This is a genomic window from Bacillus sp. 1021, assembly GCF_014534735.1.
GTDB lineage: Bacteria > Bacillota > Bacilli > Bacillales > Bacillaceae > Bacillus > Bacillus siamensis.
Genome location: NZ_JACVSR010000001.1, coordinates 1,194,828 through 1,379,303, shown reverse-complemented (window position 1 = coordinate 1,379,303; position 184,476 = coordinate 1,194,828). Strand labels below are relative to the sequence as shown.

Here is a 184,476-nt window from a genome sequence, read left to right as displayed (position 1 = left end):
GAAGGCGGTATGCGCGTGGACAAAGAGACCGAACGGCTGATGTATGAACAGACTGGAATGAAAGCCATGCGATCGGCTTCAGGCATCCAAGCGCTTTATGCCGCTTTTGCCTCCGGAGAACACCAGGTCATGGTGGCGGAGGGCGACGAAAAACAGATTCGCAGCCATATTTTCGATCTGGACGAAGAACAAAGCGCCGCCGGACAAGCTGCGGCAGAGACAGATGCAAGAGATCTGAAAGATCGGGTTCAAGAGAAACTAAAGCGGCATGTATCAGATCTTTTAAAGGTAAGCATTAAAGATATTGAGGCTGACAGCGAACTGACGGAATACGGATTTGATTCGATCATTTTCACTGAATTTACAAATCTATTAAATCGGTCTTACCAGCTTGAGCTCAGTCCGACTATCTTCTTTGAATTTCCGACATTGCGCAAACTGAGCGGCCATTTGATATCTGAATGGAAAGAAGCATTCAGCGGTTTAGAAAGAGAGAGTTTAAAAACCGCCCCAAAAACCGGAAAAAGAAAAGCTGAAGCTCCGGCGGCCGTTCATGTCAAGCGGGAAACGCCTGTATCCGTAAAAGGAAAATCAGAAGAAAAAACCGAACCGATAGCCATTATCGGAATCAGCGGTATTTTTCCGCAAGCGAAAGACATAGATGAATTCTGGACACGTTTATCAAAAGGAGAGCATTGCATCACAGAAATTCCCCGAGATCGCTGGGATTGGCGTGAATATGACGGCGATCCGGCAGCGGATGCAAATAAAACGTCAATTAAATGGGGCGGTTTTATAGATGGAATCGCCGGGTTTGACCCGTTGTTTTTCGGGATATCTCCGAAAGAAGCTGAAATGATGGATCCTCAGCAGCGTCTATTAATGATGTATGTGTGGAAAGCCATTGAAGACGCGGGGTACTCAGCAAAACGGATTGCCGGAACAAAAACCGGCATTTTCACCGGCACATTGGGAAGCGGATATCAAACCTTAATCAATAAGGCGGGTCTTCCTGTCGAGGGGTATACGATGACCGGAATCGTGCCGTCCGTCGGGCCGAACCGGATGAGTTATTTTCTTGATATTCACGGGCCGAGCGAGCCGGTAGAAACCGCTTGTTCAAGCTCTTTAGTCGCCATTCACCGCGCGGTAAAAGCCATTGAAACGGGAGATTGTGATATGGCGGTCGCAGGGGGCGTCAACACGATCATCACGCCTGAAGGGCATATCGGTTTTCAAAAAGCAGGCATGCTCAGTGAAGACGGGCGCTGCAAAACATTTTCTGATCAGGCTGACGGTTATGTCAGAGGAGAGGGTGCCGGCATGATTGTCTTGAAAAAGCTTTCAGAGGCTGAGCATGACAGGGATCACATCTACGGCCTCATCCGCGGTACAGCGGAAAATCACGGCGGACGCTCAGCGTCACTTACCGCGCCGAACCCGCAGGCTCAGACGGATGTGCTGAAAAGCGCTTATCAAAAAGCCGGTATTCACCCGTCAACGATCACTTATATAGAAGCGCACGGAACCGGAACGGCACTCGGAGATCCGATTGAAATCAATGCATTGAAAAAAGCTTTCCAAACAGACGGGGCTCCAGGCGGATATTGCGGGATAGGCTCAGTGAAGACAAATATCGGACATTTGGAGCTCGCAGCAGGCATTGCGGGCGTTATCAAAGTATTGATGCAGCTGAAACATCGGACGCTCGCTAAAAGTCTGCATTGCGAGAACATCAATCCCCATATCAAATTGAAGGACAGCCCGTTTTACGTTGTGACAGAAACAAAGGAATGGGAAGCGCTGCGTGATGAAAACGGCCGGGTCCTGCCCCGCCGGGCGGGTGTAAGCTCATTCGGTTTCGGAGGTGTCAATGCGCATATCGTTATTGAAGAATACATGGGCAAAAGTGAAACGGAACAGCCGGAAACCCGTGAGAAAGCGTCATCTCTTTTTGTTTTGTCGGCTAAAAATGAAGAGCGGCTGAAAGAAAGAGCGCGTCTCCTTCGCGATTTTATCAAAAACGGATCATCCCGCCATATCGATCTTGCAGATGCCGCATACACACTGCAGACCGGACGGGACGCGATGGAATCGAGGCTGGGAATCATTGCAGACTCCGCAGAGGAACTGACTGAAAAACTGAACGCATTTCTGATGGGAAAAAACAGCGAAGATATCATCAGCGGCCGTAAAAAACGCGAGAATAACACGATCTCCATGTTCTCAGACGATGAAGACGCTGCTGACCTCGTCAGCGCCTGGATTGAGAAAAAGAAATACAAGAAAGTGCTGCGGCTCTGGGCAAACGGATTTGACACGGATTGGGAGCAGCTGTATACGGACAGTAAGCCGCGCCGCATCAGCCTGCCCTCCTATCCGTTCAGAGCAGACCGTTATTGGGTGCCGAAACAGGAGCGGCTGCCGCTTTCGAATCAAAAAACAGTATTATTGCAGAAAACATGGGAGCCTTGCGAGGCAGTGTCTTCATCCGAGCCGTTCAGCAAATTAGCGCTCATCGTCTCTGAGGATACAAAAGACTTTGCCGCCGAGGTGAAAAAACAGCTGAATGATGCTGACATTGTGCAGGAAAATCAGCTCATCTCTTTCTTACAGGATCCGAATGCGGCCATCTATTCCGGGTTTATTGACTTCACCGGCTGCGGCTCCCGACAAAAGCGTCAGGACGTCAGCTGGGCGGCATCGCTGCAGCAGCTGATTGAATACGGCCGCGGACAAGAAAACATGAAAATGCTTTATCTTACAAAAGGGCTTGAATCTTTCAAAAATAAGGCTGCCGCTATGCATGGTATTGAAAAAGCGGGGCTTTATCGCATGCTGCGGCATGAATACAGCCATATTCTCACCTGTCACGCCGATATTGATCCTGAAGAGCCGCTGGAGCAGACAGCCGCTTTTATTAAAAAAGAAATTGAATCAGATTTAACGGAGTCTGCTGTTTGCTACAGGAACGGCATGCGCTTCAGCTATGTTCTTCGGCAGACTGATCAGATTGAACCAGGAGCCGTGCAAACAGACCGGACTGTGTTTCCAAAAGACGCCGTCCTGATGATAACCGGAGGAACGCGCGGACTCGGCGCTTTATGCGCCAAGCATTTCGTTTCCGCATACGGTGTGAAGAAACTGCTTCTGACAGGCAGAAAGGAGCTGCCGCCGAAAACCGAGTGGGATCTTGAGCAAACAGACCCTGTTGTTTCGGAAAAAATACAGCTTATCCGGCAGCTGGAATCACAAGGCGTAAAAGTGTGCGTCTCAGCAGTTGATCTGACGGATAAGCAGGCCGTCGGACGGCTTATAAAAGAGGTAACCTCAACGCTCGGACCTATCGGAGGCATTCTGCATTGCGCGGGAATTGCGGACCGTGAAAACCCTGCTTTTCTCCGCAAATCCAAAGACAGTATCGCGCGGGTGCTCGCCCCGAAAGCAGACGGCCTCCACGGTCTGTATGAGAGTGTAAAGGATGATGCGCCGGCATTTTTCGTCTTGTTTTCATCTGTCTCGGCAGCCGTCCCGATTCTTGCGGCGGGTCAGAGCGATTATGCGATGGCAAATTCTTATATGGACTATTTTGCAGAAAACAATGAGAGCGGCATTATTAGCATACAATGGCCGGCATGGGATGAGACGGGCATGAGCAGGGATACAAAAAGCGGGATGTATCAGCAAACGGGATTGCTGCGGCACTCTGACGCGGAAGGTCTCAAGATGCTTGATTACATTTTAAGAGAAAGACCCGGAGCTGTCGTGCTGCCGGCACAAGTGAAACATGATTGGGACATCAAAGTGCTGGAAAACGCCAAGTCAGCCGCCCATAAAGGAATGAGAACAGCTGCCAAACCTCCTGAAACAAAAAAACGGGAACATAACCGGATTGACATTCAATCTTGGCTGAAGTCGCTTTTGGCAAAAGAGCTGAGTATCGATGAAACGCATATGGATATCGATGTGCCTTTTCAGGAATACGGAATGGATTCTATCTTTCTGGCGCAAGTGCTGACAAAGATTGATCAAAAACTGCCGTCTGTTTCAATTGATCCGACTGTCCTTCTGGAACACCCTACTATAGAACAGCTCGCGGATTATTTAGCCGCACATTGTCCGGAAGCTTTTTCGGCAGATGCAGCGGTTCCCGCGGAGAAGTTCCCTTTGCAGAAGACGCCGAAACGGAGCAAAAAAACGGCAGATAAGCCCGGGAAACGGGGAAAGGTTGCGATCATCGGCATGGCCTGTCATTTTCCGAAAGCGGGGGATATAAAAGAATTTTGGAAGAATCTCCGCAGCGGAACGGATGCCGTCACTGAAGTTCCGCCGGACAGATGGAACGCCGGGGAACACTATCAGCCGGGTGAATATCAAGAAGGAAAAAGCATCAGTAAATGGGGCGGTTTTATTCACGATATTGATCAATTTGACCCGGGGTATTTTAATATTTCAGAAACGCTGGCACCGATGATAGACCCGCTGCAAAGGCAGTGGCTCGAAGTGAGCGCGGAAGCTTTGGCTGATGCCGGTTATAAAAAAGAGGATCTCTGGGGCCGCCGTATCGGCGTTTTTGCCGGTGCAAGGGCAGGTGCGTTTCATCAGAAATTTCAATATTTGCAAAAAGACGCGATTATTGGGGCGGGGCAAAATTTTATTACCGCACATATGGCGCACATTTATAACTTTACAGGGCCCAACCTGGTCGTAGATACGGCCTGCTCCAGTTCGCTCACGGCAATTCATTTGGCCGTGCAGGCTATTCAAAATGGAGAAGCGGAGGCGGCCTTTGCGGGCGGAGTTGACATTTTGCTTGATGAAAAACCTTTTCTCACCATGAGCGCGGCGAGAATCTTATCGCCAAATGGCCGTTCAAAATCTTTCGATGCCGATGCGGACGGAACAGGAATCGGAGAGGGCTGCGGTGTGCTGATGCTGAAGCCGCTCGAAAAAGCGATAGAAGACGAAGATAAAATATACGGCGTTATTGACGGCTCTGCGATAAATAATGACGGCAGCACAATGGGCGTGACGACGCCGAATCCCCGGGCACAGCAGGACTTGATTGAGCAGGCGGTTCAATCGGCGGAAATCGATCCGGACACCATGACATACGTAGAGACGCACGGAACCGGTACGTTGATCGGCGACCCGATTGAATTAAAAGGATTAACCAATGTCTTGTCTGCTTATTCCGATGAAAAACAATTTTGCGGTGTAGGAAGCGTCAAAAGCAATATCGGCCACTTGCTGAGTGCGGCGGGCGCGGCGGGAATCATCAAAGTTTTGCTGGCGATTGCCAATGAAGAACTGCCGCCGACTTTGCATTGCCATAAACCGAACCCCCGCTTTCAATTTAATGATTCGCCGCTTTATCCTGTGCTTGAGCTGAAGCGGTGGAACGGAAAAAAAGAGATACTCAGGGCCGGGGTCAGCGCGTTCGGTTTGGGCGGGAATAACGCTCATATTATTGTTAGCAATGAAGGAATTCCGAAAGAACGAAAAGCGGCCATGGAACCGAAAGGCGGCCAGACAGTATACCGAAAACAGCGGTATTGGCCTGAAAAAGCACAGTTGCCTGAAGCGGAAGAAAATGAGGCGGGCACAGAAGCAATGTTTGAAATAAGCGAGGTGTGATAGATTGGCAGTTGCTACCGATCAAGTCAAAACGTTCCTGCAGAAAATCAGCCATACGAATTATATCGTCCGGGATCATCGCGTTCATCAAATCCGCGTCCTCCCGGGCGTGACTTTAATAGATATGCTGTATCGGCTCGCCGCCGGGTATCTCGGTGAACGGCCTATAGAATTAAGACAGATTATTTTTAAGCAGCCTGTTGTAACATCTGAAGAGTTTGATAAACACCTGTATGTCACCTTTACGCCGGCGCGTGACAGCTGGAAAGTTGAGATCACAAGCGAAAAAGCAAAAAACGGCACACCGCTTGGCGGAAAACGGGATGAGAATATGGAATGTCAGCTTTATTTGCAAAAAAACACGCCCCGGGCAAAAGAGCTGAATATTGAAGCATTCATGAAAAACGCAAGCCGAAAATGGGACATGCATGACATTTACGGAATTGCAAGAAGAAGCCATATTGAACATGGCGAGTTTATGAAAAATGAAGGGGCCGTTTATCAGCTTCAGGATAAAGAAGAATTAATGGAGCTCAGTCTGAGTGATTTGGCTGAAGGATTCCGGGAGAAATTTAAGGCGCATCCGGCTTTTTTAGATGCGTCCACCCTTGCCGGCTCTTCCTTTGCATTGTCGGCCCAAAAACAGAATGACACACCTTATATTCCTTTTATGATCAATCGTTTTTGCATATATCAGCCGTTTCCGAAAACGGTTTACACTTATTCTGCGAAAAACAGCCGCACTGAAAGCGGCGCATCAGATAGCGAACCTGATTTTTATTCGGCCGACTTCACGATTTACGACAGGGCAGGGAACGTATTGGCCGAATGTGAGAAACTGACAGTAAAAAGGGTCAGACAAGCGAATATGATTACCCATCTGATAGACAAAGAGAAGCCGCCTCAGCAGAACAGAAGCGGCCGTGGCGAGCCCGAAAATCATGTGGCCGCAGAAGACGTGTCTGAACAACAAACGCCGGAACAAAACATGGTGACTTACATAAAGTCGGAAATCGCCAGGTTGATCAATCGTCCGGCACAGGATATTGATGTGCGGAAAGGCTTTTATGATATGGGGCTTGACTCGGCGCATTTGCTGAAGCTTGTAAAGATATTAGAGCAGACTTTTCAGCAGCAGTTTTATCCGACACTGCTTTTTGAATATTCATCTGTCCGCCGCCTTGCGGATTACCTTATCAATGAAGCGGGCTGTGTGCTGAAAGATTCGGCCGAAGAACGGCATACATCAGAAGCTGACATTGCTGATGAGGTTCTGTTTTTTGAACCCGCCTGGAAAGATCAGCCGCTGGAAACGGCAGTGCAGAACGGGCAAAAACACACCCGTCATCTCATTATCGCTGCCGATGCAGGACCCCGTCTCACCGATGAACTCGGCACATATTGCCCGGAAGCGGAAGTGATAGAACTAAAAAAGGAGCATGAGGCTGCAGATGAGCAGTTTGAAGCAGATGCCGAGCGCATATTTCGTATGCTCAAACGGGAACTGACAGACCATCCGAAAGAACATACATTGATTCAGCTTGTATGTGCCGCTGAGGATGGAGCGGCATTGTCTTCCGCTCTCGGGGCTATGCTGAAAACGGCACATCTTGAAAATCCGGCTTTTCGCACTCAGGTGATCACCTTCTGTAACAAGAATGAGAGATTGCCAAGTGAGACGGCTGCAATCATTAGAACAGAAGCAGACTGCTCTTATGCGGGCTGCACAGACATTCGGTATAAAGACAATATGCGGCAGATCAGATTGTTCGAACGTATTGAGAAACCGGACGGGCAGACACAGTCTCCTTGGAAACAAAACGGCGTATATGTCATTACAGGAGGCCTCGGCGGTCTTGGATTTCTGCTTGCCCGTCACCTTGCAGAAAAAGAAAAGGTGAAGCTCGCACTCATCGGCCGTTCGCCGGAACAGTCTGAGAAGATCAGCAGACTGAAAGCATTGGGCGCAGAAGTTCTTTACGTTCAAGCGGACATCGGCAGCAAAGCCGAAACAGAGCGGGCATTTGCTCAGATTACAGAAACTTTCGGCCGGCTGACGGGCATTTTTCATTGCGCCGGTGTTTTAAAAGATCAATTTATCATCCAAAAAGACAGTTCTGACTTGAAGCGGGTGTTCCTGCCGAAAATCAGCGGCCTGATTCATGCGGACGAAGCTTCACGGCATGAACCGCTTGAATTTTTCGCCGTATTTTCCTCATTCTCGGCGTTGGCCGGAAATGCGGGCCAGACAGATTATGCCGCAGCGAACGCTTTTATGGATGAATATATGAAATATCGCGATTGCAAAGCGGAAAAAGGCGAACGGACCGGGGCTTCTATGACGATCAACTGGCCGCTTTGGGAAGATGGCGGCATGCAGGTTGACAGCTTAATGAAAGAGATCATGAATGATGCAACCGGCACCAGCCCGATTCCGGCCGGGGAAGGGATGGCTTCACTTGAATATATGCTGCGTCTCGGCAAGCTGCAATCCGTTATTTTATACGGGAAGGAGCCGGCTGTAACTGAAAACATGGCCCGATTGGTTCCGATGGCAGACAAGAACCGCTCTTCATTATCCCATGCAGCTGTCAAGAGAAGGAACCAAAAACAAGAGAGACACACAGAAGAGCACGATATTGCGGTAATCGGATTGGCAGGAAGATACCCGCAGGCGGGAAGCATCGATGAATTTTACCAGAATCTGCGCTCAGGTAAAGACTGCATCACAACAATACCGAAAGACAGATGGAAAGGTTATCCTTTCTCCTATGAAGCAGATCAGTTCTATCGTTACGGAGGATTTTTAGATCGCATAGACTGCTTTGATCCGCTGTTTTTCAATCTGACTCCGCGCCAGGCTGAAATGATGGACCCGCAGGCGCGGCTTTTTTTAGAGACGGCTTGGGAAGCTTGTGAAGATGCCGGTTTTTATCAGGACAGAACGGCGCGCGGGCCATCTTCACAAAAGAGAAAACGTGTCGGGGTATTCGCAGGTGTGTTTTGGAGCCATTATGAGCTGTTCGGCGCTGAAATCACACAGCGGGGCACACCGCTGTCTATGGGCGTGACGCCTGCCTCTGTTCCGAATATCGTGTCTCACTGCCTGAACTTTACAGGGCCGTCAATGGCTGTTGATACGATGTGCTCTTCTTCGCTCACATCCATACATTTGGCATGTGAAAGCATTAAAAGGGGAGAGTGCGAATTCGCCATTGCCGGCGGTGTTAATGCGGTCACACATCCGCATAAATATGCGTTTTTGGCGAATGCCGGATTTCTGTCTTCAGAAGGCGTCTGCAAAAGCTTCGCCGCCGGCGGTGACGGCTATGTGCCGGGAGAAGGCGTCGGCGCGGTGTTGCTGACAACCGTTCAAGAAGCGGAAAGAATGGGCTGTCCGATATATGGCGTCATAAAAGGCTCCGCTTTAAACCATGTCGGAAAAACATCCGGTTTGACAGTGCCTGATCCGGCATCACAGGCGGAAGTCATTACAGATTCTTTTCAGAGTGCCGGCGTTGATCCGGAGACACTGAGCTATATTGAAGCCCACGGAACAGGCACGTCTCTGGGTGATCCGATTGAAATTGAAGGGCTGAGCCGCGCATTCCGCAAATGGACAAACAAGAAGCGGTTTTGCGCCATCGGCTCTGCCAAATCAAATATCGGCCATTTAGAAGGAGCCGCCGGAATCGCCGGATTAACAAAGGTGCTTTTGCAGCTGAAGCATGGAGAAATCTTTCCGTCATTGCACGCGGACACGCTGAATCCCCATATTCCATTTTCGGACACGCCGTTTTATGTGGCGGATCGGCTGGTAGAATGGGAACGGCCGTTACATCCTGACCAGCCGAGAAGAGCGGGTTTAAGTTCTTTTGGCGCCAGCGGGAGCAATGCCCATTTTGTCATAGAAGAATATCTGCCGAAGCAGGATGAAAAGAAATCGGTGAGTATACGGGAAGACGAGCCGGTTCTGTTTCTGCTTTCGGCAAAAAATGAAGAACGCCTATTAGAATATGTAAAACGGTATGACCGCTTTTTACGGGAAAAAGAAGTCAACCTTAAAGACCTGGCCTACACGCTTCAAGCTGGCAGAGAAGCGATGCCTGAACGGCTGGCATTTATCGTTACATCCGTTTGCGGCCTGCAAGCAAAACTGAAGGATGTGCTTGAACGGAAAACAGAAATTGAAGGGTGTTTCCGCGGACGTGCTCACGACGATATGTCATCAAGTGGAATGGCCGAGTTTTTGAAAAACAAGCAATATTCCAGATTGCTCACTGAGTGGACAAAAGGAGCCGCCGTTGACTGGAGCCGGTTATACGAAGGAGAGAAGCCGAAACGGGTCAGCCTTCCTGTATATCCGTTCGCGAAGGAGCGGTATTGGGTGCCTGTGCCTGCGGATATCCGGAAACAGACAGACGAACCGGCGGAAAACCAAAAGATCATTCTTCAAAAAGAATGGAAGCAGCAAGATCCGGCGGAATCTGAAGCATTATCAGGAACAGTAATGATACTTGCAACTGATAAGACGAGGCGATTGGCCGATGCTCTTTTTAAAGGAAACGGCCATATTGAAACGATCTGCTTCATTCATCAGGCAAAAGACGGCGCCGATTATTATGCCGCCGCATCGGGGCGAAACCTTTACGGCAGAGTGCGGGAGTCTCTTAAAAACAAACAGATACTCGGGGTCATTGACATAACCGCATATGATGCGGAATATGAACGGCAGGAAGAGATAGAACACGGAAAGCTTGCCTTTTTACAGCAGGCTCTTGAATCATTCCGTCATAGCGGCGCTGTGTTCAGCCAAGTGACACACCGCCTCCATCCTTTCAAGGAAAGTAAACCTCTGATGCAAGGGGCGAAAACGGCGGGACTGTATCGGATGCTGGGCGCTGAGTATACCAACATTCATTCTTTTACGATAGATAGCGATTGTGCGATTGAGCACACAGAAGAATTAAGCAGACAGATTGAGACTGAATTTTTACAGCCGCGGGCCAAAAGCGGCAGTGAATGCTGCTACAGGCTGAATCGCCGTTATGTGCCGTTTCTGAAGCAGGGTATGAATGTTTCGGCTGCGCCTGAGCTTTCCTATTCGTCTGATGATGTGCTGTTAATAACGGGCGGATCGCGCGGGATCGGCGCAATTGCGGCGGAGCATGCCGTTTCACGCGGATGCAGGAAACTGGTCATCATGGGGCGGGAGCCGCTTCCCGATTCCTCAAAGTGGGCAGACATGAAAAACGACGGCATTCTCCCGGAAAAGGCCGAGCGGATGCAGAGGTTAGCCGAGCGGGGCGCGGAGATCCGTTATTACAGCGTTTCTCTTACGGATCAAAAGGGCCTCCGGAAAATGACAGACAGCATCCGCGGCACGATGGGACCGATTACCGGCATTTTTCATTGCGCGGGTGCAATGGGAGAACACCCCGCTTTTTATAACAAAACCGAAACGGAAATCGAAAGCGTTTGCACGCCGAAAGTAACAGGGCTTCGCGGTCTCTATGAAGCCGTTCAGAATGAGCCGCTGTCGTTTTTTATTTTGTTCTCATCCGTTTCGGGTCAGATCCCTTCGCTTGCCGCGGGGCAAAGTGACTACGCGATGGCTAATTCATTTATGGACTCTTTTGCAAATCATCAAGCAGGTAAAGGGAACGTGTTTGTTAAAGCCGTTCAATGGCCCGTCTGGAAAGAAACCGGTATGGCTGAAGGCCTGCCGGAAACACCTGCTTATCAAAAATCAGGACTTTCCAGACTGTCTCCCGAAGACGGACTGAAATTTTTAGATTACATCATATTAAACGGACAAAGCTGCGGAATTCCTTGTGTTCCCGAAGACAGTGAGGCTGATTTTGGTGATCTTCTGAAGGTGAAGAAATCTGAAGCTCCCGTGAAAAAAAGCATTTCCAGTGACCAAAAGGTGAAGGATACGATTCGTCAATGGGTGCGCACCGTTTTCAGCGAAGAACTGAAAATGACGGATGAGCAGATAAAAGATGATATGCCGTTTGATGAATACGGGATTGACTCAATACTCTTTGCGGAATTGGTTCAATCATTGCAAAAACGGATCAGCATAAAGCTAACACCGTCCTTAATGCTTCAATATCAAACGATTACAGAAATGGTTGACTATTTCGCAGTGCATCATAAAGCCGATTTTGTGACAAAAGAAAATGGTTTCGTTCAAGACAGGGATCTCCAGCCTGATTTAACCGCCGCCGCTGAAGAGAGAACATCCATGAAGCCGAAAGCGGATACCGAAGACGATATTGCCGTCGTCGGCATGTCCTGCCGTTTTCCGGGGGCGGGCGGAACGGATGCTTTTTGGGAGCTGCTGATGAAAGGGAACACCGCCATCCGGCCTGTCCCCGCATCGCGCTGGCATGCAACAGCGCATACAAAGGATTATGCGGGATGGACTGATGATATCGACATGTTTGATGCGGGCTTTTTCGGCATCTCTGAAAAAGACGCGGCAATTATGGACCCGCAGGCGCGGATCATATTAGAAGAAGCAGTTCATTCCGTTTATGATGCCGGGTACGGCCAAAAGGATTTGTCGGGCCGGAAAGTCGGCGTGTACATCGGCGGCAGGGCGCAGCCTTCAGCCGGTATGGAGCATATCCTGCAGGCGCCTAACCCGATTTTGGGGGCGGGGCAAAACTATTTCGCGGCCAACATTTCACGATTTTTGAATGTCACAGGGCCGAGCCTTGTCGTGGATACAGCATGTTCCTCAGGGCTGATCGGGCTGTCCTTTGCAAAAGACGCCCTTTTGGCCGGAAGGATTGACGCGGCTTTAGTCGGTTCGGTGAGTCTGCTCTTATCTCCGTCCGCGCACCGGTTATTCGGAGCGCGCCATATTTTAAATGAGAACGGCGTGTTTCATATATTCGACCGTGAATCAGCGGGAGAAGTGCTCGGAGAAGGAGCGGGGGCCGTTTTTATCAAGCGATTGAGCGATGCGGTGCGGGACGGAGACCGTATTTACGGCGTCATAAAAGCCGTCTCGGTAAACAATGACGGCCGGACGCTCGGTCCCGGTTCACCGAATATAAGGGCGCAGAGAGACGTCATTCAAACTGCGCTTAATATGGCGGAAAAGTCGCCCGAAGACATTGGATATATAGAAGTGAATGGAGGCGGTTCCCCAATCGTTGATTCGGTGGAAATCAAGGCGCTCTCAGATGTCTATCAGCTGAACCGGAAAACGCTTCTGCCCTGCCGGATCGGATCGGTGAAACCGAATGTAGGGCATTTGCTTCTGTCTTCAGGACTTGCGGGCTTCATCCGATGTGTGCTGAGCGTCTATCATAAGCGGATTCCCCCTTTCTTATCAGCGCGTGAGCCATTTGAACATTATGACTTTGAAGCGTCACGTATTCATTTTAATCGTGAACCCGTTGATTGGCATTCAGAGAAGAAACCCCGCGTCGCAGCTCAGAGTTCATTTCCTGACGGCGGGACAAATGCTCATATCCTCGTTGAAGAATACAGAGGTGAAAGGCAGCGGGAACATCACCGGACGCCCCAGCCGCCGGAATTCAGAAAAAAACACTACCCGCTTTTGGGCGGCTGGAACAGCACGGAGAATGAAGCGGAAAAAACAAGTAATGAAAAAACGGACATTGCGGATCTTTTAAAGAAATATGAGAAAAAAGCAGAGACAAGCACTGCACCTGCAGACTCGTTTTGGCAGGTGACAACGTGACGTTTTTAAAAGGGGACTAACCATGAAAAAAACAGTGAATCTGCGCCTGACGGCAGAACATCCCATTATGAAAAACCATCTTGTTCACGGAGAATCTGTCATGCCCGGTCTGGCCTATATTGATATGCTGTATCAGCTGGCAAAGCAATGCCTTGATCTTTCATTCCGTTCCATCTGTCTGAAACGGGTGACCATTTATCATCCTTTATCAGTGAAACGGTCAGAGCAGCTTGATGTGAGTGTCATATTCAGTAAAGAAAAGGAGTTCTGGACAGCCTCGATTTGCGGGGCGGATTCCGGGACGGTTTTCTTATCAGCAGAGGTGCATGAAGGAGTCTTCTCATCAGATAGACGCCTTGACGCAGGGGAGAAAAAACAACAAGCCGCACTTCCGTCAGTCTCTTTGCATACAGTTTACGAAGCCGCGAGGAGCCGCGGACTGTCGCATGACGGGCTGATGAAGCCGGAGGGAGAGATCTATGCAAATGAAGAGGAATGTTTCCTTGATATTCGGCAGTCTGATTCATGCCGGGAAAATCTCCCCGGCGCTCTCTTTCACCCCGCGCTGATGGACGGTGCCGCCATGGCCTCCGGCGTATTGCAGACAGCTGCAGGCGCCGGTTTGTTTTTACCGATTTATTATGAGTCGTTTATTGCCGCTGAGACCGTTACGGAGCGCTGTTACGCGGTGATTTCGAAAAAATCCGGCACACCTTCAGAAATGGTGAAAATGGATATTGATTTTTACAACCCCAGCGGTGCGCATATTGCTTCACTGCTCGGCCTGACAGCCAAAAAGGTGCGGACAGACCGGCAGCTGATACCAGGCGTTCAGCAGATGGAGGAAACCTTATACCGCATTTTCTCGACACACGCAGGCCGTCCTGTCACAAGAAATGATGCGCACACCGTGTTTTTTGAATTAGGGCTTGAATCGTCCCAGCTTCTGGCCATTATTAAAGACATCGAAGTAGCGTTTGATCTGCGGCTGAATCCGACTCTTTTATTTGAGTGCAGCAGCATATCCGAACTGCTTGAAGACATAAAAACAAAAGGAACAGATGAATCTTCCGGCCTTGTCGCGGATGCAGCACCGGTCTCTGAAACACAATCGGGCAGTCAGACATTTACTTTCTATGAACATGAAGCATTCCTTCAGGATCATCTGGTTTTCGGCAAACCGGCACTGATGGGTGTAGTGTATCCGTGTCTGGTGCTTGAAGCATCCGGAGCGTCTCATTCCGGCACGTATTCCGCCGAGCTGAAAGATATCCGTTTTACGGGCGGGCCCGTCACGCTGGAGCCGGGAGAGGCCGCGCAGATTGACATTTCATTTACGGCAGAAAAGAGTGCCGAACGCTTTACCGCAAGCTGCACTGTCTCCGGTAAAGAAAGCCGGAAGACATGTGCCGAAGGAGAAATAAGCAGATATACAGAGGCACCCATAAAAAAATCATATGACGTTGAACAAATGAAGTCGCATGCACAAAAGGTGGCGCCGGATGTCATTTCCCGTCTGTACGATTCGGTTGCCGACTTCACGATAGGCCCGATGCTGAAAATGGTAACGGCGGGATACAAAATGAGTGAGAGCTCCTTTTTATTGCAGCTGGACTTATCAGGAAAAAAAGAAAAAGGCGATCTCCATCACTTTGCATTTGACCCGCTTATATTGAATTCTTGTTATATGTCGCTCGGTGAAGAAGAGTTGCAGCTGAAAAAGCGGATTCACGTCCCGCTCATGATTGAGAGGCTGACGCTTTACGGACCTGTCATGTCTGATACCGTCTATGTGGTGAATACAATCAAACATAAAAAAGACGGGTTTCTCTCATTTGATGCCGCAGTCCTCAATCATACCGGGGAACAGCTGGCGGAATTGAAAAATGCGTCTGTGAAAGAAGTGCTTCAGCCAAATCGGCTTGAAAATGCGTCTTTTGCCCCGTCCGGGAATCAAAGCCGTCAGAAAACGAAAGGAAACCCGCTGGATATTGCCATTGTCGGAATTTCCGGCAAGTATCCGCAGGCAGATGATATCGACGCGTTTTGGGATAATCTCAAACAAGGAAAGGATTGTATTACCGAGATTCCGAAAGACCGCTGGAAATGGGAACATTACTTTTCCGAGGATCGGACAGCGCCGGGAGCGATCTACAGCAAATGGGGCGGATTCATTGACGGGATCGCCGATTTTGATCCTGAGTTCTTTAAGATTTCCCCACGTGAAGCGGAACACCTTGATCCTCAGGAACGGCTGTTTTTAATGCATGCGTGGATGGCCATGGAGGATGCGGGATATACGAGGACATCACCTGAACTGGGCCGTCAGGTAGGTGTGTATGCCAGTGTCATGTATCAGGAATACCCGCTATTCGCGGCTGAAGCGGGAGTGAAAGGACGGCATATCGGGCTCCCAGGCGGGATTTCATCCATTGCAAATCGTGTCTCCTATTTTTGTGATTTCCAAGGGCCGAGCATTTCGGTCGATACGATGTGTTCGGGTTCGCTGACTTCATTGTACATGGCGTGCCGGGATCTGCGGGATCATCGGATTCGCGCGGCGCTTGCCGGCGGAGTGAATCTCACCGTTCATCCTAACAAGTACTTCATGCTGAGCCAAGGGCAGTTCATCTCATCTAAAGGACACTGCGGGAGTTTCGGCGCCGGGGGTGACGGCTATATTCCGGCAGAAGGGGTCGGGGTGCTGCTTCTTAAACGTTTAGAAGACGCCGTACAAGACGGAGATCGGATTTACGGCGTCATTAAAGGAGCTGCCATTAATCATGGCGGGAGAGCGAGCGGTTACACCGTACCGAACCCCAAGGCGCAAAGCGAAGTCATTTCTCAAGCTTTACAGGAAGCGGGGGTATCCCCGAGCCAGATCAGCTATGTGGAAGCGCACGGAACAGGGACGAAATTAGGCGATCCGATTGAAATCCGGGCTTTAACCGATGCATTCGGTGATGTTCCTGAAACATGTCTCATCGGGTCTGTCAAATCAAATATCGGACATGGGGAATCGGCTGCAGGCATCGCTGCTGTCACAAAAGTGCTGCTGCAGATGAAGCACAAACAAATCGTCCCATCTTTGCATGCAGATATTTTAAATCCGAATATCCAATTTGATGAAGGGCCGTTTTCCGTCTGCCGTGAATTAACAGATTGGAAACGGATTTCAGCAGACGGAGAAGAACAGCCGCTCAGAGCGGGGATCAGCAGCTTTGGTGCGGGCGGTTCTAACGCGCATATCATTATTGAAGAATATGAGGCTCCTGTAAAACAAGCAATCAGCAGCCAAGGGCCGGCTGTCATTCTGCTGTCTGCAAAAAATGGGGAGCGTCTGACAGAATATGCGGAGCGCCTTCTTGCTTTTCTTCAAAAGAAGCATACGGATAAGCCGGACTTATTTGATGTCGCATATACTTTACAAGCGGGGCGGGAAGCGATGGATGAGCGGCTGGCTCTCATTGCGGACTCCCTTAAGGAGCTGGAGGACAAGCTCAGATCGTACTTGGAAAATGAAAACGCACCGCATCTTTACAGGGGGCGGGCGAAGCGAAATCATGAGACAGTGGCTGTGTTTGAATCTGATGAAGATTTGCAGGAAGCCATGGTCAAATGGCTGAAAAAGAGAAAGTACGATCATTTGCTGAAAATGTGGGTGCAGGGAGTCGAGGTGGACTGGAACTTGTTATATTCGGGACAAAAACCCCGGAGAATCAGTCTTCCCGCTTATCCGTTTGCAAAGATCAGATGCTGGATTCAAGATGAAGCCGAGGCGGTTCCAAAAAGGGATGACGGCAAAACGGTGATCCATCCGCTGCTTCATGAAAACACATCCGATCTTTGGGAGCTGAAATTCACCTCTGTTTTTACCGGACGGGAATTCTTTTTCACTGATCACACAGTCAATGGGCAGAAGGTGCTCCCGGGAGCCGCCGTGATCGAAATGGCCAGGGCGGCCGTTGAGCGTGCCGCATACGCTGTGCCGGACGGACGTAAAGGAATGTATTTGAAAGATCTCATATGGATGAGGCCTGTCGTTCACAAGGGGACGGATGTAGAAGTCCATATCAGCCTTATTCTTAAGGAAAATGAAGACATTGAATTTACGATTTACAGCCTATCGGAAAAACCTGGGGGAGAACGGATTTTATACAGTAAAGGCACCGCGGTATCAGGAGAGATAGCAGCGGTTCCGTCAGTTCACTTAGAGGGCTGGCTGTCCGGCTGCAGCCAATCGGTTATGACGTCTGATGAGGTTTATCAGGCTTTCCGGCATGCGGGTATGATATACGGGCCGAGCCATCAAGGAATTGACCAGCTGATGATCGGAGAGAGGGGTGCTGCAGCCCGGCTGTCGCTGCCAGAAACGGCAGACAGTACCGCCGATCAGTTTGTCATCCATCCGAGCCTTCTAGATGCCGCGTTTCAGGCGTCACTGGGTGCCGGTTCAGATACTGCCGGAGACACTCCGATGCTGCCGTTTTCCCTGCGGCAGGCAGAAATATTTCAGCCGACTCAGAAAACGATGTGGGCGCTTGTCCGCAAACAGAGCGATCGGTCAGATAACGGAGCGCTGACGCTGGACATTGATTTATGTGATGAAAACGGCGCTGTTTGTATGAGATTGACAGGTTTCTCCTGCCGGGCTGTCCGGCAGACAAACCAAACCGAAAGCAAACGGCAGGAAGTTCAGACGGCGATGCTTGCCCCTGTTTGGGACAAAACTTTCTTTTCTCTGGAAGAAAATCGAGCGGTTGATCAGGAACAATTGCTGATCATCGGGAAGCCGGGAAATACCATAAAGGCTGCGGCAAAAATGTGGCCCCGCGCCCATCTGGAAGAGACGCCGGATCATTCAAGCGAGCAAACATTACGTGAATTGACAGCCGGGTATCGGGATATCCGCCATTTCTTATGGATTGCGCCGGATCGTTTCGCACCCGCATCCGTCAGTCAGGAAATGCTTGATGAGCAGGAGAATGGGGTGATTCAATGTTTCCGTTTCATCAAAGCGCTGCTGTCACTCGGGTATGGAAACCGAGACATCAGCTTTACGGCGGTCACCCGGCAGACACAGTCCGTGTATCTGGGTGATCTGCCGCAGCCTGAGCATGCAGGCGTACACGGTTTGATCGGTTCATTGGCAAAAGAATATCCGAACTGGGACATCAGGCTGATTGATGCAGAAGAAGGCAGTGATTCGTCTGAGATGAAAAACATCTGGAGCCTTCCTCCAGATCCGGACGGAAATGCTGCCGCGTACCGTAACGGAGCTTGGCACAAGCAAAAAACAGTCCGGGTGCTGACAAGTTCCGCTCCGCGTATGTCGTACAGAGAAGGCGGCGTTTATGCTGTCATTGGCGGAGCGGGCGGCATCGGAGAAGCATGGAGCAAATACATGATCACCCGTTACAAGGCACGGATTATATGGATCGGCAGGCGGCCGAAGGATCAGGAGATTCAGAGCAAAATAGACAGGCTGGCGCTATCAGGCCCCGCCCCGCATTATATACAGGCTGATGCTCAAGATGCCGCAGCGCTTAAAGCGGCCGTCCGTTCCGTAAGAGAGCAATACGGCAATATAACGGGAGTCATCCATTCCGCGATAACGCTTGCCGACAAAAGTATGGCGAATATGGATGAAGCTTCTTTCAGAAACGCTTTTTCAGCTAAGGTGAATACGAGCGTCCGAATGATCGAAGCTTTTAAGGGAGAACCGCTTGATTTTGTGCTGTTTTTCTCATCCGTTAATTCTTTCACAAAAAATGCCGGGCAAAGCAACTATGCGGCAGGATGTACATTTCAAGACGCCTTTGCCCGCCACATCACTTCCTTGCTTGATTGTGAAGTGAAAGTCATGAATTGGGGATATTGGGGAAGTCTGGGCGTTGTATCAGACCCGTCTTACAGAAAACGGATGGAGGCGTCAGGGATCGGTTCTATTGAACCCGATGAAGCAATGGAGGCGCTGGAAGTCTTACTATCAGAACCGTTCAGCCAAGCGGCATTCATCAAAGCTGCTCCGCACGGCTTAGCCGCATTGACGGATCAAGATGCAATATCGGTTGTATCCGGCCCGGAGCCTTCTTTTATGGAAAGCGTCAAGCGGCAAAATCCGGATCGGAATGAACGGCTTGAGACTTTAAAACGAGAAATGGAGTTGCGCATATGAACAGCCTTCTTTGCAAACTGCTATTTTACCAATTACAATCACTCGGTTTTTTCAGCGAGCCTGTCACCACAGCTGCAGCATCCATGCGGAACGCCGGCGTGATCGGCACATACGGCAAATGGCTGGAAGAAAGCCTGAATCTATTAAAAGAAAACGGATATATCGCGTATGACGGATACACGGTCACTCTTCTCACGGATCAGCGCCCGGACGGCCGCACAGTCTGGAATGAGTGGAATGCCCATAAACGCCTGCTTCCAAATGGGGAGCTTGCGCAAGCTGAATTGGCCGAGGCGACGATAAAAGCGATGCCTTCAATTTTAAAAGGGGAACGTCCGGCTACGGATATCGTATTTCCTGATTCATCAATGCGGCTCGTTGAAGGTGTTTATAAGCATAATCCCGTTGCGGATTATTTTAATGAAGTGTTAGCAGATTCCGCGGCCGCTTACCTGAAAGCCTATCTTACAGAACATCCCGATGCCGGCATCAGGCTGATAGAAGTAGGGGCCGGGACGGGCGGAACGAGCGCCATGCTGTTTGCAAAACTGCAACCATTTGCAAAACAGATCGCGGAATATTGTTATACGGACGTTTCTAAAGCTTTTTTAATGCATGCCGAACAGGAATACGGACCTGATGTGCCGTATTTGACAACAGCCTTGTTTAATGCGGAGGAGCCTTGCGAATCACAAAATATCAAAACGGGTGTTTACGATATTGTCATCGCCGCCAATGTGCTTCACGCCACAAAAAATATTGGTTTGACACTGCGCCGTCTGAAAGCGCTCCTGAAATACAACGGGATGATTCTGATAAACGAAATCAGCGATCGTTCTGTTTTTACCCATTTAACCTTCGGGCTGCTTGACGGCTGGTGGTCCTATGAGGATGATGAGCTTCGGATTCCGGGAAGTCCCGGCTTATATCCAAAATCGTGGGAGCGTGTGCTGCATTCGGAAGGATACAGAGCGGTTTGTTTCCCTGCTGAAACAGCTCATGATTTAGGTCAGCAGATTATCGCAGCTGAGAGTGACGGACTCATCCGGATGCAAGGGATCAGAGACGGCAGAAAGCCATACGCCGCCCCGGCCGAAGTTTTCCGAAAGCCCGCACAGCCTGTTTCACGCAGCCGCGCGCCAGAGGAGCATCAAGCTGTTAAGGCTGATGGGGAATCGGTCGCTTCCCATGTCCGCTCTGTCATCAAAACAAGTATTGCCGATGTATTAAAAATGAAAGAAGAGGATATTCAGGAAGAACTGAATTTCTCTGAATACGGCATTGATTCCATTTTAGCCGTCAATGTGATTAACGAGATGAATAAGCGATTGAATCTTACACTGCAGACAACGATTTTATTTGATTACTATCATGTGAAACTGCTGACCGGTTATATCTCGGCAGAATATGAAACCACCATAGCCTCATCTTTGGAGACCGAAAGAGCGAAAATCCGTCCGGCGCTTCAGGAAGAACGGCCTGCTGAAAAACCTTTGCAGCCGGAAAGAAAGGAAAACGGTTATCAGAAACCGAAACAAGAACATATGCCGCCTTCTTTCGCAAAGTCCGATGACTCGGGAATGTTCCGGGTTGTGATTGACCGTCCGGGCGGCATTGAAGATCTGACGATTGCCCGCAGTGAAGTGCCCGAGACAAAAGATGACGAAGTTCAAATAGCCGTCCGCGCCTTTTCTTTAAACTTCGGAGACTTACTTTGTGTCAGAGGGCTGTACCCGACGATGCCGCCTTATCCATTCACTCCCGGATTTGAAGCAAGCGGCGTCGTGATCAAGACAGGGAGGCATGTAACATCCGTCATTCCAGGTGATGAAGTGATTGTCGGCATGGGAGAGGAATTTGGATCACAGGCGAATCTCATCACATGTAAAGAACATCAAGTCTATCATAAACCGGCCCGGCTGACCTTTGAAGAAGCATGCGCTCTTCCCACCGTGGCGGTGACAATGATAGACGCCTTCCGGAAAGCCAGACTTAAAAAAGGCGAAAAAATATTAATTCAGACCGCGACGGGAGGAACGGGGCTGATCGCGGTGCAAATGGCCCGGCATATCGGCGCGGAAATATATGCCACGGCCGGATCACAGAAAAAAATTGAGTATTTGCATTCGCTCGGGATCCGCAATACCATTTGCTATTTAGAAGAAGACTTTGAAACGGAAATCATGCGAATGACCGGCGGCCGCGGGGTGGATGTAGTCATTAATACCCTGGCCGGTGATGCCATGCAAAAAGGAATGAATTGCCTGGCGCCGGGCGGAAGATATATCGAAATTGCCATGACTGCGCTGAAATCCGCTAAGTCAGTCGACTTGTCCGTCCTTCATAACAATCAATCGTTTCACAGCGTGGATTTGCGGAAGCTGTCCCTTCAAAATCCGGAACAGGTCAAGGACTATCAATTGGAACTGCAGCGGCTGGCGGAAGAGGGAGTCATTCAGCCTGTCATCTCAAAAATCTTTTCCTTTGAAGACATAAAAGAAGCGTATCACTGTCTGGATGACCGCGGAAATATCGGGAAAATCGTCATCAGCGTTTCTGAGCCGTATCAAAGGACGTACCGCCCCGAACAAAAGGGTCCGGCCGATACAGTCAAATCAGCAGCTGTGTTACCTGAAAAAGAACCGATCGCGATTATCGGGATGAGCGGGCGGTTTGCTGAATCGGAGAATGTCCATGAGTTTTGGGAAAACTTAGCCGCCGGACGGGATCTGATTAAAAAAGCAGACAGATGGGATCTCTCTGACAGCCAATGCCAGTATGGCAGTTTTATAGAGGACATTGAATGTTTTGACCCCGTTTTCTTTAATATATCGGGACGTGAAGCGACCTATATGGACCCTCAGCAGAGGCTGTTTTTGGAAGAAACATGGAAAGCGCTTGAAGATGCGGGATATGCGGGAGACTCGGTAAGAGGCCGGGAATGCGGCGTGTATGCCGGCTCCTGCGGCGGAGATTACCAGGCCATTTTTAAACAGCAGGGGCCCGCGCAGGCTTTTTGGGGCAATCATAATTCCGTCACTCCGGCAAGGATCGCCTATCACCTTAATTTACAAGGTCCGGCGATCACTGTTGATACAGCATGTTCCAGTTCGCTGACAGCCATTCATTTGGCATGTCAGGGGCTCTGGACGAAAGAAACGGAAATGGCGGTGGCGGGCGGGGTTTTCATTCAATCCACTCCCGCTTTTTATCAGTCGTCAAATAAGGCGAATATGCTGTCACCGACCGGGCGCTGCCATACGTTTGATCAAAGCGCGGACGGCTTCGTGCCGGGTGAAGGCGTGGGAGCCGTGGTGCTGAAACGTCTTAGCGACGCCGTTAGTGACGGAGATCATGTGTACGGCGTCATAAAAGGCTCTGCAATGAATCAGGACGGCACTACAAACGGAATAACCGCTCCAAGCGCGCTTTCTCAAGAACGATTGGAACGGCATGTCTATGATACTTTTCACATTGATCCGGAAACCATTCAAATGGTGGAAGCTCACGGAACGGGCACTGCACTGGGCGACCCGATCGAATTCGGCGCCTTAACGCGCGCTTTCCGCCGCTATACGGATAAAAAAGGATATTGCGCCATCGGCTCTGTGAAAACCAATCTCGGACATGCCGCTGCGGCCGCGGGGATGGCCGGACTGTTTAAAATCCTGCTGTCGCTGAAGCATCGGCAGATTCCGGCTTCCCTGCATTTTCTTCAAGCCAATCAACATATTCAAATTGCGGACAGTCCGTTTTTTGTTAATGAAAAGCTGATACCGTGGGAACGGAATCCGGATGCACCGCGCAGAGCCGCCATCAGTTCATTCGGATTCAGCGGAACAAATGCCCATCTTGTTATTGAAGAGGCGCCGCAAACCGTGCGTCGGTCACCGGCAAAACCGGCCTGCCTCATTCCTTTATCTGCGCGGACGGAGCGTCAGCTGGAAATTCAGGCAGAACGCCTGTTGGATATACTCAGCAAGAACAAAGATAGCGATCTGGGAAATATAAGTTATACGCTCCTCCTCGGCAGAAAGCATCTGCATCACCGGTTTGCCTGTATCGTAAGCAGTGCGGACGAACTGAAGCGGGTATTATCGGAGTGGCTAGTAAAAAGAGAGCTTCCGGGTGTGTTTGTGTCCAATTTGAAGGAGCAGAAGCCGGCAGAAGAAGCCGGAATGAAAACATTCGGAATGGAGTGCATTGAACAGTGCCGCTCGGCGGCTTCGCCCGCACAGTACAGAGAAAGCCTGGCACATATCGCTGATCTTTTTTGCAGAGGATATGATCTTCCTTTTACACGGCTTTTTGACGGAGGGCAATATTATAAAACGCCGCTGCCTGCCTACCCGTTTTTAAAAGAAAGGTATTGGGCGGCTGATGTAAACAGTTCTTTATCAGGTCAAGCCATGAAAAGGTCTGAAACGCAAACCGTTCTCCCGTCTTCGCCACAGCCTGAACATGAAGGGCTGATTTCTCTGAGTCCTTTAACTGAGATCGAAATGACAGCGTTTGAACCGGAGACATTGCAAAAACCGATCGTGTTACAGCCTTTGGATTGTACTGGTTCTGTCCAGCAGCCAGAAAAAGCCGTTTCCGAAGACAATAGAACATTGCTTGAAGAATTGAGGATAAGCCTGGCAGATATTTTATTTTTGTCACCGGAAGATATTGATGCTGATGAGCCTTTCATCGATATGGGGCTTGACTCCATTATCGGGGTTGAATGGATACAAACAGTAAATAAAACGTACCACACTGAGATTACTGCCAATAAGGTGTATGAACACCCGACGCTTGAGGAGCTTGCGGAATATATAGCAGGGCAAATAAAGAAACCCGAGTATGCTGAAGCGGAGGAAACAGCGGTACGTCGGCAAATCCCGGAAGCAGAAACCCTCCTTGCCGGCATCTCTGACGGCACTTTGCGCAAAGAGCTCAAAGAAAGCCTTGCGGACATCCTGTTTCTGAAGCCGGAAGATATTGATGAGCATGAGGCATTCATTGATCTGGGGCTGGATTCTATTATCGGTGTGGAATGGGTTCAGTCCATTAATAAAACCTATCAAGCGTCTATTACGGCAAATCTTGTCTATGAATATCCGACAATCGCGAAATTAGCCGGGTATCTGACCGGTTCTGGCCAAAAAGACACTGAGGAAGTACATGGGGAACATACGAAACAAAACGATATATCAGAAGAGACAGATGATCAAGAGCCGCCCGAGCTGATCTGTCTTAACCCGGGAGGAGAGGGAAGACCGATTTTCTGGTTTCATTCCGCGCTGGGGGCAGTGGAGCTGTACCAGCCTGTTGCCGAACGGACCGGGCGTCCTTTTTACGGAATTCAGGCAAGAGGATGGATGACAGACCGGGAACCGATCCGCGGCATTAAACACATGGCGGAATATTACGTTAAGCTCATACGTACCGTACAGCCCCGGGGTCCTTACGATGTAGGCGGCTATTCATTAGGGGGCATGCTCGCTTATGAAGTCACCCGGCAATTGCAGCTGGCTGGAGAAACTGTTGAGTCAATCGTCATGCTCGACTCCTTTGACTCAGCGGGTGCGCGGGAAATAAACATTCCTGATGAATTATTTGATAAAAATATGATGCTGCAGACGGTGAACATGGCTTTATTTGCACCAATTTATCAACATCCGGAACGCATTTCTGAAACCTTGATTCACCGTGATGAACTAGATGCCGATCTTCATGAAGAGATATTTTTAGAGCAATTAATAGCAAAAGCCAAACAGCGGGGGTTAACGAAGACGGACGCGTTGGTGAAAAATCTGATCAGGCAGAATATAAACGTTCAGGACGCTTACGAAATCACTGATTACGAACTCCTGCCGCTTCCGGATCCGAACGGGGTGACATGCTATTATTTCCGAAATAAAAACGGTATTTTCTTGGGCGAGCTTGATCCGTATTTTACGATCAGGGCCGATATTTTATCAGCTGATTTCGTCAACTACTGGAGCCAGTGGGAAGAGCATATGGCAAATATCGCCATCATGGATGTGGCAGTATCCAACCATATGACGTTATTGGCTGAAGAGAGCGCAGCCGAAACGATTTCTGAATTTTGCGGCGTTTTATATTCGGCAGACGGAATGACAGAACACAGCTTCCTGCAGCTGCAGGAAAAGATCATGAACGTGCATGGTGAGATGCTGAAGCAGCCCGCCAAAACAAGACTGTAAATTCACATATCTGCCCGCCGGGTTTACTTGTAAACTTTGGCGGGCCTTTTCAAATCTTGATCACATCTTGGAGGAATGAAAATGACCAGTTTAACAAAAATCAGACAGCAGCAGCCGTACAAGTGGTACCAAACGATGAGAGAAACCTCTCCCGTTCATTACAATGAAAAGGAAGATTGCTGGGAAATCTTCACCTATGATGAAGTGAAGCGGGTGATTTCTGACTACAGTCATTTTTCTTCCGATCATAAATACTTAAGTGCGGACAAGCAGGAAAAAATGATCCGGCATATTAACAAAGACAGCCTTTTGAAAATGGACCCGCCTGAACACACCGTCTTCAGAAAATTGGTCAATCAGCCGTTCATGCCGAAATCGGTTGAGACTCTTACACCGCGTATAGCCGCTATCGCTGATGACCTGCTTCAGGCCGTCCGTTCAAAAGGCAGGATGGACATTATTGAAGATTACGCATTTCCGCTTCCGATTATCGTGATCGCAGAGCTTTTAGGATTTCCTCCGAAAGACAGGGATATCTTTAAAAGCTGGGTCGACCAAAGCCAGAATGTAAAAGATGAAAAGAAAATGAATGAAGTGCAAAAGCAGATGATCGGATACTTCATGCAGTTTATTTTACAGCGGAGAAAACAGCCGGAAAATGATTTAATCAGCCATTTAATTTCAGCTGATTTAGACGGAGAGCCGCTGTCAGACAAGCAATTAATCGGTTTTTGCGGCTTGTTGATCGTCGCGGGGCACGTAACGACGGAAAATGTGATCGGAAATTCATTTCTCAGTCTCAAGGAGTTTCCGCATATTCTGCCCCGGCTGCTTGAAAATAAGGCGCTTCTCCCTGACTTTATTGAGGAAGTCATCCGCCTCAGACCTTCCATTCAGCGGGTAACCCGCTACACCGCGGTTGAGAGCGAGATTGGCGGAAAAACGATTCCGGCCGGAGAAAAAGTGTATGCGTGGATTGGATCGGCGAACAGAGATGAAAAGAAGTTTGAAAATGCCAATCAAATTGATTTGGGACGAAAGCCGAATCAGCATTTGTCATTCGGTCAGGGCAGCCATTATTGTTTAGGAGCGCCGCTTGCCCGGCTTGAAGCGAAAATCGCGCTTTCCCACTTTTTTGAACAGATGCCCGCATGGCGTTTTACTGAGGATCAAGAACCGAATCTGGTTCCGAGCCCTGTATTTCACGGCGTTGACAGGCTGCTTGTCGAGTTTTGAACGAAAAAATAAAAGAGGCTTCACGGGAAGCCTCTTTACTCTGGGGGCTTGGAGAAATGAATGTAGGAATCGAAGCAATGAACGTGTTTGGCGGAACCGCGTATGTAGACGTCATGGAGCTTGCGGAACATCGGAATCTGGATAAAAAAAGGTTTGAGAACCTGCTGATGAAAGAAAAAGTGGTGGCGCTTCCGTTTGAAGATCCGATTACGTTCGCCGTAAATGCCGCAAAACCGATTATCGACTCTCTGTCAGAAGAGGAACGGAATCAGATTGAAATGGTGATCACCTGTACGGAATCTGGGATTGATTTTGGCAAATCCATCAGTACATACGTCCATGATTATTTGCAGCTGAAGCGGAATTGCCGGTTATTTGAGGTGAAACAGGCTTGCTATTCTTTAACGGCCGGGTTTCAAATGGGCGTGAATTTCATCTTATCGCAAACATCACCGGGAGCGAAAGCGCTCATCATCGGAACGGATATTTCCCGCTTTTTAGTGGCTGAAGGCGGTGACGCGTTGACGGAGGAATGGTCCTATGCCGAACCGAGTGCGGGGGCGGGAGCTGTGGCGCTTTTAGTCAGCAGCACCCCTCATGTCTTTTTGCTTGATCAAGGCGCAAGCGGGTATTACGGGTATGAAGTCATGGATACCTGCCGCCCGATTCCGGATAGTGAAGCGGGGGATGCTGATCTGTCGCTCATGTCTTATTTGGACTGCTGTGAAAAATCATTTCAGGAATACCGAAAGCGTGTGAGCGGGGCGGATTATAAGAGCTCATTTCAATACCTTTCTTTTCACACTCCGTTTGGCGGAATGGTAAAAGGAGCGCATCGGACGATGATGAGAAAATTAGCAAAGGCTAAGCCGCAAGACATTGAAGCAGATTTTCAGCAACGCGTGCTGCCTGGGATTCAATACTGTCAGCGCGTCGGCAACATCATGGGGGCTACCGTATTTTTATCTCTTGCCAGCACGATTGATAACGGCTCTTTTGAAACGCCGAAACGCGTCGGCTGTTTTTCATACGGTTCGGGCTGCTGCTCTGAATTTTACAGCGGTGTCGTTATGCCGCAAAGCCGGACGCGGCAGAATCAATTTCAGATCAGCCGGCATTTGGATGAACGCGTCCGTTTATCGATGGCTGATTATGATCGGCTGCTCCAAGACAGCGGCATCGTAAAATTCGGCACAAGAAATGCCGCGCCCGCAGCAGACATCCCGAATGCGCATCAAGGAAAAACGCGATTGGTGCTGACTGAAATAAAAGAGTTTCACAGAAAGTATGAATGGATGACCTAATATCAGAAACACTCAGAGCCGGAAAGGCTTGAATATTTTTAAAGAAGCGGAGAATAAACATGAATCCAATGATTGATGTACAGGAAACAGAACCGGGCATTGTGCAGGTCACAATGCAGGATACGGCCGGGAAGAACGGGCTGTCAGAAGAGTTTGTAAGAGAGCTGCACCGGGTATTCCAAGACATCAATGCCCATCCGTCCTATAAAACCGTCCTTCTGACGGGTTACGGAAATTATTTCTGCACGGGAGGAACGCAGGAGGGGCTTTTGAGCATTCAGAGCGGAAAGCTCCAATTTACAGATTTAAAGCTTCACAGTCTTTTATTGGATTGCAGGATTCCCGTGATTTCCGTCATGCAGGGGCATGCGATCGGAGCCGGCTTTACGATCGGTCTGAGCTCGGATTTCGTGATTTTAAGCAGAGAGAGTTTTTATTCTTGTAATTATATGAAGTACGGATTTACACCGGGAATGGGCGCGACGTATATTGTGCCTGAAAAACTGGGGATTGTCCTCGGGGAAGAAATGCTGTTTACGGCCGCGAATTTCAGCGGCGCCGCTCTGGAAAAAAGGGGAGTTCCGTTTGAAGTGCTGCCCAAAAAAGACGTCCTTCAAAGAGGCCGCGAATTGGCCCGGCTGCTGGCGGATAAACCGAGAGCCTCACTGGTTGCGCTGAAAACCAATGTGACCGCACGGATCAAAAGAGAGCTGACAAAAGCGGTTGAGGAAGAGGTGAACATGCATGAAGCCACATTCCATCTTCCTGAAGTAAAAGAGAGAATCAGCCGCTTATACGGCAGTTAAACAGAATGAAAAAAGCATGGGAAGCCCCCATGCTTTATGATTTGTCCGTCTTTTGCAGCACGGAGCCTGCGAATTGTTCTTTAATTTCGGCGCTCCGGGCTGCGGTTTCTGTAATGCAGTGAATGATGGCTTCTTCAAAGCGGCGCTCGTTTAACGCGCGAAGGCCTGCCTCAGTTGTGCCGCCAGGGCTTGTGATTTCCTTGCGCAGGCGCTCAGGTCGTTTGCTGCTTTTTTTGAGCATTTCCGTCGCCCCGGCCATGGTTTGTAAAATCAGCTCTTTTGCCTTTTCTTCCGGCAGACCGACTTGAAGGGCGGCTTTTTCCATCGCTTCGACATACCGGTACACATAGGCGGGGCCGCTCCCGGCGATGGCTGTGACGGCATCAAGGTGTTTTTCTTCAAAGAGCGTCGCTTCTCCGATTGTTTCGAGCAGCTCTTTTGCCGTCCGGATTTCTGCCTCACTCGCCTCAGAGCTTGCGGAAAAACCGGTCGCCGATTGCTGAATGGCCGCTGATGTATTCGGCATCGCGCGGATGATGGTGAGCTTTCTGCCGAAATATTGCTGAATGGTGTGAATCGTCAGCCCTGCGATGACAGAAATCACAAGCTGATCTTTCACGTATTCGCGAATGTTTTCAATACTTTCTGCCGCATCTTTCGGTTTAAAGGCGAGAACGATAATGTCGGTCTTGCTGAAAAACTCTTCTTTATCCCGGCACGGTTTCACTCCGTACGTTTTATGGAGTTCTTCAAGCCGGCTGTCATTTGACCGGTTTGTCATATATATATGCCCGGGGGCCGTCAGTCCGCTTTGCAGCAGTCCGTTCACCATTGCTTCCGCCATTGATCCGGCTCCGATAAAACCGATTTTCTTCATATAAATCCTCCTTCTTTCCAAAACACAAAAAAACCTTCCCGTCAAAAAGGACGAAAAGGTTTCGCGGTACCACCTTACATTAGCACGAATCAGCCGTGCTCAGCTCAAATCCCGTAACGAGGGATACGTTTAGGTTTTCCTAACCGCTCTGAGGGCAGGTTCTGTAAACAAGAGGGCCGCAATGTCTTTCAGCCGGGGACATTGCTCTCTGCTGCCGTTGTTTATATACTAGTTCCTCGTCATCGCGTTCCGTTTTTTCTAGTTTGTTGTTCATTATGCTATGCGGCAGAGCGGGATGTCAATCTTTTTTTCTGATATACGGCAATAATGACACAGGGAAGAGAAAAGGCTAAAATATGAGTATTCAGGAATGAAAAGAACGAAGGAGCGTAAATATGGCAGCGAGAAAGATCATTCCGATACGTGTACCGACTCCGTTTGCAGTCGGCGACGTTATCGTTTATTTAGTAAAAGATGAAGCCTTAACCCTCATTGATTGCGGCCCGAATACAAAGGAAGCGGCTGAATCGCTCTTCATGCAGCTTAAAGAACACGGTGTTTCTGCAGCAGATATAGATCAGGTAGTGCTCACTCATCATCACGCAGATCATTCAGGTTTGCTGCACCTTTTTTCCGATGATACGGAAGTAATCGGGCATCCGCTGAATGACAGGTACATTACTCAGAACCAGTCGTATATCGCCCGGCAGGAGGATTTTTTTCTGTCGCTTATGACAGAAATGGGCGTTCCTCTGACATATGAAGACATACATAAAACAGTTAAGCTGTCATACTTATTTTCTGCAAACCGTCCATTAACGAAAACAGTGGGAGAAGGCGGAAAAATTGACGGGCTGGATGGCTGGACGGTGCTCGAAATCCCGGGGCATGCCGCTTCCCACATTGCGCTTTACCATGAAAAAAACGGTGAAATGTTCAGCGGCGATCTGCTTTTGTCCAACAGCTCCACAAATCCGATTTTGGAAGCTCCGGAAAAGGGGAGCGTGCGCACGTCTCCGATGTTGGACTATTTGAAATCAATGAAGCGGCTGTATGATATCAACCCGTCCCTTTTATATCCGGGACATGGCGAGCTGCTGAAAGACGTAAGGTCTGCTGCTGACAGGCGGCTCGAAAAACAGCGAAACCGGGCGGAATATGTGCTGCACCTGCTGTCAGAGGAATCGCTGACGGCTTTCCAAGTATGCCGGCGGCTGTTTCCGGCTGTGTACGAAAATGAATTATTTTTAACGATGTCAGAAACGATCGGTCATCTTGACGTGCTGGCTGCAAAAGGGAAGGCCGAATCCTTTCAGTCGGAAAATACTCTGATGTTTAAAGCTGTGAAGGGGTGAAGGAAATGGGCAGATTAACGGATAAGCGGATTTGGATCACCGGGGCATCCGGCGGACTCGGAGAACGGCTTGCATATTCCTGTGCGGCAGAAGGGGCTCATGTTTTTTTATCCGCAAGGCGGGAGGACCGCTTGCAGGAAGTGAAAAAAACGATTACCGCGCGGGGCGGACAGTGTGATGTCATTCCGTTTGACGTCCGGCATGCAGAAGAGGCTGAAAACGTAAGGCGTTTGATCGGTCATGTTGATGTATTAATCAATAACGCCGGGTTCGGCATTTTTGAAACTGCCGCTGATGCATCTTTGGATGATATGAAGGCGATGTTTGAAGTCAATGTATTCGGATTAATTGCCTGTACGAAAGCCTGTCTTCCGGTGATGCTTCACGCCAAAAGCGGCCATATTATCAATATCGCTTCACAGGCCGGCAAACTGGCGACACCGAAATCAAGCCTTTATTCCGCTACGAAACACGCCGTTTTAGGGTATTCCAATGCGCTGCGGCTCGAGCTGGCCGGTTCGGGTGTAGCTGTGACAACGGTTAATCCCGGCCCGATCAAAACAGACTTCTTTACAATTGCAGATAAAGAGGGCGGTTATGTGAAAAGCGTCGGCAGATGGATGCTTGATGCCGACCATGTGGCAGAGCGCATTACGTCCGTGATTTTGACGGATAAACGGGAAATGAATCTTCCGCGATGGATGAGTTTCGGGACGAAGCTGTATCAGCTTTTCCCATCGTTTACAGAAAAACTGGCCGGCCGCGCATTAAAGAAAAAGTAACAAGGGGGAGACAGTAAATGTCCGATCGGGATATACGCACGGCATTGATGGAAGAGCCTTTAGTCAGACAAATGGCGGAGGCGCGGGAAGTATTTTGGATCAACCCGCATAAAACCGATGATCCAGTAAAACATGGCGCTGAATGGAAAAAGGAGATTGCCGAAGCGGAAGAAAGGCTGCGCCGGTTTGCGCCTTATATCGCGGCGGCTTTCCCGGAGACGGAAGAGGCGGGGGGCCTCATTGAATCTCCGCTTGTCTTGATTAATGAAATGAAGAAGCGTCTGGAACACAGCGCTGCTCAGGCTTTCCCCGGGCGCCTGCTTTTGAAGTGCGACCATGAACTTCCGATTTCCGGTTCCATTAAAGCGCGCGGCGGGATTTACGAAGTGCTGAAGCATGCCGAAGATCTCGCGGTAAAAGCGGGAATGCTCTCAGCAGACGACGATTACAGCATATTGACTGAGGAACGGTTTACCGCTTTTTTCTCGAAATATTCTATAGCCGTCGGTTCTACGGGTAATTTAGGTTTGAGTATCGGCATAATCGGCGCGAAGCTCGGTTTTTGTGTGACCGTGCATATGTCCAGTGACGCCAAGCAGTGGAAAAAAGAGCTGCTCCGGGAAAAAGGGGTTCGGGTCATCGAATACGAAGCAGACTACAGTCTGGCTGTCAAAGAAGGGCGCATTCAGGCGGAGCAGGACCCTTATTGTTATTTTATTGATGATGAGCATTCCCGGGATCTGTTTTTGGGGTATGCAGTTGCGGGAAGCCGTGTAAAAAAGCAGCTGGATCAAATGAACATTAAGCCTGCTGCAGATGAGCCGCTTTTCGTCTATCTGCCGTGCGGGGTCGGAGGAGGACCGGGCGGCGTCGCGCTCGCGCTAAAGCTGATCTATGGCGAACATGTCCATATTTTTTTCGGTGAGCCGACGCATTCACCGTGTATGCTGTTGGGTCTGTTTTCCGGCTTGCATGACGGAATCAGCGTGCAGGATATCGGTCTTGATAATCAAACGGCCGCCGACGGACTTGCGGTGGGAAGGCCGTCCGGACTGGCCGGCCCCCTGATGGAACCTATACTCAGCGGCTGTTATACCGCCGATGACGGCACGCTTTTTTCGCTGCTCTATCAATTAAGAACGGCTGAGAATAAGAGCCTTGAGCCTTCTGCCCTCGCCGGCATGGCAGGAGCTGTCAAGTTCGTTCAGACTGAAGCGGGAAACCGTTACATAAAAGAGCGGGGGATTGAGATGGAAAATGCCGTGCACCTTGTGTGGAGCACCGGCGGGAGCATGGTTCCGGAGAAGGAAATGGAAGAGTACAGCAAGCTCGGTTCCTCATTTGCGAAAAAAATGGGCAGACAGTGAAGCGGTTTTCCGTTACAATCTTTGTAAGCGTTTGTTTTTTTACCGGAAAGCCATACAGAGAGATTGGTGTGAATTGTGAAAAGTAAAGAATTGAACTTACATACATTGTACACGCAGCACAGCCGCGAGTCTTGGGCCGGATTCGGCGGTCATCTTTCCATTGCCGTTTCAGAAGAAGAAGCCAAGGCCGTAGAGGGGCTGAATGACTACCTATCGGTGGAAGAAGTAGAAACGATTTATATTCCGCTTGTGCGACTGCTCCATCTTCATGTCACGTCTGCCGCAAAACGTAATCAGCATGTCAACGTGTTTTTGAAGCATCCGCATTCAGCCAAAATCCCGTTTATCATCGGAATCGCGGGCAGCGTCGCCGTCGGCAAAAGCACCACCGCAAGAATTTTGCAAAAGCTTCTTTCCCGTCTGCCCGACAGGCCGAAGGTGAGCCTGGTGACAACTGACGGTTTCTTGTATCCGACGGCGGAATTAAAAAGGAAAAACCTTCTGTCCAGAAAGGGATTCCCGGAAAGTTACGACGTGAAAGCGCTGCTTGAGTTTCTGAATGATATAAAATCAGGGAAAGAGAGAGTGGAGGCGCCCGTATATTCCCATCTTACTTATGACAGGGAAGAGGGCGCCGTCGAAGTGGTCGAAGGTGCGGATATCGTTATTATCGAAGGAATCAACGTCCTGCAGTCGCCGACCTTAGAGGACGACAGGGAAGATCCGCGGATTTTTGTATCGGATTTCTTTGATTTTTCGATTTATGTGGATGCCGAAGAAAGCCGGATTTTCACGTGGTATTTGGAGCGTTTCCGTCTTTTGAGGGAAACCGCTTTTCAGGATCCGGCCTCTTATTTTCATAAATTTAAGGATTTATCTGATGCAGAAGCGGATACCATGGCCGCCTCCATTTGGGAGAGCGTCAACCGTCCGAATCTGTATGAGAATATTCTGCCGACAAAATTCAGGTCGGATTTGATTTTGAGAAAAGGTGACGGCCATAAAGTTGAAGAGGTGCTGGTAAGGCGTGTGTGATGTAAGGAGGAAGCCAATATTATGATGCATCATATTGAATTGTATGTATCTGACTTGAAAGCCTCCGCCCGGTTTTGGGGATGGTTTTTAGGTGAGCTCGGTTATAGGGAATTTCAAAATTGGGACTCCGGCATCAGCTGGAAAAACGCAGGATTTTATGTTGTGCTTGTCCAGACAAAGGAGCGTTTTTTAACACCGGAGTACCACAGATGCCGGGTCGGGCTGAACCATCTGGCTTTTCATGCTTCATCAAGAGAGCAGGTTGACGAGATGACAGAAAAGCTGCTTGCCAGAGGATGCCCCGTGCTTTACAGGGACCGCCATCCATATGCAGGCGGAAGCACGCATTACGCCGTATACACGGAGGACCCGGATCGGATAAAGGTGGAGCTGGCTGCTCCTGCCTCTGATTCTGAATGAACTATACCTTTTCGTTTTTTTCTTCGCGCAGCGCGTCGAGTTTCTTTTCGATTCTGTCCAATTGTATGCGGCGCTTGTTCAAGCTTCTGAATACATATATCACGGCAAACAGGAAAACCGCGGCTGCGGCGAATGAAATCAATTGAAAAATGACATCACCGATGTTCATCTTTTTACCTCCGTGTGCGGCGGGCGCTTCTCTGAGCCCGCCATTTTTCATTTTAGTGTCTCTCTAGCCTTGTTTTTTTCTGAGTATGAACAGTTTCTGCATGTGGCTTATGATCACCTTTGCGGCCGCATATCCCGGAATGGCCAGCAGCATCCCGGCAATACCCGAGAATTTGCCGGCGGCCAGCAGAAGAAAAATGATGGTCAGCGGGTGAATGTCCAGCTTCCGGCCCATAATTTGCGGGGAAATCAGTTGGCTTTCAAGCTGCTGGACAATGACGACAACCGTAATCACAAGCACCGCCTCGGTCGGTGAATCCAACAATCCGACAATGACTCCGGGAAATGTGCCGATCCAAGGTCCGATAAACGGAATCAGGTTTGTCACCATGGCGAACGCGCCCAGAACGAGCGGATAATCGAGCCCGATGATGAAATAGCCGATCGTGACGAGCACGCCGACACAGAAACTGACGAGCAGCTGTCCTTGTATGTATGAACTGAGAGCCTCATCCATGTCCCGGAGGATTTGTTTTCCTTCCTTTTGATGTTTTTCCGGAAGAAGCCGGAGCAGCCGCCGGGGCGCTTTATTTCCTTCTTTTAACATGTAATACAGCGCAAACGGAATAATGGCGGCGGTGATGGCGGCATTGGCAGCCGCACCGGCCAGGCTGCTGAGAGAATCAGCGATTGAACCGGAATAATTTGCAGCTTTGTCTGCTAATTTTTTGAAGGAATCCTCATGCTGAAGCCGGGAAAACCATTTACTGTCCTGGAGATGCCCGATCCAATTTTCAGCTTTTGCGGAAAGCTCGGGAATGTGATCTGTGAAGGCTGTAAACTGTTTTTGAACGGCAGGGCCCGCCGTGTAAAGGAAGAGGACAAAAAGGCCGGCTGTTCCCGCATAAATCGCTAAAATTGCGATTCCTTCAGGCAGCTTTAATTTCGCATGCAGCACTGTGACGAGCGGGCGGCACAAATAGTAAAGGACGCCCGATAACACAATGGGCGGAAACAAGGTTTTAACCGTAATCACAACAGGCTGGAACAAAAAGTCTATTAATGTTCCGAGATAAATGATGAGAAATAACAGAAGAACGGCATAGCCGATCTTGAAATAAGGCCCGACAGGCATATTCTGCACCACGCAATCTTTAAGGGTTTACTCTCGGACGTTTCCCTTATCGCCCGGCGCATAAACGTCCGTGTCAGGAGAACTGCCCCTGATTGGTGACATAATCGTAGATAATATCTTCTACATGGGCATGGAGGTCCTCATCGGGTTCTTCGTTCCTTCTTTCTTCTAAAGCTTTTTTCAAACTCTGTTTTTCATAGGGGCTCAGCGGATCTGTCGATACATTCCGTCCATACTGGCGGAGGGCCTGTCCCAGCATTTTTTCTACAAATTGATCCATCGTATATTCTCCTATTCTTATCATTCATCCTTATTCTACTAAATATCATGTGATCCTCCCACTCTTCTATCATATTTTCTGTCAGGCCGCTTTAGGTTCTTTTATTCCAGTTCAGCTGAGAGAATAAGATGAAACGGCAGGGTTAACGCATCTTCATCGTTTATGATTTTTAAACGTTTTTCGTCATGCTTCACTTGTTTTACCCATCCCCAAAACCGGCGGGGGCCGTGTGCGGAAGCGTAGGTGACTGAGATGGCCCTGTCTTCTTCAATCGCCGCCGCAATGATGCGGTTCATGTCGTTCATTTGCTCTTCGCTCAGTTCCGGCGGCCGGAATTCCCGTTCTTTTCGTTTCTTTGCAAGCAGCTGCTCCCGGTGTTCGGGGAGCATCATCCGGCTTGACTCCCACATGACATTATATCCGGGTGTTAATTTGTTCGGATTCATGTATATCACCTCAATTATTTGTAATGCCCGCCGATTTTTTCAGCCCGGTGAAAGGCTTGGCCGGCCTCTGTCAGCGACACGGCATGGAGCAGCGACGCAGGGCCGTACCGCTCATGGATATCATCCAATACTTTGCCGAGACTGATCTTTTTTTCCTGGGCATCGAACAGGCTCAGCTGAACATAATCACAGGGCTCCAGCTGGGAAAGGGCGACGCCGGCGCTGCGGACGGGCTCCCCGTTCCAGTGCTCTTTGAAGAGCTTGACCGCCGTTTTAAAAATATCCATTCCGAAATTGGTCGGAGAGACGAGCTTTTTCTGTCTGTGAAAACCTGAAGGGAAATCAAAATCGGCGCCCCTGATGCTGACTGAAACCGTATGGCCGATGTATTGTTTAAAACGGGCGCGGCGGGCCACTTCTTCGCTTAACTCCAGCAATACGACTTTGATATCCTCAAAGCGGCTGTAGTCTCTCGGAAGAGTCATGTTATGGCCGATCGCTTTTTGCCGGCTGTGCGTGTTGACGGTGACCGGAGAGGGATCGATGCCGCGGGCTGTCCGCTGAAGCAATTCGCCGTTAATGCCCCAGCGCTTTTTCAGCAGTTCGGGAGGATGCGCGGCAAGCCCGCCGATCGTGCTGATGCCCATCCGCCTTAAATGATGCTCCATCCGTTTTCCGATGCCGAATAATTTTCCGACCGGCAGCGGCCACAGATCCTGCCTGATATTTGACATATCCAATCTGTGGATGCCGGATGCGTTTTTTTTGGCAAAATGGTCGCAAGCCATTTTCGCGAGCGCCTTATTCGGCCCGATGCCGACACGGGCATAAATTCCGAATTCACGCATAATCGCTTGTTGAATGTTTTTGGCGATTGTAAAAGGATCACCGAACAGCCGCCTGCTCCCGGTCACGTCGAGAAACTGCTCATCGATGGAGTAGGGTTCTACAAGATCGGTATACCGCTCGAACAGCTCGGTAATCATAACGGAGACATCAATATACCGCTGCATCCGCGGCCGGACGATAACGGCGTCTGGACATTTGGCCTGCGCTTCCCCCAGCCGTTCAGCATTTTTTACGCCGTATCGTTTGGCGAGCGGACAAGCCGCAAGCACGACGCCGCTGCGTCTTTCGGGATCTCCCGAGACAATGACGGGCCGGTTTTTAAGATGAGGCGCTTCCGCTTTTTCCACAGACGCATAAAACGATTGCATATCAACAAGAAGAATATCAGCCATAAAAAAACCTCCGGGAACATTTGTTCTGTTTTTCATTTTACCCGAACAATGACCATGTTTATACTGGTAAATCATTCCCCGGTTGGAAGACGGGCTGATTCGTCCGCTTGAAAAGAAATCATTTACAATTGCAAACAACCCACATATAATTTTTTATATTCCAATGAGAAGAGCTGACATTCATTTTGCCGGACGAAAAGGAGAGTCAATCGATAATGGATATTCGAACAATTACCTCTGAAGACTATGAAATGGTTACGTCTGTTTTGAATGAATGGTGGGGCGGCAGGCAGATGAAAGACAAACTGCCGCGCTTGTTTTTTGAACATTTTCAGGACACAAGCTTTATTACGTTCGGGCCGGAGGGAATGACCGGTTTTTTAATCGGGTTTCAGTCACAATCAGACCCTGAGACGGCATACATACATTTTTCCGGTGTGCATCCGGATTTCAGAAAAATGCAAATTGGAAAACAGCTTTATGACCGATTTATGGAGACGGTGAAAGAAAGGGGCTGCACAAAAGTCAATTGCGTGACGGCGCCTGTCAATAAAGTATCAATCGCTTATCATACAAAATTAGGCTTTGAAGTTGAAAAAGGAACCAAAACCGTAAACGGAATCCCTGTTTTTGCGAATTATGACGGTCCGGGAGAAGACCGGATTCTGTTTGTGAAATACATATAGAGGAGGCTGAAAATGGGCTTTTTAGCTGACACGCCCAAACCGCCTTATAATGCGGTCATTTTTTCATCAATCAAGAGAGAATATGATGAGGAATATGAACAAACGGCAGAGCGCATCACGGTTCCCTGCTGGGACAGCCTGGAGGCGATTAAAAGGTGGAAAGACCATACTGACCACCGGGCGGCAAAACAAAAAGGAAGAAGCGCCTGGTATGAAGCGTATGCAGTCCGCATGACAAGGACGGAGCCGCAGCGGATGTTTGCGTCAAAAGGAGCGGAAGATTGATTGCATTTTTACAGCATACACAAGAACAGACGGCGCGGGAAATTGCGGCGGTTCAGCGCTGCTCTTATCAAAAAGAAGCCGAGCTGATCGGCTTTTTCGGTATTCCCGGTCTGCATGAAACAGCCGAAGACATACAGCGGTCACAGGAGACGTTTGCCGGTTTCAGAGTAAAAGATCAGCTCGCAGGCGTCATTTCGTATGAAAAAAAGGGATATGACCTTGTCATATGCAGGCTGACGGTGCACCCATCCGGCTTTCGGAAAGGAATCGGACGGGCGCTTATTCAATTTGTGATAGACCAAAACCGGGATGCCCAAAAAATAGAGGCGGCTACCGCCAGTCAAAACGTTCCGGCAGTCTCTCTCTATTTAAAAGCAGGGTTCACGGAAGCCGGACAGACTAAGACGCCGGAAGGGCTGACCCTCTCATTTTTTCATCTTTATCCGAAGAGAAAAGCGGAAGTTATACCGCACCAGCCGGAATGGAAAGAGATGTTTGAAAGAGAGAAAGCGAATTTGCTCCGAATCTTCGGCCGCGCACTCCATTCGGTCAGCCACATCGGCAGCACCTCCATCCCCGGGATGGCCGCAAAACCCGTCATTGATATACTGGCGGAGGTTAAAGATATTTCGGACGCTGACCGACTCAGTCCGCAGCTGGAAGCACTCGGCTATGAGGCGAAAGGGGAAAACGGGATAGAGGGCCGGCGTTTCTTTCAAAAAGGCGGCAGCAAGCGCACACACCACATCCACATATACGAAACAGGCCATCCGGACGTGGGGCGTCATCTGCTGTTCCGGGATTACCTCACCGCAAAGCCTGAAAAAGCGGCTCGCTGAGACATACCCGTACGATATGGCAAAGTATATTGAAGGGAAAAAGGACTGGATCAAGGCGGCTGAACAAGAGGCAAAGGACTGGGAGAGCGGGCTGCTGTAAAAAAAGCAGAAACAATGCATACAGCGGCTCGGTATGCTACAATGGCGAAAATGAAACACGGAGGATCACCTATGCAAATACATGTGACAGATGCCGCGAAACACACGCTTTTGCAGGTAATGGACGCCAACCCGGAGAAAAAAGCGCAGCTCCGCTATGACGCAGAAGGCTGCGGGTGCGCGGTCAGCGGCGTGCCGGCCATCTGGCTGGCGGACGAATTAACGGGACAATGCGAACGCATTGAAACCAACGGACTTCCGCTTTACATCCAGACTTCTCAAAAAGTGTTTTTTGACGAGGAAATGACAATCGATTACAATGAAAAGGCAAAAACGCTCGTCTTAAAAAGCCCGGCAGAAATGCTGAGCCCGAGAATGAGCATATTAGTAAAGCAGGGAGAAACTGAAAGTGAATCAAAAGCTGAAAGCCATTAAACAGACGGCACAGCATAAAACGTGGGTATCCTTTTTGAACAACAACCATCCGTACAGTCTGCTGCACTGGTCCATCGGAGGCGCTGAATCCGTACAAAAGGATGTCTGGCTGCTTCAGGATGAGATGACCTTCAAAGCGCAGGAGTTTACGACAATCGACCTCGCCATTGACTGGATCGGAGAAAATATGGACGGGATTACCGACGTTTTATGACGGGAAAGCGAAAGAACCAGTATACGTTCTTTCGCTTTTTTACGTTTGCGTTATGGTATCTAAAAAGGTTTGCACGGCTTGACGGTAGCTCTCCGGATTTTTGGTGTACGACATGGCATGCCCGCCCGATTCGGCCAGATACAGCATCTTCGGGCCGCGTTTTCTGCGGTGCAGCATTTCGGAGGAAGCGGGAGGTATATAATCATCCTCCTTACTGTGGATAAACAGAACGGGCTGCCGGATGCGGCTGATAACCGATAAAGGCGAGACGTCACGGATGCGGTATCCTTCTCTCACCAGCAAAAAGAAATCAGCCAAAGGCAGCAGCGGCCACCGAGGCAGCCGGAATTCCCGCTTCAGCCTGTAGGCTAACTGATCGTGAAAACTTGCGAACGGACAGTCCGCAATATAAAAATCAGCGCCGTCTCCATCCTGATGATCTCCCGCGTATAATAAGGCCGACACAGCTCCCATTGATTCGCCGTGGATACCGATTTGACCGCCGTCCCCGATTTTGTTTCTCACCCAATTCACGGCTTCTTCCAAATCATCTTTTTCAAAATAACCGTAGCTCGTTGTTCGGCCGCCGCTTTTTCCGTGCCGGCGGTGGTCATACACGAGCACACTCCAGCCTAAATCCAGAAACAAATCCATGTATTTCAATGAATTAAACAAATTGACGGTAACACCGTGACAAATAATCATCGTGTTTGCCGTACGATGCGGGGCGATGTAAAAGCCTTTGATCTCATACCCGTGGCGTGACAAGATGACGGCCTCTTCTTTTTCCATGGCCTGAAAGGAATCAAATACCCCACGCCAGTCTGCCCTTTCTCTTTTTATGATGTCTTCATCCGTCTTTTTCTTCATAAACATGATCAGATTCGTAAAAGCAAATCCGGCGGCCAAAAAGACCGCACAAGCAGAACCGAACACCGCCAGCCATTTTTTCACGCAGGCACCCTCCTTTAATATGAAAAATCCTTCCCTATGAACGTTGCCGGCCTCCGGCGCTCCATGGTACACTTGCTTCACCATTATTCAGATACGGGGGTATAATGATGAAAAAGCAGCTGTCTAAAGAAAAACACAGCTTAAAAGACAATCTGGAGGAAGATCTGAAGGCCAGGCTTTTGCAAATGAAAAGTGAGCTGAAGGAAGAAGACGAGAAAAAACAGGCGCAGCAAAAGGCGGAACAAATCAGAAAACGAAAAGAAAAAGAAAAAAATAAAAGCTTTGAAGAGCTGCTGAATGAAAGCAGTCTCGATTGGCACAAATATAAATAAACCGGCATCTGACAAGGTGCCGGTTTTATTGTTTAAGAACGATGGGCTTCGTATACGTCCTGTTTTGTATGGTATTGCAGGGCTTTGATTTCCTGACTGCTTAAACGCCGGGCTTCTGCAGCCGAACAGTTTTCTCTCAGCTGTTCAGGCGAGCTTGCTCCGGTGATGACAGAAGCGACGGCCGGCTGTGAAAGCAAGTATTGAAGAGAAAGCTCCGTCATGCTCAGATCAGGCACAGCAGCGTTAATCGCTTTTTTGGTTTCTGCCAGTTCTTCAAAAGAATATGTTAAATAGCCGTTCTCTTTTACGCTTGCGGCCGCTTGATCGAGCGGTTTTTCCGTAAGAAGCCCTTTAGCGACAGGCCCTCTGGCGACGACGCTGATTCCGTTCTCCTCTAAAAGGGGAAGCCACTCCTCGGGACGCCGATCCAGCAGGCTGTATTGCATCATAATACTTGTGATATTTGATTTTTTCACATATTCTTTAATGACATTCGGACGAATCGAGGAAATGCCGTAATACCGGATGACACCTTCCTGTTTTAAGTCCTCGAACGCTTCGATCGTTTCATCAATCTGATCCTCCATTGTGCCGCCATGCAGCTGATAAAGGTCGATATAGTCCGTTTTCAGCCGGCGCAGACTGTTTTTGACCGCTTCTTTTATGTATCCTTTGGAAGCGTCCCAATGCCAGCCGTCTTTCTCATCATTCCAGCGGTTTCCGGCTTTCGTGGCTAAAATGATGTCGTGTCTGCGGTTTTTGACGGCCTCCCCGACGATTTCCTCATTTCTGCCGAAATCATAAAGATCAGCGGTATCTAAATAATTGATTCCAAGCTCGATCGCTTCATCCAAAATAGACAGCGCCTTAGCTTTATCCGTGCCGAGCGACATACAGCCGAGCCCGATTTCGCTTATTTCTAAATCAGAACGTCCCAATTTGCGTTTTCTCATCATTTTGCTCCTTTTTATGGTCTTTTATTGACCGTAATATAAAGGCGCGAAGTTTTCAACTGTTAAGGCCCGGTGATCCAATCTCCGACATAGCGGAATGTCCGTCCGTACTCTTTCAATTTAGCCCGCACTTCCCAAGCCTTTCCGACCAATACGATGCTCTTATCCTTCCGGTACACCTTCAATCGAAAAGCACCTCCCTCTTATGCATGTATGATAAAATATATGAGGCATAATAGAGAGACAGAACGGGAGATGACATGATGAAACATTTAGAAGAAAAAACACTTGCGAAAAAAAAGCTGTATGACGGGAAAGTCATAGATCTTTACTTAGAGGATGTAGAGCTCCCGAACGGAAAAACAAGCAAGCGGGAAATCGTCAAACATCCGGGAGCGGTGGCCGTACTTGCGATAACCGAAGAAGGAAAAATCATTTTGGTGAACCAGTTCAGAAAGCCGCTGGAACGGACAATCGTTGAAATTCCGGCCGGCAAGCTGGAAAAAGGAGAAGAGCCCGAACATACCGCATTAAGAGAGCTAGAAGAAGAAACGGGATATACGGCGGAAACCTTGACGAAAATCACCGCTTTTTATACATCACCCGGATTTGCTGATGAAATCGTGCACCTCTTTCTTGCTGAAGGGCTTTCATTGCTTGAAGAAAAGCGCGAACTGGATGAGGATGAATTTGTCGAAGTGATGCAGGTCACGCTTGAAGAGGCCGTGAAGCTGGTTGAATCCCGCCGGGTGTATGACGCTAAAACGGCATACGCGATTCAGTATCTCCAGCTGAAAGAAGCGCTGAAGGAAAAATGATGAAAACCGTTTATGCGGATCTGCATATTCATATCGGGCGCACCTATACGGGAAGACCGGTCAAAATCACCGGGGCTAAAACGTTGACGCTGCAGCGGATTTTGGAAGAAGCAAGCGAGGGGAAGGGAATTGAACTATTGGGCATCATCGACTGCCATTCCCCGGAAGTCTTGGAAGAAATCGAGCTCGGAATTGATGAAGGCAGATACCGTGAGCTGAAAGAAGGCGGCATCCGCTATCGGAATACGACGCTTCTGTTGGGCAGTGAGCTTGAAATTTATGATCACACATGCCGCGGACCGATTCACGTTCTCGTCTTTATGCCGGCTCTTGCCGAAATGAAGATGTTTTCTGAGTGGCTCGCAAAAAGGCTTAAAAATATCCATCTCAGTTCCCAGCGTATTTACGAGACCGGTTTGAATCTTCAAAAGAAAACAAAGGAATTGGGCGGGCTGTTTATTCCCGCCCATATGTTCACCCCGCATAAAAGCCTGTACGGAAAAGGGGTCAGATCTTCTTTGACAGAAGTTTTCGACCCGGCGCTTATTGACGCGGCGGAACTCGGATTAAGCTGCGACACTGACATGGCTTCACGATTAACGGAACTTGATCCGTATACATTTTTAACAAATTCTGATGCGCATTCCTTAGGAAAAATCGGCAGAGAATATAATGAAATGCTTCTGAAGAAAGCGAACTTTACGGAATTTTCGCTGGCTCTAAAAGGGAAGGGCGGAAGAAGAATCACGGCGAATTACGGACTGAACCCGAAGCTCGGGAAGTATTACAGGACGGCTTGCGACCGCTGCGGCAGCCCGGCTGAAAAAGGAGCTTTAAAATGTACGGAATGCGGCGGGAAAACAATGACAAAAGGGGTCAGTGAACGGCTGGAGGAACTGAGCGGACCGAAAAAAAGCCGCGTGCCGCGGCCTCCGTATATTCATCAAATCCCTCTGCAGTTCATTCCCGGAGTCGGGCCGAAAACATTGGAAAAACTAAAGCGGACTTTCGGGACGGAAATGGCGATTCTTCATCAGGCAGAAGAAGAGGACCTGGCACGCATCGTGCAGCCCAAAATAGCGGCTGTCATTCATAAAGCGCGCACCGGGCAGCTCGCCCTTGAGGCGGGAGGCGGAGGAACATACGGCCGGATCAAGCCGTAAAGCCGGTTTTTAGCGAAGCTCCTCCTGTACCTTTTTTTTCGTGCGGACAAACGCAATCAATTCGATGATTTCATCCTGATTAAGCGGCTCCCCGTCAACGGTCAGTGTGCCGCGGCCTTGTGCGGCTTTTGTTAATTCGATGGTCTGGGCAAACGGCTCCGCCTTTTTTTCAGTGCGCCCCAGTAAATCGTCGCACGTCGTGTCAAACAGATCGGCAAGCGTGCCCAGCGCTTCGAATGACGGGCGCCGGTAGCCTGACTCATACCCGGCGTATGTGCTTTTTGCGATGCCGAGCCGGTCAGCTGTATATTGAAGAGACCAATTTTTCTTTTTTCTCAGTTCAGTTAAACGATCTAAATTCATATTCAAAACCGCTCCTTTTCACTTGAGCAAAATTATATCATATCGATGTGTAAAAGTGTACGCGAATTGAATAATAATCACTTGATTAATTTCATTCGTCTGTCTATAATTTGATTAAAAGTATGCGAAAAGCGAATGCTTAAACATCTTGAGAAATGATGAAGAGGTGCAGGGTATGAAAAAATTATTGCTGTTAACAACCGGAGGAACAATCGCCTCAGTCGAAGGAGAAAACGGGCTTGCACCCGGGGTGAAAGCAGACGAATTGTTAACCTACGTATCAAAACTTGATAACGATTACACGATGGAAACCCATTCGTTAATGAACATCGACAGCACCAATATGCAGCCTGAATATTGGGTCCAAATAGCTGATGCTGTCAAAGAAAAATATGACGCGTATGACGGGTTCGTCATCACGCACGGCACAGACACAATGGCATATACATCAGCGGCGCTGTCTTATATGCTTCAGCATGCCGATAAACCGATCGTCATTACGGGTTCGCAAATCCCGATTACATTTCAAAAAACCGATGCCAAAAAAAATATCACGGACGCGATCCGCTTCGCATGTGAAGGGGTGGGCGGCGTATACGTCGTATTTGACGGCAGAGTCATTCAAGGCACCCGCGCCATTAAATTAAGAACGAAAAGCTATGATGCATTTGAGAGCATTAACTACCCGTATATCGCGTTTATTACCGAAAACGGAATTGAATACAACAAACACGTGCACATGCCAAAAGACGACGCCTTTACGGTCAATACGTCACTTTGCACGGACGTGTGCCTGCTCAAGCTTCATCCGGGTCTTAAACCGGAAATGTTTGACGCGTTAAAGGGTATGTACAAAGGAATCGTCATTGAAAGCTACGGCAGCGGCGGCGTGCCGTTTGAAGGAAGAGACATTCTCGCCAAAGTCAATGAAATGATTGAAAGCGGCATTGTCGTTGTCATTACGACACAATGTCTTGAAGAAGGAGAAGACATGAGTGTCTATGAAGTCGGACGGAGAGTCAATCAAGATCTCATCATCCGTTCAAGAAATATGAACACAGAAGCCATTGTGCCGAAATTAATGTGGGCGCTCGGCCAGTCTCACAATTTGGCCGAAGTCAAAAACATAATGGAGACACCGATCGCAGACGACGTTGTACTGTAAAAAAGACCACCATCAAAGAGAAAGTAGGGTTTTAGCATGACAAACGCGCAAAAAGAATATCGTCAGGAAAAAGATTTCCTCGGAGAAAAACAAATTGAAGCTGATGTGTATTACGGAATCCAAACGCTGCGCGCGAAAGAAAACTTTCCGATTACCGGCTACCGCATCCATGAAGAAATGATTAATGCGCTCGCCATCGTCAAAAAAGCGGCGGCGCTTGCCAATATGGATGTAAAGCGCCTCTATGAAGGAATCGGCAACGCGATTGTCCAGGCCGCAGACGAGATTCTTGAGGGTAAATGGCATGACCAATTCATCGTCGATCCGATCCAAGGGGGAGCCGGAACGTCCATGAACATGAATGCCAACGAAGTAATCGGCAACAGAGCGCTTGAAATCATGGGACATAAAAAAGGTGAATACATTCATCTCAGCCCGAACACACACGTCAATATGTCACAATCGACAAACGACGTGTTCCCGACGGCGATTCATATTTCTACCTTAAAACTTCTGGATAAGCTCCTTGATACAATGGCGCATATGCTGAGTGTCTTTAAAGATAAAGCGAAACAATTTGATTCTGTCATTAAAATGGGACGCACACACCTTCAGGACGCTGTGCCGATCCGTCTCGGACAGGAATTTGAAGCGTACAGCCGCGTGCTTGAGCGTGATATAAAGCGAATTAAACAATCCCGCCAGCATCTGTATGAAGTAAACATGGGGGCAACGGCTGTAGGTACGGGACTTAACGCTGATCCGCGCTACATAGAACAGGTTGTAAAGCACCTGGCTGACATCAGCGGACTGCCTCTTGTCGGCGCCGGCCATTTGGTTGATGCCACACAAAACACTGATGCTTATACGGAAGTTTCAGCCGCGTTGAAGGTATGCATGATGAATATGTCTAAAATCGCCAACGATCTGCGCTTAATGGCCTCAGGTCCGCGCGCGGGACTTGCGGAAATTTCACTGCCCGCCCGTCAGCCGGGATCATCCATTATGCCGGGGAAAGTCAACCCTGTCATGGCAGAGCTGATCAACCAAATCGCCTTCCAGGTCATCGGGAATGACAATACGATCTGCCTCGCTTCAGAAGCGGGCCAGCTGGAGCTTAACGTGATGGAGCCGGTGCTCGTATTTAACCTGCTTCAATCCATCAGTATTATGAACAACGGTTTCCGATCATTTACCGATCATTGCCTGGCGGGGATTGAAGCCAACGAAAAACGCCTGAAGCAATACGTGGAAAAAAGCGTCGGCGTTATTACAGCGGTCAACCCGCACCTTGGATATGAGGCGGCTGCGCGAATTGCCCGTGAAGCAATCATGACGGGGCAATCTGTAAGAGATCTCTGTCTCCAAAACGATGTACTGACAGAAGAAGAATTGGATATCATTTTGAATCCGTATGAAATGACAAAACCGGGGATTGCCGGAAAAGATCTTTTAGAAAAATAAATTTTGAAGCAACAACAGCCGCCTTTTCACGTTTTTCAGTGAATAGGCGGTTGCCATACAAAGGGATGAGGAAGTATAGTATAATTTGTTATATCATTTTATGAAAGCGTTTTAGCTTTTTCTTCTAGGGGGATTTTTTTGTGAAAGAGATCAGATTGCCAAATTTATTGGAAATTATTATCTTATTATTCGGGTTTTTAGCGCTTGTTTTGTCATTCACAGTGTTTTTAGACCTGCCGATCCAGCTTGCTCTCTTTATATCCTGGTTTATCGCTATTATTCTCGGAATCAGGCTGGGACATTCATATAAAGACTTGCAGTCATCCATTGTCACCGGGATATCAAACGGTCTTGAAGCCGTTCTGATCCTAGTTTCAGTCGGTGCCCTTATCGGGACATGGATTGCCGGCGGCGTTGTGCCGACTTTAATTTATTATGGTTTAGAGTTTATTAATCCTCATGTGTTCCTGCTTGCTACATTGGTTATTTGTTCGGTTATGTCCGTTGCGACCGGGACGTCCTGGGGAACCGTGGGGACGGCGGGAATCGCCATGATTGCCATCGGAGAGGGAATGGGCATACCGCTTCCGATCGTAGCGGGGGCCGTTTTGTCCGGCGCTTACTTCGGGGACAAGCTTTCACCGCTGTCTGACAGTACGGTGCTTGCCTCCACGCTTTCTAAGGTGGATGTGCTGTCACACGTCAGAGCGATGATGTATCTGTCCATTCCGTCCTATATCATTACGGCCATTCTTTTTACCGTAACGGGATTTATATACGGCGGAAAAAATATTGATCTTGATAAAGTGGAATTTTTAAAGTCTGCATTGCAGAAAACGTTTGATATTCATATATGGATGCTTATCCCGGCGGTTGTCGTCGTCGTCCTGCTGATTTTGAAAAAGCCGTCTATGCCCGTTATCGTCATCGGCGCCTTGCTTGGCGCCATCTGGGCTTCTGTTTTTCAGGGAATGAATTTTGCCAGTGCCATCGCGACTGCTTACAATGGTTTTTCTATTAAAACGGATGTCGAATTTTTAAATGGCCTGTTAAACCGCGGAGGCATCACCGGCATGCTGGATACGTTGGTCGTTATCCTTTTCGGTCTCGGGTTTGGAGGAATTCTTGAGAAGCTCGGCGTATTAAAAGTGATTGTCTCAACTTTTGAGAAAAAACTGACCACACCGGGAAATGTAACGCTTTCGACGCTGATCGTCGCCCTTTTAGCAAACATTTTCGGCTGTGCGATGTATGTGTCATTGATACTGACGCCGAAAATTATGGAGAACAGTTATGATAAACTGAAACTTGACAGAAGAATTTTATCCCGGAATGCCGAGGTGGGCGGCACGCTTACTTCAGGGATGGTGCCATGGTCTGACAACGGCATCTATATGGCCGGCATTCTCGGCGTATCCACGTTTTCTTATCTGCCGTTCATGTGGCTCAGTTTTGTATCTATCGGACTGGCCATATTGTACGGATACACGGGTAAATTCATTTGGTACACGAAAGAAAAATCCTTGCAATCTCAAAAACTGGGTTAGGGAGGTATTTTATGATTACAAAGCATATGATTCGGACGTTAATGATAGAAACGCCGACTGTGCCCGGAAATCTGGGAAAAGTGGCAACAGCCATCGGAGTGATGGGCGGAGATATCGGGGAAGTTGAAACCGTTAAAGTCGGCCCGAACTACACCATGCGCAACATTACGGTGCAGGCCGAAAATGATGAGCAGCTGCAGGAAATCATTCAAGCCATTGAAGCTCTCGGTGAAGGCATCCGGCTTCATACCGTCTCAGATGAAGTGCTCTCTGCTCATGAAGGCGGAAAAATTCAGATGAAAAGCAAAATGCCGATCCGGACACTGGCTGAGCTTGGCCGTGTTTATACGCCGGGCGTGGCCGATGTGTGCAGACTGATCGAAAGCGAGCCTGAAAAAGCATCCATCTATACGACCATCAGCAATTCTGTCGCCATTGTCACCGACGGAACGGCGATTCTCGGTCTCGGCAACATCGGCTCTGTCGCCGGAATGCCCGTAATGGAAGGGAAGGCAGCGCTTTTTGACCAGCTGGCAGGCATCAGCGGTATTCCGATTTTGCTCGACACCTCTGATCCGGAAGAAATCATCCGCACGGTAAAACATATTTCTCCGGGATTCAGCGGAATTCTGCTTGAAGATATCGGTTCGCCTCACTGCTTTGACATTGAAGACCGCCTGAAGGAAGAATTGGACATTCCGGTTATGCACGACGACCAGCACGGCACGGCGGTCGTCACTCTCGCCGCCGCCATTTCCGCTTGTAAAAGCGCAGGTCTTGATTTAAAAGAAGCGAAAGTCGGACAGATCGGTCTCGGCGCGGCGGGCGTCGCCATCTGCCGTATGTTTATGGCATACGGAGTCAAAGCAGTCTGCGGAACGGACAAGTCAGAAGAAGCAATGAACCGCCTCGCTCAATACGGAGGTCAGCCGCTTGAAAGCATTAAAGATTTAATGGACACGTGTGACATTGTGATCAGCACGACAGGAGTTCCGGGGCTCATTAAAAAAGAGGATGTCAGAAAAGGACAAGTCATTCTGGCCTTATCTAATCCGAAGCCGGAGATTGAACCGGAAGAGGCGCTGCAGGCCGGAGCCGCTTATGCAGCCGACGGCCGTTCAGTCAATAATGTTCTCGGCTTCCCGGGTATTTTCCGCGGCGCGCTGAACGCGAAAAGCAAGAAAATTGATCATGAAATGCTTGTGGCGGCCGCTGAAGCCATCGCTTCTTGTACGAAACACGGTGATCTCGTGCCTCAGCCTTTGGACGCGGACGTGCATCACGCCGTATCGGCAGCTGTAGAGCGGGCCGCGGCGGGAAAATAAATAACGCTCAAAGCACCGGATATGTATCCGGTGCTTTTTTATCATGAATAGAAAGCGGAATTCTTTGGCAGGCTAACAGAAGCAAAAGACGGAATAAAGAGGTGTCAATGTGGATTATTTTCCGCTGATCCATACAAATATTTGGGATGCTGTGATCGGTGTGCCGGTCGTCTTATGCGTCACACAGCTGATCAAAGTGTTCTGCAGGGTTCCCGGCATATTCGTTCCCACGATTGCCCTTGTTGTCGGAAATATTGTGTCTATCGTTTTCGGTCACCACGAACACGTGTATGAGGGGAGTTTTATGGGATTCTTTTACGGATACGCCGCAATGGGGAGTTTTTCATCTGCCAAAACATCTCTGCGCGCCTACCGGAAGAAACATGAGCCCTATTCATGAACACACCTGGATTTTTTTGTTATGATAGAGAAAAGGCAAAAAGGAGCGATCTGCACATGGCGAAAAGCAAAGCGAAAAAAATGCGGGAGCATCTCAGAAGAAACGGGTTGCGTGACGCAGTCTTATCAAGAGGGGCGGCGCCGTCCTTCAGCACGCATGAAAGAGTGACAAAAACCAAAAAAGACAGGCTGGAAAGAATAAAGCATAAAAAAAGGAATCCCCATGATCACAAGAGTGATGGCGGGGATTCTTTTTTTTGCCGGAATCTCGGAGCCTTTCTATGATTTCTCTGTCATGTTTTCTCTTTTCTTTCATACAATCTACTAAATCAAGTCAATAGATTAGCGGGAGGAAAGCGGTATGAGGAAACAATCGTACAAAGAACTGTTTTTTCGCCATATGAAGGATCATCTGTCACTTTATATATTTGTGTCTGTCTTGTTTTTAATGGGTGTCATTTTCGGCGCGATCATTGTCAACAGCATGACAATCACGCAGAAAGAAGATTTGTATTACTATTTAAGCAAATTCTTCGGACAGCTGTCTGACGGAAAACATGCCGGCGCCTCAGACATGTTTTGGCAGGCCGTCTTTCATGATGTAAAATATTTGGGGCTGATGTGGATTCTGGGTATTTCCGTAATCGGTCTCCCGGTGATTTTCATCATGGTGTTCTTGAAAGGAATCGTCGTCGGTTTTACGGTCGGATTTCTAGTGAATCAAATGGGGATGAACGGATTTTTCCTGTCTTTCATCTCGGTGCTGCCGCAAAACATCGTTCTCATTCCGGCATACCTTATCATGGGGACATGCTCTATCGCTTTTTCGCTGAAACTGATCCGGCAGCTGTTTGTCAAACGCAGCCTCCACGACACGCCGATCCAATGGTTCGGACGCTACGCCTTCGTGCTGATTCTCATCATTTTCTTCTCGGTCATCGCTTCACTGCTGGAAGCGTATGTGTCTCCGTTGTTTATGGAAAAGCTTTCATCACGGATCTTTTAGAATGATTATCACAAAATAATACTTTTATTTATCAGTTTATAATAATTATAGTTGGAACTCTGCGCGTATTTTGTTATAATGAGTCATGGAATGCGGCGTAGGAGGGAAAGACATGGAAAACCGTATTGATCGAATTAAAAAGCAGCTGCACTCATCAAGCTACAAGCTTACGCCACAGCGTGAAGCAACGGTAAGGGTGCTGCTTGAAAATGAAGAAGACCATTTAAGCGCAGAAGATGTATACCTCCTCGTAAAAGAGAAATCTCCTGAAATTGGTCTCGCTACAGTATACCGTACATTAGAATTATTAACAGAATTAAAAGTCGTTGATAAAATTAACTTCGGGGACGGCGTATCCCGCTACGACCTTCGCAAAGAGGGCGCGGCCCACTTCCATCATCATCTGGTGTGCATGGAGTGCGGAGCCGTCGATGAAATTGAAGAAGATCTGCTTGAAGACGTTGAAGAAGTGATTGAACGTGATTGGAAATTTAAAATTAAAGATCATAGATTGACTTTTCACGGAATCTGCCACCGCTGCGGCGGGAATGAAACAGAATAAAAGCCTATGAACCTTTTCTGCCAGGAAAGGGTTTTTTGCTGTTTTTATGTATAAAAGCCTTTGAAATTGGCATAAGGTGTACTAACAGCCGCCAAAGAAAGGATCGATCGAAAGATGGGCAGATTCCTAAAAACAGCAGCGGATACGATCAAAGTGTTTATTCTGTTCACAGGTTTTACCGCGCTGTTCTATTATGCTATGATATGGGTGAATTCAGAGTATGAAAACTATCATCGGTACGATAAACCGGAAGGCTCCGCCGTCAAAGTGGCCAAAACGGAACATGAGGAGAAGGACGGCTGGTTCGGCCGGTTGATCTTTTTTTACCAAAACGGGGAGTAGATCAAGAGTGAAGGATCAAATTAAGGATTTCATCCATTATGTGAGGGTTGAAAGAGGGCTGTCCCAAAATACGATGATGTCCTATGAGCGTGATCTGAAAAGTTATTCTCTCTTCTTAACTGAAACCCTTCAGATCACTTCTTGGAATGATGTGACCCGTCTTCATATTATTCAATATTTAAAGCATTTGAAGGATTCGGGGAAATCAGGGAAGACGTCTGCCAGGCATTTGGCGTCAATCCGGTCTTTTCATCAATTTCTGTTAAGGGAGAAAGCCGCGGATAAAGATCCTTCGGTACATATTGAAACACAAAAAACAGAGCGGGCCCTCCCAAAAGTGCTGGCGCTGAACGAAGTAGAGCGGTTATTGGACACGCCTAAGCTTGACAGCCCGTTCGGTCTCAGGGATAAAGCCATGCTCGAATTGCTGTATGCAACCGGCATCAGGGTCAGCGAGATGATTGAGCTGAAATTATCCGACGTTCATTTGACGATGGGATTTGTCCGCTGCTTCGGAAAAGGCCGGAAAGAGCGGATTGTGCCGATCGGTGAAGCCGCCTCTCATGCGATCGAAGCATATATCGAAAAAGCCAGAGGGAAATTATTAAAGAAAAATGTGACCGAAGCGCTTTTTCTGAATCATCACGGCAGGCAGATCAGCCGTCAGGGATTTTGGAAAAACCTGAAGAAAATCGCCCTTGAGGCAGGCATTAAAAAAGAACTGACACCGCACACGCTCCGGCACTCTTTTGCAACGCACCTGCTTGAAAACGGGGCGGACCTGCGCGCCGTGCAGGAGATGCTTGGACATGCTGATATTTCCACGACGCAAATTTACACGCATGTGACGAAAACAAGGCTGAAGGACGTGTACAAGCAGTATCATCCGCGCGCCTAGGAGCCGCTGGCAAGGTGCCGCGGCTTTTTTCTGTCGGATTGGCGGAATACAGAGAAGGTTCTTATTATTTGAATAGGCATTGTCAATAAGAATGTAAACGGTTTATACTTGAGTTGTCTGACCTCTGTAAGCTAAAATGGACAGATGGAAGAAAAGGAGGCTTTTATGATGTCTGAATACAAATATAAACGTGTGTTTTTGATCGTAATGGATTCGGTCGGAATCGGTGAAGCGCCGGACGCCGCCGATTTTAATGATATAGGCGCAAATACGCTCGGACATATCGCGGAGCACATGAACGGTTTACATATGCCCCATATGGCACAGCTCGGTCTCGGACTGATCGGGGATATTAAGGGTGTGGAAAAAACGGAGCAGCCTCTGGCGTACTACGGTAAAATGCAGGAGGCGTCAAACGGAAAAGATACGATGACGGGGCACTGGGAGATTATGGGTCTCTACATTGAAAAACCGTTTAAAGTGTTCCCGGAAGGATTTCCGGATGAGCTTCTTCAGGAGCTTGAAAAGCGTTCCGGACGCAAAATCATCGGGAATAAGCCGGCTTCAGGGACGGCGATTCTGGACGAGCTCGGAAAAGAACATATGGAAACGGGTGCGCTGATCGTTTATACATCAGCCGATTCCGTTTTGCAGATTGCGGCTCACGAAGATGTCGTTCCGCTTGACGAGCTGTACAGCATCTGTGAAACAGCCAGAGAACTGACGCTTGATCCGAAATACATGGTCGGCCGGATTATCGCAAGACCGTTCATCGGAGAACCTGGCAGCTTTAAACGCACGCCGAACCGCCATGATTATGCGCTCAAACCGTTCGGCCGCACGGTAATGAACGGAATGAAAGACAGCGGTTTAGACGTCATTTCCATCGGTAAAATTTCTGATATTTACGATGGAGAAGGCATCACATCATCCCGCCGCACGGTATCTAACATGGACGGCATGGACAAAGTGATTGAAACGCTCGGTGAAGATTTTACGGGCCTGAGCTTTGCCAACCTCGTTGATTTTGATGCGCTGTACGGACACCGCCGTGATCCGGAAGGGTACGGAAAAGCGCTTGAGGAATTCGACGCAAGGCTTCCGGAAGTGTTTGAAAAAATGAAAGAGGACGATCTGCTCATCATCACGGCGGATCACGGCAATGATCCTGTCCATCACGGGACGGACCACACGCGGGAGTATGTGCCGCTTCTTGTCTACAGCAAAAAGCATAAACACACTGAACAGCTGCCGCTTGCGGATACATTTGCCGATATCGGCGCAACCATTGCGGATAATTTCAAAACGGAAAAGCCGGAATACGGAAAAAGCTTTTTATCAAGATTACAGTAGGGGGACTTTTTTTGAAACAAAAGATCGAACGTGCTGCTGCATTTATTAAAGAACACGTGAAAGAAACACCGAAGATCGGTCTGATTTTAGGTTCAGGGCTCGGCGTATTGGCCGATGAAATTGAAGGAGCCGTCAAGCTTACATATGAAACGATCCCTGATTTTCCGGTCTCAACGGTAGAAGGCCATGCCGGCCAGCTTGTGATGGGAACGCTTGAAGGTGTGCAGGTCATCGCGATGCAGGGCCGCTTTCATTATTATGAAGGCTACTCAATGGATCAGGTAACGTTTCCGGTCCGCGTGATGAAGGCGCTCGGCGTTGAATCTCTCATCGTGACGAACGCAGCGGGCGGTATCAACACTGACTTCCGCGCCGGTGATCTGATGATTATTACCGACCATATCAACTTTACGGGCACCAACCCGTTAATCGGTCCGAACGAAGCGGAATTCGGAGCCAGATTCCCGGACATGTCAGAAGCCTATGACAAAGAGCTGTCAGGCTTGGCTGAAAAAACGGCGGCTGAGCTTGGCATCCCTGTTCAAAAAGGTGTGTACACGGCTGTTACGGGGCCATCTTACGAAACGCCGGCTGAAGTCCGGTTTTTAAGAACGATGGGGTCTGACGCTGTCGGAATGTCGACCGTGCCGGAAGTCATCGTCGCCAACCACGCGGGAATGCGTGTGCTTGGCATCTCGTGCATTTCCAACGCGGCAGCCGGCATTCTTGACCAGCCGTTATCCCATGATGAAGTAATGGAAATGACGGAAAAAGTAAAAGGCGGCTTTTTGAAGCTTGTAAAAGCCGTAGTTGCACGATCTCAAAACTAAATCAGCATAGATCAGCTGTTTCTTCGGAAGCAGCTGTTTTTTTATGTCCTCAAAACGAAACATTTTCCAGATGAGGCGTATAAAACCACCGGGCTTGGAAAAAATAAAAAGGATTATGAAATGGAGGGCTTTGGAGATGAAACGTCTTATATCCACTTTGTTGATTGGCATTTTAATAACCGCATCAGCACCGTCCGCTTTTGCAAAGCCGGACGGAAAACATACATCGGAGCTCGCTCATGAAGCCAAAAGCGCCGTGCTGATTGAACGCGATACGGGAAACATTCTTTACAACAAGAACAGCCGGGAGCGTCTGGCGCCGGCGAGCATGACAAAAATCATGACCATGCTTTTAATTATGGAAGCGCTTGACAAAGGTAACATTAAGATGAGCGATAAAGTCAGGACGAGTGAGCATGCCGCGTCCATGGGCGGATCGCAGATTTTCCTCGAACCCGGTGAGGAAATGACGGTAAAAGAAATGCTCAAAGGAATTGCGATAGCTTCCGGAAATGACGCATCCGTCGCGATGGCAGAGTATATCGCCGGTTCGGAAGAGGATTTCGTCAATCAGATGAACAAAAAAGCAAAAGAATTGGGATTGAAAGATACCTCCTTCAAAAACCCGACGGGATTGCCTGAAAAAGGCCACTACAGCTCTGCTTATGACATGGCGAAAATGGCGAAGGAATTATTGAAGTATGATAAAATCACTCAATTTACGGGAACGTATGAAGATTATTTAAGAGAAAACACAGACAAAAAGTTCTGGCTCGTCAATACAAACCGGCTGATCAAATTTTATCCGGGTGTTGACGGTGTGAAAACGGGTTTTACAGGTGAAGCAAAGTATTGTTTAACCGCCACCGCTAAAAAAGGAAATATGAGGGTCATCGCAGTTGTTTTCGGAGCCAGCACTCCGAAAGAAAGAAATGCCCAAGTGACAAAAATGCTTGATTATGCTTTCAGCCAGTTCAAAACACACCCGCTGTATAAACGGAATCAAATCATCGGAACGGTAAAAGTGAAAAAAGGAAAACAGAAACTGATCAAGCTGACCACATCTGAACCGATCTCCCTCCTGGCCAAAAAGGGAGAGAACATGGACAAAGTAAAAAAAGAAGTGAAAATCAACAGCAATATAACGGCCCCGGTTAAAAAAGGGGAGGTGCTCGGCAGCCTCGTGCTGAAAAAAGACGGAAAAGTGCTCGTTGAAAGCCCGGTCACGGCAAAAGACGACATGGAAAAAGCGGGTTTTCTCACTTTTCTGAAGCGGACGATGGGAGATTGGACAAAATTTAAATAATCGTGGCGAACGGGCACTAGTTTTGTCATGGTGAAGGAATTGCATTCCTGAAAATCGAAACACTCATTATCCGATCATATCAAGGAGGAATGAGCATGAGCCTTGGAATTGACTTGCATGTCAAAGAATCCGTGCTTTGTATTCGATTAACTGGTGAACTCGACCACCATACGGCAGAATCATTAAAACAAAAGGTTGCTGAATCGCTGGAGGCTGACGGCATCCGTCACATCGTGCTGAACCTTGAAGATCTTTCCTTCATGGACAGCTCCGGCCTCGGCGTGATTTTAGGGCGTTATAAACAAATTAAACAGCTCGGCGGAGAAATGGTCGTGTGCGCGATTTCGCCTGCGGTGAGACGTCTGTTTGACATGTCGGGCCTGTTTAAAATCATCAGGTTCGAACAATCAGAACAAAAAGCGCTTTTAACGCTGGGGGTGGCATCATGAAAAACGAGATGCATCTTGAATTTTCAGCCCTCAGTCAGAATGAATCGTTTGCGCGTGTAACGGTTGCTTCTTTTATCGCACAGCTCGACCCGACGATGGACGAGCTGACGGAAATCAAAACCGTCGTATCAGAAGCGGTAACAAACGCAATCATCCACGGCTATGAAGAAAATTGCGACGGAAAGGTGTACATCTCCGTTACCCTGGAGGATCATGTCGTCTATCTGACCATACGTGACGAAGGCCTCGGGATCACGGATCTTGAGGAAGCGCGCCAGCCGCTCTTTACGACAAAACCCGAGCTTGAGCGCTCCGGAATGGGCTTTACCATTATGGAAAACTTCATGGATGATGTCTCGATTGATTCCTCGCCGGAGATGGGGACGACGATACGCTTAACAAAACACCTATCAAAAAGCAAAGCGCTTTGTAATTAAGGAGATTTGTTATGGATGTGGAGGTTAAGAAAAACAGCAAAAACGCGCAGCTCAAGGACCATGAAGTCAAAGAATTGATCAAAAAGAGCCAAGAGGGCGACCAGCAGGCAAGAGACCTCCTCATAGAAAAAAACATGCGTCTTGTATGGTCCGTCGTGCAAAGGTTCTTAAACAGAGGCTATGAGCCGGACGATCTGTTTCAGATCGGCTGTATCGGGTTGTTAAAATCCGTTGATAAATTCGATTTGTCCTATGATGTCCGTTTTTCAACTTATGCCGTGCCGATGATTATCGGAGAAATCCAGCGCTTCATCCGGGATGACGGAACCGTCAAAGTATCAAGATCTTTAAAAGAGCTCGGCAATAAAATCCGCCGGGCGAAAGATGAACTGTCAAAAACATACGGAAGAGTGCCGACAGTCCAGGAAATCGCTGACCACCTGGAAATTGACGCGGAGGACGTGGTGCTTGCGCAGGAAGCGGTGCGGGCGCCTTCGTCCATTCATGAAACGGTGTATGAAAATGACGGAGACCCGATCACCCTGCTCGATCAGATCGCCGATCATTCAGAAGAGAAGTGGTTTGACAAAATCGCTCTCAAGGAAGCGATCAGTGATTTGGAAGAACGGGAAAAGCTCATTGTCTATCTGAGGTATTACAAGGATCAGACGCAGTCGGAAGTAGCCGAACGGCTCGGGATTTCACAAGTGCAGGTATCGAGGCTGGAGAAAAAAATATTAAAGCAGATTAAAGTGCAGATGGATCATACGGAAAGCTGACCTTTTACAGGCCGGCTTTTTTTATTTGTGCCCGAATGGTAATTTATGGTCTTTTGCCGCTGATGAATGAGAACAAAAGTGAACCACATACTACATATATAACCACCCGAAAGATGGTGATGCAAGATGGAAAGACGAATATTTCTCAGACTTCGCCACCGCGTGAAGGCTCATACCGGAGATATCATCACAGTCGGTGACGCCGCCCAGATCGCAGGACAGCAAAAGCTGAAAAAAAAACTGTCGGCACTGCCGCTGTATCAGATCACGAAAAAAGACAAAAATATCGTCGTGCTGGACATCATAAAAGTGCTGAAGGCCATTCATACCGCTTTTCCCGCTCTTGATGTGCAGACCGTCGGCGGCGCTGAAACGATAGTGGAAATCCATTACCAGAAAAAGCAGCTGTCAGCCGTTTTGTTTGTCGGTGTCTGGCTGCTGCTTTTTATCGGTTCATGTCTCGCCATTATGAATTTTCATGAAGATGTCAGCATGAGAGAAGTTCATATCGCCTTATATGAAATCATAACGGGCAGGCGCAATGAGTATCCGTACCTGCTTCAGATTCCGTACAGCATCGGCCTCGGTCTCGGGATGATCGTCTTTTTTAATCACATCTTTAAAAAACGCCTGAATGAAGAGCCAAGCCCGCTGGAGGTCGAGATGTTTAATTATCAGCTTGATCTCGATCATTATGTCGCAATACACGAAAACGAAGAGACGATGAAAGATCTGCATGATCGTTAGCATTCTTTTCGTTATGTTTGTCGGGCTTGGCGGCGGGCTGACCGTGGGAGCGGGCTTTGTGGCTTTTTTAACCGTTATGGGAATCATCCCCCGCCTTATGCAGCTGACAAAAACCATGCGCTTTGTACAGGCCTACGAAGGGGCTGTTATTTCCGGGGCGGTGTTCGGCGGCTGGGAAACCTTAAATATGAATCATTTTTTTTTATCTGAATGGCTTGCCGTTCCGGTCGGGCTTCTGGCCGGCATGTTTGTCGGCATGCTGGCCGCGGCGCTTACAGAAGTGCTGAACGTGCTTCCCATTCTTGCCAAACGGATCGGTTTCGGGAGCAAAATCATCATTTTGCTGATGGCCATCGTGTTCGGCAAAATAGCCGGCTCATTATTTCATTGGCTGTATTTTATCCATCATTCATAAGGAGGAACAGACGTGACAAACTTAAAAGAAAATTACAAAACAAAAGTGAAAGACTATCAGCCGAAACCGCCATACGTCTGGAATTGTGTCAAAGCCTTTCTGATCGGCGGTTTGATTTGTCTGATCGGGCAGGCTCTTCAAGACTTTTACATCCATTTTTTTAATTTTAATGAGAAAACAGCGGGAAACCCGACGTCCGCCACTCTTATTTTAATTTCCGCCCTCTTGACCGGATTCGGCATTTATGACAGGCTCGGTCAGTTTGCCGGAGCGGGTTCAGCCGTGCCGGTGACGGGGTTTGCAAACAGTATGACAAGCGCGGCTCTGGAACACAGAAGTGAAGGTCTTGTGCTCGGTGTAGCGACAAACATGTTTAAACTGGCGGGAAACGTCATTGTATTCGGCGTCGTGGCAGCCTATATCGTAGGCCTGATACGGTTTGCTTGTGAAAAACTGTTTTCATAGGAGGAGAAAAAAATGAAATTGACCGGAAAGCAAACCTGGGTGTTTGAAAACCCGTTATTTATAAATGCGGCGGGAACGGCAGCCGGACCGAAAGAAAAAGACGGCCCGCTCGGCTCGCTGTTTGATAAAACATACGATGAAATGCATTGCAATCAGAAAAACTGGGAAATGGCGGAACGTCAATTAATGGAAGATGCCATCAACTCCGCTTTGCAAAAACAGAATTTGAAAAAGAGCGACATCGATTTGTTACTCGCTGGCGATCTTTTAAATCAAAATGTGACGGCCAATTACGTCGCAAGACATCTGAAAATTCCGTTCCTCTGCCTGTTCGGCGCCTGCTCGACGTCAATGGAAACGGTCGCCGTCGCATCCGCGCTTATTGACGGCGGTTTTGCGAACCGGGCGATTGCAGCGACGAGCAGCCATAATGCGACGGCTGAAAGACAATTCCGTAATCCGACGGAGTATGGCGGGCAAAAGCCGGATACCGCCACTTCAACGGTCACGGGGGGCGGAGCGGTCATCATCAGCCAAAACCCTTCTGATATCCGGATTACAAGCGCGACAGTGGGAAAAGTAAGCGACCTCGGAATTACAGACCCGTTTGATATGGGCTCAGCCATGGCGCCCGCTGCCGCCGATACAATCAAACAGCACCTGAAGGATTTGAACCGCACGGCGGATGATTACGATCTGATTTTAACGGGAGACCTTTCAGGCGTAGGCTCGCCGATCTTAAAAGATTTGCTTAAGGAAGAAGGCTATCCCGCGGGAACGAAACACGATGACTGCGGTCTTCTCATCTATACGCCGGATCAGCAGGTGTTTGCGGGCGGAAGCGGCTGCGCCTGCTCCGCGCTCGTTACGTACACACATATCTTTAATCAACTGAAATCGGGCTCTCTTAACAGGGTTCTCGTTGTCGCGACAGGAGCGCTTTTAAGTCCGACAATGATTCAGCAGAAGGAAACCATTCCGACCATCGCCCACGGTGTGGTATTTGAGCGAGCGGGAGGTGCATCATAAATGGAATATCTGTGGGCTTTTGTTTGCGGAGGAATCATATGCATTATCGGTCAGCTGCTGCTTGACATTTTTAAACTGACACCCGCCCATGTGATGACAACTTTTGTCGTCATCGGCGCCTTGTTGGATGGGTTCGGAATATATGACAAATTTATCGAATTCGCAGGTGCGGGCGCGACGGTTCCCATCGTCAGCTTCGGTCACAGCTTATTGCACGGCGCCATGCATCAGGCTCACGAGCATGGATTTATCGGGATCGCCATGGGGATTTTTGAACTGACCTCCGCCGGTATATCTTCAGCGATTTTATTTGCATTTCTTGTTGCCGTTATTTTTAAACCGAAAGGATAATGTCTGATGACGAAACGGAAGGTCATCCTTGTGACAGACGGAGACGTATACGCCGCTAAAACGATTGAATATGCCGCGGAAAAAGCAGGCGGACGATGTATTTCCCAATCAAAAGGCAATCCGTCAACCAGAACCGGTCCGGAACTCGTTCAGCTGATTAAAGCCGCGCCGCATGACCCGGTGTTTGTCATGTTTGACGATTCCGGCCTGCAAGGGGAAGGGCCGGGCGAAACGGCGCTGAAATATGTCGCCTCACATCAAGACATTGAAGTGCTTGGGGTGATTGCCGTCGCTTCTAAAACCCATCAGGCTGAATGGACAAAAGTCGATGTCTCCATTGACCGTGATGGAGAAGTGACGGAGTTTGGCGTCGATAAAACCGGAATGAGAGAAATGGACGAGCACAGAATGAACGGAGATACGGTGTATTGTCTTGACAAACTGGACGTTCCCCTCGTTGTGGGCATCGGCGATATAGGAAAAATGGGAAGAAAAGATGACATATCCAAAGGCTCGCCGATCACGATGAAGGCTGTCGAATTCATTTTAGAAAGGAGCGAATATCATGCCGGAAAAACCGGAAAACATGATAAAAGTATACCGGGATCCTAGAAAAAATGAACAATTTTTTAAAGACCGCGTCGGTATGGGGACGAGCTACGATATCGGAGTCCGCAAAGTTCAAGTATTAGACCGGGAAGTCCAGATTTACTTTGTCAATGGGTTAACCGATACATTGTTTATCATTCATTTAATAGAACAGCTCGTCGATGTCAATAATTATGACGAGAACGCGGATGATGCGCTTGATGTTGTTGAAAACAGGCTTGTGAACCAGCAGGTCCAAAAAGTCAAAACGCTCGACGAAGCGACGGATCAAGTGCTTTCCGGACTTGTGGCCGTTATCGTAGAAGACGCCGGTTTCGCCTTCGTCGTTGATGTCAGAAATTACCCCGGACGCACACCCGAAGAGCCGGATACAGAGAAGGTCGTTCGCGGGGCAAGAGACGGATTTATCGAAAGTATCGTCATTAATACAGCGTTAATCAGAAGAAGGATCAGAGACGAAAGGCTCCGCGTCAAAATTACGAAAGTCGGCGAGCGTTCTAAAACGGATCTTGCCATTGTGTATATAGAGGACATCGCAGATCCGGACCTTGTCAGCATCGTCGAAAACGAAGTGAATGCGATTGATATTGACGGACTGACGATGGCGGATAAAACGGTGGAAGAATTTATCGTCAAACAAGGCTACAACCCGTTTCCGATGGTCAGATACACGGAGCGTCCTGATGTGGCCGCCAATCATATATTAGAAGGGCACGTCATTATCGTCGTCGATACGTCACCGAGCGTGATCATAACGCCCACAACGATTTTTCACCACGTTCAGCATGCGGAAGAATACAGACAGGCGCCTTCTGTCGGAACATTTTTAAGATGGATCAGGTTTTTCGGTATTATCGCTTCAACTGTTCTGCTTCCGATCTGGTTCCTCTTTGTTCTCGACCCGTCACTTTTGCCTGAAAGATTGGATTTTATCGGCTTAAATAAAAATACGCACATTCCGATCATTCTGCAGATCTTTCTGGCTGATTTGGGGATTGAGTTTCTCAGGATGGCCGCGATCCATACGCCGACCGCCTTATCGACTGCCATGGGCCTGATAGCGGCAGTGCTGATCGGACAAATTGCCATAGCGGTGGGGCTGTTTTCCGCCGAAGTCATTCTGTACGTATCGATCGCCGCCATCGGATCATTTACCACGCCGAGCTATGAACTCAGCCTCGCTAATAAAATGATACGTCTCATCTTAATGGTGCTCGTGGCCATTTTTAAAGTAAAAGGTTTTGTTATCGGCTTTACATTGCTGCTGATTTTAATGGCGGGTATCCGCTCGTTTCATACACCGTATTTATGGCCGTTTTTACCGTTTAACGGAAAGGCGCTGTGGCAGGTGCTCGTCAGGACGACAGTGCCGGGAGCGAAAGTCAGACCGAGCATTGTTCACCCGAAAGACCGTCAAAGACAGCCAAGCGGTTCATAATCGCATTGAAACCGACAGAAGATTATGATATTGTATGTCTTAACTTATGCGGGACTTGTATAAGGACAGCTCAAAAAAGCTGTCCTTTTCACCCATATGCGGATCAGAAAGAGGGAATGAGCATTGTTCTTACATGGCACAAGCAGACAAAACAAACTAGGTCATCTGGAAATCGGAGGTGTGGATGCCCTGTATTTAGCGGAGCATTACGGCACGCCTCTTTATGTTTATGACGTGGCTTTAATACGTGAGCGCGCTAAAAGTTTTAAACAGGCATTCATTGACGCGGATTTAAAAGCGCAGGTCGCATACGCGAGCAAGGCGTTTTCCTCCGTTGCAATGATACAGCTTGCTGAGCAGGAGGGGCTCTCACTGGACGTTGTATCCGGCGGAGAGCTGTTTACGGCGGTTTCGGCTGGTTTTCCGGCTGACCGGATTCATTTTCACGGCAATAACAAAAGCAGAGAAGAATTGAAAATGGCGCTCGATCATCAAATCGGCTGCATCGTCGTTGATAATTTTTATGAAATATCCTTACTCGCGGAACTGTGCAGCAAATCAGGGCGCACCATGGATGTGCTTCTGCGCATCACCCCGGGGGTAGAGGCGCATACGCATGATTATATTACGACCGGACAGGAAGATTCCAAATTCGGCTTTGATCTGCATAACGGGCAAATAGAAAAGGCGATTGAGCAAGTGCTGCAGTCAGACCATATCCATCTTCTCGGTGTTCACTGCCACATCGGATCACAAATTTTTGATACGGCGGGCTTTGTGCTGGCCGCAGAAAAAATCTTCGCAAAACTGAGTGAATGGAGAGAATCTTTCGGTTTCGTCTCTGAAGTGCTGAATTTAGGGGGCGGCTTCGGCATCCGTTACACGGAAGAGGATGAACCTCTTCATCCTGCCGTCTACGTTGAAAAAATAATCGAAGCGGTAAAAGAAAACGCAGCGCTGCATGCTTTTGACATTCCGGAAATTTGGATTGAACCGGGACGCTCGCTCGTCGGCGACGCCGGAACGACGCTTTATACCATCGGCTCGCAAAAAGAAGTTCCCGGCACCCGTAAATATGCAGCGGTTGACGGAGGCATGAGCGACAATATCCGTCCTGCGCTTTATCAGGCCAAATATGAAGCCGTTTCGGCAAACAGAATCGGAGAACACCACGACACGACGGTGTCCATCGCGGGTAAGTGCTGTGAAAGCGGGGATATGCTCATATGGGATATAGATCTTCCGGAAGTGAAAGAAGGCGATCTTCTCGCCGTCTTCTGCACGGGGGCATACGGGTACAGCATGGCTAACAACTACAACCGTATTCCGCGGCCTGCCGTCGTATTTGTGGAAGACGGCGAAGCGCATCTTGTCATTAAAAGGGAAACTTATGAAGACATCGTAAAGCTGGATCTGCCGTTTAAGACGGGGGTCAAACAATAAATAAAAAAAGAGACCGGGACAATGGAGTCCGGTCTCTTTTTTGTCTCAGCTGTTTGAAGAAGTTGATCCGCTGTCTCCTGTAAATACAGACACGATCGCATTCCAAATTGAAGCGAAGAAATCAATGACTTTTTGGATAAAGCTTTTGCCTTCATCGGATTGAATGAATTTTGTGATTTTGTCTTTTGCCTTATCGAGCTGATTGCCGACTTGGCCCCAATCAATCTTGGCATTTTTCATTTTATTAAACAATGAAACTAACTGGTCTTTTTGAGCGTCAGTCAGTGTAATGTTAAGGTTTGATGCCGCATCATCGACTTTTTTCTCGATTCCTTCTTTTGTATCGGGCACACCGTTTTTCGCGAAATCGTCTTTAATGTTTGCGATAAGCGCGGAGGCGTTTTTATCTCCGATTTTTTCCCCGAGATTTGAAGTTGTGACAAGCTCTTGGTTGGCGACCTGTTTTACGTCTTCTGAAATCGCTTTGTCTGATGACACTTCATACGCCTTAATGATTCCTGTCAATGCGGCGGTTCCTGATACCTCAAACGGCGCCGTCACGTATACTTTTGCATCTTTCACGCCTGCTGTCATCAGGGCGTTTAAGTACATCTCATCCGTAATGGAATCAATATTATGGGTTTGGACGTCAAGTCCGGACCCTTTCTTTTCCACCGTGATGGATGATGAAGAAATGGCTCTTGTGCCGATTTGGGCATTCGATATATATTTTCCCAGATATTCATGTTCTTCTTTATTCGTGACTGTCACCTTTGTCGCGTTATCAGGGACATTTAATTCGTCAAGCACTTTCTGACGGTCTGCGTTTGACAGATCTGCCCCCAGTGTGACGATAACATCTCCGACTGCGGCATCGGCCAGGCTGATTTTCGGTATTGTGCACAATACTGCGGCCGCCGCCAGCAATCCAATCCACATTTTTTTCAAAGCGGTTAACCTCCTTCTTTTCACAAATGCCGTTTTGAAGCGGTTTGTGAGGGACTGCGTGAAGCAGTTCCGTTACATAGACGGCTGTGAAGCTGTTCTGGTTTCATTTTCTTTCTTTGGAAGCGGGGAGATTCGTTTTCCGGCTGAAGGTGTGGTATAATAGCCGCGAAAAGAAGAGCAGACGCATCTTCCTTCAAAAGAATATCAAAAAGAAAGCCGGCTTACAATTGAAATTCATATTGAAGAAGGCTTTGACAAAAAACATATGGAAGTAGGAATGAGAATGAAAACTGGTTACATCGAAATGGAGAACGGCAGCAGAATCGAATTTGAACTTTATCCGAATGAAGCGCCTAATACAGTCGCTAACTTTGAAAACCTGGCGAATACAGGCTTCTACGACGGCGTTATTTTCCACCGTGTGATTCCGGGCTTTGTCAGCCAAGGCGGAGATCCGACTGGGACAGGCATGGGCGGAAGCGGAAAAACGATCAAATGTGAAACAGAAGGCAATCCGCATAAGCACGAAGCCGGTTCTTTATCAATGGCGCATGCCGGTAAAGACACGGGTTCAAGCCAATTCTTCATCGTACATGAGCCGCAGCCGCATTTAAACGGCGTTCATACTGTATTCGGAAAAGTGACAAGCGGTTTAGAGCACGCGAAAAACATGTCTAACGGAGACAAAATGAAAGAAGTCCGTGTAGAAGGTTAATGACGGAAAAACCCGCCTTTTGGAGGCGGGTTTTTTTATGTATATGAAAATTCTCATGTGTAAATCATGAAAAAATACATATATGAACTTCGGCAGTCACTCTGGTATAGTGTAAAAGACCGATTACAAGAATGAAAAGAGGTAAAAACGTTGGTTCAATTGGCAACCGTTTTATTTGTCATTATCATTATCGCACTTATTTTTTGGTTCAGGCTGAAAAAAGGAAACAGGCCGATTAAAGGCGGCGGCTTCGGCATCATTCTCCCGCTTTTGATTATCGCCGTCATTTTTTCATTGAGCATCAGCCAGCTCATGAATATCCCCGGAAAGCCGTTTCATCTTCCCGCTGTTTGGGAGCTCGCCATCGCCGGGCTGTTAGGCGCAGTATTTGGCTTCATCATGCTGTCGCAAACCGCATATGAAATCCGGGAAGACGGCTTTGTGTACTCTAAGCGGAATAAAAACTTTAAATATGTCATTATCGCGATTATTGCGATCCGTATCGTACTCAGTCAATATTTCAAAAACATTGACGCGACGGAATTTGCCGTTTTAACAATGGAGCTTGCTTTTGTGTATTTGTGCATTTGGCGGATCGGAAGCTTCGTAAAATACCGTAAAATCAGCAGATCCGGCTTATAAAATGAAAAAAATGGATGAGGTGCGGGGCTTATTTGCCCTCTGTGCAGGGATTCATGGTAAAATAAAAACGACCATGGCTAATGGGAGGAAATCACTTGAAATCAGAAAAAGAAAAAACTTCTAAAAAAAGCGCCGTACTTGATTGGGCGAAAGCCATTATCATCGCTGTCGTTCTCGCATTGCTCATCCGCAACTTTTTATTTGCTCCTTATCTTGTTGACGGAAGATCAATGGAACCGACGCTGCATGACCGCGAGAGAATCTTTGTCAATATGACGGTCAAATACATAAGCGACTTCAAACGCGGCCAGATCGTCGTTCTGAACGGAGAAAATGAACACTATGTCAAACGGATTATCGGACTTCCCGGCGACACGGTGCAAATGAAAAACGACCAGCTGTACATCAACGGCAAAAAAGTGTCCGAACCGTATTTAGCGGCAAACAAGAAAAAAGCGAAGCAAGACGGCTATGACCGGCTGACGGAAGACTTCGGCCCGGTGAAAGTGCCGGACGACAAATATTTCGTCATGGGTGATAACCGCAGAGAATCTATGGACAGCCGCAACGGCCTCGGTCTTTTTACGAAAAAACAAATCGCGGGCACATCAAAATTCGTCTTCTTCCCGTTTAACGAAATCCGCAAGACGAAATAAACCGTACGGCAGTTTTCTTTATGAGAAAACTGCTTTTTTTATATAAATTAATCTCCCCACCCACAAAAACAGAACATAAATTCGTATATCTATTTAATAGATAGAAAGTTTTACAGATACATGAAACATCTTCCCTTGACGAAACGTTATATGAATAACTCACGCAGGGAAGAACGGTTTTCTATTCATGAAAAAAAGGAATATGACATAGTAATGAATAGATTGATACGGCTGGAGGTAGAAAAATGGGAAGAATTAAAACAAAAGCAGCCATTTTACTTGTACTGCTGCTGTTATTGGCGGGCGGTTTTATGGTCATAAACGATATTGAGCTGAAAGACGTGCCGACGGCTATCGGACAAACCCTGTCTCAGGAAAAAGAAGAATATACAGTGAAAACATATAAAATTACGAAAATAGAAGGAACCGAATACCACGGCACGGCAGCAAACGGCACAAAAATCATTTTTAACGGCGACAAGCTGAAGCAGGATCTCTCCGATGTGAAAAAAGGAGATAAGATTAAAGCGTATTTCAGCAAATCAAACCGGATTGACGGCTTATTGAAGGTTGTTAAAGTAAACGAATAAGTAAAGGCGCCTTTTTTGGGAAAAGGGCGCTTTTTATTTTTTCTGAAAAAGCGGGTGCAAATTCATTGCGCCTGCCGCAAAGGATGTTATAATAGCGGATAAGGACAAAAAAATATTGATTGTATCCTTCGGGGCTGGGTGAAAATCCCGACCGGCGGTAATAAGGCGTTTTGCGCTTTACAGCCCGTGACCCGTATGCATCTGTATACGGTGGATTCAGTGAAAAGCTGAAGCCGACAGTGAAAGTCTGGATGGGAGAAGGATGAGAGAAGCTATGCAAAAAATAATCATACTGTATAGTCTTATTTCCTATGGATTAAAACTGGCAAAGCCCCGAACTGTGTAAACATTCGGGGCTTTTTTGACGCCAAATTGCGTGGAAGAAGGGAGGGATAACGATGGAAGAATATTATATGAATACGGCAATAGAGCTTGCCAGACGCGGTGAAGGGCAGACGCAGTCTAATCCCCTTGTCGGTGCTGTCGTCGTCAAAAACGGCCAGATCGTCGGAATGGGCGCCCATTTACAATACGGAGAAGCCCATGCGGAAGTGCACGCGATCAATATGGCAGGCAGTCACGCAAAAGACGCAGATATGTATGTGACGCTGGAGCCTTGCAGCCATTACGGAAAAACACCGCCATGCGCCGAACTGATGATAAAGTCGGGGATAAAAAGGGTATTTGTTGCTATGACGGATCCAAATCCGCTAGTCGCCGGAAAAGGCATCAGAATGCTGGAAGCAGCGGGCATCGAAGTGAAAACGGGAATTCTCAGGCAGCAGGCAGAAGAGCTGAATAAAATGTTTCTTCACTTCATGAGGACCGGACTTCCGTATGTCACCTTGAAAGCGGCCGCAAGCCTTGACGGGAAAACAGCGACTGAAACCGGTGACAGCAAATGGATTACTTCAGAGGCGGCAAGGCTTGATGCCCAGCAATACAGGAAATCGCATCAAAGCATTCTTGTCGGAGCAGGCACAGTCAAAGCCGATAATCCGAGTCTGACTTGCAGGCTCCCCGATGCGGTCAAGCAGCCGGTCAGAGTCATTCTCGATACAAAGCTGACCATTCCGGAAACGGCAAATGTGGTCACTGACGGCGCCGCGCCGACATGGATATTTACGGCCAAAGACGTTGACGTGCAAAAGAAAGAGCGGCTGACCGCACTCGGAATAAAAGTCTTTTCGCTTGAAACAGACCGCATTCACATTCCTGAGGTGCTCAGCATTCTCGCTGAAAACGGCATAATGTCCGTTTATGTGGAAGGCGGCGCATCCGTACACGGAAGTTTTGTCAAGGAAGGCTGTTTCGAGGAGCTTCATTTCTATTTCGCCCCTAAATTAATCGGAGGAACGCTTGCTCCCAGCTTGATCTCCGGTGAAGGTTTTCAATCAATGAAAGATGTCCCCCATTTACAATTCACACAAATCACCCAAATCGGGCCGGATATAAAATTGACGGCCATACCTAAAGACGGAAAGGATGGTGACGATGTTTACAGGAATCGTTGAAGAAACAGGCACGATCCAAGCAATCAAAAAGACAGGCCTTTCCATGGCATTAACCATTGCCGCTTCAAAAGTGACAAGCGATGTGAAACTTGGCGACAGCATCGCGGTAAACGGCATCTGCCTGACCGTAACCGGATTTTCTGATAATCAATTTACGGTTGATGTCATGCCGGAAACCGTAAAAGCCACTTCGCTGAACGGCTTGTCAAAAGGCAGCAAAGTCAATCTGGAAAGAGCGATGTCCGCCAACGGACGCTTCGGCGGCCACTTTGTATCCGGGCATGTGGACGGAACGGCGGAAATTACCCGGATCGAGAAAAAAAGCAACGCGGTTTATTACGATCTGAAACTTTCGCCTGAATTGACGAAAACGCTCGTCTTGAAAGGTTCGATTACGGTAGACGGCGTGAGCCTGACGATTTTCGGTTTATCAGATGAAAGCGTGACAGTATCCGTTATTCCGCATACCATCTCAGAAACGATTTTTCAGACGAAAACAGTCGGTTCGACCGTGAATATTGAGTGTGACATGATCGGCAAATACTTATACCGCTTTTTGCACAAAACAGAACAAACGAAAAGCAATCAAACGATCACAGAAGCTTTTTTAAGCGAGAACGGCTTTTAGAAAGGAAGATCAATATGTTTCATCCAATAGAAGAGGCGTTAGAGGCGCTGAAAAAAGGTGAAGTCATCATCGTTGTCGATGATGAAGACAGAGAAAATGAAGGAGATTTCGTAGCGCTCGCTGAGCATGCCACACCTGAAGTGGTCAATTTTATGGCGACCCATGGGAGGGGCCTGATCTGCACGCCGCTTTCTGAAGATATTGCCGCCCGGCTGGATCTTCACCCGATGGTCGATCATAATACGGACTCACACGAAACCGCGTTTACGGTCAGCATTGACCACAGACTGACAAAAACAGGCATCAGCGCTCAAGAACGTTCTTTTACGATTCAGGCGCTGTTGAACGAGGAATCTGTGTCTGACGATTTTCAGCGTCCGGGCCACATTTTTCCCTTAATCGCAAAAAAAGGAGGCGTCCTGAAGCGGGCGGGCCACACGGAAGCAGCCGTTGACCTTGCAAAAGCATGCGGCTCTCAAGGAGCGGGCGTCATTTGTGAAATTATGAATGAAGACGGCACAATGGCCAGAGTGCCGGAGTTATCAGAAATCGCCAAACGCCACCGGCTGAAAATGATTACGATAAAAGACTTAATAGAATACCGTTACAACATTACGACACTTGTGAACCGAGAAGTTGACATTACGCTGCCGACTGACTTCGGCACGTTTCGGGTTTACGGATATACAAACGAGGTTGACGGAAAAGAACACCTCGCCTTTGTTATGGGTGATGTCCCGTTTAGCAGCGAACCCGTTCTTGTCAGAGTGCACTCAGAATGCCTGACGGGCGATGTGTTTGCATCCCACCGCTGTGATTGCGGGCCTCAGCTTCATGCCGCGCTTGCGCAAATTGCCGAAGAAGGCCGAGGCGTCTTATTGTATTTGCGTCAGGAAGGAAGAGGAATCGGTTTAATCAATAAGCTGAAAGCGTATCGATTGCAGGAAGAGGGGTATGACACGGTTGAAGCGAACGAAGCGCTCGGCTTTCTGCCTGACCTGCGCAACTACGGGATCGGCGCCCAGATTCTCCGCGATTTGGGGGTTCAGCATATGAAACTTTTAACCAATAACCCCCGGAAAATCGCCGGCCTTGAAGGATACGGACTGAGCATTTCAGAACGGGTGCCGCTTCAAATGGAGGCGGGTGAGCATAACAGGAATTATTTACAAACCAAAATGAACAAACTCGGACACTTGCTTCATTTCTAAAAACAAATCTCACAAAAAAGGATGGATAACATATGAATATCATACAAGGTAACTTAGTAGGAACAGGACTTAAAATCGGAATCGTCGTCGGCAGATTTAATGAATTTATTACGAGCAAGCTGTTAAGCGGAGCGGAAGATACATTGCTTCGCCACGGTGTAGAATCAAATGACATTGACGTTGCTTGGGTGCCGGGAGCGTTTGAAATCCCGTTTGCGGCAAAAAAAATGGCGGAAACGAAAAAATACGATGCCGTTATTACACTCGGCACGGTGATCAGAGGAGCGACAACGCATTATGACTATGTCTGCAACGAAGCGGCAAAAGGCATCGCTCAAGCGGGCACGGCGACGGGCGTCCCGGTTATCTTCGGTATCGTAACGACTGAAACCATTGAGCAGGCGATCGAACGCGCAGGAACAAAAGCCGGAAATAAGGGAGCGGATTGCGCAGTATCCGCCATTGAAATGGCGAATCTAAACCGTTCATTTGAATAATTTGTTGAAAAGCGTTTAAAACAGCGGCGAAAATGATATAATGTGAGGAAACGGATCGCCTTTATTCATCCGTTTGCTAGGACATGAATGGACATTTTGGATATAGAGGGGTTTTTATGTTAATTCGTTATAAAAAATCGTTTGAAAAGATTGCAATGGGTCTTCTGTCATTTATGCCGAATGAAAAAGATCTCAAGCAGCTTCAGCAGACAATAAAGGACTATGAAACGGATACTGGCCGCCAGCTCTTTCTTTGGAAAGAGGATGAAGATATCGTCGGAGCGATCGGAGTTGAAAAAAAAGACTCAGAGGTTGAAATCCGCCATATCAGCGTGAATCCTTCTCACCGCCATCAAGGAATCGGAAAGCAAATGATGGACGCCTTAAAACGTCTGTTCAAAACGGAGGCACTCGTTCCGAATGAATTAACGCAAAGCTTTTTTGAACGCTGTCAACATCAAAAAGATCAGGATATTTCATATAATAACTGACAAATGCTCCCGGAATCTTCACGGTTTCGGGAGCTGTTTTTATGCAGAAAAAGCAGGGCTGTCCGTCAGCCTCTGCTTTTTTTTCTTCTCTCCATTTCCCGTTCGCGTTCCTTAATGACATCCGTCCTGTCCCGCAGGCGGTGTTTATGAATAAGAAAGGTATCTGATACGCCGGCCTGCCCCCATGTATAGCCTTTGCGGCGGCATTCGGCAAGACACGCTTCTTTCAGAGTGTCATCTGTAATCGGCAGCATAACACTTTTGTACGGCCGGCCGGCTTTTATATCGTCTGACAGCGATTCTATCAGCTCTATCAGCTTTGGATGGCTGAGGCCGAGAGAGCTGACAGCCTGTTTTTCAGCCCTCAGAATGCGTAAGCTGTTGGCGATCAGCCGTTTCGCCCCGGCTTCATTTCCCCTCCGCTGGTGATACAGAGCGACGGCTAGCTGAATCAGGCCGACCCAATGAATGCTCCGCTCCTCAGGCGGGCTTTCTTTCCAATATTCTTCTAACAGTTCATGACACTCAAAATAATCTCTTGATGCGTGAAATTCGGCCAAAAAGCCGATATAAGCTTTTGGATACAAGCCGCTTCCTCCTTTTGCTAAAACCAGTGTACCACAGCGTTATGAAAAGGAAAAAAAGAGCGGCTTGGTGTCTGAAACGTGAAGAACTAGCAGATATAAGATGCCCCTACGACAATAAGCAAAATAAACAGAACGACAATTAATGCAAAACCTCCGCCGAAACAAGCTCCGCCCATCTGAAATCAGCCTCCCTTTGTTTCATGTTTACACGGCTATCATATGTGCATCCGCCTTTAAAGGTATAGGCGTATACCTTCTTTTTCAGTATTTTCTAAATAACGGAGCACAATTAGAAAAGTATTGGACGAGAGCTTTTCGGTGGATTATACTAAAGGGTAGCCAGTTTTTCCGGCAATGAGAGTGATATTGAAAATGGTGAGATAATGGTAGAATATCAAGTGAAAATTGATACGTTTGAAGGCCCATTGGACCTGCTGCTTCATCTGATTAACCGTCTTGAAATCGACATATACGACATACCCGTGGCAACCATTACTGAACAATATTTATTATATGTACATACAATGCAAGTGCTTGAACTTGATGTCGCCAGTGAATATCTGGTCATGGCGGCGACGCTTCTCAGCATTAAAAGCAGAATGCTGCTTCCAAAACAAGAGGAAGAGCTGTTTGAAGATGAAATGCTTGAAGAGGAAGACCCTCGGGACGAACTGATTGAAAAGCTGATTGAGTATAGAAAATATAAAACCGCTGCGAAGGATTTAAAAGAGCGGGAAGAAGAAAGACAAAAGTCATTTACAAAGCCGCCGAGTGATTTAAGTGAGTATGCAAAAGAAATCAAACAGACGGAGCAGAGGCTGTCGGTGACCGTTTATGACATGATCGGTGCGTTTCAAAAGGTGCTTCAGCGTAAAAAAATCTCGCGGCCGAAAGAAACCACCATTACAAGACAGGAAATACCGATTGAAGACAGAATGAACGAAATCGTAAAAAGCTTAAAGACGGCGGGAAGAAGAATCAACTTTACGGAGCTTTTTCCTTCTCGGCAAAAAGACCATCTCGTCGTGACGTTTTTAGCCGTTCTGGAGCTGATGAAGAATCAGCAGATTATCATCGAACAGGAAGAAAACTTTTCAGATATATACATTACGGGGAGTGAATCCATTCATGGCGCTTGATATCGTGAATTGGAAAGCGATTGTGGAGGCCCTGCTGTACGCGGCGGGTGATGAAGGGCTGACCAAAAAGCAATTGGTGACGGTGCTTGAAATAGAAGAAGCGGAACTGGCCGGAATCATGGAAGAAGTGGCCGCCCAGTACAAGGAAGACGGCAGGGGCATTGAGCTGACCGAATATGCGGATACGTATATGCTTGCAACGAAAAAAGAATTCGTGCCTTATTTGAAAAAATTAATCGAGGTGCCGTCAAAGGGACTGTCACAGGCTTCTTTAGAAGTGCTGGCGATCGTTTCATACAAGCAGCCGATTACACGGGCGGAAATTGAAGATATCCGGGGCGTGAAGTCTGAGCGGATTCTGCACAGTCTCGTGTCAAAAGCGCTGCTGTGTGAGGTGGGACGCGCCGACGGTCCCGGCCGGGCGATTTTATACGGCACGACCCCGGTATTTCTTGAACAATTCGGCTTAAAAACTCTGGACGAGCTTCCGCCTCTTCCTGAAAATGCGGAAGAAGACGTTCTCCAGGAGGAAGCCGACTTATTCTTTGAAAACTTCAACCAAACTTTTGAGGATATTAAATAATAACGGTTTTTCATCATACGATAATAGGGAAAGGCCATTGATGAATAACGCAAATTGACGAAGTACAAGAGAGGAAGGAAACGGACGGAAATGGGAAATTCGATTGTGAGGGCCCATACTGAAGAAACTGGTGAATTTTTAGCCGAGGTTGTCACGATGGTCAACAGTTATTTAAATCATACGACATTACCGGAAATGCAGGCTTCTGGAAAGGCGGATGAGGCATACTGCCGCGACGTGCTCAGTGTGCTGAGAAGGATGACGGTCTTTTGCGAAGGCGCCCAGGAAGCCTGCCGCCGGCTCTTAATGCAGGAGCCGTTTCATGAGGCGAGAGCGGAAAAAACGCTGTATAAAGTGTATCATCAGTGCGTGGAAGAATTTTTCATGCCGAAAAAGGATACGTGGTACGAAAACAGCCGCGCCGCTTATACAGGCCAAAGTGCGATTGAATTTTATCAGCATGTGCCCGATTCGCTGCGGAGCCTTCTGCTTTCACTGAGCAGTGAGTTTCTGCGCATGCGTGAAGAATTGGCGCAATATGAAGCATCAGGCTCGAATATGGTATCATCCAGATAAAAAACTCTCCCAAAAGGGAGAGTTTTTTTACGTAAAAGAGATGCAATTGGTATTCATAAGTCATGGACATGCGCATAAACTTGTACAAACCCACAACAAGGACGTGAGCATTCATGCGCTTTCTCAAAAAAGCTGCCGTATTTCTTTTGACTTTTGTTATTTTGTTTTCCATTACAGACGGAAATACGGCACATGCCCAAATACATGTCAGCGCAAAAAGCGCAATTATTATCGACGGTGCATCAGGCAGGGTGTTGTTTGCTAAGGACGAACACCATAAGCGGCGGATCGCGAGCATTACGAAAATCATGACGGCGGTGCTGGCGATTGAATCAGGGAAGATGGAAGAGATGGTGACGGTTTCGCCGAATGCCGTAAAAACGGAAGGCTCAGCCATTTATCTTCAGCCGGGACAAAAAGTGAAACTGAAAGATCTCGTTTACGGGCTTATGCTGAGGTCGGGAAATGACGCCGCTGCGGCCATTGCTGAATATGTCGGCGGAAGTCTTGACGGTTTTGTATTTATGATGAACCAAAAAGCCGAGCAAATCGGAATGAAAAATACAAAATTTCAAAACCCCCACGGGCTGGACGACCATGAAAATTTATATTCAACGGCGTATGATATGGCCCTTTTGACTAAATACGCGATGAAGATCAAGGAATACCGGACTGTTTCGGGCACCAAAGTGTATAAAGCGGAAACGATGGACCGGGTATGGAAAAATAAAAACAAGCTTCTGACAGGGCTTTATCGTTACAGCACAGGCGGAAAAACGGGTTACACAAAAATCGCGAAACGGACACTCGTTTCGACGGCTTCAAAAGACGGAACGGATCTTATCGCAGTCACCATAAATGATCCGGATGACTGGGATGACCATATGAATATGTTTAATTATGTCTTTGAGCACTATAAAACCTATATCGTCGCCAAAAAAGGCGGCATCCCGAAGCTGAAAAAGACGTTTTACGGAAAACACGCTTTTATTTCCCGGGATGTCAAGTATTTGTTAAAAGAGGATGAGATCGATGATGTGAAAATCAGCACAACCTTAATAAAACCGAAAAAAGCCTGGAAAAAGGATGCTTCTCTCATTCCCGATGTCGTCGGCCGGATGACTGTTATGCATGATGGGAAAGTGATCGCCAAGGTCCCCGTCTATTATGAAAACGAGCACCTTAAAAAACCGAAAAAGCATTTCATTGAAACGTTTACGAGCCTGTTTATGAGCGCGGCGGGCGGTTCAGCATGGTCAATTTAATCTGGGTCTGTCTGACGGTAATCGGACTGGTCTTTGCGATGTTTAACGGAACCTTGCAGGATGTGAATGAAGCGGTTTTTAAAGGAGCGAAAGAAGCGGTTACGATCTCGTTCGGATTAATGAGCGTCCTCGTGTTCTGGCTCGGCCTGATGAAAATAGCCGAGCAGTCCGGCCTTTTGGATATATTCAGCAGAATGTGCCGTCCGTTTATTTCTAAGCTGTTTCCTGATATCCCCCCTGATCATCCGGCAATGGGATACATCTTATCAAATCTCATGGCAAACTTTTTCGGGTTGGGAAACGCGGCGACGCCCCTCGGCATTAAAGCCATGGAGCAGATGAAAAAGCTGAACGGAGGCAAGTCTGAGGCCAGCCGTTCCATGATTACCTTTTTGGCGGTAAATACTTCGAGCATTACATTGATACCGACAACCGTCATTGCCGTCCGCATGGCTTATTCGGCGAAATCACCGACCGATATCGTCGGACCGACCATCTTAGCGACTTTAATTTCGGGTATCGGCGCGATTTTCATTGACCGCTACTTCTGGTACCGCCGCAAAAGAAAAGGGAGGTAAGCGAATGGAAATGGTGAATTGGCTGTCTTTAGCCATGATTCCGATTATTATCGCCGGTATATTGATATACGGCACGATCAAAAAAGTGCCGACTTATGAATCATTCGTTGAAGGCGGAAAAGAAGGAATTGAGATTGCGTTTTCCATCATTCCGTATTTGGTCGGGATGCTTGTGGCGATAACCGTATTCCGGGCCTCGGGCGCGCTTGATTTTGTCATGGGGCTCTGCAAGCCTTTCTTTACGGCGCTCGGCATTCCCGCAGAGGTCGTACCGCTTGCTCTGATCCGTCCGATTTCGGGTACGGCGGCGCTCGGCATGACGACGGATTTGATCGCCGTGTACGGGCCTGATTCATTTATCGGCAGACTGGCCTCGGTCATGCAGGGATCGACTGACACGACGCTGTATGTCCTGACTGTGTATTTCGGGGCGGTCGGCATCAAAAAAATGGGGGATGCTTTAAAGGTTGGTCTTCTTGCTGATTTGATCGGGGTGGTTGCATCAATCATCATAGTTACGTTATTATTTGGAAGCGCCTGATTGAGGCGCTTTTTATATATCAGAATAATGCTCCTTGAAAAAGCTTGTTTGTTCAAGGGGAAAAAAGTAAGATTATACTTGAGGTGAACGACATGGAAAGACTGCAAAAAGTTATTGCTCATGCCGGCGTGGCATCACGCAGAAAGGCAGAAGAGCTGATAAAAGAAGGAAAAGTAAAGGTGAATGGAAAAGTAATAACAGAGCTCGGCGTAAAAGTAACCGGTTCTGATCAGATTGAAGTAAACGGATTAAAGGTGGAGCGGGAAGAACCCGTGTACTTCCTGCTTTATAAACCGAGAGGAGTGATCTCAGCTTCTGATGACGATAAAGGGCGGAAAGTGGTAACCGATTTTTTCAAAGAAGTGCCGCAGCGTATTTATCCGATCGGAAGACTTGATTATGATACGAGCGGTCTTTTATTACTGACAAATGACGGCGAGTTTGCCAACAAACTCATGCACCCGAAATACGAAATTGATAAGACGTACGTCGCCAAAGTGAAGGGGATTCCTTCCAAGGAACTTCTGCGGAAGCTTGAGCGCGGCATTCAGCTTGAAGAAGGCAAGACAGCGCCGGCCAGAGCGAAAATGCTTTCTCTGGACAAAAGAAAGCAGACGAGCATTATTCAGCTGACAATTCATGAAGGACGGAACAGACAGGTCCGCCGCATGTTTGAGGCGATCGGTCATGACGTGCTGAAGCTCAAACGTGAAGAATACGCCTTTTTAGATTTAAGAGGCCTTCACACAGGAGACGCAAGAGAATTGACGCCGCATGAGGTGAAAAGGCTGCGGGCTTTAGCTGAACACGGTAAAAACGCTTTCTAATTTTCACATAACCTTCAAAAATTACAAAACGCGAAGATGATATAATTGAATGGATTTGCAGGCAGGGGAGGGGAGCAGTGTACAATGAACAAAAAACGGCGGCGTTTATTCATTCGGACCGGCATCCTTCTCATCTTACTCTGCGCGCTCGGATATACCGTCTATAATGCTGTTTACTCAAACGGCGAGCGTATATCTGAGGGGTCCAAAGCCCCGAATTTCGCGCTGAAAGATACAGAGGGCAGACTCATAGAACTGAGTCAGTTAAAAGGAAAAGGTGTTTTTCTGAATTTCTGGGGAACGTGGTGCGAGCCGTGCAAGCAGGAATTTCCCTATATGGAGAATCAATACAAGCATTTTAAAGACCTCGGTGTCGAGGTGATTGCGGTAAATGTCGGCGAATCAAAAATTGCAGTACATAATTTTATGAAAACATACGGCGTCAATTTCCCTGTTGCGCTTGATACTGACCGGCAAGTGCTGGACGCGTACGGCGTTTCGCCTATCCCGACGACATTTTTGATCAATCCCGACGGAAAAGTCGTGAAAGTGGTGACCGGCACGATGACAGAACGCATGGTTCATGACTATATGAATTTAATTAAGCCGGAGGCGTCTTCATGAAAAAGGCTAAATGTGAATGCGGACACGTGAATCCAGCCGGGACGGTATTGTGCGAGTCATGCGGAAAGCCGCTTGATGATCAACAGTCGCCGCTTGCCGATATGCGGTACGACGGCAGCGCAAGACGTTCGCAAACATATAACAAAACAATTGTAGATAAGGTATGGAATTTCTTTTCTTCCGTTAAAGTCGGAATATGGCTGATTGTCATTACTCTGGCGGCGTCGGCATTCGGCACGGTTTTTCCGCAAGAAGCTTATCTGCCGCCGGGCGCTCAGCCGGATACATATTATGAACAGCAGTACGGCACAATCGGCCAATTGTATTATCTGCTGGGGTTTCATCACCTGTACGGTTCATGGTGGTATATGCTCTTGATCGCATCAATCGGCGTATCACTTGTCATCTGCAGCCTGGATCGGGTGATTCCGTTGTACAGGGCGCTGAAAAACCAAGGCGTTCAGCGGAATCCGGTCTTTTTAAGACGGCAGCGTCTATACAGCCGGACAGAAACTGAGCTGAGCGGAGATACGGCTGATGGCATCAGAACACGATTGAAAAAAAAGCATTATAGAGTGCGGGAACAAGAGGGAAGTATTCTCGCAGAAAAGGGCCGTTTTTCAAGGTGGGGCCCCTACGTTAATCATATCGGCCTGATCATTTTTCTGATCGGAGCCATGCTGAGATTTGTACCCGGTATGTACGTCGATGAAACACTCTGGGTCCGTGAAGGCGAAACCGCCCAGATTCCCGGCACCGACGGCCAATATTACTTAAAAAACAACCGGTTCACCATGGAGACGTATAATAAAAACACTGAGAAAAAAGTATTCGCCGATGCCATTGACAGAGCCGGAAACGGCAAAGTCGCAAAATCCTTCACAACGGATGCGGTTTTGTACAAGAGGGAGGGCGACATCGTATTCGGTGAAAAGCCAAAGCTTAAAAGAGTCAAAGAAAACGATATCCGCGTCAATGAACCGCTGCGGTTTGACTCCTATTCTGTGTATCAGGTGGACTATAAAGAAAACCAGCTCGATCAGATGGTATTCCAGCTGATCGACCAAAAAACAAAACGGTCATTCGGCAAACTGAAGATCAATCTTCTTGATCCTGACACGGACTATGATCTTGGTAACGGTTACAAAGTGCAGATCGCCAGTTATCTTCCCGATTTTTATTTTAATAAGGACGGAGAACCGAGCACGAAAACAAAGGTCCCAAACAATCCGGCTTTCGTCTTTAAAGTCACGGCTCCTGACAAGCCGAAAGGGGAGAAAAGCTTTGTTGCGATTCAGCAGACTGTTGAAGGTTCCGCAAATAACAAGTACAAATTAAAATTCGACCATGTGGAAACGAAAAACATTACAGGTCTCACCGTCAGAAAAGATTTAACCTTATGGGTGCTTGCCGTCGGGGGCGCGATCTTTATGATCGGTGTCATTCAAGGGATGTACTGGCAGCACAGAAGGATCTGGATCAAAACCGGTGACAGCGAAGTGCTTGTGGCAGGACATACGAACAAAAACTGGTTCGGTTTGAAAAAGGATATCGGATATGTTCTTAGCGGGACGGAGATTAAAGAACCGGCCGATCAAAAAGAACTGGTCAAAAATCAGGCCTAATGAAAAAGGAGTGGTGTCATGGCGGAGCTGAGCGCAAATTTTCTTTATGCTGCCTTTTTGATTTATTTAATCGCCGTCCCGGTTTTCGGCGGCGCCATCCGGGGAACAAAAGGCGCAAAGGACGGTAAGGGCCGCTGGTCGGCTATCGGAATCACGTTAACCATTGTCGGATTTCTATGCCATCTCGCCTACTTCATTGCGAGATGGTCGGCAAGCGGACATGCGCCTGTCAGCAATATGTTTGAATTTACAACGTCATTCGGCATGATGCTTGTACTCGCTTTTATTATTATTTACTTTATTTACAGACTGCCGTCTTTAGGCATGTTCACATTGTCTGTCGCGCTTTTGCTGATCGCGTACGCAAGCATGTTTCCCGCCGATATTACGCCGCTTATTCCGTCATTGCAGAGCAATTGGCTGTACATTCACGTCACGACGGCGGCGCTCGGGCAGGCGATTCTTGCGATCAGCTTTGTAGCCGGCGTCATTTTCCTGTTAAAGCATGTCGACCAGTCCAGACCGGGCAAAAAAACGTTCTGGCTCGAGTTCATCATGTTTATTATCGTGACGACCGTGGCATTTATCGCCGTCACGTCTGCATTCCGGCTGGCGGACTACAAAGCCGAATTTAATTGGGTGGATAAAAAAGACGCCAAAAGCGTCATGATATATGATATGCCTGCGCTTGTCGGCCCGCATGAGGGAGAACTGCTTACAGAAGGCGCGATGAAGCCGTTTATTGAGCTTCCGGCTATTTTTTCAGGCAGAAAGGTCAATACGGTGATCTGGTCGTTTGGCGCGGGTCTCGTCTTATACGGCTCCCTCAGACTGATATTCAGAAAGAGAATCAGCGCTCTTTTAAGCCCGCTCGTCAAAAATGTGAATCTGGACTTGGTAGATGAAGTCGGCTACCGCGCCGTTTCTATCGGCTTTCCGGTATTTACGCTCGGCGCGCTTGTGTTTGCGATGATCTGGGCGCAGCTTGCATGGACGCGTTTTTGGGGCTGGGACCCGAAAGAAGTATGGGCGCTGATCACCTTTTTATTTTACGCAGCGTACTTGCACTTGCGGCTGTCGAGAGGCTGGCATGGCGAAAAGTCCGCGTGGCTTGCCGTCATCGGTTTCGCCATTATTATGTTTAACTTAATTTTTGTGAATCTCGTGCTTGCCGGACTTCATTCGTACGCATAGAGCCGAAAGCCGATACAGTTCTCAAGCAGCCGTACAGTTTGTTAAAATGATAGTAACAGAAGGAAAGCAGGGGGAAAACGATGGATCAAACAAATGAAACTAAAATATTAGTAGTAGATGATGAAGCCAGAATTCGACGCCTTTTAAGAATGTACCTTGAACGGGAAAACTATGTGATTGAAGAAGCGGAAAACGGTGATGAGGCCATTAAAATGGGGTTGGCATCAGATTATGATCTGGTGCTTTTGGATTTAATGATGCCGGGAACGGACGGAATAGAAGTATGCCGGCAGCTCAGAGAAAAAAAAGCGACGCCGATTATCATGCTGACGGCAAAAGGGGAAGAAGCCAACCGCGTCCAGGGGTTTGAAGCTGGCACGGACGATTATATCGTGAAGCCTTTCAGCCCGAGAGAAGTGGTGCTCCGGGTAAAGGCGCTCTTAAGAAGAGCTTCCCAAACATCCTATCTGACAGCCAATACGCCGACAAAAAATGTGCTCGTCTTTTCACATCTTTCCATCGATCACGATGCTCACAGAGTGACCGCGGACGGCACAGAGGTGAGCCTGACGCCGAAGGAATATGAACTGCTGTACTTTCTGGCAAAAACACCGGACAAAGTGTATGACAGAGAAAAACTTTTAAAAGAAGTGTGGCAGTATGAATTCTTCGGTGATCTCAGAACGGTTGACACTCATGTCAAACGGCTCCGTGAAAAATTAAACAAAGTATCCCCGGGAGCGGCGAAAAAAATTGTCACCGTCTGGGGAGTCGGATACAAATTTGAGGTAGGCGCTGAATGAAGTTTTGGAAAAGCGTAGTAGGAAAGCTTTGGTTTACCATTCTTTCACTCGTATTAATTGTTTTATTTATTTTAACGGTGCTGCTTCTGGAGTTTATAGAAAATTACCACGTAGAAGAAGCGGAAAAAGATTTAACGCAGCTTGCCGATAAAATTGCGGTCATTATAGAAAATCATGAAGACCAGCCGCTTGCCAGATCCATCACGTGGGAGCTGGCGGACAATTTAACGAGCATCGCGATCATTCAGGACGATAAGCATGTCTGGTATTCGCCCAATGACGATAATCATTTATCCTCTATTACATTGGAACAGATCAAACACGACCGGGATCTGCACAAGGCGCTGACAGACCGCAAAAAAGTAAGCAAACGCGCGGTGCCCAACAATGCCGGTTCGGATAACGAACGGCTGATCGTCGGAGTGCCGTATGAAAAAGACGGCAAAAAAGGCATGGTCTTTTTATCTCAGTCGCTGCTTGCCGTCAAAGATACGACGAAACATACGACACGCTATATTTTTCTTGCGGCGGGCATCGCCATTGTCTTGACAACGTTTTTCGCCTTCTTCTTGTCCAGCAGGGTGACATACCCGCTTCGGAAAATGCGGGAAGGCGCCCAGGACTTGGCGAAAGGAAAGTTTGATACAAAGATTCCGATTCTTACTCAAGATGAAATCGGGGAGCTTGCCATCGCCTTTAATCAGATGGGCCGGCAGCTCAATTTTCATATCAACGCGCTGAATCAGGAAAAAGAACAGCTGTCCAATATTTTAAGCAGTATGGCAGACGGAGTTATCACCATCAATATCGACGGCACCATTTTGGTGACTAACCCGCCAGCTGAACGCTTTCTGCAGGCCTGGTATTATGAGCAGAATATGAATATTAAAGAAGGAGACAACCTTCCGCCTGAGGCGAAAGAGCTTTTCCAAAATGCCGTGAGCACAGAAAAAGAGCAAATGATTGAGATGACGCTTCAAGGAAGGTCATGGGTTTTATTAATGTCGCCTCTTTATGCGGAATCACACGTCCGCGGCGCCGTAGCCGTGCTCCGTGATATGACCGAAGAGCGCAGGCTTGATAAGCTGCGTGAAGATTTCATTGCCAATGTCAGTCATGAACTCAGGACTCCGATTTCTATGCTGCAGGGATACAGCGAAGCAATAGTGGACGACATTGCAAGCACCGAAGAGGAGAAAAAAGAAATCGCGCAGATCATTTATGATGAATCCCTTCGCATGGGCCGGCTCGTCAATGATTTGCTGGATTTGGCCAGAATGGAATCCGGACATACGGGCCTGCATTATGAGACGGTGAATCTGCATGAATTTCTGGAGAAGATCTCCCGGAAATTCTCCGGTGTAGCGAAAGAAAAAGAGGTTTCGCTTACAGAAGACATTGCCGTGTCTCAGCCGGAGTGTGTTTTTGACGAAGACAAAATGGAGCAGGTGTTTACCAACCTTATAGATAATGCGCTGCGTCACACAGAGTCAGGCGGAAACGTTCATATCGCGGTTCAGACCGTGAAAGACGGTTTGAAAATCGATATTAAAGATTCCGGCTCGGGAATACCTGAAGAGGACCTGCCTTTTATTTTTGAACGTTTTTATAAAGCGGACAAGGCGAGAACAAGGGGCAGGGCAGGAACCGGACTCGGACTTGCCATCGTAAAAAATATTGTGGAAGCCCACGGCGGCTCAATTGCGGTGCACAGCAGCATTGACAAAGGAACGACATTTACATTTTATATTCCGACAAAAGTGCAGGATGGCGTCTGAAATTGACGAACAATCTTGTTCCATACGAAACACCCGCAGAACATGCGGGTGTTTTTGTTTATTTCTTCTTTAAAAAATTTAAGAATATGTTAATATAAATTCCCTTCCAAATTCCAGTTTCTCGTAATATAGTTGTAATGTAACTTTTCAACGCATTTTTACGACAAAAAAGTGAACGGAGGGGCTTCCCATGGAAGAAACCTTTCAGATATTATATGATTCATATCATCAAGATTTATACCAATTTTTATTTTATATGGTGAAAGATAAGACACAGGCTGAGGATCTGGCGCAGGAAGTGTATATCCGCGTCTTAAATTCTTATCATACTTTTGAAGGAAGAAGCAGTGAAAAAACATGGCTGTTGTCCATCGCGCGCCATGTGGCGATTGACTGGTTCCGCAAGCAGCAGACGATCAGACAGCGTATTATGGGTACGTTTGATTGGGATACACAAGATGTCAGAGATCAGCATTTGCTTCCGGACGAACTCGCCGTACAGCATGAAAATGTCCGGGAAATTTATACCGCGCTTGATCATTGCACTATAGATCAAAGAGCTGTTATTATCCTGAGATTTATTCAGGGATATTCCATTCAGGAAACAGCCGCCGCTCTTGGCTTCTCGGAAAGCAAAGTCAAAACGACCCAACACAGAGGGCTCAAAATACTTCGGAAACAGATGGAGCTTTTGAGGGAGGAGCTAATGGATGATGAAGTCATATTGGAACGAAGAAAGGGTAGAGGAGTTGTTAAGACAACTTCCGGCGGTTAGAGATCATCGTTCACCAGAGGCCATTTACCGGAATGTTGAAACGGGTAGACAGTACAGGAAAAAACCGGCCCGAAGCTGGGTTGGCCCCGCCGCCGCCGGCATCTGCGCATTGTGCATCGCTCTTATTATATCTCCTCACCTGATGACAAAAAACGAATCTGCCGGTGATCTTACAGCTGACAGCGGTCAAGCCGAAAAAGCCAGTCAGTCAGCTGCCGTTAAGCCGGATCAGAGGACTTTTGTCGTTTCTAACGAAAACAAAAACAATTACATTACTTTGGCGTTTGCCGATTCAGATACATCCGCCGTCATTCCGGTCAGTTTTGAAAAAAAGAAGCCTGATGAATCGGTTTCAGAGGCATTCTCTGATGCAGAAAACTTAGAAGTGCCCGAATCTTTCCTCTCTGTTCCTCAGCTTTTGGACGGTGTGCAAGTAACCGCGGTTAAGAAAGATTTGCTTGTGCAGGTAAACGGGCGGTTTTCAATAGAATCAGCTGCCGAAGCTGATTTATTGAAAAAGATGCTGAAAGAGACTTTGACCTGGAGTCCTTACGACCGAATAAAATTGACAAAGATTCAAAACGGAGACGGTCAGGATTTTTTAAAAGCTTCCGGCCTTTCGGCTGAGATGTCCGTATATAAGCAGGCCAACCGGGCGTATTTTTCTTACCGCGACAGTCTGGGACAAGAGTATCTCATCCCGTCTGCACAAACCTATCATTCAGTTTATCAGGCCATTGACGGGATGAAAAGAACAGACGGAGACTCACAGACCGCGAGCGTCATAGAAGCAGATGCGATTGCATCGGTATCGGAAAGGGAATACGGCGAGCAGCTGCGGATCCAATTGTCCGAAAAACATAAAATTGAAGATTCGTTGGAAGGCATTTTAATGATTGAAGGGCTTCTGTTAACTGCGAAGGAATTCGGTTATTCTGAGGTGCTGTTCACACATGCGCATACAAAGAAAATCGGCAATTATGATGTGACAAAACCGATCGCTGTGCCTGCCGCGCCTAATCCCCTTCCAAACCATTAAATGTAAAAAACCCAAAACATATGAATGTTTTGGGTTTTTTGTTTGTTACGGAAGGTCAATCAATTTAACTGAGACAATATCCTGAATGGAAGTCAGCTCATCGACGACTTTGTCATCTAAATGTTTATCAAAAGAAAGCATCATAATGGCTTCTCCGCCTTTTTCTTTACGGCCTACCTGCATGGTAGCGATATTGATATCGTTATCGCCGAGGATGCGTCCGACGCGTCCGATTACACCGGTCGTATCCTGATGCTGGATATAAACGAGGTGGCCGGCAGGATTTAAGTCAATATTAAAGCCGTTCAGTTCAACGATTCGTTCACCGAAGTGAGGGATATACGTAGCTGTTAACGTAAAGGTGCTCCGGTCTCCGGTCACTTTTACGCTGATGCAGTTATCATATCCTGTTTCATTGGAGGAAATCTTTTCGCTGAAGCTGATTCCGCGTTCTTTTGCTACACCGCCGGCGTTCACTTCATTGACAGTTGAGTCTACACGCGGTTTTAAGAAGCCGGACAGCAGGCTTTTTGTAATAAATGATGTTTCAAGTTTCGCGATGGTGCCTTCATATTGAATGGCAACATCCTTGACGGGTTCCTTCATACATTGTGACACGAGACTTCCGATTTTATCGGCAATTTGGTGATAAGGCTGAATTTTTTTGAATTCATCCTTCGTCATCGCAGGCAGATTGATCGCCGACATGACAGGCAGACCTTTAGCAAACTGCAGCACTTCTTCAGAAACCTGCGCCGCGACATTCAGCTGTGCTTCTTTCGTTGATGCGCCTAAGTGAGGTGTGGCGATCACTAACGGATGATCTGGGAGTTTTGACTCAACAGGAGGCTCCACTTCAAACACATCAAGCGCAGCGCCTGCGACATGCCCGCTTTCCAGCGCTTCCAAAAGCGCAGCTTCATCAATAATTCCGCCTCTTGCACAGTTGACCAGGCGGACGCCTTTTTTTGTTTTGGCAATGGTTTCTCTGTTAAGCAGACCTTTTGTTTCCTTTGTTAAAGGCGTGTGAACGGTAATGATATCCGCGCTTTCAAGCACTTCTTCGAATGTCCGGCTGTTCACGCCGATTTTGCCGGCTCTCTCCTCGGTTAAGAACGGATCGAATACATGGACAGTCATACCGAATGCTCTGGCGCGCTGGGCGATTTCGCTTCCGATCCGGCCCAGACCGATAATACCTAAAGTCTTTCCGTAAAGTTCCGCTCCGACAAAAGCCGTCCGGTTCCATTCCCTTGATTTGACTGAAATATTAGCTTGGGGAATGTGTCTCATTAATGAAGAAATCATCGCGAATGTATGCTCTGCCGTTGAAATCGTGTTTCCGTTCGGCGCATTTATCACGATAACTCCATGTTTTGTGGCCTCGTCAATGTCGATGTTGTCTACGCCGACACCGGCTCTGCCGACGATTTTTAAAGAAGTCATCTTTTTAAACAATTCTTCGGTTACTTTTGTGGCACTGCGGACTAACAGGGCATCAAAGGTATGTAATTCATCTTCTGCATCCGCGACGTTTTTTTGAACAATTTCTATAAAGTCTGATTCCATCAGCGGCTTTAAGCCGTCATTGCTCATCTTATCTGAGACCAAAACTCGAAACATTGTTAGATTTCCTCCTAGTTTAGCTGACTAAATATCTGATAATTTATCATATTCTTAATTGAGTGTCAATGTGTATTGACGCAGTAAAGGAGAAAAGGAAGCCGATAATTCAGTTAAAATGGGCTTTATCAATATTTTATATAAAATTGAGCAGTTCTCTATACAATTACAATTTGATCATATATAATGTGAATAAATTCATAAGATCAATCTTCGGGGCAGGGTGAAATTCCCTACCGGCGGTGATGAGTGTCATGCTCTAAGCCCGCGAGCTGCTTCGGCGGCAGGATCCGGTGAGATTCCGGAGCCGACAGTATAGTCTGGATGGGAGAAGATGGAGGTTCAGCAGACGTTTTGATCTTATATCTAACGTTTCTTTGCCAAGCCTTAGTAAGCTCCCGCTTTTTATTAAAAGCGGTTTTTTTATTGAGGTGCAAAAGAACCTTTCCTCTTTTCGAGAGATTTGATCGAAAAGGAGAGAGCATTGTGAAAGTAAAAAAATTAGTTGTCATCAGTATGCTTAGCAGCATTGCGTTTGTGCTTATGCTGTTAAATTTCCCGTTTCCGGGTCTGCCGGATTACTTGAAAATTGATTTCAGTGACGTTCCTGCAATTATTGCCATTTTGGTTTACGGGCCTGCGGCGGGGATTGCGGTTGAAGCGATTAAAAATATTCTGCAGTATATCATTCAAGGAAGCATGGCCGGCGTGCCTGTCGGGCAGGCAGCCAATTTTATCGCGGGGACGCTGTTTATTCTGCCGACGGCGTTTATGTTTAAAAAGCTCAAATCTGCTAAAGGACTTGCAGTGAGCCTGCTGGCCGGAACCGCAGCAATGACCGTGCTGATGAGTATTTTGAACTATATTCTCATCCTGCCAGCGTATACTTGGTTTTTACATTCGCCGGCATTGTCAAACAGCCAACTAAAAACGGCGGTTGTGGCAGGAATTCTGCCGTTTAACATTGTAAAAGGCGTTATCATCACCATCGTCTTTACGTTCATCTTTACGAAGCTTAAACCTTGGATTGAACAAAAACGCAGCATCCAGACACAATAACCGCTCCAAAGCGTCCGCTCTGTAAAATACAGGCCGGGCGCTTTTTTGATTGTTTGATCACGCAAAAAAATAAGACTCCGGCCGATAACAGCCGGAGTCTTATTCAAGAACTAAAAGCTCCTCTCACGGGGAGGGCTTTTTATTCGTATTTCAGCGGGTCGCCTTCGAACGGCTCATCCGCAACTTTGATTGAATCAGTAGGGCATCCTTCAAATGCGTCAATCATATCTTCTTCCAGCACTTCCGGAACTTCGACGACACCTTTATTTTCGTCAAGTGTAACGAATGCAATGCCTTCATCATCATAATCATAAATGTCTGGTGCCGCAGCTCCGCAGGCGCCGCATGCAATACACGTATCTTTATCTACGATTGTGTACTTTGCCATGAAAAAAAACCTCCCAGATTGTTCGTGTTGGAACAAATGGTTTACCTTATATATTTTTTAAATATAACACCTATTCCTCTTACTTATTGTAATGATGTTAGTGTCAAATTTCAACAGAAAAATGATTGAGAATGCTTATCACATAAGGGATTCTCTTTAGCACTTCCCCCCAAAAGATGACTTTAAACGTCAAATTTATATGAAAATCTGTTAAAATAAAAAGAACCAAAAAACGAAACTTGTCACAGAAGAAATGTAGGTGTGTTTAGATTGGCGATAAACTACTTTGATACCGTGGTTCTCGACTGTCTGGACAAAATAGACGGCGAACGGACTCCGAGTGCTGTGTTTCATTTATTAAAAGGAAAAAAGTCGTCTCAAACCATTCAGGATGCCGGCTTATTTCAGATTGCTAAATATTTCGGCATGGCTTCTCAGTGTGAACGCGGCGACATTGCGGATTCTATGCATAAACTCGCCGGGGACTCATACATTACAGCCGGAAAAGAAGAGGGAACGTGTAAAGTGACTGCACGCGGCGTTCAAAAGCTTGAACGGGCATTTGCCGAGCGGCCTTGGCCGAAGCACTGTCACGGCGCGAATTATCAAACGCCGGCCGTTACCTTGTGGAAGCGGCTTTCCCTGCTCATTCAAGTCCTGTCAAACAAAGAGCGCCAATGCAGTCAATATATCCCGGTTACAAACGATGTGCAGGCGCTGAGATGGGTCAAACGGTTCATGCGCAAAAACAGAGACGCCAAAGAGCTCTCCGTTCAAATGCATGACGCGCTGTTTCAGCTTCTGCAAGGCGTAAGTGAACGGCAGGCCCTTATTTTTGTCTATTCTTTAACATCTTTCGACAGAATCGGCAAAACGAATAAGCAGCTCGCTTCTCAGCTGAACGAAGACGAATGGTATGTGTCCGTCCAGTTTTGGGGAGCGGTACATTATGTTATTCAATCCCTTCCGCAATGTGCACATCCGGCTCTAGGCGAGCTGTTGTCCGATTTGCGGGCGGAAAGCGCGCTGACACAGTCTGCCAGAAAAACCTTGGAGCTTTTGGAAAAAGGGTTTCCGATTGAAAGAATCGCTGCGGTCAGAAATTTAAAAACCGCCACCATCGAAGATCATATTGTAGAAATATCACTGCATCAGCCTGCATTTTTTATAGAACAGTACATTTCTGAAGAGGACCAGCGTATGATAACGGCATTTGCAAAACAGCATCAAACGAATAAAATTAAACGGATTCGCGAAGGAATGCAGATGCGCTTCAGCTATTTTCAGATCAGGCTGGCGCTGGCAAAGACGGTGAAACAGCATGACTGAGCTCCATAAAGCTTTGTACCGGCACTTTGGTTTGCGTTCGTTTAAAAAAGGGCAGGAAGAGATTATGACTAGCGTGCTCCAAAAAAAGGATACGATCGCCATGCTTCCGACCGGCGGCGGAAAATCATTATGCTATCAGCTTCCGGGTTACATAATGGACGGGCTCGTGCTGATTATTTCGCCGCTCCTTTCATTAATGGAAGATCAGGTGCAGCAGCTGAAAGCGAAAGGAGAAAAACGGGTTGCGGCATTAAACAGCATGCTGAATGCTGACGAGCGGCATTTTATTCTCAGCAACATCAGCAGGTACAAATTTCTTTATATGTCCCCTGAAGCCCTCTCGTCACCTTATGTGCTGAACCGTTTGAAAAACGTCCCGGTCAGTTTGTTTGTCATTGATGAGGCTCATTGCATATCAGAATGGGGACATGATTTCAGGCCTGATTATTCAAAGCTCGGCCCCTTCAGGCAAGCACTCGGCAAGCCGCCTGTATTGGCGCTGACCGCAACAGCGACAAAAGAAACGCTCAGTGATGTGACGGACGTGCTCGGACTTGAGCATGCAGTGCGCCATCTATATTCTGTCAACCGGCCGAATATTCTTTTGACGGTTGAACATTTGGCTGATAATGCCGAAAAAATAAGCAGGATCACGGATCTCGTCAAAAAGCTTGAAGGCCCGGGCATCGTGTATTGTCCGACCAGAAAGTGGGCGGAAGAGCTTGCGGCTGAGCTGAACGAAAAAACGGGAAAGCGGACGGATTATTATCATGGAGGGATGGACACAGGCGACAGAATTTTAATCCAGCAGCAATTTATCCATAACCAGCTTGATTGCATTTGCTGTACTAATGCGTTCGGCATGGGTGTGGACAAGTCTGATATCCGCTTTGTCATTCACTTTTATCCTCCGCAAACGGCTGAGGCCTTTATGCAGGAAATCGGCAGAGCGGGACGCGACGGCAGCCCGAGTGTCAGTATTTTGCTGAGAGCTCCTGGCGATACAGAGCTTCAGCAGCAGATTATTCAGACAGAAAGCTTGTCTGATTATGATCTGGAAGGCATTCTGGCCATCATCCGGGACGCCGGTACGAGCGATGAGCGAAAGCTTCGGGACGTTCTTATAAGTAAGGGCGTTCAGGAAACGCAGGCGCGAACGGCCATCCACCTGTATCTGCAGGGAAAAACCACAAAAGAGCAGCTGCAGGAAGAACTGACATACCGCGTGGAAAAGAAGCTGCATAAAATGAACCGCTTTTCGGCGTTATTGGAGCGGAAAGAATGTATAAGAAAAGCGCTGTTGGCATACTTTGATGAATCGTATGAGCCTGAAGATCAAACAGGACAATGCTGCAGCAGCTGCGGAGTTGATCTGGCCCCATACGAGCAAAAAGGAGAACAGAAAAACATGGAGCGGTTTGAAGATTGGAAGATGGAATTAGGCCGGATTTTCGGTTTAGAGTCTGCGGGTGAGTTGAGCTGAGACGGCAAAGCGAATTGATCCATCAGCTCTCAGACCGTGAGATTGTCATACAGCTTTATGTTACCCAATTGCTCATATTGGCGGCTTCAGCGGTTATTGGCTTTTTCTTTTTCACCGATATTCACGATTTTTTAAAGCTTTGGCATATACGTGACGATAAAATCATATGGTACGGTGTAACTCTTGCCGTCCTTGTCATTTTTGCCGATCTCGCGGTGATGAAATGGTGTCCTTCGCATTTATATGATGACGGCGGTATTAATACACTGCTTTTTAAGAACAGGCCGGTTTTGCACATTTTGTTTTTGACGCTTCTCATTTCGTTCAGCGAAGAGATTTTATTCAGAGGCGTCCTGCAGACACATATCGGTTTATGGGCCGCCAGCTTGATTTTCACCGTGCTTCATTTCAGATACTTGGCGAAGTGGCTTCTGTTTATTATGGTTGCGGGCATCAGTCTTTTGCTGGGACTTATTTATGAATGGACCGGCAATTTATTCGTTCCGGTTACAGCGCATTTTATTATTGATGCGGTATTTGCCTGTCAAATCCGTTTTCAATATGTGAGGAGGGGTTTGCATGACGGAAATGTCAAGAGTTGAAAGAAGAAAAGCTCAGCTGCGTGCCGAGCAGCAGGTTGCCGCGGCCGCGGATGAACAAATTGAATATCTTGAAGACAGCCTCCCGACAAGACAGTCTGTAAAAGAGGAGCGTAAAAAAAAGGAAGAGCAGGTGAAGGAAAAAACCAAAACAAAAACACCGCTGTTCACCTTCCTGACCGTTCTGTTTATTATTGTGACAATCGGTGTCTTTTTCGGTCTTCTGTATATGACGAACAGCAGCAGATTTGACCCGAAGGATTATGAAGATGTCTTCATAGATCACAGTGAAAGCGCGCCTGCCGTTAGTCCGAAAACGGACGTTCAGAAAGAAACATCCGAAACCGCTCTTTTAAAAGAGCCGGAAAAAAAGTCTGAGGCCAAAGAAAAAAAAGAAACGGCCGCATCTGAAAAAACGAAAGAAAAACCGATTGAAAAAACACCGAAAAAAACGGAAACGGCTTCAGAAAAACAGGTGGTGAAGCCGACAGAAACCGAATATGCGGAGGCCAAACAGCAGTCTCCGCCGGCTGTCCGTGAAAAAGCGGTTCCGGCTGCCGGCAGTGATCAAGCCGGAACCGTCCGGCAAAAAGTGCGGACCGTCCAGCATACTGTACAGCCGAAAGAAACGCTTTACCGCATTTCAATGAAATATTATAAAAGCCGGGAGGGCGAAGAAAAAATCCGCAGCTACAACGGGTTAAATGGAAACGACGTGTATACCGGCCAGGTTCTGAACATTCCGCTGTCCGAATAAATACATATTTTCACCGCGGCTTTCATATAGTGTACCAATGAAAACGGACAAGGTGTGAAGCGCATGGATTCTTTATGGAAGCAATTAGACCGATTTGCTGACGGACCGACAAAACAAATGCTTCAGGCACTGGTGAAAAGGAAATTAAAATACGAAAATTATGCCGCGCAATGCCGAAGATGGCAGTGGGCGTCCCTCGTTTGCTTTTCCCTGATGTGCGTACTGCTGATTTTTAAAAGCTTTAATGCCCCTCAAGCTTCTCCGCAGCTGATTCTGCAGGAAATATTAGGCCATACGGTTTATTTGTGCTGGATTATGGCTTCCGCTTTTGCGTATTGCACTTCTTATTATTTTAAAAAAAAGGAAGAAAAAGCTGAGGGTGAATTTCATAAACTGAGATGTGAAATTATCCAAAAAAGCACGGATTTATGGCCTCAGCCGGAAAAATGGCGGGCGAGAGAATCCGTTTTTCACTTGATGAAACATCGGTATGATATCAATCTTTATTTTGAAAGCAAATAAAAAGAGGCGTTTTCCGGAAAGGATAGAAACGTCTTTTTTTGTTTGTCCGTCTAATGTAAGACAATGACAGAATGGAGAGTGCATTTATGAAGCTTACAGCGGGAATTCTCGGCTCATTGGCGGGAGCGGCTGCAGTTATGGCGGCCGTCATGTACAAAACGGCAAACGGCAGCCATCTGAAAACACATACATTTACGCTTGATAAAATGAAAGGGATGAAGCCGCTCACCATCTTCTTTATATCTGACGTGCACCGCCGTTTAATTGATGAAAAGCTTCTCTGGGAAGCATCGGCTTATAAGCCGGATGCCGTTTTGCTCGGCGGTGATTTGGCGGAGGGCGGAGTTCCTTACGCCAGAATTGAAGAAAACATCAAGCGTCTGACGGCTCTTGCGCCTGTCATTTATGTGTGGGGAAATAATGATTACGAGGTCAGCCAGCAAAAATTGCTCTCTCTTTTAAGGGCATATAAAGTGATTCCGCTGAGAAATGAATCGGTTCAGTTTGCTTATAAAGGGGAAACCGTTACGATCTGCGGCGTGGATGATATCCGGATGATGATGGATGATTACGAATCTGCGGTCAGACATACGGATGCAAACCAAGTAAATCTCCTGCTTTGCCATAACCCGGAAATCCATGAGCAGATGAATGAGTCTGACGGAATTGATGCCGTGTTCAGCGGCCATACGCACGGCGGCCAAATCCGTTTCGGCCGGTTCGGGCCGTATGAATTGGGCGGGACGGGAACGGTAAAGAAAGCGCATTACCTGATCAGCAACGGCTACGGTACGACAAAAGTTCCGCTGAGGCTCGGAGCGAAACCGGAGACGCATATGATTACACTGTGCGGACCTGATGAGCCGTTTTCCTGAAACAAACCCGGCCGTTCCGATAAAAAACGGCATTCTGCTTGTCTTCCCGCTGTACACGGTGTAAACTGATAACAAATTAAGAACCTATGACTCATTTATTCATATACTGTGTTATATGATTTGTGTGCAAGAAGAGGCAGGAGGGAACATTATGCGGCTTGAGCGTCTGAACTACAATAAGATTAAAATCTTTTTAACCCTCGACGATCTCACTGATCGGGGATTGACAAAAGAAGACCTCTGGAAGGACTCGTTTAAAGTCCACCAGTTATTTAAAGATATGATGAATGAAGCAAATACAGAGCTCGGCTTTGAAGCGAATGGTCCGATCGCGGTGGAAGTATATTCTCTTCAGGCACAAGGCATGGTTGTGATTGTAACGAAAAATCATGACGCGGACGCAGAAGATGACGAATATGACGATGATTATATCGAGATGCAGGTCAAACTTGACGAAAGCCCGGATATTATTTATCAATTCCATTCGTTTGAAGATATCATTCAGCTTGCCGGGAGCCTTCATCGCATCGGGATTACCGGCGGAACCGTCTACCATTATGAGAACCAGTACTATGTAAGTCTTGAAGACCTCGGCTCCCGTTCTGCCGAAGGCGTTGTCGCGGTGCTGGCCGAATACGGGCATCCGGCGACGATCACGATTTACAGGCTCCATGAATACGGAAAACTCATCATGGACGGCAATGCTGTAGAGACCATCCAGAAACATTTTTCATAAAAAAGATGAAACGGCCGCTGTTTTCAGCGGCCGTTTTTTTTAGCGAAATAATGGAAAAATCATTGTCTTTCTTCTATGCACGGAGATATTGAAGGTGTATACTAGTCACTGAAAGGGAGCATGAGAGAAACAGAAGATTTTAGGAGGTTAACTCAAATGGCAGCCGATCGATTCACCGGTCATAATGAAGAAGACAAACATGATGTATTAAAATCAACCCAAACCGTAATACATAAAGCTCTGGAAAAATTGGGGTATCCAGAAGAAGTGTATGAACTGCTGAAAGAGCCGCTCAGATTATTAACGGTTAAAATTCCGGTTCGGATGGATGACGGGTCTGTGAAGATATTTACAGGCTATCGTGCGCAGCACAATGATTCCGTAGGTCCGACAAAAGGCGGTATTCGTTTTCACCCGAATGTAACTGAAAAAGAGGTGAAAGCACTTTCCATCTGGATGAGTTTAAAATGCGGCATTATTGATCTTCCTTATGGCGGTGGTAAAGGCGGAATTGTTTGTGATCCGAGAAATATGTCATTCAGAGAGCTTGAAAGACTGAGCAGAGGATACGTCAGAGCAATCAGTCAGATTGTCGGACCGACTAAAGACGTCCCGGCGCCTGACGTATTTACAAACTCGCAGATTATGGCTTGGATGATGGATGAATATTCAAGAATTGATGAATTTAACTCACCCGGCTTTATTACGGGAAAACCGCTTGTACTCGGCGGATCCCACGGCAGGGAATCAGCTACGGCAAAAGGCGTCACCATCTGCATTAAAGAAGCGGCCAAGAAAAAAGGCCTCGATATTCAGAACGCGCGCGTCGTCGTACAAGGTTTCGGAAACGCGGGCAGCTATCTGGCGAAATTTATGCATGATGCCGGCGCGAAAGTTGTCGGAATTTCTGACGCGTACGGAGGTCTTTACGATCCGGACGGTCTTGATATTGATTATTTGCTTGACCGCAGAGACAGCTTCGGAACAGTGACGAAGCTCTTCAATGATACCATTACGAATCAGGAGCTGCTTGAGCTTGACTGTGATATACTGGTCCCGGCAGCGATCGAAAACCAAATTACAGAAGAAAATGCTGACCGCATCAAAGCGAAAATCGTAGTAGAAGCGGCAAACGGACCGACGACACTGGAAGGAACGAAAATCCTGACAGACAAAGGAACGCTTCTGGTTCCCGATGTTCTGGCGAGTGCCGGAGGTGTGACGGTTTCTTATTTCGAATGGGTTCAAAATAACCAGGGCTTCTACTGGAGTGAAGAAGAAGTCGAAGAAAAACTGGAAAATATGATGGTAAAATCGTTTAATAATATTTATGAAATGTCCCAAAACCGCCGGATTGACATGAGGCTTGCGGCTTATATGGTCGGCGTGCGGAAAATGGCGGAGGCTTCGCGTTTCAGAGGCTGGATATAAACCAATCGTTTGCATAAACAAAAAAAATCTCCTATGATAATATAGGAGATTTTTTATATGAGTGGAAACTTATGATGGAAATGCCAAATCGCAGGAGTTGAAGGACATGACAGAAGAAAAAGCAATTATAATAGGCGGAGGTCCTTGCGGATTATCGGCGGCTATACATCTGAAGCAAATTGGCGTAAACGCCCTTGTGATCGAAAAAGGAAATGTCGTAAACAGCATTTATCACTATCCGACACATCAAACTTTTTTCAGTTCAAGTGAAAAACTGGAGATCGGCGATGTCGCCTTTATAACGGAAAACAGAAAACCGGTCAGAATACAGGCTCTCTCGTACTACAGAGAGGTTGTCAGAAGAAAAGAGCTTCGTGTAAATGCCTTTGAAACGGTGGAGCGCGTCACGAAACAAGAAGACGGCCGTTTTCTTGTCGAAACGTCAAAAGGCCGCTATCTCACTCCGTTTTGTATTATTGCGACAGGATATTATGATCATCCGAATTATATGAACATACCGGGTGAAGAGCTTCCTAAGGTATTTCATTACTTTAAGGAAGGCCATCCTTATTTTGATAAAGATGTCGCGGTGATCGGCGGGAAAAACTCAAGTGTAGATGCGGCTTTGGAATTGGTGAAGTCCGGCGCGCGCGTTACGGTGCTCTACAGAGGAAATGAGTACTCCCCGAGCATCAAGCCGTGGATTCTGCCTGAGTTTGAGGCCCTCGTCAGAAACGGAACAATCCGGATGGAATTCGGCGCTTGTCTTGAAGAAGTGACGGAAGATGAGATCATTTTCCGCTCCGGCAGGAATGAGACGGTCAGGCTGAAAAACGATTTCGTATTTGCCATGACAGGATATCATCCCGATCACGGATTTCTTGAAAAAATCGGTGTGCAGATTGATGCAGAATCAGGCCGGCCGTTTTTCCGGGAAGAAACGATGGAAACAAATGTTGATGGTGTTTTTATTGCCGGGGTTATTGCAGCGGGAAATAACGCTAATGAAATTTTTATCGAGAACGGCCGTTTTCACGGCGGCTTGATCGCAAACGAAATTTCAAGACGGCTTGGTGCAGAGAGCATATGATCATTCATATGCTCTTTTTTTAGAAATTGGAAGATGTAAAAATATGAACAACATGGTACGATAGATATAGGAATATAAAGGAAAGAGGTTGCCTGATGTTTGCAATCATCTCTGCAGGAATTGCTCCCGGCATTGCGCTGTTAAGCTATTTTTATTTAAAAGATCAATATGACAATGAACCCGTACATATGGTGCTGAGGTCTTTTTTTCTCGGAGTTGTACTTGTGTTTCCGACCATGTTCATCCAGTATGTTCTTGAAAAAGAGCATGTAGGGGGAGGAAGCTTTTTCGTTTCGTTTTTGTCTTCGGGCTTCTTGGAAGAATCGGTGAAATGGTTTGTTTTGATGATCAGTGTGTACCCGCATGCTCATTTTGATGAGCATTATGACGGAATCGTTTACGGGGCCAGTGTGTCATTAGGCTTTGCGACGCTTGAAAATATCCTTTATTTATTCGGCCACGGTGTTGAGCATGCTTTCATCAGGGCGATTCTGCCAGTCTCCTGCCATGCGCTGATCGGGGTGATCATGGGGTTTTATCTCGGAAAAGCCCGCTTTTCGCAGAAAAAAGTCCGCGTGAAGTGGCTTGTGATTTCACTGGTCGTGCCTTCATGTCTGCATGGTTCTTACGATTTTATTCTTACCGCCCTCAATCATTGGGTATATTATATGCTGCCGTTTATGCTGTTTTTATGGTGGTTCGGGCTGAGGAAGGCAAAAAAAGCACGTTCCGTCAATATAATCCAAGTGTGAAGAAACCGCGCATCGCGTGCGGTTTCTTTTTTATGCCTTGACAGGGGATAAGAAGGAAACGTGCATAAAAATAACCTCGTGACAGACAATACGGATACACTTTAAATTTTGCTGGAGGAGGCTTGAAAAGATGAAGTGTAAAGGAGCGTTTATGGCTTGTCTCATTCTATTTTCATTCGCCGCCGCTATCTTCGATCATGAAACGGCCCATGCGTTTTCAAATCAAGTGATTCAAAGAGGCGCAACGGGTGATGATGTTATAGAATTGCAGGCCCGTCTGCAATATAACGGATTTTATAACGGGAAAATCGATGGTGTTTACGGCTGGACGACATACTGGGCCGTACGGAATTTTCAGGAGAAATTCGGCATGAAGCCGGTTGACGGCCTCGTCGGTGCGAAAACCAAGCAGGTGCTGATTTCAAAATCAAAATACTACCGCGAATATGTAATGGAGCAGATTCAAAAAGGGAATACGTTCACCCATTATGGCAACGTTCCTTTAAAAAACCAAACGAAACCGTCAGCCGGCGCCCAGAAGTCTGCTGGAACGAATAAGCCCGCTCAAAAACCGCAAAACAATACAGGCGGTCAGTCAAATCAAAAGCAAAATACGACAGCGGCCAATATGCCGGGCGGTTTCTCAAACAACGACATCAATCTTCTGGCGCAGGCTGTGTACGGGGAAGCGCGCGGTGAGCCGTTTGAAGGACAGGTTGCCATCGCCGCTGTTATTTTAAACCGTATTAAAAGCCCGTTATTTCCGAATACGGTGGCCGGCGTCATTTTCGAACCGCTCGCGTTTACCGCTGTTGCCGACGGCCAAATATATATGCAGCCGAATGAAAGAGCAAAAGAAGCAGTTCTTGATGCGATTAACGGCTGGGACCCTTCTGAAAACGCGCTTTATTATTTCAATCCTGATACGGCGACAAGCAAATGGATTTGGGGACGTCCGCAGATTAAACAGATCGGAAAACACATTTTCTGTGAGTAAAAGTACGAAAAATGAGGTGTTAACATGATTAGAGGAATCATTATCGCTGTTCTCGGTGTCGCGATCGCCGCAACCGGGTATTGGGGATATAAAGAGCATCAGGAAAAAGATGCGGTCCTTCTGCATGCGGAAAATAATTATCAGAGGGCATTTCATGAACTGACGTACCATGTAGATCAGCTTCACGACAAAATCGGGACGACGCTTGCAATGAACAGTAAAAAATCTTTGTCTCCGGCGCTCATTGATGTATGGAGAATAACATCTGAAGCTCATAACAATGTGAGCCAGCTGCCGCTGACTCTCATGCCTTTTAATAAGACGGAGGAGTTTTTATCCAATATAGGAGATTTCAGCTATAAAACATCGGTCCGGGATTTAGATCAAAAACCGCTTGATAAGAAAGAGTATACAACACTGAACAGCCTGTACAAACAGGCGGAGAACATTCAAAACCAGCTGCGCAGCGTTCAGCATCTCGTCATGAGCAAAAATCTGCGGTGGATGGATGTTGAGATGGCGCTCGCCTCTGACAAAAAACAAAGCGATAATACGATCGTCGACAGCTTTAAAACTGTCGAAAAAAATGTAGGCGCTTTTTCTGAAGACAGCACCAGCCCTACGTTTACAAGCGCAAACACAGAACGAAAAGGTTTTACGCATCTGAAAGGAAAACAAATTACAGAAAAAGAAGCAGTCAAAATCGCGCAAAGGTTTGCGCCTGATCATAATTATTCCATTAAAGTGGTAAAAAGCGGCCGGAAGACGAATCGGGACGTATACAGCATCCGCATGAAAGACGCCGACAGCAAGTCTTTTATCTATATGGATATTACCCAAAAAGGCGGACATCCGGTCTATTTAATTCAAAAGCGGGCCGTGAAGAAACAAAAGATCAGCCTCAATGAAGCATCTAACCGGGCCGTCGCGTTTTTAAAGAAAAACGGTTATGAAACAAAAAATCTCGAAATTGATGAAAGCGCGCAATATAACAACATCGGCGTCTTTTCTTTTATTCCCGTTGAGAAAAACGTCCGTATTTATCCGGAAGCCATCCGGATGAAGGTGGCGCTGGATGACGGTGAAGTCGTCGGCTTCTCCGCGCGTGATTATTTGGCGGCGCACCGCACGAGAACAATTCCGGCTCCGGCTTTATCGGCTGATGAAGCGAAAGCGAAGCTGAATAAAAATGTTGAAGTCCGGGAGACGCGGCAGGCATTGATCACGAATGAACTTGGCCAGGAAGTGCTTTGCTATGAAATGCTCGGGACGATCGGGAAAGACACATATCAAATGTTCATCAATGCGGACGATGGAAAAGAAGAAAAAATAGAAAAATTAAAAAGTGCAGAACCTATATATAAAGACCTATAAAAATAAAGGAGGAAAGGACTAAAAGTCTTTTCCTTTTTTTCATTACATGCTTTAATAAAAGCATAAATAATGAAAGAGTGAAGGCCCATGATAGCTGTCGGAGATTATATTTGGATTGAATACATAGAGAACAATGAGTTCAAAAAAGCGAGGAGTAAAGCAGTCAGTATTGAAAGCGGTGAACTGTACATCTCATATCCCGTCGATCTGGATACGGGACGGACGGTCTTTTTACACAAAGGGTTGGAGATAACAGCTGAATTTATGGGGAACGGCCAAGTGCCTTATCAATTTAAAACCATAATTAAAGGGAAGAAAAAATATCCCATCCCGATGATCGGACTGGATATTCCCCCTAAGGAAGAAATGAAGCGGATTCAAAGACGCCGGTACGTCCGTGCAGACGCTGTATTGGATGTAGCCGTCAAAATGGAAGCGGAAAAAACCGCCTTTCAAACGGTTTCTTCTAATATGAGCGCCGGCGGAATTGCAGTTGTGCTGCCTGAACATATTTCCGCGGAACCGGGTGAAAAGCTGCATGTTTCGTTTTCTCTTTCCGAAAAGGAAAATACAGCGGATATAACGGCCGAGGCTGTTACCCAGCGGGTTTTTTATGATGAAAAGGCGGCGAAACGAAAAATGACGCTTGAATTTACAGACATCGACCCCGTGTCTCAGCAGCATATACTCCGATACTGTATGCGCGCGCAGCTGCAGCAGAGAAGAAACCGTCAGCCGGAATAAACTGCAGCGCACTTTTCCATACTAATCCTAATGGAGGTGCGCGTGTATGAAAACATTTGAACGTCTGCTGGTCAAATTGGTCTGCATTCAGCTCGTTATTTTGGGCGCGGTACAGTTTTTGCTTCATTATCAGCCTATTGAACCTTATATTTCGAAAGCTGTGAAATATGAAGGAGTGGATAAAATGGAGAAAAAAGAATGGATTGAAACGGTAAAGCGGTAAATCGTCTCAATTTTTTCGCCCCTTTTCGGACAGTTCATGATACAATCCATAGAGGAGTATAGAGCAAGGAGAGAGATTATGGACAAGAAATTATCAATTGCAATCGACGGTCCGGCGGCTGCCGGAAAAAGCACCGTTGCTAAAATAGTGGCTGAGAAAAAATCATATGTGTACATTGACACGGGAGCGATGTATCGTGCCATTACATATACAGCGCTCAAGCAAAATGCCGATTTAACGGATGAAGCCGCGCTCACAGAGCTTTTGAAGCGTACGGAAATTGAGCTTGTATCCGCTCCGGAAGGACAAATCGTTCTGGTAAACGGTGAAGATGTAACAGAAGAAATCCGAAAAGACGAAGTCAGCAACCAAGTATCTATCGCCGCCAAGCATAAAGGCGTCAGAGAAGAAATGGTGAAAAGACAGCAGCAGCTCGGAGAAAAAGGCGGCGTCGTTATGGACGGCCGTGATATCGGAACTCACGTGCTGCCTGATGCGGAAGTGAAAATTTTCCTTTTGGCGTCCGTAGAAGAAAGAGCGAAGCGCCGATATGAAGAGAATAAGAAAAAGGGCTATGACGTGAATTACGAGACGCTCATTGAAGAAATTGCAAGACGCGATAAACTCGATTCAGAGAGGGAAGTTTCCCCGCTGCGCAAAGCGGATGACGCGATTGAAATCGATACGACGTCACTGGGCATTCCCGAAGTCGCAGGAAAAATTCTGGAGATCGTTGAACAGAAATCACGTTAACATCGGGCGGAGCTCATTTTAATTTTTTTCAAAAGACAAGATGTTATTGCTTGACAAACCAGTCCTTTTATTAGAAGTTAATACTAATAAAACTTTTTATTGATCATTCAAAATCTTTTTTTGGATGATTCTTTAATACATATTCGGCTGAAAAGCGGACATTCACATGTTTAGCTTTCAAACCGTTTTAATTAAGCTGTGTAGGTTTGGACCAAGGAGGTTATTCAAATGACAGAGGAAATGAATCAAATTGATGTTCAAGTGCCAGAGGTTGGAGATGTAGTAAAAGGGATTGTGACAAAGGTAGAGGACAAGCATGTAGATGTCGAAATTATCAATGTCAAACAATCCGGGATCATTCCAATCAGTGAATTATCAAGTCTTCATGTAGAGAAAGCATCGGATGTCGTAAAAGTTGACGACGAGCTTGACCTGAAAGTAACAAAAGTGGAAGACGATGCTTTGATTTTATCTAAACGTGCCGTTGATGCTGACCGCGCTTGGGAAGACCTTGAAAAAAAATTCGAAACAAAAGAAGTGTTTGAAGCTGAAGTGAAAGATGTGGTGAAAGGCGGTCTCGTCGTTGATATCGGCGTTCGCGGCTTCATTCCCGCATCACTTGTCGAAGCTCATTTCGTCGAGGATTTCACTGACTATAAAGGGAAAACTCTCTCTCTTATCGTCGTTGAACTTGACCGTGATAAAAACCGTGTGATTCTTTCACACCGGGCTGTAGTGGAAAAAGAACAGACAGCCAAAAAGCATGATTTTCTCCAAACGCTTGAAGTTGGAAGCGTGCTTGAAGGAAAAGTGCAGCGCCTGACTGATTTCGGCGCGTTTGTCGACATCGGCGGAATCGACGGACTTGTTCATATTTCGCAGCTGTCTCATTCACACGTCGAAAAACCGTCTGACGTCGTGGAAGAGGGACAGGACGTAAAAGTGAAAGTATTGTCCGTAGACCGCGATAACGAGCGCATTTCTTTATCTATTAAAGAAACACTGCCGGGACCTTGGAGCCAGATCGGCGAAAAGGTGAAGCAGGGAGATGTGCTTGAAGGAAAAGTGCAGCGCCTCGTAAGCTTCGGCGCCTTTGTGGAAATTCTTCCCGGCGTGGAAGGACTTGTGCACATTTCGCAAATTTCCAATAAACATATCGGAACGCCGCATGAAGTGCTTGAAGAAGGACAGACTGTTAAAGTGAAAGTCCTGGACGTTAACGAAAGCGAAGAACGCATCTCCTTAAGCATGCGTGAGCTTGAAGAAGCGCCGAAAGCCGATCAGGAGGACTTCCGTCAATACCAGGCGAAAGAAGAGCCGAGCACAGGCTTCCAGCTTGGCGATTTAATCGGAGACAAGCTTAATAAATTAAAATAAATTGGTGATAAAACGTGACACGAGCAGAACGCAAAAGAGAACATATAAATCATGCGCTGTCTACCGGCCAGAGCCGGGAAACGGGGTTTGATGATATTACGTTTGTTCATGTCAGCCTGCCAGACCTTGCATTGGAAAAAGTGGATATCTCAACGAAAATCGGCGGACTCACAAGCAGTTCGCCGATTTTTATCAATGCGATGACAGGCGGCGGCGGACAGCTTACATACGAAATTAACAGGTCACTGGCAAGAGCCGCGCGCAAAGCCGGCATGCCGCTGGCTGTCGGTTCGCAAATGTCGGCACTGAAAGATCCCGCTGAACGGTATTCCTACGAAATCGTCAGAAAAGAGAATCCGGACGGTTTAATATTTGCGAATTTAGGCAGCGAGGCGGACGCCGAACAGGCGAAAAGGGCAGTTGATATGATTGAAGCAGACGCCCTCCAGATTCATTTGAATGTGATTCAGGAGATCGTCATGCCTGAGGGGGACAGAAGCTTTACGGGCGCTCTCAGCCGCATTGAGCGGATTTCCGATGGAGCGGGAGTGCCCGTTTTTGTCAAAGAAGTCGGCTTCGGCATGAGCAGGGAATCGGCACGGCGGTTATTTGATGCCGGGGCGGCGGCCGTTGATGCCGGCGGATACGGCGGGACAAATTTCTCTAAAATTGAAAATCTGCGCAGAGAGAAGGCGCTTCAATTTTTTAACACGTGGGGAATTTCTACAGCCGCAAGTTTAGCGGAAATCCGTTCGCTTTCCGCTGATCAATCCGTTATCGCATCTGGAGGGCTGCAAAGTGCGCTGGATGTCGCCAAATCGATTGCTCTCGGCGCATGCTGCGCGGGAATGGCGGGCACATTCCTGAAAGCTCTCACCTCAAAAGGAGAAGAGGGTCTTTTTGACGAGATGACGGCGCTTTTACAAGAGCTCAAAATGATTATGACCGTCCTTGGGTGTCAAACGGTCGCCCAATTGCAAAAGGCGCCTTTGGTCATAAAAGGTGACACACATCACTGGCTTTCTGAACGGGGAATTGACACATCCCGTTTCAGCCGACGTTAAAAGGCATGCGGACCCGCATGCCTTTTTTGCTTTACGATTTTCTTTTTCGGAATTCCCCGTTTTGCTCGAGGCTTGTCGCTCCTTTATGGTGAATCGAATCGTCGCGGTCCGATTCCACTCGGCGGGAGGCTTTCAGTTTTTTCTCCTGTCTGTCTTTTCCCATCATCATCCGCTCCTTTCAGGATAATTGGTTTAAAAAATGCGTTCCCGCTCCATACTGATCAAAGGAGGAGCGATTTATGGAACCGTTTTATTATTACTGGTCGATGTGGTTTTTATGGATACTTGCGACTTTTATTTTTGCCAAAACGAAAAGCCGTTTTTACGTATCAGTCTTTATTTTGACTAATATGATGGCAAGCATACATCAGATGACCGCTTATTTTACACTGAACGCGGCATATGTCATGTTTTTTGCTGCCGCATTTGTTTACGCGGGGAGTCTCGGCATGCATAAGCGGCTCCGTAATGTCCTGATTCATCTGACGGCTGCTGCAGCGTACAGCTTTATCTTTCTTTTTGCATTATATGATCCCGTTTGGTTTATCATAAAACCTGAGTGGGCGGCTGTCATACTGCTTACCGTTATTACGGTTTCTGTTGAGGGGCGATTTCCTGAGAGGCTTTGTCTTTTTGTTCTCGGCATGTGCCAGGGAGAGTTATTGTATTCGGCGGTCATTCACAAAATTGCAGGCGCGGCAGCCGTCGGCGGCTATCAATGGCTTTCAGGCTGCTCGGCGGGAGTGATTCTGCTTATCGGGCTGACTACCTATGAACAGCTTGCGGCGCGCATCAGCCAAAAAAGCAAAAAGCAGGGCAAAGGGGCCACCAAAATGTCTTGAAAACGGACGGAGACTGTTGCATGAATGCGAAACATTTCGAAGAATACATTGTGATCTCGGTGAAAACTGATATAATAAATGAGTTAAGCCCTTCTGTTTGAAGGGTTCTTTTCATAGCGAAGATGATTTTAATAACCGGTTGAACAATTTTTGTGAAAATGTAAGCGGCTGGATTGAAAGGAAGGGTACTATGGGTAAACCTGTCGTAGCCATTGTCGGAAGACCGAATGTGGGAAAATCCACAATCTTTAACCGGATTGCGGGTGAAAGAATTTCAATAGTAGAAGATACCCCCGGAGTGACGCGGGACCGGATATACAGTTCGGCGGAATGGCTGAATTATGATTTTAACCTGATTGACACGGGCGGAATTGACATCGGAGACGAACCGTTTCTGACACAGATCCGCCAGCAGGCCGAAATCGCCATGGACGAGGCTGATGTGATCATCTTTATGGTGAACGGCCGCGAAGGTGTAACGTCTGCGGATGAAGAAGTGGCAAAAATATTGTACCGGACGAAAAAACCGGTCGTATTAGCCGTTAATAAATTAGATAATACCGAAATGAGAGCGAACATCTATGACTTTTACGCGCTCGGTTTTGGAGAGCCTTATCCGATTTCCGGTACTCACGGTTTGGGATTGGGAGATTTGCTCGATGCTTGTGCCGAGCATTTTAAAAACATTCCCGAAACGAAGTATAATGATGATGTCGTTCAATTCTGTCTGATCGGCCGTCCGAATGTCGGAAAATCCTCTCTTGTCAATGCGATGCTCGGCGAAGAGCGGGTTATCGTGAGCAACGTGGCGGGAACGACGAGAGACGCTGTAGATACGGCATTCACTTATAACCAGCAGGAATTTGTGATTGTTGACACGGCGGGTATGAGAAAAAAGGGAAAAGTATATGAAACAACAGAAAAATACAGCGTACTTCGGGCATTAAAAGCCATTGACCGCTCAGACGTCGTCGGCGTGGTACTGAACGCTGAAGAAGGCATCCTTGAGCAGGACAAGCGGATCGCCGGATATGCCCATGAAGCAGGTAAAGCCGTCGTCATCGTCGTAAACAAATGGGATGCCGTTGATAAAGACGAACGCACGATGAAAGAATTTGAACAGAATATACGGGAGCATTTCCAATTTCTCGATTATGCGCCGGTACTGTTCATGTCGGCACTGACGACAAAGCGGATTCATACACTCATGCCTGCGATTATTAAAGCGAGTGAAAACCACTCTCTCCGCGTGCAGACAAATGTCTTAAATGACGTCATCATGGATGCGGTCGCCATGAATCCGACTCCGACGCACAATGGCTCCCGTCTGAAAATTTATTATGCGACTCAAGTCGCTGTTAAACCGCCGAGCTTCGTTGTTTTTGTCAACGATCCGGAACTGATGCATTTTTCTTATGAACGCTTTTTAGAAAACCGAATCCGTGATGCTTTCGGATTTGAAGGTACGCCAATTAAAATATTTGCAAGAGCAAGAAAATAAAAAGGTGTGATACAGAGATGAAAAAAGTGGCAATGCTTGGAGCGGGAAGCTGGGGCACTGCACTTTCTTTAGTGCTGGCTGATAACGGACATCAAGTCATGATGTGGGGGCACCGTGCCGAATTGATCGATCAAATCAACGGGCTGCATGAAAACAAAGATTATCTGCCGGGGGTGGAGCTGTCAAGCTCTATCATCGGCACAGCTGATTTAAGCGAGGCTTTAAAAGGAGCTGACTTCATCATTGTGGCGGTTCCGACAAAAGCCATTCGGGAAGTGCTGAAAAAGGCTCTGCCTTACATCCCGAAACAGTCGATTTTTGTTCATGTCAGCAAAGGAATTGAGCCGGATTCGCTTCTCCGCATTTCTGAATTAATGGAAGAGGAGCTGCCTGAGGAGTACAGAAAAGACATTGTCGTGCTTTCAGGGCCTAGCCACGCTGAGGAAGTCGGATTGAGACACCCGACGACTGTTACATCATCTTCAAAAAATATCGAGGCTGCAGAAGCGGTTCAGGATCTATTTATGAACCAGCATTTCCGTGTCTATACCAATCCGGATATGATCGGTGTTGAAATAGGGGGAGCGTTAAAGAACATCATCGCTCTGGCAGCGGGAATTACAGACGGGTTGGGATACGGAGATAACGCAAAAGCGGCCCTGATCACCCGCGGTCTTGCTGAAATCGCCAGACTCGGCACAAAGATGGGCGGAAATCCTCTCACCTTTTCCGGCCTGACTGGCGTAGGCGACTTAATCGTGACGTGTACGAGCGTCCATTCCCGCAATTGGCGCGCCGGCAACCTGCTCGGCAAAGGGTACAAGCTGGAGGCTGTCCTTGACAAGATGGGAATGGTTGTTGAAGGCGTGCGGACGACGAAAGCGGCGTATCAGCTTTCTCAAAAATACCAAGTGAAAATGCCGATTACAGAGGCGCTTCACCAAGTGTTATTTAACGGGCAGAAGGTAGAAACGGCTGTAGAATCTTTAATGGCCAGAGTGAAAACCCATGAGATGGAAGACTTGGTCAACACATTCGAAAACCGGGTGAAGTGACAATAACATGCCGTCTGCATATTCTGAAATGACGAAAGTCCAAAACGCGGAACTCTCCGGCTGAAATCGCTTAAAACATTTGCTGATTTAGGCAGAAGAGGATGCAGACGTACGCATCTACGCATACTATAGCATCGAAGTCCAAGAGAGTGTATCTCAGACGTATAGGTGAATATAGTCAACTTGACTGAAGCAAAGTCCCCCTCTTTGCTTCAGTTTTTTTGTTTTTTCAATAGATGGAAAACCTGTTGATCTTTTCAACATTTGTATATTAAAATGAAATATAACGCTTACAATGATGGGACGGGGGGCACGGACGTGAGTGTGGCATTGATGAAAATGTGGTTTGCGCTTGGTGCTATGGGATTAATGTTTGTTGCGGTGGCCTCTATTTATGTCAGCAGGTACAAAGTGAAAAACAAGCTGATCAAAGCAGCAGTTTCTTCGCTCGCTTATGCCTGTATGGTCATCTCGGGATTGATCGTGTTAATGGTCGTTTTCAGCGGGCCTGTCAATGAATAAGCAAAAAAGGGGGCGCGGAATGCATAAGATGAAAATGGCCGTCATAACGGCATTTGCGGTGCTTCTGCTGTCCGGCTGTCTGTATCCTGAAGCGGAAAAAACTGAAAATAAAGTATCTTACAAGCATCAGCTTCAGCAGGTTCAAGCGGCAGTGGATGAGTTTAAAAAGGCGAACGGCGGACTTCTGCCGATTCAGACAAAAGATATGAAAACACCGATCTATCAAAAATATCCGATAGATTTTAAGCGGCTCGCGCCCAGATATATAGAGGAGCCGCCGGCATCAGCTTTTGAAAGCGGAGGAATGTACCAATACGTGCTTGTCGATGTGGAAAATAAGCCTACCGTGAAGCTGATCGATCTCCAAATGGCTGAGGCAATCCGCGATATGAAGCTGCGTGTTAAAATGTATCAGGAAAAACATACATATCCGCCCTATGAGGATGCCGTTTCAAAAGGGCTGTTCACTTTAAATAAAAAGAAGCTCGGCATGAAAGACACTCCTTCAGTCAAAAGTCCGGTTTCAGGCACGTCTCTTCCGCTTTTAATCGGCGCTGACGGAGAAATCTATGCCGACTATCGCGTCGATCTCGCCCGCTGTCTGAAAGAAAACAAAAAGAAAATCAGACCGGGCGCGGAAATTCAGGATATTTTATGGAAAGAGACGCCTTTCGTCCCGGCCTTTTCAGTCACATACACCGTAAATGAAAAACAGGAACCCGTTTTTTTAGAAAGTAAAACGAAACAGGAATGAACCTTTCTCCCGCGCATACAAATAGGGAGAAAGGTTTTTTTGATTCCGATAGAAAAGATTGCCTGAAAATTTTCTAAAGATGTCATATTGAAATAGGACAACGTCATACACATATAGTGTCCTGTATTTGATTGAAGAATGGTGAATGAAAAATGATAAGGATAGGAAGTCCGGGAGGGGATCACTTGGAAAAGGTCGATATTTTCAAGGATATCGCTGAACGAACAGGAGGCGATATATACTTAGGAGTCGTCGGCGCTGTCCGTACAGGGAAATCTACATTCATTAAAAAATTTATGGAGCTTGTGGTGCTCCCGAATATCAGCAATGAAGCCGACCGAGCGCGGGCGCAGGATGAGCTTCCGCAAAGCGCAGCAGGAAAAACGATAATGACCACAGAACCAAAATTTGTTCCGAATCAAGCCATGTCCGTACATGTGGCGGAAGGGCTTGACGTCAATATCCGTCTTGTGGATTGTGTGGGATACACGGTTCCCGGTGCGAAGGGGTATGAAGATGAAAACGGCCCGAGAATGATTAATACACCATGGTACGAAGAACCGATTCCCTTTCATGAAGCGGCGGAGATCGGTACGAGAAAAGTCATCCAGGAACATTCCACAATCGGGGTCGTCATTACGACGGACGGCTCAATCGGTGATATTGCGCGGGGCGATTACGTAGAAGCGGAAGAAAGAGTCATTGACGAGCTGAAGGAAGTCGGCAAACCGTTTATTATGGTCATCAACTCGGTGAAGCCGTACCACCCGGAAACAGAAGCGCTCAGAGCTGAATTAAGCGCGAAATATGATATCCCCGTTCTCGCCATGAGTGTTGAAAGCATGAGGGAAACAGATGTGTTAAGCGTTCTCAGAGAAGCGCTTTACGAGTTCCCTGTGCTGGAAGTGAATGTCAACCTTCCGAGCTGGGTCATGGTGCTGAAAGAAAATCACTGGCTCAGAGAGAGTTACCAGGAATCAGTGAAAGAAACCGTAAAAGATATCAAACGACTGCGCGACGTCGACCGGGTTGTCGGCCACTTCAGTGAATTTGAGTTTATCGAAAGCGCCGGATTGGCCGGAATTGAACTTGGCCAGGGTGTCGCAGAAATTGATTTATACGCGCCGGATCATTTATACGACCAGATTTTAAAAGAAGTAGTGGGCGTCGAAATCCGCGGGAAAGACCACCTGCTTGAATTAATGCAGGACTTCGCCCACGCGAAAAAGGAATATGATCAGGTTTCAGACGCGCTGAAAATGGTGAAACAGACCGGCTACGGCATTGCAGCCCCGGCCTTAACGGATATGAGCCTTGATGAACCGGAAATCATCAGACAGGGATCAAGATTCGGAGTAAGGCTGAAAGCGGTCGCCCCGTCCATTCATATGATCAAAGTGGATGTGGAAAGTGAATTCGCGCCGATCATCGGGACGGAAAAGCAAAGCGAAGAGCTTGTCCGCTACTTAATGCAGGACTTTGAGGATGATCCGCTTTCGATCTGGAACTCCGATATTTTCGGAAGATCATTGAGCTCGATCGTGAGAGAAGGAATCTCGGCGAAACTGTCGCTTATGCCGGAAAATGCGAGATATAAACTGAAAGAAACGCTTGAAAGAATTATAAACGAAGGCTCAGGCGGCCTGATCGCCATTATTTTGTAAGCTGAAGGACCTCTTCCTGAAACGGGGGGTCTTTTTTTGTCTTTTAGATACTGGAAATCAATCAAGGATTAGGAGGAAAAAAGCAAAAAAAGGAATATTTGTTCGGTAAAACACGCGAAAACCTTGACGAGCAAGGGATTGGGGCTTTAAAATGCTTGATATGGCTTTTTATATGTGTTACTCTACTTACAGAAAATCTTCACTTTGTTGGACAAACATTCCTCAAAGTGTCTGTTTTCTTTTGAAAAGCCGTTTACTTGTCTGTTCTTCCCTGCTTTGATTTTTTATAAGACAGGTTTAGAATCAGGCTGAACTGTGAAGAAATGATAATAAACTGCTGAATTGATACCCTTTTGGGAGGAGGTGAAAGGCATGAACAAGACAGAACTAATCAATGCGGTTGCAGAAGCAAGCGAATTGTCTAAAAAAGACGCTACAAAAGCAGTTGATTCTGTTTTTGATACGATTTTAGATGCACTTAAAAATGGTGATAAAATCCAACTGATCGGTTTTGGTAACTTTGAGGTGCGCGAGCGTTCTGCACGTAAAGGACGTAACCCGCAAACAGGTGAAGAAATCGAAATCCCTGCAAGCAAGGTACCTGCTTTCAAACCAGGTAAAGCTCTTAAAGACGCTGTTGCAGGAAAATAATTGTGAATATAGATCGTGTATGCATCTGATACATACACTTTGTTTCTTCACAGAAAAGCCCCTTGATAAAGGGGCTTTTCATATTTAAGCAGCCTCGGTCTCCGGGCAGGACTTTCGTTTTGCTTTTGGCGCGTCAAATGTGCTAGAATCGAAATTAAATGTATTCAATGGTGGAGGACACAGACAATGAAAGAAGTTAATAAAGAACAGATTGAACAGGCAGTTCGCCAGATTTTAGAGGCGATTGGAGAAGACCCGGACCGGGAAGGTCTTTTAGATACACCGAAACGCGTGGCGAAAATGTACGCGGAAGTATTCTCGGGGTTAAATGAAGACCCGAAAGAGCATTTCAAAACCGTTTTCGGCGAGGACCACGAGGAGCTTGTTCTTGTAAAAGATATCGCGTTTCATTCTATGTGTGAACATCATCTTGTTCCTTTTTACGGAAAAGCGCATATTGCCTACATTCCGCGCGGCGGTAAAGTGACAGGCCTGAGTAAATTGGCGCGTGCAGTGGAAGCCGTTTCAAAACGCCCGCAGCTGCAGGAGCGCATTACTTCAACGATTGCAGAAAGCATCGTAGACACCTTAGATCCCCACGGCGTCATGGTTGTCGTTGAAGCTGAGCATATGTGCATGACGATGAGAGGCGTAAGAAAGCCGGGGGCAAAAACGGTAACTTCCGCTGTAAGAGGTATTTTTAAAGATGACGCTGCGGCGCGTTCCGAAGTGTTAGAACATATTAAACGTGCGGATTAATTATGATAGAGGGTGCAGATATGAATTCAAAGCATTCAAGTGATTTTGTCGTCATTAAAGCGGTCGAGGACGGTGTGAACGTCATCGGTTTAACGAGAGGAACGGATACGAAATTCCACCATTCTGAAAAGCTGGACAAAGGTGAAGTGATTATCGCTCAGTTTACAGAGCATACTTCAGCCATCAAAGTGAGGGGCAACGCCCTCATCCAGACCGCTTACGGAGAAATGAACAGCGAAAAAAAATAAGCCGGCTGTTTCCCGCTTTTGCCAAATGCCCGCAAACGGCGGGAGAATACAGCCAATTTCTTTTTTTTATGCTATAATGATACCTGCGTATAATAATGACGAGTAAATCTCATACATATTAGAATAAATGTGAATTTGGGGACAAGGGTGATATTTTTGCAAGACATCTACGGAACTTTAGCGAATTTAAATACGAAATTAAAACAAAAGCTGTCTCATCCTTATTTAGCGAAACATATTTCTGCGCCGAAAATCGATGAGGATAAGCTTCTTCTTTTTCACGCTTTGTTTGAAGAGGCGGACATTAAGAACAACGACAGAGAAAATTACATAGTAACTGCGATGCTTGTCCAAAGCGCCCTTGATACCCACGATGAAGTGACAACAGCCAGAGCGTTAAAGCGAGACGAAAATAAAAACCGGCAGCTCACCGTACTTGCCGGCGACTATTTCAGCGGATTGTATTATTCGCTTTTATCTGAAATGAAGGATATCTATATGATCCGGACGCTCGCTACGGCAATTAAAGAAATCAATGAGCATAAAATCCGTCTGTACGATCGGTCTGTCAATGACTTGAACCAATTGATCGAAAGCATGGCGATTGTGGAAGCGGCCCTGTTTCACAGAGTGTCAGACCACTTTAATCTTCCGCGCTGGAAAGAGCTGGCGAGTGATTTTTTTGTGTATAAGCGGCTGATGAACGGCAATGCTATATTTCTCGATGTCATCGGCAATATTGTAAAGTCAGGGAAATCAAAGGCTGAAATACTGGAAGAAAGCTTCCGAAAGGCGAAGCAAAGCATTGAAACGCTGCTGCCGCTCAACTCACCAATCCAAAATCTAATGCTGAACCGGCTTAAAGCGATCAGCCAAGACAAAACATATCATCAGAAAGTGGAAGAAGGGTAATCAACATGCAGGAGTCAAAAGAACAGCGCGTACACGGCGTGTTTGAAAAAATCTATAAAAATTATGACCAAATGAACTCTGTCATCAGTTTTCAGCAGCATAAAAAATGGCGCGACAAAACGATGCAGATCATGAATGTGCAAGAAGGCGCAAAAGCGCTTGACGTCTGCTGCGGGACGGCTGACTGGACGATTGCCCTCGCAGAAGCTGCCGGAAAAAGCGGCGAAATCAAAGGGCTGGATTTCAGCAAAAATATGCTGAGCATCGGCGAGAAAAAAGTAAAAGAGGGCGGTTACAGCCAAATTGAGCTTTTGCACGGAAACGCAATGGAGCTTCCTTTCGCTGATGATTCTTTTGATTTTGTCACCATCGGCTTCGGACTCCGGAACGTTCCCGACTATCTGACCGTGCTGAAAGAAATGCGGCGCGTCGTCAAACCGGGCGGACAGGTCGTATGCCTGGAAACATCCCAGCCGGAAATGATCGGTTTCAGACAGGCATATTTTCTTTATTTTAAATACATCATGCCTTTCTTCGGAAAAATGTTTGCGAAGAGCTATAAAGAATATTCTTGGCTTCAAGAATCAGCAAGAGAATTTCCCGGTATGAAAGAGCTTGCGCGTCTGTTTGAAGAAGCGGGCCTGACGAATGTCAAATACCATTCGTTTACCGGCGGAGTGGCCGCTACGCATATCGGCTGGAAATGATGAATATACAGATGTTTGGGTGAATGATATGAAATTTAAAATGGCCTATTCTTTTTTAAATGATGATATTGATGTGATCGAAAGGGAGCTTGAGCAGACGGTACGGTCTGACTATCCCTTGCTGAGTGAAGCCGGGCTCCATCTGCTTCAGGCAGGAGGCAAGCGGATCCGTCCTGTTTTCGTATTGCTTTCCGGCATGTTCGGCGACTATGACATTAATAAAATAAAATATGTTGCGGTGACGCTGGAAATGATTCATATGGCGTCCCTCGTGCATGACGACGTCATTGATGACGCCGAGCTGCGGAGAGGAAAGCCGACCATTAAAGCCAAATGGGACAACCGCATCGCCATGTATACCGGTGATTATATGCTTGCGGGCTCGCTTGAGATGATGACGAGACTGGATGAGCCGAAAGCCCACCGGATCCTGTCCAAAACCATCGTAGAAGTATGCCTCGGAGAAATTGAACAGATCAAAGATAAATATAATATGGAACAAAACCTCAGAACCTATTTACGCCGCATCAAACGGAAAACGGCGCTTCTTATCGCCGTCAGCTGCCAGCTCGGCGCCATCGCTTCAGGAGCTGATGAAAAGATTCATAAAGCATTATATTGGTTCGGCTATTACGTGGGCATGTCCTACCAGATTATTGATGATATCCTTGATTTCACTTCAACGGAAGAGGAGCTGGGAAAACCGGTCGGAGGAGATCTGCTGCAAGGAAACGTCACTCTGCCCGTTTTGTACGCGCTGCGTCAGCCTGAATTGAAAAATCAGCTGAAATTAATTAACAGCGAAACAACACAGGAGCAGCTCGCCCCCATTATTGAAAATATTAAACGCACAGATGCGATTGAAAAATCAATGGCCGTCAGTGACAGATACTTAAAAAAAGCGTTTGAAAAGCTGAATACGCTGCCGAGGGGACGTGCGCGTTCATCATTGGCCGCCATTGCCAAATATATCGGCAAACGGAAATTTTAACTCCTTTTACGAACAAGATGTGAACATTCTCCGCCCTGGATTGATTAATTGTCAGAAAGATGTTACGATTTCGGTGTGCAACTTGAAAGCCTATACATAATGATGGGGTGGAGAATCTTATGGAAAAAACTTTTATCATGGTAAAACCGGACGGCGTACAGCGCCAGCTGATCGGAGAGATTTTATCGAGATTTGAGCGTAAGGGCTTACAATTGGCAGGAGCCAAGCTGATGCAAGTTTCAGAACAGATGGCTGAAAACCATTATGCTGAACATAAAGGGAAACCGTTTTTCGGTGAGCTTGTGGAATTTATTACATCTGGACCCGTATTTGCAATGGTATGGGAAGGGGAAAATGTAGTAGAGATCACAAGACAGCTGATCGGAAAAACAAACCCGAAAGACGCACTGCCAGGCACGATTCGCGGTGACTACGGCATGTTTGTCGGCAAAAATATCATTCACGGTTCAGACTCCTTAGAAAGCGCTGAACGGGAAATTGACATTTTCTTTAAACAGGAAGAGCTTGTACCGTATCAAAAATTAATGGCCGACTGGGTGTACTAAGCCGTCAGCCTTTCTTTTTCTCTTGTTATGAAAAGGTTTACATATTTTAAGAAAGACAGAGGCTTCGCTGCCCTGTCTTTTCATTTCTCACAAATCAGCCTGCGGGCTGATTTTTTTATTGAAATCGTACAAATTAGAAAGAAAACAGGCTATACTAGGACAAAAGACAGCGAGATTGGGAGAGAAGCAATGGAGCCTTACGACATTTTTATCACCAAGTGGAAGAAAATAACCGGTGTTGATTTATCTTTATACAAAGAAGCACAAATGAAAAGGCGGCTGACGTCCCTTTATGAAAAAAAGGGATTCAAAGATTTTCAGGAATTTGCCGCCGCTTTGGAGAAAGACAAGCTTTTATTAAATGAAACATTGGACAGGATGACAATCAATGTTTCTGAATTTTACCGAAATTATAAACGATGGGAAGTTCTTGAAACCTCAATTCTTCCGTTAATAAAGCATAACAAACCGTTAAAAATATGGAGTGCGGCCTGTTCAACGGGGGAGGAACCCTATACCTTGGCCATGATTCTCAATCAGCAGGCGGGTTTGGCCGGCTTTGATATATTGGCGACAGATATTGATGAAAAGGCGCTCGGCAAAGCCAAGCGGGGCATCTATCAGGAGCGGTCTCTGCAAGAGGTGCCGGCTTCTATAAAAAGCCGCTATTTCACCAAGCAGGCTGACAACAGCTATCAAGTAAAACAAGAGATTCAGAAAAACATCCGGTTTAAGCGGCATAACCTGCTTGCCGACAGCTATGAACAGGATTTTGATCTGATCGTCTGCCGCAATGTTTTTATTTATTTTACTGAAAAAGCGAAAGAAGAGCTGTATGTGAAAATGGCGGACAGCCTGAAAAAGAACGGAATTCTGTTTGTCGGAAGCACAGAACAAATTTTCAGCCCGGAAAAATTCGGCCTTGAAAGCACCGATACATTTTTTTATCAAAAAAGATAGAAGACATTTTATGAAAACTTGTGTTATAGTTTTACTTAAAAGCGTTAATGTGATGAAGGGAGAAGAACGAAATGAGATACTTAACAGCCGGAGAATCACACGGTCCGCAGCTGACGACCATTATAGAAGGTGTGCCTGCGGGGCTTTATATAACTGAGGAAGACATTAATTTTGAGCTTGCCAGACGCCAAAAAGGGCACGGGCGCGGACGGCGCATGCAGATTGAAACGGACAGAGCGAAGATTACGAGCGGCGTGCGGCATGCCCGGACACTCGGTTCACCCATTGCGCTCGTTGTAGAAAATAAAGACTGGACCCACTGGACAAAAATTATGGGTGCCGCACCGATTACAGAAGAAGAAGAAAGTGAAATGAAACGCCAGATCTCAAGACCGAGACCGGGGCACGCGGATTTAAACGGCGCCATTAAGTACAATCACCGCGATATGAGAAATGTGTTAGAACGATCTTCCGCGCGTGAGACAACGGTTCGCGTGGCTGCCGGAGCCGTCGCTAAAAAGATTTTAGCGGAGCTTGGCATTACAGTGGCCGGACATGTTTTGCAAATCGGCGGGGTAAAAGCCGAGAAGACCGCCTACACATCCATTGAAGATCTCAAGCGGGTAACGGAAGAATCACCGGTCAGATGCTACGATGAAGAAGCAGGCCGGCAAATGATGGCAGCCATTGATGAAGCGAAGGCAAACGGCGACTCAATCGGCGGAATCGTTGAAGTGATTGTCGAAGGCATGCCGGTCGGTGTCGGAAGCTATGTCCATTATGACCGTAAACTGGACAGCAAGCTCGCCGCTGCCGTTCTGTCGATCAATGCTTTTAAAGGGGTCGAGTTCGGCATCGGTTTTGAAGCGGCCGGCAAAAACGGCAGTGATGTTCATGATGAAATCGTGTGGGATGAAGAGAAAGGCTACACACGCGCCACAAATAGGCTCGGAGGATTAGAAGGCGGTATGTCGACAGGAATGCCGATTGTCGTCCGCGGTGTTATGAAACCGATCCCGACTTTATATAAGCCGCTGAAAAGCGTTGATATTGAAACGAAAGAGCCGTTCTCAGCGAGCATTGAACGTTCAGACAGCTGCGCGGTTCCTGCGGCAAGCGTCGTGGCTGAAGCGGCAGTGGCCTGGGAAATCGCAAATGCCGTCGTAGAACAATTCGGCCTTGACCAGATCGACCGCATTAAAGAAAATGTTGAAAACATGAAGAAACTATCGAGGGAATTCTAATGAAGGAGCTTGAGGTTCGGACGGCTTCCTCCGCATATCCCGTGTATATCGGTGAAGGCATCAGGAAACAGGCCGCTGCACTTTTGACTTCACTGAACAGGCCGCTGACAAAAATCCTGCTCGTCATCGACGCTGAAGTCGACCGGCTTTACGGTGATGAGATGTTCCGGCTTCTAAACGAAACATGGCCCGTAAAAAAAGTGATCGTCCCGAGCGGAGAAGAAGCGAAGTCTCTGAAAGAGTATGAACGGATTCAATCGGAAGCGATCGCTTTCCATATGGACCGCTCTTCATGTATGATCGCCTTCGGAGGCGGTGTGACGGGTGATTTGGCCGGCTTTTGCGCAGCGACTTTTATGCGCGGAATTGATTTCATCCAAATGCCGACGACACTGCTTGCCCATGACAGCGCGGTCGGCGGCAAGGTGGCCGTCAATCATAAACTCGGAAAGAATTTAATCGGAGCGTTCTATCAGCCGAAAGCGGTGATTTATGATACGGAGCTTCTGAAAACCCTGCCGGAACAAGAGCTGAGATCGGGTATGGCTGAGGTGATAAAACATGCGTTTATCGCCGATCACGCTTTTTTAGAAAAGCTTCTCACGCTTGATACGTTAAACGGACTGACAAGCGCTGAGCTGAATGAAATGATTTATAAAGGAATCTCAATCAAATCGGCCGTTGTGCGTGAAGACGAAAAGGAAGAGGGGATAAGAGCTTTTCTGAATTTCGGACATACGCTTGGCCACGCCGTTGAGGCGGAATACGGCTACGGCCGGATTACACATGGAGATGCGGTCGCCCTCGGCATGCAGTTTGCCCTTTACGTGAGTGAACAAGTTGCGGGATGCAAGATGAACAGAAAAGAACTCACGCAATGGCTGATTGGGCTCGGCTACCCGGGAAGCATCAGACAAGATATTGCAACATCGGTTCTCTCCGCCCGGATGATGAATGACAAAAAAACGCGCGGAGGCATGACTCAGTTCATCGTATTGAAGGAATTAGGCGAAGCGCAGGACTGTATGCTTTCAAAAGATGAGCTTGAAAATTTGCTGAACAAATGGCGAATGGAGGAAACAGCATGATGATACGCGGCATTCGCGGAGCAACAACGGTGGAACAAGACACCGAACAAGAAATTTTAGAAAAAACACAGCAGCTGCTTGAAAAAATCATTGAACAAAATGGATGCAAGCCGGAAGACGTCGTGCAGATCCTGTTATCCGCCACGCCTGACATCCATTCCGTATTTCCGGCAAAAGCGGTCCGCCGCCTTTCCGGGTGGCAGTACGTCCCGGTAACATGCATGCAGGAAATGGATGTCGCAGGCGCTTTGAAAAAGTGTATCCGTGTCCTGATGACGGTTCAGACGGATACGCCTCAAGATGAAATCAAGCATGTCTATTTAGAAAAAGCCGTTGTGTTAAGACCGGATTTATCATTGACAAAAAATACTGACATGTAATACGATAAAAAAAGCTTAGAAATACACAAGAGTGTGTATAAAGCTTAGAAGTCAGTTGATGAAACAGTTGAGTTTAGAATAGGGTAGCAGAGAATGAGTTTAGCTGAGCTGAGATAAACACGTTTTTATTCTGCCCAAAAGAAGCCTTTCTTTTGGGTTTATTTCTTATACGCAAGACCCCTCTCACTCCTCATCTCATTCTCCTTACCGTAAGGAGGAGAATCATGAATTTACAATCGGATGTTTCTTTATTTTTAAAGGACAGTCTGACACACCGCACCATTCCAATCGCAGAGACTTTTACGGTCGATACGATCACGCCCATTCAGATGGTTGAAAAACTGGACAGAAACATTACGTATTTGCTGGAAAGCAAGGATGAGTCGTCAAGCTGGTCAAGATACTCTTTTATCGGTCTCGATCCTTTTATCACGATTAAAGAGAGTCATCACACATTCACTGCCGTTGATCCGAAAGGGCTTACGCTGTTTGAAGCCGGAGATTTAAAAGCCGTGCTTGACTGGATGAATGAAAGCTTCCGCATTAAAACGCCAGAGCTTGATATCCCGTTTTCGGGAGGGGCGGTCGGTTATCTGAGCTATGACATGATTCCTTTAATTGAGCCTACCGTGCCAAGCCATGCAAAAGAAACAGATTTAGAAAAATGCATGCTGTTTGTCTGCCGGAAAATCATCGCCTACGACCATGAAACGAAACAAGTGCATTTCATTCAATATGCGGCGCTTAACGGCCGGGAGACGGAAGAAGAAAAACGGGCCGTTTTTAAAGAAAATTGCGCGGAGCTTTGCAAGCTTATCGGTATTTTGACAGAACCGAAGGAAATGAAAGAGCCGTTTTTTTCAAAAGGTACATTTGAAACACCGGGCTTTGCCAATGTGACATCCAATAATACGAAAGAAGAGTTTATGGCCGGCGTTAATAAACTGAAAGAATATATAAAAGCGGGAGATATTTTTCAAGGAGTGCTGTCGCAAAAGTTTGAGATCCCGGTATCCAGACATTCCTTTGAGCTGTACAGGGTGCTCCGCATCGTCAACCCTTCACCTTATATGTACTATATTAAACTGCCGGACAGAGACATTGTCGGGAGCTCGCCTGAACGCTTGATCCGTGTGCATGACAGGCATCTGGAAATACATCCGATCGCGGGAACGAGAAAAAGGGGAGCCGGAAAAGAAGAGGACGAACGCCTGAAAAAAGAGCTGATGAATGACGAAAAAGAAAAAGCTGAACATTACATGCTCGTCGATCTGGCGCGCAATGATATCGGCAGAGTCGCGGAGTATGGTTCCGTAACCGTTCCGGAATTCACGAAGATCGTTTCTTTTTCACATGTGATGCACATCATCTCCGTTGTAACCGGCCGTTTAAAACAGGGCGTCCATCCGGTTGATGCACTGATGTCGGCATTCCCGGCAGGAACACTCTCGGGCGCTCCAAAAATCCGCGCCATGCAGATTTTAAATGAATTAGAACCGACTTCCAGAGAAACTTACGGCGGATGTATCGCTTATATCGGATTTGACGGATCGATTGATTCTTGTATTACCATCCGCACCATGAGTGTCAAAAATGGTACGGCGTCGGTGCAGGCGGGCGCGGGAATAGTCGCTGATTCCGTCCCGGAAGCCGAATATGAAGAGAGCTGCAACAAAGCGGGGGCACTTTTAAAAACGATTCAAATCGCAGAAGACATCTTTTCTGGCGGGGAGGAGAAGACGGATGAACAAATTTCTGCAATCGTGCGTTAATGGCGGCACGCTGAAAACCGGAGAAGCCGAAAAGCTGATGGAAATGATGATGAGCGGAGACATGTCGCAGTCTGAAATCGGCGGAATCTTATCGGTATTAGCCCACCGCGGCGAAACGGCGGAGGAGCTCGCCGGATTTGTAAAAGTGATGCGGGCCCGTGCGCAGACGGCAGATGGCCTGGAGGATGTTGTTGATACGTGCGGAACAGGCGGAGACGGGATTTCTACGTTTAACATATCAACGGCAGCAGCGATTACAGCCTCTGCCGCCGGAGCCAAAGTTGCCAAGCACGGAAATCGTTCCGTGTCGTCTAAGAGCGGCAGCGCGGATGTGCTGGAAAAACTGGGTGTTTCCATTCAAGCCACCCCTGACAGTGTCAAACACAGTATTGAGACGAAGCAAATGGGTTTTTTGTTTGCCCCGCTGTTTCATTCGTCAATGAAGCACCTCGCCGCTGTGAGAAAAGAGCTGGGCTTCCGAACCGTGTTTAACCTGCTTGGCCCGCTCAGCAACCCGATGCAGGCGAAACGGCAGGTGATCGGCGTCTATTCATCTGAAAAAGCGCGCCTGATGGCAAGCGCTTTGGAACAATTTGAAGTCAGGCACGTCATGCTTGTGTCGGCGCGTGACGGGTTAGATGAACTGTCCGTCACAGCACCGACCGATGTCATTGAGCTGAAAAACGGTGAACGTCTGGAATATGCGGTATCACCTGAACAATTCGGTTTTAAAGAAGGTTCGCTGAAAGATATTCAAGTGAGCTCAGCGGAAGAAAGCGCGCATCTCATTCAGAATATTTTTGCAAATGAAGCTCCGTCGTCCGCTCTGCACATTACGGCCTTAAATGCGGGAGCGGCCATTTATACGGCAGGTCTCGCAAACGATCTGAAAGAAGGAGCAAAAATCGCTTTAGAAACGATTCAAAACGGAGATGCCAAAAGGCAGCTCGAACGTCTGAAACAGAAAGAGGAAGAATTATATGCTTGATCAAATCATTCAGCAGAAAAAAGAAGAAATCAAATCCATTGTGCTGCCGGAAACCTGTCAAATTGAACGGAGATCTTTTAAGGAAGCGCTCCTGAATCCGAACCGTTTTATCGGGCTGATTGCTGAAGTGAAAAAAGCTTCGCCGTCTAAAGGACTGATTAAAGAGCATTTTGTTCCGGAAGAGATTGCGGCAGATTATGAAGCAGCCAAAGCCGACGCCCTTTCTGTTCTGACGGATACCCGTTTTTTCCAGGGGAGAAATCACTTTTTGACAGATGTTAAAAAAAGCGTTTCTCTTCCCGTATTAAGAAAGGATTTTATTATTGACTCCCTGCAGGTGGAGGAATCGTACCGGCTCGGTGCTGATGCGATTTTACTGATCGGTGAAGCGCTGGAACCATCAAAGCTTTATGAGCTTTACCTGGAAGCACGTGAGAAGGGCATGGACGTTCTTGTGGAAGTCCATGATGAAACCGTGCTTGAACGAATTTTACAGGTGTTTCAGCCGGACATTCTCGGCATTAACAACCGGGACTTAAAAACGTTCCGTACTTCGGTTTCGCAAACGGAAAAAATAGCGCAGTTTGTGCCGGACGGCTGTCTGCTGGTCAGTGAAAGCGGGATCGGCTCTTTGGCTGACCTGCAATTCGTCAACAAGCACGGGGCGCAGGCTGTATTGATCGGAGAATCCTTAATGAGAGAGGATTCACAGCAAAAGGCGATCCGAGGGCTGTTCGGGGAGTGAGGGTATGAAAAAGCCTGAATTAAAGTACTGCGGAATACGATCGAAGCGTGATTATGAGCTTGCGGCAGCCTCAGAAGCGGATTACCTGGGATTTATTTTTGCCGCAAGCAAACGGAAGGTCACCCCGGCTGATGTCCGGAAATGGAAACAAGAGATCCGGACAGACAAGAAACATGTCGGAGTTTTTGTGAATGAAACGATAGAAAACATCGCGCAAACCGCTTCTGATCTGTCCCTTGACGTTATCCAGCTTCACGGTGATGAATCGCCTGAGGATGCCCGCCGTCTCCGTCCTCTTGTGCGTTCTGAGATATGGAAAGCGCTCCATCACGGAGAAAGCACGCTCCGTCAGATGGCTCAATTTGCATCTGCCGTCGACGGCTATGTCATTGATTCTTCAGTCAAAGGCATGAGGGGCGGCACGGGAATCGCGTTTTCGTGGAAGCGTGTCCCTTTGTACCGGGAGCAGGCTCAAAAAGCAAACAAGCGCTGTTTTATTGCGGGCGGCGTTAATCCTGAAACGATTACCGGCTTACTGAAATCACGCCCGTGCGGTATAGATCTTGCCAGCGGAATTGAAAAAAACGGACAAAAGGATCAAACACTGATCCGGCTTTTAGAAGAAAGGATGAACCATTATGTATCCATATCCAAATGAAATCGGAAGATACGGCGAATTTGGCGGCAAGTTTGTCCCTGAAACATTAATGCGGCCCCTCGAAGAAATCGAAACGGCTTTCAAAGAATTAAAGAATGATCCCGTTTTTCATGCCGAATATCAAAAACTATTGTTTGATTACTCAGGCAGACCGACGGCATTAACGTTTGCAGACAGGGTGTCGGAGTATTTGGGCGGGGCAAAAATCTATCTGAAAAGGGAAGATTTAAACCATACCGGTTCCCATAAAATAAACAACGCGTTAGGCCAGATTCTGCTTGCCAAAAAGATGGGCAAAACGAAAATCATTGCCGAAACCGGTGCGGGACAGCACGGTGTTGCCGCCGCGACAGCCGCCGCAAAATTCGGTTTTGAGTGCACGGTTTTTATGGGTGAAGAGGACGTTGCGCGCCAGTCGCTGAACGTATTCCGCATGAAGCTGCTCGGCGCAAAAGTGGTGCCGGTATCAAGCGGAAACGGCACGCTGAAAGATGCGACGAATGAGGCGATCAGATATTGGGTCCAGCATTGTGAAGATCATTTCTACCTAATCGGTTCTGTTGTAGGCCCGCATCCGTATCCTTACATCGTTCGCGAGTTTCAGAAAATCATCGGCGAGGAAGCGAAAGAACAGCTCCGCAAAGCCGAAGGAACGCTCCCGGATAAGGTTGTTGCATGTGTCGGCGGCGGAAGCAATGCGATGGGCATTTTTCAGGCCTTTTTAGACGAAGATACTGAGCTGATCGGCGCCGAGGCTGCCGGAAAAGGAATTGATACACCGCTGCATGCGGCAACGATCGCAAAAGGGAGGCTCGGGGTGATTCACGGTTCGATGACCTATTTAATACAAGATGCATACGGGCAGATTATCGAACCGTATTCCATTTCAGCAGGCCTTGATTACCCGGGGATCGGGCCGGAGCATGCCTATCTGCATAAAAGCGGCCGTGTAACGTACGAAAGTGTGACAGATGATGAAGCGATCGCCGCGCTGCGTCTGCTTTCTGAAACAGAAGGCATACTTCCGGCTATTGAATCTGCACACGCTTTAGCAAAAGCGTTTGAAATGGCAAAAGACATGGATAAAGATAAAATCATTCTCGTCAGTTTGTCGGGAAGAGGAGATAAAGACGTTCATACGCTGATGAATGTTTTGGAAAACGAGGTGGAGACACATGTTTAATCTGCATGATTCTGAAAAACTATTTATCCCTTTTATTACAGCTGGCGATCCGCTTCCTGACATTTCAGTTGAACTGGCAAAGTCATTGCAGAACGCAGGCGCCTCAGCCCTTGAAATCGGCGTCCCTTACACAGATCCGCTCGCCGACGGCCCGGTTATTCAGCGGGCTTCAAAACGGGCTCTGGAAAACGGAATGAATATCGTTAAAGCCATTGAACTTGGCGGCAAAATGAAAAAAAACGGCGTTCATATTCCAATTATCCTCTTTACGTATTATAATCCTGTGTTACAATTAGAAAAAGAACACTTTTTCGCTTTACTGCGGGAAAACGACATAGACGGTCTGCTTGTTCCGGATCTTCCGTTAGAGGAAAGCGCCCTTTTACAAAAGGCATGCAAAAAGGAGAACATCGCTTATATCTCGCTGGTTGCGCCGACAAGTGAAAACCGACTGAAAATAATTACTGAACAGGCCGGCGGCTTTGTGTACTGCGTATCCTCTTTAGGAGTGACAGGCGTACGCAGAGAATTCGATCCGTCTGTATACTCTTTTATCCGAAAAGTGAAAGAATTCAGCTCCGTTCCGGTTGCGGTCGGTTTTGGCATTTCAAGCCGCAGACAGGTTGAGGAGATGAATGAAATATCAGACGGTGTCGTTGTCGGAAGCGCGCTCGTTAAAAAAGTAGAAGAGCTTGAAACAAAGCTTGTGAACCCCGGCACAAGAGCCGATGCGCTTCTTGAATTTGAAGACTACGCAAAGACGTTCGGACGACTGTACAGTGTAAAATGAGGTGACTGGATTTGCAGATTAAAGAACAGCTGCGGCAGCTGAAACCGTATCAGCCGGGCAAACCAATAGAAGAAGTGAAAATGGAATACGGGCTTGAGAAAGTAGTGAAGCTCGCTTCTAACGAAAATCCGTTCGGCTGTTCACAGGCCGCTAAAGATGCGCTGCATCAGGAGATTGAGCAGCTCGCGCTGTATCCCGACGGTTACAGTGCCGCTTTGAGAACGCGGCTCAGTGAGCATCTGCAGGTCAGTGAATCTTCGATCATTTTCGGCAACGGCTCAGATGAGCTTGTGCAGATTATCTGCCGTTCTTTATTAAATGATCAGACAAACACGATTACCGCCGCTCCGACTTTTCCGCAATACAGACACAATGCGGTGATTGAGGGCGCTGAAGTGCGTGAAGTGCCGCTCCGCAGCGACGGTGCTCATGATTTGGATCGGATGCTGGAAGCAATTGACAGCAAGACGAAAGTCATATGGGTGTGCAATCCGAATAATCCGACGGGGACGTATACTTCGGAACGGGAATTAATTTCCTTTTTAGACAGAGTTCCTGAGGAAATCCTCGTTGTACTTGATGAAGCGTACTATGAGTATGTCACCGCCGAAGATTACCCTGAAAGCATTCCGCTTTTAAAGCAATATCCGAATGTCATGATCCTCCGCACATTTTCTAAAGCGTACGGACTTGCCGCGCTGCGCGTCGGATACGGCATTGCGGACAAAGCGCTGATCCGCCAGATTGAGCCGGCGAGAGAGCCGTTCAATACGAGCAGAATCGGTCAGGCTTCGGCACTGGCTGCGCTTGATGACCAGGCATTTATTAAGGAATGTGTCGAAAAAAATAAAGCCGGTCTTAAGCAGTATTATGATTTTGCCGAAACCCACGGTTTAACATGTTATCCTTCACAAACCAACTTTGTGCTCATTGATTTTAACCGCCCGGCAGATGAACTGTTCCAGGCCCTGCTGGAAAAAGGCTATATCGTCCGCTCGGGGCAGGCGCTCGGATTTCCGACAGCGTTAAGAATTACGGTCGGTACGAAAGAGCAAAATGAGGAAATTCTGACAATTTTAGCTGAAATATTATAAGAGGTGATCAAGCATCACCTCTTTGCTCTATTAAACTAGATGAAAAAGGAAATGAGTGAAATGAAGGATACTATATTGCTTGCGGGGATCGGGCTGATCGGCGGATCGATCGCATTGGCCATCAAAAAGGAGCATCCGCATAAACGGATTATCGGTGTGGATATTTCGGAAGAACAGCTCACTGCCGCGCTGAAGCTCGGGATTATTGACGAGCGGGCCGGCTCATTTACGGAAGGGGCGCAGCAAGCATCAGTTATCATTATCGCCACGCCCGTCGCCCAAACGCTGAAAATGCTTGATATGCTGGCCGCCTCGGGCATCACCCATGAACTCTTGATTACGGATGTGGGCAGCACAAAACAGAAAGTCGTCCGCTACGCCGACAAAGTGCTTCCGGCTCACTATCAATTTGTCGGAGGCCACCCGATGGCGGGGTCTCATAAATCAGGGGCAGCTGCCGCAAAAGAATTCTTATTCGAAAACGCGTTTTACATTTTAACACCGGGAAAATCAACTTCTAAACAGTCAGTAACGCATCTGAAGGAGCTTCTGAAAGCGGCAAACGCCCACTTTGTGGAGATGACGCCTGAGGAGCATGACGGCGTGACGAGCGTCATCAGTCATTTCCCTCATATCGTTGCTGCCAGTCTCGTACATCAGGCTCACCGTTCTGAAGAAGATTACCCGCTTTTGAAGCGTTTCGCGGCCGGCGGTTTCCGGGATATTACAAGAATAGCCTCCAGCAGTCCGGCGATGTGGAGAGACATTCTCCTTCACAACAAAGATAAACTGCTTGACCGCTTCAAAGAGTGGAAACGGGAGATTGACACGATCGAATCTTACGTAGAAAATGAAGATGCGGACAACCTGTTCGGTTACTTTAAAAAAGCGAAGGATTACCGCGACGGCCTGCCGATCCGTCAAAAAGGGGCGATCCCGTCCTTTTATGACCTTTATGTTGATGTACCCGATCATCCGGGGGTCATTTCGGAGGTTACGGCGATATTGGCTGATGAACAAATCAGCATCACCAACATCCGCATTATCGAAACGAGAGAAGATATTAACGGAATTCTGAGAATCAGTTTCCAGACGGATGATGACCGCAAGCGGGCGGAAATCTGCATTCAATCCCGCGCCAAATATGACACATTTTACGCTGACTGAGGTGGAAAACATTGAAAAGAGAAAAAGTGACATCTTTAAACGGTGAAATTCATATTCCGGGGGATAAATCCATCTCCCACCGTTCTGTTATGTTCGGAGCGCTTGCAGAAGGAACGACAACGGTAAAAAACTTTTTGCCGGGAGCCGATTGCCTGAGCACGATTGCCTGCTTCAGAAAAATGGGTGTCTCCATTGAACAGAACGGAAGTGATGTAACGATACACGGGAACGGCATTGACGCACTTTATGAGCCTGACAGCCTTCTTGATGTCGGAAATTCCGGCACGACCATCCGCCTGATGCTCGGCATTTTAGCCGGACGCCCATTTCACAGTACGGTAGCGGGCGATGAAAGTATTGCAAAGCGCCCGATGAAGAGGGTGACGGAGCCTTTAAAACAGATGGGTGCCGTGATTGACGGAAGAGCGGACGGAGAATTTACGCCGTTATCTGTAAGAGGCGGACAATTAAAAGGCATCGATTATGTGTCTCCCGTTGCAAGCGCGCAGATCAAATCTGCCGTGCTGCTTGCCGGATTACAGGCAGAAGGAACGACGACCGTTACCGAGCCTCATAAATCAAGAGATCATACAGAACGGATGCTGAACGCATTTGGCGCTGAGCTTGCGGAAACAGAGACGAGCGCTTCCGTAACTGGCGGTCAGCGGCTTCGGGCAGCTGATATTTTCGTACCTGGGGATATCTCTTCAGCGGCCTTTTTCCTCGCGGCCGGGGCTGCCGTTCCCGGAAGCCGGATTGTGCTGAAAAATGTCGGCCTGAACCCGACGCGCACAGGGATTATTGATGTCTTAAAGCAGATGGGGGCTTCACTCGAAGTCATTCCATCAGAAGCGGACAGCGCGGAGCCGTACGGAGATCTTGTTATCGAAACGTCAGCTCTGAAAGCAGCAGAAATCGGCGGAGAAATCATTCCCCGTTTAATTGACGAGATACCGATTATCGCCCTTTTGGCAACGCAGGCTGAAGGCACAACGGTCATTAAAGACGCGGCGGAGCTGAAAGTGAAGGAAACGAACCGGATCGACACCGTTGTATCAGAGCTCCGGAAAATCGGCGCAGACATTGAAGCGACTGAAGACGGCATGAAAATCCGCGGCAAAAAGACACTCGCGGGCGGCGTCAGTGTATCAAGCCACGGCGACCACCGCATCGGCATGATGCTCGGTATCGCCTCATGTCTGACGGAAGAGCCGATTGACATTCGTGATACAGATGCGATCCACGTCTCCTATCCGACATTCTTTGAGCATTTAGATCAATTAGCCAAAAAAGCCTGAAGACGATTCTTCGGGCTTTTTTCTTCGTGTGTCATAAAGTCTTGAGCTTTGACATAGCTTGTCTTAAACAGGAAAAATAACAGGAAGGGGGGATGCGTTTTCGTTACAGAAACAGCCGGATCACACCGCGCTGTTTGCGTATAAAGATGGCGTCCCCTTTTTTGCCGTTTTCCTCCTCTCCATTTTTTGATAAACTATAATGCCGGGTGAAGCATCTTATTTGCGGGCAGACCCTGTCTGAATTATGATAAGAATAACCCGAATAAACCCTTTTCATTGGTTGATGAGGTATAGGAAAAGAAAGGACCGGTCTGATTTGAATACATTGATTCAAGATGCCATAAAATTAGTTGAAGCAGGTGAAACCGAAAAGGGACTCGAAGCGCTTTCAAAAGCTGAAACGCAGCTTCATGACGAAGACAAAGCCATTGCAGCCCAGCTCTACTATGAATGGGGAAACGCAGAGAAAGCGTTAACGCTGATCAGTGATCTGCATGACCTTTATCCGGATGAGTCTGAGCTGACGAATTTTTACGCCGAATTGTTAATAGATATTGATGAAGAAGAAAAAGCTCTTGAGGTGCTGGAGACGATATCACCAGAAGACCCGTCTTACGCGGAAAGCCTTCTTTTGATGGCTGATCTGTATCAGATGCAGGGCTTATTTGAAGTAAGTGAGCAAAAGCTGTTACAGGCGAAAGCAATGTTAAAAGATGAACCTGTTATTGATTTTGCTCTGGGAGAATTGTACTTTACCCAAGGGTCATACGCAAAAGCCGTTCCCTATTACGAAGAGACGGCAAAAGAGCGGAACGAAATCGGCGGTGTAAATGTTCATCAAAGGCTGGCCGAGTCATTGAGCGCGGCGGGTGAATTTGAAGAAGCGATTTCATGGTATGAAAAAGCGGCAGCAGAACATACAGAACCGAATACGATTTTCGGGTACGGCTTCACAGCCTATCAGGCGGGAATGGTCAAAACCGCCATTAAGCAGCTTTCTGATTTAAAAGGGCTTGATCCTTCTTATTCATCGCTTTATATGCCGCTTGCAAAAAGCTACGAGGCAGAGGGCATGTATGAAGATGCATTAAAAACCGCTAAAGAAGGTATTACTTACGATGAATACAATAAAGAGCTTTTTCTCTATGCGGCGAAAATGGCGTTAAAGCTCGGGAACGAAGACGAAGGCAAAAAGCTTCTTCAGGAAGCGCTGGCGCTCGATCCAGGTTATGTGGAAGCGCTCCATACGCTTTTAGCCGTCTATCATAAAGAAGAAAGCTATGAAGAGATTATTGATCTGATTCAGGAAGTCCGCGGCTACGGCGAAGAAGATCCGAAATACAATTGGTATTTGGCGGGCGCCTATACGGGTCTGGAGCAATATGACGAAGCGAAAAAAAGCTTCGAAGCTGCGTACCTCCATTACCGGGAGGATCGGGATTTCTTATATGAATACGCTCACTTCTTATTGGAAGAGGGTCTCCAGAAAGAAGCGCTGCCGCTTTTAAAACAAGTGCTTTCAATGGATGGAACAAACGAAGAGCTTGAAGAAACAATCTTACGGATAGAGGACGAATTTTTGAAATAAGCAGGATTTTGAACCATGCTTGCTGAATGTATAAGTGATGTCAGATTATACGATCGATAGAGGAGGGAATTACATGCAGACCCCTGTTTCTGTCAATGAAAAAAAGGATTTTATCCGTTGGTTTTTAAATCATTATCAGCTTAAACGCCGGGAGTGCGTCTGGATTTTAAATTATTTAATGAGTCATGATACATTAATGGAGAAAGTCCATTTTGTAGAACAAGCTGAATTTTGTCCGAGAGGCATTATCATGTCTACGCATTGCGTTGATGAGGTGCCGTTTAGGTTTTACAAAGAAAATGTCATGACCACGGACGCAGAAAAATCTTTTCACGACATCCGGCTGAATAAGCAGCAGGATTTATTTATCCAGCTGAATTTCCGTTCGGCTTACAGCTCGCCTGAATATGCTGCTGTTCTTGAATTAAATCCGCATCTGCCGAAAGAACTGTTTGAAAATAAACAGGATCAGGGGATGGCCGAAAAAATATTAGAACATGCCATATCCACTTTCCAGCGGGAAAAGCTGCTTAAAGATATCGACGAGGCGCTGGACCGCCACGACAAAGAAACATTTGAAAAGCTTTCCCGCCAATTGAATCAGCTCACATAAATGACAGCCTTGCAGAATATGCAAGGCTTGTTGCGTAAGGAGGAGGAACCAGACATGAGATGGAGGGCCGCTGATGCCGATGTCTATTTGCAATCTGCGGTTTACATTGATACCGCTGTCATTCCGTTAATTTCCATAACGTCTGCAGGAGGCTTAAAAGAGGCCGTTGAACGGGGGGAGAGCACCCAATTGCTTTCTGAAGAGCTTGAGCGCCAGTTGAAGGGACGGGTATATTTATTCCCCTCTTATACATATGTTGATATAGATCAATCACAGATCGCCCTGCTGCAAAAATTCAAAGAAGAGGTGATGACCAGCTTCCGGCATGCCTTGTTTCTGACGGCAGACGAAAAATGGAAGGACTCTGAAATAGGATCTGATGTCATCTACATACCTGCAGTCCCGTTTGAACATATGAAAGACTCTTTAAAGAGAAAAATAGCGGATGATAAGTGCGGGGAAATTTTGAACGTTTTGTTACAGAAGTGGAACAATTCCTAAAAACTCCAGACATCCCGCAAAACAGCCATTTTGCCTCTGTTGACCTTGCTGAAAGATTCATATATTATGAGGGTGTCAAATCTCAGAATTATTTTCTATTTTAGTTAATTTTTGGTCAATCTTTTAGGGGGGGAAGAGATGGGCGGAAAACAAGATATATCAAGAAGGCAATTTTTAAACTATGCGCTCACCGGCGTGGGGGGATTTATGGCCGCCAGTGCGCTTATGCCTATGGTCCGTTTTGCGCTGGACCCGGTATTAAAACCGACGGGAGATCAAAAAATGGTGCAGGTTGTCAGCGTCGATGAATTGACGAAGGAGCCGAAACGGTTTGACTTTAAAATTCATCAGGTCGACGCCTGGTACGAATCGGAAGAATCCAGGTCAGCCTGGGTCTACAAGCATGGCGATGAAATTATAGCGCTTTCGCCGATCTGCAAGCATTTAGGCTGCACCGTAAACTGGAACAATGATCCTAAAAATCCGAACAAATTCTTTTGTCCCTGCCATTACGGGCTGTATGAAAAAGACGGCACGAACGTTCCGGGCACGCCGCCGCTCGCGCCTCTTGACCGTTATGAGCAAAAAGTAAAGGACGGCTTTTTGTATCTTGGAAAAGCAAAGCCTAGGGGGGAAGGGTGACATGCTGAACAAAATTTATGACTGGGTGGACGAACGTCTCGATATTACGCCGATGTGGCGGGATATCGCCGACCATGAAGTGCCGGAACATGTGAATCCAGCTCACCATTTCTCGGCTTTTGTCTATTGTTTCGGCGGATTGACGTTTTTTGTAACCGTTATCCAAGTGCTGTCCGGGATGTTTTTAACGATGTATTATGTGCCGGATATTAAAAACGCGTGGGAATCTGTGTATTATTTGCAGAATGAAGTCGCTTTCGGACAGATTGTAAGGGGTATGCATCATTGGGGGGCAAGTTTAGTCATCGTGATGATGTTTTTACATACGCTGCGGGTTTTCTTTCAGGGAGCTTATAAAAAGCCTCGGGAATTGAACTGGATCGTCGGTGTTCTGATCTTTTTTGTGATGCTTGGTCTCGGTTTTACAGGGTATCTGCTTCCGTGGGACATGAAGGCGCTGTTTGCGACAAAGGTAGGTCTTCAGATTGCGGAGGCGACGCCGTTGATCGGAGCGCAGGTGAAAACCCTTCTTGCCGGCCACCACGATATTGTCGGCGCCCAAACGCTGACGAGATTCTTTGCGATTCACGTGTTTTTTCTCCCTGCCGCTTTGTTTGCGCTCATGGGCGCCCACTTTGTCATGATTCGCAAGCAGGGAATTTCAGGACCGCTTTAATACAGATCTGATATAAAAGGGAGGGGATGACATGCACCGGGGGAAAGGAATGAAGTTTGTAGGAGATTCAAGGATTCCGGCTGAAAAAAAACCGAATATACCGAAAGACTATTCAGAGTATCCGGGAAAGACAGAGGCGTTCTGGCCGAACTTCCTGCTGAAGGAATGGATGGTCGGAGCCGTTTTCCTCGTCGGATTTCTCGTTTTGACGATAGTGCACGAGCCGCCTTTGGAACGGGTTGCGGACCCGACGGATACGGGATATATACCGCTGCCGGATTGGTATTTTCTATTTTTATACCAGCTTTTAAAATATGAATATGCCGCGGGGAGCTACACCGTTATCGGCGCGATGATTATACCGGGGCTTGCCTTCGGGTCGCTTCTTTTGGCTCCGTTTCTCGACAGGGGATCTGAAAGAAGGCCGTGGAAGCGTCCGGTTGCGGTCGGCATGATGCTTTTGGCGCTTTGCGCTACGGTCTTTTTAACGTGGCAGTCAGTCGCGACGCATGACTGGGCGAAGGCGGAGGAGCAAGGGAAAATCAAAAAAGAAGCCGCCATTGATACCGAATCAGACGGTTATAAAGTATTTAAAGAACAGGGCTGTATTTCCTGTCACGGGGATAATCTTCAAGGCGGAGGCGCCGGTCCGTCCCTGGTCGATAACGGGCTGAGCCCGGAAGAAATTAAAAAGATCGCCGTCAAAGGGAAAGGGCAGATGCCAGCCGGTATTTTTAAAGGGAATGATAAACAGCTTGATCAGCTGGCGAAGTTCATTTCTGAAACGACCTCAAAATAACGTATTGTGAAGCGGACAATAGCAGGATATACTTTTATGAAAAGAGCTGACCGGATGTCAGCTTTTTTTGCATGATACATATTTTTTAAGGACTGAGAGTTGATCGTATGAGGTGGATTTCTTATCTTTTAGGACGGCGCGGCATGCTTCTGCTTGCTCTTGCCGTTAATTTTATCGGTACCGCGTACGGCTATTATTGGTATTTGCCGCAGCTTGCGGACACGCCGTTCCGTTTTCTGATATTTGTGCCTGACAGCCCGACGGCGACGTTTTTCTTCCTGTTCGTGCTTTTGGCATTTCTTATGAGAAGAAACGCGCCGCTGTTTGAAGCGCTTGCGCTTGTAACCCTTGTAAAATACGGGCTGTGGGCGGTCGGAATGAATATCTTTGTGCTGATTAAAATGGGGCAGATGCCTTGGGAAGGGTACATGCTGATTGCTTCACATTTCGCCATGGCGGTTCAAGGTGTTTTATACAGCCCGTATTTTCGGTTCCGGTTATGGCATCTTGCCGTTGCCGCTGTTTGGACGCTTCATAATGACGTCATTGATTATCTTTTCGGCATGATGCCCCGCTATTCAATGCTTAGTGCTTATATGCAAGAGATCGGCTATGCCACATTCTGGCTGAGCCTGTTTTCACTCGGTCTTGCATACGTTTTGGTGATTTCCAAAAGGCGGATAAAGCTTGACTTACACTGATAGAATCTTGGTCTAACCTTGTCCCGCTCTTCATATTCTGTAAAGAGAAGGAGTGGGAGGGACCTCTATGAAACGAAAGCTGACGATCTGTCTTTTGCTTGCTCTTATGTGTTTCATCACAACTGCTAAAGCTGAAGGTGAGGGCGGTCTCAAGGAACTGAACGACCTTTCGGATACCGTTTTCCAGATGACGAGGCATTCGCAGTATGATGAGGCCCTGCAAGTGCTTGGCTACTTTAAGAAAAAAATGACACACGTAAACTCACTGACCGGCGCCGAAGTCAGGCAGGTGACTCTGGGCTGTAATGATTTAGAGCGCGCCTTGAAACAGGCGGATGCCTCAGATTCCGAAAAAATTCGCGCAGCCGCTCAGTTCAGGCTTGTAATGGATGCGATGGAAGACCACTCCGATCCGCTGTGGGGTTCGCTTGAAAGACCGATTATGGCGACATTCAGCGCCTTAAAAGAAGATGTCAGCGGGAACGGAAGTGAGAATTTCAATGAAAAGTGGAATGAATTTATATCATTATATGATTTAATTTATCCCAGCCTGACAATGGATGTGTCGGCCGGCCAGCTTGATACGGTGGCGAAACATATCGAGGTGATTGAGCAGGAAGGGTTTCAGCAGATGACAAAAGGAACAAAGCTTGAGCGTCTGACGCTTCTGCAGCAGGATTTAAAACGTGTATTTGACAAGGTGGAGCGGGATGACGCTGATCCTTCGCTGCTCTGGGTCATTCTGACAACAGGCGGTATCATTATTACTGCGCTGACATATGTCGGCTACCGAAAATACAGAGCGGAAAAAAAGAAAGAGAAAAAGCGTGAATATCCTAAGTCTAAATAAACACAAATTGCTGTAAAGGAGCTAAAGCCAGTGAAAAAACTCATCCAGCAATTGGTTTCAAAACACCTCCCGCAGCCGATCAGAGGCAGAAAAGGGGCGACTGATGAAGGGCCGCGGAACCTCGCGCGTGACTTCCAGAATCCTGATATGCTCGTTCCGCCTTCAACGGATGCGGGAACGGTTCAAAACTTGAAATTCTCTTTTTCTGATACGCATATGAGGCTTGAAGACGGCGGATGGTCGAGAGAAGTGACGGTCAGGGAACTGCCGGTGTCCAAAAACATCGCGGCGGTGAACATGAGACTGAAACCGGGAGCTGTGCGGGAACTTCATTGGCATAAAGAAGCCGAATGGGGATACGTGATAAACGGAGAAGTCCGTTTAACCGCAGTCGACCAAAACGGGCGGAATTTTATTGACAACGTCAGTGAAGGGGATTTGTGGTATTTTCCTTCCGGCATCCCTCATTCCATTCAAGGGATGGAGCAGGGCAGTGAGTTTCTGCTTGTCTTTGATGACGGCTCTTTTTCAGAAAACAGCACCTTTTCTGTAACGGACTGGTTTGCCCACACCCCGCGCAGCGTGCTGGAGGCGAACTTCGGTGTTCCCGGATATGACTTGGCCTACATTCACAAGAAAGAGCGTTACATGTTCCAGCTGGAACCGCCTCCCCCGATTGAACAGGCAGCCGTTTCTTCCCCGGAAGGCACCGTTTTGGAGCCGTTCAGCTACAAGCTCTCCCGGCAGGAGCCTCTTGTTACCAGCGGGGGAAGAGTCAAGATCGTTGATTCAAAAACGTTTAAGGTGTCAAAAACGATTGCCGCCGCTCTCGTGGAAGTCGAACCCGGAGGCATGAGAGAATTACATTGGCATCCGAATACGGACGAGTGGCAGTATTATCTTTCGGGAGAAGCGAAAATGACGGTGTTTGCGGCGGAGGGAAGAGCGCGGACATTTAACTATCAAGCGGGTGACGTGGGATATGTTCCTTTTGCGATGGGGCATTATGTCCAGAATATCGGTGACACCGTGCTTCGCTTTCTGGAAATTTTCAAAAGCGACCGTTTTGAAGACGTCTCCCTAAACCAATGGCTGGCACTGACGCCGCAGCGCTTCGTCGAGCAGACGCTCAATGTCAGTCCGGCATTCGCCCGCCGATTGAAAAAGAAAAAATCACCGGTTGTCAAATGGAAACACGAACAGTAAAGGCGGCAAAAGCCGCCTTTTTATTATCGTCTGATCGGATTTTTATTTTCATCAAGCGTAAATCCTTCTCCGAGTACATCATGGACGTCGCTTACGGCAACAAAGGCGTGCGGGTCAACAGAAGTGATGACGCTTTTCAAAAGCACAATTTCGTTTTTCGGAACGACGCAGTAAAGAACGTCTCTGTCTTCTTTTGTGTATGATCCCTGCCCTTTTAAAACGGTGACGCCGCGGTCCATCTCATCTATGATCTTTTGCTGGATCAAATCGTTTTTCGAAGAAATAATCGTTGCCCCTTTTGCCGCATAGCCGCCTTCCTGTATAAAATCAATCAATCGCGCAGCGACAAAAACGGCTACAAGCGTGTACATCGCTTCCTTGTAAGAAAGATACGTAAACAAAGAAAGCAAAATGACGCAGGCATCAAAGGCAAACATCGTCCGGCCCATCGGGATTCCGAAAAACTTATTGATCAGCCTGGCGATGATATCGACCCCGCCCGTCGTGCCTCCGTATTTAAAAATAATGCCGAGACCCGCGCCGATAAATACACCCGCGAACAAGGCTGCCAGAGCTAAATCATGCGACAGCGGCATATGAATTTCGTAACGCTGAAAAATACTCAGAAAAACGGAAAGAGAGACGGTGCCGATCAGGGTATAGACAAACATCGTCCGGCCGAGCATGCGCCAGCCGATGAAAAAGATAGGAATGTTTAATACCAGGTTGGAAATAGAAGGGCTGATGTGGAATAACGCATATAAGAGCAGCGTAATGCCGGTAAATCCGCCTTCCGCCAAATTGTTCTGCATATTAAAGTGAACCAGTCCGAATGAAAAAACAGCGGCGCCGATTAAAATAAAGCAAATGTTTTTGATTCTGATTTCTCCAAGCATTGCATCAAACCCCTTTTCCTTCCATTAGATTGCGTAAATATTATAGTGGATACAAAAGAAAACAGCAAACTGCCGTTTTTAACATTTGTCAAATGTACTTGAATTAGCTAACATGGAAGAGATGACAGGAGGTATTCGCACAGTGAGTGACAAAACGATGAAAGACTTACAAGCTGAGGTCGATGAATATATCGGCCAATTCAAAGAAGGCTATTTCAGCCCGCTTGCCATGATGGCCCGTCTCACCGAAGAACTGGGCGAACTTGCAAGAGAAGTCAACCATTACTATGGGGAAAAGCCGAAGAAAATGACGGAAAATGAGAAAAGCATGGAAGAGGAAATGGGCGACGTGCTGTTCGTCCTGATCTGCCTCGCCAACTCCCTTGATATTTCATTGGAGGAAGCTCATAACCGCGTGATGCATAAATTTAATACACGGGATAAAGATCGCTGGACGAGAAAAGAAGAAGGAAAGTAGGAGAAACCATGTCAAATGAAACCATTAAAGTCGTAATCGCCGGACCGAGAGGCAGAATGGGCCAAGAGGCCGTAAAACTTGCTGTCCGCACGCCACATTTTGAGCTTGTCGGCGCCATTGACCATACATACGATCAGCAAACATTGCGGGAAGTGATGTCAGCTGATTCAGATGCTCTTATTTATACGGATATCCGCGCATGTTTCCAAGAAACAAAACCGGATGTGCTGATCGATTTAACAACGCCTGAAATCGGCAAAAAACATACGAAAGCCGCTCTTGAACACGGCGTCCGTCCTGTTGTAGGAACGACCGGATTTTCCGAAGCGGATTTAGAGGAGCTTCAAGCCTTGACTGAAGAAAAAGGAATCGGCGCCATTATCGCTCCGAACTTTGCATTGGGCGCGGTGCTGATGATGAAATTCTCACAAATGGCCGCCAACTATTTTGAAGATGTAGAAATCATTGAGCTTCATCATGATCAAAAACTGGACGCACCGAGCGGAACGGCGCTGAAAACAGCGGAAATGATCTCAAGCGTCCGTACAGAAAAGCAGCAGGGTCATCCTGATGAAAAAGAAATCCTGCCGGGCGCCCGCGGTGCTGAATTAAACGGCATCCGCCTTCACAGCGTGCGTCTGCCGGGCCTTATCGCCCATCAGGAAGTCATGTTCGGCATGGACGGCCAAACGCTGAAATTGCGTCATGATTCCTATAACCGGGCTTCCTTTATGTCAGGAGTGAAGCTGTCAGTAGAGCAAGTGATGAAAATCGACCAGCTTGTGTACGGTCTCGAAAATATTATCGACTGAATCGGCAAGGGGGAGAATATCAAATGAAAATCGCTTTGATTGCTCACGATAAAAAAAAGCAGGATATGGTTCAGTTTACGACCGCATATAAAGATATATTGAGCCGCCATGAGTTATACGCGACGGGCACGACAGGCTTGAAAATCCAGGAAGCGACCGGATTGTCCGTTGAACGTTTTCAATCCGGCCCGCTCGGCGGAGATCAGCAAATCGGGGCATTAATTGCGGCGAATGCTCTTGATCTCGTCATTTTTCTGCGGGATCCGTTAACTGCGCAGCCTCACGAACCGGATGTATCGGCGCTGATCCGGCTGTGTGACGTATATGCGATCCCGCTGGCCACAAATATGGGAACAGCGGAGATTCTCGTCCGTACGCTGGACGGCGGGGCGTTTGATTTCCGCAATCTCGTGCGCGGAGGAGAGCCTAATGTCTGAACACGTTGATATTCTTGCGTTCGGCGCCCATAGCGATGATGTCGAGATTGGTATGGGCGGCACAATCGCAAAATTTACGGGGCAAGGAAAAACTGCTGTGATATGCGATCTGACCGAGGCCGAGCTGTCATCTAACGGAACGGTAAGTATAAGAAAAGAAGAAGCGGCGGAGGCCGCCCGAATTCTCGGCGTGAAAGAGAGAATCCAGCTTACGCTTCCTGACCGCGGGCTTTTGAAAAGTGAGGACAGCATCCGCCGGATTGTCAGTGTCATCAGAGCATGCCGGCCGAAAGCCGTTTTCATGCCTTATCCGAAAGACCGCCATCCAGATCACGGCAATGCGGCGGCATTAGTCGAAGAGGCGGTATTCTCAGCGGGAATTCATAAATATAAAGATCACCGGGAACTGCCGGCTCACAAGGCTCAAAAAGTTTACTATTATATGATTAACGGATTTCACCGTCCGGACTTTGTAATCGACATAACGGAAACCATCGATCTGAAAAAAGAAAGCCTGCACGCCTATCAAAGTCAGTTTATTCCTACGGCGCAGTCAGTGAACACACCGCTGACAAACGGTTATATCGAAATGGTGGAAGCGCGGGAAAGACTGTATGGCAAAGAAGCCGGGACGGGGTATGCCGAAGGTTTCTTTTCAAAACAGCTTCCCGTTTTGAATGATGATGTTTTTGGGGGCGGACAATGAGACCATTAAAAATAGGGATTACATGCTACCCGAGTGTCGGAGGCTCGGGTATTATTGCGACGGAACTCGGCAAGCTGCTTGCGGAAAAGGGGCACCAGGTTCATTTTATCACATCAAGCATCCCGTTCAGATTAAATACATATCATCCGAATATTCATTTTCATGAGGTGGAGGTCAACCAATACGCGGTATTTAAACATCCGCCTTACGACCTTTCACTGGCGAGCAAAATCGCCGAGGTTGCCGCAAGGGAAAATCTTGATATCATCCACGCGCACTATGCGCTCCCGCATGCAGTATGCGCTTATCTTGCCAAACAGATGCTAAAGCGCGACATCGGCATTGTTACGACGCTTCACGGTACGGACATTACCGTTTTAGGGTATGATCCGTCATTAAAAGATTTAATCCGGTTTGCCATTGAAGCGTCCGACAGAGTGACCGCTGTATCAACCGCGCTTGCCGGGGAAACTTATGATCTAATCAAGCCGGATAAAAAAATTGAGACCATTTACAACTTTATTGATGAACGTGTTTATCTTAAGAAAAATACAGAGAGTATAAAAGAGAAGCACGGTATTTCGCCGGATGAGAAAGTCGTCATCCATGTTTCCAACTTCAGAAAGGTAAAACGCGTGAAGGATGTGATCCGTGTTTTCCGTAATATCGCAGCCAAAACAAAGGCGAAGCTTCTGCTTGTCGGCGACGGACCGGAAAAGTGCGTCGCTTGGCAGCTTGTCGAGAAATACGGCCTGCAGGACCAAGTGCTGCTCCTCGGAAACCAGGACAGGGTGGAAGAGCTGTATTCCATCAGTGATCTTAAGCTCCTTCTTTCTGAAAAAGAAAGTTTCGGGCTCGTGCTTCTGGAGGCGATGGCCTGCGGCGTGCCGTGCATCGGAACGAATATCGGCGGAATACCGGAAGTGATTAAAGATCAAGTAAGCGGTTTTCTGGTGGAAGTCGGCGATATTCAAGCGGCTTCTGAAAAAGCGCTTGCCGTTTTAGAAGACAAACAGCTCAGCAAACGTTTGACTGACCATGCGCTGAAAATGGTGGAGACCGCCTTTTCTTCGCAACGAATCGTCAGTCAGTACGAACGGATTTATGATGAATTGGCAGGACCGGAGTGATCTTATGGAACAGGAATTTGTCAAAGCCCTCCCCATCCTTCACCATCTGATAAAGGCGGGCCACCAGGCCTACTTTGTCGGGGGAGCCGTCAGAGACAGCTATATGAAACGAAAAATAGGTGATGTGGACATCGCGACAAGCGCTTCGCCGGATGAGGTGGAGCGCCTCTTTGAGCGGACCGTCGATGTCGGCAAAGAGCACGGCACCGTAATCGTCTTATGGGAAGATGAAACATATGAAGTCACCACCTTCCGCGCCGAATCAGAATATAAGGACTACCGGCGCCCTGAAGCCGTCCGGTTCATTACATCTTTAGCAGAAGACTTAAAGCGGAGAGACTTAACGATTAATGCAATGGCGATGTCTGCCGAAGGAGAATTGCTTGATTATTTCGGAGGCGTTCATGATATCGCGCAAAAGCTGATCCGTACGGTGGGGAACCCTGAAGACCGTTTTCGGGAAGACGCTCTGCGGATGATGAGAGCCGTCCGGTTTATGAGCCAGCTCGGCTTTCTGTTAGAGAAAGAAACAAAAGAGGCCGTCATAAAAGACAGGGAGCTTTTGGCGCACGTATCAGTAGAACGAAAGACCGTCGAGTTTGAAAAGCTGCTTGTTGGCGCATCTTCAAAAGAAGCGATTCAAACAATGGTGCAGACAGGTCTGATACAAGAGCTGCCCGGCCTTTCCGGTTATGAGAAGCAAATGCTTGAAGCGAGCGGATATCCGTTTTCCTCCTTAGATGCGCGCGAAGAACGCTGGGCAGCGCTGTTATTATTTCTCGGTCTTTGTCCGAAAAGCGCCGAACCGTTTTTAAAACAATGGAAACTGCCGGGAAAAGTCATAAAAAAAGCGGTGCAGATCATAAGCGTTTATCCGGCGCAGCTTGAAGCCCAGGCGATGTACCGGTCTGGAGATGCGCTGTTTTCAGCCGTTAAAATCGAAATGCTGAAAAAGCATAAGACGGTTGATGAACAAAAGCTGAAAGAGATTCGGAGCCTGTATGAGCAGCTGCCGATCAAAAGCCTTCGTGATCTCGACATTTCAGGCGCTGATCTGATGGAGCTCAGAAACCGCCGTGCGGGTAAATGGATTGCCGAAGAACTTAGCCGGATTGAAGAAGCGGTATTGGCAGGGAAGCTCTCCAACCGAAAACATGACATAAAGGAGTGGCTCGCATCATGGGATCAACATTAAGAACCCGATTAATTGATTTATTTTCTGAGGCGGGTGACGGCTTTATCTCCGGGCAGAAAATAAGTGACGCGCTCGGCTGTTCGAGAACAGCCGTTTGGAAACATATAGAAGAACTCCGCAAAGAGGGCTATGAGGTTGAGGCGGTCAGACGAAAAGGGTACAGGCTCATCAAAAAACCGGGGAAACTCAGTGAATCTGAAATCCGCTTCGGGCTGAAAACAGAGGTTATGGGCAAACAGCTGTATTACCGGGACGTCCTGCCGTCCACCCAAAAAACCGCCCATGAACTGGCCAATGACGGCGCGCCGGAAGGAACACTCGTAGTTGCCGATAAACAAACGGCAGGCAGAGGAAGAATGTCCAGAGTGTGGCATTCTCAGGAAGGAAACGGGATATGGATGAGCCTCATCCTGAGACCGGAAATTCCTTTGCAAAAAACGCCGCAGCTCACCCTGTTATCTGCCGTTGCGGTTGTTCAGGCTATCGAATCCTTTACCGGTGTACAGCCCGCTATTAAGTGGCCGAATGATTTAATGATTCACGGCAAAAAGGCCGTCGGAATCTTAACTGAGCTGCAGGCGGAAGAAGACCGTGTCCGTTCGGTCATTCTCGGCATCGGAATCAACGTGAACCAGCGGGAAACCGATTTTCCCGGCGAGCTTCAGGATATTGCGACAAGCCTCAGCCTGGAAGCCGGCGAAAAAATTGACAGAGCGGGTCTGATACAAGAGATTCTGCTGACTTTTGAAAAACGCTATCAGGATTATCTGAAGCACGGCTTTACACCGATTAAGCTGTTATGGGAAAGCTACGCGGTCGGATTGGCGAGTGAGCTCAGAGCGAGAACGCTGCAAGGGACGTTTTACGGGAAATCGCTCGGCATTGATGATGAGGGGGTCCTTCTTTTGGAAACGAAAGACGGCATAAAGAAGATCTATTCTGCCGATATTGAGCTCAATTAATCTTAGTTGGTACAAGCCTCGTGAATTTGGTATACTTCCTATGGGCAGTATCATAATGAACTGCACCTGATCAGCAGAACAGAGATTACGAAAAGTCTGCCTTGATCCAAAAAAGGACTGGGACAGAGGGATGACATTCGCTGAACGTTAAACAAGTGGGAATCCTTCTTATTTTACAGAAGGCTTTTTTGCTTGCGAAGAATTGGCGGATCATCTCCTCACCGTTTAGAGGAGGAGAATCAGAATGAAAACAAAACTGGATTTCATGAAAATGAAGGAAAACGGAGAGCCGATCGTGATGCTGACCGCTTACGATTATCCGCAGGCAAAACTGGCGGAACAGGCTGGAGTCGACATGATTTTAGTCGGGGATTCGCTCGGAATGGTCGTGCTCGGACTCGATTCAACCGTCGGCGTAACGGTCAGTGACATGATTCACCATACAAAAGCGGTAAAACGCGGGGCGAAAAATACGTTTATCGTAACCGACATGCCGTTTATGTCTTACCACCTTTCAAAAGAAGATACATTGAAAAATGCCGCGGCCATTATTCAGGAAAGCGGAGCGGACGCGTTAAAGCTTGAGGGCGGAGACGGCGTTTTCGAATCCATCCGCGCGCTGACACTCGGCGGAATCCCTGTCGTCAGCCATTTAGGCCTTACACCGCAGTCTGTCGGAGTGTTAGGCGGATATAAAGTGCAGGGAAAAGATGAGCAAAGCGCGAAAAAGCTCATCGAAGACAGCGTGAAATGCGAACAGGCGGGAGCGATGATGCTCGTGCTTGAATGTGTGCCTGCTGAACTGACCGCAAAAATAATAGAAGAAGTATCCATTCCCGTCATCGGAATCGGAGCCGGCTCAAAAGCTGACGGCCAAGTTCTTGTTTATCATGACGTCGTCGGCCACGGCGTGGACAGAACACCGAAGTTCGTGAAGCAATATGCCAAAATCGACGGCGCGATTGAATCTGCGCTCAGCGGTTATGTGCGTGATGTGAAAGAACGGGTTTTCCCGGAAGAAAAGCATTCTTTTCAGATCAACCAAACTGTGCTGCAAGGCTTGTACGGAGGAAAGTAAACGATGAAACAACTGACAGAAACTCAACAGCTGAAAGAACTGATTGCGCAATACCGCTCAGAAGGCCGGACGATCGGGTTCGTCCCGACAATGGGTTTTCTTCATGAAGGACATCTGACGCTGGTTGAAAAAGCAACCAAAGAAAACGATATTGTCGTGATGAGCATCTTTGTCAATCCGACTCAATTCGGACCGGGCGAGGATTACGAAGCATATCCGCGTGATTTAAACCGCGATGCCCGGCTAGCAGAACAGGCGGGGGCAGATGTATTGTTTACGCCGTCTGCAAGTGACATGTATAAAGGCGAGCAAAATGTTGCCGTGCATGTAAAAAGAAGAACTGACGTGTTATGCGGCGCCTCCCGCATCGGTCATTTTGACGGAGTGGCCACTGTGCTGACGAAGTTTTTCAATCTCGTTAAACCGACCCGCGCCTATTTCGGCCTGAAAGATGCCCAGCAGGCAGCAGTTGTGGACGGATTGATTGAGGATTTCTTTATGGATATCGAATTGGTTGCGGTGGATACGGTCAGAGAAGAAGACGGACTTGCCAAAAGCTCTCGCAACGTCTATCTGACTGAGCAGGAACGAAAAGAAGCGCCGATGATCTATAAAGCATTGCAAAAAGGTGCCGAACTGGTCAGAGACGGTGAAAGAAATCCGGAAACCGTCATAAAAACCGTCACCGATATCATCGAAAACACAAGCGGCGTCATTGATTATGCCGAATTGTACGCTTATCCGGAGCTGACTCCGCTTAAAACATTAAACGGCAAGGTCATTCTGGCCTGCGCCGTTCAATTTTCTAAAGCAAGACTGATTGATAATATCATTATTGATATTGATGAATGGGAGAGATCATAATATGTACCGCACTATGATGGCCGGAAAACTGCACCGCGCTACCGTGACGGAAGCCAATTTGAACTATGTCGGCAGCATTACGATTGATGAAGATCTTTTGGATGCCGTCGGAATGCTCGTTAATGAAAAAGTTCAAATCGTCAATAATAACAACGGAGCGAGACTTGAAACGTATATTATTCCCGGTAAGCGGGGGAGCGGCGTGATCTGTTTAAACGGAGCTGCTGCCCGCCTCGTCCAACCAGGAGATAAAGTCATTATTATTTCTTATCAAATGATGTCTGATCAGGAAGCAAAAAGCCATCAGCCGAAGGTGGCGGTTTTGGACGATCAGAATAAAATCGAGCAGATGCTGGACCAGGAGCCGGCGCACACGATTTTGTAAAAGAGCCCCCTTCATGGGGGTTTTCTTTTAAGATTCAGGGGCAAAAGCTGTTTTTCCGCTCCATTTCTCAGCAAAACGTGTTACACTTTTCTCGTATGCAAGAATTGAGGTGTCCATTTTAATGAACAAGCAACGGTTCGTTGTCATAGATGTCGAAACAACAGGAAATTCGCCGAAAAAGGGCGATAAAATCATTCAAATCGCAGCGGTTGTCATTGAAAATGGACAAATAACTGAGCGGTTTTCAAAATATATCAATCCGAATCAGGCCATTCCGCCATTTATTGAACAGCTGACCGGAATTTCATCCGGTATGGTTGAAAATGAACTGCCGTTTGAAGCGGTCGCAGAAGAGATTTTTCATCTGCTTGACGGCGCGTATTTTGTTGCCCACAATATTCATTTCGACCTCGGATTTGTCCGGCATGAACTGAGCGAAGCGGGCTATGAGCTGCCGGATTGTGAAGTGCTTGATACGGTTGAGCTTTCGCGTATTGTTTTTCCGGGGCTTGAAGGGTATAAGCTCGGTGAATTGTGCACGGAGCTGAATATTGTGCATGACCGGCCTCACCGCGCAGACAGTGATGCGGAGGTTACGGGGCTGATCTTTTTAGACATTTTACATAAACTGAAACATTTGCCTTTGCCGACGTTAAAGCAGCTTAGAAGGCTTTCACAGCATTTTATCAGCGATTTGACGCTGCTTTTGGATTCTTTTATACATGAAAGCAGACCGGCGGCAGAAGAAAGCTGCATTCCATACGGGTCTTTTTCAATTAAAGAGCCCGAACAAATTCGGGCTTCCCGTCCGGTGAGTGCTGCCATTGATCTTGAAAAATGGAACGATGAAAAAGAACAGCTCTTATCTGACATCATCCCCCGCTATGAAAAGCGGAAAGGGCAGCTTGCGATGATGGATGAAGTGCTTGGGGCCTTCTGCAACCGGGAGCATGCGCTGATAGAAGCGGCGCCCGGCATCGGAAAAACAATCGGTTATCTCGTTCCGGCTGTCTTATTTGCTAAAGCGGAACAAACTCCCGTCATTATCAGCACGTACTCTACTCTTTTGCAGCAGCAGATCATGTCTAAAGATATTCCGCTTTTGGAGCGTATGTTTCCATGGCCGGTTAAGGCCGCTGTTTTAAAAGGGAAATCGCATTATCTGTGCTTGCGCAAGTTTGAACATATTCTGCATGAGGAAGATGACAACTATGATGCGGTTCTGACGAAAGCACAGCTTCTCGTCTGGCTGACAGAGACTGAAACGGGCGACGCCGCCGAGCTGAATCTTCCTTCGGGCGGCAGATTGCTGTGGGAGCGCATGTCTTACGATGAGGATTCTTTTTTGAAAAAAGGGAAGAACTCCGCCGCCGAATTTTATGAACGGGCAAAAGCAAAAGCGCAGGCCGCAGATCTGATTATCACCAACCATGCTTTGCTGTTTGCAGATCAAAGCAGTGAAACAAAAAAACTGCCCGCAAGCGGAACGGTCATCATTGATGAAGCGCATCATTTCGAACGAGCCGCCAGCGAGCATCTAGGGCGGAGAGCTTCGTACATCGGGCTGCACACAAAGCTCAGCCGAATCGGAATATTAAAAGAACACGGGCTGTTAAAGCGGATGAGAAAACTGTTTTATACGTATGAATTGCCGGCCGAAAGTTTTTTTGACGCCGATGAGTGGATGAAGAATATTCAATCTGAAAGTGACGCATTTTTCAGTTCGGTGCATTCTTTTGTCAAACGAAGAAAACCTAAAGACGATCTGAACCGTCTCGTCTATAGTCTGAATCATAAAAGCCAGGATAAAGGCCTTTACATGATAACGGACGGAGCGGAGCGGCTTTGCGCGATGCTGGATCAGCTGCTCGATGTGTTTTCAGTACAGGAGAAATTGTTGCATCAAAAGCTTGATGAGATGAAGAGCGGAGCGGCTTTTTTAGCGGCCGAGTATGTAAAATGCATCAGAGGGCTGAAAGAATATCGAGATACGTTCAGCAGACTGCTGTTTGAAAATGATGAGAAAGAAGCCGTTTGGATTGAAATTGATGCCAAAGGCGCAAAAAACGCCGTCAGCATCTATGCACAGCCGCTGGAGCCCGGTGAAATGCTGGCAGACCAGTTTTTCGCCCGTAAAAAAAGCGTAGTGCTCACATCAGCGACCTTAATGGTGGAGCAGTCTTTTCAATTTATGATTGAAAGGCTCGGACTGTCGGATTTTTATCCGCGCACCAAAAGCATCCCGTCTCCTTTTTCTTATGATGATCAGATGAACGTCATCATTCCGAAAGAGATGAAATCCCTCAAATATGACGGAGAGCGGGAAGTCATTGAGCATATTGCCAAGTATGCTGAAATCATGTCAAAGGGAAAACAGCCGAAGATCCTTATCCTGTTTACGTCTCATGATATGCTGAAAAAAGTGTATCAGGAATTGAAACTCAGTATGGAGATCTCAGGCATTCAGCTTCTCGGCCAGGGCATCTCGGGCGGAAGTCCCGGTAAATTAATGAAAACCTTTAAAACGGCAAGCCGGGCGATTTTGCTCGGGACGAATCATTTCTGGGAAGGCGTTGATTTTCCGGGGGATGAATTGTCAACCGTCATGATTGCAAGGCTTCCTTTCCGGGCGCCTGATAATCCGCTTCATGCCGCAAAATGTGAATTCGCCAAGAAGCAGGGGAAAAACCCGTTTCAGACGATTTCTCTGCCTGAGGCCGTGTTAACGTTCAGACAGGGAATCGGGCGCCTGCTCCGTACGGCGGGAGACAAAGGAACGATCGTTCTTTTAGATCAGCGTGTAAAGACGGCGGGATACGGACGGCTGTTTCTTGATGCGCTCCCGACTTCATCCCTTTTGGAACTGACGGATGCCGAACTCGGGGATTACGTCAGCCAAACGGAATAAAAGCCGCATAAACGCGGCTTTCGTGGTGTGGGATGAGGAATTGTTTATATGGTAAAAGCGGGTTCATGCCGCCTTGTGATTTTATTATGCCGCGCATGCATCCCGTTATGACTAACAAAATTTGTTCGACCGATGGAGGGTATAAAAATGGAAAGCAAAATTGAGATTCTTTCTACAATTAATGTGGAGCATTCAGATGATTTATATAAAATCGTCGATACATTAAACCGGACTTTGAAAAGAGATAATCTGATGTTCGGACTGGCGCTTGACGAAGAAAATCAAAATGAAGCGGTCTTCACCATTTATCGCACATAGGTGAAAAAGATGAGAAAAAAAGCGTTAATATTTACAGCCGTATTTGGTATTATTTTTTTAGCGGTTCTTTTATTTTCGGCCAGCATTTTTAAATCTGCAATGGCTCAAAAAGAGGAAGGCCACGACACAGCAGCCGCAGCCGCTAAAGAAAAAACGGATCTGACAGATGCTGAGAAAGTGGAAACCTTTGTCGGTAAACAGAAGTATTACGTTGTGTCCGGAACGGATAAACACGGAAAAGACATGTATGTATGGGTCCCGGCCGACAAAAAAGCAAAAATTCTCTCGAAAAAAGCCAGTGACGGCATTTCAAGCAGCAAGGCTGCCAAAATCGTTCAAGACGCAGGGCTTGTTTCAAAGCTGAATGACGTTCACCCGGCGAGAGAAAACGATGTTCCATTATGGGAAGTGACCTACATCAACAAAAACGGGCAGTATAGTTTTAGCTATGTGGACTTTACAAGCGGCAAGATTCTCAAAAACATCACACCGTGAGACGTATTAGGGGGAGTTCAAGTTGAAATTGGCAAAAAGAGTATCCGCATTAACACCGTCTGCAACACTTGCAATTACCGCAAAAGCGAAAGAGCTGAAAGCAGAAGGCCATGATGTCATCGGCCTCGGAGCAGGAGAACCTGATTTTAATACGCCTCAGCACATTATAGATGCCGCGGTGCGTTCCATGAATGAAGGCCATACAAAATATACGCCTTCAGGCGGTCTGCCAGCCTTGAAAGACAGCATCGCTGAAAAATTCAAAAACGACCAGGGGATTGAATATAAACCGTCAGAAATCATTGTCTGCACCGGAGCGAAGCACGCCCTATATACATTATTTCAGGTCATTCTCGATGAAGGAGACGAAGTGATTATACCGACTCCTTACTGGGTAAGCTATCCTGAGCAGGTGAAATTGGCAGGAGGACGTCCCGTCTATGTGGAAGGACTGGAGTCCAATCAGTTTAAAATTTCACCGGAGCAGCTGAAGCAGGCACTCACTGAGAAAACAAAAGCAATCATTATCAACTCACCGAGCAATCCGACAGGTGTCATGTATACGAAAGAAGAGCTTAGTGAACTCGGAAAAGTGTGTCTGGAGCATGACATTCTGATCGTTTCTGACGAAATTTATGAGAAGCTTACATACGGAGGAAAAAAACACGTCTCAATCGCACAGCTTTCCGTTGAATTGAAAGAACAGACGGTCATCATCAACGGCGTGTCGAAATCCCACAGCATGACGGGCTGGAGAATCGGTTATGCAGCGGGATCTGAGACGATTATTAAAGCGATGACGAGCCTTGCGAGCCACAGCACGTCAAATCCGACGTCTATCGCTCAATACGGCGCCATTGCGGCATATAACGGACCTGCTGAACCGCTGGAAGAGATGAGACAGGCATTTGAGCACAGACTGAATACCATCTATGCTCAGCTCAGCGAAATTCCCGGATATACCTGTGTCAAGCCTGAAGGGGCATTTTACTTGTTCCCTAACGCCAAAGCGGCAGCAGAAAACTGCGGATTCAAAGATGTTGATGAATACGTGAAGGCGCTTCTGGAAGAAGAAAAAGTCGCCATCGTACCGGGCTCCGGCTTCGGCTCACCGGACAACGTCCGTTTATCTTACGCAACGTCACTTGATCTTTTAGAAGAAGCGGTCGAAAGAATCCGCCGCTTCACGGAAAAACATAGCTGATTCTGAAAAAGCGGCTTTTGAAGCCGCTTTTCATCTGCATTGACCCCGTAAGAGTAGAACGGGTATAATAAAGTGATGAAAAAAGAGATTCAGGCAGATTCCTGAATGTCTTTCTTGTTCTGGAGGGAAAGATTTTGAAAACAACAATCAACCAAGTGTATAAACACACAGGCGAGGAAGTAACGATTGGAGCTTGGGTCGCAAATAAACGCTCAAGCGGTAAAATCGCATTTTTACAGCTGAGAGACGGTACAGGCTTCATTCAGGGAGTTGTCGTCAAAGCTGAAGTTGAAGAAAACATCTTCCAAATCGCGAAATCAGTGACGCAGGAAACGTCACTTTACGTAAAAGGGATTGTAAAAGAAGACGAGCGTTCACCGCTTGGCTATGAGCTTGCAGTCACATCCATTGAAGTCATTCACGAAGCGACAGATTATCCGATTACACCTAAAGAGCACGGCACGGAATTTTTAATGGACCACAGACATTTGTGGCTCCGTTCGAAACGCCAGCACGCGATTATGAAAATCCGCAACGAAATCATCCGTGCGACTTATGAATTTTTCAACAAAGAAGGTTTCGTGAAAGTTGATCCGCCGATTTTGACAGGAAGCGCTCCTGAAGGCACGACTGAGCTGTTCGCGACAAAATATTTTGATGAAGACGCCTTCTTGTCTCAAAGCGGCCAGCTGTATATGGAAGCTGCTGCAATGGCGCTGGGAAAAGTATTCTCATTCGGACCGACATTCAGAGCGGAAAAATCAAAAACGAAACGCCATCTCATCGAATTCTGGATGATTGAGCCTGAAATGGCATTTGTTGAATTTGAAGAAAACCTTGAAGTTCAGGAGAATTATGTTTCTTACATCGTACAAAGCGTGCTGGAACATTGTAAGATCGAGCTGAACACACTGGGAAGAGACACGTCCAAATTAGAACAAATCAAAGCGCCTTTCCCGCGCATTACGTACGATAAAGCGATCGAGTTCCTGAAAGAAAAAGGATTCGACGATATTGAATGGGGAGATGACTTTGGTGCGCCGCATGAAACAGCGATTGCAGAAAGCTATGACAAACCGGTGTTTATCACTCATTATCCGACTTCATTAAAACCGTTTTATATGCAGCCTGCCAAAGATCGTGACGATGTCGTGCTATGTGCCGATTTAATCGCTCCGGAAGGCTACGGGGAAATCATCGGCGGATCTGAACGCGTTCACGATATGGATTTATTGGAAGAAAGATTAAAAGAACACGGTCTGGATTCAGATGCTTACAAATGGTATGCTGAACTCAGACAATACGGTTCTGTTCCGCACTCAGGCTTCGGCCTCGGACTTGAGCGGACAGTGGCTTGGATCAGCGGAGCGCCTCACGTGCGTGAAACGATTCCGTTCCCGAGACTTCTGAACCGTCTGTATCCGTAATAGTTTTAAAAAACGAAGTCTCCTGCAAGGGAGACTTTTTCTAAGTAAAGGGGAAAGCTCCCGGAGATAACCTTTTACAGTAAGAGGTGTAGAGATGAAAAAACAGCAATTTATAGATATGCAGGAACTCGGCATTTCAAGCATTCCCAACCTGCTGCTGACACATTACCGGCAGCTCGGGCTGAATGAAACCGAATTGATTCTGCTTTTAAAGATTAAAATGCATTTGGAAAAGGGTTCTTATTTTCCGACGCCGTTTGAACTGCAGTCAGGGATGTCCATTTCTGCTGAAGAATGTACAAGCTGCCTGAGAATGTTCATTCAAAAAGGTTTTCTGTTTATTGAAGAATGTGAAGACCATAACGGCATAAAGTTCGAAAAATATTCTCTGCAGCCTTTATGGGCGAAGCTGTATGATTACATGCAGCACTCACAAAATGAAACGCAGGAAAGAACGTCAGAAAGAGAACAAAAAAGCCTGTACACCATCTTTGAAGAAGAGTTTGGAAGACCGCTGTCTCCGCTTGAATGTGAGACGCTGGCCATATGGCAGGACCAGGATCAGCATGATGCAATTCTGATTAAACATGCGCTAAAAGAAGCTGTCTTATCAGGAAAGCTCAGTTTTCGCTATATTGACCGGATTTTATTTGAATGGAAAAAGAACGGCTTCAAAACGGTTGAGCAGGCGAAGGCGCACAGCCAAAAATTCCGGCGTGTTCAGACGAAACAAAATGAACCGCAAAAAGAGTATACGAGACAGGTGCCTTTTTACAATTGGCTGGAACAGTAACTTGAGAAGGGGAGAAACGTGTTAAATTTAAAGCAGATTGAATATTGTCTTGATAAAATCGGTGATATGTTTCCGCACGCAGAATGTGAACTTGTCCATTCAAATCCTTTCGAACTGGTTGTGGCAGTCGCTTTATCTGCGCAATGTACGGATGCTCTCGTTAACAGAGTGACAAAAACGCTATTTCAAAAATATAAACGGCCTGAAGATTATCTTGCCGTCCCGCTGGAAGAACTTCAGCAGGATATTAAATCAATCGGACTGTACCGAAATAAAGCCAAAAATATTCAAAAACTGAGCAAAATGATCATCGAAGAGTACGGCGGAGAAGTGCCGAAAGACCGAGATGAGCTAGTGAAGCTGCCGGGTGTCGGACGGAAAACGGCAAATGTGGTCGTATCCGTTGCTTTCGGCGTACCGGCAATCGCTGTGGACACTCATGTGGAACGGGTCTCGAAAAGGCTAGGCATCTGCCGCTGGAAGGACTCTGTATTGGAAGTAGAGAAAACATTAATGAAAAAAGTGCCCAAAGAGGATTGGTCTGTCACACATCACAGATTAATATTTTTCGGGCGGTATCATTGTAAAGCGCAATCTCCCCGCTGTGCGGAATGTCCTTTGCTTTCGTTATGCAGGGAAGGGCAAAAGCGTGACAAAAAAGGGCTGGTGAAACGGTGACGGCGATTAATATTCTGTCAGGCTATGAAACATACTTGCGCAGTCTTACGGATCTGGATAGCTTAGAGGTCAAAGCGGCTTTGCGCCGGCATCCGCTGTATATGGATTTCAGCAGTCAGCCAAAAGTGCAGCCATGGAGGGAAAGGAGCGAATATGTTCCGTTTCTTTTTCAGATTTGGAACGAAACGAAAGAAGCGCTGCTTCCCGTTTTTCAAACAAGAAAATCCAGGTGTGATCAAAATGATATGCTGAAGGGGATTGCCTGTCTGATTGCCGCGTTTCATTGGACGGCAGGGGAGCGGGTCGCATCACTCGATTGGTCTGTGCTTGAAACCAAGCATTTTCCCGCGGAGCCGATTAATTGGGCGGAGAGAGTGGCGTTTATTTTAACAAAACCGACTCAATTTCACTCATTTATTCAGCTGGACGAATTGATGACGGAGATGACAAAACAATATCATAAATATGAAGCTATGAACAAATCATAAAAACCTCCTTATAAGGAGGTTTTTTTGTATGAAAAAAATCCTTCACCTGTTTGAGGTGAAGGATTTCGTCCGCTAATGAGCGGGATTTGACTGGATGGTTGACGAATTGGACTGCCCGTTGACATTTGAAGATGAGTCTTGGTTTTTGTCCTTCTGACCGCTGTCAGGTTTTTTCGAACCGTCTGAACCGGTATCGGAACCATTATCAGAGCCGTTATCTTGCTGTCCATTGTTATCCGTCCCGTTACCAGGCTGATTCGGATTGTTATTATCCGTTTGATCCTGATCGGATTGGTCCGGATTTTTATTCGGGTCATCGGTTGGTGATTGATCCGATCCGTCTGACGTATCTGTTTGATTATCGTCTGTTTTCGAATCATCGGTTTGGGTCTTGTCTTTATCCTTATCATCAGGTTTCTGTTCATCGTCAGTCGCTTTATCTTTATCTGCATTGTCTTCTTCATCTTTCGGAACTTTGAAAGATGCTGATGCCGTATCGCTTTTTCCGTCATCATTTTCCGCTGTCACCTGGAAGCTGTATGTGGACCCAGGGGTGACATTTGAAACGACGGCTTCTTTTGCCGAACTGTTTTGAATGTCACTGTAGCTTCCTCCGTCAACGGATTGTTTGACATTGAATGTTGCATCGCCGTCATAATCCCAGCTTAAAGTTAATGATTTTTTATCTTTGTCGTATTTCACTTGCAAGCCAGTCGGTTTATCGGCTTTTTCTTTTGCGTACGTTTTAGAAACGGCAGTAGGTTCCGTTCCTTTCACGAAGTACTCCGTCACTTTTTTATCATCCGGCGTATTCGGTCCGGCTAAAGCGGCAGGATTCGAGCCTTTCTCAACTGTTTCTTTTACGACGCTGTCAGGCTGCTTGAAGCTTCCTTTACCGTCATCAACGTATGAGATCAGCTTTTGGAAAATCCGTTTTGCGACTTGCTGGTCTGCAGAAGACAGTGATTTCTTGCCTGCTTTGTTGCCAGACTCAACACCGGTCCAAACCGCCGCTGTATATTGAGGGGTGTAGCCTACAAACCATGAGTCTGGGACTCCGCCTGGAGCAATGTTATATTTTTGAATATCATCTTTAGTAAAGTTTGTCGTACCCGTTTTACCGGCGACTTCCACGTTCGGCACCTGAGCCAGTTTACCCGTTCCTGACTGCACCACTGTTTTAAGCATATCGGTGATCATGAATGCCGTGTAATCGCTCATAGCACTCTTCGGCTTAGGTGTTAAATCAAGCTTAGTGCCATCATTGAATTCAATCGATGTGACTGCGTGCGGTTCATTGTACGTTCCGTTATTTCCGAACGCACTGTAGGCGCCTGCCATGGTCATAGTAGATACACCGCGGTTTTCATCCCCAAAACCGCCGATAGAATAGGGCTCATATACTTGATCTTTGTTTAAACCTAATCCCAGGTCGTTTGCAAAGTCCACGGCATTATCCTTTCCAACTGCTTGGAACGCTTTTAAAGCAGGGATATTACGTGAGTCTGCGAGGGCCTCTCGCATTGATATCTGGCCTCTGTATCTATTGTCATAATCATGGATCGGTGTGCCGTTAGAGTACGTATATGCAGAATCGTCAATCTGCTCATACGTCGACCATTTTTTATTTTCAATGACCGGTCCGTAATCAAGAATCGGTTTTATCGTTGAACCTGGCTGGGTTTTACCTTGTGTTGCATAATTGAATCCCCCGGTAGTTCTATTTCGTCCTGCTCCGATGGCGCGGATTTCTCCGTTTGTCGTATCAAGGAGCGTGACGCCGCCCTGCATGCCTTCGGTAAAGCCGGCTGTGTCACCGTTCATCAATTGATCAAGATAATCTTGTGCTTTTGTATCAAGGGTCGTGTAAATTTTTAATCCGTCAGTTGAAATATCGACGTCTTTCTTTTCTTTTGTCTCAATTTCTTTCATGACTTCTTCGACAAAAGCGCTGTATTTATTTGTGTCCTTTTTATCGTATTCCTTTTGGCTGACGACGCCTTCATCTTTCATGGACACTTTCTTCGCTTTTTGGTATTCAGAATTTGAAATGAATCCTTGTTTTTCCATCAAGCTGAGAACGATGTTCCGGCGTTTTTCGGAAGCCTTCGGATTTTTAACCGGGTTATATCCGGTCGGGCTTTGCGGCATTCCGGCAAGCGTTGCCGCCTGTTCAACCGTAAGCTTGCTCAAATCTTTTACGCCGAAGAATTCTTCAGCCGCTTTACCGACGCCGTAGGCGCGCGGTGAGAAATAAATTCTGTTTAAATACATTTCTAAGATTTCATCTTTAGAATAATGGCGCTCCAGCTGCAGTGAAAGCCACACTTCCTGTGCTTTCCGTTTAATCGTTTTTTGATGGGTCAAAAGCGAGTTTTTCACAACCTGCTGGGTGATCGTGCTTCCTCCCTCTGAACCGAAACCATCCGTAAAGTTGGCGACCAAGGCGCCGCCGATCCGGATCGGGTCTATTCCGTGGTGCTTATAAAAACGGGCGTCCTCTGTTGCGATAAATGCTTCTTTCACAACATCGGGTATATCTTTAATCGGGACGTAGGTTCGTTTTTCGCCGCCCACTTCCGCGATTTCTTTGCCGTTTTTATCGTAAATTGTTGAAGAGTAAGGCGTTTTCAGCTTGGCTTCGTCCAAAGACGGCGCACCGGAAACTAAAACGGCAAATGCCGCGGCTCCGCCGACTATGCCAAGGACAAACAGAATAACCAAAGACAGCACAATCTTTTTGAATAAACCGCCTTTACGCTGTTTCTTTCCTTTTTTCGGTGAAGAAGACTTGGGGCTTTTCGTCTGCCTAGCCTTGCGGCGTTCTTCACGGCTCTTAAATTGATCTGACATAACATCTCAACCTTTCGTTAATCAACCTTTCGCTCAGTCTACTGTCCCTGCGAAAAATAAAGCTGTTCAATAATACTAATATAATCAATTCTCGGTGAGTATCCAAGGGAAATCGGAAAGGAAGCATCTTCTAATTCGTCTTTGCGAATCGATTTTCTGCCGTTGTTCTCCTTTCTCTCCCAAAAGACAAACAGCTTGTCGGCCTCGAGGAAATAAACCTTTTCGAAAGCGGATATAATAACAAAACAAATGCCGTCTTGCCTGACCACCTGCTTCATGTGCTCAATTTGATGGTCATGAAAATTCTGCAGGGGAAATGCCGTTTTGTTTTTTGTTTCTTTTGCTTCGAAATCAATGTAGCGCCCTTTATAAATCCCATTGTAATCGGTTGTCGAAGACTGCTTAAAATAAGCTTCCTTAATGACTGCGGCGCTTCTTTTCGGATAATGGACGTTTACAATCTGGACGGGAGTCGGCTTTTTGTGAATAACCGCAATTTGGTTAGCCAGATAATACTTATTCGTTTCATTCAGGTCGTCTTCGAGGGTCATGCCGCGATTACTGTATGAATGGGACCGTTTCTGGCTGTTTTGGGATGAAACCGTTTTGTTCGGCTGAAAAGTTTTTCCATTCGGATACCGAATCACTTTTTCCATCCTCCTTATCAAACTCATAGTGACGGAAGTGAATGAACGTGCATAAACGACAGACCGTAACCGCCATTCTTCATCAGATCGAAAAAGAGACGAAAATAAAAAATGCCGATAACATTTCTAGGACAAATGCCTATAAAGCATATTATGACCGCCATCCTGAAATCAAATGGCCGCTTTTGGCATCTTTTGTGTCCCGCAATGCGGGCTGGTCGATGACTGATTTAAGAGGCGTCCTTTATCAGGAGGGTCTTGACAGCAGGCAGAAGAACTGGTTTTTCCTTTCGTATGAGAGGGCGAATTGGCTGATTTTTTCTGATGCCTATCCTCAGCTTCTGATCTACCAGTGGTCAAAACAGATCGGCGAACCTCTTTTCTGTCATCTCCCTTATTTCCGCGTCTCGGCTTTCATGCAGGAAGAATGGCTCCGCTTTTGGCGTGACGGAGATACGGAACGGCTCATGTATGCTCTTATTATAAATGAACAAAACACTATCCAAGCACCTATTATACAAAATCCTTCGTTTAAAAAGAATGTTTTTGGTACGATTCCTTTTTATTTAAGTGATTGGTTTCACTTTAACACGGTGATATTCCCCTCATTTGACGGATGTTTATACGGAATTTCCGTCAAACGGTTTTCAAAAACAGAAGAAAGAATTACGCTCGGAAAACAGCTTGCCCGTCTTTTGTTCAGTCCTGATCTTCACGCTTCTTTTTACCGTTTTCTCGATACCGTTCCTCATACCGGCTCGCGCTTTGATATGGAGAAAATGATCGGCATCAAAAAAAGAACGTCACCGATGCTGAGGACAACTTATCCGATTGTTGCCCACTCATTAGACGGCAAAAAGGCGGATTGGTTTCAAAAAAGGTTAAGGAAAGGGGCTTTTTTACAGGAGAAAATGCCGAAACAGCTTGAACTGACGGACTGGTATTTACAGAAAAGGCGGGAGCTTCACGCGCTTTTCGCGGTTAAAGAGTGGCTTAAAAAATAAAAAGCCCGAAACCGTTCGCTGCGGTTTCGGGCGGTGTCTTACGTAGAAGGGCGGTTTGGGCCGCCTAATTTTTTATCAAGCGTATCAGTCGTTTTTGATTCGTTTTTTTGTTGTTTACCTGCATTTTTCGGTCTCGTTTTCATACGGCACCTCCTCAACTGTATCGTTTGCATTAACGTGCCGGTTCATACAAAGTTTGCGGCACTTTTTTGTCGAAAAGTCCGTCTTTTAGGTTAATCTCTGTTTGTTTGCCGAACTGCTTCTAGTTTTGTCAGGTGCGGAGGAGAGCGGTATGAAAACGAGAATTATATCAGGAGAGACGCAAGTGACAAAAGGGAGGAACATGAATGTCTGTTTACACGAGTAAGGCTGATATTCTCCGTCTGCTTTCTGATATCGAAGTCCGGATTTCTGCCGCTGAAAAGACGCTTACACAGGCAGTTAAGTCCTGTCAGGCGGAAGCTGAAGAAATCAGGCAGGACCGGCTTGCCCGCATTGAAGAAGAGGCCCGCGAGCTTCATGTTTGTATTGATGATCTGTTTTTGACTGACCGTCGTAAAAAGGATTTGCCGAGAGCCTGCCGGATCAGCTGATTTTATGTGAAAACTTTGGTACGATATGTACTGAGGTGAGTCCGTTTGCAGACACAGTCGTTATTGAAACTGACAGTACAAATGATAGAGGCGGCTCTTGAAGCCGACAGAAGATATCAGGAAGGAAAAGAAACCGGCCGTTCATATGATTTTTTTGATGTGATTAAACCCGATGTTGAAAAAAAAGACCGGCTTTGCGCGATTTGGACTGAAGCAGCGCTTGCGTTTATTCAGGAAAACCGTCCGAAATACGTTCATCACGCCCAAATTCAGGCCGTTTCAGAAAATTTCGGAGAGCTGATCCTCCAATCATATGTTCATCATATTCATAAAAAAAGATACAAGGATCTAACTGAATCTGTTTTATATACGCTTCGTATATTGAGAGATGAAATTGAAAAAGAAGGCAGCTGAAACAGCTGCCTTCTTTTATATAAAGGGGTCGGGTATGTTATTCATACGCCGGGTTTTCTGCTCCACTTGCTTCGAGAACCTTCATACTGTTACGAAATTCGGTTGCGGTGAGATGGCCTTGAATATAGAGGAACTTGGCAAAGTCCATCAGTTTATCTGCACAATCTGTTTCATATTTTTTCACTTCTGCAAAACGTTTTCTTAAGTATGATACGTTCATAATGGTGCATCCCCTCTCATGTATGTTGAGATTATGTTAACATAACGATTCGACTTTTTTCTGTTTTTAAAAAATTAAGACTTTCGACAGCATTTGACAAAGATGAGGCTTTCCGAAAGCACATAACCAAGGCGGGATTCATACATATATAGAAGAAACTAAGCGAGAGGCACAGGGGGAATGTCATATGCAATGGAGAGCGCAGCCGTATCAAAATATGTACCAGCAGCCGGCGGGATATTTCTATCCGCAGCCGAATCAGCAGCAGATGCAGCCATTACAGCCGCAGCCGTATCCGCAGCAAATACAGCAGCCGCCGTATCATCAGCAAGGGCAGTTTCCGCCTCAATTTTATCCGAATCAGGAATACGGTCATATGCAGCAGCCGTACACTCCCGCCCCGCCTCAGGCAGGCATGCCCGGGGGGCCGCCGGGATTTGTGAATCCTTACCCCGTTCCCAGACCGAATCAGCAGCAGCCTTCCCAATTCTCAGGGATACTCTCACAGTTTAAAAAGACAAATGGACAGTTTGACTTTAATAAAATGATAGATACAACGGGGCAGATGGTAAGCGCCGTAAACCAGGTCGGATCGCTGGTGAAAGGATTTACCAGTATCTTTAAATAAAAAGCATGAATGATGTCTATCATTCATGCTTATTTTTTAGGTAAAAAGATGGTAAGCGTGTGCTCATTCCAGGATGTTTCCATATCTTCTTCCCGCACCTCATAAGGGAGGACGACGGTTCTTGTCATACTTGAAGACACATGGGATGAATGGGCTTGCTTGTGATCGTGCCGGATTGTCACGTGGAGGTAGCACCCCTTCGTTTCCACCAGCATATCCCCGTCACGGAACGTCGGAGGGACGCTGATGTCAACCGCAAGGCCCGAGGGCTCTTCTCTGACGTCAATCGTTACTTGTGCTTCAGTAAAAGCAGAATTGACAAGATGCTGAAAACCCTGCATCAATTCTGAGAAGGGGCCTGAGTGAAAAAATTGATCCATCGCATGGCTGAGGATGTCTTCATTTCTTTCCAAATAACGTTTATCGTCTTCATTTTGTTCCATAGGATCACCGCCTTTTTACAACAGACTATGCACTGTTATCCCGTATGGTTAAGAATTGAAGGAAAAAAGAAAGTATGGTTAAATAGTGGAGAATAAACTGGTAACGGATTCACATTTAGGAAGGGGAGCACAACACATTGCTGAAAAAATTATTCGGATTGGGAGACAGCCGGAAAAAGCCGGCCGAGGAAGTGATTTTTTCTCCGGCTGACGGAGCGGTGATGGATTTGGCTTCAGTGCCGGATCCCGTATTTTCACAAAAAATGATGGGGGACGGGATCGCCATCGAACCTGCAAACGGAGATATTGTTTCACCGGCTGAGGGAGAAGTGATTCAGCTGTTTCATACAAAACACGCAGTCGGCATCCGCACCCTTTCCGGAGCGGAACTTTTGATACATGTCGGTTTGGATACCGTCAACATGAACGGAGAAGGCTTTGAAGCACACGTAAAAGAAGGGGACAAAATCAAGACAGGCGACCTGCTTTTAACCTGCGATCTGGATTTAATAAAAGAAAAAGCAAGCAGCACCGTCATCCCTATGGTCATTATGAACGGCGATGCCGCGGAGCCTTTGCAATTTGCAGGCGCAAATGAAGCGAAAAAAGGACAAACAGAGCTTTTTACAATAAAAATGAAGTAGGCAGGGGCTGATTCCCTGCTTTTTTCTTGTAAAGTATTTTCATCTAGCCAGGCAAACAAATATTCGGTAAACTGTACCTCATAAAGAGGTGTGAACGATGAAGAAAAAATCACTGAGCGAACTGATTCAGGAATTAAAAGATCACGAAAATATTGTGCATTGGCATGAAGAGGAACCGCGGGAGGCCAAAACCATGCCAATGCCCGATCAAGTGGACCCGAAGATCCGGGCGGCTCTCGAAAAGAGGGGAATCGAAAGGCTCTTTACCCATCAATACTCCGCTTTCCAGACGATTCAAAACGGAGAAAGCATCGTGGCCGTCACACCGACGGCCTCCGGAAAAACTTTGTGCTATAATCTTCCGGTTCTCCAGTCTATTGCGGAAGATTCCACAAGCCGCGCGCTTTATTTATTTCCGACAAAGGCGCTTGCGCAAGATCAAAAAAGCGAACTGAACGAAATCATAGATGAGATGGGCATGGACATCAAAAGTTTTACTTACGACGGCGATACCTCTCCGGCCATCAGGCAGAAGGTCAGAAAGGCCGGACACATTGTGATTACAAATCCCGATATGCTTCATTCAGCCATTCTTCCCCATCATACAAAATGGGTGAGTCTGTTTGAAAACCTGAAATATATCGTCATTGATGAATTACATACGTACCGCGGCGTATTCGGCAGCCATGTGGCAAACGTCATCCGCCGCTTAATGAGAATCTGCGCCTTTTACGGAAGCACGCCGTCATTTATCTGCACATCCGCAACAATCGCCAATCCGAGGGAATTGGCGGAGCAGCTGACGGGAAATCCTGTCAGGCTGATTGACGACAACGGCGCTCCGAGCGGAAGAAAGCACTTTGCTTTCTACAATCCGCCGATTGTGAATAAACCGCTGCATATTCGGAAAAGCGCCACCGTGGAAGTGAACGAGCTAGCCAAAACATTTCTGAAAAATAAGATCCAGACGATTGTTTTTGCAAGAAGCCGCGTCAGGGTTGAAATTATTTTAAGCCACATTCAGGAAATCGTAAAAAAAGAAATCGGCGCGAAGTCTGTCAGAGGCTATCGCGGCGGATATCTTCCGAAGGAAAGAAGAGAAATAGAGCGGGGATTAAGAGACGGCAGTATTCTCGGTGTTGTCAGCACAAATGCGCTGGAGCTCGGCGTTGATATCGGCCAGCTTCAGGTCTGCGTGATGACGGGATACCCGGGCAGTGTTGCGAGCGCGTGGCAGCAGGCGGGCCGGGCCGGACGGCGGCAGGGGGAGGCGCTGATTGTGATGGTCGCGAACTCTGATCCGATTGACCAATATATTGTGCGCCACCCTGATTATTTCTTTAAACGCTCGCCTGAATCTGCACGGATTAATCCTGATAACCTCATTATACTGGTCGATCATCTGAAATGCGCGGCGTATGAGCTGCCTTTCAGAGCAGATGAAACATTCGGAGAAAATGAGGCAAAAGACATTCTCGAGTATTTAGAAGAAGAAGGGGTGCTTCATGAAAATCGTGAACGATATCACTGGGCGAGCGATTCATTTCCCGCTTCAAACATCAGTCTTCGTTCGGCCTCGCAGGAAAACGTGGTCATCGTGGACCAATCAGAGACGGCCGATGTGAAAATTATCGGAGAAATGGACCGCTTCAGCGCGATGACGCTTCTTCACGATGAAGCGATTTATCTTCATGAAGGGGTGCAGTATCAGGTTGAAAAGCTTGATTGGGAGCACAAAAAAGCATACGTGCGAAAAGTCGATGTCGAATATTATACGGATGCCAATTTAGCGGTGCAGCTGAAAGTGCTGGAAATCGACAGAACGGACAGCAGAAGGGAAACGGCCATCCATTTCGGGGACGTGACCGTGAATGCCCTTCCGACGATATTTAAAAAAATAAAAATGACGACATTTGAAAATATAGGATCAGGACCGATTCATCTTCCTGAAGAAGAGCTGCATACAAGTGCAGCCTGGCTTGAATTAAAAGAGACGGATTCTGAGATCGGCGAAAAAACGCTTGAGCAGCTGCTTTTAGGCATTGCTCACGTCCTGCAGCATATCGTGCCTGTATACGTCATGTGCGACCGAAATGACGTGCATGTCGTGCCGCAGATCAAAGCGGCTCATACGGGACTGCCGACAATCTTTTTGTATGATCATTATCCGGGCGGAATCGGACTTGCTGATGAAGTATATAAACGATTTGATGAAATCAATGAAGGGGCTATGCGTCTGATCAGACAATGTCCATGTCAAGACGGATGTCCTTCCTGCATCGGCTCCGAAATAGAGGGAATAGATGCAAAGAAAGCGATTCTCCGGCTCTTGAATTACGTGTAAAAGAAAAGGGGGACGAAAGATGTCCTTGAAAAATAAATTAAAGCGGATGAAAAACCACCTGAATATTCCGGAAGCTGAAATAAAGCCTGCTGCTTCTTCGCTTTCGGACCCGGATATTGAAGTCCCGTTTAAAGAAGAATGGGAGGCATTCGGAGTTAAACCTTTCTTCTTTGAAGATGAATACTGTCTTATCCGCGAAACCGTTTATCCGCTTTCGCACCGCCACGGACGGTACAGCTTCAGTGAACTTGATGACGTCATGGCGTTATGGAATAAAGGCGGTTTGACGCATACTTTATCAGCCGAAGGATACGAAAAGAGCCAGCTGTTTTTCTTTGATACTGAAACGACCGGACTCGGCGGCGGGGCCGGCAATATGATTTTTTTGCTCGGTCATGCGAGGGTATATGAAGACCGTGTCACAGTCAAACAGCATCTGCTTCCCAAGCCGGGGAACGAGGCGGCTCTTTACCAAAGCTTTTTAAGTGAGGTTGACATTACGTCCCTTGTTACGTATAACGGCAAAGCCTTTGATTGGCCTCAGGTCAAAACAAGACACACATTGCTGCGGGACAGACTTCCGAAACTTCCTGAATTCGGCCACTTTGATCTTCTGCACGGGGCGAGACGGCTTTGGAAACATAAACTGGAGCGTGTATCGCTTTCGGCGGTTGAAAATGAAGAGCTTGCCTTTAAAAGGGACGAAGACACGCCCGGGTATTTGGCGCCGATGCTGTATTTCCAATTTTTAAAGGCGGAGGATCCCGATCTTTTAAAGGGAGTGCTCCTGCATAATGAACAAGACGTGCTCTCCCTTATTGCTCTATACATCCATATGTCAAAAAAGATTTTTGCATCCGCTGATCAGACGTCGGAACATCAGGAAGCCTACGCCATGGCGAAGTGGTTTATCGCCCATAAAGAAACCGATCGGGCTGTTTCACAGCTGGAAGCGCTGCGAGGCAAAGCCTTTGAAGATTCGGATCGGGCCCTTTTTGATTTAGCGATGCTTTATAAAAAACAAAACCGCAGGCAAGACGCCGTGCCCCTTTGGGAGAAACTGACAGGCTCTGATCTTCACATATGCAGACATCAATCAGCGGTTGAGCTGGCGATCTATTTTGAGCATCATGCAAAAGATTTCAAAAAAGCTCTGCAGGCCGCGCAGCTGGCCGCAAAAGACGAGGAAATATCGGAAAAAGAAGCCGAGAAACTCCATGTGAGAATTGGCCGGCTGAAGAGGAAATATTCCTCTTGAAATATTGCCCGGGAAAGCGCAAAAGCCGAGCTGTTTCGCCAAAAATATTTTTTTCTGAATCAACATCGATTTTGTTGTAGAATGGTGCCGCATCCTGTAAAATAGCGTTAGTTATTTATAGGGGAGAGTTGGTATGTATAAAGGTGTTTTTTACTTGTTCTTTGTCGTGGTTTTTTTGATTGCGTTTGTATTTTCGAATTTTAAAGACAGTCTGCTGATGCACTTCTAAATTGGGTGATTGAATTAGAACATGCACCCGCTTATCTTCATAACCTAACAGTGTAATAAAAGTTAATGGAGAGGGGATTTAGCATGTTCCATCATCATCATCATTGCTGCAGACCAAACGTAATGCCGCCGATTGTTCATCCGACTAATTGCTGTGAACACCATTGTTTTACTAACACGGTTGTGCCGCATATTCATCCGCAACATACAACTAACGTAAATCACCACAACTTTGAGCACGTTCATTACTTTCCGCACACTTTTTCAAATGTTGACCCGACAACTCACCAGCATTTTCAGTGCGGAAGCCCTTGCTGCGATCATTAGTATTGAACGTTTAAGCATGGTCGGTAAGGATATCAGCAAATCAAAATGGGGCCCGATGGGAGCCCCATTTTTTAAAGCAGGTGATCAATTGAAAGTATTAGCCGTAACGGGGTACAAGCCGTTTGAACTCGGTATCTTTAAACATGATGACCGGGCGCTCGTTTATATAAAAAAGGCGATAGAAGCCAGACTCAGAAGCTTTCTTGACGAAGGCTTGGAATGGATTCTCATATCCGGACAGCTGGGGACGGAACTATGGGCGGCAGAAACGGCGTACGATCTCAGGGAAGAGTATCCGGAATTAAAGGTTGCTGTAATCACGCCGTTCTACGGCCAGGAAGAAAAGTGGAAGGAACCGAATAAAGAAATGTATGAATCTGTGCTTGCACAGGCAGATTATGAGGAGAGCCTGACGCATCGGCCATATGAAAGCCCGCTTCAATTCCGGCAGAAAAACGCGTTTTTTATTGAAAAGTCAGATGCGCTTTTGCTTTTATATGATCCTGAAATGGAAGGATCGCCGAAATATATGCTGCAGCAGGCGGAAAAACGCCGTGAAAAAGACGGTTATCCGATTTATTCGATTACGATGGACGATCTCCGGGCTGCCGTTGAAGAAGAAGATTTCTTTACATAACATGTCAGAGAACATTTGACAACGGGACGTGTTTCTGAATAAAATATAACATGATGATTCACGATACGAGGTGAAAAAGATGCTTGCTGATAAAGTAAAGCTTTCTGCGAAAGACATTTTGGAAAAAGAATTTAAAACAGGCGTTAGAGGTTACAGACAAGAAGACGTTGACAAATTTTTAGATATGATTATTAAGGATTATGAAACCTTCCATCAAGAAATTGAAGAACTTCAGCAGGAAAATCTGCAGCTGAAAAAACAGCTTGAAGAAGCAAGCAAAAAACAGCCGGTGCAGTCTAATACGACCAACTTTGACATTCTGAAAAGGCTGTCCAACCTTGAGAAACATGTATTCGGCAGCAAGCTTTACGACGAATAAGACAGATGCACTTGTCAAATGAGACAAGTTGCTTTATAATGAACAAGTGTTCTTAACGTTCGGGTAATCGCTGCAGATCTTTGAATCTGTAGAGGAAAGTCCATGCTCGCACGGTGCTGAGATGCCCGTAGTGTTCGTGCCTAGCGAAGAAATAAGCTAGGGCAGCCTTGATAGGCTGACGGCAGGAAAAAAGCCTAAGTCTCCGGATATGGCTGAGTATCCTTGAAAGTGCCACAGTGACGAAGTCTCATCAGAAATGTTGAGAGTGGAACGCGGTAAACCCCTCGAGCGAGAAACCCAAATTTTGGTAGGGGAACCTTCTTGAAGGAACTGAACAGATAGAAGGACAGAATGCTTTCTGTAGATAGATGATTGCCGCCTGAGTACGAGGTGATGAGCCGATTGCAGTACGATGGAACAAAACATGGCTTACAGAACGTTAAACATTTATTGATATGACAAATTAGAGCTCTCCTTTAAAGGGGAGCTTTTATCTTGAATGAAACGAAAGCTGAAAAGAGACAGGGTGATACGATGAAGAAGTACACACTAATCGCGACGGCGCCGATGGGAATTGAAGCGATTGTCGCCAAAGAAGTGCGTGATTTAGGCTATGAATGCAAAGTAGACAACGGAAAAGTCATTTTTGAAGGGGACGCGCTTGCGATCTGCCGCGCTAACTTATGGCTGCGGACGGCTGACCGCATCAAAGTACAGGTCGCCGAGTTTCAGGCAAAAACGTTTGATGAGCTGTTTGAAAAAACAAAAGCGATTGACTGGCGCGCATACATTCCGGAAAACGCAAAATTTCCTGTTATCGGAAAGTCCGTGAAATCAGTGCTTGCCAGTGTGCCTGACTGCCAGCGGATCGTCAAAAAGGCGATAGCGGAAAAGCTGAAACTGCAATCAGGAAACCAAAATGAATGGATTGAAGAAACGGGTCCCGAGTACAAGGTGGAGATTTCGCTTTTAAAAGATAAAGCCGTCATCACGCTGGATTCATCGGGAACAGGCCTTCATAAACGGGGATACAGGGTTGATCAGGGCGGAGCTCCGATAAAAGAAACGCTCGCTGCCGCTTTAGTTCTGTTAACGAACTGGACGCCTGACCGTCCGTTCGTCGATCCGTTTTGCGGTTCCGGCACGATAGCGATTGAAGCCGCTTTAATCGGGCAAAACATTGCTCCCGGATTTAACCGAGATTTTGTGTCGGAAGACTGGGAATGGATCGGAAAAGAACTGTGGGACAAAGCGCGTCTTGAAGCGGAAGAAAAGGCGAACTATGATCAGCCGCTGCAGATTTTTGCCAGTGATGTGGATCACCGGATGGTCAACATCGCCAAAGAAAACGCAGAAGAAGCGGGGCTTGGAGACCTGATTGAATGCAAGCAAATGCGGGTGCAGGATTTTACGACGAAACTCGAATTCGGCGTAATCGTCGGAAACCCTCCGTACGGCGAACGGCTCGGCGAAAAAAAGGAAGTCGAGCGGATGTATAAAGAAATGGGCCGGGCATTTGAATCTCTTGATACTTGGTCTATCTACATTTTAACGTCAAATGAACAATTTGAAGAGGTTTACGGAAGAAAAGCGACAAAAAAGCGCAAGCTCTTTAACGGTTTTATCAAAACGGATTATTATCAGTACTGGGCTAAAGTGAGGCCGCAGCGGAAAAAGCCGCAACAAAGAGAAGACGCCTGAAACAGCGTCTTCTCCGGCATCTTTACATTTATTCTGCCATTACCAGCGGTGCGCTTTTGCATTGCTCCGTAAAATAATGTTGGTCTGGGACATTTCGGTGTGGCCGTTCACCTGCGATTTAGAGCGTTTCGGCCGCGTCCAATTGTGATGAAACAATTCAGAATGCTGATCTAATCGATCTTTATAACTCATGTAACCATCACTCCCGGATAGAATAAATTTGTGAAGATGGATATTCGATCGAATATCTGTTGTAGTTTGTGCAGGTCATGTGCCAATCATTCAGGAAGCATGTATAGAAAGTGAAGCATCGGCATAGAATGATGATTATTTCTATTTGAGAGGTGATCTATTTTATGCTGAACAGCGAGCACTTCAGTAAGATACAAAAGGCGCTGGCCGCAACTTCTTCCCAGCTGCAGGAAGTTGGAGCGGAGTTCGATCCTTCCGCCATGACTCACGCACAGGAAGATCTTGAAAATGCAGTAAAACATACACATTCAACAGACCATCCGTTTTTATGTTCGCATATCTTTAATCGGAAATGAAAATCAAAAAACTTGGCGCGGCCAAGTTTTTTTGTTGTATTGAAAAGGGTTAAATGATATTATAGATGGTCTGAATGCCGAATAGTTAGGGGTTGGAGTTGGGTGACAACATCACGTTTGCCTTTTGCTTTAACAAAAGAAAAGAATTTTTACGAAGAATTGAACAATTGGATTGGTGACGTGTTTTACGATATCCTTCCCGAAAAAGGCTTTGACCTTCGGGATGAGCAGGTATTTATGGCGTTTCAGCTTGAACGGGCATTTAAAGAAAAAAAGGTCATGTTCGCTGAGGCAGGAGTCGGTACGGGGAAAACGCTGGTGTATCTGCTGTTTGCCATCAGCTATGCCAGATATACGGGGAAACCGGCGATTATTGCATGCGCCGATGAAACGTTAATTGAACAGCTTGTCAAAAAAGAAGGCGACATTTCCAAGCTGACAGAGCATTTGGATTTACAGATTGATACTCGGCTGTCAAAATCCCACGAGCAGTACCTGTGTCTGAAAAAGCTTGAAAAAACGATGCAGCGTTCTGATGATGAAAAGTGGCTGGATCTTTATGAGTCGCTGCCTTCATTCGTGCACGAATCACAAGCGATGCAGCGCTTTTATCCGTACGGAGACCGCAAGCAGTACGCTGATTTGACGAATGAAGAGTGGTCAAGCGTAAGCTATGATTCCTTCCAGGATTGTTTAACATGTGATATGAGACATAGATGCGGTTTAACCCTTTCAAGAGATCATTACAGAAAATCAACGGACCTGATCGTTTGCTCCCATGATTTTTACATGGAACATGTATGGACGGAAGAATCACGCAAGAGGGAAGGGCAGCTGCCGCTTTTGCCGGATCACAGCGCCGTCGTGTTTGATGAAGGGCATCTTCTGGAATTCGCCGCGCAAAAAGCGTTAACCTATCGCGTGAAGCAATCAACGCTTGAGCTGTTTTTAGAGCGCCTGCTTCAAAATGACATCAGAGAAGAATTTGCCGAACTGATTGAAGATTCCCTTGCTGCAAACGATGAGTTTTTCTACGTGCTTTCAGAGGAATCGAAGGAAATCACCGGCTCTCACCGATTGGACATCCAAAACGACCAGCGCGTGAAGCGTGCGGCTGATGAACTGTGCCGTCTGCTCGATAAAATAGGCGAAGCGCTCGTATTTGAATCGGAAATGTATACGATCGATAAGTACGAGCTGTCAGTCGTAGAAGAATACGTCGAACAAATGGCATATTCCCTTTCACTGTATCAAAAGGACGCCATCAGCTGGCTTGAAACGCAGGATACGGACTCAACATTTGTCGTTATGCCGAGAACTGTAGCCGAAGTGCTTGGAGAAAAGGTCTTCTCTAAAAAGATCCCTTATATTTTCTCATCAGCCACTCTTTCTGAGGGCGGTTCATTTGATTATATTGCAGACAGTCTCGGAATCCGCGATCCTTTATCATTTACTGTTGAGTCACCGTACGATTACGAGGAGCAAATGTCAGTTTCTCTTCACGGTGATATGACGTCTGAGCAGAAAACGGCCCGAACGATTGATACGATTAAGGAGAATGAAGGCCGCACCCTCGTTCTTTTCCCTTCCTTTGAAGACATGAAGGAATTTAAAGAACAGGCTGCCGCATGGGAGCTGCCGTATCCGATATATTACGAAGGTGACGAAGAGATCAGTAATCTGGTCGAAAAATTCCAGCGGGATGAAAAATCCGTGCTTTGTTCCGTCCACTTATGGGAAGGTCTTGACATTCCGGGTGACTCGCTTCGAAATGTGACCATTTGGGCATTGCCATATCCGCCTCATGATCCCGTGTTTACCGCAAAGCGGAACGGGGCGAAAAAAGATCCGTTTGAGGAGGTTGATCTGCCGTACATGCTGCTGAGAGTCCGGCAGGGAATCGGCCGCCTGATCCGCTCCAATCAGGACAGCGGAACCATATCTATTTATGCGGGCGGAGAAAGTGAACGGGTTTTGTCCGAGGTCAAAAAGGTCTTGCCTGTTACACCGAAAATCGTATAAAAACAAATGCTGCAGGATTTTTATCCTGCGGCTTTTTTAAATTCTGGAAAACCAACAAGTTGACTTTATCACAGCGTTCCATTAGCCTGTAATTGATAGTGAAAAGGGAGGGAACGGATATGGATATACATACATATGAAAAAGAGTTTTTTGATCTGTTAAAAAGAGTATCCCATTATGAAGAAGCCATTGCGCTTATGCATTGGGATTCAAGGACGGGAGCCCCGAAAAAAGGCTCCGATGACCGTGCGGAAAGCATCGGACAGCTGTCGGCTGACGTTTTTCAAATCCAGACATCCGACCGGATGAAAGAGCTGATTGACATCCTTCTCGCGCATGCAAAAGAGCTCTCTGAAGATACAGTAAAAGCGGCGGAACTGGCAAAAAAAGATTATGACCAAAATAAAAAAATTCCTGAAGAAGAGTATAAAGAATACGTCATTTTGACATCAAAAGCTGAAACGGCTTGGGAGGAAGCAAGGGCGGCCTCCGATTTCTCCATGTTTGCTCCTTACCTTGAGAAGCTGATTGATTTTAATAAGCGGTTTATTTCTTATTGGGGCTATGAGGATCATCCGTACAACGCATTGCTCGATATTTTCGAACCGGGTGTTACGGTAAAGGTGCTGGATCAGCTGTTTTCTGAATTGAAGGAAGCGATCATTCCCTTAGTCAAAAAAGTCACGGCATCCGACAATAAACCGGACACTGCCTTTATAACAAAAACGTTTCCGAAAGAAAAACAAAGAGATCTCTCCTTGTACTTCTTAAAAGAGCTCGGGTATGAGTTTGACGGCGGCCGCCTGGATGAGACGGTGCATCCGTTTATGACGACAATCAACCGCGGGGATGTGCGGGTGACGACCAGATATGACGAAAACGATTTCCGCACCGCGATTTTCGGAACGATTCATGAATGCGGGCATGCAATCTACGAGCAGAATATTGACGAAGCGCTGAGCGGGACAAATTTATCTGACGGTGCATCCATGGGAATTCATGAATCCCAATCGTTATTTTATGAAAATTTTATCGGCAGAAATCAACATTTCTGGACCGCATATTATAAAAAAATGATTGAGGCTTCGCCTGATCAATTTCAAGATGTAAAAAGAGAGGATTTTGTACGCGCCGTCAACGAGGCGAAACCGTCCTTTATCCGAATTGAAGCGGATGAGCTGACGTACCCGCTTCATATTATTATCCGTTATGAAATTGAAAAATCGATTTTCAGTAATGAAGTGTCAGTGGAGGAACTGCCTGCATTGTGGAATCAAAAATATCATGATTATTTAGGCATTACACCGCCATCTGACGCAAAAGGTATTTTGCAGGACGTTCATTGGGCTGGCGGAGATTTCGGTTATTTCCCTTCCTATGCGCTCGGATATATGTATGCGGCTCAGCTGAAGAATACCATGCTTGACGATCTGCCTGAATTTGATCAATTAATCGAACGGGGCGATTTTGAGCCGATCAAACAATGGCTGACAGAAAAGGTTCATCAGCATGGGAGACGCAAACTGCCGCTTGACATTATTAAAGATGCAACGGGAGAAGAGCTGAACGTTCAATACCTCATTGAGTATCTTGTCGGCAAATATTCGAATTTATTTCTATAAACGAAACACCCGGTGTATACCGGGTGTTTTTCTAAAAAGACGAATAATAAAGGCGGATTCTCTGGAAAAAGTTCGTAATTATTTAAATTTCTCTATGCAAAATAAGCAGATCTTGTTATAATTTGATTAATATCATATGAACACTCATATAATCGCGTGGATATGGCACGCAAGTTTCTACCGGTCACCGTAAATGTCCGACTATGAGTGAGCAATGGAACGGCTTTTATTCGGCCGTTACGTGTAGACATTCGGCATTGCTTGCTCTTTTTATTGAGAGCGGGCAATGTTTTTTTATTTTCTATAAGCGGGGGTAATTATTGTGGAAGCATTAAAACGAAAAATAGAAGAAGACGGAATCGTTCTTTCTGACCAAGTGCTGAAAGTGGATTCTTTTTTAAACCATCAAATTGATCCGGTTCTTATGCAGCAGATCGGCCGGGAATTTGCGCGCCGTTTTGAAAAAGACGGTATCACAAAAATCGTCACAATTGAATCTTCGGGCATTGCGCCTGCGGTGATGGCCGGCCTTGAACTCGGCGTTCCCGTCATTTTTGCAAGAAAAAGGAAGTCTCTCACGTTAACGGATGATCTGCTGACGGCGTCCGTTTATTCTTTTACGAAAAAAACAGAAAGTCAGATTGCCGTCTCAGGCAGTCATCTTTCTAAAGATGACCGCGTGTTAATCATTGACGACTTTTTAGCGAACGGACAGGCGGCAGAAGGGCTTTTATCCATCGTAAAACAAGCAGGCGCAGCGGTTTGCGGGATCGGCATTGTCATTGAAAAGTCATTTCAGCCGGGAAGAGACGGGCTTGTGAAAAAAGGATGCCGTGTCGAATCACTGGCGAGAATTCAATCGCTTAAAGACGGAAAAGTGTCATTTGTACAGGAGGTCCGTTCATGAAAAACAGCTATGCCAAAACTCTTTCCCTCGGTATCCAGCATGTCCTTGCCATGTATGCCGGCGCTGTTGTCGTTCCCTTAATTGTAGGAGCGGCGCTGGGACTGAATGCAGAACAGCTGACATACCTCGTTTCAATTGACATTTTTATGTGCGGGGCGGCAACGCTGCTTCAAGTGTGGAGAAATAAATATTTCGGCATCGGCCTGCCCGTTGTGCTCGGCTGTACGTTCACCGCGGTGGCTCCGATTATTTCCATCGGCAAGGAATACGGGATTTCTGCCATTTACGGGAGCATTTTGGCATCGGGTCTGCTTGTCATTCTGCTGTCTTTTTTCTTCGGCAAGCTCGTCGCCTTTTTTCCGCCCGTTGTAACCGGATCTGTCGTAACGATTATCGGGATGACCTTGATGCCGGTTGCAATGAATCATATTGCCGGCGGGGAAGGCAGCAAGGATTTCGGTGATCCGGCTAACCTTGCCCTCGGATTTACGGTGCTTGTCATCATCGTGCTGCTTTATCGGTTTACAAAAGGATTTTTGAAATCCATTTCGATTTTAATCGGCATTGTCATCGGGACGGCCATCGCTTATTTTATGGGCAAAGTGCAATTTGACAATGTGGCGAACGCTGACGCAATTCAAATGATTAAACCGTTTTACTTTGGGACGCCGACATTTCATGCGGCACCGATTATTACGATGTCCATCGTTGCCATTGTCAGCCTTGTGGAATCAACCGGCGTCTATTTCGCTTTAGGTGATCTGACAAACCGGCGCCTGTCTGAACGTGATTTAGCAAAAGGCTACCGCGCGGAAGGCCTTGCGGTATTCATCAGCGGCATTTTCAACGCATTTCCGTACACGGCCTATTCCCAAAACGTCGGCCTCGTGCAGCTGACGGGAATTAAGAAAAACGCGGTCATCGGTGTTACGGGCGGACTTTTAATGCTTTTCGGCCTTTTTCCGAAAATCGCAGCTTTCACGACTATCATCCCATCTTCGGTACTGGGCGGAGCGATGGTGGCCATGTTCGGCATGGTCATTTCCTACGGTATTAAAATGCTCAGCCAAATTGACTTCAAAAAGCAGGAAAATCTTCTGATCGTCGCGTGTTCCGTCGGATTGGGACTCGGCGTAACCGTCGTTCCTGATATGTTTAAGCACCTGCCGTCTTACTTAAATCTTTTGACCACAAACGGAATCGTCGCCGGCAGTTTTACCGCTGTCCTTTTGAATATTGTTTATAATATGATTCCTAAAACGAAAAAAACCCTTGATGTGACAAGGGTTCAAGAGGGTTAGTTATCCGTTTTTCTTAAAAAAATAACATTTTAATAACATTTCTTTATGAAATCCCGAGATCGAGGATGCTTCCGAAAGTTTGCTGAACTTTTTGCGAGGCATCCTCTTTCATTTTATTTGTAACATGCCTAAAGGACAAATGTTCAAGATACTCCAATGTTATTTAGTCGTTAATCCAACCTTCAAATATCCCAGTCCATGTACCATTACTTTCCTGTCTAGCTTCTTTCAAGTATAGTGTCACTCCCATGAAAACTGTTGTGTTAGGAATGCTCCATCTAGATGGATATCCAGTAAGAGGAACTCTTTTTAAATATGCTTGTGGTGTTATTACTTTTTGTTCCTTTTCAACGCTGACTGTGTTAGATGTTGCTGAAGCAGCGGTTGCAAATGCAGGTGCAGCAGAAACAAGCAGAGCAAGAGACAAGGCGGAACCAGTTAAGATTTTTTTCATTTTAAACACTCCTTTTCTTTTTTTGATACAACTGTATTATTACATATTATGTTGAAAGTGTCCATGTTCATTTTTATTAACTTTTTGTGAACATACTAATAATTTACTTAAATCGTGGTTAATGAAAGGGTGATAGAATAAGCACCATCATATAAATATCAAAAAAGATAGTTATAACCCCTGAAAAGAGGATAAATTTCTAAAAAAATAAAAGGTTTAAAAGAATCCATTGATGAAAAAGGACAATTAAACTTAAAAGAGTGAGGGAACTTTGGCTGAAGTGAAATGCACCTTTTCTAAAGGTGCAAACGATCGAGAAATTGAATGTTTTGAGAAGAAACTAAATGTTTCGTTCCACGATGACGATAGAGTTTTTTTGAAACTGCATCATAACGGGGCCAGAATATTTGCTGTGCTGATTTATGGCAGAAATGCACGCGGGGGCTTCATATACTTAATGTGGAAGAAATTGAAAAATGTTTTTTGAAGACGGAGTATATTACAATTGCACATCTTTTGATGGCTGCTATTTGTTAATTGACAAAACAAAAATTTCTGCTGATCGGAACTATCTATGGATTCTTAACCAAATTGAATATGAACGAATGCACCTTAATTTTGAAATTTTTATAGATCGGAATATTTTATCTCAGGGCTCAAATTTTTTGGGAGTGAAATATCTATCCCGCTGAGAATTATTACAGAACTCACCAGAATGATGATTAATTCTTTAAACTCTTCTATTTTAGCTATTGCTTCTAACCATCTTTAGGCATGAGCAGTACAACCTTTTCTTTTTCTTCGGATAGGTAACTGAGACGCTTCTCTGAACCTAGTACAAACAGCAGGCTGCCGCTCAAGTGACTTCACCTTCAAAACTGTTGTATGATAAGTTCGGAAGAAACTAAGAATACTGCTGTATTTCGGGAAATGAGGGGTTGCATGACATTTACGGAGCGGGCGTTAGCCATTATTAAACAGATACCTGAAGGAAAAGTGATGACGTATGGGCAAATTGCCGGTCTTGCGGGAAGTCCGCGGGGAGCGAGGCAGGTTGTGAGGATTCTTCACTCCATGAGTAAAAAGCATCGTCTCCCTTGGCACAGGGTCATCAATGCGAAGGGGGAAATCGGATTGAAAGATGAAGAGATGTTTTCTGTACAGAAGCTGTCCCTTGAGGCTGAGGGGGTAGAGGTCACGTCAGATGGACGGATCGATCTCAATTTATACGTCTATGATCCGAATATGTAAAAAACCTGCCGTATAACGGCAGGTTTTTCAGTTATATGCTCCGAGCCGGTCAGAAAGGTTTTGCCGGATATAAGGCCATTCCTCCCGGAGGATGGAGTAGTAGGCGGTATTTCTGAGGCCGCCGTCGACAGCCCGAATATGCGCGCGGCGGATTCCTTCAAATTGGGCACCGATCCTCAAAATCGCAGTCCGTGAGCGCTGATTGCGAACGTCGGTTTTCAGCGTCACTCTGACAGCCTGCCACACGTCAAACGCATGGGTCAGCATCAAAAGTTTACACTCCGTATTGACACCGGTCCGCTGTACGGAAGAGGCATACCACGTGCTGCCGACCTCACACACTTCCGGAGCTGCCTCCGCCGGCCGCGTAAACACCTCCACATCCATAAATCTCGTGCTTCCGACGATTCGGTCTGTTTCAAGGCTCCGTACTGCAAAAGGCAATGCGATTCCTTTTTCATAATCGGAAAGCGCACGCTCAATATATCGCTTTGTTTCTTCGATGCCGTCAGGAACATGGGTGTAAGCATAAGCCGTCCTATTTTCTGAAGCTGCTTCGCAAAGTGCCTGAGAGTGATCAATCGCCAGCGGCTCTAACTGAACGAGTGACCCTTTAAGAATTACAGGTGTCAGCATCCCAATCACAACCTTTTTTCATGAATGGGTCAAGTATAGTCGAACGGCTTATCATTCAAAAGGGCCAATTTTAAATTAAAATGGCATGTCAGTGAAATCCTCGGTTCAAACTTATGCATACATTCAGGAAAAAAGCGGAAACCTTTATGTGAAGAGGTGATGGGCATGGCATATGTGTTATCAGTCGGAACCAGCATTCCGAAATATCATGTCTCGCAAGAAACGGCGGCGGATTTTGCGAGAGGGATGTTTGCCAATTCATTTAAGGATATTGACCGGCTGTTAAAAGCTTTTCAAAACGGCGAAATTGAATCAAGACAGTTTGTCCGGCCGATTGAATGGTATAAAACGGCACGGGGTTTTTCAGAAAAAAACCGGCTGTATACGGAAGAAACCGTTAAGCACAGTGTGGATGCGGCGGTTGATTGTTTGACAAACCCCCGATGTTTAACAAACCCGATTCCATATGAAAAAGTGGATGCGATCTTTTTTATTTCCAGCACCGGGCTTTCGACACCGAGCATTGAAGCGAAAGTGATGAATCAGCTTCCGTTTTCTTCAAAAACAAAACGGATTCCGATCTGGGGACTAGGATGCGCAGGCGGAGCGGCCGGCCTGTCCAGGGCGTACGAATACTGCCGCGCCTACCCTGAAGCTTACGTGCTTGTCATCGCGGCCGAGCTTTGCAGCTTAACGTTTCAGCCGGAGGACAAGTCAAAAAGCAACTTAATCGGAACCTCCCTGTTTGCGGACGGAATTGCCGCCGTGCTAATCGGAGGGGAGAAGGCGAGCCGAAAAGACGTCAAACAGCCGCTCGTACCTCGGATATTCGCCACTCAATCGGTGATGATGCCAGATGCGGAAGATGTGATGGGCTGGGAATTCACCGACAGCGGGTTTCAAGTCATTTTTTCAAGAGACATTCCCACCCTTGTTTCGCATTGGCTGAAAGACAATGTTGATGTATTTTTACAAGAACAGGGAATCCTGTCTCGCGATATTAAAACTTTTCTTGCCCATCCCGGCGGGAAAAAGGTCATTGACGCCTATTTAACGAGTCTTTCAATGGACACCGGACAGCTTGCTGCATCTCAGAAGGTGCTGCAAAAACACGGGAATATGTCTTCCGCAACTATTTTTCATGTCATAAAAGAGCAGCTGCTGCACGGGATGCAGAAAGAAAACGAAAAAGGGCTGATCGGCGCTCTCGGGCCGGGATTTTCGTCTGAGCTTTTGCTGTTCAGCTGGGAAAAGGGGGCATCTTAATGTTTTGGCTGTTTATCATGCTGCTTGCCGTCCAGCGGATTGCGGAGATGATCGTAGCCCGGCGCAATGAGCGGAAAGTGAAAAAGCAAGGCGCCGTCGAATACGGAGAAGGGCATTATCCCTTTCTCGTCCTGATGCACGTGCTCTTTTTTGTCTCTCTTACAGCCGAGGTGGCGGCATTTCATAAAGCGCCTTCTCCAAGGTGGGCCGCCATTATATGTATCATTTTCTTTGTGCAGGGGATCAGGTATTGGGCGCTTTTATCATTAGGGCAATATTGGAATACGAAAATTCTTGTCGTGCCGGATGCGGAGCTTGTCAAAAAAGGGCCGTACAGGTGGATCAAACACCCGAACTATGCGGTCGTCATTTTAGAATTTATCTTGCTGCCGCTGTTATACGGAGCGTACTGGACATTGTTTCTTTTTTCAATCTTGAATGCATGCATGCTCACTGTAAGAATTCGCGCCGAAGAGAAGGCTTTAGAAGAAAACACCGCAAAATAGGATTGAAAATCATTCTCACTCGTGATAAGATATAAGTATGAAAATGATTCTCATTCAAGGTGGTGCGGAAAATGACCATGTTATTTTTACTGGCAGCCGTTTGTACATACAGTGTTTTAATTGGTTTTGTTTTGAAAAAAGTTTCGAATAAATCAATGTCCTCTTAAGCATCTGCGGTTTTTCCTGCCGCGGGTGTTTTTTCTTTATCAGCTGCCGATATCGGCGGCTTTTTTGCGTTTCCAGAAGAAAAGTAAGCCATTCTTGTGTAAAATGGGGGAGAGGTTTTTTTCAGAGCTTTCTAAAAACGAAAACGTCATTTGATGCGACAGACACAAAGGGGTAAAGACACATGACAGAAGAAGAACGCCGTAACAGGGAGATGTTCAGCAGAACGGGAGCTTTATACGCACAATTTTTGGATCACCATGATGAAAAACGGGCCGATCAGCTCGCGGCCATTATGAAAAAAGCGGCTGATGAAGAGGTTTATATCGCATTTACCGGGCATTATTCGGCCGGAAAATCCTCTTTATTAAACACATTGCTCGGTGAGGACATACTGCCGACAAGTCCGATTCCTACAAGCGCCAACCTCGTTGTCATCCGGCATGGTGCGGATAAAGTCGTGCTTCATACGACTGACGGGGCTTATGCAGAAATAGAAGGAAGTTACGATAAAGAACAAGTGCAGCAATTTTGTAAAGACGGTGAGCAGATTGAGACGGTGGAAGTCTATGCCGGCTTTGAGGAGTCAGAGCCCCATGCGGCCTACATTGACACACCGGGGATTGATTCAACCGACGAAGCGCATTTTTTATCAGCCGCATCAATTCTTCACCAGGCTGATGCTTTATTTTACGTCGTCCATTATAATCATGTTCATTCAGAAGAAAATATGATGTTCCTCAGCTCCGTCAAGGACCGTATTCCGAATCTGTTTTTGATCGTCAACCAAATTGACAGGCATGATGAAACCGAAACGAAGTTTGAAGAGTACCAGAAACAGGTGGAAGAGATGCTCGAAGGCCTCGGAATACCGAAGGAATCGCTTTTCTTTACATCTGTCACCGAGCCTGATCATCCGTTAAACGACATTGAAAAGCTGAAAAAACATCTGCAGCACCTGAAACGGCAGGCAAAAACAAATCTATGGCCCTTAACGGAGAAAAAAGTTGAACATTTGGTCAAGGAGCATACAGACATGCTCGTAAAAGATGCGAAGAGCGGCAGCGGGGAGCGGTTTGAGAAACAGGAAACACTCGTCCGTTCTGTCGAAGCTGAACTTGAAAATGCCGTTCAACAGGCTGAAACATCAGAGAAAGACATCAGAAAAGACGTGCAGAACATCTTGCAAAACGCAAATCTGACACCGTTTGAGATGAGGGAGCTTGCATCTGCTTATATTGAATCACAGCAACCCTCGTTCAAAACAGGATTATTCTTTTCAAAAGCGAAAACGGCAGCGGAAAAAGAGAGAAGGCAGGCTGAATTTTTTGCTGATATTAAAAAAAGAACGGAAGGGGAAGCGGATTGGCATATTGTCGACACATTTACGAAAGCGGCCAAGCGTTATGAAGCGGAATCTGATGAACTGATCAAGAAAATACAGGCGTACCGCACAACGCTTTCTGATGATATCACCGCACAAGCCCTAAAGCAGGGAGCGGCCTTTTCAGCTGAATACGTATTAACCTATTCGAAAGATCTCGCCGACATGATCCGAAGAGAAGCGAAAAGGCAGACAGCAGAGCTCATTGAGGAACTGACCGCTTTTGTGCAGGCAAAAAACGGACCGCTTATAGAGAGCCTGAAAAAACGGCTTGAGAAAGAAAGCGCAATAAGAGATGAACTTGCGCAATCGGCAGAAGAAGAGCGCAATGCCGAAGAAAAAGCTGCCCGCGTCAGCGCTTTGTGGAAAGAAGAATCAGCCTATGATACGGAAAGCAGCGACTGGTATACGCGAAAAAAACGCCTTGCGAAAGCACCCGTCCAAAAAGAGAAACCAATAGAGACTGTAATGCATGAAGTAAACAAGCCCGAGAAAATTGCGGTGAAGGAACTTTCTATAAAAGAGCAAGTGGATCGGTTCTATGAACTGGCGGGGATTCTTGACTCATCAAGCCTATTAGGAAAACAGGCAGAAGCCTTTCGAAGCAGGATTGATCGGCTTGAAAACCGTCAATTTACATTGGCGTTATTCGGAGGTTTCAGCTCGGGAAAATCATCGTTCGCCAATGCACTGGTCGGGGAATACGTGCTTCCTTCATCACCGACGCCGACAACGGCCACGATCAACAAAATAACGAAACCGCAAGACGGCAAACCGCATAAATCTGCGGAAATCGTTTTTAAAACGGAAGAGGAACTGGACGCTGAAATGCTTCAGCTGACAGAGCTGAAAGATGCTGACATAAAAGGGCGGTCACTGAACGAGAGGTGGAATTATGCCATTAAAAAGGGAAAAGTGCCTGATGATCTTACGCCGGTGATTCAAACGATGCTTCAGGCGTTTAATACGTACGAAGAACAGATCCGTCAGAGGCTGACATTGACGGTTCCGATTGAAGATTTAAAACCGTACGCAGCTGAAGAAAAAACAGCCTGCTGCGTGAAGGAAGTCACCGTGTATTATGATTCGCCTCTCACGCAAAAAGGCATTACCATTGTTGATACGCCGGGAGCAAGCAGTATAAACAAGCGCCATACAGAGCTTGCCTTTCAATATATAAAAGATGCTGACGCGTTCTTTTATATGACGTACTATCAGCATTCTTTTTCAAAAGGAGACAGGTCTTTTCTGAAGAAACTCGGCCTCGTCAAAGAATCATTCGGCATGGATAAAATGTTTTTTGTCATTAACGCCGCCGATCTTGCCAAAACGGAAAGCGAGCTGGAAACCGTCAAAGACTATGTCCGCTCTGAACTTTCAAAAGAAGGAATTAACCGGCCAAAATTATATCATGTTTCAAGTAAAGAAGAGCTTGCGGGGAAGAATAAAGCTTTCTATAACGGGTTCGCTGATGTAAGAACCGGACTTGCGCACTTTATTGAGGAAGATGTAATGAGGGCCAGCTGCGCGCAGCTGCAAACAGAGGCGGACAAATTGTGCGATATGGTGGAACAGCTTCATGAATCTCTTCACCAGTCGGCAGAAGAAAAAGAAAAAAAGAAACAGCGTCTGGAATCTTCTTATGAAAAAGCAATCGCTGATGTTTCAAAGCGCCGTACGTCTGAGGTCATCATCCGAAAAGTGATGAAAGATACGGAAGAACAGCTCTATCACATTAAACATCGTCTGTCATTTTATGCGAATGATATGCTGAAAACCGCCTTCCATCCGGGTCTTCAAAATGGCGATTGGAAACGAAATATATCAGCGGCGCTGAAGGAGGCGCTTAAGGAATTCCGTTTTGAATACATTCAAGAGCTGAAGACGCTCGATATCCGGATGACCGGGTTTATTGAGCGCCATATGACTGGGGAGTGGATGGAGAACTGCCGGAAGAAGCTCATGGAAGACGGGAATTTTTCCATTTATGTCAGCGCTGAAAACGAATTTGCCGTTCAGCT

General features: G+C 47.0%; 183 protein-coding genes, 1 other RNA gene, 2 pseudogenes and 3 riboswitches (1 of these 189 cut by a window edge). Of the genes and pseudogenes, 161 read left to right on the top strand and 25 right to left on the bottom strand.

Going from position 1 to position 184,476, the window contains the following annotated elements:
* The 7 genes from ICW23_RS06650 to ICW23_RS06620 form a co-directional block, all read left to right on the top strand.
* The coding region (locus tag ICW23_RS06650) for a beta-ketoacyl synthase N-terminal-like domain-containing protein (protein ID WP_188154194.1) at positions 1 to 5,637 on the top strand (5,637 nt) is incomplete at its 5' end.
* A 4-nt stretch (positions 5,638 to 5,641) separates the two neighbouring features.
* Complete coding sequence (locus tag ICW23_RS06645) at positions 5,642 to 13,360, top strand: SDR family NAD(P)-dependent oxidoreductase (RefSeq protein WP_188154193.1); 7,719 nt, start codon at positions 5,642 to 5,644, stop codon at positions 13,358 to 13,360.
* 22 nt (positions 13,361 to 13,382) lie between these two features.
* Positions 13,383 to 19,538, top strand: coding sequence for a type I polyketide synthase (locus ICW23_RS06640; protein ID WP_188154192.1), 6,156 nt, complete (start codon positions 13,383 to 13,385; stop codon positions 19,536 to 19,538).
* The gene (locus tag ICW23_RS06635; protein ID WP_188154191.1) at positions 19,535 to 25,750 is read left to right on the top strand and encodes a beta-ketoacyl synthase N-terminal-like domain-containing protein; all 6,216 of its coding nucleotides are present in this window, start codon (positions 19,535 to 19,537) and stop codon (positions 25,748 to 25,750) included. The genes ICW23_RS06640 and ICW23_RS06635 overlap by 4 nt, the downstream gene beginning before the upstream one ends.
* Positions 25,751 to 25,831: 81 nt before the next feature.
* Complete coding sequence (locus ICW23_RS06630; RefSeq protein ID WP_016939194.1) at positions 25,832 to 26,986, top strand: cytochrome P450; 1,155 nt, start codon at positions 25,832 to 25,834, stop codon at positions 26,984 to 26,986.
* A gap of 56 nt (positions 26,987 to 27,042) precedes the next feature.
* Positions 27,043 to 28,290: a hydroxymethylglutaryl-CoA synthase family protein gene (locus ICW23_RS06625; RefSeq protein ID WP_188154190.1), complete on the top strand. Its 1,248-nt coding sequence runs from the start codon at positions 27,043 to 27,045 to the stop codon at positions 28,288 to 28,290.
* Between the two features lie 59 nt (positions 28,291 to 28,349).
* Positions 28,350 to 29,096, top strand: a complete 747-nt coding sequence (locus tag ICW23_RS06620) for a polyketide synthase (RefSeq protein WP_188154189.1) — start codon at positions 28,350 to 28,352, stop codon at positions 29,094 to 29,096.
* Positions 29,097 to 29,130: 34 nt separating this feature from the next.
* Here the strand turns inward: ICW23_RS06620 and proC are convergent, their stop codons facing one another.
* Complete coding sequence (proC, locus tag ICW23_RS06615) at positions 29,131 to 29,973, bottom strand: pyrroline-5-carboxylate reductase (RefSeq protein ID WP_188154188.1); 843 nt, start codon at positions 29,971 to 29,973, stop codon at positions 29,131 to 29,133.
* Positions 29,974 to 30,368: 395 nt separating this feature from the next.
* On the opposite strand from proC, the gene ICW23_RS06610 reads away from it, so the two are divergent.
* The 5 genes from ICW23_RS06610 to ICW23_RS06590 all read left to right on the top strand — a co-directional run bounded on the left by ICW23_RS06610 (position 30,369) and on the right by ICW23_RS06590 (position 34,932).
* Positions 30,369 to 31,328, top strand: a complete 960-nt coding sequence (locus ICW23_RS06610; RefSeq protein ID WP_188154187.1) for an MBL fold metallo-hydrolase — start codon at positions 30,369 to 30,371, stop codon at positions 31,326 to 31,328.
* 5 nt (positions 31,329 to 31,333) lie between these two features.
* Positions 31,334 to 32,110 carry an SDR family NAD(P)-dependent oxidoreductase gene (locus ICW23_RS06605; RefSeq protein WP_188154186.1) on the top strand — a complete coding sequence of 259 codons (777 nt, stop codon included), beginning with the start codon at positions 31,334 to 31,336 and terminating at the stop codon, positions 32,108 to 32,110.
* A 17-nt stretch (positions 32,111 to 32,127) separates the two neighbouring features.
* Positions 32,128 to 33,477, top strand: coding sequence for a D-serine ammonia-lyase (gene dsdA, locus ICW23_RS06600; protein WP_188154185.1), 1,350 nt, complete (start codon positions 32,128 to 32,130; stop codon positions 33,475 to 33,477).
* Between the two features lie 75 nt (positions 33,478 to 33,552).
* Complete coding sequence (gene coaA, locus ICW23_RS06595) at positions 33,553 to 34,512, top strand: type I pantothenate kinase (RefSeq protein WP_049628730.1); 960 nt, start codon at positions 33,553 to 33,555, stop codon at positions 34,510 to 34,512.
* Between the two features lie 24 nt (positions 34,513 to 34,536).
* Entirely contained in the window at positions 34,537 to 34,932 is a 396-nt protein-coding gene (locus tag ICW23_RS06590) for a VOC family protein (RefSeq protein ID WP_029575378.1), read from the top strand.
* Position 34,933: 1 nt separating this feature from the next.
* Here ICW23_RS06590 and ICW23_RS06585 read toward each other — a convergent pair whose 3' ends face one another.
* From ICW23_RS06585 to ICW23_RS06565, 5 genes are all read right to left on the bottom strand, one after another.
* On the bottom strand, positions 34,934 to 35,101 hold the full coding sequence (locus tag ICW23_RS06585; RefSeq protein WP_095241772.1) for a DUF4083 family protein: 168 nt from the start codon (positions 35,099 to 35,101) through the stop codon (positions 34,934 to 34,936).
* Positions 35,102 to 35,164: 63 nt separating this feature from the next.
* Positions 35,165 to 36,235: an AI-2E family transporter gene (locus tag ICW23_RS06580; RefSeq protein ID WP_047475679.1), complete on the bottom strand. Its 1,071-nt coding sequence runs from the start codon at positions 36,233 to 36,235 to the stop codon at positions 35,165 to 35,167.
* Positions 36,236 to 36,308: 73 nt separating this feature from the next.
* Positions 36,309 to 36,515, bottom strand: coding sequence for a YqzH family protein (locus ICW23_RS06575; protein WP_016939183.1), 207 nt, complete (start codon positions 36,513 to 36,515; stop codon positions 36,309 to 36,311).
* A gap of 101 nt (positions 36,516 to 36,616) precedes the next feature.
* Positions 36,617 to 36,961, bottom strand: a complete 345-nt coding sequence (locus ICW23_RS06570; protein ID WP_045926984.1) for a YolD-like family protein — start codon at positions 36,959 to 36,961, stop codon at positions 36,617 to 36,619.
* A gap of 14 nt (positions 36,962 to 36,975) precedes the next feature.
* A complete protein-coding gene (locus ICW23_RS06565) occupies positions 36,976 to 38,202 on the bottom strand; it encodes a DNA polymerase IV (protein ID WP_188154184.1) in 1,227 nt (408 codons plus the stop codon).
* Between the two features lie 215 nt (positions 38,203 to 38,417).
* Between ICW23_RS06565 and ICW23_RS06560 the strand changes: the two genes are divergently transcribed.
* From ICW23_RS06560 to ICW23_RS06540, 5 genes and pseudogenes are all read left to right on the top strand, one after another.
* Positions 38,418 to 38,888 (top strand): GNAT family N-acetyltransferase, encoded by a 471-nt coding sequence (locus tag ICW23_RS06560; RefSeq protein WP_064779041.1) that lies wholly within the window; start codon positions 38,418 to 38,420, stop codon positions 38,886 to 38,888.
* A 12-nt stretch (positions 38,889 to 38,900) separates the two neighbouring features.
* The gene (locus ICW23_RS06555) at positions 38,901 to 39,173 is read left to right on the top strand and encodes an antibiotic biosynthesis monooxygenase family protein (RefSeq protein WP_188154183.1); all 273 of its coding nucleotides are present in this window, start codon (positions 38,901 to 38,903) and stop codon (positions 39,171 to 39,173) included.
* Positions 39,170 to 40,109: pseudogene (locus tag ICW23_RS06550) on the top strand (GNAT family N-acetyltransferase); the annotation flags it as partial. The gene ICW23_RS06555 and the pseudogene ICW23_RS06550, both read left to right, overlap by 4 nt.
* A 74-nt stretch (positions 40,110 to 40,183) precedes the next feature.
* A complete protein-coding gene (locus ICW23_RS06545; RefSeq protein WP_188154182.1) occupies positions 40,184 to 40,546 on the top strand; it encodes an iron-sulfur cluster biosynthesis family protein in 363 nt (120 codons plus the stop codon).
* Positions 40,521 to 40,760 carry a DUF2552 family protein gene (locus tag ICW23_RS06540; protein ID WP_003153307.1) on the top strand — a complete coding sequence of 80 codons (240 nt, stop codon included), beginning with the start codon at positions 40,521 to 40,523 and terminating at the stop codon, positions 40,758 to 40,760. The genes ICW23_RS06545 and ICW23_RS06540 overlap by 26 nt, the downstream gene beginning before the upstream one ends.
* Before the next feature lie 39 nt (positions 40,761 to 40,799).
* Here the strand turns inward: ICW23_RS06540 and ICW23_RS06535 are convergent, their stop codons facing one another.
* Positions 40,800 to 41,714 carry an alpha/beta hydrolase gene (locus tag ICW23_RS06535; RefSeq protein ID WP_188154181.1) on the bottom strand — a complete coding sequence of 305 codons (915 nt, stop codon included), beginning with the start codon at positions 41,712 to 41,714 and terminating at the stop codon, positions 40,800 to 40,802.
* Between the two features lie 107 nt (positions 41,715 to 41,821).
* On the opposite strand from ICW23_RS06535, the gene ICW23_RS06530 reads away from it, so the two are divergent.
* Positions 41,822 to 42,046: a YqkE family protein gene (locus ICW23_RS06530; RefSeq protein ID WP_049628723.1), complete on the top strand. Its 225-nt coding sequence runs from the start codon at positions 41,822 to 41,824 to the stop codon at positions 42,044 to 42,046.
* Positions 42,047 to 42,078: 32 nt separating this feature from the next.
* On the opposite strand, the gene ICW23_RS06525 is transcribed toward ICW23_RS06530, so the two are convergent.
* On the bottom strand, positions 42,079 to 42,999 hold the full coding sequence (locus ICW23_RS06525) for an aldo/keto reductase (protein WP_016939175.1): 921 nt from the start codon (positions 42,997 to 42,999) through the stop codon (positions 42,079 to 42,081).
* A 62-nt stretch (positions 43,000 to 43,061) separates the two neighbouring features.
* Positions 43,062 to 43,184, bottom strand: coding sequence for a Z-ring formation inhibitor MciZ (mciZ, locus tag ICW23_RS06520; protein WP_003153315.1), 123 nt, complete (start codon positions 43,182 to 43,184; stop codon positions 43,062 to 43,064).
* 78 nt (positions 43,185 to 43,262) lie between these two features.
* Here mciZ and ICW23_RS06515 point away from each other — a divergent pair, with 78 nt between their 5' ends.
* Positions 43,263 to 43,817 carry an NUDIX domain-containing protein gene (locus ICW23_RS06515; protein WP_016939174.1) on the top strand — a complete coding sequence of 185 codons (555 nt, stop codon included), beginning with the start codon at positions 43,263 to 43,265 and terminating at the stop codon, positions 43,815 to 43,817.
* Positions 43,817 to 44,980, top strand: coding sequence for a TIGR00375 family protein (locus tag ICW23_RS06510; RefSeq protein WP_016939173.1), 1,164 nt, complete (start codon positions 43,817 to 43,819; stop codon positions 44,978 to 44,980). The genes ICW23_RS06515 and ICW23_RS06510 overlap by 1 nt, the downstream gene beginning before the upstream one ends.
* A 9-nt stretch (positions 44,981 to 44,989) precedes the next feature.
* Here the strand turns inward: ICW23_RS06510 and ICW23_RS06505 are convergent, their stop codons facing one another.
* Positions 44,990 to 45,343: a helix-turn-helix domain-containing protein gene (locus ICW23_RS06505; protein ID WP_016939172.1), complete on the bottom strand. Its 354-nt coding sequence runs from the start codon at positions 45,341 to 45,343 to the stop codon at positions 44,990 to 44,992.
* Positions 45,344 to 45,518: 175 nt separating this feature from the next.
* Here ICW23_RS06505 and ICW23_RS06500 point away from each other — a divergent pair, with 175 nt between their 5' ends.
* From ICW23_RS06500 to lysA, 24 genes are all read left to right on the top strand, one after another.
* Complete coding sequence (locus ICW23_RS06500; RefSeq protein ID WP_016939171.1) at positions 45,519 to 46,508, top strand: type I asparaginase; 990 nt, start codon at positions 45,519 to 45,521, stop codon at positions 46,506 to 46,508.
* A 36-nt stretch (positions 46,509 to 46,544) separates the two neighbouring features.
* Positions 46,545 to 47,972 carry an aspartate ammonia-lyase gene (aspA, locus tag ICW23_RS06495; protein WP_003153322.1) on the top strand — a complete coding sequence of 476 codons (1,428 nt, stop codon included), beginning with the start codon at positions 46,545 to 46,547 and terminating at the stop codon, positions 47,970 to 47,972.
* Between the two features lie 140 nt (positions 47,973 to 48,112).
* Positions 48,113 to 49,519 carry a Na+/H+ antiporter NhaC gene (gene nhaC, locus ICW23_RS06490; protein ID WP_188154180.1) on the top strand — a complete coding sequence of 469 codons (1,407 nt, stop codon included), beginning with the start codon at positions 48,113 to 48,115 and terminating at the stop codon, positions 49,517 to 49,519.
* A gap of 11 nt (positions 49,520 to 49,530) precedes the next feature.
* Positions 49,531 to 50,844, top strand: a complete 1,314-nt coding sequence (locus tag ICW23_RS06485) for an NAD-dependent malic enzyme (protein ID WP_064779049.1) — start codon at positions 49,531 to 49,533, stop codon at positions 50,842 to 50,844.
* Positions 50,845 to 50,953: 109 nt separating this feature from the next.
* A complete protein-coding gene (locus ICW23_RS06480; RefSeq protein ID WP_016939168.1) occupies positions 50,954 to 51,244 on the top strand; it encodes a hypothetical protein in 291 nt (96 codons plus the stop codon).
* A gap of 56 nt (positions 51,245 to 51,300) precedes the next feature.
* A complete protein-coding gene (locus ICW23_RS06475) occupies positions 51,301 to 51,528 on the top strand; it encodes a hypothetical protein (RefSeq protein WP_095241746.1) in 228 nt (75 codons plus the stop codon).
* A gap of 76 nt (positions 51,529 to 51,604) precedes the next feature.
* Positions 51,605 to 52,249, top strand: coding sequence for a stage II sporulation protein M (gene spoIIM, locus ICW23_RS06470; protein WP_047475690.1), 645 nt, complete (start codon positions 51,605 to 51,607; stop codon positions 52,247 to 52,249).
* A 112-nt stretch (positions 52,250 to 52,361) separates the two neighbouring features.
* The gene (fur, locus tag ICW23_RS06465) at positions 52,362 to 52,811 is read left to right on the top strand and encodes a ferric iron uptake transcriptional regulator (RefSeq protein ID WP_016939165.1); all 450 of its coding nucleotides are present in this window, start codon (positions 52,362 to 52,364) and stop codon (positions 52,809 to 52,811) included.
* 114 nt (positions 52,812 to 52,925) lie between these two features.
* Positions 52,926 to 53,153, top strand: coding sequence for a YqzK family protein (locus ICW23_RS06460; protein WP_003153331.1), 228 nt, complete (start codon positions 52,926 to 52,928; stop codon positions 53,151 to 53,153).
* Positions 53,154 to 53,160: 7 nt separating this feature from the next.
* The gene (gene xerD / locus ICW23_RS06455; protein ID WP_045925501.1) at positions 53,161 to 54,051 is read left to right on the top strand and encodes a site-specific tyrosine recombinase XerD; all 891 of its coding nucleotides are present in this window, start codon (positions 53,161 to 53,163) and stop codon (positions 54,049 to 54,051) included.
* 168 nt (positions 54,052 to 54,219) lie between these two features.
* Positions 54,220 to 55,404 (top strand): phosphopentomutase, encoded by a 1,185-nt coding sequence (deoB, locus tag ICW23_RS06450; RefSeq protein WP_016939163.1) that lies wholly within the window; start codon positions 54,220 to 54,222, stop codon positions 55,402 to 55,404.
* Between the two features lie 11 nt (positions 55,405 to 55,415).
* The gene (locus tag ICW23_RS06445) at positions 55,416 to 56,234 is read left to right on the top strand and encodes a purine-nucleoside phosphorylase (protein WP_045925500.1); all 819 of its coding nucleotides are present in this window, start codon (positions 55,416 to 55,418) and stop codon (positions 56,232 to 56,234) included.
* Positions 56,235 to 56,370: 136 nt separating this feature from the next.
* On the top strand, positions 56,371 to 57,540 hold the full coding sequence (locus tag ICW23_RS06440) for a D-alanyl-D-alanine carboxypeptidase family protein (protein WP_045925499.1): 1,170 nt from the start codon (positions 56,371 to 56,373) through the stop codon (positions 57,538 to 57,540).
* Positions 57,541 to 57,635: 95 nt separating this feature from the next.
* On the top strand, positions 57,636 to 57,989 hold the full coding sequence (gene spoIIAA, locus ICW23_RS06435; RefSeq protein WP_016939160.1) for an anti-sigma F factor antagonist: 354 nt from the start codon (positions 57,636 to 57,638) through the stop codon (positions 57,987 to 57,989).
* Complete coding sequence (gene spoIIAB, locus ICW23_RS06430) at positions 57,986 to 58,426, top strand: anti-sigma F factor (protein ID WP_016939159.1); 441 nt, start codon at positions 57,986 to 57,988, stop codon at positions 58,424 to 58,426. The genes spoIIAA and spoIIAB overlap by 4 nt, the downstream gene beginning before the upstream one ends.
* An 11-nt stretch (positions 58,427 to 58,437) precedes the next feature.
* On the top strand, positions 58,438 to 59,205 hold the full coding sequence (gene sigF / locus ICW23_RS06425) for an RNA polymerase sporulation sigma factor SigF (RefSeq protein ID WP_003153348.1): 768 nt from the start codon (positions 58,438 to 58,440) through the stop codon (positions 59,203 to 59,205).
* A gap of 126 nt (positions 59,206 to 59,331) precedes the next feature.
* Positions 59,332 to 59,952 carry a stage V sporulation protein AA gene (locus ICW23_RS06420; protein ID WP_016939157.1) on the top strand — a complete coding sequence of 207 codons (621 nt, stop codon included), beginning with the start codon at positions 59,332 to 59,334 and terminating at the stop codon, positions 59,950 to 59,952.
* Positions 59,942 to 60,367 carry a stage V sporulation protein AB gene (locus ICW23_RS06415; RefSeq protein WP_007409413.1) on the top strand — a complete coding sequence of 142 codons (426 nt, stop codon included), beginning with the start codon at positions 59,942 to 59,944 and terminating at the stop codon, positions 60,365 to 60,367. The genes ICW23_RS06420 and ICW23_RS06415 overlap by 11 nt, the downstream gene beginning before the upstream one ends.
* Before the next feature lie 12 nt (positions 60,368 to 60,379).
* Positions 60,380 to 60,832 (top strand): stage V sporulation protein AC, encoded by a 453-nt coding sequence (gene spoVAC / locus ICW23_RS06410; protein ID WP_007612334.1) that lies wholly within the window; start codon positions 60,380 to 60,382, stop codon positions 60,830 to 60,832.
* Between the two features lie 12 nt (positions 60,833 to 60,844).
* Complete coding sequence (gene spoVAD, locus ICW23_RS06405; protein WP_016939156.1) at positions 60,845 to 61,861, top strand: stage V sporulation protein AD; 1,017 nt, start codon at positions 60,845 to 60,847, stop codon at positions 61,859 to 61,861.
* Positions 61,862 to 62,212, top strand: coding sequence for a stage V sporulation protein AE (gene spoVAE / locus ICW23_RS06400; protein ID WP_016939155.1), 351 nt, complete (start codon positions 61,862 to 61,864; stop codon positions 62,210 to 62,212).
* Between the two features lie 3 nt (positions 62,213 to 62,215).
* Positions 62,216 to 62,824 carry a stage V sporulation protein SpoVABEA gene (gene spoVAEA, locus ICW23_RS06395; protein WP_095241744.1) on the top strand — a complete coding sequence of 203 codons (609 nt, stop codon included), beginning with the start codon at positions 62,216 to 62,218 and terminating at the stop codon, positions 62,822 to 62,824.
* Positions 62,778 to 64,259, top strand: coding sequence for a spore germination protein (locus ICW23_RS06390; protein ID WP_099744098.1), 1,482 nt, complete (start codon positions 62,778 to 62,780; stop codon positions 64,257 to 64,259). The genes spoVAEA and ICW23_RS06390 overlap by 47 nt, the downstream gene beginning before the upstream one ends.
* A gap of 123 nt (positions 64,260 to 64,382) precedes the next feature.
* The gene (lysA, locus tag ICW23_RS06385) at positions 64,383 to 65,702 is read left to right on the top strand and encodes a diaminopimelate decarboxylase (RefSeq protein WP_016939152.1); all 1,320 of its coding nucleotides are present in this window, start codon (positions 64,383 to 64,385) and stop codon (positions 65,700 to 65,702) included.
* A 45-nt stretch (positions 65,703 to 65,747) separates the two neighbouring features.
* Here lysA and ICW23_RS06380 read toward each other — a convergent pair whose 3' ends face one another.
* Positions 65,748 to 66,650, bottom strand: coding sequence for a DUF1002 domain-containing protein (locus ICW23_RS06380; protein ID WP_016939151.1), 903 nt, complete (start codon positions 66,648 to 66,650; stop codon positions 65,748 to 65,750).
* A 283-nt stretch (positions 66,651 to 66,933) separates the two neighbouring features.
* Here ICW23_RS06380 and ICW23_RS06375 point away from each other — a divergent pair, with 283 nt between their 5' ends.
* From ICW23_RS06375 to ribT, 9 genes are all read left to right on the top strand, one after another.
* Positions 66,934 to 67,365, top strand: a complete 432-nt coding sequence (locus tag ICW23_RS06375) for a peptidylprolyl isomerase (RefSeq protein WP_038463262.1) — start codon at positions 66,934 to 66,936, stop codon at positions 67,363 to 67,365.
* 150 nt (positions 67,366 to 67,515) lie between these two features.
* Positions 67,516 to 68,007, top strand: coding sequence for a CcdC protein domain-containing protein (locus tag ICW23_RS06370; protein ID WP_016939148.1), 492 nt, complete (start codon positions 67,516 to 67,518; stop codon positions 68,005 to 68,007).
* 80 nt (positions 68,008 to 68,087) lie between these two features.
* Positions 68,088 to 68,663: a signal peptidase I gene (gene lepB / locus ICW23_RS06365; RefSeq protein WP_045925495.1), complete on the top strand. Its 576-nt coding sequence runs from the start codon at positions 68,088 to 68,090 to the stop codon at positions 68,661 to 68,663.
* 245 nt (positions 68,664 to 68,908) lie between these two features.
* Entirely contained in the window at positions 68,909 to 69,253 is a 345-nt protein-coding gene (locus tag ICW23_RS06360) for a hypothetical protein (RefSeq protein WP_016939146.1), read from the top strand.
* A gap of 120 nt (positions 69,254 to 69,373) precedes the next feature.
* A riboswitch (FMN riboswitch) is annotated at positions 69,374 to 69,520 on the top strand.
* A gap of 131 nt (positions 69,521 to 69,651) precedes the next feature.
* Positions 69,652 to 70,767, top strand: a complete 1,116-nt coding sequence (gene ribD / locus ICW23_RS06355) for a bifunctional diaminohydroxyphosphoribosylaminopyrimidine deaminase/5-amino-6-(5-phosphoribosylamino)uracil reductase RibD (RefSeq protein WP_016939145.1) — start codon at positions 69,652 to 69,654, stop codon at positions 70,765 to 70,767.
* Entirely contained in the window at positions 70,748 to 71,395 is a 648-nt protein-coding gene (gene ribE / locus ICW23_RS06350; RefSeq protein ID WP_045925494.1) for a riboflavin synthase, read from the top strand. The genes ribD and ribE overlap by 20 nt, the downstream gene beginning before the upstream one ends.
* A 14-nt stretch (positions 71,396 to 71,409) precedes the next feature.
* A complete protein-coding gene (locus tag ICW23_RS06345; RefSeq protein ID WP_016939143.1) occupies positions 71,410 to 72,606 on the top strand; it encodes a bifunctional 3,4-dihydroxy-2-butanone-4-phosphate synthase/GTP cyclohydrolase II in 1,197 nt (398 codons plus the stop codon).
* Positions 72,607 to 72,638: 32 nt separating this feature from the next.
* Entirely contained in the window at positions 72,639 to 73,103 is a 465-nt protein-coding gene (gene ribH / locus ICW23_RS06340) for a 6,7-dimethyl-8-ribityllumazine synthase (protein WP_003153372.1), read from the top strand.
* Between the two features lie 116 nt (positions 73,104 to 73,219).
* On the top strand, positions 73,220 to 73,594 hold the full coding sequence (gene ribT, locus ICW23_RS06335) for a GNAT family N-acetyltransferase RibT (RefSeq protein WP_003153373.1): 375 nt from the start codon (positions 73,220 to 73,222) through the stop codon (positions 73,592 to 73,594).
* 65 nt (positions 73,595 to 73,659) lie between these two features.
* Here the strand turns inward: ribT and ICW23_RS06330 are convergent, their stop codons facing one another.
* A complete protein-coding gene (locus tag ICW23_RS06330; protein ID WP_047475701.1) occupies positions 73,660 to 74,181 on the bottom strand; it encodes a DUF309 domain-containing protein in 522 nt (173 codons plus the stop codon).
* Between the two features lie 86 nt (positions 74,182 to 74,267).
* On the bottom strand, positions 74,268 to 74,357 hold the full coding sequence (locus tag ICW23_RS06325; RefSeq protein WP_016939141.1) for a YjcZ family sporulation protein: 90 nt from the start codon (positions 74,355 to 74,357) through the stop codon (positions 74,268 to 74,270).
* Positions 74,358 to 74,564: 207 nt separating this feature from the next.
* Between ICW23_RS06325 and ICW23_RS06320 the strand changes: the two genes are divergently transcribed.
* The 14 genes from ICW23_RS06320 (at position 74,565) to ICW23_RS06255 (ending at position 87,528) form a co-directional block, all read left to right on the top strand.
* Complete coding sequence (locus ICW23_RS06320) at positions 74,565 to 75,320, top strand: segregation/condensation protein A (protein WP_016939140.1); 756 nt, start codon at positions 74,565 to 74,567, stop codon at positions 75,318 to 75,320.
* Positions 75,310 to 75,903 carry an SMC-Scp complex subunit ScpB gene (gene scpB / locus ICW23_RS06315; RefSeq protein ID WP_016939139.1) on the top strand — a complete coding sequence of 198 codons (594 nt, stop codon included), beginning with the start codon at positions 75,310 to 75,312 and terminating at the stop codon, positions 75,901 to 75,903. The genes ICW23_RS06320 and scpB overlap by 11 nt, the downstream gene beginning before the upstream one ends.
* Before the next feature lie 90 nt (positions 75,904 to 75,993).
* Positions 75,994 to 76,479: a DUF3907 family protein gene (locus tag ICW23_RS06310; RefSeq protein WP_016939138.1), complete on the top strand. Its 486-nt coding sequence runs from the start codon at positions 75,994 to 75,996 to the stop codon at positions 76,477 to 76,479.
* A 113-nt stretch (positions 76,480 to 76,592) separates the two neighbouring features.
* Positions 76,593 to 77,744 (top strand): D-alanyl-D-alanine carboxypeptidase family protein, encoded by a 1,152-nt coding sequence (locus ICW23_RS06305; RefSeq protein WP_016939137.1) that lies wholly within the window; start codon positions 76,593 to 76,595, stop codon positions 77,742 to 77,744.
* A complete protein-coding gene (locus ICW23_RS06300; RefSeq protein ID WP_003153385.1) occupies positions 77,732 to 78,322 on the top strand; it encodes a nucleoside recognition domain-containing protein in 591 nt (196 codons plus the stop codon). Before ICW23_RS06305 ends, ICW23_RS06300 begins: the two co-directional genes overlap by 13 nt.
* Positions 78,323 to 78,326: 4 nt before the next feature.
* A complete protein-coding gene (gene spmB, locus ICW23_RS06295; protein ID WP_003153387.1) occupies positions 78,327 to 78,863 on the top strand; it encodes a spore maturation protein SpmB in 537 nt (178 codons plus the stop codon).
* Positions 78,864 to 78,955: 92 nt separating this feature from the next.
* Positions 78,956 to 79,690: a 23S rRNA pseudouridine(2605) synthase RluB gene (rluB, locus tag ICW23_RS06290; RefSeq protein ID WP_016939136.1), complete on the top strand. Its 735-nt coding sequence runs from the start codon at positions 78,956 to 78,958 to the stop codon at positions 79,688 to 79,690.
* Positions 79,691 to 79,774: 84 nt separating this feature from the next.
* Positions 79,775 to 80,314 (top strand): thiol-disulfide oxidoreductase ResA, encoded by a 540-nt coding sequence (gene resA / locus ICW23_RS06285; RefSeq protein WP_045925489.1) that lies wholly within the window; start codon positions 79,775 to 79,777, stop codon positions 80,312 to 80,314.
* The gene (resB, locus tag ICW23_RS06280; protein WP_016939134.1) at positions 80,311 to 81,939 is read left to right on the top strand and encodes a cytochrome c biogenesis protein ResB; all 1,629 of its coding nucleotides are present in this window, start codon (positions 80,311 to 80,313) and stop codon (positions 81,937 to 81,939) included. Before resA ends, resB begins: the two co-directional genes overlap by 4 nt.
* Before the next feature lie 18 nt (positions 81,940 to 81,957).
* Positions 81,958 to 83,133: a c-type cytochrome biogenesis protein CcsB gene (gene ccsB / locus ICW23_RS06275; protein WP_016939133.1), complete on the top strand. Its 1,176-nt coding sequence runs from the start codon at positions 81,958 to 81,960 to the stop codon at positions 83,131 to 83,133.
* Positions 83,134 to 83,213: 80 nt separating this feature from the next.
* Complete coding sequence (gene resD / locus ICW23_RS06270; RefSeq protein ID WP_003153397.1) at positions 83,214 to 83,936, top strand: DNA-binding response regulator ResD; 723 nt, start codon at positions 83,214 to 83,216, stop codon at positions 83,934 to 83,936.
* Positions 83,933 to 85,714, top strand: a complete 1,782-nt coding sequence (locus ICW23_RS06265) for an ATP-binding protein (protein ID WP_016939132.1) — start codon at positions 83,933 to 83,935, stop codon at positions 85,712 to 85,714. The genes resD and ICW23_RS06265 overlap by 4 nt, the downstream gene beginning before the upstream one ends.
* A 190-nt stretch (positions 85,715 to 85,904) precedes the next feature.
* A complete protein-coding gene (gene sigX / locus ICW23_RS06260) occupies positions 85,905 to 86,489 on the top strand; it encodes an RNA polymerase sigma factor SigX (RefSeq protein WP_016939131.1) in 585 nt (194 codons plus the stop codon).
* Positions 86,425 to 87,528, top strand: a complete 1,104-nt coding sequence (locus tag ICW23_RS06255; protein ID WP_483861515.1) for a sugar dehydratase — start codon at positions 86,425 to 86,427, stop codon at positions 87,526 to 87,528. The genes sigX and ICW23_RS06255 overlap by 65 nt, the downstream gene beginning before the upstream one ends.
* A 45-nt stretch (positions 87,529 to 87,573) precedes the next feature.
* Here the strand turns inward: ICW23_RS06255 and serA are convergent, their stop codons facing one another.
* A complete protein-coding gene (gene serA, locus ICW23_RS06250; RefSeq protein ID WP_016939129.1) occupies positions 87,574 to 89,151 on the bottom strand; it encodes a phosphoglycerate dehydrogenase in 1,578 nt (525 codons plus the stop codon).
* 205 nt (positions 89,152 to 89,356) lie between these two features.
* A riboswitch (FMN riboswitch) is annotated at positions 89,357 to 89,491 on the top strand.
* Positions 89,492 to 89,637: 146 nt separating this feature from the next.
* Here serA and fmnP point away from each other — a divergent pair.
* Positions 89,638 to 90,210, top strand: a complete 573-nt coding sequence (fmnP, locus tag ICW23_RS06245; RefSeq protein ID WP_015240114.1) for a riboflavin transporter FmnP — start codon at positions 89,638 to 89,640, stop codon at positions 90,208 to 90,210.
* 139 nt (positions 90,211 to 90,349) lie between these two features.
* On the opposite strand, the gene ICW23_RS06240 is transcribed toward fmnP, so the two are convergent.
* Positions 90,350 to 90,598, bottom strand: coding sequence for a ferredoxin (locus ICW23_RS06240; RefSeq protein ID WP_003153403.1), 249 nt, complete (start codon positions 90,596 to 90,598; stop codon positions 90,350 to 90,352).
* A gap of 270 nt (positions 90,599 to 90,868) precedes the next feature.
* Here ICW23_RS06240 and ICW23_RS06235 point away from each other — a divergent pair, with 270 nt between their 5' ends.
* The 17 genes from ICW23_RS06235 to fni all read left to right on the top strand — a co-directional run bounded on the left by ICW23_RS06235 (position 90,869) and on the right by fni (position 106,704).
* On the top strand, positions 90,869 to 91,927 hold the full coding sequence (locus tag ICW23_RS06235) for a YpbB family protein (protein ID WP_064779062.1): 1,059 nt from the start codon (positions 90,869 to 90,871) through the stop codon (positions 91,925 to 91,927).
* On the top strand, positions 91,920 to 93,410 hold the full coding sequence (locus ICW23_RS06230) for a RecQ family ATP-dependent DNA helicase (protein WP_188154179.1): 1,491 nt from the start codon (positions 91,920 to 91,922) through the stop codon (positions 93,408 to 93,410). Before ICW23_RS06235 ends, ICW23_RS06230 begins: the two co-directional genes overlap by 8 nt.
* A 14-nt stretch (positions 93,411 to 93,424) precedes the next feature.
* Positions 93,425 to 94,012, top strand: a complete 588-nt coding sequence (locus tag ICW23_RS06225; protein ID WP_049628708.1) for a CPBP family intramembrane glutamic endopeptidase — start codon at positions 93,425 to 93,427, stop codon at positions 94,010 to 94,012.
* Entirely contained in the window at positions 93,990 to 94,766 is a 777-nt protein-coding gene (locus ICW23_RS06220) for a LysM peptidoglycan-binding domain-containing protein (RefSeq protein WP_188154178.1), read from the top strand. Before ICW23_RS06225 ends, ICW23_RS06220 begins: the two co-directional genes overlap by 23 nt.
* A 63-nt stretch (positions 94,767 to 94,829) precedes the next feature.
* Positions 94,830 to 95,288, top strand: coding sequence for a YpbF family protein (locus tag ICW23_RS06215; RefSeq protein ID WP_016939124.1), 459 nt, complete (start codon positions 94,830 to 94,832; stop codon positions 95,286 to 95,288).
* Positions 95,289 to 95,374: 86 nt separating this feature from the next.
* The gene (locus ICW23_RS06210; protein ID WP_188154177.1) at positions 95,375 to 96,163 is read left to right on the top strand and encodes a metallophosphoesterase; all 789 of its coding nucleotides are present in this window, start codon (positions 95,375 to 95,377) and stop codon (positions 96,161 to 96,163) included.
* Between the two features lie 151 nt (positions 96,164 to 96,314).
* The gene (locus tag ICW23_RS06205) at positions 96,315 to 96,899 is read left to right on the top strand and encodes a genetic competence negative regulator (protein WP_016939122.1); all 585 of its coding nucleotides are present in this window, start codon (positions 96,315 to 96,317) and stop codon (positions 96,897 to 96,899) included.
* Positions 96,900 to 97,055: 156 nt separating this feature from the next.
* A complete protein-coding gene (gene gudB, locus ICW23_RS06200; protein ID WP_016939121.1) occupies positions 97,056 to 98,330 on the top strand; it encodes an NAD-specific glutamate dehydrogenase in 1,275 nt (424 codons plus the stop codon).
* Between the two features lie 106 nt (positions 98,331 to 98,436).
* Positions 98,437 to 99,420 (top strand): YpdA family putative bacillithiol disulfide reductase, encoded by a 984-nt coding sequence (locus ICW23_RS06195; RefSeq protein WP_188154176.1) that lies wholly within the window; start codon positions 98,437 to 98,439, stop codon positions 99,418 to 99,420.
* Between the two features lie 95 nt (positions 99,421 to 99,515).
* Entirely contained in the window at positions 99,516 to 100,172 is a 657-nt protein-coding gene (gene prsW, locus ICW23_RS06190) for a glutamic-type intramembrane protease PrsW (protein ID WP_016939119.1), read from the top strand.
* A 130-nt stretch (positions 100,173 to 100,302) separates the two neighbouring features.
* The gene (gene sleB, locus ICW23_RS06185) at positions 100,303 to 101,169 is read left to right on the top strand and encodes a spore cortex-lytic enzyme (RefSeq protein WP_016939118.1); all 867 of its coding nucleotides are present in this window, start codon (positions 100,303 to 100,305) and stop codon (positions 101,167 to 101,169) included.
* A gap of 24 nt (positions 101,170 to 101,193) precedes the next feature.
* The gene (gene ypeB / locus ICW23_RS06180; RefSeq protein ID WP_016939117.1) at positions 101,194 to 102,543 is read left to right on the top strand and encodes a germination protein YpeB; all 1,350 of its coding nucleotides are present in this window, start codon (positions 101,194 to 101,196) and stop codon (positions 102,541 to 102,543) included.
* Positions 102,544 to 102,630: 87 nt separating this feature from the next.
* Complete coding sequence (locus ICW23_RS06175) at positions 102,631 to 103,287, top strand: flagellar brake protein (RefSeq protein ID WP_188154175.1); 657 nt, start codon at positions 102,631 to 102,633, stop codon at positions 103,285 to 103,287.
* 46 nt (positions 103,288 to 103,333) lie between these two features.
* Positions 103,334 to 103,510, top strand: coding sequence for a YpfB family protein (locus ICW23_RS06170; RefSeq protein WP_016939115.1), 177 nt, complete (start codon positions 103,334 to 103,336; stop codon positions 103,508 to 103,510).
* A 78-nt stretch (positions 103,511 to 103,588) separates the two neighbouring features.
* A complete protein-coding gene (cmk, locus tag ICW23_RS06165) occupies positions 103,589 to 104,263 on the top strand; it encodes a (d)CMP kinase (protein ID WP_064779066.1) in 675 nt (224 codons plus the stop codon).
* 228 nt (positions 104,264 to 104,491) lie between these two features.
* Positions 104,492 to 105,640, top strand: coding sequence for a 30S ribosomal protein S1 (gene rpsA, locus ICW23_RS06160; RefSeq protein WP_045925476.1), 1,149 nt, complete (start codon positions 104,492 to 104,494; stop codon positions 105,638 to 105,640).
* A gap of 14 nt (positions 105,641 to 105,654) precedes the next feature.
* Positions 105,655 to 106,704 carry a type 2 isopentenyl-diphosphate Delta-isomerase gene (gene fni / locus ICW23_RS06155; RefSeq protein ID WP_095241733.1) on the top strand — a complete coding sequence of 350 codons (1,050 nt, stop codon included), beginning with the start codon at positions 105,655 to 105,657 and terminating at the stop codon, positions 106,702 to 106,704.
* Between the two features lie 31 nt (positions 106,705 to 106,735).
* Here the strand turns inward: fni and ICW23_RS06150 are convergent, their stop codons facing one another.
* On the bottom strand, positions 106,736 to 106,867 hold the full coding sequence (locus ICW23_RS06150) for a YpzI family protein (protein WP_003153429.1): 132 nt from the start codon (positions 106,865 to 106,867) through the stop codon (positions 106,736 to 106,738).
* Positions 106,868 to 106,943: 76 nt separating this feature from the next.
* Here ICW23_RS06150 and ICW23_RS06145 point away from each other — a divergent pair, with 76 nt between their 5' ends.
* From ICW23_RS06145 to ICW23_RS05975, 35 genes are all read left to right on the top strand, one after another.
* The gene (locus tag ICW23_RS06145; protein WP_188154174.1) at positions 106,944 to 107,546 is read left to right on the top strand and encodes a YphA family membrane protein; all 603 of its coding nucleotides are present in this window, start codon (positions 106,944 to 106,946) and stop codon (positions 107,544 to 107,546) included.
* A 190-nt stretch (positions 107,547 to 107,736) separates the two neighbouring features.
* Complete coding sequence (gene der / locus ICW23_RS06140) at positions 107,737 to 109,047, top strand: ribosome biogenesis GTPase Der (RefSeq protein WP_016939109.1); 1,311 nt, start codon at positions 107,737 to 107,739, stop codon at positions 109,045 to 109,047.
* Positions 109,048 to 109,064: 17 nt separating this feature from the next.
* A complete protein-coding gene (locus ICW23_RS06135) occupies positions 109,065 to 110,102 on the top strand; it encodes an NAD(P)H-dependent glycerol-3-phosphate dehydrogenase (protein ID WP_049628700.1) in 1,038 nt (345 codons plus the stop codon).
* A gap of 318 nt (positions 110,103 to 110,420) precedes the next feature.
* A complete protein-coding gene (locus ICW23_RS06130) occupies positions 110,421 to 110,624 on the top strand; it encodes a DUF2768 domain-containing protein (protein WP_003153435.1) in 204 nt (67 codons plus the stop codon).
* 19 nt (positions 110,625 to 110,643) lie between these two features.
* The gene (locus ICW23_RS06125) at positions 110,644 to 111,378 is read left to right on the top strand and encodes a hypothetical protein (RefSeq protein WP_016939107.1); all 735 of its coding nucleotides are present in this window, start codon (positions 110,644 to 110,646) and stop codon (positions 111,376 to 111,378) included.
* 185 nt (positions 111,379 to 111,563) lie between these two features.
* Entirely contained in the window at positions 111,564 to 113,042 is a 1,479-nt protein-coding gene (gene spoIVA / locus ICW23_RS06120; protein WP_003153438.1) for a stage IV sporulation protein A, read from the top strand.
* 372 nt (positions 113,043 to 113,414) lie between these two features.
* Positions 113,415 to 113,693: a non-specific DNA-binding protein Hbs gene (gene hbs / locus ICW23_RS06115; protein WP_003153447.1), complete on the top strand. Its 279-nt coding sequence runs from the start codon at positions 113,415 to 113,417 to the stop codon at positions 113,691 to 113,693.
* 186 nt (positions 113,694 to 113,879) lie between these two features.
* Positions 113,880 to 114,452: a GTP cyclohydrolase I FolE gene (folE, locus tag ICW23_RS06110; protein ID WP_016939106.1), complete on the top strand. Its 573-nt coding sequence runs from the start codon at positions 113,880 to 113,882 to the stop codon at positions 114,450 to 114,452.
* Between the two features lie 20 nt (positions 114,453 to 114,472).
* Positions 114,473 to 114,700 carry a trp RNA-binding attenuation protein MtrB gene (gene mtrB, locus ICW23_RS06105; RefSeq protein WP_003153449.1) on the top strand — a complete coding sequence of 76 codons (228 nt, stop codon included), beginning with the start codon at positions 114,473 to 114,475 and terminating at the stop codon, positions 114,698 to 114,700.
* Positions 114,701 to 114,856: 156 nt separating this feature from the next.
* On the top strand, positions 114,857 to 115,612 hold the full coding sequence (hepS, locus tag ICW23_RS06100; protein ID WP_016939105.1) for a heptaprenyl diphosphate synthase component 1: 756 nt from the start codon (positions 114,857 to 114,859) through the stop codon (positions 115,610 to 115,612).
* A gap of 5 nt (positions 115,613 to 115,617) precedes the next feature.
* A complete protein-coding gene (gene menG, locus ICW23_RS06095) occupies positions 115,618 to 116,319 on the top strand; it encodes a demethylmenaquinone methyltransferase (RefSeq protein ID WP_045925472.1) in 702 nt (233 codons plus the stop codon).
* Between the two features lie 28 nt (positions 116,320 to 116,347).
* The gene (gene hepT / locus ICW23_RS06090; RefSeq protein WP_016939103.1) at positions 116,348 to 117,310 is read left to right on the top strand and encodes a heptaprenyl diphosphate synthase component II; all 963 of its coding nucleotides are present in this window, start codon (positions 116,348 to 116,350) and stop codon (positions 117,308 to 117,310) included.
* A 119-nt stretch (positions 117,311 to 117,429) separates the two neighbouring features.
* On the top strand, positions 117,430 to 117,876 hold the full coding sequence (ndk, locus tag ICW23_RS06085) for a nucleoside-diphosphate kinase (RefSeq protein WP_003153455.1): 447 nt from the start codon (positions 117,430 to 117,432) through the stop codon (positions 117,874 to 117,876).
* A gap of 189 nt (positions 117,877 to 118,065) precedes the next feature.
* A complete protein-coding gene (locus ICW23_RS06080; RefSeq protein WP_047475719.1) occupies positions 118,066 to 118,836 on the top strand; it encodes a CheR family methyltransferase in 771 nt (256 codons plus the stop codon).
* A 71-nt stretch (positions 118,837 to 118,907) separates the two neighbouring features.
* A complete protein-coding gene (aroC, locus tag ICW23_RS06075) occupies positions 118,908 to 120,080 on the top strand; it encodes a chorismate synthase (RefSeq protein ID WP_016939101.1) in 1,173 nt (390 codons plus the stop codon).
* Positions 120,080 to 121,168, top strand: coding sequence for a 3-dehydroquinate synthase (aroB, locus tag ICW23_RS06070; protein ID WP_016939100.1), 1,089 nt, complete (start codon positions 120,080 to 120,082; stop codon positions 121,166 to 121,168). Before aroC ends, aroB begins: the two co-directional genes overlap by 1 nt.
* Positions 121,165 to 121,548, top strand: a complete 384-nt coding sequence (gene aroH / locus ICW23_RS06065; RefSeq protein WP_045510999.1) for a chorismate mutase — start codon at positions 121,165 to 121,167, stop codon at positions 121,546 to 121,548. Before aroB ends, aroH begins: the two co-directional genes overlap by 4 nt.
* Positions 121,549 to 121,772: 224 nt before the next feature.
* Complete coding sequence (gene trpE / locus ICW23_RS06060; RefSeq protein WP_188154173.1) at positions 121,773 to 123,320, top strand: anthranilate synthase component I; 1,548 nt, start codon at positions 121,773 to 121,775, stop codon at positions 123,318 to 123,320.
* Entirely contained in the window at positions 123,292 to 124,308 is a 1,017-nt protein-coding gene (trpD, locus tag ICW23_RS06055; protein ID WP_045925470.1) for an anthranilate phosphoribosyltransferase, read from the top strand. Before trpE ends, trpD begins: the two co-directional genes overlap by 29 nt.
* Positions 124,301 to 125,053 carry an indole-3-glycerol phosphate synthase TrpC gene (gene trpC, locus ICW23_RS06050; RefSeq protein WP_045925469.1) on the top strand — a complete coding sequence of 251 codons (753 nt, stop codon included), beginning with the start codon at positions 124,301 to 124,303 and terminating at the stop codon, positions 125,051 to 125,053. Before trpD ends, trpC begins: the two co-directional genes overlap by 8 nt.
* A gap of 4 nt (positions 125,054 to 125,057) precedes the next feature.
* Positions 125,058 to 125,711, top strand: coding sequence for a phosphoribosylanthranilate isomerase (locus ICW23_RS06045; RefSeq protein ID WP_016939095.1), 654 nt, complete (start codon positions 125,058 to 125,060; stop codon positions 125,709 to 125,711).
* Positions 125,692 to 126,894 (top strand): tryptophan synthase subunit beta, encoded by a 1,203-nt coding sequence (gene trpB, locus ICW23_RS06040; RefSeq protein ID WP_016939094.1) that lies wholly within the window; start codon positions 125,692 to 125,694, stop codon positions 126,892 to 126,894. The genes ICW23_RS06045 and trpB overlap by 20 nt, the downstream gene beginning before the upstream one ends.
* A complete protein-coding gene (gene trpA / locus ICW23_RS06035) occupies positions 126,887 to 127,684 on the top strand; it encodes a tryptophan synthase subunit alpha (protein WP_016939093.1) in 798 nt (265 codons plus the stop codon). The genes trpB and trpA overlap by 8 nt, the downstream gene beginning before the upstream one ends.
* An 11-nt stretch (positions 127,685 to 127,695) precedes the next feature.
* Complete coding sequence (gene hisC / locus ICW23_RS06030) at positions 127,696 to 128,778, top strand: histidinol-phosphate transaminase (RefSeq protein WP_016939092.1); 1,083 nt, start codon at positions 127,696 to 127,698, stop codon at positions 128,776 to 128,778.
* A 51-nt stretch (positions 128,779 to 128,829) separates the two neighbouring features.
* On the top strand, positions 128,830 to 129,945 hold the full coding sequence (locus ICW23_RS06025; protein WP_029575377.1) for a prephenate dehydrogenase: 1,116 nt from the start codon (positions 128,830 to 128,832) through the stop codon (positions 129,943 to 129,945).
* An 11-nt stretch (positions 129,946 to 129,956) separates the two neighbouring features.
* The gene (gene aroA / locus ICW23_RS06020; protein WP_016939090.1) at positions 129,957 to 131,243 is read left to right on the top strand and encodes a 3-phosphoshikimate 1-carboxyvinyltransferase; all 1,287 of its coding nucleotides are present in this window, start codon (positions 129,957 to 129,959) and stop codon (positions 131,241 to 131,243) included.
* A 316-nt stretch (positions 131,244 to 131,559) separates the two neighbouring features.
* Positions 131,560 to 132,831 carry a tetratricopeptide repeat protein gene (locus ICW23_RS06015; protein WP_045927200.1) on the top strand — a complete coding sequence of 424 codons (1,272 nt, stop codon included), beginning with the start codon at positions 131,560 to 131,562 and terminating at the stop codon, positions 132,829 to 132,831.
* Between the two features lie 73 nt (positions 132,832 to 132,904).
* Complete coding sequence (locus ICW23_RS06010) at positions 132,905 to 133,444, top strand: ReoY family proteolytic degradation factor (RefSeq protein ID WP_016939088.1); 540 nt, start codon at positions 132,905 to 132,907, stop codon at positions 133,442 to 133,444.
* A 54-nt stretch (positions 133,445 to 133,498) separates the two neighbouring features.
* The gene (locus tag ICW23_RS06005) at positions 133,499 to 133,945 is read left to right on the top strand and encodes a YpiF family protein (RefSeq protein WP_064779076.1); all 447 of its coding nucleotides are present in this window, start codon (positions 133,499 to 133,501) and stop codon (positions 133,943 to 133,945) included.
* Between the two features lie 138 nt (positions 133,946 to 134,083).
* Positions 134,084 to 134,587, top strand: coding sequence for a Rieske (2Fe-2S) protein (locus tag ICW23_RS06000; protein ID WP_003153484.1), 504 nt, complete (start codon positions 134,084 to 134,086; stop codon positions 134,585 to 134,587).
* A gap of 1 nt (position 134,588) precedes the next feature.
* Positions 134,589 to 135,263, top strand: a complete 675-nt coding sequence (qcrB, locus tag ICW23_RS05995) for a menaquinol-cytochrome c reductase cytochrome b subunit (protein WP_003153485.1) — start codon at positions 134,589 to 134,591, stop codon at positions 135,261 to 135,263.
* Between the two features lie 31 nt (positions 135,264 to 135,294).
* On the top strand, positions 135,295 to 136,062 hold the full coding sequence (locus ICW23_RS05990; protein ID WP_045927203.1) for a menaquinol-cytochrome c reductase cytochrome b/c subunit: 768 nt from the start codon (positions 135,295 to 135,297) through the stop codon (positions 136,060 to 136,062).
* 107 nt (positions 136,063 to 136,169) lie between these two features.
* Positions 136,170 to 136,763, top strand: coding sequence for a lipoprotein heptaprenylglyceryl N-acetyltransferase LhaT (gene lhaT / locus ICW23_RS05985; RefSeq protein WP_029575376.1), 594 nt, complete (start codon positions 136,170 to 136,172; stop codon positions 136,761 to 136,763).
* A 67-nt stretch (positions 136,764 to 136,830) separates the two neighbouring features.
* Positions 136,831 to 137,613 (top strand): sporulation protein YpjB, encoded by a 783-nt coding sequence (ypjB, locus tag ICW23_RS05980; RefSeq protein ID WP_016939084.1) that lies wholly within the window; start codon positions 136,831 to 136,833, stop codon positions 137,611 to 137,613.
* A gap of 30 nt (positions 137,614 to 137,643) precedes the next feature.
* Positions 137,644 to 138,819, top strand: a complete 1,176-nt coding sequence (locus ICW23_RS05975) for an oxalate decarboxylase family bicupin (RefSeq protein ID WP_016939083.1) — start codon at positions 137,644 to 137,646, stop codon at positions 138,817 to 138,819.
* 23 nt (positions 138,820 to 138,842) lie between these two features.
* Here ICW23_RS05975 and ICW23_RS05970 read toward each other — a convergent pair whose 3' ends face one another.
* The gene (locus ICW23_RS05970) at positions 138,843 to 139,715 is read right to left on the bottom strand and encodes a YitT family protein (protein WP_016939082.1); all 873 of its coding nucleotides are present in this window, start codon (positions 139,713 to 139,715) and stop codon (positions 138,843 to 138,845) included.
* Between the two features lie 142 nt (positions 139,716 to 139,857).
* On the opposite strand from ICW23_RS05970, the gene ICW23_RS05965 reads away from it, so the two are divergent.
* The 18 genes from ICW23_RS05965 to ICW23_RS05880 all read left to right on the top strand — a co-directional run bounded on the left by ICW23_RS05965 (position 139,858) and on the right by ICW23_RS05880 (position 156,073).
* Positions 139,858 to 140,193, top strand: a complete 336-nt coding sequence (locus ICW23_RS05965; RefSeq protein ID WP_188154172.1) for a nucleotide pyrophosphohydrolase — start codon at positions 139,858 to 139,860, stop codon at positions 140,191 to 140,193.
* A gap of 8 nt (positions 140,194 to 140,201) precedes the next feature.
* Positions 140,202 to 141,005: a 4-hydroxy-tetrahydrodipicolinate reductase gene (gene dapB / locus ICW23_RS05960; RefSeq protein WP_003153497.1), complete on the top strand. Its 804-nt coding sequence runs from the start codon at positions 140,202 to 140,204 to the stop codon at positions 141,003 to 141,005.
* 23 nt (positions 141,006 to 141,028) lie between these two features.
* A complete protein-coding gene (gene mgsA, locus ICW23_RS05955; RefSeq protein ID WP_016939081.1) occupies positions 141,029 to 141,442 on the top strand; it encodes a methylglyoxal synthase in 414 nt (137 codons plus the stop codon).
* A complete protein-coding gene (gene bshB1, locus ICW23_RS05950; RefSeq protein ID WP_016939080.1) occupies positions 141,435 to 142,148 on the top strand; it encodes a bacillithiol biosynthesis deacetylase BshB1 in 714 nt (237 codons plus the stop codon). The genes mgsA and bshB1 overlap by 8 nt, the downstream gene beginning before the upstream one ends.
* Positions 142,145 to 143,278: an N-acetyl-alpha-D-glucosaminyl L-malate synthase BshA gene (gene bshA / locus ICW23_RS05945; protein WP_016939079.1), complete on the top strand. Its 1,134-nt coding sequence runs from the start codon at positions 142,145 to 142,147 to the stop codon at positions 143,276 to 143,278. The genes bshB1 and bshA overlap by 4 nt, the downstream gene beginning before the upstream one ends.
* A 4-nt stretch (positions 143,279 to 143,282) precedes the next feature.
* Complete coding sequence (locus ICW23_RS05940) at positions 143,283 to 144,473, top strand: CCA tRNA nucleotidyltransferase (RefSeq protein ID WP_016939078.1); 1,191 nt, start codon at positions 143,283 to 143,285, stop codon at positions 144,471 to 144,473.
* Positions 144,458 to 145,435: a bifunctional biotin--[acetyl-CoA-carboxylase] synthetase/biotin operon repressor gene (locus tag ICW23_RS05935; RefSeq protein ID WP_016939077.1), complete on the top strand. Its 978-nt coding sequence runs from the start codon at positions 144,458 to 144,460 to the stop codon at positions 145,433 to 145,435. The genes ICW23_RS05940 and ICW23_RS05935 overlap by 16 nt, the downstream gene beginning before the upstream one ends.
* Positions 145,436 to 145,679: 244 nt before the next feature.
* A complete protein-coding gene (panB, locus tag ICW23_RS05930) occupies positions 145,680 to 146,513 on the top strand; it encodes a 3-methyl-2-oxobutanoate hydroxymethyltransferase (RefSeq protein WP_016939076.1) in 834 nt (277 codons plus the stop codon).
* Between the two features lie 3 nt (positions 146,514 to 146,516).
* Complete coding sequence (panC, locus tag ICW23_RS05925) at positions 146,517 to 147,377, top strand: pantoate--beta-alanine ligase (protein ID WP_016939075.1); 861 nt, start codon at positions 146,517 to 146,519, stop codon at positions 147,375 to 147,377.
* A gap of 1 nt (position 147,378) precedes the next feature.
* On the top strand, positions 147,379 to 147,762 hold the full coding sequence (panD, locus tag ICW23_RS05920) for an aspartate 1-decarboxylase (RefSeq protein WP_016939074.1): 384 nt from the start codon (positions 147,379 to 147,381) through the stop codon (positions 147,760 to 147,762).
* 121 nt (positions 147,763 to 147,883) lie between these two features.
* Entirely contained in the window at positions 147,884 to 150,670 is a 2,787-nt protein-coding gene (gene dinG / locus ICW23_RS05915) for an ATP-dependent DNA helicase DinG (RefSeq protein ID WP_188154171.1), read from the top strand.
* A 147-nt stretch (positions 150,671 to 150,817) separates the two neighbouring features.
* Entirely contained in the window at positions 150,818 to 150,988 is a 171-nt protein-coding gene (locus tag ICW23_RS05910; RefSeq protein WP_003153512.1) for a YpmA family protein, read from the top strand.
* 9 nt (positions 150,989 to 150,997) lie between these two features.
* The gene (gene tseB / locus ICW23_RS05905; protein ID WP_016939072.1) at positions 150,998 to 151,483 is read left to right on the top strand and encodes a cell wall elongation/penicillin-binding protein regulator TseB; all 486 of its coding nucleotides are present in this window, start codon (positions 150,998 to 151,000) and stop codon (positions 151,481 to 151,483) included.
* Positions 151,484 to 151,505: 22 nt separating this feature from the next.
* The gene (locus tag ICW23_RS05900; RefSeq protein ID WP_016939071.1) at positions 151,506 to 152,687 is read left to right on the top strand and encodes a pyridoxal phosphate-dependent aminotransferase; all 1,182 of its coding nucleotides are present in this window, start codon (positions 151,506 to 151,508) and stop codon (positions 152,685 to 152,687) included.
* A gap of 134 nt (positions 152,688 to 152,821) precedes the next feature.
* A complete protein-coding gene (gene asnS / locus ICW23_RS05895) occupies positions 152,822 to 154,114 on the top strand; it encodes an asparagine--tRNA ligase (RefSeq protein WP_016939070.1) in 1,293 nt (430 codons plus the stop codon).
* Between the two features lie 94 nt (positions 154,115 to 154,208).
* The gene (gene dnaD / locus ICW23_RS05890; RefSeq protein WP_016939069.1) at positions 154,209 to 154,907 is read left to right on the top strand and encodes a DNA replication protein DnaD; all 699 of its coding nucleotides are present in this window, start codon (positions 154,209 to 154,211) and stop codon (positions 154,905 to 154,907) included.
* A gap of 18 nt (positions 154,908 to 154,925) precedes the next feature.
* Positions 154,926 to 155,585: an endonuclease III gene (gene nth, locus ICW23_RS05885; RefSeq protein WP_016939068.1), complete on the top strand. Its 660-nt coding sequence runs from the start codon at positions 154,926 to 154,928 to the stop codon at positions 155,583 to 155,585.
* Positions 155,582 to 156,073: a YpoC family protein gene (locus ICW23_RS05880; RefSeq protein ID WP_188154170.1), complete on the top strand. Its 492-nt coding sequence runs from the start codon at positions 155,582 to 155,584 to the stop codon at positions 156,071 to 156,073. The genes nth and ICW23_RS05880 overlap by 4 nt, the downstream gene beginning before the upstream one ends.
* 72 nt (positions 156,074 to 156,145) lie before the next feature.
* Here the strand turns inward: ICW23_RS05880 and ICW23_RS05875 are convergent, their stop codons facing one another.
* A complete protein-coding gene (locus ICW23_RS05875; protein WP_188154169.1) occupies positions 156,146 to 158,926 on the bottom strand; it encodes a PBP1A family penicillin-binding protein in 2,781 nt (926 codons plus the stop codon).
* A gap of 38 nt (positions 158,927 to 158,964) precedes the next feature.
* Positions 158,965 to 159,573, bottom strand: coding sequence for a Holliday junction resolvase RecU (gene recU, locus ICW23_RS05870; RefSeq protein WP_029575375.1), 609 nt, complete (start codon positions 159,571 to 159,573; stop codon positions 158,965 to 158,967).
* Between the two features lie 41 nt (positions 159,574 to 159,614).
* Between recU and ICW23_RS05865 the strand changes: the two genes are divergently transcribed.
* Positions 159,615 to 160,577, top strand: coding sequence for a DUF2515 domain-containing protein (locus ICW23_RS05865; protein ID WP_032864901.1), 963 nt, complete (start codon positions 159,615 to 159,617; stop codon positions 160,575 to 160,577).
* 38 nt (positions 160,578 to 160,615) lie between these two features.
* Here ICW23_RS05865 and sspM read toward each other — a convergent pair whose 3' ends face one another.
* Positions 160,616 to 160,720 carry an acid-soluble spore protein SspM gene (gene sspM / locus ICW23_RS05860; RefSeq protein ID WP_016939063.1) on the bottom strand — a complete coding sequence of 35 codons (105 nt, stop codon included), beginning with the start codon at positions 160,718 to 160,720 and terminating at the stop codon, positions 160,616 to 160,618.
* Between the two features lie 204 nt (positions 160,721 to 160,924).
* Here sspM and ICW23_RS05855 point away from each other — a divergent pair, with 204 nt between their 5' ends.
* On the top strand, positions 160,925 to 161,170 hold the full coding sequence (locus ICW23_RS05855) for a DUF5446 family protein (RefSeq protein ID WP_016939062.1): 246 nt from the start codon (positions 160,925 to 160,927) through the stop codon (positions 161,168 to 161,170).
* Between the two features lie 45 nt (positions 161,171 to 161,215).
* Complete coding sequence (locus ICW23_RS05850) at positions 161,216 to 161,584, top strand: YppE family protein (RefSeq protein ID WP_045927218.1); 369 nt, start codon at positions 161,216 to 161,218, stop codon at positions 161,582 to 161,584.
* A gap of 37 nt (positions 161,585 to 161,621) precedes the next feature.
* Here ICW23_RS05850 and ICW23_RS05845 read toward each other — a convergent pair whose 3' ends face one another.
* The gene (locus tag ICW23_RS05845) at positions 161,622 to 161,804 is read right to left on the bottom strand and encodes a YppF family protein (RefSeq protein WP_003153532.1); all 183 of its coding nucleotides are present in this window, start codon (positions 161,802 to 161,804) and stop codon (positions 161,622 to 161,624) included.
* Positions 161,805 to 161,991: 187 nt separating this feature from the next.
* Here ICW23_RS05845 and ICW23_RS05840 point away from each other — a divergent pair, with 187 nt between their 5' ends.
* The gene (locus tag ICW23_RS05840) at positions 161,992 to 162,432 is read left to right on the top strand and encodes a YppG family protein (RefSeq protein WP_223152205.1); all 441 of its coding nucleotides are present in this window, start codon (positions 161,992 to 161,994) and stop codon (positions 162,430 to 162,432) included.
* A 29-nt stretch (positions 162,433 to 162,461) separates the two neighbouring features.
* Here ICW23_RS05840 and ICW23_RS05835 read toward each other — a convergent pair whose 3' ends face one another.
* Positions 162,462 to 162,875, bottom strand: coding sequence for an Hsp20/alpha crystallin family protein (locus ICW23_RS05835; protein WP_045927220.1), 414 nt, complete (start codon positions 162,873 to 162,875; stop codon positions 162,462 to 162,464).
* A gap of 137 nt (positions 162,876 to 163,012) precedes the next feature.
* Between ICW23_RS05835 and ICW23_RS05830 the strand changes: the two genes are divergently transcribed.
* The 9 genes and pseudogenes from ICW23_RS05830 to ICW23_RS05790 all read left to right on the top strand — a co-directional run bounded on the left by ICW23_RS05830 (position 163,013) and on the right by ICW23_RS05790 (position 170,393).
* Positions 163,013 to 163,519 carry a PTS sugar transporter subunit IIA gene (locus tag ICW23_RS05830; protein WP_016939058.1) on the top strand — a complete coding sequence of 169 codons (507 nt, stop codon included), beginning with the start codon at positions 163,013 to 163,015 and terminating at the stop codon, positions 163,517 to 163,519.
* A 97-nt stretch (positions 163,520 to 163,616) separates the two neighbouring features.
* Positions 163,617 to 165,863: a DEAD/DEAH box helicase gene (locus ICW23_RS05825; RefSeq protein ID WP_188154168.1), complete on the top strand. Its 2,247-nt coding sequence runs from the start codon at positions 163,617 to 163,619 to the stop codon at positions 165,861 to 165,863.
* 19 nt (positions 165,864 to 165,882) lie between these two features.
* Positions 165,883 to 167,121, top strand: coding sequence for a ribonuclease H-like domain-containing protein (locus tag ICW23_RS05820; RefSeq protein WP_188154167.1), 1,239 nt, complete (start codon positions 165,883 to 165,885; stop codon positions 167,119 to 167,121).
* Positions 167,122 to 167,242: 121 nt separating this feature from the next.
* Positions 167,243 to 167,350 (top strand): annotated as a pseudogene (locus tag ICW23_RS05815) (hypothetical protein); the annotation flags it as partial.
* Positions 167,351 to 167,433: 83 nt separating this feature from the next.
* Complete coding sequence (gene cotD, locus ICW23_RS05810; RefSeq protein ID WP_076982573.1) at positions 167,434 to 167,676, top strand: spore coat protein CotD; 243 nt, start codon at positions 167,434 to 167,436, stop codon at positions 167,674 to 167,676.
* An 88-nt stretch (positions 167,677 to 167,764) separates the two neighbouring features.
* A complete protein-coding gene (locus tag ICW23_RS05805) occupies positions 167,765 to 168,313 on the top strand; it encodes an SLOG family protein (RefSeq protein ID WP_029575374.1) in 549 nt (182 codons plus the stop codon).
* A gap of 79 nt (positions 168,314 to 168,392) precedes the next feature.
* On the top strand, positions 168,393 to 168,692 hold the full coding sequence (gene gpsB / locus ICW23_RS05800) for a cell division regulator GpsB (RefSeq protein WP_003153541.1): 300 nt from the start codon (positions 168,393 to 168,395) through the stop codon (positions 168,690 to 168,692).
* Positions 168,693 to 168,747: 55 nt separating this feature from the next.
* Positions 168,748 to 169,129, top strand: an RNA gene (rnpB, locus tag ICW23_RS05795) — RNase P RNA component class B.
* A gap of 97 nt (positions 169,130 to 169,226) precedes the next feature.
* Positions 169,227 to 170,393, top strand: a complete 1,167-nt coding sequence (locus ICW23_RS05790) for a THUMP domain-containing class I SAM-dependent RNA methyltransferase (protein WP_188154209.1) — start codon at positions 169,227 to 169,229, stop codon at positions 170,391 to 170,393.
* Between the two features lie 39 nt (positions 170,394 to 170,432).
* Here ICW23_RS05790 and ICW23_RS05785 read toward each other — a convergent pair whose 3' ends face one another.
* Positions 170,433 to 170,585: a YpzG family protein gene (locus ICW23_RS05785; protein WP_003153548.1), complete on the bottom strand. Its 153-nt coding sequence runs from the start codon at positions 170,583 to 170,585 to the stop codon at positions 170,433 to 170,435.
* Between the two features lie 164 nt (positions 170,586 to 170,749).
* Between ICW23_RS05785 and ICW23_RS05780 the strand changes: the two genes are divergently transcribed.
* The 5 genes from ICW23_RS05780 (at position 170,750) to pbuX (ending at position 176,793) form a co-directional block, all read left to right on the top strand.
* Positions 170,750 to 170,941, top strand: a complete 192-nt coding sequence (locus ICW23_RS05780) for a hypothetical protein (protein ID WP_016939051.1) — start codon at positions 170,750 to 170,752, stop codon at positions 170,939 to 170,941.
* A gap of 102 nt (positions 170,942 to 171,043) precedes the next feature.
* Positions 171,044 to 172,963, top strand: coding sequence for an ATP-dependent DNA helicase (locus ICW23_RS05775; RefSeq protein ID WP_188154166.1), 1,920 nt, complete (start codon positions 171,044 to 171,046; stop codon positions 172,961 to 172,963).
* Between the two features lie 119 nt (positions 172,964 to 173,082).
* The gene (locus ICW23_RS05770; protein WP_188154165.1) at positions 173,083 to 174,585 is read left to right on the top strand and encodes a carboxypeptidase M32; all 1,503 of its coding nucleotides are present in this window, start codon (positions 173,083 to 173,085) and stop codon (positions 174,583 to 174,585) included.
* Between the two features lie 124 nt (positions 174,586 to 174,709).
* A riboswitch (purine riboswitch) is annotated at positions 174,710 to 174,809 on the top strand.
* A gap of 98 nt (positions 174,810 to 174,907) precedes the next feature.
* On the top strand, positions 174,908 to 175,492 hold the full coding sequence (gene xpt / locus ICW23_RS05765) for a xanthine phosphoribosyltransferase (protein ID WP_047475752.1): 585 nt from the start codon (positions 174,908 to 174,910) through the stop codon (positions 175,490 to 175,492).
* The gene (gene pbuX / locus ICW23_RS05760; RefSeq protein WP_016939047.1) at positions 175,489 to 176,793 is read left to right on the top strand and encodes a xanthine permease PbuX; all 1,305 of its coding nucleotides are present in this window, start codon (positions 175,489 to 175,491) and stop codon (positions 176,791 to 176,793) included. The genes xpt and pbuX overlap by 4 nt, the downstream gene beginning before the upstream one ends.
* A 163-nt stretch (positions 176,794 to 176,956) precedes the next feature.
* On the opposite strand, the gene ICW23_RS05755 is transcribed toward pbuX, so the two are convergent.
* The gene (locus tag ICW23_RS05755) at positions 176,957 to 177,247 is read right to left on the bottom strand and encodes a hypothetical protein (protein ID WP_016939046.1); all 291 of its coding nucleotides are present in this window, start codon (positions 177,245 to 177,247) and stop codon (positions 176,957 to 176,959) included.
* A gap of 942 nt (positions 177,248 to 178,189) precedes the next feature.
* Between ICW23_RS05755 and ICW23_RS05750 the strand changes: the two genes are divergently transcribed.
* Entirely contained in the window at positions 178,190 to 178,498 is a 309-nt protein-coding gene (locus ICW23_RS05750) for an MGMT family protein (protein WP_016939045.1), read from the top strand.
* 27 nt (positions 178,499 to 178,525) lie between these two features.
* On the opposite strand, the gene ICW23_RS05745 is transcribed toward ICW23_RS05750, so the two are convergent.
* Complete coding sequence (locus tag ICW23_RS05745) at positions 178,526 to 179,134, bottom strand: GNAT family N-acetyltransferase (protein WP_016936702.1); 609 nt, start codon at positions 179,132 to 179,134, stop codon at positions 178,526 to 178,528.
* Between the two features lie 165 nt (positions 179,135 to 179,299).
* Between ICW23_RS05745 and ICW23_RS05740 the strand changes: the two genes are divergently transcribed.
* The 4 genes from ICW23_RS05740 to dynA all read left to right on the top strand — a co-directional run.
* Entirely contained in the window at positions 179,300 to 180,400 is a 1,101-nt protein-coding gene (locus ICW23_RS05740; RefSeq protein WP_016936701.1) for a type III polyketide synthase, read from the top strand.
* Positions 180,400 to 180,906, top strand: coding sequence for an isoprenylcysteine carboxyl methyltransferase family protein (locus ICW23_RS05735; protein WP_016936700.1), 507 nt, complete (start codon positions 180,400 to 180,402; stop codon positions 180,904 to 180,906). The genes ICW23_RS05740 and ICW23_RS05735 overlap by 1 nt, the downstream gene beginning before the upstream one ends.
* A 71-nt stretch (positions 180,907 to 180,977) precedes the next feature.
* A complete protein-coding gene (gene fbpC, locus ICW23_RS05730) occupies positions 180,978 to 181,073 on the top strand; it encodes a Fur-regulated basic protein FbpC (protein ID WP_095241696.1) in 96 nt (31 codons plus the stop codon).
* Positions 181,074 to 181,255: 182 nt separating this feature from the next.
* Positions 181,256 to 184,476, top strand: the 5' portion of a protein-coding gene (dynA, locus tag ICW23_RS05725; protein ID WP_188154164.1) for a dynamin GTPase. Its footprint extends 361 nt past the window's final position; the window shows 3,221 of its 3,582 coding nt (coding positions 1-3,221); it begins with the start codon at positions 181,256 to 181,258; the stop codon falls past the right edge of the window.

What these genes read in the sequence shown, in the direction of transcription:
- ICW23_RS06640 (WP_188154192.1), top strand. Translation starts at nt 13,383, where the DNA reads ATGAAAAAAACAGTGAATCTGCGCCTGACGGCAGAACATCCCATTATG.
- ICW23_RS06635 (WP_188154191.1), top strand. Translation starts at nt 19,535, where the DNA reads ATGAACAGCCTTCTTTGCAAACTGCTATTTTACCAATTACAATCACTC.
- ICW23_RS06630 (WP_016939194.1), top strand. Translation starts at nt 25,832, where the DNA reads ATGACCAGTTTAACAAAAATCAGACAGCAGCAGCCGTACAAGTGGTAC.
- ICW23_RS06625 (WP_188154190.1), top strand. Translation starts at nt 27,043, where the DNA reads ATGAATGTAGGAATCGAAGCAATGAACGTGTTTGGCGGAACCGCGTAT.
- ICW23_RS06620 (WP_188154189.1), top strand. Translation starts at nt 28,350, where the DNA reads ATGAATCCAATGATTGATGTACAGGAAACAGAACCGGGCATTGTGCAG.
- proC (WP_188154188.1), bottom strand. Translation starts at nt 29,973, where the DNA reads ATGAAGAAAATCGGTTTTATCGGAGCCGGATCAATGGCGGAAGCAATG.
- ICW23_RS06610 (WP_188154187.1), top strand. Translation starts at nt 30,369, where the DNA reads ATGGCAGCGAGAAAGATCATTCCGATACGTGTACCGACTCCGTTTGCA.
- ICW23_RS06605 (WP_188154186.1), top strand. Translation starts at nt 31,334, where the DNA reads ATGGGCAGATTAACGGATAAGCGGATTTGGATCACCGGGGCATCCGGC.
- dsdA (WP_188154185.1), top strand. Translation starts at nt 32,128, where the DNA reads ATGTCCGATCGGGATATACGCACGGCATTGATGGAAGAGCCTTTAGTC.
- ICW23_RS06590 (WP_029575378.1), top strand. Translation starts at nt 34,537, where the DNA reads ATGCATCATATTGAATTGTATGTATCTGACTTGAAAGCCTCCGCCCGG.
- ICW23_RS06585 (WP_095241772.1), bottom strand. Translation starts at nt 35,101, where the DNA reads ATGAACATCGGTGATGTCATTTTTCAATTGATTTCATTCGCCGCAGCC.
- ICW23_RS06580 (WP_047475679.1), bottom strand. Translation starts at nt 36,235, where the DNA reads ATGCCTGTCGGGCCTTATTTCAAGATCGGCTATGCCGTTCTTCTGTTA.
- ICW23_RS06575 (WP_016939183.1), bottom strand. Translation starts at nt 36,515, where the DNA reads ATGGATCAATTTGTAGAAAAAATGCTGGGACAGGCCCTCCGCCAGTAT.
- ICW23_RS06570 (WP_045926984.1), bottom strand. Translation starts at nt 36,961, where the DNA reads ATGAATCCGAACAAATTAACACCCGGATATAATGTCATGTGGGAGTCA.
- ICW23_RS06565 (WP_188154184.1), bottom strand. Translation starts at nt 38,202, where the DNA reads ATGGCTGATATTCTTCTTGTTGATATGCAATCGTTTTATGCGTCTGTG.
- ICW23_RS06560 (WP_064779041.1), top strand. Translation starts at nt 38,418, where the DNA reads ATGGATATTCGAACAATTACCTCTGAAGACTATGAAATGGTTACGTCT.
- ICW23_RS06555 (WP_188154183.1), top strand. Translation starts at nt 38,901, where the DNA reads ATGGGCTTTTTAGCTGACACGCCCAAACCGCCTTATAATGCGGTCATT.
- ICW23_RS06545 (WP_188154182.1), top strand. Translation starts at nt 40,184, where the DNA reads ATGCAAATACATGTGACAGATGCCGCGAAACACACGCTTTTGCAGGTA.
- ICW23_RS06530 (WP_049628723.1), top strand. Translation starts at nt 41,822, where the DNA reads ATGAAAAAGCAGCTGTCTAAAGAAAAACACAGCTTAAAAGACAATCTG.
- ICW23_RS06525 (WP_016939175.1), bottom strand. Translation starts at nt 42,999, where the DNA reads ATGAGAAAACGCAAATTGGGACGTTCTGATTTAGAAATAAGCGAAATC.
- ICW23_RS06515 (WP_016939174.1), top strand. Translation starts at nt 43,263, where the DNA reads ATGAAACATTTAGAAGAAAAAACACTTGCGAAAAAAAAGCTGTATGAC.
- ICW23_RS06510 (WP_016939173.1), top strand. Translation starts at nt 43,817, where the DNA reads ATGAAAACCGTTTATGCGGATCTGCATATTCATATCGGGCGCACCTAT.
- ICW23_RS06505 (WP_016939172.1), bottom strand. Translation starts at nt 45,343, where the DNA reads ATGAATTTAGATCGTTTAACTGAACTGAGAAAAAAGAAAAATTGGTCT.
- ICW23_RS06500 (WP_016939171.1), top strand. Translation starts at nt 45,519, where the DNA reads ATGAAAAAATTATTGCTGTTAACAACCGGAGGAACAATCGCCTCAGTC.
- aspA (WP_003153322.1), top strand. Translation starts at nt 46,545, where the DNA reads ATGACAAACGCGCAAAAAGAATATCGTCAGGAAAAAGATTTCCTCGGA.
- ICW23_RS06485 (WP_064779049.1), top strand. Translation starts at nt 49,531, where the DNA reads ATGATTACAAAGCATATGATTCGGACGTTAATGATAGAAACGCCGACT.
- ICW23_RS06475 (WP_095241746.1), top strand. Translation starts at nt 51,301, where the DNA reads ATGGCGAAAAGCAAAGCGAAAAAAATGCGGGAGCATCTCAGAAGAAAC.
- spoIIM (WP_047475690.1), top strand. Translation starts at nt 51,605, where the DNA reads ATGAGGAAACAATCGTACAAAGAACTGTTTTTTCGCCATATGAAGGAT.
- fur (WP_016939165.1), top strand. Translation starts at nt 52,362, where the DNA reads ATGGAAAACCGTATTGATCGAATTAAAAAGCAGCTGCACTCATCAAGC.
- ICW23_RS06460 (WP_003153331.1), top strand. Translation starts at nt 52,926, where the DNA reads ATGGGCAGATTCCTAAAAACAGCAGCGGATACGATCAAAGTGTTTATT.
- deoB (WP_016939163.1), top strand. Translation starts at nt 54,220, where the DNA reads ATGTCTGAATACAAATATAAACGTGTGTTTTTGATCGTAATGGATTCG.
- ICW23_RS06440 (WP_045925499.1), top strand. Translation starts at nt 56,371, where the DNA reads ATGAAACGTCTTATATCCACTTTGTTGATTGGCATTTTAATAACCGCA.
- spoIIAA (WP_016939160.1), top strand. Translation starts at nt 57,636, where the DNA reads ATGAGCCTTGGAATTGACTTGCATGTCAAAGAATCCGTGCTTTGTATT.
- spoIIAB (WP_016939159.1), top strand. Translation starts at nt 57,986, where the DNA reads ATGAAAAACGAGATGCATCTTGAATTTTCAGCCCTCAGTCAGAATGAA.
- sigF (WP_003153348.1), top strand. Translation starts at nt 58,438, where the DNA reads ATGGATGTGGAGGTTAAGAAAAACAGCAAAAACGCGCAGCTCAAGGAC.
- ICW23_RS06420 (WP_016939157.1), top strand. Translation starts at nt 59,332, where the DNA reads ATGGAAAGACGAATATTTCTCAGACTTCGCCACCGCGTGAAGGCTCAT.
- ICW23_RS06415 (WP_007409413.1), top strand. Translation starts at nt 59,942, where the DNA reads ATGATCGTTAGCATTCTTTTCGTTATGTTTGTCGGGCTTGGCGGCGGG.
- spoVAD (WP_016939156.1), top strand. Translation starts at nt 60,845, where the DNA reads ATGAAATTGACCGGAAAGCAAACCTGGGTGTTTGAAAACCCGTTATTT.
- spoVAE (WP_016939155.1), top strand. Translation starts at nt 61,862, where the DNA reads ATGGAATATCTGTGGGCTTTTGTTTGCGGAGGAATCATATGCATTATC.
- ICW23_RS06390 (WP_099744098.1), top strand. Translation starts at nt 62,778, where the DNA reads ATGCCGGAAAAACCGGAAAACATGATAAAAGTATACCGGGATCCTAGA.
- ICW23_RS06375 (WP_038463262.1), top strand. Translation starts at nt 66,934, where the DNA reads ATGAAAACTGGTTACATCGAAATGGAGAACGGCAGCAGAATCGAATTT.
- lepB (WP_045925495.1), top strand. Translation starts at nt 68,088, where the DNA reads ATGGGAGGAAATCACTTGAAATCAGAAAAAGAAAAAACTTCTAAAAAA.
- ICW23_RS06360 (WP_016939146.1), top strand. Translation starts at nt 68,909, where the DNA reads ATGGGAAGAATTAAAACAAAAGCAGCCATTTTACTTGTACTGCTGCTG.
- ribD (WP_016939145.1), top strand. Translation starts at nt 69,652, where the DNA reads ATGGAAGAATATTATATGAATACGGCAATAGAGCTTGCCAGACGCGGT.
- ribE (WP_045925494.1), top strand. Translation starts at nt 70,748, where the DNA reads ATGTTTACAGGAATCGTTGAAGAAACAGGCACGATCCAAGCAATCAAA.
- ICW23_RS06345 (WP_016939143.1), top strand. Translation starts at nt 71,410, where the DNA reads ATGTTTCATCCAATAGAAGAGGCGTTAGAGGCGCTGAAAAAAGGTGAA.
- ribH (WP_003153372.1), top strand. Translation starts at nt 72,639, where the DNA reads ATGAATATCATACAAGGTAACTTAGTAGGAACAGGACTTAAAATCGGA.
- ribT (WP_003153373.1), top strand. Translation starts at nt 73,220, where the DNA reads ATGTTAATTCGTTATAAAAAATCGTTTGAAAAGATTGCAATGGGTCTT.
- ICW23_RS06325 (WP_016939141.1), bottom strand. Translation starts at nt 74,357, where the DNA reads ATGGGCGGAGCTTGTTTCGGCGGAGGTTTTGCATTAATTGTCGTTCTG.
- ICW23_RS06320 (WP_016939140.1), top strand. Translation starts at nt 74,565, where the DNA reads ATGGTAGAATATCAAGTGAAAATTGATACGTTTGAAGGCCCATTGGAC.
- scpB (WP_016939139.1), top strand. Translation starts at nt 75,310, where the DNA reads ATGGCGCTTGATATCGTGAATTGGAAAGCGATTGTGGAGGCCCTGCTG.
- ICW23_RS06310 (WP_016939138.1), top strand. Translation starts at nt 75,994, where the DNA reads ATGGGAAATTCGATTGTGAGGGCCCATACTGAAGAAACTGGTGAATTT.
- ICW23_RS06305 (WP_016939137.1), top strand. Translation starts at nt 76,593, where the DNA reads ATGCGCTTTCTCAAAAAAGCTGCCGTATTTCTTTTGACTTTTGTTATT.
- ICW23_RS06300 (WP_003153385.1), top strand. Translation starts at nt 77,732, where the DNA reads ATGGTCAATTTAATCTGGGTCTGTCTGACGGTAATCGGACTGGTCTTT.
- spmB (WP_003153387.1), top strand. Translation starts at nt 78,327, where the DNA reads ATGGAAATGGTGAATTGGCTGTCTTTAGCCATGATTCCGATTATTATC.
- rluB (WP_016939136.1), top strand. Translation starts at nt 78,956, where the DNA reads ATGGAAAGACTGCAAAAAGTTATTGCTCATGCCGGCGTGGCATCACGC.
- resA (WP_045925489.1), top strand. Translation starts at nt 79,775, where the DNA reads ATGAACAAAAAACGGCGGCGTTTATTCATTCGGACCGGCATCCTTCTC.
- resB (WP_016939134.1), top strand. Translation starts at nt 80,311, where the DNA reads ATGAAAAAGGCTAAATGTGAATGCGGACACGTGAATCCAGCCGGGACG.
- ccsB (WP_016939133.1), top strand. Translation starts at nt 81,958, where the DNA reads ATGGCGGAGCTGAGCGCAAATTTTCTTTATGCTGCCTTTTTGATTTAT.
- resD (WP_003153397.1), top strand. Translation starts at nt 83,214, where the DNA reads ATGGATCAAACAAATGAAACTAAAATATTAGTAGTAGATGATGAAGCC.
- ICW23_RS06265 (WP_016939132.1), top strand. Translation starts at nt 83,933, where the DNA reads ATGAAGTTTTGGAAAAGCGTAGTAGGAAAGCTTTGGTTTACCATTCTT.
- sigX (WP_016939131.1), top strand. Translation starts at nt 85,905, where the DNA reads ATGGAAGAAACCTTTCAGATATTATATGATTCATATCATCAAGATTTA.
- ICW23_RS06255 (WP_483861515.1), top strand. Translation starts at nt 86,425, where the DNA reads ATGATGAAGTCATATTGGAACGAAGAAAGGGTAGAGGAGTTGTTAAGA.
- serA (WP_016939129.1), bottom strand. Translation starts at nt 89,151, where the DNA reads ATGTTTCGAGTTTTGGTCTCAGATAAGATGAGCAATGACGGCTTAAAG.
- ICW23_RS06240 (WP_003153403.1), bottom strand. Translation starts at nt 90,598, where the DNA reads ATGGCAAAGTACACAATCGTAGATAAAGATACGTGTATTGCATGCGGC.
- ICW23_RS06230 (WP_188154179.1), top strand. Translation starts at nt 91,920, where the DNA reads ATGACTGAGCTCCATAAAGCTTTGTACCGGCACTTTGGTTTGCGTTCG.
- ICW23_RS06220 (WP_188154178.1), top strand. Translation starts at nt 93,990, where the DNA reads ATGACGGAAATGTCAAGAGTTGAAAGAAGAAAAGCTCAGCTGCGTGCC.
- ICW23_RS06215 (WP_016939124.1), top strand. Translation starts at nt 94,830, where the DNA reads ATGGATTCTTTATGGAAGCAATTAGACCGATTTGCTGACGGACCGACA.
- ICW23_RS06210 (WP_188154177.1), top strand. Translation starts at nt 95,375, where the DNA reads ATGAAGCTTACAGCGGGAATTCTCGGCTCATTGGCGGGAGCGGCTGCA.
- ICW23_RS06205 (WP_016939122.1), top strand. Translation starts at nt 96,315, where the DNA reads ATGCGGCTTGAGCGTCTGAACTACAATAAGATTAAAATCTTTTTAACC.
- gudB (WP_016939121.1), top strand. Translation starts at nt 97,056, where the DNA reads ATGGCAGCCGATCGATTCACCGGTCATAATGAAGAAGACAAACATGAT.
- ICW23_RS06195 (WP_188154176.1), top strand. Translation starts at nt 98,437, where the DNA reads ATGACAGAAGAAAAAGCAATTATAATAGGCGGAGGTCCTTGCGGATTA.
- prsW (WP_016939119.1), top strand. Translation starts at nt 99,516, where the DNA reads ATGTTTGCAATCATCTCTGCAGGAATTGCTCCCGGCATTGCGCTGTTA.
- sleB (WP_016939118.1), top strand. Translation starts at nt 100,303, where the DNA reads ATGAAGTGTAAAGGAGCGTTTATGGCTTGTCTCATTCTATTTTCATTC.
- ypeB (WP_016939117.1), top strand. Translation starts at nt 101,194, where the DNA reads ATGATTAGAGGAATCATTATCGCTGTTCTCGGTGTCGCGATCGCCGCA.
- ICW23_RS06175 (WP_188154175.1), top strand. Translation starts at nt 102,631, where the DNA reads ATGATAGCTGTCGGAGATTATATTTGGATTGAATACATAGAGAACAAT.
- ICW23_RS06170 (WP_016939115.1), top strand. Translation starts at nt 103,334, where the DNA reads ATGAAAACATTTGAACGTCTGCTGGTCAAATTGGTCTGCATTCAGCTC.
- cmk (WP_064779066.1), top strand. Translation starts at nt 103,589, where the DNA reads ATGGACAAGAAATTATCAATTGCAATCGACGGTCCGGCGGCTGCCGGA.
- rpsA (WP_045925476.1), top strand. Translation starts at nt 104,492, where the DNA reads ATGACAGAGGAAATGAATCAAATTGATGTTCAAGTGCCAGAGGTTGGA.
- ICW23_RS06150 (WP_003153429.1), bottom strand. Translation starts at nt 106,867, where the DNA reads ATGGGAAAAGACAGACAGGAGAAAAAACTGAAAGCCTCCCGCCGAGTG.
- ICW23_RS06145 (WP_188154174.1), top strand. Translation starts at nt 106,944, where the DNA reads ATGGAACCGTTTTATTATTACTGGTCGATGTGGTTTTTATGGATACTT.
- der (WP_016939109.1), top strand. Translation starts at nt 107,737, where the DNA reads ATGGGTAAACCTGTCGTAGCCATTGTCGGAAGACCGAATGTGGGAAAA.
- ICW23_RS06135 (WP_049628700.1), top strand. Translation starts at nt 109,065, where the DNA reads ATGAAAAAAGTGGCAATGCTTGGAGCGGGAAGCTGGGGCACTGCACTT.
- ICW23_RS06125 (WP_016939107.1), top strand. Translation starts at nt 110,644, where the DNA reads ATGCATAAGATGAAAATGGCCGTCATAACGGCATTTGCGGTGCTTCTG.
- hbs (WP_003153447.1), top strand. Translation starts at nt 113,415, where the DNA reads ATGAACAAGACAGAACTAATCAATGCGGTTGCAGAAGCAAGCGAATTG.
- folE (WP_016939106.1), top strand. Translation starts at nt 113,880, where the DNA reads ATGAAAGAAGTTAATAAAGAACAGATTGAACAGGCAGTTCGCCAGATT.
- mtrB (WP_003153449.1), top strand. Translation starts at nt 114,473, where the DNA reads ATGAATTCAAAGCATTCAAGTGATTTTGTCGTCATTAAAGCGGTCGAG.
- menG (WP_045925472.1), top strand. Translation starts at nt 115,618, where the DNA reads ATGCAGGAGTCAAAAGAACAGCGCGTACACGGCGTGTTTGAAAAAATC.
- hepT (WP_016939103.1), top strand. Translation starts at nt 116,348, where the DNA reads ATGAAATTTAAAATGGCCTATTCTTTTTTAAATGATGATATTGATGTG.
- ndk (WP_003153455.1), top strand. Translation starts at nt 117,430, where the DNA reads ATGGAAAAAACTTTTATCATGGTAAAACCGGACGGCGTACAGCGCCAG.
- ICW23_RS06080 (WP_047475719.1), top strand. Translation starts at nt 118,066, where the DNA reads ATGGAGCCTTACGACATTTTTATCACCAAGTGGAAGAAAATAACCGGT.
- aroC (WP_016939101.1), top strand. Translation starts at nt 118,908, where the DNA reads ATGAGATACTTAACAGCCGGAGAATCACACGGTCCGCAGCTGACGACC.
- aroB (WP_016939100.1), top strand. Translation starts at nt 120,080, where the DNA reads ATGAAGGAGCTTGAGGTTCGGACGGCTTCCTCCGCATATCCCGTGTAT.
- aroH (WP_045510999.1), top strand. Translation starts at nt 121,165, where the DNA reads ATGATGATACGCGGCATTCGCGGAGCAACAACGGTGGAACAAGACACC.
- trpE (WP_188154173.1), top strand. Translation starts at nt 121,773, where the DNA reads ATGAATTTACAATCGGATGTTTCTTTATTTTTAAAGGACAGTCTGACA.
- trpD (WP_045925470.1), top strand. Translation starts at nt 123,292, where the DNA reads ATGAACAAATTTCTGCAATCGTGCGTTAATGGCGGCACGCTGAAAACC.
- trpC (WP_045925469.1), top strand. Translation starts at nt 124,301, where the DNA reads ATGCTTGATCAAATCATTCAGCAGAAAAAAGAAGAAATCAAATCCATT.
- ICW23_RS06045 (WP_016939095.1), top strand. Translation starts at nt 125,058, where the DNA reads ATGAAAAAGCCTGAATTAAAGTACTGCGGAATACGATCGAAGCGTGAT.
- trpB (WP_016939094.1), top strand. Translation starts at nt 125,692, where the DNA reads ATGTATCCATATCCAAATGAAATCGGAAGATACGGCGAATTTGGCGGC.
- trpA (WP_016939093.1), top strand. Translation starts at nt 126,887, where the DNA reads ATGTTTAATCTGCATGATTCTGAAAAACTATTTATCCCTTTTATTACA.
- ICW23_RS06025 (WP_029575377.1), top strand. Translation starts at nt 128,830, where the DNA reads ATGAGTGAAATGAAGGATACTATATTGCTTGCGGGGATCGGGCTGATC.
- ICW23_RS06010 (WP_016939088.1), top strand. Translation starts at nt 132,905, where the DNA reads ATGCAGACCCCTGTTTCTGTCAATGAAAAAAAGGATTTTATCCGTTGG.
- ICW23_RS06005 (WP_064779076.1), top strand. Translation starts at nt 133,499, where the DNA reads ATGAGATGGAGGGCCGCTGATGCCGATGTCTATTTGCAATCTGCGGTT.
- ICW23_RS06000 (WP_003153484.1), top strand. Translation starts at nt 134,084, where the DNA reads ATGGGCGGAAAACAAGATATATCAAGAAGGCAATTTTTAAACTATGCG.
- qcrB (WP_003153485.1), top strand. Translation starts at nt 134,589, where the DNA reads ATGCTGAACAAAATTTATGACTGGGTGGACGAACGTCTCGATATTACG.
- ICW23_RS05990 (WP_045927203.1), top strand. Translation starts at nt 135,295, where the DNA reads ATGCACCGGGGGAAAGGAATGAAGTTTGTAGGAGATTCAAGGATTCCG.
- lhaT (WP_029575376.1), top strand. Translation starts at nt 136,170, where the DNA reads ATGAGGTGGATTTCTTATCTTTTAGGACGGCGCGGCATGCTTCTGCTT.
- ypjB (WP_016939084.1), top strand. Translation starts at nt 136,831, where the DNA reads ATGAAACGAAAGCTGACGATCTGTCTTTTGCTTGCTCTTATGTGTTTC.
- ICW23_RS05970 (WP_016939082.1), bottom strand. Translation starts at nt 139,715, where the DNA reads ATGCTTGGAGAAATCAGAATCAAAAACATTTGCTTTATTTTAATCGGC.
- dapB (WP_003153497.1), top strand. Translation starts at nt 140,202, where the DNA reads ATGTCAAATGAAACCATTAAAGTCGTAATCGCCGGACCGAGAGGCAGA.
- mgsA (WP_016939081.1), top strand. Translation starts at nt 141,029, where the DNA reads ATGAAAATCGCTTTGATTGCTCACGATAAAAAAAAGCAGGATATGGTT.
- bshB1 (WP_016939080.1), top strand. Translation starts at nt 141,435, where the DNA reads ATGTCTGAACACGTTGATATTCTTGCGTTCGGCGCCCATAGCGATGAT.
- bshA (WP_016939079.1), top strand. Translation starts at nt 142,145, where the DNA reads ATGAGACCATTAAAAATAGGGATTACATGCTACCCGAGTGTCGGAGGC.
- ICW23_RS05940 (WP_016939078.1), top strand. Translation starts at nt 143,283, where the DNA reads ATGGAACAGGAATTTGTCAAAGCCCTCCCCATCCTTCACCATCTGATA.
- ICW23_RS05935 (WP_016939077.1), top strand. Translation starts at nt 144,458, where the DNA reads ATGGGATCAACATTAAGAACCCGATTAATTGATTTATTTTCTGAGGCG.
- panB (WP_016939076.1), top strand. Translation starts at nt 145,680, where the DNA reads ATGAAAACAAAACTGGATTTCATGAAAATGAAGGAAAACGGAGAGCCG.
- panC (WP_016939075.1), top strand. Translation starts at nt 146,517, where the DNA reads ATGAAACAACTGACAGAAACTCAACAGCTGAAAGAACTGATTGCGCAA.
- panD (WP_016939074.1), top strand. Translation starts at nt 147,379, where the DNA reads ATGTACCGCACTATGATGGCCGGAAAACTGCACCGCGCTACCGTGACG.
- dinG (WP_188154171.1), top strand. Translation starts at nt 147,884, where the DNA reads ATGAACAAGCAACGGTTCGTTGTCATAGATGTCGAAACAACAGGAAAT.
- ICW23_RS05910 (WP_003153512.1), top strand. Translation starts at nt 150,818, where the DNA reads ATGGAAAGCAAAATTGAGATTCTTTCTACAATTAATGTGGAGCATTCA.
- tseB (WP_016939072.1), top strand. Translation starts at nt 150,998, where the DNA reads ATGAGAAAAAAAGCGTTAATATTTACAGCCGTATTTGGTATTATTTTT.
- dnaD (WP_016939069.1), top strand. Translation starts at nt 154,209, where the DNA reads ATGAAAAAACAGCAATTTATAGATATGCAGGAACTCGGCATTTCAAGC.
- ICW23_RS05875 (WP_188154169.1), bottom strand. Translation starts at nt 158,926, where the DNA reads ATGTCAGATCAATTTAAGAGCCGTGAAGAACGCCGCAAGGCTAGGCAG.
- ICW23_RS05865 (WP_032864901.1), top strand. Translation starts at nt 159,615, where the DNA reads ATGAACGTGCATAAACGACAGACCGTAACCGCCATTCTTCATCAGATC.
- sspM (WP_016939063.1), bottom strand. Translation starts at nt 160,720, where the DNA reads ATGAAAACGAGACCGAAAAATGCAGGTAAACAACAAAAAAACGAATCA.
- ICW23_RS05855 (WP_016939062.1), top strand. Translation starts at nt 160,925, where the DNA reads ATGTCTGTTTACACGAGTAAGGCTGATATTCTCCGTCTGCTTTCTGAT.
- ICW23_RS05845 (WP_003153532.1), bottom strand. Translation starts at nt 161,804, where the DNA reads ATGAACGTATCATACTTAAGAAAACGTTTTGCAGAAGTGAAAAAATAT.
- ICW23_RS05840 (WP_223152205.1), top strand. Translation starts at nt 161,992, where the DNA reads ATGCAATGGAGAGCGCAGCCGTATCAAAATATGTACCAGCAGCCGGCG.
- ICW23_RS05835 (WP_045927220.1), bottom strand. Translation starts at nt 162,875, where the DNA reads ATGGAACAAAATGAAGACGATAAACGTTATTTGGAAAGAAATGAAGAC.
- ICW23_RS05825 (WP_188154168.1), top strand. Translation starts at nt 163,617, where the DNA reads ATGAAGAAAAAATCACTGAGCGAACTGATTCAGGAATTAAAAGATCAC.
- ICW23_RS05820 (WP_188154167.1), top strand. Translation starts at nt 165,883, where the DNA reads ATGTCCTTGAAAAATAAATTAAAGCGGATGAAAAACCACCTGAATATT.
- cotD (WP_076982573.1), top strand. Translation starts at nt 167,434, where the DNA reads ATGTTCCATCATCATCATCATTGCTGCAGACCAAACGTAATGCCGCCG.
- gpsB (WP_003153541.1), top strand. Translation starts at nt 168,393, where the DNA reads ATGCTTGCTGATAAAGTAAAGCTTTCTGCGAAAGACATTTTGGAAAAA.
- ICW23_RS05790 (WP_188154209.1), top strand. Translation starts at nt 169,227, where the DNA reads ATGAAGAAGTACACACTAATCGCGACGGCGCCGATGGGAATTGAAGCG.
- ICW23_RS05785 (WP_003153548.1), bottom strand. Translation starts at nt 170,585, where the DNA reads ATGAGTTATAAAGATCGATTAGATCAGCATTCTGAATTGTTTCATCAC.
- ICW23_RS05780 (WP_016939051.1), top strand. Translation starts at nt 170,750, where the DNA reads ATGCTGAACAGCGAGCACTTCAGTAAGATACAAAAGGCGCTGGCCGCA.
- ICW23_RS05770 (WP_188154165.1), top strand. Translation starts at nt 173,083, where the DNA reads ATGGATATACATACATATGAAAAAGAGTTTTTTGATCTGTTAAAAAGA.
- pbuX (WP_016939047.1), top strand. Translation starts at nt 175,489, where the DNA reads ATGAAAAACAGCTATGCCAAAACTCTTTCCCTCGGTATCCAGCATGTC.
- ICW23_RS05755 (WP_016939046.1), bottom strand. Translation starts at nt 177,247, where the DNA reads ATGAAAAAAATCTTAACTGGTTCCGCCTTGTCTCTTGCTCTGCTTGTT.
- ICW23_RS05750 (WP_016939045.1), top strand. Translation starts at nt 178,190, where the DNA reads ATGACATTTACGGAGCGGGCGTTAGCCATTATTAAACAGATACCTGAA.
- ICW23_RS05745 (WP_016936702.1), bottom strand. Translation starts at nt 179,134, where the DNA reads ATGCTGACACCTGTAATTCTTAAAGGGTCACTCGTTCAGTTAGAGCCG.
- ICW23_RS05740 (WP_016936701.1), top strand. Translation starts at nt 179,300, where the DNA reads ATGGCATATGTGTTATCAGTCGGAACCAGCATTCCGAAATATCATGTC.
- ICW23_RS05735 (WP_016936700.1), top strand. Translation starts at nt 180,400, where the DNA reads ATGTTTTGGCTGTTTATCATGCTGCTTGCCGTCCAGCGGATTGCGGAG.
- fbpC (WP_095241696.1), top strand. Translation starts at nt 180,978, where the DNA reads ATGACCATGTTATTTTTACTGGCAGCCGTTTGTACATACAGTGTTTTA.